A 225917-nucleotide genomic window follows, 5' to 3' on the forward strand; every position below is an offset into this window, starting at 1 on the left:
CGGCGCGGTATTCCGCCGGATGGAAGCCGAGCCGGTTCATGCCGGTGTTGAGCTTGAGCTGGACCGCCAGCGGACCCCGGGGGCGCGCGCTTTCCAGCATGCGCAGCTGCTCGTCGCAGTGGATCGCGGTGGTGAGGCGGTATTGCTCGATCAAGGCAATGTCCTGCGGCTGGAAGAAGCCCTCCAGCAGCAGGATCGGGCCCTGCCAGCCCAGGTCGCGCAACAGCACGGCTTCATTCAGGTCCAGCAGGCCGAAGCCATCGGCACCGCGCAGTGCAGCAAAGACACGGCGGATGCCATGGCCGTAGGCATTGGCCTTGACCACCGCCCACACGCGCGCATCGGGCGCCTTGCGGCGGATCACGTCGAGATTGTTGGCCAGGGCTGGTTGGTGGATGACGGCTTGGATCGGTCTTGGCATGGAGATCACATCAGGGTGGCGACAAAGCCGGCAGCGGCGCGGGCGGCTCAAACGCGCGGCGCAGGCTGGAAGGACGGCTCTGTCTCAATATCGATGGCGCAAACGTCACCTGTCGGTGTGCCGCAGCACGTACCGGCAACGGCGGTGGCAACGGATATGCGGGATGCCCGCAATTGGCACGCCCAGGTATCCCCGTCACCATATCTCGCCGGGCGCACACCAGATCAGGGAAAGACCGGTCCGGCGGGCCGCGGTGGCAGCCGTTATTTGAACACATTCGGATGCTGTTGCCGGGAGTCTTCGGGGAATCGGCAAGGCAATTTGCTGTCAAAAAGAGCCGTTGCCGGGGTTCGGGAATGTCATGTTTTCGTGATATAAAGCCGGACGCTCCGGCCATGTTCTAAAAGCGAAGCATTATGTCAATGACTGTCAGGCAGGCCTCACGGCGCCGCAGCGCAGCACCTACGACACAATTCGACACGGCCGCGGCACAAGGTTCCCTGCAAACCATGGCCTCTGCGGCCGGCACCAGCCTGGCCAACCTGAATGGAGCGCGCGATGGAGAGAAAGTCGACAGCATGAAGAAGGGTTTTTACACCATCATGGCCGCGCAGTTTTTTTCCTCGCTGGCCGACAATGCCTTACTGATCGCCGCCATCGCCCTTCTCACCGAATTGCATTCCCCGCAGTGGATGACCCCGCTGCTCAAGCTGTTCTTCGTTCTCTCCTACGTCATTCTTGCCGCCTTCGTCGGCGCCTTCGCCGACTCCATGCCCAAGGGGCGGGTGATGCTCATCACCAACGCCATCAAGGTGGTCGGCTGCGCCATCATGATGTTCGGGCTGCATCCGCTGCTGGCCTACGGCGTGGTCGGCTTCGGCGCGGCGGCGTATTCGCCCGCCAAGTACGGCATCCTGACCGAGCTGCTGCCCCCCGAAAAACTGGTGCTGGCCAACGGCTGGATCGAGGGCCTGACGGTGGGCTCGATCATCCTCGGCACGGTGGTGGGCGGCGCGTTGATCTCCGTCCATGTCTCCGGCCTGCTGCTGCGCCTGGACCTGCCCTTTCTCAATACCGGCATCGACACCCCGGCCGAGGCCGCGATGGTGGTGATCATGCTGTTCTACGTGATCGCTTCGCTGTTCAACGTGTTCATCCCCGACACCGGCGCGCGCTATCCGGCGCAGGAAAAGAACCCGATCAAGCTGATCGCCGAGTTCGGCGACTGTTTCCTGGCGCTGTGGCGCGACAAGCTCGGCCAGATCTCGCTGGCGGTGACCACGCTGTTCTGGGGCGTGGGCGCGACGCTGCAGTTCATCGTGCTGAAGTGGGCCGAGAAATCGCTGGGCCTGAACCTGTCGCAGGGCGCGCTGCTGCAGGCGGTGGTGGCGGTGGGCGTGGCCGTCGGCGCCATCCTCGCGGCGGCGCGCATCCCGCTGCGCAAATCGCTGTCGGTGCTGCCGTTCGGCGTGGCGATGGGTGCCACGGTGATGCTGATGGCGTTCTACACCAAGGACGCGATGCCGCAGGTCACGCTCGACGTGCTGGGCCTGCACATGCCGCTGTACATGGCCATCGCCTATGTGTTCCTCATGCTGGTGGGCGCGATGTCGGGCTATTTCGTGGTGCCGATGAACGCGCTGCTGCAGCACCGTGGCCATGTGCTGCTGTCGGCCGGGCACTCGATCGCGGTGCAGAACTTCAATGAGAACGTCTCGGTGCTGCTGATGCTGTGCCTGTACGCGCTGCTGATCAAGCTCAACGTGCCCATCGGCGTGGTCATCATCGCGCTGGGCCTGTTTATCTGCGTGACCATGGCGCTGGTGCTCAAGCTGCACAAGTACAACGTGCGCACCTTCAACTCGCTGGCGATGATCGGCGAGGACAAGCACCACTAGCACCATCACTGCACGGCCGCGCCCGCGGCCGGCAGACCGCGTCAGGCGTCGTCCTGGCCGGCTTGCGGGCCCGCCCGCGGCAGCGCTTCGGTGCGCGCCAGCGCCCGCTCCCGCCACCCCGGCGGTACCACGAACCCGCGCGAGCATTCGCGCCACCATCCTGGCGCCTGCGGCCCGGCCGGTTCCAGTTCGCACAGCATCACCGGCGACTCGCGGCGCCAGCCGTGGTCATGGCGCGGATCGGCAAAGCGCTGCGCCAGCAGCGCGTGCAGCGTGCCGGCGTCGTCGGTGCCGGCCTCCGGCACCAGCGCGCCAGACAACCACGCGGTGCGCGGCAGGCGGCACCAGCGCAGGCCCGGGCGCGCCTGGGCGCGCGCGGCCCAGGCATCGAGCGTCGACCACCAGCCGTGCAAGTGGTCCGGCGCAATGCCGAGCGTCTCCAGCCCGGCCGGCACCTGGCCGTCGCGATAGAACAGCCAGCCCAGCAGGTAGACCTCGCTGCGGTCCACGGTATGGCCCAGCGCGGCCCGGGCCTCGGCGGTATGCCCGAGTGGCAGCTGCCGGTGCACGATATGGCCGAGCTTGTCGCCAAGGCGGTCGACCAGGTTCGGGCCGACGAAATCCTGCGCCCGCGGCGGCTGGTGGCCGTCCGCCGCCATCAGGTAGAACTTGGCCGCCATCTCCCAGTGGACCACCGCGCCCGAGGCCAGGTCGCGCCAGACGAAATCCAGTTCGCCCAGCGTGCGCACGCCGTGCCGCCCCGCCCGCCGCACCGGCACGTTGGCGGCCAGCAGCGCCAGCCCCTGCATATGGCGCAAGGCAAAATGCAGCAGCCGCTCGGCGTGCCGGCCCAGGCGCAGGCTGCGGTTGGCGGGGTCGTGGTCGGCATCGGCGCAGAGCGCGGCGTGGCCGTCGGCGAGTTCGTCGATGGTGGCCGGCAGCGCGGCGGGATCCGCGCCTTCGAGCCAGCGCTGCCAGGCCTCGAGGGTGCCGGCTGGCCAGCGCGCCAGCGCGGCGCCAGGCACGGCATCCAGCAGCGGCGGCGACAGCGTGGTCCAGGCCAGGTCGCGCGCGCGTGCCGAGGCGGCGCGGCGCCACAGCGGCGCGGGCGACGGCCCATGGCCGTCGCCGCCGCGGCTCAGCGAGAGGTCAGGCCCCAGCTCCCGCACGGTCGTGGACCTCCCGGGCCAGGCACAGGTCTTCCCAGGCGCGCGCCTTGTCGGTCAGCGTGCGCAGCAGGTAGGCGGGATGGTAGGTCACCACCACGGGAATGCCCTGGTACGCATGCACGGTGCCGCGCAGCTTGCCGATGGGCGTGGTGGTGCGCAGCAATGATTGCGCGGCGAAGCGGCCCAGCACCACGATCACGCGGGGCCTGACCAGCGCGATCTGCCGGCGCAGGAAGGGCTCGCACTGCGCCGCCTCGTCCGCTTCCGGATTGCGGTTGCCGGGCGGACGGCACTTGAGCACGTTGGCGATGAACACATTGCGCCCGCGCGCCAGCCCAAGCGCGCCGAGCATGTTGTCGAGCAGCTTGCCGGCCTGGCCGACGAAGGGCTCGCCCTGGAGGTCTTCGTTCTCGCCGGGGGCTTCGCCCACCAGCATCCATTCGGCCTGGCGCGCGCCCACGCCGAACACCGTGCTGGTACGGGTCTGGCACAGGCCGCAGGCGGTGCAGCCCGCCACCGCGGCCTCCAGAGCCGGCCAGTCCATCGTGGCGATGGCCGCTTCACGGTCCGCTTGCGCAGCGCCGGGAACCGCCGCGGACACCAGCGCCGGCGCAACCGGCTCACGGGCTGGCGGCGGCGCCGCGGCGGCGGCCAGCGGCGCCCCGGCCTGCACCACCGCTGCAGCCACCGGCGCAGCCGTCACCGCCGCGGGCGGCTCGCTTGCCGGCAATGCTGCCGGCTGCGCCGCCACCCTGGCGGGCGCCTCTGGCTGCGCCGGCCTGGATGCGCGCGGCACCCATTCGGTCGGAATGCCCAGCACCTCGAGGAACTGCGCACGGCGGCTCATGCCCGGCCCTCCGCGCCTTCGTTGGCGGCCGCCTGCGCCGGCCAGGCGCGGCGCAGCACCAGCGCGTCTTCGCGCTTGCCGCCGGGCGCCGGGTAATAGCCCTTGCGGCGCCCGATCTCGGCAAACCCGGCCGCCTGGTACAGCGCGATCGCGCCGGTATTGGAGGGCCGCACCTCGAGCAGCATGGTGTGGATGCGGTGCGCGTGCGAGGTCGCCAGCACCACCGCGAGCATCAGGCGCCCGAGCCCCTGGCGCTGGCGCTGCGGCTCGACCGTGATGTTGAGCAGGTGCATTTCATCGACCACCGGCATCAGCACGGCGTAGGCCACCAGCGTGCCCGCCGGATCGCGCAGCGTCAGCCCGAGATGCCCGGACTTGACCGAGTTTTCGAAGTTGCCGCGCGTCCACGGATGGCTGTAGGCGCGTGCCTCGATGCCCGCCACCGCCTGCAGGTCCAGCGCGCTCATGCGGTCCAGCGACCAGCCCTCGGGCAACACCGGCATGGCCGGCACCGCGGGCCAGTCGTGGCGATCCGCGAGGGGATAGGCGGCGCTCACGAAGCCCTCCCCGGCTGGGCGGCCGCGCGCGCCGCGGCCGCGGCTTCACGTTCGGCGATGGTCTGGGCGACCTTGTCGCGCAGGTAGACCGGCATGGCCTGGTCGGCGTCGATGGCCTCGCCGCGCGCCAGCGCGCGCAACGCCAGGGCCACCATCGGCTGCGCATGCGGCATCGCGTCCGGCAGCACGCGGGCGGCGCGGGCAAGGCCTGCCAGGCGCTCGCCAAACACGGTGGGCGCGTTGCCGGCCAGCCAGAATTCGCCGGCGGGCAAGGCCACGGTCTCCGGCGCGCCGACCTGCATCGGCGTGAGTTCCGTCCACGCCTGCGCGACCGGGTTCCAGCCGAAGGCCGCGGCGTAGGCCTCGTCCATGCGCGCATCCAGCGCCACCAGCACCGCGGTGCCGTCCGGCAGCGCCGGCGTGGCGGCGCGGGTGCGCTCGGCGCAGGCCATCAGGGTATTGACCGGCACCACCGGCAGCCCGGCGCCGAACGCCAGCCCCTGCGCCACGCCGCAGGCAGTGCGCAGGCCCGTGAACGAGCCCGGGCCGGCGCCAAAGGCGATGGCCGCGCAATCGGCCAGCGCAATGCCGGCCTCGGCCAGCAATTCGCCGGCGGCCGGCAGCACGCGCGCCGACGAGCGTGCGCCGGTGTGCTCATGGCGCACCAGGCACTCGAGGCCGCCGCCTGCCGCGCGTCCGAGCGCGACCGAGCACCACTCCGTAGAGGTTTCAACAGCAAGAATCCAGGACATGGCGCGATTGTAGCCGTTGGGCCCGGAATCGAGGGCTTCTTCGGTTTTATACGGACGGCGCGGCCGCGCGGGGCGGCTATCATCGGGCTGCATTTTCGCAATCCACACAGCCCACACGGAGGAACCCCATGAGCGACCTGCAGGCACGCTTCGAACAGGCCCAGATCGACGTCAAGCAACTGAGCGAACGCCCCAGCAATATGTCCCTGCTGCGCCTGTATGCGCTGTTCAAGCAAGGCAGCGAGGGCGATGCCCACGGCGACAAGCCCGGCATGACCGATTTCGTCGGCCGCTACAAGTTCGAAGCGTGGGAAGCGCTGCGCGGCACCGCGCGCGAACAGGCAATGGAGCAGTACATCGCGCTGGTGGAAGAACTGCGCAGCGGCGCCGCCAGCTGAAGTGCTCCGGCCCGGCGGCGTCAGGCCGCCGGCGCCGGCCGCGGCCGGATGCGCCAGGCCGCCAGCATCGCGCTGGCGATCACCACGCCGACCGCGAGGAAGGTTTCATCGAAGGCGCGGATGCGCGCCGCCTGCAGCGCGCTGTCGCCGGCCTGGCCGAGCAATGCGCCATGCTCGGCCAGCCGCCACTGCAGCCCCACCCCGGCCAGGCTCACGCCGATGGCGCCACCCAGTTGCCGCAGGAAGTTGATGCAGCTGGAACCCTGCGCGATCAGCGTAAAGTCCACGCCGCGCATCGCGCCCAGCGTCAGCGATGGCAGGATGCAGCCCAGGCCGATCCGCCCCAGCACCGCCAGCCCGACCAGCACCAGGTAAGGCGTCGCGCGCGAGCCCAGCGCCATCAGCAGGAACGACAGCGACAGCAGCGCCAGCCCGAACGACACCTGGATATGCGGCGCGATCCGGTGCGTGAAGCGCCCCGCCACCGCAATCGTCAGCGCCAGCACCACGCCCGCCGGGAACAGCACCAGGCCGGCGCGCGATGGCGTGTATTCCAGCGCCATCTGCATATAGATTGGCAACAGGTAGGTCGAGCCGAACAGGCCCGCGCCATAGATGAAGGCCACCACCGCGCCGGCCGCGAACTGGCGGTAGCTGTACAGCCGCATGTTCATCAGCGGGTACGCCGCGCGCAGCTGCCACATCACGAACGCCGCCAGCATCAGCACGCCGAAGCCTGACAGCGCCAGGCCCGCGGCGACGCTCTCGCGCAGCTCGACCACGCCGTTGAGCAGGCTGACCGTGGCGATGCCGGCCAGGCCCAGCCCGCGCCAGTCCAGCGGCTGGCGCTCGCCCATCATGATCGAGTCCACCGCCATGAAGCGGCGTGCCATCAGCACGGCCAGCAGCGTCAGCGGCACCACCACGAAGAAGATCGAGCGCCAGCCGAAGGCCTCGACCAGGAAACCGCCCAGGCTCGGCCCCAGCGCCGGCGCCAGCACCACGCCGAAGCCGAACATGCTGATTGCCTTGCCCTGCTCGCGCTCTTCAAAGACCCGCAGGATCAGGATGTTGGGCAGCGGCTGCATGATGCCCGCGGCGATGCCCTCGGCCACGCGCATGGCGATCATCACGCCGTAGGTGGGCGAGAAACCGCCCACCAGCCCGCCCGCGCCCAGCAGCAGCGACGCGCCCAGGAAAGTGCGCCGCAGCCCGTAGCGGTTCAGCAGCCACGGGGTCAGCAGCATCGACAGCGTCATCGCGATCATGAAGCTGGCCGCGACCCATTGCGCGCGCTCCTGCCCCAGCGCGAAATGCCGGCTCAGGTCGGGAATGGCCACATTGACGATGGTGGACGAGACGATCGACGAGATCGTGCCCAGCATCAGCGTCGCCAGCACCAGCCAGCGCAGCCGCTCGCCATAGCGCGCACGCAGCGACTGCCGGGTCGGCAGACCCGACTGCTGACCGGAACCCTCCGGCGTGGCGGGGCCCTCGCTCACCCCAGCCGCCCGGTGTCGGCGATCTCGCGGATCTTGCGGACGGTGTCGATGTCGGCCGCGTGATAGGCGGACTTGACGATCTCGGCGTAGCGGTCGTCGCCGCTGGCATCGACGGCCGGCATGGTGGTGTCGTAGATGAAGCGCAGCAGCAGCGCGCCCGGACCCGGGGTCTCGATCGCCATGGTGAGGGTGCCGCCGGCATGCTCGGCCGTGGCCGCGGTTTCATAGCGCACCAGCCGGCGCGGCTCGTAGACCACGTGATCCTCGATCGAGGCTTCGCCGAAATGCAGCACGCGGTCGATCCAGTTGTCGCCGCGGCCCACCACTTCGGCGCGATCCAGACCCAGCACGAAAAGCTCGGGAGATTCGGCGCGCAGCACCAGGCCCTGCCACACTTGCTCGGCCGTCAGCGGTTCCAGCTGCGGGTTGCCCGGATCATTGATCTCCACCAAGTGCTCAAAACGCAACTTAACTCTCCCATTTGCAATAAGTCGATATTATGAAGTCTCCGCGTATTCGCGAGACCTTTTTGTCTGCGCACTGCAACATGGGCCAAGCCGCCCTCCCAGCTATCGGCAGGATCGCGCCGCCTGGAGTCTTCCGCACCAACGCCGCGCCCGGCTGAAACATCACTCCTGACAGCAGCTGTCAGGAGACCCGGCGCACAATGCGGCCGCTTTCACACGGAACGCTGCAGGAGGCTGTGATGGAGTTGCTGATCAATATCGATGTCGACGACCTGGCGCGCGGCATCGATTTCTACGCGCAGGGGCTGGGACTGCGGCTGGGCCGCAAGCTGTTCGACGGCGCCGTCGCCGAAATGCTGGGCGGCAATGCCCCGATCTACCTGCTCGCCAAGCCGGCGGGCACGCGCCCGACCACGCGCGGCGCGACCCGGCGCGACTATCGCCGCCACTGGACCCCGGTTCACCTCGATTTCGTCGTCGCCGACCTGGAGCAGGCCATCGAACGCGCGCTCGACGCCGGCGCCGAAATCGAGGACTGGCCGCAGGAGTTCGCCTGGGGCCGGCAGGCCACGCTGTCGGACCCGTTCGGGCACGGGCTGTGTTTTATCGAATGGAAGGGCCGGGGCTACGCGACGGTCGCGGACTGAGCTGGCCGCCGCGCACGGCGCCGGCGTTTTCGGACCATTCGCCTGTTGCCGGCTGCGCCGGGATGTCACATTTCCATGCAGGGTCGTGCCCGCCTGTTTCCTTGATGCCCGCGACGTAATAACATTGTGCTGACGCCAGTACTGGCCACACCATGAGCAACAAGACATGAAGGCAACGATCCGCAAGATGGGCAACTCGCAAGGTGTCCTGATTCCCAAGGCAATCCTGGCACAGCTGGGTCTGGAGAATGAAGTGGAAATGGAAATCGTGAATGACACGCTGGTGCTGCGCCGGCCCCGGCAGGCACCGCGGCAAGGCTGGGCGGAAGCCAGCCGGCAGATCGCCGCGACCGGCGACGATACCCTGGTGCTGGGCGACCTGCCCAACGCCGACGACGCGGAGCTGAAATGGTAGCGCGCGGCGACGTCTGGCTGGTCGCGCTCGACCCCACCGTCGGCAGCGAGATCGAGAAGACGCGCCCGTGCGTCATCCTGTCGCCGCCCGAGATGCACGACTACCTGCGCACCGTAATGGTGGCGCCGATGACCACCGGCAGCCGCCCGGCACCGTTTCGCATTCCGGTGACCTTCCAGCGCAAGACCGGCCTGATTCTGCTGGACCAGCTGCGCACCGTCGACAAGTCCCGGCTGGTGAAGCGGGCAGGCGGCCTGAGTGACCGCACCGTGGCGGACACCTTGCGGACCTTGCGTGAAGTGTTTGCGGACTGAGCCGCGGCGCGGGGGCATTTAATGCCGGCGGACGGGGACACCCTGGCCACATAAGCTTATGAAAAAGAAATAGACGCCAGAATCGTCCGCACTACGCCATCCGCACGCAATTGCGTTAATCTGTGCCCTCGCTCCGGACAGGCGATCCCTGCCCAGCGATTGCCTCTCACTCGCCACATCACAACAAGTTCTTCACCATTCCTATGCGCACGTCTTTGATCAAGCGTCTGGCGGCAGCAGTGTCCGCCGTGGGTTTTATCGCCGCCGGCAGTGCCGCGGCCCAGGAACAGACCATCCGTGTCGGCACGGTCAGCGGACCGGACGCCGAAGTCTGGCAAGTGGTCCAGAAGGTAGCCAAGCGCAATGGCCTGAACCTGAAGGTGATCGAGTTCAACGACTACGTGCAGCCCAACGCCGCGCTCGACGCCGGCGACCTGGACGCCAACAGCTTCCAGCACCAGCCCTATCTGGACAGCCAGGTGAAGCAGCGCGGCTACAAGATGCAGAGCGTGGGCTACACCTATATCTCGCCGCTGGGCATCTACGCGAAGAACCTGAAGTCGCCCAAGGACCTGCCGCAGGGCGCCAGGGTGGCGGTGCCCAACGATCCTTCCAATGAAAACCGCGCGCTGCTGTTGCTGCAGGCGCAAGGCGTGATCAAGCTGAAGGCCGGCGCCGGCACCAACGGCTCCAATGCCACGCCGCTGGACGTGGCCGAGAACCCCAGGAAGCTGAAGATCGTGGAACTCGACGCGGCCCAGCTGGCGCGCGCACTGCCCGATGTCGGCGCCGCCGTGATCAATACCAACTACGCGCTCGCCGCCGGCCTGCAGCCGACCAGGGACGCGATCGCGCTGGAGGACATCCACAGCCCCTACGCCAACATCATCGTGGTGCGCACCCAGGACAAGGACAAGCCGTGGGTCAAGAAGCTGGTGGCCGCGTACCAGTCGGAAGACGTGCGCCAGTTCATGAAGGCGCAGTACAAGGGCGCGATGGTGCCGTCGTTCTGATTGCAGGCGGTCGCTCCGACCACTGCTGAGCGTGGTCGCCAAAGTTTTTTTGCACGGCGCCCGCGCAAGGGCTTGCAAATTCCGCCGCCTTCGGTAGAATTCGCGGCTCACCACCTGCCCAGGTGGCGGAATTGGTAGACGCACTAGGTTCAGGTCCTAGCGGTGGCAACACTGTGGAGGTTCGAGTCCTCTCCTGGGCACCACGATTTAAGAAGGGGTCTGCGCATGCAGACCCCTTTTTCATATCCGCCCCGAAAGCAAAGCGCTTGAGCGCTTTGCTTCGCTGCGTCGAAGTCCTTCCATCATTCAGTCCTTCTATCATTCGCCGCCCGGCGATCGATCGCATACAGTAGTTCTACCTGGCGCGACACTGCCGTGCCATGGCCTGTTCCGCGTCATAACGGAGAACTACCGTGGGCAAACTGCAAGAGCGTCGCCGTTTCCTGGGAGCCGCGCTGGGCGGCCTGCTGGTCCCGGCGCTGCCGGCGTGCGGCGGCGGCGACGACGAACCACCCAAGCCCACGCCACCCGAGCCGGTTCCCCCGGCGCAGATCACGCAGGCCATCGCCCAGCTCGACCAGCTGGTCGCCGATCTGATGGCCAGTTCGCGCGTGCCCGGCATGGCGGTCGCCGTGGTGCGCGGCAATCAGACCGTTTATGCGAAGGGCTTCGGTCGGCGGCTGGTGACCGACCCCGCGCCGGTCGATGCCGACACCGTGTTCCAGCTGGCGTCGGTGTCGAAGTCCATCGGCGCCACGGTGGTGGCGCGCCAGGTCGGGCGCGGCGGCATCGGCTGGGATACGCCGGTGCGCACGCACCTGCCCTGGTTCACGCTGGCCGATGCCGAAGTCTCGGCGGCCGTCACCATCGGCGACCTCTACGCCCATCGTTCCGGCCTGCCGGACCACGCCGGCGACCGTCTCGAGGACATGGGCTACGACCGCCAGCAGGTGCTGACGCGCCTGCGCTTCCTGCCGCTGCATCCGTTGCGCGCGGTCTACGCGTACACCAACTTCGGCATGACCGCCGCCGCCGAAGCGGTTGCCGTCGCCGCCGGCACCGACTGGGCCACGCTGTCGGAACAGGCGCTCTACCAGCCGCTGGGCATGACGCGCACCAGTTCGCGCTACGCCGACTTTGCCGCGCGCGACAACCGCGCGCTCGGCCACGTGCGGATCAACGGCAACTGGGTGCAGGGCGCGGCGCGGATGCCCGATGCGCAATCGGCTGCGGGCGGCGTCAGTGCGTCGGTCAACGACATGGCCAAATGGCTGGCGCTGCTGCTCGCCAGGGGCGAGTATGGCGGGCAGCGGGTGGTCGACGCCGCCGCACTGGCGCCGGCCCTGAGCCCGCAGATGCAGAGCAACCCGCCCGCCGGGGGCCGCCCCGCCGGCTACTATGGCTATGGCTTCAATGTCGGCACCACCGAACTGGGCCTGACCTCGCTCAACCACTCCGGCGCCTTTGCCCTGGGCGCCGCCACCAGCTTCATGGCGGTGCCGGAACTCGACCTGGCAATCGTGACGCTGACCAACGCGCAGCCCATCGGCGTGCCGGAAACCCTGAGCGCCCAGTTCTTCGACCTGGCGCAATACGGCGCCATCCGCCGCGACTGGGGCAAGATCTATGGCGATGCGCTGGCACCGCTGCTGGAGCCGGAAGGCCGGCTGGTGGGACAGCCACGCCCCGCCAGTCCGCTGCCGGCGCGCGCGCTGTCGACCTACACCGGCACCTACCGCAACGACTACTACGGTCCGCTGCAGGTCGCCGACCAGGGCGGCACGCTGGTGATGACGCTGGGCGCGACGCCGCTGGTGCTGCCGCTGAGCCACTGGGACGGCGATATCTTCACCTTCACCCTCGACAATGAAAACGCCATGCCGGGCACGATCTCGCAGGCCGCCTTTTCCAGCGACCGGGTCTGGCTCGAGTTCTACGACCACGAGGGCCTGGGCATGTTCGTGCGCTAGCGGTCCGGACGGCATTGCGTATCGGGTCAGTATCGGGTCGGCATCGATCCGGCATCGATCCCTTCACGGAGGATGGACATGTGCAGACACCTTGCAAAGCTTCTCGCCGCCGTCGCCACGCTGTGCGCCTTGCTCGGCGGCTGTGCCGCGCCCACCCCGCCGGCGGACCCGCCGCGCCCGGTCGCGCCCGGCCAGCCCGCCGCGGGCAAGGCGGAAGTGCTGTGGCTGGGCCAGGCCGCCACGCGCATCACCACGCCGGGCGGCAAGGTCATCGTGATCGACCCTTGGCTGACCAACAACCCGAAAACCCCGACCGGCTTCAAACAACTGTCCGCGCTCGGCAAGGTCGACCTGATCCTGGTCACGCATGCCCATAATGACCATCTGGGCGATACCCCGGCGCTGGCCCGGCTGACCAACGCACCGGTGTACAACGGCGGCGGCCTGGGGCGGGCGCTGGTCAGCCTGGGCCTGGTGCCCGAGGCGCAGGTACAGCGCTTTGGCAAGAGCGGCACGGTCATGCCATTTGGCCCGGCGGGCCCGAAGATCACGGCGGTGCATGCGGAGCACTCGTCGGAACTGGCGCTGAAGAACCCGGCCACCGGCAAGGACGAAACCCACTATGGCGGCGAGCCGGTGGGCTACATCATCGAACTGGAGAACGGCTTCCGCATCTGGCACATGGGCGACACCGGGCTGTTCGGCGACATGCGCCTGATCGGCGAGATCTACAAGCCGGACCTGGTGCTGATCCCGATCGGCGGGCATTCCACCATGGCACCGCAGGATGCCGCGATCGCCGTGCGCGACCTGATCCGGCCCCGCTTCGCGATCCCGATCCACTACCAGACCTCGGCGCAAGCGAGCGGCACGCCGGAGCAGTTCCGGACGGCGCTGGGCGCTGGTGCCGCGACCAGCGTGATCGTGCCGCAGCCGGGCGAGAAGGTCGACTTCTGAGCGGCGGCGTCAGCCGATGCGGTAGCGCCGGATCACGTCGGGGTCCGGGTCGATGCCCAGGCCGGGGCCCGCGGGTAGCGCGATCATGCCGTCGCGCGGCACCACGGCATCGCCAAGCACTTGCGCGGCCATGTCGAAGTACCGCCATTCGATCATGGCGCCGGCATCGCCCAGCGCCGCGGTGGCATGCATGGCGGCCAGCAGCCCGGGGCCGTCGTAGAAGGTATGGACCATCACCTGCGCGTTGTGCACCCTGGCCAGGGCAAAGACATCGCGCAAGGCGCTGATGCCGCCCATCTTGGCCGGGCTGGGCTGCACCACATCGACGGCACCCATGCCGAGCAGGTGCTCGAACTCCAGCAGCGTGGTCGCATTCTCGCCGGCCGCGACCGGAATCGCGCAGCGCCGGCGCAGCGCTGCCAGTCCGGCGTAGTTCTCGGGTGGCCACAGCGGCTCTTCCAGCCACCTCAGCGACAAGGGCTGCAGGGCGCGGACCATGTCGATGGCCTCATGCAGCGTCCACGGGCAATTCGTATCCAGCGTGAGCTCGATATCCGGGCCCGCCGCCGCGCGCGCGGCACGGATCACGGCCAGGTCGACCTCATGCAGCTTCAGGCTGCGGTAGCCATCGGCAATGGCGCGCCTGACGTTGACCGCGATCGCTTCGGCATCGCCATAGCGGATCAGGCTGGCATAGGCCGGCAGCTGCTCGCGCCGCGCACCTCCGAGCAGCCGGTAAACGGGCAGGCCGGCCGCCTTGCCGCACAGGTCCCACAGCGCGATGTCGAGCGCCGACAGCGCGTAGAACAGCGGCCCGCTGCGTCCGAACACATGGAACCTGCGCTGCAGGTCGAGGCTGATCGCATCGATCCCGGTCGCGTCACGGCCGATGCAGGCCGGCGCCAGCATCTGCTCGATCGCGGCCCTGGCCGCCGGAACGCCGACAAAGCCGAAGGTTTCGCCCCAGCCGACCAGGCCGTCATCGGTGCTTACCTTGAGCAGCAGCGAATCGGCGGCCTGCATGCCCGCCCCGCCCCAGACACCCGCGGCCGAAACCCCGCCGACCGTGAATGGAATGCGCAGGACGATGGCTTCGATGCTGGCGACCTTCATGGCGCACTCCTTGCTCGCGCGCTCGCCCAGGCTACCACCGGCAACGCCGGCGCCCATGCCGCGCAGGACTTCAATATAGGCCACCAGGCGGGCCCGGCATGAGCGCTCGCCGCCGCGGGCGTTGCAGCCACCCTGTGGAATCCCACAGGGTCGGCGCGCCACCCTGCCCGCCCTTCACTATTCTCGCCCGTGGCAATTCGCGCCAGCCCCAGGCGCCGTGTCCGCTGCGGCCTTCACGGCGCCGCCATGCCGGCCCCGGCCGCGAATTGATCGTTGAAGAACAAGATCCGAAAGGGAAGACTCAATGCGTAAGACGATTTTGCTGATGGCGATTTGCGCGGCACTGTCCGCGTGCGGCGGGGACGATAACAGCGCGGCACCGCAGCCCAACCCGGGCAACCCCGGTACCCCGGGTACCCCCGGAACGCCGGGAACACCTGGCACCCCAGGCACGCCCGGCAACCCCGGCACCCCCGCGCCGGCGGGCTGGACCGATCCGGCGCCCTTCAGCGAGGCTGGCGCGGGCAACGTCAACGTCGCCATCGATGCCGCGGGCAATGCCATCGCGGTCTGGATGCAGCTCGATGCAGGCAGCGCCAACGAAAGCGTGCTGGCGAGCCGCTATGTGCCGGGTTCCGGCTGGAGCGCGCCAGTGGCGCTGGAAAGCGATGCCGCGGGCGCCACCGATGGCCCGCAGATCGCGATCGACCGCGCCAGCGGCCGCGCCATGGTGGTGTGGGCGCAGCTGACCACCGCGGGCGCCTACGACATCTGGGCCCGGCCCTTCGACCCGGCCTCCGGCTGGGGCACGCTGGCGCGCATCGAGGCCGGCGCCGGGCTGGCCGCGCAGCCGCAGGTCGGCATCGACGCCAGCGGCAACGCGATCGCGGTGTGGAGCCAGCGCGACGGCCAGTTCGGACCGTTCAAGATCGTCGCGAACCGCTACACCGCCGCCAGCGGCTGGGGCACGGAAGCGATGTTCGCGACGCCCAATGACTCCGGTATCCAGAACCTGCGCCCGCAGGTTGCCGTGGCCCCTTCGGGCGAGGCGATTGCGGTGTGGGAACTGACTGACCTCGCCAGCAACGGCATCTGGACCAGCCGCTTCAGCGGCGGCAGCTGGGACGCGCCCAGCGAGCTGGTGCGCGACGACAGCATCGACCGCTCGCTCGGCTATCCCGCCATCGCCATGGACGGCAGCGGCAACGCCACGCTGGTATGGGGGCAATCCGATGTCGCCAACGGCACCGTGGCCAGCACGCTGTACGCGAGGCGATTTACCTCGGCCTGGCAGAACCCCGTCGCGGTGGCGCCGCCGGTTGCCGAAGCCTTTATCAGCAAGGCGCGGCTGTCGGTCAATGCGCGCGGCGACGCCATGGTGGCCTGGGGCCGCCACGACAACGCGCTGGTGGCCAGCGTGGCCCCGGCCAACGGCGCCTGGGGCAGCGCGACCGTGCTGCTCGATGCCAGCACGCGCACGCCGAGCCTGCCGACGGTCGGCCTGGACGGCGCCGGCAACGGCTTTGTCGCCTGGACCCAGGAGCCCGACGGCAGCAGCGTGGCCGACCTGTGGACCAACCGCTATGTGGCCGGCACCGGCTGGGGCACCGCCACGCCGGGCGAGAGCTATGGCGACACCGCCGCGATTCCCGCGCTGGCGGTAAACGAGAAAGGCAACGCGGCGCTGGTCTGGAACCAGTGGAGCGACGCCGGCACCCGTATCGCCGGCCGCTATTACACGCCGGCCAACTGACGCGCTTGTCGCGCCAACCGCGAGCCCCGGGGGCGATGTTGGCCCCCGGGGCTTGTCCGCGTTGTCCGAGTTAACGCAGTCTGCTCCGTCTGGCGCTGCACCGTTGTCAGATCGACAGCAGCCCCAGCGCCACCGCTCGCGCGCAGGTGGCCTGGCGCCCGCGCGTATTGAGCTTGCCGGCGGCGACGTTGAGGTGGAAGTAGACGGTGCTCTCGCTGATGCCGAGGATGGTGGAAATCTCCCACGTGGTCTTGCCGATCGCCGCCCAGTGCAGGATCTCGCGCTGGCGCCGGCTCAGCGCCGGGCGCGCGGCCTCGCCCTGCAGCCGCCGCAATGCCGAATGCAGGCAATGCGCAAAGTAGCTCATCGGCGCCAGCGTGGTGCGAAGCGCGCGCAGGTCGGAGGTGGCATCGGTGGTCAGCGTCATGAAAGCCCAGTCGATCCCCGGCGTCCATAGCGGAATGGTCAGGCCCGCGTTGAGCCCGTGCTCGCCCGCGCTGCGCAGCAGCTTGCGCGCGCTCTGCCCGATATCGCGGCGCGTGTGGTCGACCTCGCCCAGCGCATTCCACGAGGTCGCCGGCATGCCCGCGCGCACGTGCGCCACGCGTGCGTCGCCGTCCTCGTGCCGCTTGGCGCGCAGCGGCTCGTAGCGCGCGCGCGCCCAGTCCGCCGGGAAATCGTGGAAGCAGACAAAGTCGTTGTCGTCCTGCGCGCCGAGCGCGGGCTGCTTCATGACGTAGGCATGGTGGTTGAAGCCCATGGCCCTGGCCGCGCGCAGCGCCACCTGTGCCACTTCCTGCGGCGTGCGCACATGCAGCACGGTCTCGGCGTACTGCCAGTCACGGAGCGGATCTGTCTTCATGCAATCTCCGACCGGATGCGCGCCCCGGGGGCGGGTGCGATCGTGAAGACGCAGCCGTGCGGCAACTGGCCGCCAGCCGGTGAAGATGGCGAGTGTATGCAAATTCCGCCGCCACGGAACGCCCCGTTCGGGGGAAGAGCACGGGCCCGCTGGGCGGGCGCGGCGTGGCTACGGCTGCCATCCCGGCAGCGCCGCGGCCTGCCGGATCCAGTGCGCCAGCAGGGCCTCGTCGATGGCCTCGCCCTCGTGGATATGGAAATAGCGCGTGTCCTTGTCCCTGGACTCGACCGGCGGCACCGGGTCGAGCGACATGCCGCGGAAAAACGCTACCTTGATGTATCGGGTCATGCAATGGAAGCTGAGAAACCAGCCCTGCCCCGCCCTGCCATAGAACGGCGAATTCCAGCGCACCGCCTTGTTCACATCGGGCACGTTGCGCTCGACCAGTGCGTCCAGTCGCCGCCCCGCGTCCTGCTTCCAGCCCGGCATCGCCGCGAGGTAGGCTTGCACCGGCGCATCGCCATCGCCTTTCGGAATCTGCGGATTGCCCCCTGCCAGCAGCACCGGCTTGCCGGTGGCGGGCCGCGCAGCGGCCTTCTGCGCGGGCTTGCGCGCACCCCCTGCCGGGGTCCGGGACGTGCTGTTGGCCATGGCTGACCTCCCCTGGTTGACGTCGGTCGGCGAGACCGCACTGAGCGGCTATGATAAGCCGGTCAGCCAGAACCTCGAGGAGCCACCACCGATGCATCCGTCAGAACAGATCGACCAGCTGATCGCGGGGTTGCCCGACTGGCGCGGCCAGACCCTGGCCAGCCTGCGCAAGGCCATTCTTGCCGCCGACAGCGCCATCGTCGAGGAATGGAAATGGATGGGCAGCCCGGTATGGTCGCGCGACGGCATGATCGCCGTCGCCAACGCCCACAAGGCCAAGGTCAAGCTCACCTTTACCAACGGCGCCAGCCTGCCCGATCCTGGCCATCTCTTCAACGCTGGCCTGGGCGGCAACAAATGGCGCGCGATCGACCTGGCCGAGGGCGACAGGATCGACGCTCGCGCGCTGCAGGCCCTGGTCCGCGCCGCGATCGCGTTCAACCAGGGCAAGGCGAAAAAGCGGGCGCCGGCGCGCACCCGTGCAAAGGCGAGCCAGCAAGACGACGCGTGAAGCGCCGCAGGTTCAGCTTCCCTCGATCTTGAACCCGATGTCCTTGATGAACTGCCCCCAGCGCGCGTGGTCGGCACGGATCTGCGCGGCGAACGCATCCGGCGTGACCGCCTGCGGCGGCAGCACCCCCACGCCGGCCAGCCGCTTCTGGTAGGCGGGATCGGCCAGCACCTTGCGCACCGCGGCCGAGACCGCCTCGACCGTCTCCCGCGGCATGGCCTTGGGGCCAAACAGCGCGAAATAGCCGCTGAGCTGCTCCATCTCGGGGTAGCCCAGCTCGCGGAACGTGGGCGCCCCGGGCGCGAGTTCCGATCGCTCCGGGATGGTGGTGGCCAGCACCTTGGTCTTGCCGGCCTGGTACAGCGGCACGCCGGTGGTCAGGCCGTCGATCATCAGCGGCACCACGCCGCCCACCAGGTCCTGCGTGGCCGGTGCCGAACCCTTGTACAGCACCGGTTCCAGATGGGTGCCGGCGAGCCGGTTGAACAGCAGCGGGCCGAAGTGCGACGACGTGCCCGGACCGTACGAGGCCGAGTGGATCGGCTTGCCCGGATTCGCCTTGGCGTAGGCGACCAGTTCCTTCAGCGTGTTGTACGGTGCGTCCTTGCTGGCGGCCAGCAGCACCGGCGCGCGGCCGAGTTCGGCCAGCGCGGTCAGGTCGGTCAACGGATCGTAGGGCACGCGGTTGATATGCGCGCCCGAGGTGGCTGAAGAGCCCAGCGTCACCAGCAGGGTCTGGCCGTCGTTCTTCGCGCGGATCACGTCCTGCGTGGCGGGAATGGTGGCGCCGCCTGGCTTGTTCTCGACCACCACCGACTGGCCCGTCGCGCGCGCAAGGTAGTCGGCGAACAGGCGCGCCACCACATCGGTGCCGCCACCCGGCGGATAGGCCACCACCAGGCGGATGGCGCGCGCGGGCCACTGCTGGGCCAGCGCGTGCGGCGCCACGCCGGCCGCCAGCGCGAGTCCCGCGGTGCCCAGGAACTGTCGACGATCCATAGATGAAGTCTCCGCGTTATCGTTGTGCGCCGCAGCGGCGGCGGGCCTTTCATCTTAGTGAGTGTTCAGGCCTGGGACACGCCCGGGTTTCCACCATGCGCGGCGCCGGCGTCGGCCCGCGGCGGCCCGAACCGCGCCGCGTAGATCCCCGCCACCCAGTCGACGAACACCCGTACGCGCGGCGCCAGCTGCCGGTGGAACGGATACAGCGCCGACACCGGCAAATCCGGGCATGGCCAGGCCTCCAGCACCGGCACCAGCCGCCCGGCGCGCAAATGGTCTTCGACGCGGAAGCGAGGCACCTGGATCAGGCCGCAGCCGGCCAGCGCCGCGCTGGTATAGCACTCGGCATCGCTGACTGAAATCCAGCCGCTGGCCCGGAACGCGCGCACCTCGCCATCGACGGTCAGCGTGAACGGATAGCGGCTGTCATGGCTGCGGGAAAAGAAGCCCACGCCGACGTGTCCGGCCAGCTCCAACGGATGCCGCGGCGTGCCGTGCGCCGCCAGGTATGCGGGGCTGGCGCACAGCACCTCGGGCAGCTCCGCCAGGCGCCTCGCCACCAGCGACGAATCGCGCGGCCGGCCGGCGCGCACCACGCAATCGATGCCCTCCCCGATCAGGTCGACCAGGCGGTCGCCGCTGCTGATGACCAGCTCGATATGCGGGTAGCGCGCGCGAAATTCGCCGATGCGCGGCAGGATGATCCGCGTCGCATGGGTGCCGTGCAGGTCCAGCCGCAGCGTGCCGCGCGGGTCGGCCACCTGCGTGCTGAGCGAGGTTTCGGCGTCTTCCAGCGCCTGCAGCACCTGCTTGCCGCGCTCATAGAAGGCTTGCCCGTCCAGCGTAGGACGCACCTGCCGCGTGGTGCGCTCCAGCAGCCGGGCGCCGACGCGCGCCTCGGTTTCCTTGATCGCATGCGTGGCGGTGGCGCGCGGCATGTCCAGCGCGCTCGCGGCACGGGTGAACGAGCCCAGTTCCACGATCCGGGTGAAAAGTTGCAGCGCGTCGAAACGGTCCATGCGGGGGCGGCCTGTGTTAGGGAAACGGTCCACCCGGGATTGGAATCAGCTTCGGACCACGCGTCAAGCCACGACCATCGCGCCGGCGTGCGCAAAAGCGCCGGGCATTGATTTTGCTGGCCTATATTTCAATAGTCATTTTCCGCCGCGCCGGTTCGCGCCCGGACCGGAGCCGCCATGTGACGATAATGAAATCCGCTCAGCACCCCGGAGGTGGATTATGAGCGCCGTGCCCGAGCCGCAGGTGGCCGACAGCACTCCGCCCCCCGGCAAACGCCCCGCCACCTCGACGCGGCACGTCTGGACCCGCTATTGGGTGATCGCCAAACCGTACTGGGTCTCGCAGGAGCGATGGAAGGCGGCCGGCCTGCTGCTGGTGCTGGTCCTGCTGCTGCTGGGCCAGACCCAGGCCGAGGTGCTGATCAACGAGCAGACCGGCGAATTCACCTCGGCGCTGGCGGCGCGCGACGCCGAGCGCTTCTGGGCCTCGATCCGTACCTGCCTGTATATCCTGATCGTCGCCATTCCCGTCTACGCGGTCTATTACTACATCCGCAACATGCTGGGCCTGCACTGGCGGCGCTGGATGACCCATCATTACCTGGACGGATATTTCAAGAACCGCATTTTCTACAAGCTCAATGCGGATGCCGGCATCGACAATCCCGACCAGCGCATCTCCGAGGACATCAACACCTTTACGCGGCAGTCGCTGTTCTTCCTGTCGATCAGCATCGGCGCGCTGCTGCAGCTGATTGCGTTCAGCGCGGTGCTGTGGATGATCTCCAGGGAGCTGGTCTATTTCCTGGTGGTGTACGCCATCGCCGGTACCTTCGTCTCGATCGCCTGTTTCGGGCGCGTGCTGATCGGCCTGAATTTCTACCAGCTCAAGCGCGAGGCGGATTTCCGCTTCAGCCTGATCCGCGTGCGCGAGAATGCCGAGTCGATCGCGTTCTATCGCGGCGAGCCGCAGGAGTCTTCCCATGTCCGCGGGCGCTTCGGCAAGGCGTTCCAGAATTTCGAGCGGCTTATCCGGTGGCAGCTCGGGCTGAACATGTTCCAGTATGGCTATGGCTTCCTGACCATCCTGCTGCCCAGCGCCATCGTGGCCTCGCGCGTGCTCGACGGCGAGCTCGAGGTCGGCAGCGCGATCCGCGCCGCGGGCGCCTTTGCCGCCGTGCTGAATGCGCTGACGGTGATCGTCGACAACTTTGAAGACCTGAGCCGGTTCGTGGCCGGCCTCGACCGCCTGGACACCTTCTCCAGCACCCTGACCGGCAAGAAGGCCAGCACGCCGCGCGCAGCCAGCACCATCGAGTCACGCCAGGATGCACGGCTGGCGCTGGAACACGTCACGCTGCAGACGCCCAGTCAGGAGCGTACGCTGGTCACCGACCTGAGCGTGTCGATCAACCCCGGCGAGGGCCTGCTCATCGTCGGCGCCAGCGGCGGCGGCAAGAGTTCGCTGATGCGCGCGATCGCGGGGCTGTGGAACAGCGGCAGCGGCCGCATCGCGCGGCCGGCGCCGCAGGACATGCTGTTCCTGCCGCAGCATCCGTACATGGTGGTCGGCAGCCTGCGCAGCCAGCTGCTCTACCCCAACCATGTCGGCCGGCAGGTCGCAGACGACGAACTGCTGCAATTGCTGGATACCGTCAACCTGCGCGACATCGCCGGCCGCTTCGGCGGGCTGGACACGGAAGTGGACTGGAGCAAGGTGCTGTCGCTTGGCGAGCAGCAGCGGCTGACCATCGCGCGCGTGCTGCTCTCCAGGCCGCGCTATGTGATGCTGGACGAGGCCACCAGCGCCCTCGACATCAGCAACGAAGAAGCCCTGTACCAGTTGCTGGGCGGGTTGCAGGCGACGCTGGTCAGCGTCAGCCACCGGCCCACGCTGCTGAAATACCACCGCCAGGTGCTGGAACTGCCGGGCGACGGCACCTGGCGGCTGCATCCGGCGCAAGATTACCGCTTTGGCTGGTGATCGCCGGCAGATCGGATGCGCCAGCGGAAGCGCCAGCCCGCGCCCGGATGCGTTGCGCTATGCTGAAAGGATTCCCGTCCGCTGCCCTTACCGGAGATCCACCATGCGCCATCGCCTGTCCGTCTGGCTGGCCGCCACCGCGGCAACCCTGCTATGCGCCTGCGCGACCCTGCAGCCCGTGCAGACCGCGCAGAAAATGCTCGGCAGCCCGCAGAGCGCCGTGCGCGATACCTTCGGCGCGCCTTCCGAAATCTATCCGTTCGCCAACGGCACCAGCCGCTGGATCTATTCCAAGCAGCCGCTCGGCTTCGAAGTCTATGCCGCGGACTTCGACGCGGGCGGCAACCTGACCAGCTTCCGCCAGATGCTGACCGAGAAGGAAATCTACGCTGCCCGCCCCGGCGTGTGGACCAAGCAGGACGTGGCCGAGCACTTCGGCCTGCCGCGCGAGCCGGTCGAGTACTACCCGATGATGAAACGCGAGGCGTGGTCGTACCGGCTCTACGCCGGCGCGTATCAGCCGGCTCACTTCAGCGCCTACTTCGACGAGCGCGGCGTGCTGGACCGCACCATGATCATCGTCGACGCGATCGGCGGGGATGCGCGCGACGGCAGCAAATAAGCTGCGCTGCCGGGCTCGGTCAGTCGGCCGTAATCTTTCCCGCCTCGATGACCTTTTTCCAGCGGGCGAACTCCGACGCCTGGAACGCGGTGAACTGTTCCGGCGTATTGGCCACGATTTCAAAACCGACATCGAGCAATTTTGCCTTGACTGCCGGATCATTGAGCGCCTCCACGGTGGCGGCATGCAGCTTCGCCCGGATCTCTGCGGGAAGGCCCCTGGGCGCCGCCAGCGCTTGCCAGGAATAGACCGTCACGCCCTTGAGGCCGGACTCTTCCATGGTTGGCACGTCGGGCAGGATCGGCGCTCGCCTGGTGCTGGTAATGGCGAGCGCGCGCAGCTTTCCCGCCCGGATATGCGGGACCGCGGTATTGATATTCATGAAGGTGGCATCGACTTGTCCGCCGATGAGGTCATTCATCGCCGGAGCACCGCCCTTGTAGGGGATGTGGATACCGCTCGTGCCGGTTTGCTGCCAGAACAGCGCCGCGGTGAGGTGATCGCTAGTGCCGTTGCCTGCGGAGGCGAACGTCATCTTGTCGGGATTGGCCTTGGCGTAGGCAATAACATCCTGGACGGTCTTGAAGCGTGAAGCGGCAGGCACCGCCAGCACGTTCGGCGCCTGCACCGCGACGCTGATGTAGTCGAAATCCCTGAGCGGATCATAACCCGCATGCTTCGCCAGATGCGGGCCGATGACGAACGGGCCGAGCGACGAGACGAAGACGGTATAGCCATCGGCCGGCGCACGCCTGACGGCAGCCGCACCGATCATGCCGGCCGCCCCCGGGCGGTTGTCGACCACGAAACTGCCCCCGAATTGCGCCTGGAACTTTGCGCTCAGGATCCGCGCGACATTGTCGGTCGACCCGCCCGCCGGGAAAGGGACCACCAGCGTGACGGGCTTCTCGGGCCACGCCGCCTGCGCGCCGGCCATGGCTACCGTGGTCAGCACGGATGCAATCAGCTTTTTCATGTTCTGTCTCCTGGGTTTTCGGTATGACGGGGCACGTCAGGCGCGATCGCCGAATTCGGCCTGGTGTCGCGTCCAGGCGCGGGCCTGCTCGCTGATGGTGACGCCAAGCCCCGGCCTGGCCGGCACGATGATCCGGCCGTCCCGGATCTCCAGCCGCTCGTTGAACAGCGGCTCCAGCCAGTCGAAATGTTCCACCCATGGCTCGCGCGGATAGGCCGCGGCAAGGTGCACATGCAACTCCATGGCGAAGTGCGGCGCCAGCATCAGGCCCGCCTGCTCGGCCAGGGCCGCAACCTTGAGGAACGGAGTGATGCCGCCCACCCGCGGCGCATCGGGCATCAGGTAATCGGCCGCGCGATGGCGGATCAGGTCCCAGTGTTCGGCAGCGCTGGTCAGCATCTCGCCGGTCGCGATCGGGGTATCGAACTGGGTCGCGAGCGCGGCATGGCCTTCATGGTCATAGGCGTCGAGCGGCTCTTCGATCCACACGAGGTTGAACGATTCGAAGGTGCGGCACATGCGCTGCGCAGTGGGGCGGTCCCATTGCTGGTTGGCATCGACCATCAGCGGCACCGCATCCCCCAGGTGCTCGCGCACCGCGGCCACCCGCCTGAGGTCGAGCGCCCCGTCCGGCTGGCCCACCTTCAGCTTGATGCCGCCGATGCCGCGCGCCACCGACGCCGCCGCATTGGCCAGCAGCTGGTCCAGCGGCGTGTGCAGAAAGCCGCCGGACGTGTTGTAGCAGCGCACCGCGTCGCGGTGGGCGCCCAGCAGCTTTGCCAGCGACAGGCCGGCCCGCCTGGCCTTGAGGTCCCACAGCGCCACATCAAAGGCTCCGATCGCCTGGGTCGACAAGCCGCTGCGCCCCACCGACGCGCCGGCCCAGCAGAGCTTGTCCCACAGCCGGGCAATGTCACTGGGATCCTCACCGATCAACGCCGGCGCAATTTCACTGGCGTGCGCGAACTGTCCGGGACCGCCGGCACGCTTGGCGTAGCTGAAGCCGATGCCCTCCTGGCCCTGCGCCGTCCGGATCTCGGCAAAGAGAATCGCCACCTCGGTCATCGGCTTCTGCCGGCCGGTCAGGACCTTGGCATCGCTGATCGGCGTGGCCAGCGGCAGGTAACACGATGAGAGCCGGATCCAGGCAATGGCGTCGGCGGACGGGGTCTTGGGGAGAGTCATGGCATGCCTTGCTAAGGAAAGGAAGGTGTCACCCACGGCTGGGCAAGTCGAAATGACAACGTTATCATTTGTGGACGAACAAGATTGGTATAATCCATCCGTCATCAGCCATTTCACGCAGTTCCTGGCCGGTACAGGCAAGGACACTACGGGTGCCGTGGGGAATGGACGGATGATAACGTTGTCATTTTAGCGCGTCAACGCTGCCCGGCAAGGTTGACGCTAGCGATTTACCCTGAGTCAGGACCCGGATGACCAATACCAACCCGCCGAAATCCGTGACCTTGCATGACGTGGCACGCGAGGCCGGTGTCTCCCTGATCACCGCCTCGCGCGCACTCAGCAATCCCGGCATGGTGTCGGAGAAGACCATCGCGCGGGTGCAGCAGGCCGTGACAGCGACCGGCTACATTCCCAACCTGCTCGCCGGCGGACTGAAGTCCAAGCGTAGCCTGATGATTGCCGCACTGGTCCCGAATATCGCGGTGGCGCAGTTCCTGCCGACGGTCAAGGCGCTGACCGATGCGCTGGACGCGGCCGGCTACCAGCTGATCCTGGGACAGACCGGCTACGACCACGCGCGTGAAGACGCCTTGCTGGGCACGATGATCAGCCGCCGCCCCGACGGCATCGTGGTGACCGGACTGGTCCACTCGCAAGCCGCCCGCGAGCGCTTGCGCCGTGCGGGTATTCCGGTGGTCGAAACCTGGGATCTCAGTGACCGCCCGGTCGACATGACCGTGGGCTTTTCGCACGTGAAGGTCGGCAGTTCCATTGCCGGCTACTTCCTCGGCAAGGGCTGGCGCCAGCTGGGCATTGCCACCGGCGACGATCACCGCGCAGCGGTGCGCCGTGAAGGCTTTGTCTCGACCGTGGGGCACGACGTTCCCACCGTGGTGGTGCCGGCGCCGAGCAGCCTGGCGCTCGGCCGGCAGGCGCTGGCCAGGCTGCTGGAGCAGGATCCGCGCATCCGCGCCATCTACTGCAGTTCCGATCAGCTCGCGCAAGGCGTCATGGTGGAGGCGCTTGCGCGCGGGTTGCGCATTCCCCAGGACCTCGCCATCTGTGGTTTCGGCGATGCCGATTTCGCCGCACACCTGAATCCGTCGTTGACCACGGTGCACGTGGATGGGGCCGCCATCGGCGCCCTGGCGGCGCGGCTGCTGCTCGACCGTTGCCAGGGCAAGGCCGTTTCGCAGCCCGTTATCGACGTCGGCTTTCGCATCATCCAGCGCCAGTCGACCTGAGGCATCGTGGGCGCCGATAGCGCTCCGCGGCGAGACAAAAACCGACGTTGCGCTGGCCCTGGTCAGGCCTTCCCCGCCTGCCCCGCCACCACTGCGCCGGGCTTGCGCAGCATTTTCTCGACCTCGCCCGCATGCAGCTCCTCCAGCTGGATCAGTTGCCGCGCATATTCTTCCAGCGCCACGGAGCGGCCCTCGACCAGGGTCAGCAGTTCGCGGTAAAGCTCGAGGGCCTGCTGTTCCGTCGCCAGCGATTCACGCAGGATCGCCCCGATATCCTGGGTGTGGGCGTCCAGCAGTTCGCCGATGCCGAGCGAGGGATAGGCGCCAAGGGTGGTGATCCATTCGCCGGCCTGCTGGGCATGCAGCAGCGACTCGTTGGCCTGCTCGCGCAGCCACGACACGATCGGGATGCGCCCGAAGCCGAAGATCAGGAACGAATAGTGCGTGTAGCGCACCACGCCGGCGAGCTCGGCCTCGAGGATCCGATTGAGCACGCCGACCACCTTGTCCTGTTCGATGTCCGCCATGGCAGCACCTCCGTGCAATGAGTCCGGCGGCAGGCCCCAGCGCGGGCCTGCGCACTGCGCGCCCGCGCCTTCAGCGGTAGACCAGCACGGGAACCCGGCAGTGGGTCAGCACCTTCTGCGTTTCACTGCCGACCAGCAAGGCGTCCAGGCCCCTGCGGCCGTGCGACGCCATGAAGATCACATCACACTCGTGCCTTGCCGCGGCGTCGATGATGCCCTTGTAGGGTATGGTTGCCGTCATGTCGGTGGCGCACGGCACGCCCGCCGCCCTGGCGGCCGCGACCACTTCTTCCAGCCGCGCCCTGGCCCGTTCGGCCTCCTGCTCTTCGAAGGCCTGGCGCCTGGGATGGCCGGCGTCGCCCGATGCCAGGTAGGGATACTCTTCCATGCAGGTATAGGCAGTCAGTTTGGCGCCATCGGCCTTGACAAAGCCGATCGCCGCCTCCATCGCCATCCTTGAAAGTTCCGAGCCATCGGTGGCCAGCAAGATGTGCTTGAACACGATTCCCTCCCCATGCGTTGGTTCGCGGCGGAGGTGAGGTGATCCGCCGGTCAAGCTCCAGTATGGACAAGAATCCGGCTTGCGGCGGAACGCAACGATGGCCAGCTCCCGACGCCTGGCCGTCGCGCTGGCGGCACGGACCTTGCGGAAGCGGACAGCGCCGGTGCCGAGGTCCGCTCCCGACCGCCTTACTGCATGTGCTGCCCGCCGTTGATGGCGATATTGGAGCCGGTCACATAGGCCGCGTCTTCCGAGCACAGGTAGGCAACCAGTGCGGCCACTTCTTCCGGCTTGCCGACACGGCCCATCGGAATCTGCGGCAGGATCTTGGTCTCCATGATCTCCTTGGGCACGGCGTTGACCATCTTGGTGCCGAGGTAGCCCGGCGAGACCGTGTTGACGGTCACGCCCTTGCGCGCCACTTCCAGCGCCAGCGACTTGGTGAAGCCGTGCATGCCGGCCTTGGCCGCGGCATAGTTGGTCTGGCCGAACGCGCCCTTGGAGCCGTTGACCGACGAGATATTGATGATGCGGCCCCAGCCGCGCTCGACCATGCCTTCGCACAGCGGCTTGGTGAGGTTGAACACCGAATCGAGATTGGTCCGCATCACCGCATCCCAGTTCGGCTTGTCCATCTTCTTGAACGCCATGTCGCGCGTAATGCCGGCATTGTTCACCAGGATGTCAACGCGGCCAACGTCGGCCAGGATGCGCGCGGCGCAGGCCTGGCAGGCGTCATAGTCCGATACGTCGACCTCATAGGCGCGCATCTCGCGGCCGCTGGCCGCCATCTTGGCCAGCCAGTCCCCGGCGTGGGCGTTGCCGGGCGAGTGCGTCACCACCACGGCATGGCCGGCGTCGTGCAGCCGGATGCTGATGGCCTCGCCGAGTCCACCCATGCCACCTGTTACCAATGCGATTCTCTTCGTCATGCTGATTGCGTCGTTGTCGTGAGTTGAAAAAGACCCCTGCCATGCAGGAAGGGACATTCCCCTGGGTCCCCGGGCAAGTTCCCGCTTCCTTCGCGCAGGCAAAGCGCTGCCATGCCGGGCCGGACCGTGCCGGTCCCGGTGCGCATGGATGGGGCGGGAAGGTTGGATGTCGCGGTGCCGCGGGCCAGGGAACGCGACGTTCCCGGCCTGCATGCCCGCGATCTGTAGTCAGTACGCTGCCCGGTCCTGCCGGGCCAGCGCCGTGCTGTGGTTACGCCTTGGCGGCGCGAGGCGTAGCGTTCGCGGCCGTGGCCGATGCGGCAGCGGCGGTCTTGGCAAAGTTGGCCTTGGCGACTTCGGCGGTCTGCTTGGCGGCGTCCTGGAACGACTGGTAGGTGGTATTGGCCGCGGCGACGCCCGACTGCAGCAGCGCGGTCAGTGCTTCCGAACCGGCCGGCGCGTTCTTCACGAAGGTGTCGACCAAGGCCTGGACGTTGCGGTTGTGCTGTTCGTACTGGGCCTCGACGGCCTTGCTGAGTTCCGCCTGGGTGTTCGAGGCGATTTCATAGACATGGCGCGCATACGCGACCGCCTTCTCGGCAGCCGGCTGGGCCAGGTTGCCCTGGGCCGCGAACACTTCGCGCAGGTCCTTGCCGGCCAGTACCGCTTCGGCATTGACCTGGCCTTCGGCGAGCGTGGTCTTGAAGGCCTGCAGGTTCAGCTCGGTCAGCTTCTGGAAACCTTCAAACGCCGTGTTCGTCAGCGCGAACAAATGGTTCACGTTGGACTTCTGCGCCGCAGCAAATTGTTCGGGCGTAAAAGGTGACATGCGGATCTCCTGTGGGTGGGTCGGACGAAATGGCGCGCCAGCGCTGGCAATCGGTCACGACCAAGCGTTCCGACCGTGCCGCGCAGCGGATCTTGCAGCGCACCATCGAAACCGCATCCTAGAGTGTTTACTCCAATTCAGACCCTAGGGATAAACCCACAAAGTATTGAAGACAGAACAATAAAAGTGAAGTCCGAGGCTCTAAAGTTACAAGTATTTACGCTGTGTTGCTGCAGTGCATGACAGGTGTAAGCCCGGCTTAACGCACCGCCGGGCGCGGAAGCAATAAAAAAACCGCAGCCGAAGCTGCGGTTTCCGATTGCCAATGCCGGGTTGTTCAGACTTCTTCGTACAGCGGCAGCGTCAGGAACTCGGCAAAGTCCGCCGACGTCGACATCTGCTCGAAAATCTCGGCAGCGCGGTCATAGGTGCTGGTGTCGCCACCAACCAGTTCCTTGACCTTGGCCAGCTCTTCCGGGATCAGCTTGCGCACCAGCTCGGCCGTGACCTTGGTGCCGTCTTCCAGCTTGCCCTTGGGCGAGCGGATCCACTGCCACACTTGCGAGCGCGAGATCTCGGCGGTGGCGGCGTCTTCCATCAGGTTGTGGATCGGCACGCAGCCGTTGCCGGCCAGCCAGGCGCCCAGGTAGTGGATGCCGACGTTGATGTTCATGCGCAGGCCGTGCTCGGTGATCGGCGTTTCCGGCTGGAAGTTCAGCAGGTCGGCCCCCTTCACCTGCACGTCCGGACGCTGCTTGCCGAACTGGTTCGGCTGGTCGCCCAGCACCGCCACGAATTCCTTCATGGCCGGCTCGACCAGGCCCGGGTGCGCCACCCAGCCGCCGTCGTAGCCGTCGGCGGCGTCGCGGCGCTTGTCGCTGATGATGCCTTCCATGGCGATGGCGTTCTTCTCCGGATCGTTCTTGATCGGGATCAGCGCGCTCATGCCGCCGATCGCGGGCGCGCCGCGGTGGTGACAGGTCTTGAGCAGCAGCAGCGCGTACGAGCGCATGAACGGCGCGGTCATGGTGACCTTGGCGCGGTCGGCCAGGCAGAAGTCCTTGTCGTTCTTGAACTTCTTGATGCACGAGAAGATGTAGTCCCAGCGGCCGGCGTTCAGGCCGGCGCTGTGCTCGCGCAGCTCATACAGGATCTCGTCCATCTCGAACGCGGCGAGGATGGTCTCGATCAGCACGGTGGCCTTGATGGTGCCTTGCGGCAGGCCGATTTCGTTCTGCGCCATCACGAAGATGTCGTTCCACAGGCGCGCTTCCAGATGGCTTTCCATCTTGGGCAGGTAGAAGAACGGGCCGGCGCCGCGGGCGATTTGTTCCTTGGCGTTGTGGAACAGGAACAGCGCGAAGTCGAAGATGCCGCCCGAGACGCGCTTGCCGTCGATGGTGACGTGCTTCTCGTCCAGGTGCCAGCCGCGCGGACGCACCTGCAGCGTGGCGATCTTGTCGTTCAGCTTGTATTGCTTGCCCTTCGATTCCAGCGTCAGCGTGCGGCGCACGGCGGCCTTCAGGTTGACCTGGCCCTGCAGCTGGTTGTGCCAGTTGGGCGTATTGGAATCCTCGAAGTCGGTCATGTAGCTGTCAGCGCCCGAGTTGAAGGCGTTGATCACCATCTTGGCTTCGACCGGGCCGGTGATTTCCACGCGGCGGCATTCCAGCGCCTTGGGCACCGGCGCAACCTTCCAGTCGCCTTCGCGGATGCTCTTGGTTTCCGGCAGGAAATCGGGAACTTCACCGGCGTCCAGGCGCTTGGCGCGCGCGACGCGCGCGGCCAGCAGTTCCTGACGGCGCGGCTCGAAGGCGCGGTGCAGCTTGTCTACCAGGGCCAGGGCTTCCGGCGTGAGGATATCTTCGTAGGCCGGCAGGATTTCGCCGGTAATCTTCATGCCCGCGGGCAGCGTGATAGCCATCAGTGTTCTCCTGTTAAACGATTGCGATAGCTTTGGTTGTTGGGCGCCCTGCTATGCCGCCACGCCATGGGCGCGGACGAATTCGAGCAGGTCGTTCATGTCGTGCCCGGCGCCGGCGGGGGCGACATCGAGCCGCTCCGCCGGATGGCCGGCACGGTTGATCCAGAAAGTGGTGTAGCCATACCAGGTGGCGCCGCACGCGTCCCAGCCGTTGGACGAGACGAACAGCATCTCCTGCGCCTCCAGGCCGAACGCCAGCGGCCCGAGCGCATAGGCGGCCGGCGCGGTCTTGTACTGGCGCACCGCATCGACCGACAGCACATGGTCGAACAGGCCGTGCATGCCGGCACTCTTGACCGAGATGTCGAGCATCTCCGTATTGCCGTTGGACAGGATGCCCAGCGGCAGCCCCGCCTTGCGCAGGCGCTTGAGCGCGCCCAGGTTTTCCGGGAACGCCGACAGGCACGCGTATTCCTTCAGCAGCTGGGCCTCGGCGGCTTCGTCCAGCGGCAGGCCCAGGCGCTCGGCGGCGTAGCGCAGCGCATCCACGGTGATGGCCCAGAACGGCTTGTAGCGCGCGCCGTCGGGCGCGGCCATGGTGCGGATGCGGGTGTAGTCGATCTGGCGCTCGCGCCACAGCAGCGCCAGCGCCTCGCCGCGGCCCGGAAACAGCTGTTCCGCGCGCGCGGTGACGGAGTACACGTCGAACAGCGTGCCATAGGCATCGAAGACGACGGCGCGGATCTTGTTCATGGGAGCCTGGATAACCTGCAAGGTACGGGGCAACGGGGTGGAGCGGCGAGCAGACCACAGCTGCGAGGGCTCTGTACACCATTGAATGCATCGAATTGTAGGGAGACGCTGCAGTGCGGCAAAGTGGCCGTCGGTCACTTGATCTTTTACTTTTACACAACTAATCTTGGCTCACTAAAACAAAACTCCGCACCAAATCCTCTGCACTGGTGACCGAAGACCCGCCCCGGCACCCGTTGCGTGGCCAGCGCGGCACCCCGCGGGACCTCCCGCGCATATCAGGCGAAACAATCCGTGGACCATTTCAAACAACTGGAGACCTTTGTATCCGTCGCCTCGCGCGGCAGCCTGTCCGCCGCCGCCGCGGCCGAGGGCGTGGCGCCGGCGATCATCGGCCGGCGCATCGATGCGCTCGAAGAGCGGCTGGGCGTCAAGCTGCTGGTACGGACCACGCGCAAGATCAGCCTGACCTTCGAAGGCTCGGCCTTCCTGGAGGATTGCCAGCGCATCCTCAACGACCTGCACAACGCCGAGGCCAGCGTCTCGGCCGGCGGCGTCAAGGCCAGCGGCCACCTGCGCGTGACCGCGCCGGCCGGCTATGGGCGCAAGCACGTGGCGCCGCTGGTGCCGCTGTTCGTCGAGTCGCACCCGGACGTGTCGATCACGCTGGACCTGTCCGATCGCGTGGTCGACCTGGTCAACGAAGGCTTCGACTGCGCCATCCGCCTGGGCGACCTGCCCGACTCGAGCCTGGTGTCGATCCGGCTCGCCGAAACCCGGCGGGTGGTGGTGGCCGCGCCGGACTACCTGGCGCGCGCGGGGCGCCCGAATACGCCGGAGGACCTGCAGCGCCATAACTGCCTGGCCTTCGGCGCCAGCGCCAACATGCAGCGCGGCTGGGTGTTCCAGGAGGAAGGCCGCACCGTGACCGTGAAGGTGGGCGGCACCATGGAATGCAGCGACGGCGCGGTGCTGCACGAGTGGTGCCTGCGGGGCCACGGACTGGCCTGGCGCTCGTGGTGGGAGGTGGGCAGCGAGATTGCCAGCGGGCGTCTGGTGACGGTGCTGGACGAGTTCCAGGCGCCGCCGATCGGTATCCATGCGGTGTTCCCGCAGCGCAAGCACCTGCCGCTGCGGGTGCGGCTGTTTATCGACCACCTGAAGAACACCTACGGCAATCCGTCCTACTGGCGGCGCGCCGAGCAGGCCGCGGCGCTGCCCGTGGCGGAAGTGCTGGCGGACTGACCGCTCGGAGCTCGCGGGTCCTGCCGGGGCCCATCCGGATGCCATTGACATTACGCAATGACCTTCTCGGCACACTGACTACAATGGATTCACGACAGGCGTTGCCCGGCGCCGCGGCCATGCCGCGAACCGGCGGGTCGCCGCCCTGCCCCGACCCTAGTCAGCAAAGGAGCCCCGCATGTTCCAACATATCCTGCTTCCCACCGACGGCTCGGAACTCTCCAAGAAGGCCATCAACGGCGGACTGGAGCTCGCCAAGGCGATCGGCGCGCGCGTCACGGCCTATGTCTGCCTGGAGGAATACCCGTACACGCCGTTCAGCGAGATCGTGTTCGAGGCCCCGCAGGCGTTCAAGGACCGCATCGAGAACCAGGCCAAGCTGTATCTGAAAGAGATTGAAAACCTGGCCACGGCGGCCGGCGTTACCTTCGACGCCGACATGTCGACCTTTGCCGTGCCCTACCTCGGCATCATCGACGCCGCCGAGCGCCACGGCTGCGACGTGATCTTCATGGCCTCGCACGGCCGGCGCGGGCTATCCGGCCTGCTGCTCGGCAGCGAGACGCAGAAGGTGCTGACGCATACCGACATTCCGGTGATCGTCTACCGCTGAATCCCGGCGCAGCGCGCGCCAAAGCAAAACCGCCCGCACCGGTCATGCCGGTGCGGGCGGTTTTTTGCTTGCGCGGGCCGCTTACGAAGCCTTGCTGATGCGCTGCTCGATGTGCTTGGCGCGGTCTTCCGAACCCGGGTGCGACGAGAACATGCCGGACTTGCCGCCATCGAGCTTGGCCAACTTCTGGAACGCCGTGACCAGGCCCTTGGTGCTGGCCCTGTTCTTGGTCAGCAGGTCGAACGAATAGTCATCGGCCGCGGTTTCCTGCGACTGCGAGAACTGCGCGTTGATCAGCTTCTCGCCCAGCTCGCCCAGCTGCGATTGCGACAGCGCCGCCACCGCGCCATTGCCGGCCGACGCCGCCGCGCCGCGCGCCGCGGTGGCGGTGTAGGCCACCTGCATGGCCTTCTTGGTGTGGCCCAGCGCCACGTGGCCCAGCTCGTGGCCCAGCACGCCGCGCACTTCGTCGTCGGTCATCATGTCCATCAGGCCGCTGTACACGCGCACGCAGCCGTTGGCCATGGCCCAGGCGTTGACGTCCTTGGTCATGTAGACCTTGGCGTTGACATTGGGCACGTCGCTGTTCTTCAGCCCGCTCATGATCTTGACCAGGCGCTTGCTGTAGGTGCTGTTGGCGGCGGCGAGCTTGTTGGTCTTGTCCGATTCCGCGCAAGCCTGGTCCGACAGGCTCTTGACGTCGGCGTCCGACAGCGTGGCAGCCTTGGCCAGCGAGGTGCCGGCGCTCAGCATGCCGTCGACATTGGTGGGCATGCCGCCGGAACAGCCGGCCAGCAGTGCCGCCGCGACGGCGCAGGCAGCGAGCGAGAGAGTTGCTTTCATGATGTTGTTCTGGGGGGAGTGGCTCGGAGGTGCCGATAAAGGCCCCGGCACTTTAAGCTATCTGCCCGCGCCAGGGAATCACCCAAATGCTGCAAGCCGCCAAAAATGACAATTTGTTGCATTTGGATAATCTTCCAGATCGAGGGACGCAAAAAATGCGGCGGCCCCGGGGGCGATGGGCAGTGGCTCATCCGCACCGCAACAAACCTTTACAAATCCGTCCGTGAAATCTCAGGCCAGTGCCCTAGCCTGTTCCCATGCCTTCGAGGGAGACCGCCATGCCTTCGTCACGGGACACATTCAAATTGCGCCGACCCGGGCGTCGCACGATGAACTGGCACGACGTCGCCCTGATCGCGCTTGGATGGGTTGGTCTATGTCTCGGCGTGGGGTGGACGCTCTCCAAGGCGGCCGGCACCTTCGAGTGAAGCGCCGCTACGCGCTCCCGCATCCAGCCTGTGTACGGCGGTCGCATTGGAAACAAAAAAATCGCGCCGTCCCTGAGAGAGAACGGCGCGTCGCCTAAAAGGGAGAGCGTGATGGTCGCACGCCCGCCCGATCCCGCCGGACCCACGAGCCGGCGGGAGTGACCAGGAGAGTCAGGCCACTTTCTTGTGTTCGAAGAACTGCTCGTCTTCGGTCGAACCCTTCAGCGCGGTCGTCGACGACTGGCCGCCTTCGATGGCCTGGGTCACGGCGTCGAAGTAACCGGTGCCGACTTCGCGCTGGTGCTTGACCGCGGTGAAGCCCTTTTCGGCGGCCTTGAACTCCGCTTCCTGCAGTTCGACGAACGCGCTCATCTGGTTGCGGGCATAGCCGTAGGCCAGGTTGAACATCGAGTAGTTGAGCGAGTGGAAGCCGGCCAGCGTGATGAACTGGAACTTGTAGCCCATCGCGCCCAGCTCGCGCTGGAACCGGGCGATGGTGGCGTCGTCCAGGTTCTTCTTCCAGTTGAACGATGGCGAGCAGTTGTAGGCCAGCATCTTGCCCGGGAAGCGGGCGTGCACGGCCTCGGCAAACTTCTTGGCGAATTCCAGGTCCGGCTTGCCGGTCTCGCACCACACCAGGTCGGCGACCTCGGCGTAGGCCAGCGCGCGCGAGATCGACTGCTCCAGGCCGTTGCGGACGCGGTAGAAGCCTTCGACGGTGCGCTCGCCGGTGCAGAAGGGCTTGTCGTTGTCGTCGATGTCCGAGGTCAGCAGGTCGGCGGCTTCGGCGTCGGTGCGGGCGATCACCAGCGTCGGCACGCCCGAGACGTCGGCGGCCAGGCGCGCGGCGGTCAGCTTGGCGACGGCTTCGCGGGTCGGCACCAGCACCTTGCCGCCCATGTGGCCGCACTTCTTCACCGAAGCGAGCTGGTCCTCGAAGTGCACGCCGGCGGCGCCCGCCTCGATCATGGACTTCATCAGTTCGAAGGCGTTCAGCACGCCGCCGAAGCCGGCTTCCGCGTCGGCCACGATCGGTGCGAAGAAGTCGGTGTCGCCCGAGCCTTCGCTCCACTGGATCTGGTCGGCGCGCTGGAAGGTGTTGTTGATGCGCTTGACCACCTGGGGCACCGAGTTGGCCGGATACAGCGACTGGTCGGGGTACATCTCGCCAGCCAGGTTGGCGTCGCCGGCGACCTGCCAGCCCGAGAGGTAGATCGCCTTCAGGCCGGCCTTGACCTGCTGCATGGCCTGGTTGCCGGTCAGCGCGCCGAGCGAGTTGACGAACGGTTCGGTATGCAGCAGGTGCCACAGTTTTTCGGCGCCACGGCGCGCCAGGGTGTGCTCGACCTGGACCGAACCGCGCAGGCGCACCACGTCTTCGGCGGTGAAATGACGCTTGATACCCTTCCAGCGCGGATTGGTCTCCCAGTCTGTCTGCAGGGCCTGGATCTGCTCTTGGCGGTTCATGGTCGCTCTCCTGAACGTGATTGGGGATGGCTGAGAATCTCGTGCTCGCCCGACCCGGGGCTGCGTCGCGTCGCCGATGCGCTGGCCGCTGTTTTCGCACCCAGGGCCCTGTGTCTTATATAAGAGTTTAGAGAACGCTACCGCGTCGCAACAACCCCGAAGCCTGTGGCGAACCAAGATTTATTTTTCTTTTAAATCAGTATCTTGCTTAACTTATTTCATGATGCGGGACAGAATCTTTCATCATGAGAAATGCCGTTGTGCTACGCAAACCGGGATTTTTGCGGCCCAAAATCTTTTTCCACATTGTGAAATTTTCGGAAGGTAGCGCAAGCTGCCGGTGGCCTCGGCTCGCATGCAGCGCCGTTAAGCGTCGATCCCACGCCGTGCCAGACTTCGCTGTTATCGGGATAGCCATGGACCAGCACGATGGTTGGCCATGCCGCAAAAAACAAACGGCGCCGCGAATGGGCGCCGCTGGTTTGAAACGCGTGCGGGATTCAGGCCGCGGCCGTATCGCGGGCGCGGCGATAGGCGACCCAGTCGCCGCCGTCTATACGCGGCAGCGCGGCGGTCGCGGCGTCGGCCACCGGATACAGCAGGCAGGCGACGGGCTGGCCATTGCACTGCACCGCCTGTTCCGCGCGCACGAACAGCGTGGCCTGGCCCGGATAGACCTCCTCGATCTCGTCCAGCACCGGCAGCAGGGCTTCGGCAATCTCGTAGATATCGCCGACCACCGGCCCGCCGCCGGCGTCCAGCACCAGGCCGGGATACGTGCCGAAGTCATAAAGCCTGCCGGCCACCGTGCCAGCGCCCAGCAGCGTGGGCGCGGCAATGCCGTGGCGCCGGGCCGCGGCGTTCAGGTCGTTGACCTCGCCGGCGCGCAGCGTGCCGTAGACGAAGACGCGCGGCATGCTCAGCGCTCCAGCGGCTCGTCGGCGATCAGGATCCCGTCGACATCGACGTAGATCCAGTTGCCCGGACGCACCACCGCGCCCGGCATCTGCACCGCGACCTCGCTCTCGCCCACGTTGCGCTTCTGGCTCTTCTGCGGGTGCGCGGCCAGCGCGCGGATGCCGATGTCGCACACGTCCAGCTCGGCGGTATCGCGGATGCAGCCGTTGACGACGATGCCGGCCCAGCCGTTCTTCTCCGCCAGCAGGCCCAGGTTGCCGCCTACCAGCGCGCAGCGCAGCGAGCCGCCGCCGTCGATCACCAGCACGCGCCCCCGCCCCGGCGACTCCAGCGTGCTGCGCACCAGCGAGTTGTCTTCGAACACCTTGAGCGTCGCGGCGGGACCGGCAAACGCCGGCTGTTTGCCGAAGGCGCGGAACACTGGCGCCATCACGCGCAGCGTGCCGTCGGCCAGGCGGTCTTCATGCGCGTCGCACAGGTCGGTGGTGACGGGCTTCATCTACGGTCTCCTGATAGGAAAGAATCAATGCATTGCGGTACGGCGTCACGGCTTCCGGCTCGCCAGTGCCTGCGCGCGGATCGCGCTCAGCGTGGTGCGCGGCGTGATCACGTCCGGGTCCACCTGGATTTCGATCAAGGTCGACACCGGCGCCGCCAGCGCCTCGCGCAATGCCGGCGCAAAGGCCCCGGTCGTGGTGACGGTGGCGCCGCGTGCCCCGTAGGCGCGCGCCAGTGCGGCAAAGTCGGGATTGCGCAGTTCGGTGCCGGACACGTGCGCGGGGTATTCGCGTTCCTGGTGCATGCGGATGGTGCCGTACATGCCGTTGTTGACGACGATGATGATCACCGGCGCCTGGTATTGCATCGACGTAGCAAGTTCCTGGCCATTCATCAGGAAGCAGCCGTCGCCCGCCAGCGCCACCACGGTGCGCTGCGGGAAGGCGATCTTGGCGCCGACGGCGGCCGGCACGCCGTAGCCCATCGCGCCGCTGGTCGGCGCCAGCTGGCCGCGGCCGCCGCCGGTGAACGGCCGATAGTGGAAATAGCGGTGCAGCCAGCCGGCATAGTTGCCGGCGCCATTGGTCACCACCGCGTCGGCCGGCAGCATCTGGTCCAGCGTGCGAATGACTTCGGCCATGTCGACGCCCTGCCCGGTGAACGGCGGCGGCTGCAGGTAGCGTTCGTAATCGGCATGCGCGGCTTCGGTCCAGGCTTGCCAGCGTGGCGCCCCCTTGGGCTGCAGGCCGGCCAGGCGCGCCGCGATCGCCGGCATCGCGGCCTGGATCATCAGGTCGGCCTGGTACACGCTGCCCAGCTCCTCGGCTCCGGCATGCACATGGACCAGCTTCTGCGCCGGCCGCGGCGCCGCGATCAGCGCGTAGCCGCCGGTGGTCATCTCGCCCAGCCGCGGGCCGATCGCGAGCACCAGGTCGGCATTGCGGATGCGCTCGGCCAGCGCGGGGTTGATGCCGATGCCGACATCGCCGGCGTAGTTGGGATGGCGGTTGTCGAACAGGTCCTGGCCGCGGAAGGCGCAGCCCACCGGCAGCGCGAAGCGCTCGGCAAAGGCCTGCAGGTCGGCGCAGGCCTGCGGCGTCCAGCCGCTGCCGCCGGCCAGCACGAACGGGCGCTCGGCAGCATGGAGCATCTCGGCCAGGCGCGCCAGCTCACCCTCGCCGGGCCAGGCCATGACGCGCTGATAGGCCTGCAACTGCGGCACCGTGGCGGTTTGAGCCAGCATGTCTTCGGGCAGCGCCAGCACCACCGGGCCGGGACGGCCCGAGGTGGCGGTCTGGTAGGCGCGCGCGATGTATTCGGGGATGCGTTCGACCCGGTCGATCTGCGCCACCCACTTGGCCATCTGGCCGAACATGCGGCGGTAGTCGATCTCCTGGAAGGCCTCGCGGTCCATGAAATCGGTGCCGACCTGGCCGATGAACAGGATCATCGGGGTCGAGTCCTGGAACGCGGTATGCACGCCGATGCTGGCATTGGTGGCGCCGGGACCGCGCGTGCAGAAGGCCAGCCCGGGGCGCCCGGTCAGCTTGCCGTAGGCTTCGGCCATCACCGCGGCGCCGCCCTCCTGGCGGCAAACGATGAAGCGCAGCCGGTCGCGGCGGCGGTGGAAACCATCGAGCACCGCCAGGTAGCTTTCGCCCGGCACGCCGAAGGCCAGCTCGGCCCCGTGCGCCAGCAGCGCGTCGACCAGGATGTGGCCGCCCGGCAACGGCGTGCCGCGATCGGTGTCTTCAGGCTGGGTGGCGTTGGCCGGGGTCATTGGCATGGAAACGTTCCTCAGGCAAGCGGATTCGAATAGCGGCGGGCTGGCGGGCCGGGCTAGGCTAGGCGGCCTCCGCCCGTGCCGCGGCCTGGCTGCGCGAGCGGTTGCCGTTGCCCACGGTCACCGCGGTGAAGATCGACAGCAACTGGAAGCCGCCGATCATGAAGAAGACCCAGGCCGGCAGCCTCGCATCCATCAGCGCGCCGAAGAACAGCGGGCCGCAGGCCAGGCCGATATCCAGGCCAGAGTAGACCACGCCGTAGACGCGCCCGGTGGCGCCGGCCGGCGCTGCCGCGCGCACCAGCAGGTCGCGCGACGGCCCGGCGGTGCCGGCGCCAAAGCCGATCACGCCCATCAGCACCGGCACCAGCAGCGCGGGCACCAGGTTCAGCCCCACCAGCACCGCCATCAGGCCCGACACGGTGAAGCTCAGCGCGATCAGCCGGTCATGGTTGCTGGTGCGGCTGGCTGCAAAGCCGCCGACCACCATGCCGCCGGCGCTGCACAGCATGTAGACGGTGTACGACGCAGTGGCGAGCGTGAACGGCATGCCATACAGGTAGGTCAGCGCGGTGGGCGCAAAGCTCTGGATGCCGGCGGCGGAGAACGTGGTCAGCAGGAAGAAGCCCCAGCACACCCACACCTGCGGCAGGCGCAGGAAACCGAGCACGCTGGCGCCAGCCCCCGCGGCGCGGGCGGCAGACCGGCCCACCGCGGCCTGCACTTCGCGCGGGTCCAGCACGTGGCGCAGCGCCACCAGCACGGCCAGCACGATCAAGGCCACTGCCGACGCCGCCGCCAGTGCCACGCGCCAGCTGGCGAGGTTGGCAATCGCCACCAGGAACAGCGGCGCCGCGGCCCAGCCCAGGTTGCCGGAAATGCCGTGCACCGAGAACGCGTGGCCCAGCCGCGGCTGCGACACATGCTTGTTCAGCAGCGTGAAGTCGGCCGGATGGAATACGCCATTGCCGAGGCCCGCCACCGCCGCGCCGATCAGCAGCCCGGCATAGCCGCCGCTGGCCGACAGCAGCAAGGCCGCCGCGCCCAGGCAGGCCAGCCCGCCGAACAGCACCGGCCGCGCGCCGAAGCGGTCGACCACGAAGCCCGACGCGGTCTGCACCACCGCCGAGACCGCGAAGAACACCGTCATCAGCAGGCCCAGCTCGGCGTAGCTCAGCCCGAACTCGGCCTTGATCCACGGGAACAGCGGCGCCAGCAACAGGTGGTAGAAGTGCGAGACGCCATGCGCCAGTCCCACCAGCCCGATCACCTGGGCGTCGTGGCGAAGGGAATTGGGGGTGGGTTCGAGGGCGGCGGTGGGCATGGCGCTGGCGGTCGGAGGGGCGATGCGGTGGGATGGGCGGCGGGCAAAAAAATACGGGCCGAAGCCCGCATCATAGAGGAAAACCCCTGCCCGCTGCTGGCAGGTGGTGGCCACGCCGCCCGCGGCCTGGCCCTTGCTGCCCCGCCGGCGCCCTCACATCTGCTTGAACAGGTGTGCGTACTGGCGCGCCACCGGCAGCAGCTCCGGCCGGTCGCGCAGCCGCAGCGACAGCCGGCCCAGCGACTGGTTGACCGCGCTGGCGACGCAGCTGATGTTGACCACGGTGCCGCGGTGCACCTGCCAGAAGCGCTCGGGATCGAGTTGCTGGGTCAGCTCGCGCAGGCTGGTGCGGATCAGCGCCTCGCCGGCGCCGGAAACCACGTTGACGTACTTGTCGGTGGCTTCCAGGTAGATCACTTCATCGACCGGGATGATGCGCACCTCCTGCCCCACCAGTGCCTTGATAAAGCGCAGGTACTGGCGCTGCGGCGCGCCGGCCGCGCCCGGCGCGGCATGCTCGAGCGATTCCAGGCGCGCCAGCAGCTGGCCGAGCCGGTCGGTCTCGGCCACCGCGGCTTCCTCGTCGCCGTCTTCCGCTTCCGCGGGCGCGGCCAGCCGGTCCTTCAGGCGCTGCACGGTCGCTTCCAGCCGCTCGCGCTGCACCGGCTTGAGCACGTAGTCGACCGCGGCGCGCTCGAAGGCCTCCAGCGCAAACTGGTCGTAGGCGGTGACGAACACCACCAGCGGCGGGACATCGAATTCGATCAGTTCGCGCGCCACGTCCATGCCGCTCATGCCCGGCATGCGGATATCGAGGAAGGCCACGCGCGGCTGGTGCTCGCGTGCCGCCGCCAGCGCGGCCACGCCGTCGTGGACCACGGACACGACCCGGGCCTCGGGCCACAGGGCCGCCAGTTCGGATTCGAGCACGCGGGCGAGCAGCGCTTCGTCGTCGGCAATCAGCAGGGTCGGGGTCATGGGGGCGTGGGGGCGTTGGCGTTGGCGTTGGCAGCTTGGTGGCGCCGCGGGCGCGCCGGCACGGGCGCAACCTGCGGCGCTTGTTTTTTTTCAGGTGAAGCGACAGCGCGTGCGCCTCAGAGCCGTGGCATGGCGGGGCGGATACCGGCATGCCGTCCGGCACGGCGGTGACGGTCTGGGTCAAGGTGGGCGCCTCGGCCGGGCGCTCCAGCGGCAAGGTCAGCCGCACCACCACGCCACGCGGCGTGTTCTCTTCCATCTGCATGGTCGCCGCCGCGCCGAAGATACGCGCCAGGCGCTCGCGCACATGGGTGATGCCCAGCCCCGAACCCTTGCCCGAGGCCTGGCCGAAACCGACCCCGGTATCGGCGATCACCACCTGCACCGCGTTGTCGCCGGCCGCGCGTGCCGACAGCCGGATATGGCCGCCGATCATGCAGGGTTCGATGCCATGCGTGACCGCGTTCTCCACCAGCGGCTGGATCAGCATCGGCGGGATTTCCACCTTGGCCAGGTCGCGCGGCAGGTCGATGTCATACGACAGTCGCTGGCCGAAGCGCAGGGCCTGGATCTCGAGATAGCTGCGCAGCAGCTCGAACTCCTGCCGCAGCGTGCATTGCTCGGCGCGGGTGTGCGCCAGCGACATGCGCAGGAAGCCGATCAGCCGCTGCAGCAGCTGCCGCGCCGCCGGCGGATCGGTGGCGATCAGGCCGTCGAGGTTGGCCAGCGAGTTGAACAGGAAGTGCGGCTCGATCTGCGCCTGCAGCGCCATCAGCTGCGCGCGCACCAGCTGCTTTTCGGCTTCCTCGCGCTGCAGCGCGTCCAGCGCCGCCTGCCGCTCCAGCGAGGCCAGCTTCTCGCGCGACCAGTAGAAATAGATCATCGACGCGGCCGCCAGCATGCCTACCACCAGACACATGCGCAGCATCCCGCCGGCCTCGTCGGCCGACTTGGGCGGCAGGTCCAGCACCACGCGCGTGGCCCAGCTGCCGAATACCACGCCCGCGGGCACGGCCGCGGCGGCGAGCAGCAGGAAGGGCCAGCGGCGCGGCCGGTCGTTCCACCAGATCACCACGCGCGGGATGTCGATCAGCACCCAGATCGACAGCCCGATCAGCTGGCTGTAGACGAAGTTGTGCCAGAGCGTGCCGCCGGTCTGGAAGCCGTAGTTCAGGCTGATGGCGATCACCGAGTTCATGCACAGCACGAACAGCAGGTCGCGCCCGAGGATATTCAGGCGGGACGGGATGGCGGCGGTGCAGGCGTGTGTGAAGCAGCGGTCCATGGCGTTCATGTTAGCGCGGCTTTCGCCCTGCGCAATACAGCGGGTGATGTAGCGGCGACATGGCGGTGGCTCAGCCACCCTGCCCGGTCGCGTCGCCAGACCGCGCGGGTGCCGGCGCCATGCTGCGGCCCGACAGCGCGCGCCACCATTGTCCGGACAGCACATAGCGCGGAAACGTGATCCATTGCTCGGCCAGGATGCGACCGGCGATATCGGCCGGCCCGGCAAACGGCTCCGGCGCATGGGCCTCGAGCCGGTGGCCCCGACCCTGCAGCGCCATCGACATGCCCATGCACACCAGCCCCAGCGCGATCGCCGGCACGTTCAGGCGCAGCAGGCCATAGAGGCCCAGCACGGTGCCGGCCATGAACATCGGCACGGCCACGATATGCAGCAGCAGGTTGCGGGGATCCTGGTGGTTGCGGGCATTGCCGCGCCACTGCCCGTGCAGCAGCGGTTCGTGGTCGCGCATGATGGTCTCTCTCCCTTGCCCGGCCCTTGCCGGCCGGCGGCCGCGCGCAAACTTTGTTGCGCTGCGGTACACGCGGCACTGGCCGGAATGCCAGTGCGGGCACGTGCAGGGAATGTACCGCGCGGCGGGGGTGGAAGAAAGTCCGTTGCGACGAACGGCGGGCACGGGGTGCGAACGGCACCGGGGGGGTGCGGACGGCGTATCCGCCGCCCCCGCGGGTGCTGGGGGCGCCGCGCGCCGGATCAGGCGGCCAGGGCCTGGCGGTCCTGCTCGGACAGCGCGCTGCTCACGGTGTCGCGCGACAGGTGCGGTGCGAACATGTTGATGAAGGCGTGCGCATAGCCGCGCAGGTAGGCGCCGCGGCGCACCGCCACGCTGGTGGTGTTGGGCGCGAACAGGTGGTCTGCCGAGATCCGCACCAAGCCGGAGTCCTTGCGTTGGTCATAGGCCATCGACGCGATGATGCCGACGCCGAGGTCGAGTTCGGCATAGGTCTTGATCACGTCGGCATCGAGTGCCGTCAGCACGATCTCGGGCTGCAGCCCGGCCTCGGCAAAGGCGCTGTCGATCTTGCGGCGGCCGGTGAAGCCGGCGTCGTAGGTGATCAGCTGGAAGCCCGCGACGTCTTCGAGCGTCGGTTCCGGCAGGCGCGTCAGCGGATGGTCGGGCGACACCACCAGCACGTGCTGCCAGCTGTAGGCCTCGAACGAGGTCAGCCCGGCCTCGGTCGCCAGCGCCTCGGTGGCGATGCCGATATCGGCCTGCCCGGTCAGCAGCAGCTCGACGATATGCGTGGGCGACGCCTCTTGCAGTGCCAGCGTCACATGCGGGTATTCGCGGCGGAACGCCTGCACCACCCGCGGCAAGGCGTAGCGCGCCTGGGTGTGGGTGGTGGCGACGGTGAGCCGGCCGGTGTGGCGGCCGGCGTATTCGTCGCCGGCCTGGCGCAGGTTCTCGGCTTCGAGCAGCAGGCGCTCGACGATGCGCACGATCTCGCGGCCGGGCTCGGTCAGCCCGGTCAGGCGCTTGCCGTAGCGCTCGAAGATCTCCACCCCCAGTTCCTCCTCCAGCTCGCGGATCTGGCGCGACACGCCGGGTTGCGAGGTATAGAGCGCGTTGGCGACCTCGGTCAGGTTGAACTGGCGGCGCACCGCCTCGCGGATCGAACGGAGTTGCTGGAAGTTCATCGTGCGGCCTCTTGTTTTTGGGTGGGGGCGGCGCCGTGGGCCTGCGTAAACACGCGCAGCTGGCGCGGCCGCACGGCGAGCAGCTCGCCTTCGCGAAAGCCCGCGTGGCGGAAGCGCTCGAGCGGCAGCGCCACCTCGATCAGGTCCTGGTTGTCTTCGCGCTCGAGTTCGAGCTGGGCGACCGGGCCCAGCGTCAGCGCGCGGCGCAGCGTCACGGCAATGCCGTCGGCGCCGGGGGCATAGCGCTCCAGGTCCAGGTCGTGCGGACGGACATAGGCGACCGCGTCGCCGGCGGTCTCGTGGCCGCTGCCGACCACCGGCAGCACCGCCTCGCCGGTATGCAGCAGGCCGCCGCTCTCCCCCACTTCGAGCCGGCCGTGGAACAGGTTGACGTTGCCGAGGAAACCGAACACGAACGGCGTCGCCGGATGGTTGTAGACCGCCTCGGGCGAGCCGTACTGCTCGACGCGGCCGCGGTTCATCAGCACCACCTGGTCGGCCACTTCCAGCGCTTCTTCCTGGTCGTGCGTGACGAACACGCTGGTCACATGCAGCTCGTCGTGCAGGCGCCGCAGCCAGCGGCGCAGTTCCTTGCGCACCTTGGCGTCGAGCGCGCCGAAGGGTTCGTCGAGCAGCAGCACGCGCGGCTCCACCGCCAGCGCGCGCGCCAGGGCGATGCGCTGGCGCTGGCCGCCCGACAGCTGCGCCGGGTAGCGCTCGGCGAGCCAGTCGAGCTGCACCAGGTCGAGCAGCGCGCGCACCTTTTCGCGGATCTGCGCCTCGCTCGGGCGCTCGGCGCGCGGCTTCACGCGCAGGCCGAAGGCCACGTTCTCGAACACGCTCATATGCTTGAACAGCGCGTAGTGCTGGAACACGAAGCCCACCTGGCGCTGGCGTACGTGCTGGTCCGAGGCATCGCGCCCGGCCAGCACGATCTGGCCCGCATCGGCGCGCTCCAGGCCGGCGATGATGCGCAGCAGCGTGGTCTTGCCGCAGCCGGATGGCCCCAGCAGCGCGGTCAGCTCGCCCTCGTCGAAATCGAGCGAGACCTTGTCCAGCGCGACGAAATCGCCAAAGCGCTTCTCTACGTTCTTGACCTGGATGCTCATGATGCTTGTCCTTGCACTGATGCCGGCAGGGTTGCCAGCGGCCGCTCCGGCGCGGCCTCTTCGGTTTCCTTGCGGGCGCGCCACTCCACCAGCGTCTTGATGCCGAGGGTCACCAGCGCCAGCAGGGTCAGCAGCGACGCCACCGCGAACGCGGCCGCGAAGTTGTACTCGTTGTAGAGGATCTCCACGTGCAGCGGCATGGTGTTGGTCAGCCCGCGGATATGGCCCGACACTACCGACACCGCGCCGAACTCGCCCATCGCGCGCGCATTGCACAGGATCACGCCGTACAGCAGGCCCCAGCGGATATTGGGCAGCGTGATATGGCGGAAGGTCTGCCAGCCCGACGCGCCCAGCACGATCGCCGCCTCTTCCTCTTCGCTGCCCTGCGCCTGCATCAGCGGGATCAGCTCGCGCGCGACGAAGGGGAAGGTCACGAAGATGGTGGCCAGCACGATGCCCGGCACCGCGAACATGATCTTGATGTCGTGCGCTTCCAGCCATGGGCCGAGCCAGCCCTGCGCGCCGAACAGCAGCACGTAGACCAGGCCGGAGATCACCGGCGACACCGAGAACGGCAGGTCGATCAGCGTGATCAGCAGGTGCTTGCCGCGGAAATCGAACTTGGCGATGGCCCATGCCGCCGCCACGCCGAACACCACGTTCAGCGGCACCGCGATCGCCGCCCCCGTCAGCGTGAGCTGGATCGCGGCCAGTGCGTCAGGCTCGACCAGCGCTTCCCAGTAGGTCTGCACACCCTTGCGCAAGGCTTCATAGAACACCGACGCCAGCGGCACGAACAGGAACAGCGTCAGGAACAGGACCGCCAACGCGATCAGCGTGTAGCGCACCCATGGTGCCTCGCCGGTGGCGTCGAAGCGATGATGGCCGCTGGCGCTGCCGTGGCCGCCGAGGCGTGCCGAAATTGCTCCGGCCATCTCAGGACTCCTTGCCCGTGGCGGGCGCTTTGACGGCCAGCGCGGCGCGCGCACCCGACTGGTGGCGGCGCGTCCAGGCCTGCAGCAGGTTGATCAGCAGCAGCAGCGCGAACGAGATCACCAGCATCACCACCGCCACCGCGGTGGCGCCGGCGTAGTCGTACTGCTCCAGCTTGGAATAGATCATCAGCGGCGCGATCTCGGACACCATCGGCATGTTGCCCGAGATGAACACCACCGAGCCGTACTCGCCGGTGGCGCGCGCGAACGACAGCGCAAACCCGGTCAGCAGCGCCGGCAGGATCGCCGGCAGGATCACGCGACGGAAGGTCTGCAGCCGGTTGGCGCCGAGGCTGGCGGCGGCCTCTTCCAGTTCCTGCTCGACATCTTCGAGCACCGGCTGCACCGTGCGCACCACGAACGGCAGGCCGATAAAGGTCAGCGCCACCACCACGCCCAGCGGCGTGAACGCGACCTTGATGCCGAGCGGCTCCAGGTAGCGGCCGATCCAGCCGTTGCCGGCGAACAGCGCGGTCAGCGCGATGCCGGCCACCGCGGTCGGCAGCGCGAACGGCAGGTCGACCAGCGCATCGATCAGGCGCTTGCCGACAAAGCGGTAGCGCACCAGTACCCATGCCACGATCAGCCCGAACACCGTATTGACGATGGCCGCGATCAGCGACGCGCCGAAGCTCAGCTGCAGCGATGCCACCACGCGCGGCGCCGTGATCGAGTTCCAGAACGCGTCCCACGTCATCGTGAAAGTCTTCAGGAACGTGGCGGATAGCGGCACCAGCACGATCAGCGTCAGGTAGAACAGGGTGAAGCCGAGCGACAGGCCGAAGCCCGGCAGCACGGTGAAGCGCTGCGTGGACGGCCGGCGCGGCGCGGGCGCGGCGCCGGACTCGGGCGCGCGGGGCGCCGCCGGCGGCGGCGCGTCGGCCAGGGAAATGGATGGAGGCATGTCGTCTCGTCTGTGAGCGGTGCGCTGCCAGGGCCTGGTGGCCCGGTCCGGCACGCCATTCTTTATGGCGCCGGCGCATGCGCCGGCCTACGAGACAGATTTTGCAGAGCCGTCTTTATAAAAAGAACGAATCTTTATGAATTTTCTTAGACGGTTTAGATATAAGGGACCGTCGGCGCGACTTCCACGCCCGCCTCCCAAGGGGTTGATGAAGCACTTGGAGCGCCGATGTCCCCGGCCTGGGCGATCCGTTGCACCAGCGTATCGAGCAGCGCGAGGCCTTCCGGCCACTCGCCCAATGCAGAGTCGGCGTTGATATGGCCGAGATGGCCCACGTCGACCAGTTCGCTGCCCCACAGCGTGCCCCACGAGAAGGCGGTGCGCTGCGGCATCCAAGGGTCGTTGCGGCTGGCCGCGAGGATGGTCGGGAACGGCAGCCGGTAGGCGGGCAGCAAGGCCGCTACGCCGAACTTGTCCGGATCCGCAGGCGCTACCAGCAACGCGCCGGCGATGCCGACCGGGTCCAGCGCCGCCTGGCGCAGCGCCGCCAGGCAACCAAAGCTGTGCGCCACCAGCACGGCGCCGCGCGCGGCCACGCGCCGGGCCCGCATCACCCCTTCGGAAACGCGCTCGGCCCACAGCGGCAGGCTCGGGCGCGACCAGTCATGCTGCTCGACCCGCTGCCAGTCCGGAAACTGCTGTTCCCAGCGGCTCTGCCAGTGCCCCGGGCCGCTGCCGTGCAAGCCGGGCACCGTCAGCACCTGCAGGTGGCGGGGAATTTCCAGCCGCGTGGCGCGGCCTGACACGGTCCTGTCCGATGGCGTCATACCGGCTCCTCACTCAGTGCATGCGATCGGGCGGCGTGCGTAGCCGCCCCCTCCAGCGCGCGCAGGCCGGCCGCGCTCACCAGCCCGCCGGCAAAGGCGCCCTGCCCCAGGCCGATGCCGGCGGCCTGCAGGCGTTCGATGCTCTCGGCGTCCTGCAGGCGCCGCCCGATCAGGGTGACGCCGGCGCTGGCGGCGCTGGCGCGCAGGCCGGACAGCTGGCGGTCGGTCCAGGTGCGGCGCATGTCCAGCTTGAGCCAGTCTGGCAGCGCATGCGCCATCAGCGCGCCCGCCTCCGCCGGATCCGAGGCCTGCAGGCTCACCGCGAAGCCATTGCGACGGTAATTTCCCACCACATGCAGCAGCAGCCCGAGATCATCATTGGCGCTGGCCGGCACCTGGATCACGCAGCGCTCCAGCGGCAATCCCAGCGACTGCAGCGCGCGCCGGAAGGCCGCGCCGTGGTCGTCGGCCACCGCGGCGAGCAGCCGGTTATGCACGTTCAGCACCAGCTTGTGCGCGCCGTCCGCGGCAAAGTAATTGATGGCATGCAACAGGCGCGAGAGCCGGTCCAGCGACACCAGCGTGTGATCGTCCGCCGCCATCGCGAACAGCTTCCACGCCGCCAGGCCGACGCCGTCCTCGGCGTAGGTATGGATGGCGCCTTCATGCGCCACCACCTGCCGGTCCGCCAGCGTGACCAGCGGCTCGAACGCGCTGGTCAGCGAGCAGTTGAAGAACTGGCCCTGCACCTGCCCGCGCGCATCGCGCCACAGTTGCCGGTCCGCCAGCGGCTGGCCCGGCAGCGATTCGAGATAGCGTTGGAGCGCGGATGCCGCGCCCGTGGGTTCATGCTCGCCTGGCATGGTGATCCTTGGGTTGACCGGGCCGCTCGGGCCGGAGGTCTGATTGGTGATGGGGGCAAGCGCGACGCCAGCGGCCGTCCCCTGCTCATGATAGGAGCCTGGCGGGCCCCGGCGTATGAAGAATAAAGAGCGTCGATATGCGCCGCCCGGCGCTAAGGTGCAAGCCGGGCCGGGCGCGCTGCGGTCAGGCCGCCCAGCTCACATGCAGCGGCGCGGGTGCAGCGGGTGCAGCGGGCGCGGCGGCCTGCGCACCAGCGCTCCCGGCCGGCGGCGCCGGCCGCATCACCCGCTGCAGCACCTCGGCTTCCAGTTGCGCAAAGCCCGCGGCGCCGCGTTCGCGCGGCCGCGCCAGCGCCACGCGCGTGTCCATGGCGATGCGGCCGTCCTCGATCAGCACGATGCGGTCGGCCAGCGCCACCGCTTCGGCGACATCGTGCGTGACCAGCAGCGCGGTGAAGCCCAGCCGGCGCCACAGCGATTCGATCAGCGCCTGCATTTCGATGCGCGTCAGCGCATCCAGCGCGCCCAGCGGTTCGTCGAGCAGCAACAGCTGCGGGCGGTGCACCAGCGCGCGCGCCAGCGCCACGCGCTGGCGCTGGCCACCGGACAGCCGGGCCGGCCACGCCTGCGCGCGCTCGGCCAGCCCCACCTGCGCCAGCACCTGCGCCGCTTCGGCGCGGCGTGCGCGCGGCAGGCCCAGCGCCACGTTGTCCAGCACGCGTTTCCACGGCAGCAGCCGCGCGTCCTGGAACATCACCCGCACATCGGCCTGACGCGCGCGGCCGCTGGCAGCGGCGTCGCCATCCACGGTGATGCCGCCGCCATCGACAGCTTCCAGCCCCGCCACCAGCCGCAGCAGCGTGCTCTTGCCGCAGCCGCTGCGCCCGACGATCGCCAGGAACTCGCCCGGCGCCACGTCCAGCGCCACGTTGTGCAGCACTTCGCGGCCGTCGTAGCGCTTGACCACCTGGCGCACGTGCAATGCCACGCCGCCCGCCGTGCGCGGCGCCTCGGCCACCGGCCGGGCCGCCTCGCGGCGGGCGAGGCCTGCTTCCAGTTCGGCCAGGGCCGCCTGTTCCACCGGATACATCTGCATCTCGATCTCCTTGCCTTGATTGGGGTGCCGGGCCGGTCAGGCCGCGGCGTAGCCCGGATGCCAGCGCAGCCAGTAGCGCTCCAGCCCGCGCGACAGCCAGTCGGCCAGCTTGCCCAGCAGGGCGTAGAGCAGGATACCCACCAGCACCACGTCGGTTTGCAGGAACTCCCGCGCATTCATGGTCATGTAGCCGATGCCCGATTGCGCGGAGATGGTCTCCGCCACGATCAGCACCACCCACATCAACCCGAGCGCGAAGCGCACGCCCACCAGGATGCCCGGCAGCGCGCCGGGCAGGATGACTTCGCGATACAGCTCCCAGCCGGACAAGCCGTAGCTGCGCGCCATTTCCACCAGCCCCGCGTCGACCGAGCGGATACCGTGGTAGGTGTTCAGGTAGACCGGGAAAAACACGCCCAGCGACACCAGGAACAGCTTGGCGCTCTCGTCGATGCCGAACCACAGGATCACCAGCGGGATCAGCGCCAGCGCCGGGATGTTGCGCACCATCTGCAGCGTGCTGTCGAGCAGCGTGGCCGCGGTGCGGAAGGTGCCGGTCAGCAGCCCCAGCAGCAGGCCCAGCCCGCCACCGACGGCAAAGCCCGCCAGCGCACGCCAGGTGCTGACGCCGACGTGCCGCCACAACTCGCCGGAGCGCGCGAGTTCCCACGCGGCCTGCACCACCGCCAGCGGGGCCGGCAGCACCCGGCTGGAAAGCCAGCCGTTCTGCGAGGCCAGCTGCCATGCGAGGATCAGCAGCACCGGCACGATCCACGGAGCCGCTGCGCGCGCCAGTGCCTGCGGCGCCTGGCGCGGCGGAGATGACTGAGGGGCGTTCATGGCTGTCCTCCACTTTAGCTCTGCGCGGCGCGCGGCACGATGCCGGTCGCCATGACTTCACCGAACGGACCCGACAGCACCTTGCCCGGCAGCGTGTCGAGCTTCGCGCGCACCGAGCGCGGCAGCAGCGGGAACACCAGCTCGGCAAAGCGGTAGGCTTCTTCCAGATGCGGATAGCCGGACAGCACGAAGGTGTCGATGCCCAACCCCGCGTATTCGCGCATGCGCTCGGCCACGGTGTGCGGATCCCCCACCAGCGCGGTGCCGGCGCCGCCGCGCACCAGGCCGACGCCGGCCCACAGGTTGGGGCTGATTTCCAGCGCTTCGCGCGTGCGGCGCGTGCCGCCCGCATGCAGCGCGGCCATGCGGCGCTGCCCTTCGGAATCCATGTTGGCGAAAACGGCCTGCGCGCGCGCCACGGTCTCGTCGTCCAGCCGGCTGATCAGGTCATCGGCGGCGGCCCAGGCGGCAGCTTCGGTTTCGCGCACGATCACATGCAGGCGGATGCCGAACTTCACCGTGCGGCCGTGGCGCGCAGCGTGGCGGCGCACGTCGTCCAGCTTCTGCGCCACCGCCGCGGGCGGCTCGCCCCAGCTCAGGTAGGTATCGACCTGCTCGCCGGCCAGCGCATGTGCCGGCGCCGACGAGCCGCCGAAGTACACCGGCGGATGCGGCTGCTGCAGCGGCGGATAGAGGACAGTGGCCCCCTTCACGCTCAGGTGTGCGCCCTCGAAGTCCACCTTGCCCCCGCCATGACTGGCGGCCAGGACCTCGCGCCAGATGCGCAGGAATTCGGCCGAGGCCTCGTAGCGCGCGCTGTGGTCGAGAAACAGGCCGTCGCCCTCCAGCTCGGCGCGATCGCCGCCGGTGACGAGGTTGATCAGCAAGCGGCCGTTGGAGATGCGGTCGAAGGTCGCGGCCATGCGCGCGGCCAGTGTCGGTGCCATCAGGCCCGGGCGTACCGCGACCAGGAACTTCAGGCGCTGCGTCACTGCAGCCAGCGCCGATGCGACCACCCACGGGTCTTCGCATGAGCGGCCCGTGGGGATCAGCACCCCTTCATAGCCCAGCGTGTCGGCGGCCACCGCGACCTGCCTGAGATAATCGAAACCGACCGCGCGCGCGCCTTCGGAAGTGCCGAGGTAGCGGCTGTCGCCGTGGGTGGGGATGAACCAGAAAACTTGCATGTCGTGCTCCTGTTCTTCTTCGCTGGCGTGTCAGCGCCTGGCCTGCTGCTGCGGCGCGTCCCAGCGCGCATCGGCTACCTTGACCGGCTTGGGAATCAGCTTCAGGGAATGGAAGGCGTCGGCAATGCGTTGCTGCCCGGCCAGCACCTCGGCGCTGACCGGGCGCGCGCCGTACGAGAAGCGCGAGACCGCAAGCGCGAGCACATCGGCCGGCAGCCCGGTCTCACCGCTCAGCACCGTGGAGGCCTCCTTTGGATTCCTTTGCGCCCAGGTGCCCAGCGTGGCCAGTTCATCCAGGATCAGGCTGACGATCTCCGGCCGAGCCTGCGCATAGGGGCGCGAAGCCAGGTAGAACTGGTGGTTGCTGACCACGTTCGTGCCATCCGCGCCGCGGCCATCGGCCAGCACGCGCGCGCCCAGCTGCTTCTCGGCCGCGGCCAGGAACGGGTCCCAGATCACCCAGGCATCGACGGCACCGCGCTCGAAGGCGGCACGCGCGTCGGCCGGCGGCAGGTAGACCGGCTGGATCTCGCTATAGGGGATGCCCGCCTTCTCCAGCTGGCGCACCAGCAGGTAATGCACGTTCGAGCCCTTGTTCAGCGCGACGCGCTTGCCGCGCAGGTCGGCCACGGAACGCAGCGCGGAGCCCCTGGGCACGACGATGGCCTCGGCCACCGGTGCCGGCGGCTCGTTGCCGACATAGACCAGCTGCGCGCCCGCGGCCTGGGCAAAGATCGGCGGCGCCTCGCCGACGGTGCCGAAGTCGACGGCGCCGACGTTAAGTCCCTCAAGCAATTGCGGCCCGGCGGGGAACTCGGTCCATCTGACGGCGATGCCTTGCGGCGCCAGGCGCTTTTCCAGCGTCCCGCGCGCCTTCAGCAGAGTCAGCGTGCCGTACTTCTGGTAGCCGATACGCAGCACCTTGGGATCGATGTTGTTCGACTGCGCCTGGGCGCGGCCGGGCAGCAGCCCGTAGGCCAGGCCGGTGGCAAGCACCAGCGCGGCGGTAATCAGGCGGCGGCGCTGGTTTGCCGTGCGCAGCGGGTTGATCGTTGTCATGTGATGTCCTCCATGGCCCGCGCCGATGTGCTGCGGGCCAGATCGATGTCCAGGATGGTTGCGGCAGCAAGCGTCCCTGCCGGCCCCGCGTGGCGGGTGGCATGGCGTCGCTGCCGTTGCGCCGGGCTGGCCGGCGCCACTACAGTCAATCCATCAGTTCAGGCAGGACATCGCTCGGCCACCGCGACCGCGGCGGCGCGCCGGGCATGGGCGCCGGGCACCACATCAAGCGGCACCGCGATGCGGGAATGGGCCAGCGCATCGCGCATGCGCAGCACGCCCTCGTCCAGGCGGGCCGTCAGCGCGGCATCGAAGCGCACGCGGCGCGTGCCGGCGGCTTCAACCGCTTCGATCTGCTGGTCCACGGCAAAGATGCCGGGCAGGACCTGGCGCGAGCCCAGCGCGGACAGCACCGGGCGCAGCGCGTAGTCGATCGCCAGCGCATGGGCCAGGCTGCCGCCGGTAGCGATCGGCAGCACGATCTTGTCGCGCAGTCCGGCCTGCGGCAGCAGATCCAGGAAGGCCTTGAGCAGGCCGCTGTAGGCGGCCTTGTAGACCGGCGTGGCCAGCACCACCACCTGCGCCTCGGACACGGCATGCACCGCGGCCGAGATGACGGGGTCGTCCACATGGGCTGCCAGCAGCGGACCCGCGGGAAGCTCGCGCAGGTCGAGATGGCGGGTGCGTTCACCGGCAGCCTCGAGCGCCGTGCGCAGGTGCGCCAGCACAAGACCGGAGCGGGACTGGGCCGACGGGCTGCCGGAGAGCGTCAGGATGGACATCGGGGCTTCCTTCTTCTGATGTACCGGTCGCGCCGCGGCCGCCCCACGCGGCCCGGCACGCCGGTCTCGTGGTTTATTTCTTGCCGGGCTGGTAGATCTGGTCGAACGAGCCGCCGTCGGCAAAGTGGGCCTTCTGCGCCTTCTGCCAGCCGCCAAACACCTCGTCGATGGTGAACAGCTTTACCTTCGGGAAATTGGCCGCATACTTGGCCGCGACCTTCTGCGAGATCGGTCGGTAGTAGTTCTTTGCCGCGATCTCCTGCCCTTCCTCGGTGTACAGGAACTGCAGGTAGGCCTCGGCCGCCTTGCGCGTGCCCTTCTTGTCGACCACCTTGTCGACCACCGCCACCGGCGGCTCGGCCAGGATCGACACCGACGGCGCGACAATGTCGAACTTGTCCGGGCCCAGCTCCTTGATCGCCAGGATGGCTTCGTTCTCCCACGCGATCAGCACATCCCCCAGGCCGCGTTCGACAAAGGTGGTGGTGGCGCCGCGCGCGCCCGAATCCAGCACCGGCACATGCTTGAGCAGTTCGCCGACGAAGTCGCGCGCCTTGGCATCGTTGCCGCCCGGCTGGCGCAGCGCATAGCCCCAAGCCGCCAGATAGTTCCAGCGCGCGCCGCCCGAGGTCTTGGGGTTGGGGGTGATCACCTGCACGCCGGGCTTGACCAGGTCGCCCCAGTCCTTGATGCCCTTGGGATTGCCCTTGCGCACCAGGAACACGATGGTCGAGGTGTACGGCGAGGCGTTGTGCGGCAGGCGCTTCTGCCAGTCGGGCTTGATCAGGCCCTTTTCGGCGATGGCGTCGATGTCATAACCCAGCGCCAGCGTGACCACGTCGGCGTCGAGCCCGTCGATCACCGAGCGCGCCTGCTTGCCCGAGCCGCCGTGCGACTGGCGCACGTTCACGGCGTCGCCGCCCTGGGCCTTCCAGGCCTTGGCGAAGGCGGCGTTGACATCGACATACAACTCGCGCGTCGGATCGTAGGAAACGTTGAGCAGGGTGGCAGCGCCCGCGGTCTGCGCCGCGCCGATTGCTGCCAGGACGGCCAGGCCGATGGCCAGTTTGCGAATCATCTTGTGTTGCTCCCGTCTGTCGTGGATGGCGCCTCGCGCCTGTTTGCGTGGCCCGCCTGGCGGGCGGGCTGGTGTCAGGAGCAAGACTACCGACGGGGCAATCCGAACGGAACGAAGGGTTTCGCCGATCCTTCGCCGTTTTCTGCATAAGATCCGGCGGAAATATGGGCATACCCGCGCCGGGTGCTCGCCGGCGCGGATGGCCGGGACGCGCAGGCGGCAGGTGGCGCAAGCGGCACGTACCAAAGAAAACGCCCGCACCGGCAAACCGGTGCGGGCGAAGTTTCCATTCTGGAAACGGGTAGACAAGTCATGAAGAGCGCCCCCGCATCTCCATGACAGGGCAGATCTTATCGGGCCGGCCGCGGCCGCGGCTTGACCAATATCAAGCGGGCGGCAATCCCGTCAGCCGCCGCCCTGCCGGCTCAGCAGGTCAGCCATCTCGTCGGCATGCTCCTCTTCCACCGCCAGGATCGATTCCATCAGCCGGCGCGACGTCGGGTCGCGCTCGCCCAGGAACTGGATGATCTCGCGGTAGCTGTCGATGGCAATGCGCTCGGCCACCAGGTCTTCCTTGATCATGTCGGTCAGCGAGGTGCCGGCCACATACTCCGCATGCGAGCGGCTGGTCAGGCCGTCCGGGGCAAAGTCAGGCTCACCGCCCAGCTGGACGATGCGCTCGGCAATCTGGTCGGCATGGCCCTGCTCTTCATTCGAATGCGCCAGGAATTCATCGGCCACGCTCTTGGAGTTCGGCCCCTTGGCCATGAAGTAATGTCGACGGTAGCGCAACACGCAGACCAGTTCGGTAGCCAGCGCGTCGTTCAACAGCTTCAGCACGGTGTCGCGGTCGGCGGCGTAGCCCGCGGTCACCGCCCCTTCGTCGATGTGCTGACGGGCACGCTCACGCAGGGTCTTGACGTCTGTGAGGAAAGGCTTGTCGTTCATAAAGGGCTCCTGGGGATGGGGCTGCGTGGGCGCAGCGCCTTGTAGGGAAACTCAAACCTTTTGTGACGCAAAAAAGGTGCCATTTAAACCGGCCTGCATTTCCTTGGCGACCGCGGGCTTCGGGGCGCATTGCCGCGTGAAATATTTGCACGCGTGCGGACCGCATTACACGGCCTCGGCATAAAAAAATCCCTGCGCTCTCGCGCAGGGATGATTCGGCAGCGCTTGGCGGCGCCCTCTGTTCAGGGGGCGCATCGGCCTCAGTCCAGCTTCCGCCCGAACGTGAACTCCCCGTCTGCATAGTCCACCGGCACCACATCCTTGGCGGCGAATTTGCCTTCGAGGATGGCCCGTGCCACCGGGTTCTCGATCTGCTGCTGGATCGCGCGCTTGAGCGGCCGCGCACCGAACACCGGGTCGTAGCCCGCGCTGGCGATCTTCTCCAGCGCATGGTCGCTGACCTCCAGCGTCATGTCCATGCGGGCCAGGCGGGCCTGCAGGCGCTGCAGCTGGATGCGCGCGATCGATTCGATGTTCTTCTGGTCGAGCGCGTGGAACACCACGACCTCATCGATCCGGTTCAGGAACTCCGGCCGGAAATGCGTGCGCACCTCCTGCCAGACCGCGCCCTTGATCGCTTCCTGCGGCTCGCCGGTCATCGCCTGGATGATCTGCGAACCAAGGTTGGAGGTCATCACGATCACCGTGTTCTTGAAGTCCACGGTGCGCCCCTGGCCGTCGGTCAGCCGGCCGTCGTCGAGCACCTGCAGCAGTACGTTGAAGACGTCCGGGTGGGCCTTCTCGACTTCGTCGAGCAGCACCACGCTGTACGGCTTGCGGCGCACGGCTTCGGTCAGGTAGCCGCCCTCTTCATAGCCCACGTATCCCGGCGGCGCGCCGATCAGGCGGCTGACGCTGTGCTTCTCCATGAATTCGCTCATGTCGATGCGGATCAGGTGCTCTTCCGAATCGAACATGAACTCGGCCAGCGCCTTGCACAGCTCCGTCTTGCCGACGCCGGTCGGTCCCAGGAACAGGAACGAGCCATAGGGCTTGTTCTCGTCGGCGAGCCCGGCACGCGAACGACGGATGGCGTCGGACACCAGCCGCACGGCCTCGTCCTGGCCGACCACGCGCCCATGCAGTCGCTCTTCCATCTTCAGCAGCTTCTCGCGCTCGCCCTGCATCATCTTCGATACCGGGATACCGGTGGCACGGCTGACCACCTCGGCGATTTCCTCGGCGCCCACCTGCGTGCGCAGCAGCTTGTTGGGCTGCTTCTGCTCGCTGGCTTCGGCGTCGGTCGCGGCCTTGAGCTTGCCTTCCAGGCCCGGCAGCTTGCCATACTGCAGCTCGGCCACCTTGTCGAGCTTGCCTTCGCGCTGCAGCTTGGCGATCTCGAGCTTGATCTTCTCGATCTCTTCCTTCAGCGCGGCCGTGCCCTGCGCGGCGCCCTTCTCGGCCTTCCAGATTTCGTCAAGGTCGGCGTACTCCTTCTCCAGGCGCGCGATCTCCTGCTCGATCAGCTCCAGGCGCTTCAGCGAAGCCTCGTCGGTCTCTTTCTTGACCGCCTCGCGCTCGATCTTCAGCTGGATGGTGCGGCGCTCGAGCTTGTCCATCGACTCCGGCTTGGAATCGATTTCCATCTTGATGCGCGCGGCGGCCTCGTCGATCAGGTCGATGGCCTTGTCGGGCAGGAAACGGTCGGTGATATAGCGGTGCGACAGCTCCGCCGCGGCGACGATGGCCGGGTCGGTGATCTCGACCCCGTGGTGCAGCTCGTACTTTTCCTGCAGGCCGCGCAGGATGGCGATGGTGGCCTCGACGCTCGGCTCGTCGACCAGCACCTTCTGGAAGCGGCGCTCGAGCGCGGCGTCCTTCTCGATGTACTTGCGGTACTCGTCCAGCGTGGTCGCGCCGATGCAGTGCAGTTCGCCGCGCGCCAGCGCCGGCTTGAGCATGTTGCCCGCGTCGATCGCACCCTCGGCCTTGCCGGCGCCGACCATGGTGTGGATCTCGTCGATGAAGACGATGGTCTGGCCCTCGTCCTTGGCGACGTCGTTCAGCACGGCCTTGAGCCGCTCCTCGAACTCGCCGCGGTACTTGGCGCCGGCCAGCAGGCCGGCCATGTCGAGCACCAGCACGCGCTTGTTCTTCAGGCTCTCGGGCACCTCGCCGTTGACGATGCGCTGCGCCAGGCCTTCGACGATGGCGGTCTTGCCCACGCCCGGCTCGCCGATCAGCACGGGATTGTTCTTGGTGCGGCGCTGCAGGATCTGGATCGCGCGGCGGATTTCGTCGTCGCGGCCGATCACCGGATCGAGCTTGCCGATGCGGGCGCGCTCGGTCAGGTCGATGGTGTATTTCTTCAGGGCCTCGCGCTGGCCTTCGGCCTCGGCGCTGTTGACCGAATCGCCGCCGCGCACGGCCTGGATCGCCGATTCCAGCGACTTGCGGTTGAGCCCGTGCTCGCGCGCGATGCGGCCGGCGTCGCCCTTGTCGTCGGCGACGGCGAGCAGGAACAGCTCGCTGGCGATGAACTGGTCGCCGCGCTTGATCGCTTCCTTCTCGGTGGCATTGAGCAGGTTGACCAGGTCGCGACCGATCTGGACCTCGCTGGTGCCCTGCACTTGCGGCAGGCGCTTGATGGCCGCGTCCAGCGCCGTCTGCAGGCCCTGCACGTTGGCGCCGGCGCGCGCCAGCAGCGCGCGGGCGGCACCGTCGTCCTGCGCCAGCAGGGCACGCAGCACGTGCTGCGGATCGATGTACTGGTTGTCGTTGGCCAGCGCCAGGCTTTGCGCATCAGCCAGCGCTTCCTGGAACCGGGTGGTCAGCTTGTCTAGACGCATAAGGATTCCCTCTCTCGGATAAGGTCGTGTCCTGATGCGCGGGCGCTGGCGCCGGCGGCGGTTGCCGGCGCGCCCGTATGCCCTGCCGGACACTCGATGTCATACCGAAAGATAAGGCTTTGCCGTGACATTTCAAGGCCGCATGCGGTGCGGCGTTGCGGCTGGCCGGCATTGCGCGGCGCCGGCCTGCCGGCGTGGCGCGATGTGATGCCCGCAATACGCGGGATACGCGGGATACGCGGGCCCGCTACGCGGCGCGGTCGGCGCCCTTGTCCGCCAGGTTGCGCACCAGCACCAGCGACTCGCCCTGCACTACCACCCGGCCGTCCGCGCCGGTGACCACGCTGGCAAGGTTGACCAGGTCCTTGTCCGCGCGCAGCCGCACGATCCGCACCCGCGCCGTCAGCGGCTCGTCGAGCCGGGGCGGCGCCGCCAGCCGCAGCGATTGCTTCATCCAGCCGGTACCGCGGCCGGGCAGCCGGGTGCCGAGCAGGTCGGAAAACATGCCGGCCAGCAATGGCAACGGCACCAGCGGGCCGGCGAAGCCCCGCGCGCGGGCGAAGCCGGCATCGGCGTGGAACGGGTTGGCATCGCCGGTGAGCGCGATGTACTCGTCCAGGTCCGCCGCGGTGAAGGCCCGCACCGCGGCCGCCTGCTGGCCCGGACGCAGGCCGTACAGGGCCGCGTCGCCGTCCCGCGCAACCGGGTCCGCCCGGTCTGGCAGGCCGGCGAGCGCGGCAGGACACGCGTCGGCCAGCCAGCGCGACTCGCCCACCGCCGTCACCCGCGGCGCCTGGCCGGACCCGCCCGCACTGCTAACCGTGGTGGCGTAGGCGGCCAGCCCGGCGGGCGCCGGCTGCGCCGACAGCGCAAACCGCACCGCATCGCCGACGAAAGCCGGCGCCGGAAACATCAGCGTCTGCGCGACCGGCAAAGCCGGTCCCGGCAGTTGCCGCGCGCTATGCGCGCACAGCAGCGCGAACAGCAACATGCCGTGCGACACCGTGGCACCGAAATGCGTGCCACGGGCAAAGGCCGGATCGCAGTGGATCGGGTTGTCGTCGCGCGAGAGCGCGGCGAAGCGGTCGAAATCGCGCTGCGACAGCACGCGCGGCGGGTCGTCGTGCATCAGTCGGGCACCTGTACGGTATTGGCGTTGACGGTGATGGCATTGCCGGGCGCCGGCGTGGCGGCGAACGGCGGCACGTTGGACGACAGCAGCGCCGGCGCCGGGGTGTTGAGGGTGCCCCCGCGCGGCGTGGTCCGCACCACCTGCGACGGCGGCAGCGCCCTGCCGGTGGTCAGGTTGTCGTAGACCGCGTCCAGGGCCCGGTTCAGGTAGACGTGCAGCGGCACATAGCGGTTGCTGTAGCCCGGCACCACGCCGATGAAGGCATCGAAATGCTGCGCGTTCTCGACCTCCACGTAGGACAGCTTGCTGGTCACGCCCTCCTGCTGGCGGTTCAGGCCAAGGTAGGGGCGCGAGGTGTGGTTGACCGGCAGCAGCGCGTCGCTGCGCCCATGCACGATCAGCGCCGGCTTGCCGCGCAGGTTGCCGTTGCGCAGCGTCAGCGCCTGGCCGGCCTGCAATGCCAGCGCCGCCGCATCGGAGCCGGTCAGCAGGCTGCGCAGGCAGCTGGCGCCGTCGTAATTGAGGTCGGCGCGCTGGGTCGAGGCGGACACGGAGGGCAGGTTCAGGTAGGGCCCGTGCTGCGGATCGCGGTCGTTGATCAGCTGGACCGGCGCCTGCGGCGGCACGCCGTTGCCGGTCGCGTACATCGACGCCAGCGCGGCCGGTGCGATCGCGACCGGCTTCAGGTCGGTCAGCGTGGCGGCAAAGCTGTAGCCGCACAGCCGGTCGGTGACGCTGGCCTGCGCATAGGCGTTGGCGTAGGTGACCGAGATCGCGGCCGCCACGTCGAACGCGGCCAGCGACGGATGCAGGTCGTCCGATTCGGCTTCCCAGCCGGCGGCACGCAGCGCCTGCAGCGCGCTGGCGCTCTGCTGGTCCGTGTTGGCGCCGGTGACCAGTCCCTTCTCGGCCAGGGTCTGGCAGCGCGCGGCGAAGAACGGCGCCATGGTCGGGTTGGTGTAGAACGGCGCCTGGGTCAGCGCGGTGGCGCGCCCGGCGCAGTGCTGCAGCAGGTTGGCCGTGGTGGTGTAGTCGTACAGCGTCAGCCCCGAGGCCGCCACCTGCGCCGCGCCGCGACGCACCACGATGCCGGTGTTGGGCGGCATGTTCAGGTTGGGCTCGGCCACCGCCACGCCATCGATCAGGTCGCCCGCATCCTGCTCGGCGGCGGCTACGGCGGCACCGCCGCCATTGGACACGCTCGATGCGATCACCAGCACCTTGTCCTGGTCCAGCGTGCGCTGGCGCGTGCCGTTGGCCGACACGGCGCCGAAGCGGTCATTGATGGCCCACAGCGCAAACTCCACCGCCTGCAGCGTGAACTTGCCCCAGTCCTTCTCCGGGTTGCGCCGCGAATGCGCGTGCTTGAAAGCCAGCCGGTGCGGGTTGGCGGCAGTGAATTCCGCCAGCGAGGTGGCGCCGGCCGGCGCGGCGAAATGCGCGTTGGTGCCGGCGGCCGCGCGCGTGGTGCGGGTGCCGTCGATCAGCGCCACCGTGTCGGTATCGAGGTCATGCGGCGCGGCGCCGGTGCCCTTGTCGGTATAGGCCACCGCGCAGCCGCGCTTCAGGCCCCACTCGCCGGTGCCGATGGCGCCATAGACCCCGCGCGAGCCCGACGAGGTCGCAGTGATCAGGCACGGTCTGGCGGTATTGAAGGTGGCCGGTATCTGCACCAGCATGGTCACGTTCTGCTGGCCCGAGCCGTCGTCCGAATATGCCACGTACTCCACGCCCGCGACCTTGCCCTCGGACGCCGTGACATTGCCTTGCGCATCGACGTTGGGGCCATAGAGCGAGCCGTAGCCGCCGCCGGCGCTGGTATCGACAATGGCGCGATAGTTGGTATAGATCGCATAGCGGCGCAGTTCGGCCGCGGTGGGCGCGGTGGGGTTGAGCGGCAGCGGCGCGGTGCTGCTGGCCAGCCCGTCCTTGCCAAGGCCGGCGGTCAGGAGGTCATCGGTGGCGCCGTCATAGCTGCTGACGGTGACCGCGCCGATGTAGGCCGGCTTGGTATTGGGCTTGCCGCCATTGCCGTTGTCGTCGTCGCCGGAACCGCATGCGGCCAGCATCGAAGCGGCCGCCGCCAGCGCCGTGAGCCTGAGACCGCGGCGCCGCCGCGGCGAATGCTGCGTGGATTGCATGTCAACCTCCTTCTGTCGCCCCGTGCCGGGGCCGTCATAGACCTGCCAATGGAAGACTGCGGAGACTGCGGAGACTGCGGAGACTGCGGAGACTGCGGAGACTGCGGAGACTGCGGAGACTGCCACTGCGAACTTCTGGACCCCTGGCAAAAATGTGCCGACCGCCGCGCGCCTCAGCCACCATTGCCGGCGAAGCCGGCGCGCAGCTTGTGCTTTTCCACCTTGCCGGACGGCGTGCGCGGCAGCGCATCGAGAAAGCGCACCTGGCGCGGCACCTTGTAGCCGGCCAGGTGCGCCTTGCAATGGGCGATCACGGCATCGGCGTCGAGCGCTGCACCCGGGTGCAGCACCAACAGCGCCATGCCGACCTCGCCCCAGCGCGCATCCGGCGTGCCGATCACCGCCGCCTCCGCCACGCCCGGCAGCTGGAACAGCACGTTCTCGACCTCGGCCGGATAGACATTCTCGCCGCCCGAGATAAACATGTCCTTGGCGCGGTCGACGATGTAGTAGTCGCCGTCCTCGTCGCAATAGGCGATATCTCCGGAATGCAGCCAGCCGTCGCGCAGCGCCTGCGCGGTGGCCTCGGGCAGGTTCCAGTAGCCCGGCGTCACGCCCGGCCCCTTGATCAGCAATTCGCCGCGCTCGCCGGGCCCTACGTCCACGCCGAGCGGATCGACGATGCGGGTCAGCATCGATCCCACCGGCTTGCCGATGCTGCCGAGCTTGCGGCGCGCGGTGTCCTCGTCGCAAACGAAGACCGTGGGGCCGGTCTCGGTCATGCCGAAGCCGAAGCGGATGGTCACGCCCTTGTCCAGGTAGGCTTGCAGCAAGGGCCGGGGCACCGGCGAGCCGCCCGCCGCCATATTGCGCACGCCCGACAGGTCCGCCTGGGCGAAGCGGGGGTGCTGGCCCAGGAACAGGTATACCGCCGGCACCGCGAAGAACATGGTGATGCCCGCGCCGCTGCCGCGGTCGAGCCGGGCCAGCACCGCCTGCGGCTCGAACTGCCGCATGATGTGCACCGTGCCGCCGGCGTGCAGCACCGGGTTGGCGTACAGGTTCAGCCCCCCGGTATGAAAGAACGGCAGCACGTTGAGGAACACGTCGTCGCGCGTGATCTGGTTCGCCAGCATCGCGTTGACGGCGTTGAAGAACACCATCCCGTAGGTCTGGATCACGCCCTTGGGCTTGCCGGTGGTGCCCGAGGTGTACAGCAGGTGCCAGATTTCGCTCTCGTCGCGGCACGGCATTTCGATGATGCGCCCGGACGCCGCATCCAGCACGGCCTCATACTCGGTCCAGCCGCCGGGCACGTCGGCGGCCTCGTCGTCGGCCAGGTGCAGCACCGCGCGCAACGGCACCGCCCGCGCCAGCTCCGCCGCCACGCCCAGGAAGCCATCGCCCGCCACCAGCACTGCCGGCGTGCAGTCGTGCAGGATCGGCAGCAGTTCGGCCGCAGTCAGGCGCCAGTTCAGGCACACCATCACCATGCCGGCCTTGGCGCAGCCATACAGCATTTCGAGATAGTCCGAGCTGTTGTGCGCCAGCACCGCCACGCGCGTGCCCGGTGCCAGGCGCAGATGGTCGCGCAGGTATTCGGCGAAGCGGCTGGCGCGCTCGTCGACATGGCGGTAGGTCACGTGGCGGCCGCTCTCCACGTCGACCAGCGCAACCTTGTCGGGGAAATGCTGCGCGTTCCGGTGCAGCCAGTCGATCACGTACATGGGCTTGCCTCCGCTCAGCTGGCGATGTCCTGGACCGGCCCGCTGCCGCGCAGCCTGCCCACCACGCCCTGCGGGAAATAATAGACGCTCAGCACGAACAGCAGGCCCAGCCACAGCAGCCAGCGGTCGGGATGCAGCAGCGCCGACAGCAGCGGCAGCGCGGCAGTGCCGTCGCTGGCCAGCTTCATCACGTCCTGCAGGTAGGTCTGCGCCAGCAGGAACAGCACGGTGCCGATCACGGCGCCGTAGAGTGTGCCCATGCCGCCGATCACGACGATCAGCAGGATGTCGACCATGATCTCGAACGACAGCGAGGTGTCGGGGCCGTTGTAGCGCAGCCAGATTGCCATCAGCACGCCCGCCAGCGTGGCAAACATGGCCGACAGCACCGTCGACACCGTGCGGTAGACCACGGTGCGGTAGCCGATCGCCTCGGCGCGGAAGTCGTTCTCGCGGATCGCCTGCAACACCCGGCCGAATGGCGAGTTGACGATGCGCAGCAGCGCCAGGAACAGCACCAGCGCGCCGGCGAATACCAGGTAGTAGCTGAGCAGCTTGCCGCTCAGCGGCACGCCCAGCCATTCGGCGTCTCCCAGCGTAAAGCCGGGGCGCAACACCTCGGGCACCTTGAAGGTCAGCCCGTCCTCGCCGCCGGTCCACTCCGACAGCTGCGAGACCAGCGTGGCGAAGGCGGTGGCCACCGCCAGCGTGATCATGGCGAAGAAGATCGCCCGCACCCGCAGCGAGAACAGCCCGATCAGGAAGGCCAGCAGCGCCGATACCGCCAGCGCGCCGGCGGTGCCGGCCAGCAATGCGCCCCAGCCCGGCTCCATGCGCGACATGGCAATGGCCACGCCATAGCCGCCGATGCCGAAAAACATGGTGTGGGCAAACGAGACGATGCCGGTATAGCCCAGCAGCAGGTCGTAGCTGGCCACCAGCACCACGAAGATGCAGATCTTGGCCGCCATGTTCAGCGCGCGCGCGCCGGGAAACGCAAACGGCGCGCACGCCAGCGCCACCAGGATCAGCAGCAGCAGTGCCACCAGCACGCGGCTGCGCGGCAGGTCGCCGGACAGAAGTCGGATCATGGTCGTTCTCCTCAGCGCCGCGCCACCGGGAACAGCCCTTGCGGGCGCCACAGCAGGATCAGCATCATCAGCAGGATGTTGGAGAACAGCGCGACCTTGGGAAACAGGAAGCCGGTGTAGTTGGCCATCAGTCCCACCAGCAGCGCGCCAACGAAGCAGCCCGTGGTCGAGCCGAGCCCGCCGATGATGATCACGATGAAGATCAGCACATTGACCTGCGCCCCGATCGCCGCCGTGATGTTCTGCTGGTACAAGCCCCACAGCACCCCACCCAGTCCTGCCAGCGCCGCGCCCGCGGCGAACACGCCGACGAACAGCCGGCGCACCCGGTAGCCCAGCGCCTCGACCATCTCGCGGTTCTCCACCCCGGCGCGGATCAGCAGGCCGATGCGGGTGCGGTTGAGCAGCAGCAGCATGGCGATGAAGATCACCAAGCCCAGCGCCATCGCGATCAGCCGGTATTTCTCGATCGCCGCGTCGCCCAGCAGCACCGCGCCGCGGAAGGTGGTGGGCACCTGCAGCGCGATGGTCTCCGGGCCCCAGATCGCCTTGATCAGCTGCTCGGCCACGATCATGCCGCCCATCGTGATCAGGATCTGCTTCAGGTGCTGGCCGTAGACCGGGCGCACCACCACGCGCTCGAAGAACAGCCCGACCGCCCCGGCTGCCACCATCGCCGCGGCGATCGCCAGGGCAAAGACCGACAGGTTCAGCGCCAGGCTGTCGGCCTCGACCCAGCCCGCCAGCGGCAACAGCACCGAGGCCGCGACATAGGCGCCCAGTGCGATGAACGCGCCATGGCCGAAGTTGAGCACGTCCATCAGGCCGAACACCAGCGTCAGGCCGGACGACACCACGAAGATGATCATCCCCATCGCCAGGCCGGCAATGGTCAGGGTGAGCCAGGTGGAGGGGCTGCCTATCAAGGGGAGGGCAAGCAGCATCAGCAACGGCGCGAGCGCCAGCGGGGTCCAGTCGAGGCGGACGCCGGGCGGCGCGGCCGGGCTTGCGGCCGGCAAGGTGGTTGAAGTCGTCATGTGTCTCGTCCTGCCGCGGCAATTTTTCCGCGCGCTGTGTGCTCCCTCTCCCGCTGGCGGGAGAGGGTTGGGGTGAGGGCGGGCGTGTCGACGAAGTGATGCCTGTCGGCATGCCGACGCCTGCCCTCACCCGCCGTCCCTCTCCCGCGAGCGGGAGAGGGAGCCAACCATCGGTCTTGCTGGAGCTCTGCTACTGGTGCGCCGCCAGCGACAGCCCCAGCAGCCGCTGCTGCAATGCCTCGTCCTCCGCCAGCGCCGCCATCGTGCCGGTATGCACGATGCGGCCATCGTCCATCACCGCCACCGTATCGCCCACCGACTTCGCCATATGGAAGTTCTGCTCCACCAGCAGGATCGAGACCTCGGTCTGCTTGAGCTCGCGGAACACATGGATCATGTTCTGGATGATCGCCGGCGCCAGCCCCTTGGTCGGCTCGTCGACGATCAGCAGCTGGCGCGGCTCGATGATGGCGCGCGCCACCGACAGCATCTGCTTCTGCCCGCCCGACAGCACCCCGGCGCGCTGGTGCCAGAAGGTCTTCAGCGCCGGGAACATGCGGAATACCCAGTCCAGCCGGCGTGCGTCGATGGCACCGCTGCGGGCCGCCAGGCGCATGTTCTCGGCCACGGTCAGGTCGGAGAACACGCTCATGTTCTCGGGCACGTAGGCAATGCCGGCCTGCGCGATCGCCGGCGTGCTGTGGCGGGTGATGTCGGCGCCGTTGAAGCTGACAGTGCCGGCGCTGGCCTGCCACAGGCCCATGATGGTGCGCAGCGTGGTGGTCTTGCCGGCGCCGTTGCGCCCCAGCAGCATGGTCACGCCGCCGCGCGGCACCGCGAAGCTGACGCCGTGCAGGATGTGGTAAGGGCCGATATGGGTCTGCACGTCCTGCAGTTGCAGGATCGGCTCCGCCGTGGTCACCTCAGCCATGGCTGCCCTCCTCTTCCGGCAGGCCCAGGTAGGCCTGCTGCACCACCGGCGATGCGATCACCCCGGCGGGATCGCCATCGGCCACCAGCGTGCCGTTGTGCAGCACGATGATGCGGTCGGCCAGCGAGCGCACCACGTCCATCTTGTGTTCGACCAGCAGCACGGTCTTGCTGCGGTCCTGGCGGAGCTCGCGGATCAGGTCCAGGATCACCGGCACTTCGTCGACGCTCATGCCCGCGGTGGGTTCGTCGAACATGAACACGCGCGGCTGCAGCGCGAGCAGGATGCCGACCTCCAGCTTGCGCTGGTCGCCGTGCGGCAGCGATGCCACCGCCAGGTGGCGCTTGCCGGCCAGCGCCACGCGTTCCAGGATGGCCATGGCCTGCGCCTGCAGGTCTGGCTGGCGCGACCACATCGAGAACAGGTCGATGCCGCGCTGCTGCCGCGCCTGCACCGCCAGCCGCACGTTCTCCAGCACCGACAGCTGCGGGAACAGGCTGGTCAGCTGGAACGCGCGGCCGATGCCGCGCCGGGTCTTCTGCGACACCGGCAGGCGCGTCACGTCCTCGCCGTCGAGCAGGATCTGCCCGGCAGTGGGCGGCAACTGTCCCGAGATCAGGTTGAAATACGTGGTCTTGCCGGCGCCGTTGGGGCCGACGATGCAGGTCAGCTCGCCGGGCCGGAACGCGCACGACACCGCATTGACGGCGACGTGGCCGCCAAAGCGGATGGTGAGCCCGCGCGTTTCCAGCAGCGGCCGCGCCGCCGGCGACGCCGTGCCGGCGGGCTGGGCCGCCGGCTGCGACGGCGCCGGCGCCGGCGCCGGCGCGGTCCTGGCGTAGGAGGCTGGCGCGTCCATCAGCGGTGGTTGCGCACGGGCACGTTCATTTCCTCGGGCTTGATCTCGCGCACGAGTTCCGGCACGCCCCAGGCAAAGGCCGGGTCCACCTTGATCTTGAAGTGGTACATCGACTGCATCGCCTGGTGGTCTTCCTTGCGGAAGGTCATCCTGCCCTTCGGGGTCTCGAACGACATGCCCTCCATCGCCGTGATCAGCTTGTCGGTGCCGGTATCGCCGTTGGTCTTCTTCAGGGCCTCGACCAGCGCGATGCCCGCGCTCATGCCGCCGGCGGTGAAGAAATCGGGCGGCGCCTTGAACTTGCTGTAGTGGTTGGACACCAGCCACTCGTTGGCCTTGTTCTTGGGAATGCCGAAGTAGTAGTACGTGGCCCCCTCCATGCCCGGGAAGTTCTTGTAGCTGGCCATCGCGGGCAGGATGTTGCCGCCGGTGGCGATCTCGATGCCGTAGCGCTTGGGGTCCAGGTCGGCGATCTTGAACGGGTTGCCGGCGCCGGCCCAGATGATGAAGATCACCTTGCGGCCAGGCTTGTCCTTGAGCGCATCGAACAACCGCTGCGCGCCCGCGGTGAAGTCGGTGGTGTTGGTCGGCAGGTATTCCTCGTGCACGATCTTCGCGTGCTTCAGCGCGCCCTTGAACGCCTTGACGCCGTCGCGGCCGAAGGCATAGTCCTGCGCCAGCGTGGCGATCTGCACGCCCGGCTTGTCCAGCGCCACCGCGTTCGAAATCGCGTCCTGCGACGAATTGCGGCCGGTGCGGAAGATATAGCGGTTCCACTTGTCGCCGGTGATGGAGTCGGCCACGGCGGGCTCGACCAGCAGCACTTTCTTGTATTCCTCGGCCACCGGCAGCATCGCCAGCGCCGTGCCCGATGAAGTCGGACCCACCGCGAGGTCGGCGCGGTCGTCGCTGTAGGCCGCGGCCAGTTGGGCCTTGGCCACGTCCGGCTTGCCCTGGGTGTCTTTCTCGATCACCACCAGCTTGTTGCCGTTGACGGCCATGGTGCCGTTGGTGGCGTATTCCAGGCCCATCATCAGGCCGGTCTGGGTCTGCTTGGCATAGGCCTCGAGCGCGCCGGTCTTGTCGTAGACGTGGGCGATGCGGATGTCCTTGGCCAGCGCGGCGCCGGCGCCGAGCAGCGCGGCGGCCAGGGCCAGGGCGCGTAGGGCGTGGGGGGTGCGATGCATTGCGGTCTCCTGGGTTCGGTCTCGTTTGTGTTTGTAGGGATGAAACCTGCTGCAACTGCGTGGCATGCCGGCTTGCGGCGCATGCGGGCCGGGACTGGCGCGCAATGGCAGCGCTCGCCCCGGCCGGACCTATCGCGTCTGGCGCGGCTGCAGGCCGTGCGCGATCAGGTCGAAAGCGGTGTCGACCACCTTCTCCATCGACGGCGGACGCTTCCAGCGCGCATAGCGCATGCCAAGGAAATTGCTGATGCCGATCAGGCACCAGGCGCGCACCTCGGCATCGCCGGGCACGATCTCGCCCTGCTCTTCCGCGCGCGTCAGCCGCCGGCTGTAGAGCTCGGCGAACACCTGGAAATAGCTGCTGTAGATGGTCTCGTCGACCGAGTAAGAATCCAGCACGATCCGGTACAGGTTCTTGTGGCGCGAGACGAAGGACAGGAACGCCTTCAGGCCCAGGCGCTCCGCCTCCATCTGGGTCTCGGCGACCGCCACGTGCTTGCGCAGGTGCGCGCGCACCAGTTCCAGCATGTGCGCGACCAGCGCGCGGAAGATGTCTTCCTTGTCCTTGAAGTACAGGTAGAAGGTGCCCATCGCCACCTTGGCTTCCTGCGTGATCTCGGAGATCGACGCGGCGTAGTAGCCCTTCTCGCCAAACACCTTCTCGGCGGCGCGCAGCAGCGCCTCGCGGGTCTTCTGCCCGCGCGCGGTCTTGGGCGAGCCCATGCCGCCTGCGGGGCCGGTGGCGTCGACGTCGGCGATGCCGGTGTCGCCAGTCTCGGTGGTGGACATCTTGTCTCCGTTGGCGCTGCGCGCCTTGTCATGGCAATGCCGACCGCTGCCTGTGCTGCCGGCGCCAACCGGGCTGAACCGGCGCCTCCTCGCGCCTGCCATGACCCTGCCGTCGCCCGGAACCGATATTCAGGCAAAACCTGATATCTGATTCATGTTTCATCGTATAAATTGCCAAGCGTGGATGTCAATAGAGAGGCACCCTCACCCGCGGGCCCCCTTCCGCGCATCTTCTACCCCTGCCGCCCGCCGAGACACGCCGTTGGACGCTTTCGATCCGGTACCCGCCAGCCCCGCCGCGCCGCCCTATGCGCTCCATCCGGCGCGCGGCGCCCTGCCCGGCTGGCGCGAGGCCGGCCAGGGACGGCCCCTGCTGTTGCTGCACGGCTGGTCGGTCAACGGCGCGGCCTTTGACGGACAGCGCGCGCTGGCGCTGGCCGGCTTCCGCGTGATCGCTCCCGACCATGCCGGGCACGGCCTGTCGCGGCAGCGCGCGGGCGCAACCGTGGCGGCGCTCGCGCGCGACGTGGCCGCGCTGGTCGGGCACCTCGGGCTGGGTGACGTGGTGGTGGCGGGCTGGTCGATGGGCGCGATGGTGGCCTGGGCGCTGCTGCGCGACCAGCCGCAGTTACCGCTGGCGGCGGTGGGCAGCATCGACATGACGCCGCGCATGGTCACCGACCCGGGCTGGGCGCATGGACTGCACGGCCATTACGACCTGGCCCAGGCCCGGCAGATGGCGGAGCGCGTCCGCGCCGACTGGCCCCGGCTGGCGCCGTCGGTGGCATCAGGCTTGTGGGCGGCAGGCCGGCGCCCGCCGGCAGCCGCGACGCAGCGCATCGCGCACATGGCGCAGCAGTGCGATGCCGCGACGCTGGCCAGCTTGTGGGAAGACATGGCGCGGCAGGATTTCCGCGCCACGCTGCGCGCGGCGCGCCTGCCGCTGTTTCATTTGTATGGAGAAGCCAGCCGGCTCTATGCGCCGGCGGTGGGCATTGCCACGCGGGCCTTGCACCCGGCGGCAGGGTTCAGCGTGGTCGCCGGCGCCGGTCACAGCCCGCATATGGAGCAGGCACAGGCCTTCAATGCCGCGCTGCTGGCCCTGATCCGGGAGGCCGGTCAGGCCAGCACGCGATAGCTCCAGAGCCCCAGCGCGGTCAGCAGCAATGAGCCGCCGAGATGCAGCAGCAAGTGCATCGCCGCCCAGCCGTAGTCCCCGGCGATCAGGTTCGCCACGACCTCGCTCGAGAACGTCGAGAACGTGGTCAGCCCGCCGAGGAAGCCGGTGATGGCCAGCAGGCGCCATTCCGGCGGCAGTCCGGCATGGGTATCGAAGAAGCCAACCGCCAGCCCCATCAGGTAGCCACCCAGCAGGTTGGCCGCGAGCGTGCCGTACGGCATCGCCGGATTGATGGCATTCCACAGCACCGAAAAGCCCCAGCGCAGCCATGCCCCCGCCGCGGCGCCGACACCGACGGCGACAAACCCCAACGGCCCCATCAGGGCTGGTCCTCGCCGCTGGCGTTGATCGACTCAATGCCCCAGCGCTTCAGCGCGTCTTCATCGGTCACCCGTGCATCGACCCAGCGCGCGCCCTCCGGGGTTTCCTCCTTCTTCCAGAACGGTGCTTCGGACTTGAGGTAGTCCATGATGAATTCACACGCGGCAAAGGCATTGCCGCGATGCTTCGAAGCCACCGCGACCAGCACGATCTGGTCCAGCGGAAGCAGCGGGCCGACGCGGTGGATGATGGTGACGCCCAGCAGCTCCCAGCGCGCGCACGCCGCCGCCTCGATCTGCGCCAGCGCCTTCTCGGTCATGCCCGGGTAATGCTCCAGCTCCATCGCGCTGACGGCGCTGCCCTCGCTGACGTCGCGCACGGTGCCGATAAAGCTGGCCACGGCGCCGACCTCCGGGTTATCGGCGCGCAGTGCCGCGACCTCGGCGCCCAGGTCAAAATCCTCGCGCTGCACCCTGACGCTCATCTCAGCCTCCGGTTACGGGCGGGAAAAACGCGACTTCGCAGCCGTCGGCAAGCGCGGTCTCGGCGCGGGCCACGGCGTGGTCGACGGCCATGCGCAGCGCGCGGCCCTCGGCCAGGGTCTCGGCCCAGGCGCCGCCGCGCTGGCGCAGCCACTGGCGCAGCGCGCCGACGGTGCGCACCTCGGGCGGCACCTCGGCGCGCTCGGCGGACACGCCGAGCTGCTCGCGCACGCTGGCAAAGAATCGGAGTTCGATGATCATCGCTGCCTTCTGCCTCGGGTCATGCCGGCCGCTACGCGAGCAGGCCGTCAAACGGAATGAACTGCACGGTGTCGCCGCGCGCGATCGCCTGGTTGGGCGGATTGTCGATCAGGCCATCGCCCCAGACAGTGGAAGTCAGCACGCCCGAGCCCTGGTTGGGGAACAGGTCCAGTCCGCCTTCGGCGTTGAGGCGTGCGCGCAGGAACTCGTTGCGGCGGTCGCCCTTGTTCAGCTCGAAATCCGCGCGCAGCGGCAGGCGCCGCGGCGTTACGTCGGCCACGCCCTGCAGGCGCAGGATGAACGGGCGCACGAACAGCAGGAAGGTGACGAAGCTGGAGACGGGATTGCCCGGCAGCCCGAGGAAAAACGCCGGCTCGCTGCCGCTGCCGACCTGCCCGAACGCGAGCGGCTTGCCCGGCTTGATTGCGATCTGCCACATATCGAGCCGCCCTTCGGCCTCGACCGCGGGCTTGATATGGTCCTCCTCGCCGACCGAGACCCCGCCCGAGGTAATGATCAGGTCATGGCCCTGCGCCGCGCGGCGCAGCGTCTCGCGGGTGGCGGCCAGCGTGTCCGGCACGATGCCGAAGTCGCTGACCTCGCAGCCCAGGTTTTCCAGCAGGCCGCGCAGCGTGAAGCGGTTGGAGTTGTAGATCGCGCCAGGCTTGAGCGGCTCGCCCGGCATCGCCAGTTCGTCGCCGGTGAAGAACACCGCGACGCGCACGCGCCGCACCACTTCCAGCTTCGCCTGGCCGACCGAGGCGGCCAGCCCCAGTGCCTGCGGCGTCAGCCGCGTGCCGGCCGGCAGGATCACGCTGCCGGCTTCGATATCCTCGCCGGCGCGCCGCACCCATTCGCCGGATTGCGGCACGTGGTTGACGATCACGTCGTCGCCCGTGGCCGTGCATTGCTCCTGCATCACCACGGCATCGGCGCCGGGCGGAATCAGCCCGCCGGTGAAGATGCGCGCCGCGGTGCCCGGCTCCAGGGCCGTGCCGACATGGCCGGCGGGAATCCGTTGCGACACGCGCAGCCGCGTGCCCGCGGCCGGCACCTCGGCGGCGCGCACGGCGTAGCCGTCCATCGAGGTATTGTCGGCCGGCGGCACGCGCAGCGTGCTCGTCACCGGCGCGGCCAGCACGCGAGCATTGGCGGCCAGCGTGTCGATGGACTCGGCCTGCGCCAGCGGCCGGGCGGCGCCAAGCAGCGCGTCAAGCGCCTGGGCCATGGTCAGCATCGGGGGGCGGGAAGGTGCTGCGGCTTGGGTCATGGTGCGATGTGGAGAGGGTTGGCCCACGAAAAACGGTCCGCGCATTGCCGGCACCCGCGCGCGGGGCTGGCAATCCGGGGACCGTGGATCGGGCCCGCAGCCTGATTGTAGCGAGTTGGCCCGGACCCGGCACGCGGCGGCGCCGCAGCCAGGTCCGCGCCACCGCGCTTACAGGCCGGTGTGGCGGGCGATATAGGCCTTGACCTGCGTGGCGTCGGCCGGCATCACCTCGAAGCGCTGCGGCAGGCTCTCGATGCCGTCGAACTTCGCCGGGCGCTCCGGCTCGTGCCCGAGCGCTTCACGGATGGTGTCGGCAAACTTGGCCGGCAGCGCGGTTTCCAGCACCACCATCGGCACCCCGGCGCTGAGATGCTCGCGCGCCACCTTGATGCCATCGGCGGTATGGGTATCGATGGTGATGCCATAGCGCGACGACAGGTCGCGGATGGTCGCAAGCCGGTCCTCGTGCGTGCTGCGTCCCGAGACGAAGCCGAACTGGCGGATGCGGTCGAATTCCGGCGTGCCCGCCAGGTCGAAGCCGCCCTTCTCTTCCACGTCGCGGAACAGCGCCGCCAGCTTGCCGCCATCCTGCCCCAGCAGGTCGAACACGAAGCGCTCGAAGTTCGAGGCCTTGGAGATGTCCATGCTCGGGCTGGAGGTGTGGTAGGTCTCGGCCGACTTGCGCACGCGGTAGGCGCCGGTGCGGAAGAACTCGTCGAGCACGTCGTTCTCGTTGGTGGCGACCACCAGCTTGTCGATCGGCAGGCCCATCATGCGCGCGATATGGCCGGCGCAGACGTTGCCGAAGTTGCCCGAGGGCACGCAGAACGAAACCTTCTGGCCGGGACCGTCGGTCGCCAGCAGCCAGCCCTTGAAGTAGTACACCACCTGGGCCACCACGCGCGCCCAGTTGATCGAGTTGACCGTGCCGATCTTCTGGCGCGCCTTGAAGGCGTGGTCGTTCGAGACTGCCTTGACGATGTCCTGGGCGTCGTCGAACACGCCGTCGATGGCGATGTTGAAGATGTTCGGGTCCTGCAGGCTGAACATCTGCGCGGTCTGGAACGCGCTCATCTTGCGGTGCGGGCTCAGCATGAACACGCGGATGCCGCGCTTGCCGCGCATCGCGTATTCGGCGGCGCTGCCGGTGTCGCCCGAGGTGGCGCCCAGGATGTTCAGCTCCTGGCCGGCGCAGGCGAGCGCGTACTCGAACAGGTTGCCGAGCAACTGCATCGCCATGTCCTTGAACGCCAGCGTCGGGCCGTTGGACAGGCCCAGCAATTGCAGCCTGGTATCGCCCTCTTCGCCCAGCGTGCGCAGCGGCGTGATGTCGGCGGTGTTGTCGCCCTCGCGCGCGTTGCAGTACACCTCGGCGGTGTAAGTCTTGCGCGTCAGCGCGCGCAGGTCTTCGGCGGGAATGTCGTCGCAGAACTTGCGCAGGATCTCGTAGGCCAGGTCGGCATACGGCAGCTTGCGCCACGCTTCCAGCTCATCGGCGCTGACCTGCGGATACTGCGCGGGCAGGTACAGGCCGCCGTCCGGCGCCAGGCCGCCCAGCAGGATCTCGGAAAACGATTGCGGCATCTCGTGGCCGCGGGTCGACTGGTATTTCATGACAATGGTCCGGTCCGGCCCTTAGTTCAGTTCTTCCATGCGCAGGCGCGTCACGGCGGAGAGCACCGTGGGCAGTGCCTCGATCTTGGCGATGGCGGCGTTGACGTGCTTCTCGCGCGTGATGTGGGTCAGGATGATGATGTCGGTCTGCGGCTCGCCTTCGCGCGATTCCTTCTGCAGCATGGCGTCGATCGAGATGCCGCCCTCGGCCAGGATGCGGGTGATCTCGGCCAGCACGCCGGTCTCGTCGGACACGCGCATGCGCAGGTAGTACGAGCTGTTGATCTCTTCGATCGGCAGCACCGGCACGCTCGACAGCTCGTCGGGCTGGAACGCCAGGTGCGGCACGCGGTGCCCCGGGTCGGCGGTGTGCAGGCGGGTCACGTCGACCAGGTCGGCGATCACCGCCGAGGCGGTCGGCTCGGCGCCGGCGCCCTTGCCGTAGTAGAGCGTGGCGCCCACGGCATCGCCCTGCACCAGCACCGCGTTCATCGCGCCTTCCACATTGGCGATCAGGCGCGTGGCCGGCACCAGGGTCGGATGCACGCGCAGCTCGACGCCGTCGTCGCGGCGGCGCGTGATGCCGAGCAGCTTGATGCGGTAGCCCAGTTCCTCGGCATACTTGATGTCGGTGGCCGACAGCCTGGTGATGCCTTCGACGTGGGCCTTGTCGAACTGCACCGGCATGCCGAACGCGATCGCGCTCATCAGCGTGACCTTGTGCGCGGCGTCGACGCCCTCGATGTCGAAGGTCGGGTCAGCCTCGGCGTAGCCCAGCTGCTGCGCTTCCTTCAGGACCGCGTCGAAATCCAGGCCCTTGTCGCGCATCTCGGACAGGATGAAGTTGGTGGTGCCGTTGATGATGCCGGCGATCCACTGGATGCGGTTGGCGGTCAGGCCTTCGCGCAGCGCCTTGATGATGGGGATGCCGCCGGCCACCGCGGCCTCGAACGCGACGATCACGCCCTTCTTGCGCGCGGCCTCGAAGATCTCGTTGCCGTGCACGGCCAGCAGCGCCTTGTTGGCGGTGACCACGTGCTTGCCGTTCTCGATCGCCTTGAGCGCCAGCTCGCGCGCGATGCCGTAGCCGCCGATCAGTTCGATGACGATGTCGATGTCGGGGCGGTTGACCACCGCGTTGGCGTCGCTGACGACTTCCACTTCCCCGTTGGTCAGTTCGCGCGCGCGTTCGGTGTTGAGATCGGCCACCACGGCGATCTCGATGCCGCGGCCGGCGCGGCGACGAATTTCTTCCTGGTTGCGCTTGAGCACGTTGAACGTGCCGCTACCGACGGTACCGATGCCGAGCAGGCCAACTTTGATGGGGTTCATGGACAATCTTCTGAGTTGCTAAGGATGGGTTGCGGCGCGGCCGCGAATCAGGCCGCTGCCTTGCCGTGGCGTTTCCGGTACGCCTCGAGGAAGCGCGCGATACGGCCGATGGCCTCGCGCAGGTCTTCCTCGTGCGGCAGGAACACGATGCGGAAATGGTCGGGCCGGGCCCAGTTGAAGCCGGAGCCCTGCACCAGCAGCACCTTGGACTCCTGCAGCAGTTCATAGATGAACTCCTGGTCGTCCTGCACCGGGTACATCGACAGGTCCAGCTTCGGGAACAGGTACAGCGCCGCCTTGGGCTTGACGCAGGTCACGCCCGGGATCGCGGTGATCAGCTCATAGGCCAGGTCGCGCTGGCGCCGCAGGCGCCCGCCTTCGGCGACCAGGTCATTGATGCTCTGGTAGCCGCCCAGCGCGGTCTGGATCGCCCACTGGCCCGGCACGTTGGCGCACAGGCGCATCGACGACAGCATGTTCAGGCCTTCGATGTAGTCGATGGCCGGGCGCTTGTCGCCCGACACCACCATCCAGCCGGCCCGGTAGCCGCACGAGCGGTAGTTCTTCGACAGGCCGTTGAAGGTCACCGTCAGCACGTCGGTCGACAGCGAGGCGATCGAGGTGTGGGTGACGCCGTCGTACAGGACCTTGTCGTAGATCTCGTCGGCAAAGATGATCAGGCCGTGCTCGCGCGCGATCGCGACGATCTCGAGCAGCAGCTCATCCGAATACAGCGCCCCGGTGGGGTTGTTCGGGTTGATGATGACGATGGCCTTGGTATGCGGCGTGATGCGCGCGCGGATATCGGCCGGATCGGGCATCCACTCGTTGGACTCGTCGCAGATGTAGTGCACCGGCGTGCCGCCCGACAGGCTGACCGCGGCGGTCCACAGCGGGTAGTCCGGCGCCGGTACCAGCACTTCGTCGCCGGTATTGAGCAGTGCGTTGACGGCCATCACGATCAGCTCGGAGGCGCCGTTGCCCACATAGATATCGTCCAGGCCGACGCCTTCGATATTTTTTTGCTGGGTATAGTGCATGATCGCCTTGCGCGCGGCGAATATGCCCTTGGAATCGGAATAACCTGCCGAATTCGGCAGGTTTCGCATCATGTCCTGCTGAATTTCCTCCGGCGCGTCGAAGCCGAACACGGCCAGGTTGCCGATATTCAGCTTGATGATCTTGTGCCCCTCTTCCTCCATCTGCTTGGCCTTTTCCAGCACCGGCCCGCGGATGTCGTAGCAAACGTTATTGAGTTTGTTGGATTTCTGGATGGGTTTCACGGCGATGTCGGGCAAGCGTGGCGTGCCGCGTCGGCGGCACCGGACTGGGAATCGGGGCGATCTGACAGAATCTGAAAGAATGCGGAGGCGCCGTCCGCTGCGATGCAACGCAAACGTGGCAGACAGGGAGGCAAAAGCTATAATTTATCGGATTATGACAGACTTCGGCAGGGATTCTTGCATTGCAGCGTGCGCTGTCCGCGCGCACCGCGGCAGCCTGCACGTTGCCGTCCGTCCGTTGCCCGTCCATCCATTGCCCGCCCGGCCCGCCGGCCCTCCGCTCCGCGGACCCGCCCGCCAGCCCGCGCCGGCCATCGCCGAGATCCCCAAGTGAAACTCCACGCCGACCAGCCCCAGTCGCTCAACACCGTCACGGCCTACGGGCCCGGTTATATCGAAATCAACCTGGTGCGCCACACCAACTCGGTGCTGGTCATGCCGGAGGGCGAAGTCCGGCCCTGGCCGGTCGACCGCTTCGAAGACCTGGAGCCCGCGCATTTCGAGCAGCTGTCCGAACTCGCGCCTGAAGTGGTGCTGCTGGGCACCGGCTCCCGGCTGCGCTTTCCGCACCCGCGCCTGACCGCATCGCTGGCGCGCCGCCATGTCGGCGTCGACGCCATGGACATGCAGGCGGCGTGCCGCACCTACAACATCCTGATGGCCGAGGGGCGCAAGGTGGCAGCGGTGCTGCTGCTCGAGCCGGAGGCCACCTGACGCGCCCGCGGAGAAAGTTGAGCAGTCGCCACGCTTGAAGTCCGCGCGAGGCGCCCCAATCTGCTCGCGCTGAGGCGGCAGCCCCTCTCCCGATTCCAACGATTTCACCGATCCCCTGCCCCTCCCCCAAGGAGCCACAAGCATGACCGTCAGTCTCAACAAGGCCATCCCCGACTTCAGCGCGCCGATGACCGGCGACGCCACCTTCCGCCTGGCCGACTACCGCGGCAAGACGGTGGTGCTGTACTTCTACCCGAAGGACAACACGCCGGGCTGCACCACGGAGGCAATGAATTTCCGCGACCAGTACGAGGATTTCGAGAAGGCCGGCGTGCAGGTATTCGGCATCTCGCGCGACAGCCTGCGCTCGCATGAAAACTTCAAGGCCAAGCTGGAACTGCCGTTCGAACTGATCTCCGATGCCGACGAAGATGTGTGCACATTATTTGATGTCATCAAGATGAAAAAGCTGTATGGCAAGGAGCACCGCGGCATCGAGCGCAGCACCTTCGTCATCGACGGCAAAGGCATCCTGCGGCACGAGCTGCGCGGCATCAAGGTGCCCAGCCACGTCGACGAAGTGCTGGAGATCGTGCGCGGTCTCTGAGACCGCGACGCAGCGCCGGCATTGCCCGTAACGGATCCGATCCGGACGCGCGCGGCAAACGTTGGCAAACCCAATTGCCAAACCCAAAGCCTTCAGATACATTGGCCCGTAATGAGTTCAGATTCCGGATGCCACGCTGTTTCGACTCCCCGGCCCAGGCGCTTCCTGCCACAGGCCGGTAGCGGACCTGCCATGTCGGCAGTCCGACCAAGAGCCGCCAACCCTGTACCGCAGGCATGGCGGCTTTTTTGTTTGCAGCCGCGTCGGTCCTCATGTATGTCCGCGCCGGGCGCCTCGCGCATGCATGCCCCGGCCCGGGTTCGCCACGCCGCCTCCAACGCCTCGCACTTTGCCGAGGTAGCGCGGCGCCGCGGACCGGACATTCCCGCCCCCTTCTTGTCCCCCTGAAAGGAAAGCCAAGCATGCCGCTGCCTACCATGCCCGCCAAGCCTGCCCAATTGCTGGATCCGAGCGAATTTGCTCCGGTCTCCGCGGTGCCTAAGGCCAAAGCCGCCACACAGGGCAAGAAACCTGTGCCGGCGCTCGAGCGCGTGGCATTGCTGGAAACCGGCGACGCACAGGTGCCTGAAGTCAAGGCCCGCGCCGCCGGCGGCACCCGCGCCCGCAGCACCGAGACCCCCGCGGTATCGACGCCGGCCGTCGCCTCCGCGCCGGTGAGCCTGGTCAAGCCGTCGACCGGCACCACGCGCCGCGCGCGCAAGGCCGAAGGCCCGAGCAAGCTGTTCGTGCTCGACACCAACGTGCTGATGCACGACCCGGCCTCGCTGTTCCGCTTCGAAGAGCACGACATCTACCTGCCGATGATGACGCTCGAAGAACTGGACAACCACAAGAAGGGCATGAGCGAAGTCGCGCGCAACGCGCGCATGGTCAGCCGCACGCTCGATTCGCTGGTGGGCGGCACCGACGGCGTGCTCGACGAGGGCCTGTCGCTGGCCAGCCTGGGCAACCGCGACGCGCAGGGCAAGCTGTTCTTCCAGACGCGCCTGAACGACATCAAGCTGCCCGAAGGCCTGCCGCAGGGCAAAGCCGACAACCAGATCCTGGGCGTGGTCAGCGCGCTGCAGCAGCAGTATCCCGAGCGCCAGGTCGTGCTGGTGTCGAAAGACATCAACATGCGCATCAAGGCGCGCGCCCTGGGCCTGCCGGCCGAGGACTACTTCAACGACCAGGTCCTCGAGGACAAGGACCTGCTCTACGCGGGCGTGATGCAACTGCCCGGCGATTTCTGGGCCAAGCACGGCAAGGGCGTCGAAAGCTGGCAGGATCCCAAGTCCGGCGCCATGTTCTACCGGCTCACCGGCCCGCTGGTGCCGTCGTTCCTGGTCAACCAGTTCGTCTACCTCGAGCCCGTGGACGGCAGCCTGCCGCTCTATGCGCAGGTCAAGGAGATCAACGGCAAGACCGCGCTGCTGCAGACGCTGAAGGACTACACGCACCACAAGAACAACGTGTGGAGCGTGACCGCGCGCAACCGCGAGCAGAACTTCGCGCTCAACCTGCTGATGAACCCGGACATCGACTTCGTCACGCTGCTGGGCCAGGCCGGCACCGGCAAGACGCTGCTGGCGCTGGCGGCAGGCCTTGAGCAGGTGCTGGACCAGAAGCTGTACAACGAGATCATCGTCACGCGCGCGACCGTGCCGGTGGGCGAGGACATCGGCTTCCTGCCCGGCACCGAGGAAGAAAAGATGCAGCCGTGGATGGGCGCGTTCGACGACAACCTCGAGGTGCTGCAGAAGAGTGACGACAGCGCCGGCGACTGGGGCCGCGCCGCGACCCAGGAGCTGATCCGCTCGCGCATCAAGGTCAAGAGCATGAACTTCATGCGCGGCCGCACCTTCGTCAACAAGTTCGTCATCATCGACGAGGCGCAGAACCTGACGCCCAAGCAGATGAAGACGCTGGTGACGCGCGCCGGCCCCGGCACCAAGATCATCTGCCTGGGCAATATCGCGCAGATCGACACGCCCTACCTGACCGAGGGCTCGTCGGGACTGACCTACGTGGTCGACCGCTTCAAGGGCTGGAGCCACAGCGGCCATATCACGCTGGCGCGCGGCGAGCGCTCGCGCCTGGCCGACCACGCCGGCGACGTACTCTGACGCGGGCCGCGGGTCCGGGCACCCTTCCATGCGAGGGGGCGCCCGGGGCCGCCATCGTGATCGGCAAGCGCAATGCGGCTATGATGTCCGCACGTCCGCTTGTTGTCCCGCACCCCAACTGGAGGCGTCGATGAACCCACAGCATCTCCGCCTGGCCGCGCTGATCGGCGCCGCCATGGTCCTGGCCGGCCCGCTTCAGGCGCGCGCCGCGGCCGACGACCTGGTGATCCGCACCATGGGCCCGGTCAGCTACGTCTGCGGCGGCGTCGCCGAGGACGAGCGCCAGGCGCTGAGCGCGCGCGAGAAGGATTTCAATATTGGCGTGCTATTTACGCAGGGCACCGCTGGCGAGTTCCTGTCCGACGTCGCGGTCAAGCTGGTGCGCGACGAACAGGAGGTCGCAAGCTTCAACGCCGCCGGCCCCCGCTGCCTGATACGTGCGCCCGAAGGCAGCTACAATATCGAGGCCAGTTACAAGGGCCAGGCCAAGTCGATCAAGGTCAGCACCGGTACGCGCAACGCCCAGCTACGCTGGTAGCGGCAAGGCTTCCGGTGCGCCGGCAGGCCGGCGACCGGAACCCAGCGATGCCATTGCGCCGTACCCCTAGTTCTTCCAGTTCCTCCAGTCCTTCTGTGGTGCCTGGCCCGCTTGCCCGGGCCAGCCTGCCGCTGCTCTGTGCCGCCGCGCTGCTGCTGGCGGCGTGCGCCAGTTCCCCACCCACGCGCCAGGGCAACCTGCCGCGTACGCCCGGCAAGCCCATGGTCGATCCCAGCGCCGGGCTGGAGGAAATCTCGATCCAGGCGATGTCGCTGGTCGGCACCCCTTACCGCTATGGCGGCAACACGCCGGATGCCGGCTTCGATTGCAGCGGCCTGGTGCGCTATGTGGTCTCGCGCGCGGCCAATGTCAACTTGCCACGCACCACCGAGGCCATGGGCACGCGCGGCAGTTCGCTCGACCGCAGCGAGGTCGCTTCCGGCGACCTGGTGTTCTTCAACACCACCGGCCGCGCCAACTCGCACGTCGGCATCTATGTCGGCCAGAACCGCTTTGTCCATGCGCCCTCGTCCGGCGGCACCGTGCGGCTGGAGGACATGGGCAAGCCCTACTGGGCCTCGCGCTACAACGGCGCGCGGCGGGTGGTCGCCGGCGCGGTCAACCTGCCACCGGCGCCGGCGACACCGGTGCCCGCGCCCGCTCCGGTGCCGCTCGCGCCCGAACCTGCCCCGCTGCCCGCCGACGACGATCCCATCGCCGCCTTCGCCAACCACTGAGCGACTGGCACGGGCAAATAAAAAGCCAGGCATTTGCCTGGCTTTTTGCCTGAGCGGCCGAAGGCCGCGTTACAGGATATGGCGCCCGATCCACCATGCGATCGCCGCCATGAAGGCCGAGGCCGGAATCGTCAGCACCCAGGCCCAGACGATATTGCCGGCCACACCCCAGCGCACCGCCGACATCTTCTGCGACGAGCCGACCCCGACGATGGCGCCGGTGATCGTGTGCGTGGTCGACACCGGCACGCCCAGCGCCGAGGCAAAGAACAGCGTCAGCGCACCGCCGGTCTCGGCGCAGAAGCCGCCCACGGGCTTGAGCTTGGTGATCTTCTGGCCCATGGTGCGCACGATGCGCCAGCCGCCGAACAGCGTGCCCATGCCGATGGCGACGTAGCAGCTAACGATCACCCACGTCGGCGGCGGATCGCCGGCCAGCACGTGGCCGCTGGCGATCAGCAGCATCCAGATGATGCCGATGGTCTTCTGCGCATCATTGCCGCCATGGCCGAGGCTGTACAGCGAAGCCGATACCAGCTGCAGGCGCCGGAACCAGCGGTCGACGCGCGATGGCGGCGTGCGGAAGAAGGTCCAGCCGACGATGACCATCATCAGCGAACCCAGCAGGAAGCCGAGGAAAGGCGACACCAGGATGAACGCCACGGTCTTCAGCAGGCCGCTGGCCACCAGCGCGCCGGTGCCCGCCTTGGCCACCGCGGCACCGACCAGCCCGCCGATCAGCGCGTGCGACGACGACGACGGAATGCCGTAGTACCAGGTGATGACGTTCCACGCGATCGCCCCGACCAGCGCGCCGAAGATGACATAGTGGTCGACGACCCCGCCCTGGATGGTCCCGGTGCCGACCGTGGCCGCCACCTTCAGGTGGAACACGAAGATCGCGACGACGTTGCACATCGCCGCCATCGCCACCGCATGGTGCGGCTTGAGCACGCCCGTGGACACCACCGTCGCGATCGAGTTGGCCGCGTCGTGGAAGCCGTTCATGAAGTCGAACAGCAATGCCAGCGCCACCAGCAAGGCGATCACCCACAGGCTCATTTGTATGGTCTGCATGCCGATTGCCGCCTCAGGCGTTTTCCAGGACGATGCCTTCGATGATGTTGGCGACGTCCTCGCACTTGTCGGTGATCGTCTCGAGTTGCTCGTAGATCGCCTTCAGCTTGATCAGGCGCTTGACGTCGGTCTCGTCGCGGAACAGCTTGGACATCGCCGAGCGCATCACGCGGTCAGCCTCGGATTCGAGCTGGTCGATCTGCTGCGCGGTCTTCAGGATGGTGCTAGCGTTGCCCATGTCCTCGAGCAGGCCCACGGCGATCTTGACCTGGTCGCAGCACTGCACGCAGATCGCGGCCAGGCGCAGCGCCTCGTCGGTCAGGTTGGTCACGTCATACAGCGAGATGGTCTCGGCCACGTCTTCCATCAGGTCCAGGATGTCGTCCATGGTCGTGATGAGCTTGTGGATCTCGTCGCGGTCCAGCGGCGTGATGAAAGTCTTGTGCAGCAGGTCGATGGTGTCGTGCGTGATGCGGTCGGCCTTCTTTTCGGTGGCCTGGACGCGCCGGGCATGGGCCTCGGCGTTGGGCAGGTCGTTGACCAGGGCCTGCAGTTCATGGGCGGCGGTCACCGCGCAGTCGGCGTGCTGGTTGAAATATTCGAAGAACTTGCCCTCGGTGGGCATGAATCGGCCGAACATGGAATGTTCCTTGTAGCAGCGTGGTATCGCTGCGGATGGTGTTGCGGGATTAAGCGGACGCGAGCATGACGGCCGCGGATGGCGGCTGTCATCAAAGCGCAATATTTTACAGGGTTGGCGGGACATTGCCCGCGCATTTGGCACAAACGAGACGGCAAGGCACAGCGGAGGGCCGACCCGCTTGACTTCGTCAGGTGTCGTTGTCGAAGAAGGCCGGTCCGCCGCTGAAGTTGTCGAACTTCGTAAACTGGCCGAGGAAGGTCAGGCGCACGGTGCCGATCGGGCCGTTACGCTGCTTGCCGATGATGATTTCGGCGGTGCCCTTGTCCTGCGAGTCGGCGTTATAGACTTCGTCGCGGTAGATGAACAGGATCACGTCGGCATCCTGTTCGATAGCGCCCGATTCGCGCAGGTCGGACATCACCGGGCGCTTGTTGGGACGCTGTTCCAGGCTTCGGTTCAGCTGCGACAGCGCGATCACCGGGCAATTCAGCTCCTTCGCCAGGCCCTTCAGCGAACGGGAGATTTCTGAAATCTCGGTGGCGCGGTTCTCGCCGCCGCCGGAGCCCGACATCAGCTGCAGGTAGTCGATGATGATCAGGCCCAGCTGCCCGCACTGGCGCGCCAGGCGCCGCGAGCGCGCGCGCAGTTCCATCGGGTTCAGCGCCGGGGTTTCGTCGATGAACAGCTGGGTGTCGTTCATGCGCTGGATCGCATGCGTCAGCCGCGGCCAGTCCTCGTCGAGCAGGCGCCCGGTGCGCAGCCGGTGCTGGTCGAGCCGGCCGACCGAGCCCAGCATACGCATGGCCAGCTGCGTGCCCGCCATTTCCATGGAGAACACCGCCACCGGCAGGCCCTGCTCCACCGCCACGTGCTCGCCGATGTTCAGCGAGAACGCGGTCTTGCCCATCGACGGGCGGCCGGCGACGATGACCAGGTCGCCCGGCTGCATGCCGCTGGTCATCTTGTCCAGGTCGATGAAGCCGGTAGGCACGCCGGTGACATCGGTGGTCGAATCGCGGTGATACAGCTCGTCGATGCGCTCCACCACCTGGGTCAGCAGCGGCTGGATTTCCTGGAAGCCCTTCTGTCCGCGCGAGCCCTCTTCGGCAATCGCGAAGACCTTGGATTCGGCCTCGTCGAGCAGCTCGCGCACCTCGCGACCCTTGGGCGCGAACGCGGCCGAGGCGATATCGTCGGCCACCGTCACCAGCTTGCGCAGCACCGAGCGCTCGCGCACGATCTCCGCATAGCGGCGGATATTGGCCGCGCTGGGGGTGTTCTGCGCCAGCGAATTCAGGTACGCCAGCCCGCCCACCTCTTCGGCCTTGCCGGCCACCTGCAGCATTTCGTAGACCGTGATCACGTCGGCCGGCTTCGTCGCCGAGATCAACCGGGCGATGCTCTGGAAGATCATCCGGTGGTCGAAACGGTAGAAATCCGCCTCGGAAAGAAAGTCCGCGATGCGGTCCCAGGCGGCATTGTCCAGCAGCAGGCCACCCAGCACCGATTGCTCGGCTTCGATGGAGTGCGGCGGGACCTTGAGGTTATCGAGTTGAGGGTCGGCGACGGGCGCGTTCATGGGGTGGGATTATAACGGCGAGCGGACACACTTCGCCGGACATTTGGCGACAGCACGGTCCAAGGCAGGCGGGCAACAAAAAAGGCAGGAGCCCGGGCTCCTGCCTTTTTGCAATGCAGCTTGCGGCTTCGGCCGGCGCGGCGCGCCGGCCGGGGCGGCGCGTCCTTAGACGCTCTCGCCCACCACCGACACGGTCACGTCGACCACGACGTCGGTGTGCAGCGCAACGCTGACCGGGTGGTCGCCAACCGTCTTCAGCGGACCGTTCGGCAGGCGAACCTGCCCCTTTTCCAGCTTGTAGCCTTGGCCAGCCAGGGCTTCAGCGATGTCGGCATTGGTCACCGAACCGAACAGGCGGCCGTCCACACCCGACTTCTGGGTGATCTGGACGGTCAGGCCGTTCAGCTTCTCGCCTTCGGCTTGCGCGGCGGCCAGCTTCTCGGCAGCGGCCTTTTCCAGCTCGGCGCGCTTGACTTCGAATTCGGCGATCGCGCTTTGCGTGGCGCGGCGGGCCTTCTTGCCCGGGATCAGGAAATTACGGGCGTAACCGTCCTTCACCTTGACGATGTCACCGAGGTTGCCCAGGTTGACGACTTTTTCCAGCAGAATGATTTGCATCGTGTTCTCTCCTTACGGACCTAGGGCTTGATCAGTTCTTGTGCAGGTCGGTGTACGGCATCAGCGCGAGGAAACGCGCGCGCTTGATGGCCGTATCGAGCTGACGCTGATAGTGAGCCTTGGTACCGGTCAGGCGGGCCGGCGTGATCTTGCCGTTGTCGCCGATGAAGTCCTTCAGGGTGTCCAGATCCTTGTAGTCGATCTGTTCGACGCCAGCCACGGTGAAGCGGCAGAAGCGCTTGCGCTTGAACAGCGGATTCTGTTGCTGGAAGCGCTTCTTGTTCTTGTTGTCACGTTTGACGAATGCCATGATTCAATCCTTTTCGAATGCTTTACATCCAGTGATGTGAAAGACGAGAGCCTTGCTGTTGCGGTGCTTGCGGGCCAGGAATCCTTCGCAGTCGAGCAGCGTGCCGAGCGGTAGCCGCTCCAGACGCTGGCCAACCTGGCCGATCCCCATCGCAGCGATTGCAAATTCGACCTGCCGCGGCGTGTGCGCCTCGACGGCCTCGCCGCTGTACTGCAGGATGCAGTTCACGACGGGGACCCCGGCCGGGGTATAGCGCAGGGCATCGCGTTCGGCCAGGGTGGCGGCAAGCCGAAGCTGGTTCAACGCGGGGCCTCTTGCTGGTTGCAATCGTTGCGGCTTGCACTCGTGCCCTGGCCGACGCTGTCAGCCACGGCGCGCACCGCAGTCCGCACTCAGGCGGCCTGGCCTTCGGTGGTCGTTTGCGCGGCCTTGCGGGCTTCTTCGCGCTGCACTTCCTTCATCATCGGCGAAGGTGCGGTCTCGGCCTTCTTGGTCTGCACGATCAGGTGGCGCAGGACGGCGTCGTTGAACTTGAACGCGTGTTCCAGTTCAGCCAGGGTTTCCTTGCCGCATTCGATGTTCAGGCAAACGTAGTGGGCCTTGGCCAGCTTCTGGATCATGTAAGCCATCTGGCGACGGCCCCAGTCTTCCACGCGGTGAACGTTGCCGTTCTGCGAGGTCACGAGCTGCTTGTAGCGCTCGATCATGGCCGGCACTTGTTCGCTCTGGTCCGGGTGGACGATGAAGACGATTTCGTAATGACGCATTGACGCTCCTTTTGGGATTAGCCACCCGGGCGTCACGAGTCCGGTGTGGCAAGGTTGAATAGCCTTAAATTATAGCCCGCCGCGCGCCAATGACGCAAGCCGCTGATTTCACGGGCAAATCACGCGCTGGCAAAGACCGCCTGCAGCCGCGCCGGGTCGCACGCCAGCCCCGCATCCGCCGCCAGCGCCAGCGCCAGCAGCACGCGCGCCTTATAGGGATTGAGGTCCGCCGCGGACACGAACACACCGTCGGCAGGACTCGGTTGCGGCGGAATCGCCACATGCCCCGCACCGGTACGCGAACTGCGCACCACCGCCACCCCGGCCGCCGCGGCGTCGGCAAGGGCCGCCGCCAGCACCTCATGGACCGAGCCATTGCCGGCCGCCGCCACGACCAGACCAGCGACGCCGGCCTGCACCAGCGCATCCACCGCCACCCTGCCCGGCTGGGCGTAGCTGGCAACGATTTCCACCACCGGCCACGCCGCCGGCATCGGCCCGACGGTCATCGCCGCGCGGGGCGTCCGCGCAAAACGCAGGTAGTCGTCCTGGACGAAACCCAGCGGCCCACACGGCGAGACAAAGGCGTCGACCGACGAGGTATGCGCCTTGGCCACATCGCGTGCCGCATGGATCTGCTGATTCAGCACCACCAGCACACCCTTGCCGCGCGCATCCGGATGGGCGGCGACACGTACCGCATCCAGCAGGTTCAGCGGCCCGTCGGCCGACAGCGACGTCGACGGACGCATCGCCGCGGTCAGCACCACTGGCACCGGGCACGCTTGGGTCAGGTGCAGCGCCATCGCAGTTTCTTCGAGCGTGTCGGTGCCGTGCGTGATCACGATGCCGGCAATGTCAGGCTGCGCCGACCAGTGCTCGACCCGGGCCGCGAGCGTTTGCCACAGCGCGAAGGTCATGTCCTTGCTGTCGACCTGCGCCACCTGCTCGGCCTCGATGCGAGCCACCACCTGCAGCGGCGGCACCGCGGCCAGCAAGGTGGCCACCGGCACGGTCGCCGCCTGGTAGCGGGCGCTGCTGGCGGCGCTGCCGGACGCGCCGGCGATGGTGCCGCCAGTGGCCAATACGACGATGCGAGGCAATTGGGTCATGGGAGCGCGCAAGAATATTGTTCTGGATAGAGGAAACGCGATTGTAGCGGGCGCATGCGCCCTGCCGCAGCCTGGATCAGGCGCCGCGACCGGCGTCCATGCGACACGCCTCAAAATTCTGCTTGCACTGACGCCGATACTGTATAAAATCACAGCATACTGTTTAAACATACAGTGCCGGCGCACCGGATACTGGAGAGCGGAGCAAATTCTCCTCTAACCAGGCCAGCGGCCCTGCACGGAACGGCGATCCCATGGCGACCCTGACACCCCGGCAGCAGCAGATTTTCGACCTGATCCGCAACACGATCCGCCGTACCGGCTTCCCGCCTACCCGCGCCGAGATCGCAGCGGAGTTCGGTTTCTCCTCGCCCAATGCCGCGGAAGAACATCTGCGGGCGCTGGCCCGCAAGGGCGTGATCGAACTGACGCCGGGCGCATCGCGCGGCATCCGCCTGAAGGTGTCGCGCAGCGATTCGGAACTGCCGGACCAGTTCTCTTTGCCGATGGCCGGTGTATTGCAGTTGACGCTGCCGCTGGTGGGCCGCGTCGCAGCCGGCAGCCCCATCCTGGCCGCCGAGCATATTGACCGGCAGTATCAGGTCGATGCGTCGGTCTTCGATGAGCGCCCGGATTATCTGCTGCGCGTGCGCGGGCTGAGCATGCGGGACGCCGGCATCCTCGACGGCGACCTGCTCGCCGTGCGCCGCGCCAGCGAGGCCGCCAACGGCAAGATCGTGGTGGCGCGACTGGGCGACGACGTCACCGTCAAGCGCCTGCAGAGGCGCGGCGGCCATATCGAACTGATTGCCGAGAATCCCGACTTCACCAACATCATCGTCGAGCCCGGTGAGGAGTTTTCTCTCGAAGGCATCGCCGTCGGGCTGATCCGCTCTTCCGGCTTCTAGCCGGGCACCATCGCGGGCATTCCGCCCGCACGGGCCCACCCGCTTCCATTGCTTTGCAGACGCCGCCCGGCTTGCCGGGTGTTGACCCCGCTTTGCCTAAAAAGAGGTGCCACCATGCCGCAAATCCACCACGTCGCCGCCCGCCGTCCGGTCAAGCCCGTGCCGTTTCGCCAGAGCAAAGGCGTACGCGTCTATCAGGGTACGCAGCGTCGCACCATGGTCGGCAGCATGGCGGCAATCTGCCGCATGCTGGAACTTGAAACCACCGAAAAGCTGGCCGCCTGACTGATATCGGCAGACGCTTGCCGCATCGCCGGGGCCCTGTCCCGCTCAGCTACGCGCGCACGCCTTGGCTTCGGCTTCCAGTTCAGTCGGCGTCAGCTGGGGAAACCAGGCATCGGTCTTGCGCAATTCCAGCGTCGTGCCGTCGGCCTGTGCCGTCAGAGAAATCAGGTAGGCGTACTGATATTCACCACTTGTCGCGCTCTGGCCGATGCGGATCTCGGTCTGGTTTTTCGCCGGCAGCTGGACCAGCGTAGCCTCGTCACCGAGATTGTTGCGCAGGCATTTCGCGACCTCGGCCATCTTGACCGGCGTAAACAGTCGCATCGGCGGGCGAGCGCGGACGTCCTTCTCCGAAGTGCCAGTGGCACAGCCTGCCACCATGGTTGCCATCGCTACGCCAATCAGTGCCGTTCGAACCAACATACCGCCCCCGAGGAATGCAAAACGGCGGCCCTGAAAGGCCGCCGGGTGCGCATTTTAACGCGCACGCGCGCCTGGCGCCATCTCGATTTTCGCGCCATGAATCCGCAGTGGTTTTTGGCATTGCGATGCGCTCACCGGCGCTTGCACTCGACCTTCTCTTGGAATTCCTTGTCGCGCTTCCACTCGCGCTCGGTGAGGCGCAGCAGACCTTGGCGCGGTGGCCTATACTCACGTCTTCGCGCGGGCGGGCCACTCGCTGTGCGTGTGGCTACTGCGAGGTGCCGTGGCCTGCATATGCCATGGCATTGCGTCCCTCCCTTGCGACGCCGCCGCGCCCGTACCGCCTCCAATCGCTGTATTTCCATGAACGTAAATCCCCGCCGCATTTCGGTTGCGCCGATGATGGACTGGACCGACCGTCATTGCCGCATGTTCCACCGCCAGCTCAGCCGCCACACCTGGCTGTATACGGAGATGGTGACCACCGGCGCGCTGCTGCATGGCGACGTGCCGCGCCACCTCGACTTCGATGCGGCCGAGCACCCGGTCGCATTGCAGCTGGGCGGCAGCGAGCCAGCCGATCTCGCCATGGCGGCGAAGCTGGGCCAGCAGTGGGGCTATGCGGAAATCAACCTGAACTGCGGCTGCCCGTCCGAGCGCGTGCAGCGCGGCGCCTTCGGTGCCTGCCTGATGGCAGAACCGGAACTGGTGGCTGACTCCGTAAAGGCGATGCGTGATGCGGTGGAAATTCCCGTGACCGTAAAACATCGCATCGGCATCGACAAGATCGAGCACTACGATTTCGTTCGCGATTTTGTCGGCAAGGTGGCGCAGGCGGGCTGCGGCACGTTTATCGTGCACGCCCGCAATGCGATCCTCAAAGGCCTGAGCCCGAAGGAAAACCGGGAGATTCCGCCGCTGCGCTATGAGGTGGCATACCAGCTCAAGCGTGAATTCCCGGAGCTTGAGATCCTGATCAACGGCGGCATCGTCAGCCATGACGAAATCGCCGCCCATCTGGAGCACGTCGATGGCGTCATGATCGGGCGCGAGGCGTATCACCAGCCGTACATCCTTGCGGAAATGGACGCGCGCTTCTATGGCGATACCAGTACGCCGGTGCCGTCGCGGCTGGATGTCGAACTGGCGATGCAGCGTTATATCGGCGACGTGGTTGAGCAAGGCGGATATATGGGTGCCGTGACACGGCACATGCTCGGCCTGCATCGAGGCATCGCGGGCGGACGTGGCTGGCGTCGCGTGCTGTCCGATGCGAAGCGCATGCACGCCGCGCGCACGCGGGCCGAGGTGGAGGCGCTGTTCGAAGAAGCGCGCGCGCATCTGCGCCCGCACGCGCAAGAGCCGCTGGCCGCGTAAGCGCGCACCGCCTGGTGCCGTGCCGAGACTGCGCTCTAACTTCGAATCGTGAAAATATGCATAGCGGCGCGCGGGTTCCGCGCGCCGCACATGGATGCCGGATCGCCCGGAAACCGGCGCCCGGAAAGGGATTCCCCTAATTCGCTGAGGCAGGGCACTTTCTTACACTGTGCCTGCCCTCGAATACAGGGCTTTCTTCAACTGATTATTAGCCCGCTCCGGCGGGCTTTTTTTTCGTCGGCGATCTCGTGCTGCGGCATCGCTCTTCGTTTACCCGAATGGCGCGTTACCCGCATGGCGGTTACAGTGCAACGGCCTTCAGGGCATTTGAGATCGCTAAAGTTAAGAGTCCGCGCTGCGGACTCTTTTTTTGCGCGCTCGCCCGGCACCACCTTGACGAACGGATTTGGCCAGGCTTCCGCTCAGGCGTTCCATCGGCCCCGCAAGATTCTGCTCGATGGGCATCGCCATGGCTATCGCGTATGGCTGATGCCGATGTCGAGCGTGCCGTAAGTCGTGATGCTCGATTCCCTGCCGTCGGCAGCGCCGCCCGCAGCGCATCCGCCGAGCAAGGCGGCCAGTGTCGCAACGGCAAGAACCCTCGTCCTCCATCTACACTTGTTCTGCATAGCCTGTTCCCTGCGTTCAATCACGTCGGTTGGGCTCGCGCGTGGCCGAGAGGTTCCATCGCAGGCATGGCGCGGCGTGGAAACGTCGGCTGGCAAGGGGAAGCAAAAAGAGGCAGGCGGTCCATGGGGCGGGCCGCCTGACGGGAAGGTCGAGGGGGGTCAATGTCCCTCGCACTCGAGTATCGCTTCGGGCACGTGCCGCATGAACCCTGCAGAGGTAGGGGCTGTGATCAGCATATTCTTGGCTGGCAGGCGTGGTCGGAACTCATCCAGGACCCGTGGTACGATTTCCGCAGCTCCCCAGGCGAGATCGGGCACGGTATGCGGACCATCCCGGCAGGGGACGCAGCATGGACAAAGACAACGTGGATAAAGAAGCGCCGTTTGGCGTCGTCTATGAAGACTTCAGGGTGATCTGGGTGGCCGAGCAACTTCAGGATGGCAAATGGACCGCCCGCTACTGCTGGCACCCGGGCACCTCGGAAGCCGCAGGCAAGGCGTTGCAGGAAGCCGTGCTGAACGGCAAGTCGCGCCGGCTGCTGGGCCAGTTCGATACGGAGGCCGAGACCATCGCCGCGATCAAGCAGGCGGTGCTGCTCGAGGCCAAGTGGAGCCCGTCCCGCTCGTGAGCGATGGCCTTAAAATTTTTTGTGCGGGATACTAGCCATCTCGAAAATCTGTTTGTATAATCTTGTTTTTCGTCGATCAGCGCTTCGCTGATGACCTCTACGGTGGCTGTAGCTCAGTTGGTAGAGTCCAGGATTGTGATTCCTGTCGTCGTGGGTTCGAGTCCCATCAGCCACCCCAGAATTTCCTCAAAACAGCGCCTACATCGGCGCTGTTTTGCTGTCCGGAACTCGTGAACCTCCTTCTCGGCCGCCGTTTCACAGTAGCTGACGTCATCCGATCATTTTCAGATGGCAGCGAAGTTGGATTCCACGCTTACAACCGCAGCCTAAATGGACGGCGCGATGCCGGATATGCGGACGTCATAGGACTGCACCCTCTTTGCCCCCGCTGCTGGCTATCGTGATGCATCAGGTCCAGGTTGTCCGGCGCCGCGAACCGGGCCGCTAAGTGCTCCCGAATCGACCCGGCGAACGCGCGTGCTCAGCCACCGGCAGCAATTCTCTCCGGACCTCATGCGTGCCTTTCTCGGTATCGTTTGCAGTGACTCATTGCACGCTGAGTCCTATCCGCCCTTGCTGTAATACTTCACGAGGTAGGCGGTGATAAGGCGCTGGTTGCGGCCGCCGCAGCTGGTAGATATCGGCTGATCGGGAGCGCGGCCGTCGCCATGGTGGAAGCCGTCAGTGGCCTGCCCGACGCAGACGTCAGCGAGCGCGCTGAATCCGCCGCCGACGGTCCCGGTGTTCAGTGGCACCTCCAAGCTGCGCACGCCGCGGCTTCGCCACTTCGCACTAGTCGTGCTGCTTTCGCACTGGCCCATATCAACCGAGTGCGCGGCCACGATGCCCGCCGGAGCCGCGCCGCCCGGCCGCTTGATGTCCTTCCTGCCTAAGCGTCAGCGCGCGGCCGGGCAGCCAGACCGCATCCTCAACGTCGATCACGTAGAACATGCCGGACGGCGGACTCCCTTGCTGAATTGCCTGCGAGCGCGCCCATTGAAGCTTGCAGACAAGTGGAACGAATCGGGTCGTGGACGAAGCCGCCGGTCACTTAACCCGGGAGACTGTCGAATTCTTTGCTGACTGAGGGGTATGGAAATGGCCAGACCCAATTCGTTTTCCATGCTGGAGCATGGGTTGTTCGACGTATTTGTAGAAGAATCGGGCAAAACCGAGGGCTACTGCCAGTGCTAGTAGGTACTGAGCGATTTGCACATAGTGCTGACCAGGAGTTGTCGCATATATGGATTTCGCAACGACCAGAACAAACGGGTGTGTCAAGTAAATGCTATATGACATCTCACCGAAATAAGCAAGGTGGCGAGATATCGAAAATAGTTGATATCGCTCGACTACTAGGAAGCCAGCCACGAGGCAGGCACAGGGAAGGCCTCTGAAAAGAATACTCATGCGAGGCTCGTACAGAAAGAAAGCTGCCATAAAAATAACTATTGATGCACAGAGGACGAGCCATACGTAGGAACGGCGAAGAGTGCCAGGAAGGCTACCGTAAAGTCTTGCCAAGACCATGCCAAACACAAATTCAAGGATGATGGGATTTGTGGCCAGCAAGATATACGTGTTTGAGATCCCTTTGTAGAGATGCTCGGGGTCGATCGAAAATTTTCCGGAAAATATGGCTGGAAGAATAACCAATGTGATGGCAAAGTATGTGATTTGAATGGATAACCTTCTTCCTAGGCACAAGAGAGCGGAAAAAGAAAGATAGAAATAAACCTCATAATTTAGTGACCATCCAATCAAGAGAATTGGGAATCCGTAAATGGGAGGGTAATTGGATTCAATTGGAATGAAGAAGAGTGAGCGGAGGATCGGTTCCAGTTCGATCTTGCTGAGATCGCCAAGCATCGCGAAATAGAGCGTGGCAATCCAGTAAGGCGGCGCTACCCTGATTAGTCGCTTAAGCAGGAATTTTATGGGAGCATCGTGAGGCCCGGGCTTATACAAGGCGGTCCACGCGATCACAAAGCCGCTGATCACAAAGAAGAGGTCGACCCCAATATATCCCTTGCGCAGCAGGTCGGATGCGCTGAGCGGAAATGCTGTGGCAAGGGGATCAAAGTGATCCTGCATGTGGTAGGCGACAACCCACATGGCCGCAATCCCCCGAAGCATTTGCAGCGATTGAAATTTCATTATGGAAGGCTCTCGGTTGGCCCAGTATTGCGAACTTTCTTCCACATGCGGCTTGGTGCGCTATCGACCGAAAGAATGAGATGGGCCCCGCTTCGGAAAAAGGCCTTTGGCAGCGAGGACGAGCTCAAAGTGGCGCCCAGCGATTTACCGTAGGCTGGGTTGACCAGGTCTCACCATGGCTGGGGGCTGAGGCGGTTGCCGGCCCCAGTGAACGTAAGCCAGCGGCGACATATTGCTTTCGGACCTGCGTCCGGCTGTCATTTCCGCCAAGGACTGGAAAGGAGTCCTGACTCTGCTATCGGAAGGTGCTGCCAGTTTGCTGTTCCCTTGCACATCTCCGTCCAGGAACCACGCGCACGCCGTCGCGAGAAACCTCGAGTACGAAGCTCGTGCCATACGCTGAGGCAAGCCGGACATCGGTCTCTGTGGAAGCGGGCAGATGCTTGGCACGCATTGCGCTACGGCTTATGGGGAGGCGTCACAACGTGGCCAGGCATAGCGGTAGGGGCGCGACGCAGCCCGCGTACGCTCCGACCTGGCATCGCCGAGGCAGCAGTTTGCCGGTTGGGGTGACGTGGGCAGGGCCGATGAACGCCGCATGAACAGCGCCTGACTCAGGCGCTGTTTTGCTTCCTGGTCACGGTCTTCGGAAGCTGGCGCTGCTGCGCCCCCTCAGCGCGGCGCGTTGCGCTCGATCCAGCCGGCAAAGGTGGTCAAGAACTTGCCAAGGAAGCCCCTGGTCGACTCGTTGGCAATCCCGCCCTGCTCGTCGAACAGCTTGTCGACGCCGCTGATATACGCCTCCGGCTGCTGCAGGATGGGAATATTCAGGAACACCAGCGACTGGCGCAGATGGTGGTTGGCACCGAAGCCGCCGATGGCGCCCGGCGATGCGCTGATGATGGCGCCGGGCTTGCCGTCCCAGACGCTGCTGCCATAAGGGCGCGAACCGACATCGATGGCGTTCTTCAATGGCGCGGGCACCGAGCGGTTGTATTCCGGCGTGACGAACAGCACGGCGTCGGCGCGGCGGATGCGGTCGCGGAACGCGGTCCAGGCCTGGGTCGGCTTGTCGTCGAGGTCCTGGTTGTACAGCTCCAGGCTTCCGATCTCAACGATTTCCAGCCTGAGCTGCGCCGGCGCCAGCGCGATCAGCGCCTTGGCCAGCTTGCGGTTGTATGACTCCTTGCGCAGGCTTCCCACCAGTACAACGACATCACGAGGATCACTCATTGCGGCTCCTTTGACGGTGTGGACGGAATGGCACAGGCGGCGCCCCGCGCCCGGCATGGCCGTGCACGGGCACCAGGCCCCGCCCGTCACTCTACCCGAGTCGGCGCCCGCGCGTGCCGTGCAGCGAGGTCAGGCGTGCCTGCCCAGCGCCGCCAGCGGGTGTTGCTCCGGGCGCCAGGGGCTGTCGAAGAACGACAACGCCTTCTCGCGGCTGACTTCGTCGAGCCGCGCGAATTGCCAGCGCGGGCTGTGGTCCTTGTCGACCGCCAGCGCGCGAATGCCTTCGACGCCGTCACCTTTGCGGAACACGTAGTACATCATGTCCAGCTCCATGCGCAGCTCGTCCTCCAGCGACATGCCGCGCGCGCGGCGGATCTGCTCGAGCGTCACGCACAGCATCAGCGGCGAACGGCTGCGCAGCATGGCGGCGGTCTGCGCGGCCCAGTCGCCGGGGGCATCGCTGACGGCGGCGAGGATGTCCTGCGCGCTGTTGCCGGCGAACAGCTGGTCGATCTGCGCCGACAGCCCGGCCAGCGCGCTCTGCGCCGGCAAGTAATCCGCGCGGTGCGGTGCAGTGAAGGTTTCGATATGCGCCAGCACCGCATCGCCGCTGGCGAACTGCTGCGCGCGCAGCGAATCGACCAGTTCCGCGAGGCGATTGCCGGGCAGGTAGGCGTCGGCCAGGCCGGCATGCAAGGCGTCGGCGGCGTGGATCACGGTGCCGGTCAGGCCCAGGTATTCGCCGATGCGTCCAGGCGTGCGCGCCAGGAACCAGCCACCGCCCACATCCGGGAACAGGCCGATATTGGTTTCGGGCATGGCCATCTTGGTGCGATCGGTGACCAGCCGCAGGCGCGCACCCTGCGAGATGCCCATGCCGCCGCCCATCACCACGCCGTCCATCAGCGCGATATAGGGCTTGGTGTAGCGGTGGATCAGGAAATTGAGCGCGTATTCCTCGACGAAGAACTGGTCGAGCAGCGGATCGCCCGCATGCGCGGCCTGGTGGAAATAGCGGATATCGCCGCCGGCGCAGAACGCCTTGCCGCCGGCACCGGCCACCACCACGGCAGCGATCTCGGGCGCTGCGGCCCAGTCCTTCAGCGCCTGTGTGATGGCGCGGATCATGTCTAGCGACAGCGCATTGAGCGCCTGCGGGCGGTTCAGCGTCAGGTATCCGATGCCACCGCGGACCTCGGTCGTGACGAATTCAGTCATGTCGTACTCCTCCAATGCAACTGGCGATTTTACGCCAGTCACCCTGGCAAGCGCACCCGCGTGGGCAGCTTGCGGCGCATGCAGCCTGGCATGCGCCCCGCCCCCTCAGGCCAGACGGAACGTCGCCACCAGCGAGGTGAGCCGCTGCGCCTGCCCTTCCAGCGACGCCGCGGCGGCCGCCGCCTGCTCCACCAGCGCCGCGTTCTGCTGCGTCATGCTGTCCATCTGCGACACGGCCACGTTGACCTGCTCGATGCCGTTGGACTGCTCGTCCGACGCCGCGCTGATATCGCCGATGATGGCGCTGACGCGCTGCACCGCATCGACGATGTCCTGCATCGCGCGCCCCGCATCATCGACGAGGCCCGAGCCTTCGCGCACGTTGGCCACCGAGGCGCCGATCAGCGCACGGATTTCCTTGGAAGCGCCGGCGCAGCGCTGCGCCAGGTCGCGCACGTCGCCCGCCACCACGGCAAAGCCACGGCCATGCTCGCCGGCACGCGCCGCTTCCACCGCGGCGTTCAGCGCCAGGATATTGGTCTGGAACGCGATCTTCTCGATCACGTCGATGATGTCGACGATCTTGCCCGAGCTGGCGTCGATCGACTGCATGGTATTGACCACGCGCAGCACCGCATCGCTGCCGCGCCCGGCCAGGGTGGCGGCATCGCTGGCAAGCGCGCGCGCCTCGCGCGCGCTGTCGGCATTCTGGCGCACGGTGCTGGTCAGTTCCTCCATGCTCGAAGCGGTTTCCTCCAGCGAAGCCGCCTGCTGCTCGGTGCGCTGCGACAGGTCGGCATTGCCGCTGGCAATCTGCTTGCTGGCCGCGGCGATCGAGTCGGCACCGCCGCGCACATCGCCCACCATCGCCACCAGGCTGGCCTGCATCCGGCCCAGCATGCCGAGCATGCGCGCGGTCTCGTTGCGCGCCGCTTCGTCGGCCAGGGCTTCGTCGCCCCCCGCTTCGCCGCCGGACGCGGCAAGGCTCAGGTCGCCGCCGGCCATCCTTTCGAAGCGCGCAATCGCCGTATCCAGCGGCTGCACGATCGAACGGCGCAGGCGCCATGCCACCACGGTACTGAACACCAGTCCCGCTGCCAGCACGCACACGGACAGCGTGAACAGGTTGCGGTAGCGCTGCTGCGAGGCCTCGTAGACCAGCTTCGCGCTGGCCACCTGCAGTTTGTTCAGCTCGGTGTTGACGGCGGTGAAGGCGATATCGAGCTGCGGAATGGTCTCCAGCACCGCCTTCATCACGCCGTCGCGATCGCCGGCATGCAGCGCGGCGATCATGGGGGCGACACCCTGCTTGAACAGCGCATCGCGTTTGGCGGTAACGTCTTCGACCACCTTCGCCTCGTCGGCCGAACGCGGCAGCGCGAGATAAGCCTGCCAGGCCTTTTCCGAATCGCGCGCAAAGCCTTCCGCGGTCGCGGCGCGCGCCCTGGCGTCGGCCGGATCGGCGGCAAAGGTGGCCTGGTCCAGCAGCACGCGCACCAGCAACTGGTTCGAACGCGCCTCGGCCAGGTGGACCGCGGCCGACAGTTGCTGCTCGTAGATCTGGTGCGTCGCTTCGTTGCTGCGCGACATGCCGAGCCAGCCGACGGCACCGACAATCAGCAACAACACATTGGTCACGACAGTGAGAAACCACAATCTGGCGCCGATGGTCGTGTTCCTGAACATGAATGAGGCTCCGGGAGGAAATAGGAAACTGAAACGAAGGCGGCGCGCCGCGCCGCCACCCTGTCCAACTACGGCGCCGGCACCGCATCCTTTACCCGTATTGATCGCCTTCACATGCGTGACAGAATTGCGTGGCAGTACATCATCGCCATCAAGTGGAGGATGCGGCCCACCCGACCCATATCGCCACCGTTTGGAGGAAGCCCTCGTGGCAATTTCGCGGCGAACAGGCACACTGCCGGGATGAACACCGCATCGCTCGATCCCGGACTCGTGCTGCTGGCCTTCGCGCCGGTCTTCGTGCTAAGCATCGGCGCCGAAGCGTGGTACTGGGCGCGCCGCGACCCGGCCGTCTACAGCCTGCGCGATACGCTCTGCAACGCCGCGCTGGCGCTGATGCACCAGGCCTCGGACGCATTCTTCCTCTGGCTGATGGTCCGCACCGTCTATACCTGGTGCTACCAGCACGGCCTGCAGGCGATGCCGCAGACGCTGTGGTCGTTCGCGCTGCTGCTGTTGCTGCAGGACTTGCTCTACTACTGGTTCCATCGCGCCAGCCATCGCGTGCGCTGGCTGTGGGCCTCGCACGTGACGCATCATTCGTCGGAAGGCATGAATTTCTCGACCGCGTTCCGGCAGAGCCTGACCTATCCGCTGTCGGGCATGTGGCTGTTCTGGATTCCGCTGGCGTATATCGGCTTCACGCCCGACTGGGTGATCGTGGCGGTCGGCCTGAACCTGGGCTTCCAGTTCTTCGTCCATACCCGGCTGGGGCAGCGCTGGCCGCTGGTCGAACGGCTGCTGAACACGCCTTCGGTCCATCGCGTCCACCACGCAAAGAACCCGCAGTACATCGACCGCAACTATGCCGGCGTGCTGACGATCTGGGACCGCCTGTTCGGCACCTTCGCCCCCGAGTGCGAGGCTCCGGTCTACGGCATTACGCGCCAGGTGCGCAGCCATGACCCGCTGACGCTGACCTTCCACGAATGGCGCGACATGTTCGCCGATGCCTGGCGCGACCGCGACCTGCGCTACCTGTGGAAGCCGCCGGAATGGCGCAGCCCGCGTGCCGCGGTGCCGGCGACGCTGCCGCGCGCGCAATAAAAAACCGCGCCTGGCAGGCGCGGTTTTTTGTGCTCAGCGCTCAGGCGCTTATGCGCCTTCGCGGGCGGCGCGCTTGCGCTCGTGCTCCTTCAGGTGGCGCTTGCGCAGGCGGATGCTCTTGGGCGTCAGCTCGACCAGTTCATCGTCGGCGATGAATTCCACCGCGTATTCCAGCGACATCTGGATCGGCGGCACCAGTCGCACGGCTTCGTCGGTACCGGAGGCGCGCACGTTGGTCAGCTGCTTGCCCTTGATCGGGTTCACGACCAGGTCGTTGTCGCGGCTGTGGATGCCGATGATCATGCCTTCGTACAGCGCATCGCCCGGCTTGACGAACATGCGGCCGCGGTCCTGCAGCTTCCACAGTGCGTAGGCCACGGCGTCGCCGTCGTCCTGCGAGATCAGCACGCCATTGTGGCGCTCGCCCAGGCCGCCTTCGCGCACCGGCGCGTAGTCGTCGAAGATATGGCTGATCAGGCCGGTGCCGCGGGTCAGCGTCAGGAACTCGCCCTGGAAGCCGATCAGGCCGCGGGCCGGAATGCGGTATTCGAGGCGGGTACGGCCCTTGCCGTCCGACGCCATGTCGAGCAGTTCGCCCTTGCGGCGGCCCAGCTCTTCCATGATGCCGCCCTGGTGACTGTCTTCGACGTCCACCGTCAGCAGCTCATACGGCTCGCACTTGACGCCGTCGATTTCCTTGAACACCACGCGCGGACGCGACACGGCCAGCTCGTAGCCCTCGCGGCGCATGTTTTCCAGCAGGATGGTCAGGTGCAGTTCGCCGCGGCCCGACACTTCGAAGATGGTGTCGTCGCCGGTATCGGCCACGCGCAGCGCCACGTTGGACTTCAGTTCGCGGTCCAGGCGCTCGCGCAGCTGGCGGCTGGTCACGAACTTGCCTTCACGGCCGGCGAGCGGCGAGGTGTTGACGCAGAAGTTCATGGTCAGCGTCGGCTCGTCCACCTTCAGCATCGGCAGCGCGTCCTGGGCGTCCGGGGCGCACACGGTGCAGCCGATGCCCAGTTCTTCAATGCCGTTGATCAGCACGATGTCGCCGGCTTCGGCTTCCTGCACGATCTCGCGCTCCAGACCCTGGAACTTCAGCACCTGGTTGATGCGGCCCTTGATCGGATTGCCTTCCGGGCCGAACTTGACCACCACGTCCTGCAGCGGACGGGCGCGGCCACGCGAGATGCGGCCCACGCCGATCTTGCCGACGTAGCTGGAGTAGTCCAGCGAGATGATCTGCAGCTGCAGCGGGCCGTCGCGATCGTCGTCACGCACCGGCACCTTGTCCAGCACGGTTTCGAACAGCGGCTTCATGTCGCCATCGCGCACGTCTTCGGTCAGGCCGGCAAAGCCGTTCAGGCCCGAGGCGTAGATCACCGGGAAGTCGAGCTGCTCGTCGGTGGCGCCCAGCTTGTCGAACAGGTCGAAGGTCTGGTTGATGACCCAGTCCGGGCGCGCACCCGGGCGGTCGATCTTGTTGACCACCACGATCGGCTTCAGGCCCAGCGCCAGCGCCTTGCGCGTGACGAAGCGGGTCTGCGGCATCGGGCCTTCGACCGCGTCGACCAGCAACAGCACGCCGTCGACCATCGACAGCACGCGCTCCACTTCACCGCCGAAGTCGGCGTGGCCCGGGGTGTCGACGATATTGATATGGGTGCCGTTGTATTCGACGGCACAGTTCTTCGCGAGAATCGTGATCCCGCGTTCCTTTTCCAGGTCGTTCGAGTCCATCACCCGCTCGGCGACTTGCTGGTTGTCGCGGAAGGTGCCTGCCTGGCGCAGGAGCTGGTCGACCAGGGTGGTCTTGCCATGATCGACGTGGGCGATGATGGCGATATTTCGGATGGCGCGGGTCATTGCTGCGTCTCGCTTGGAGAATCTGAGGTAACCCAACATTCTAGCATGTTGCGGCGCAAGATGCGTTGACGGGGCCGCCCCACCCAGCGGGAAAACATTTGCGGATTTCGCAATAACGAATTTCCGTTCTTGCGGATCGTTAAACGTGAACATATATTTGCCTCAGCAAAGATTGCAAAGGCAAAGATGTCACGACCGCCCTCTTCCGTTCCGCCTGCCGCCCCGGCCGGCTCGTTCGATCCCGCCCAGTACCAGATGTGCGACAGCGTCGGCTACCTGATGCAGCGGGCCAAGAACATGCTGGCGCACGGCGTCGAGCAGGAGGTCAGCGCCCTGGACATCACCCAGGCCCAGGCCAGCTGCCTGATGATGCTGGCTACCGGCCGCGCTTCGACCGTCACCGACCTGGGCCGCGAACTGAACACCGACATGGGTTCGGTCACGCGGCTGCTCAGCCGCATGGAAAAGCGCGGGCTGATCGAGCGCCGCCGCCGCGATGCCGACCGCCGCGTGGTCGACCTGTCGGTGACGCCGCAGGGCCAGGAACTGGTGCAGCAACTGCCGGCCATCTTCTGCACGGTCCTGGCGCACCACTTCCGCGGTTTTTCCGAGGACGAGATCCAGTTGCTGCGCAGCATGCTGCGGCGGGTCATCGACAACAGCGGATAGCAGGCTGCGCGCCGGACTTCCGGCACGCCAGATCGTCCGCGCTGGCCAGCCGGCCGGACCCCGTCAGCAGCCCGTAGAAACCGTATGGCTCCGGCCACGGAGCAACACCATGAAACCAGCTCTTTCCTTCCGCTTTACCCAGCCCGCCAGCTCCCGCGGGCTGGCGCGCCGTGCCGGCACGCTCGCCCTGACCGCGCTCGCCGCCGCGGCGCTGGCCGGCTGTGCGGCGCTTGGCGATTCGCACAGCACCCAGACCATGGCCGATCCGGCCGCGATGGCGACTGCGCAAACCCTGCCCGGCGAGCATGGCCAGTGGCCGTCGCAGGACTGGGTCAGCCAGTTCCAGGACCCGCAGCTGAACGCCCTGGTCGACGAAGCGATCCAGGACAGCCCGAACCTGCAGGCCGCCTTTGCCCGCGTGGAGGCCTCGCGCGCCATGGCCGAGGCCACCCGCAGCGCACTCTATCCGCACCTGGAGTTCGAAGGCAGCCTGATCCGCCAGCGCTTCTCCGAGACGGACCTGTTCGAAGGTACCCCGCTGGCGGGATCGTGGCAAAACCAGTCGCGCCTGCAGGTGGGCCTGTCCTATGACTTCGATTTCTGGGGCAAGAACCGCGATGCGCTTGAAGCGGCGCTCTCCGACGACCGCGCGGCCGAAGCGGAAAGCCAGGCCTCGCGCCTGATCCTGGCCACTTCGATCGCCCGCAACTACGCCCGTCTCGCGGCGCTGTACGCCCAGCGCGACGTGGCCGAGCGCGCCATCGCCCAGCGCAGCGACCTGACCGAACTGTCGCGCCAGCGGCTCGCCGCCGGCCTCGACACCCAGGTCGAAACCACGCAGGCGCGCGGCACGGTGGCAGCTTCGCGCACCGACCTGCAGCGCGTGGACGAGGAAATCGCCCTGGCGCGCAACCAGCTTGCGGCGCTGCTGGGCAAGGGCCCGGACCGCGGCCTGCAGATCCAGCGCCCGGTGCTGCTGGCGCAGGCCACGCCAACCCTGCCCGACAACCTGACCATCGGCCTGCTGGGCCGCCGGCCGGACCTGGTGGCGGCACGCTGGCGCGTGGAGGCGGCTTCCAGGGACATCAATATCGCCAAGAAGGAGTTCCTCCCTGACGTCAGCCTGACCGCCTTTGCCGGCCTGGCTGCGCTGGATCCGTCCAGCCTGCTGATGGGCATCAGCCGCACCTTCGGCATCGGACCGACCATCCGCCTGCCGATCTTCGAAGGCGGCAAGCTGCGCGCCAACCTGAAGGGCAAGTACGCCGGCTATGACATCGCCGTGGCCAACTACAACCAGGCGCTGGTCGACGCGCTGCGCGAGACTGCCGACACCATGACCAGCATCCGCGGCGTCGACAAGCAGATCCTGACCCAGCGCGAAGCCCTGGACCTGGCCGAGCACGCCTACGCGCTGGCCACCACCCGCTACAAGGCTGGCCTGGGCACGCAGCTAACCGTGCTCAATGCCGAAAGCAACGTGCTGCAGCAGCGCCGACTGGCGACTGACTTGCAGGCACGTCGGCTGGACCTGCAGATGGGCCTGATGAAGGCGCTCGGCGGCGGCTACCAGGAGCCCACCGAGGGCCACGAGAGCGCCGCCAGCGGCCAGGCGCGGCATCAGGACAACACCCAGGCGGGCGCGCGCGGCTGATCCGCGCACCCAGTGATCGCAGACAAGATTATTCAAAAGACATCATGAGCAACAACCAGCAAGCGGCCGGCACCAACACCCCCCAGCAAGCTCCGGCAACCGGGAACAATGGCAAGCGCAAGCGCATGCTGCTGTCGCTGAGCGCCGCGATCGTCGTCGCCGGCATCGGCTACGGCGTGTACTGGGGGCTGTATGCCCGCCATTTCGAAAGCACCGACGACGCTTATGTCGCCGGCAACGTGGTCCAGGTCACGCCGCTGGTGGCCGGCACAGTGGTATCGATCGCCGCGGACGACACGCAACTGGTCACCGCCGGCCAGCCGCTGATCCAGCTCGACCGCGCCGACACGCAGGTGGCGCTGGAGCAGGCCGAGGCCCAGCTGGCCCAGGCCGTGCGCGAAGTGCGCACGCTGTACGTCAACAACGGCTCGCTCGCCGCCAACGTGGCGCTGCGCGAGGCCGACGTGGCCAAGGCGCGCGACGACCTGCGCCGGCGCCAGGCCATCGCCGGCTCGGGCGCGGTGTCGAATGAAGAGATCTCGCACGCACAGGCCGCGCTCAAGGGCGCCGAGTCGGCGCTGCTGGCCGCGCGCGAGCAGCTGGCATCGAACAAGGTGCTGACCGACCAGACCACGGTCGAACACCATCCCAACGTGCAGCGCGCCGCCGCCAACCTGCGCTCGGCCTACCTGTCGTTCGCGCGTTCGGCGCTGCCCGCGCCGGTGACCGGCTACGTCGCCAAGCGCTCGGTGCAGGTCGGCCAGCGCGTCGCCGCCGGCGCGCCGCTGATGGCGGTGGTGCCGCTGGACCAGGTCTGGGTCGACGCCAACTTCAAGGAGGTGCAGATCACGCATATGCGCATCGGCCAGCCCGTGACGCTGGAAGCCGACGTCTACGGCTCCCGGGTCGAATATCGCGGCAAGGTCGCCGGCTTCTCGGCCGGCACCGGCTCGGCGTTCTCGCTGCTGCCGGCGCAGAATGCCACCGGCAACTGGATCAAGGTGGTGCAGCGCCTGCCCGTGCGCATCGCGCTGGACCCGCAGCAGCTCAAGGACCATCCGCTGCGCGTGGGCCTGTCGATGACGGTCAAGGTCGACGTGCGCCGCGAGGAAGGCGCGGCCATGGCCGCGGCCACGCCGGCCAGGCCGATGCAGACCGACGTCTATGACAAGGTGGCGCAGGATGCCGACCAGCTGATCGTGCGCATCATCGCCGCCAACAACGGTGGCCGCGGCAACGGCCTGTCGTCGGCCAGCGCCGCCGCCACCGAGCCCGCCAAGCCCGCCAATACCTGATCATGGCCACCTCCCCTTCCGCCGCACCGGCCGCGCCCGGGGCGCAGCCGGGCGCCGGCCCGGCGCCGGCGCGGGTACTGCCGCAGCAGCCGCAGCCGCTCACCGGCGGCAAGCTGGTGCTCGGCACCATCGCGCTGTCGCTGGCCACGTTCATGAACGTGCTGGACTCGTCGATCGCCAACGTGTCGATCCCGGCGATCTCGGGCGACCTTGGCGTGGCGCCGAACCAGGGCACCTGGGTCATTACCTCGTTCGCGGTGGCCAATGCGATCTCGGTGCCGCTGACCGGCTGGCTGACCACGCGCTTCGGCGCGGTGCGGCTGTTCATCACGTCGATCCTGCTGTTCGTGCTGGCGTCGTGGCTGTGCGGCGTCGCGCCCAACCTGGAAACGCTGCTGGCGGCCCGGGTGCTGCAGGGAGCGGTGGCGGGGCCGATGATCCCGCTGTCGCAGTCGCTGCTGCTGTCGAGCTATCCGCCCGCCAAGAGCACCATGGCGCTGGCGCTGTGGGGCATGACCACGCTGGTGGCGCCCATCATGGGCCCGCTGCTGGGCGGCTGGATCTCCGACAACATGACGTGGCCATGGATCTTCTACATCAACGTGCCGGTGGGGATCATCACAGCCTACGCCACCTGGGCCATCTACAAGGACCGCGAGACGCCGACCAAGGTGCTGCCGATCGACCGCATCGGCCTGGCGCTGCTGGTGATCTGGGTGGGGTCGATGCAGCTGATGCTCGACAAGGGCAAGGAGCTGGACTGGTTCCACTCCACCGAGATCGTGGTGCTGACGCTGGTGGCGATTGTCGGTTTCCTGTTCTTCCTGGCGTGGGAGACCTATGAGAAGCATCCGATCGTCGACATCTGCCTGTTCAAGGGCCGCAACTTCAGCTCGGGCGTGGTGGCCATCTCGGTGGCATACGGACTGTTCTTCGGCAACCTGGTGATCCTGCCGCTGTGGCTGCAGACCATCGTCGGCTATACCGCGACGGATGCCGGCATCGTGATGGCGCCGGTGGGGATCTTCGCGATCCTGCTGTCGCCGGTGATCGGACGCAACTTGCCGAAGATGGATGCGCGCTGGGTCGCAACCGCCGCGTTCATCACCTTCGGCATCGTCAGCCTGATGCGTTCGGGCTTCACCACGCAGGTCGATACCTGGACGCTGATGGTGCCGACGCTGATCCAGGGTGCGGCGATGGCGATGTTCTTCATCCCGCTGACCTCGATCATCCTGTCGGGGCAGCCGGCCGAGAAGATTCCGGCGGCGTCGGGCTTGTCGAACTTCGTGCGCATTACCTTCGGCGGCATCGGCGCCTCGATCTCGACCACGGTGTGGGAGAACCGCTCTGCCCTGCACCATGCGCAGCTGGTCGAGCAGGTGAATCCGTACAACCCTGCCTACCACGATCAGCTCAGCCACCTGATGCAGATGGGCATGAGCCAGGCGCAGGCGGTGGGGGTGATCGAGCGCAACATCACTCAGCAGGCCGCCATGCTTGGCGCCAACGATATCTTCTGGATCTCGGGGATGCTGTTCTTCGTGCTGATCGGCTTTGTCTGGCTGACGCGGCCGGCCAAGGGCGGCGGCGGATCGGGGGATGCGATGGGGGCGCACTGAGGCATACGCCTGCCGGTGGACAAAGGGACGCTTGCGAGCGTCCCTTTTTTGTCTTCTCGCTGGACCCCTTGTATTCCGGCCCCGGGCGTCCTATGATTTCCGAACCGATTTACGGAACCATGGTTCCTAAAAACGGAACCAAACCGAAGATCAAAGAGACGGAGCGACGGTGTGAGCATTCTGGAAGGCGTGGAATGCGTGCTGGCCATGTTCGAACAGGGGCGGCACGAGGTCACGTTCAACGACGTCATTGACGAACTCGGCCTGGCCAAGAGCTCGGCTTCGCGGCTGCTGGCGCAGATGGTGCGCTACCGGCTGCTGGAGCTGCAGCCATCGACGCGGCGCTACCGCCCCGGGACACTCCTGATCCGCGCCGCCCAGGCGGCGACGCAGGCGCATCCGTTCGACGAGCAATGCCGGACCATCCTGGCCTCGCTGTCGGACTCCACCGGCTTCACCGCCTACCTGTCGATGCTCGACGGCACCGACACGGTGGTCCTGCAGCGCCTGAACGGCAGCAACCCGGTGCAAGTGCTGTCGCCGCCGGGGGCGCGGCGGCCGGCATTCACCACCGCGATGGGCCGCGTGCTGCTCTCGCGCCTGCCGCAAGCCGATTTCAGCGCACGCTATGGCACCTCCGGCGCGCGCAAATTGCCCGAGGCGCCGGCTGGCTGCCCCGCTACCGTGGCCGAGCTGGCCGAGCGCGTGGCAAGCGCCAGCCGCGAGCGCAGCGCGATCGCCGTGAATGAAGGCATGCCGGGCATCGGCGCGGTGGCCACCACGCTGGCCGATCCGCTTTCCGGCGATGTGCGCGGCCTGTGCCTGTCGTTCACCGCGATGCAGGTCAGCCAGGCCCAGGCCCACGCGCTGCGGGAAACGCTGGTGCAGGCGGTGGCGCCGGTCGGGCAGCGCATCGGCGATCCGCTCTGGCTCCAACCCGGCGACACCGCCGGTCACTAGCCATCCCGGCAGCTAAATCCCATGGAACTCCTGTTACTCAGCAACTCCTCCAGCGACGCGGGCTACCTCGTCCATGCCCACGACGCCATCCGCGAACTGGCCGGCGGGCGCACCCGTGCCTGCTTCCTTCCGTTCGCCGGCGTCACGCGCGACTGGGACACGTATGAAGCATTGGTGCGCGACGCACTGGCCCCAGCGGGCATCGACGCGCACTCGCCGCACCGGCTCTCCGATGCCGACTGCGTGCGGGCAGTGGAAGCGGCCGAACTGATCGTCATCGGTGGCGGCAACACCTTCCGCCTGCTGCAATGCCTGCGCGAACGCGGCCTGCTGTCCGTCATCGCGCGCCAGGTGACGGCGGGCGCCGCGCGCTATATCGGCTGGAGCGCCGGCACCAACGTCGCCTGCCCGACCATCCGCACCACCAACGACATGCCGGTCGCCGACCCCGGCGGCCTCGATGCGCTTGCGTTGGTGCCCTTCCAGATCAACCCGCACTACTTCAACCTGGTGGTGCCGGGCTTCCGCGGCGAAACGCGTGACCAGCGCCTGGCCGAGTTCACCGTGCTGCAGCCGCGGATGCCGGTGCTGGGCTTGCCGGAAGGCAACTGGGTGCGCGTCTCGGGCGATCGCATGGAGATGGGCGGCGCGCATGGCGCACGCTGGTTCCTTGGCCAGGAGATCGAAGACGTCGCCCCCGGCGCATTGTCGGTGCCGGCCTGCGCCACTGCCATCTGACCCATCGCAATACAGGAAAGCCAAGCAAGATGTCCATCAAGCAGGTGATTGAATCGATCGAGTTGCTGTCCGCAGCCAATGTCGACGGCGCAGCCGTTGCCGCTTTGCTGCGCGCACGCGGCATCAGCGACGTCGCGGTGACGCGCGTGGAAGAAAACGGCCTCTACACCGACTTCCTCGCCTGCACGCTGCCCGGCCGCAACCCCGACGCACCCGCGCTGGGCGTGGTCGGACGCCTTGGCGGCGTGGGCGCGCGCCCGGCCGTGACCGGGCTGGTCTCCGATGCCGACGGCGCCATCGTCGCGGTCGCCACCGCGCTGAAGCTGGCCGACATGGCCGCCGGCGGCGACGTGCTGGCCGGCCCCGTCCGTATCCATACCCACATCTGCCCGCACGCTGCCACGCGTCCGCACCAGCCGGTGCCAATGATGAAGTCGCCCTTCGCCATGCGCACGATGATGTCGCACGAGGTCCATCCGCAAATGGCGGCGATCCTGTCGGTCGATACCACGCGCGGCAACCGCTTCGTCAACCGGCGCGGCATCGCGCTGACGCCGGTAGCCAAGCAAGGCTGGCTGCTGCGGCTGCCCGAACGCATGCTGGACCTGATCGGCTGGGTCAGCGGCGAGCTGCCGGTGGTGTTGCCGCTGACCACGCAGGACATCACGCCTTACGAAAACGGCCTGTGGCACGTCAATTCGATCATGCAGCCCGCCATCGTCACCGATGCACCGGTGGTCGGCGTCGCCCTGACCGCGCAGACCACGGTGCCGGGCTGCGCGACCGGCGTGACCAATGCGCATGACCTGGACGTGGCGACGCGCTTCTGCATCGAGGCTGCGAAACTGTTCGGCCAGGGCCAGTGCCCCTTCTACGACGTGGACGAGTGGGCCGAACTGCAGCGGCGCTACGGCTCGCTGGCGCACCTGCAAACCGTTGGGGTGGCGGCATGACTGCCACGGCCGAACGGCTGCCGCGCGTGGCGTTCGTCACCATCGGGCAGGCGCCGCGGACCGACGTGGTGCCGCAGGTGCTGGCCGACCTGGGCCTGCCAGTGGCGGCGGAAGAATTCGGCATCCTCGACGACCTCGACGCCGACCAAATCGCCGCACTCGCCCCTACCAGCGGCGAATACCGCTTTGCCAGCCGCCTGCGCGACGGCTCGCAGGCAGTGATGGGCAAGCCCGTGGCCGAGGCCATGCTCGCGCGGCTGATGGCATCGCTGGACGATGGCCGCTTCGACGCACTGGTGCCGCTGTGCACAGGCACCGCGCTGCCGCCGCTGCGCACGCTGGTGATCGAGCCGCAGCAGGTAGTGGATCACCTGACTGTCGCGCTCGCCCGGGGATGCAAGCGGCTCGGCATCGTGCTGCCCCTCGAAGGCCAGGTCGGCAGTTTCCACCTGATCGAGCCCGTGTCCTGCGAAATGCGTGTCACGCATGCATCGCCCTACACGGACACCGGCGCCGACACGGGCACCGGCCGCTTCGCGCGGGCCGGCGAGGTGCTGCGCGGCTGCGACCTCGTAGTCATGCACTGCATGGGCTATACCGAGGCAATGCGGGCGGAAGTCGCGCGCCATGCCCGTGCGCCGGTGCTGCTCTCCAACCGGATGGTGGCCAGGCTGTTGGGCCAGGTATTGGCAGGCCGCAACGAATCCGGCCTGTGATGTTTTTTCGGGTAAGGGCAAGCCCGCTGACAGATTGCCTGTGACATTGCTGGAGCGGAAGTAACAATGGAAAAGGTGGCGAAGTGGATGGGGCCGCTGCTGCGCGGCATGGTGTACATGAGCCTGGGCGCGGTAGCGGCCACGGGCGCGCATGCGCAGGAGTGGAAGCCGTCGAAGCCGGTGCGGTTGCTGGTCGGCTTCGCGCCGGGCGGTTCCGCCGACCTGCTGGCGCGGCTGGTGCAGGGACCGCTGTCCGAAAGCCTCGGCGTGCCGGTGGTGGTGGAAAACGTGCCGGGCGCGGGCGGCAATATCGCCGCCGACAAGCTGGCCAAGGCGCCGGCCGACGGCTATACCATCGGCATGGGCGCGGCCGGTGCGATGGCGGTGACGCATGTGCTCAACCCGAAGGGCACGCCGTACAAGGCGGATGACTTTACGCCGATCGCCATGCTGGCGACGCAGCCCAACGTCGTCATCATCAACCCCGCCCTGCCAGTCAAGTCGATGGCAGATTTCACCGCGTACGTAAAAAAGACGCCACAGGTCACCTATGGCACCGCGGGCGTCGGCACGTCCAACCACCTGATCGCCGAGACCATGCTGCATCGCCTCGGCGTCGATATGGTCCACGCGCCGTACAAGGGCGCCACGCCGGTGATCACCGACCTGATGGGCGGCCATATCGCCATGACCGTCGACAACATCACCACCGCGGCAGCGCTGGCCAAGTCCGGCAAGGTCCGCGCCATCGCCGTCACCGGCAGCAAGCGCTCGCCGCTGTTGCCCGACGTGCCGACGCTGGCCGAGAGCGGCCTGAAGGATTTCAATATGCCGACCTGGCAAGGGATCTTCGGCCCGAAGGACCTGCCCAGGCCGATCGTCGCCCGCTACAACCAGGCACTGGTGAAGGCGCTGGCGAATCCGGAAGTGAAGAAGAAGATGGCGGAATTCGGCTCCGAGCCGGTCGGCGACACGCCGGAGCATTTCGCCGGGTTCCTGGCACAGGACCGCAAGATGTGGGCCGATGTGATCAAGGCAGCGAAAATCACGCTCGACTGATCCGATACCGGCAAGGAGCGGCGCCTACAGCTTGACCAGTCGCTCCGGCCGCAAAGCGCCCTCGCGCATGCGGGCAACGCCGAGCAGGCGCGCCGGCGCGCCGGCATAGACGCGCGCCAGCACGCCTTCCGCGATATCGGTGCCCTCGGGCAGGTCGCGGCGCGCAATGCGCTGTCCCTGCAGGAAGCGCGAAGCGGCAGCTTCGTCCAGCGTCACGGGCGGGCTTTTCTGCAGCAAGGCGTCGACCGGGGCCAGCATGCCTGGCCGCGCGGCATCGTCCTGATGCTCGATCTGCTCGAGCGTCACCGCACCGTCCAGCGTCAGGTCGCCCACGGCAATGCGGCGCAGCCCGGTCAGGTGGGCGCCGCAGCCCAGCGCCTCGCCGATATCCTCGGCCAGCGTGCGGATGTAGGTGCCCTTGCTGCAGGTCACGCGCATGGTGAACGCAGCCGTGGTGAACGCCGGGGGCAGCGCGCAATCCAGCAGTTCGATCGCGTGGATGGTGACACGGCGCGCGGCGCGCTCGACCGTCTGCCCTGCGCGCGCGTACTCATACAGCGGGCGGCCATCCTTCTTCAGCGCCGAATGCATCGGCGGCACCTGTTCGATCTCGCCGGTAAAGCGCACCAGCGCCTGCTCCACCGCGGCGCGGTCGCAGGTCACCTCACGGACATCGAGCAACTCGCCCTCGGCATCGCCGGTACTGGAGCGCGCACCCAGCCGCACCACGGCGTCATAGGTCTTGTCCGCTTCCAGCAGGTCCTGCGAGAACTTGGTGGCCTCGCCGAAGCACAGCGGCAGCAAGCCGGTGGCCAGCGGGTCGAGCGTGCCGGTATGCCCGGCCTTGTTGGCGCGCAGCAGGCGCTTGGCGCGCACCAGCGCATCGTTGGACGACAGGCCCAGCGGCTTGTCGAGCAGCAGCACACCATGGACGTCGCGGCGCGGCAGGCGCGGCGGGCGAGCGGCGTTGGAATCGGTCATCGGAGGAAACAGGAGCGACGCTGATGCAGCGCGGCGTGCGACCCTGGTGGTCGCGCTGCCCATGCCTGGCGGCATGGGCACCGGCTCAGTCGTCTTTCGAACGCGTGGCGTTCGCTTCGTTGATCAGCTTGGACATCTCGATCGCGTGCTCGACCGAGGTGTCGTGATGGAAATGCAGCGTCGGCACGGTATGGATGTGCAGGCGCTTGAACAGCAGCGAGTGCAGGTAGCCCGCCTTCTCGTTGAGGATGGCTGCGGCCTCGGTGGCGTCGGCCCCCAGCACGGTGAAGTACACCTTGGCGTGCGCATAATCGGGCGTCAGCGTGACCGACTGCAGCGTGACCAGGCCGAGGCGCGGGTCGCGCAGCTCGCGCTGGATCATCTCGGCCAGGTCCTTCTGGATCTGGTCGGAGATGCGGAGGTTGCGGGAGGAGATATTGCCTTTCTTGGCCATTCAATACTGTTCTGCTGAGATGACAACGGCAGGCCGAGGCCTGCCGTTGCTTGCGACGCTTACAGCGTACGCGCCACCTCGGTGATTTCGTACACTTCGAGCTGGTCGCCTTCCTGAACATCGTTGAAGTTCTTGATCGACAGACCGCACTCGAAGCCTTGCTTGACTTCCTTGACGTCGTCCTTGAAGCGCTTCAGCGAATCCAGCTCGCCGTCGTGGATGACCACGTTGTTGCGCAGCACGCGCACCAGCGAATTGCGCTTGACCACGCCGTCGGTGACCATACAGCCGGCCACCGCGCCGACCTTCGGCACGCGGAACACCTGGCGCACCTCGACCGTGCCGGTGGTGGTTTCGCGCTTCTCCGGCGCCAGCATGCCCGACATCGCCGCCTTGATCTCGTCTACCGCATCGTAAATGATGTTGTAGTAGCGGATATCGATGCCATTGTGCTCGGCCAGCTTGCGCGCGCCCGCATCGGCACGCACGTTGAAGCCGATGATGACCGCCTTCGATGCCGTCGCCAGGTTGACGTCGGACTCGGAGATGCCACCCACGCCGCCGTGCACGATCTGCACGCGCACTTCCGCCGTCGACAGCTTCTGCAGCGACTGCACCAGCGCTTCCTGCGAACCCTGCACGTCGGCCTTGACGATCAGCGGCAGCGTCTGGACTTCGCCTTCCGTCATCTGCTCGAGCATGTTCTCCAGCTTGGCGGCCTGTTGCTTGGCCAGCTTCACGTCGCGGAACTTGCCCTGGCGGAACAACGCGATTTCGCGCGCCTTGCGCTCGTCCGGCAGCACCAGCACTTCCTCACCGGCGGCCGGCACTTCCGACAGGCCCTGGATTTCCACCGGGATCGACGGGCCAGCTTCCTTGGTCGGCTTGCCGTTCTCGTCCAGCATGGCGCGCACGCGGCCGTAGGCGCTGCCAGCCAGGACCACGTCGCCACGCTTGAGCGTGCCGCTGCTGACCAGGATGGTTGCGATCGGGCCCTTGCCCTTGTCGAGCTGGGCTTCCACCACCAGGCCCTTGGCCGGGGCGTCGACCGGCGCCTTCAGTTCCAGCACTTCGGCTTGCAGGAGCACTTGCTCGAGCAGGTCTTCCACACCGGTACCCATCTTGGCGGACACCGGCACGAACGGCGAATCGCCGCCGTATTCTTCCGGCACCACCTGCTCCGCAACCAGTTCCTGCTTGACGCGGTCCGGGTTGGCATCGGGCTTGTCGATCTTGTTGATCGCCACCACGATGGGCACGCCGGCAGCCTTGGCGTGCGCAATCGCCTCCTTGGTCTGCGGCATCACGCCGTCGTCGGCTGCGACCACCAGGATCACGATGTCGGTTGCCTTGGCACCGCGGGCACGCATGGCCGTAAAGGCCTCGTGACCCGGGGTGTCCAGGAAGGTGATCACGCCCCGGTCGGTTTCCACATGGTAGGCACCGATATGCTGCGTAATGCCGCCGGCTTCGCCCGCGGCCACCTTGGTGCGGCGGATGTAGTCCAGCAGCGAGGTCTTGCCGTGGTCGACGTGACCCATCACGGTCACCACCGGCGGACGCGGCAGTTGCTCGGCGTCGGTGTGTTCTTCACCGTCCACCACCAGCAGCGCTTCCGGATCGTCCAGCTTGGCGGCGAACGCCTTGTGGCCCATTTCTTCCACCACGATCATGGCGGTTTCCTGGTCCAGCACCTGGTTGATCGTCACCATCTGGCCGAGCTTCATCATCTGCTTGATGACCTCTGACGCCTTCACCGCCATCTTGTGCGCGAGATCGGCCACGGAGACGGTTTCAGGCACATGCACGTCACGCACCACCGGCTCGGTCGGCGCCTGGAAGCTGCTGCGGCTGTCGTCGTGCTGCTGCCTGCCGCCACGGCCACGCGGGCCACCGCGCCAGCCGCCCACGCCGCCCGACGAATCGCCGCGCGTCTTCAGGCCGCTGCCCTTCTTGCGGCTGCTGTCGTCCTGCCAGCCCGCCTTCACGACCTTGCCCTTCTTGTCGGCGGTTGCCGTGGTCGTGGTCGTTGTGGCCGGCTTCTTGTCGTCCTTCTTCGCTTCCGTGGTCGCACCGGCCGGCTTCACCGGTTTGTGCAGCGTACCAGTCTGCTCGGCCTTCTTTTCTTCAGCCTTGCGCTCGGACGGCGCCTTCAGCACGCGCGGAGGTGCGTTCAGCATCTGCTGGATCGCACGAGCCTCGGCTTCGGCAGCCTCGCGGCGCTTGCGCGCAGCGACTTCCTGCTCGGCGCGGGCCTTGTCGGCAGCGGCCTTGGCCTCGTCCGCCGCCTTCTGCGCCTCGGCGCGTTCAGCGGCGACGCGTGCCTTCTCGTCCTCTGCCTTCTTGCGCGAGGCATCCTCGTTGGCCTCGGTCACGGCGCGCGATGCCGCAGCCTCTTCCTCTGCCTTGCGGGCGGCGAGTTCGGCCTGGCGGCGCTGTTCAGCCTCCAGGGCTTCCTGGCGGACACGGCGCTCGGCTTCCTCACGCTCGGCTGCCTCGCGGGCGGCCTTGGCTTCAGCTTCCTGGCGCGCCAGCAGTTCGGCCTGGCGGCGTTCTTCCTCTTCGCGACGTGCCTCTTCGGCAGCGTCGACCACCGCGGCTCGCGCCTCGGCACCGTCGGCCTGGGCGTCATGCGCAGCTTCGTCGCGCTTGATCAGCACGCGCTTCTTGCGCACTTCCACCTGGACCGTGCGGGTCTTGCCGGTGCCATCCGACTGGCGGATCTCGGAGGTTTCGCGCTTGGTCAGCGTAATCTTCTTGCGGGCGCTGTCGTCGGACTGGCCGTGCGAGCGCTTCAGATAGTCCAGCAGCCTGGTCTTATCCGATTCCGTGATGATGTCTTCTGGCGTCGCCTTGCCCACCCCAGCCGCCTGCAATTGTTCCAGCAGGGCAGCTGCGCTGCGACTCAGTTCTGCGGCCAGTTGGGCAACTGTTGTGCTTGCCATTCAAACCCTTTCAATGCTTGGTTTCTACGTCGGGACAAATTGTTGCGGAAAGCGCGCCCGGTCCGGTTTCAGCGGTCGGGCGTGTCCCTCAGTTGAACCAATGTTCCCGTGCTTTCATGATCAGCGACTTGGCTTCTTCCTCGCTGACACCAGTCATCTCGACCAGCTCGTCCACGGCCAGTTCGGCCAGGTCGTCACGCGTATGGATATCGCCTTCGGCCAGCTTGCCGATCAGTTCCGGGTTGAGGCCGTCGAGCGAGCGCAGGTCCTGCGACACCTCTTCCACCTTTTCTTCCCGGGCCAGTTCCATCGTCAGGAGCGCATCACGCGCGCGATTGCGCAGCTCGTTGACGGTGTCTTCGTCAAAGGCCTCGATCTCCATCATTTCACTGATGGGGACATAAGCCACTTCTTCCAGCGTGGAGAAGCCTTCCTCGATCAGGATGTCTGCCACTTCCTCATCCACGTCCAGCTTGGACATGAACAGCTTGCGCACCACATCGCTCTCTTCGGCCTGCTTCTGCGCCGATTCTTCCTGCGTCATGATGTTGATCTGCCAGCCGGTCAGCTCGGACGCCAGGCGCACGTTCTGACCGCTGCGGCCGATGGCCACGGCGAGGTTTTCCTCGTCGACCACCACGTCCATGCTGTGCTTCTCTTCATCGACCACGATCGACTGCACCTGTGCTGGCGCCAGCGCGCCGATCACGAACTGCGCCGGGTCTTCCGACCACAGCACGATGTCCACCGCCTCGCCGCCGATCTCGTTGCGCACCGCGGTCACGCGCGTACCACGCACGCCCACGCAGGTGCCGATCGGGTCGATGCGCTTGTCGTGCGCCACCACCGCGATCTTGGCGCGCACGCCCGGGTCGCGGGCAGCCGCCTTGATCTCCAGCAGGCCCTGCTCCATTTCCGGCACTTCGTTCTCGAAGAGCTTGATCAGGAAGTCGGGTGCAGTGCGCGACAGCTCTATCTGCGGGCCACGCGCGGCGCGGTCGACATTCAGGATATAGGCGCGCACGCGGTCGCCGGTGCGCAGGTTTTCCTTGGGGATGATCTGGTCACGGGCCAGCAGCGCCTCGACGCGGCCGGATTCCACGATCAGCCCCTTCTTGTCGGCGCGCTTGACCGTGCCGGTCATGATCTTTTCGCCGCGGTCGAGGTAGTCGTTCAGGATCTGCTCGCGCTCGGCATCGCGGATACGCTGCAGGATCACCTGCTTGGCGGCCTGCGCGCCGATGCGGCCGAACTCGACCGACTCGATCTGCTGCTCGATATAGTCACCCAGCTCGATAGCGGGGTTTTCCTCGCGGGCCTCGAACAGCAGGATCTGCTTGTCCGGCTCCTGCAGGCCCAGCTCGTCGGGAACGACCAGCCAGCGGCGGAAGGTTTCATGCTCGCCCGACTCGCGATCGATCGCGACACGGATATCCACGTCTTCCTCGAAACGCTTCTTGGTGGCCGAGGCGAGCGCCGCCTCCAGGGCACCGAATACCACATCCTTGTCGACGTTCTTCTCACGCGCAAGCGCATCGACGAGCAACAGAACTTCGCGGCTCATTGCTTGTTCCCTTTTCTTTGATTTCCTTTGAAGTCGATCACCGGCACCAGACGTGCCTTGTCGACATCGGATACGGCAAATTCCAGCAGCGCCGGGCCATCCTTGCCCTCGAACTCCAGGCCGATCTTCTCCTCGCCCGCGGCGCCGGTGGGCTCGCGCAGGATGCCGGTAAAGTTCTTCTGTCCGTTGACGGGCAGGCGCAGCGTCACGCGCGCCTCGGCGCCGGCAAAGCGGATGAAGTCGGCCAGCTTCTTCAGCGGCCGGTCCAGTCCGGGCGACGAGACCTCGAGGCGTTCATAGTCGACGTTCTCGACCGTAAACACGTGGGTGAGCTGGCGGCTCACCTTTTCGCAATCCTCGATGGCAATGCCGGTTTCAGGCTGATCGATGTAGACACGCAGCAATCCGGCCGGGGCACGCTCGAGCTCGACCAGCTCATATCCCATGCCGCTTAGGGTGGTTTCGATCAAATCTGCCAGATGCACTGTTATCCCGAGTAATGGCCATCAACACCGTGGCAGGCAAACCCGCCGGTGCCGTCCGGGACGACCCTGTTGCAGCGCTGCCTGTCCGCCACCTCTTCCGCCCACGCGGAAGCACCGAAAAACGGGCGAACCAAAAAAAAATGGGCGCAATGCCCATCATTCGCCCATCCTCGGACGAGGATGGCTTTTTGAATAGACTTGAATTATACGCGGATTATGTCGAAAAGGCAAAAGCCAGACATTACCGCGAACGGCATGCGGCGCTGGCAGGCGTTGTTCCCGCCATGCGCCGCCCGCGGCGCTTAACGATTGCCGCCGCGGTTGCCACCCCGGTTGCCGCCGCCGCCACGCGGCGTACGGTTGCCGCCGGACTTGGCTGCCTTCGGCATCACGTTGCCATTGGCCTCGCCACCGCGGCGAGGCTTGCCCTGACCCTGACCGGCCTGGCCTCTGGCGCCGCTCGTGCCGCCCATGCCGGCACTGCCTCCACGTCCCTGGCGCGCGCCGGCGCCGCGGCCACCGCCGAGGTTGGCAGCGTGCGAAGTCAGCAGCGTCGGCCCATGGCTGATATAGCCCATCGACGTCTTCATCGGATCCGGCTGGCTGCTGCGGCCACCGCCGCCGCGCGCGCCGCCCTGATCGAAGCGCGGCAGGCCGTCCATGCCGGTATGCATCGGCATGCCGGCAATCGCCGCCTCGGTGCGCTGCTTGCGCCCGCCCACCTTGGTGGCGCCCTTGGGCGCCTGCTCGCCCTTGCCGGGCACCTTCAGGCCGACGCTGCTCATCAGCGTCTTGACGTCATTCGGCTCCACTTCCTGCCAGCGGCCGCGCTTGAGGCCCCGCGGCAGCAGGAACTGGCCGTAGCGGGTGCGGATCAGGCGCGACACGGTCAGGCCGACCGCCTCGAACATGCGGCGCACTTCGCGATTGCGGCCTTCGGTCAGGGCCACGTGGTACCAATGGTTGGCGCCCTCGCCGCCACCGTCGGCAATGCGCAGGAAGTTGGCCTCGCCGTCATCGAGCTTGATGCCGTGCAGCAGGCGCTGGCGGTCGGCTTCGGCCAGCTCGCCCAGCGTGCGCACCGCGTATTCGCGCTCGACCCCGTAGCGGGGATGCATGAACCGGTTGGCAATGTCGCCCGAGGTGGTGAAGATCAGCAGGCCTTCGGTATTGAAGTCCAGCCGGCCCACCGCGACCCATTTGCCGGTCTTGATGCGCGGCAGGTTGTCGAACACGGTCGGACGGCCTTCCGGATCGGACTGGCTGACGATCTCGCCGGCAGGCTTGTGGTACAGCAGCACGCGCGGCGGCTTGGTCGACACCTTGCGGTGGATCAGCTTGCCGTTCACGCGGACTTGGTCGGCCGGCAGGATGCGCTGGCCGATATGCGCGGGAAGTCCGTTGACCGAGACCCGGCCCTGCAGGATCAGCTCTTCCATCTCCCGGCGCGAACCCAGGCCGCCGTCGGCCAGCACCTTGTGCAGCTTGGGCGCGTCGTCATCGGCGGTCAGCTCGCGCACCGGCTTGGCCTTGGTGCGCGGGATGACGGTGTCTTCGCTGTCGTACTGCTCGGAGATGACGAAGCGGAACAGGTCTTCGCTGCTCGCCGCGGCCTTGTCGCCACCGGCCTGGCCCTTGCGCGCGGCCTGCGGCTTGCCGCCATCCTTGCGCCGGCCCTGCTGGCGTGCGCCGGCGCCCTGGTTGTCGCCGGACGTGGCCGCCTTGCCGCCGCGCGGGGCCTGCTTGCGCTTGCGGGCCGGCTGCTCCGGCTTGTCGGCGCCTTCGGCCCGGGCCGCGCGGTCGATCTTGTCTGCCTTGCTGCCGCCCTGGCTGCCCTGCCCGCCTTCGCCCTGGCCCGTCTTGCGCTTGCCGCGGCCACGCTGGCCGCCACGCCCTGCACCAGCTGCGCCCGCGCTTGCGGCGCCCCCCGCCTCTGCGGCATCGCCCGGGCCGACCGCGCCGGCGCCTTCGGCGCCTTCAGCGCCCTCCGCGCGGCCCTGCGCCGCCTGGCGACGCGATGCCACCAGGTTCCTCAGACCGCGGCGCAGCCCCTTGCGGCGGGGCGCGGCGTCGCTGCCCGTTCCGGGTTCTGCGGCGCCGGTGTCGGCGGATGCACCCGCATGGCGGGCGTCTTGCTCAACGGAATCAGACAAGATATTCACTATCGGATGTTGCATGTTGTTCAGTTCGGCACGCGCTCGTCGTGCTCGCTCGGGTGCGGCGCGATGCCGTCGTCCGGCCGCTGGTCCCGCGCTGCCTCCGCAGAGGGCGCGACCGGTTCGGCGGCATCGCCCGCCACCGCCTCGGCAGCCAGCGGCAGCGGCTGCGCATCAAAGCCATCGGCACCGTCTTCGCGCGCGGCGGTTTCGCCATCGCGCGCGGGCGACGGCTCGGCCGCTGCCGATGTGTCGGCCGGCGTGACCGGCTCGGCAAAGGCTTCCTCATCGGCGCTGGCCGGCTTGTGAGCCGCCAGGTCCTCGAAATTGATCGCCTGCTGCTCCAGCAGGGCGGCCTGCGCCTGTGCCTGGGCATCCTCCAGCGGCGGCAGCTCGTCGAGCGTGCGCAGCCCGAGGTCGTCCAGGAATGCCTTGGTGGTGGCATACAGCGCCGGGCGACCCGGCACATCGCGATGGCCGATCACCTCGATCCAGCTGCGGTCCTCGAGCTTCTTGATCACTTCCGTACTGACCGTCACGCCGCGGATTTCCTCGATATCGCCGCGGGTCACCGGCTGGCGGTAGGCGATGATCGCCAGCGTCTCCATCACCGCGCGCGAGTATTTTGGCGGTTTTTCCGGATTCAGGCGGTCGAGGTATTCCCGCATTTCGGGCCGGCTCTGGAATCGCCAGCCACTGGCCAGCGCGACCAGTTCCACGCCGCGCGGGCGCCAGTCCTGGCGCAGTTCATCCAGCAGCACGCGGATGGTGTCTGCGCCGACGTCATCGTCGAACAGGCGGCGCAGATCGTTGACGCGCAACGGTTCCTGCGCGCAGATCAGCGCCGTTTCGAGGACGATCTTCGCCTCTTGGGTATTCATGTTGATGGTGTGCAGCCTGTCTTTGCACCTGCTCCCGGACGGATCCGGGGCACCGGAGATTTTGGATACAGCGGTGCCAAAGCCACCGCCATCTCATCGCGCAGCGAGCCGGATACCTGCCGCACCCAGGCCGTGCACTTCCCTTTCTTTGCATCGAGTTGCCGGGGCTTCCGGCAGGAGATCGTCCGCATGCCGTCATGGACCGGCCAGCGAACCTCTTGCGTCGCTCGTCCACACAAGCGGACATCGCGGTCGGCGAACTGAACGCCTCGGACGCAAGAAAATACGGGTATCGGGAGCAAGGCCGGCATCTGCCACGCCGCAGCGCCAACCGGACTTTTGAACCAGATCTTTTGAACCGGATGGACCGCGGGGACTGGCGCTCATCGAAAGCCTTCCGCTTCCCGCGTCCCGAGCGCGCCTTCGGATATGAAGGCCGCCAGGCGCTGTTCGCCGCTGCTTACCGCAGCCTGTCTGACTCCGCGCGATACCGCAATGCAGGCGATTGTATGGCATTCCCGCCTCCGCCTGCAACCATCATCCTGCTTGCGCGGGGTGCCAACGCCGCACGATGCCCCGTGCCGCGTCAAAAGACCAGGCAGAAGCCCTGTTCCGCCAGCGAATGTGGCAGCAGCACCGCCCGCGCGATGCCAAGCCCGCCGAACGCCATCACGGCAAGGCCCGCGCCCAGGCGCACGCCCGGCCGCCGCGACCACAGCCTGAGATAGCCCGACAGCCCGGACAGCACCAGCAGGTTCGGCAGCGTGCCAAGCCCGAATACGCCCATCACCAGCGCACCCGAGCCGGCATTGCCCGCCAGCAGTGCCAGCGTCAGCGCACCGTAGACCATGCCGCAGGGTACCAGCCCCCACGCCAGGCCCACGCCGTAACGCCGGGCCAGCCCGCCGCGCGCCCGCACGAAGGCCGGCATCGCGCCGGCAAGCCCGCCGAGCCGGCCGGCCATCGCAGTGCTGGCGCGCGCCGCCAGCCGCTCCAGCCAGGTCACGGTAAAGGTACTGCCGCGCAGCAAACGCCACCCCGACCACAGCAGCATCAGGCTGCCGGCGCCGAACAGCCAGCGCTGCACCGGCAGGTAGTCCTGTCTCCAGGCCGTGGCGCCGGCGGCGCCCAGCGCGGCACCGAGCAGCATATAGGTGCTAATCCTGCCAAAGTGCATTACCAATAACTCTCCGAGCCACGCAGTCCTGCTGCGCACCAGGCCGACCGGCGCAGTCTTGCAGCGCCGCTGCTCGACAGCCAGCGCCACCCCGCCGCACATGGCGGCACAGTGCACGCCGCCAAGCAGGGCAAGCAGGAAAACGCTGATCAATACGCCAAATGTCAATTCTGTCTCCCTGCCGGATCACATCGCACGGTAAAATGACCATATCGTGCCCCGCTGCCATTTCTAGCAGGTTCCAATTGCTCACCTCCATCCCCATTACCGAGATGTCGCCCCGCTGCTCCACCTGTGCAATGGGACAGCTGTGCCTTCCGGTTGGCATGTCGCAGCAAGACCTTGCCAAGATCGACACGCTGGTGCAGGAACGCATCCGCGTGCACAAGGGGGAAACCCTCTACCGCATGGGTGACCCGCTCACTGCGGTCTACGCCATCCGCTTCGGCACGCTCAAGACGCATGTCACCACCGAAGACGGACGCTCGCAGATTACCGGTTTCCACCTGCCCGGTGAAATCGTCGGCCTCGACGGCCTGGGCGAGATGCAGCATGCATCCGATGCGGCCGCGCTCGAAGATACCGAAGTCTGCGTGGTCCGCATGAACGACCTGCAGTCGCTGTCGGCCGACCTGCCTTCGCTGCAGCAGCAATTCCTGCGCCTGATGGGCAAGGAAATCACGCATGACCAGTTGATGCTGGTCACGCTCGGCTCGATGCGCGCCGAGGAACGCCTGGCCGCCTTCCTGATCAACCTGTCGGAACGGCTGTCCGCGCGCGGCTATTCCGCGTCCGAGTTCGTGATGCGCATGAGCCGCGAAGAGATCGGCAGCTACCTCGGCCTGAAGCTCGAGACCGTCAGCCGGCTGTTCTCTCGCTTTGCCGAGGCCGGGCTGATCCAGATCCGCCAGCGGCATGTCAAGCTGATCGACATCGACGGCATCAAGCAACTCTACAGCCGTACCTGCTGAGCCACCGCGGCGTTGCCGCGCCGCCTGCGGCGGCGGCAACGCCGCGTCCCTTTCCTATTCCAGCTCGTCCGTATCGGCAAGCCGCGTCGGCATGGTGTACAGCGTCAGTCCGCTGGACAACGCACAGAACACCCACGCCAGCAGGAAGCCGACGGTATAGACGGACTCGCGCGACGATTCGATCGGATGGCCGAAGAATTTCAGGTCGCCCGGATCGACGACGGAAAAAACCGTCGCCGTCGCCAGGCCCGCCATCAGGAAGCCCGGCCACAGCACCCACATCAGCCAGCGCAGCCTCATGGCTGCCTCGCTGCCGCGGACTTGGGCGGCACAGCTTCCATCTTCTCCACCACCAGGCCATGCCGCGTCGCGCCCTGTACCGGCATGTCGGGATGCGCCGCCGCCAGCCAGATCGTCACGCCGCACGCCACCATGGCCACCAGCGGCCCGGCCATCAGCAGCCACGGCCACGGTTCCTTCCACCACGGATTGCCTTGCCGACTCATCTTGCCCCCTTCGTCCTGGCGACTACGTAAGAGTCGCCTAGCTTCACAAATCGCGCGGCACGATAAAACTGGTGGATTGCCGGATTTCGGCATGCCCCTGCTCCGTGCCTTCGCTCGTTACCGTTACGTTGATCTTGTGCGTGCCCTGCCTGGCGGCCTCGATCGGCACGCGGATGCGGATCGGCAGCAGCCGGTTGGAGGTCGGCGCCAGCGATTCGGCCTGCTTGTCGTATTCGACCATCAGGTCCTTCAATTCATCGCTGTCGGCGCGCACGCGGATCTGCATCGGCGCTTCGGTGGTGTTGATCAGCTGCAGCCGATAGACGTTCTCGATCCAGCGCCCTTCCACTTCCCGGCCCAGCGCACCGCGGTCGCGGATGATGTCGACCTTCAGCGGCGTGCGCAACATGATCGACGCCATGAATCCCGCCAGCAGCGCCGCCCAGATCACCGAGTAGATGATGACGCGCGGACGCAGCAGGCGTTTGCGCGATGCCGCAGCGGACAGACCCTTGCGCATCGCGTTTTCCGAGGTGTACCGGATCAGCCCGCGCGGGTAGTCCATCTTGTCCATGACCTGGTTGCAGGCGTCGATGCAGGCGCCACAGCCAATGCACTCGTACTGCAGGCCATCGCGGATATCGATGCCGGTCGGGCACACCTGCACGCAGATGCTGCAGTTGACGCAATCGCCCAGGCCAGCCTGGTGATGGTCGGTCTTGCGCGAGCGGCTGCCGCGCGGCTCGCCCCGGCCGACGTCATAGGTCACGACATAGGTGTCGCGGTCCACCATCACGCTCTGGAAACGCGCGTAGGGGCACATGTACTTGCACACCTGCTCGCGCATGAAGCCGGCGTTGCCCCACGTGGCAAACGCATAGAACAGCATCCAGAACGCCTGCCAGGGTCCCAGCGACAGCGCCAGCACCTCGCCGCCTAGTTCCCGGATCGGCGCAAAGTAGCCGATGAACGTGAAGCCGGTCCAGAGTGCGATCAGTACCCACAGGAAATGCTTGGTTGCCTTGATGCGGAGTTTACGCAGGCTCCACGGATCCCCGTCGAGGCGGATACGGGCGATACGGTCGCCTTCGACCCGCCGCTCGATCCACATGAAGATCTCGGTATAGACCGTTTGCGGGCACGCGTAGCCGCAGAACAGCCGCCCCGCGATCGCCGTGAACAGGAACAGCGCCAGTGCCGAGATCACCAGCAGCACGGCCAGGTAGATGACGTCCTGCGGCCACAGCACCAGCCCGAAGATATAGAACTTGCGCTCGCCAAGATCAAACAGCACGGCCTGGCGTCCGTTCCACTGGAGCCAGGGCGTGCCGTAATAGATCAGCTGGGTCAGGATCACCAGCCAGACCCGCCAGCTGGAGAACGCGCCCTTCACCGAGCGGGGATAGATCTTGCGGCGGACCTCGTAAAGGGTTTCTTCCGAGGTTTCGCCCGGCGCAGCGGCCGACCGTTGCAGGTCGGCCGCCCGGGCCACTTCGTCGGTCCCGGGCGCGTTCATGGGCGAGTTCTCCCGCGAGCCCCGAGCGCTCGCTCACATGAGTCGTCGATCATTGCCCGGCTCCGCTTCCCGTATTGGACAAACCCCACACATAGGCCGTCAGCATGCGGATGCGTTCGGGCGTCAGGATCTCCTCGTGTGCCGGCATATGGTTGTTGTGGCCCTTCAGGATGGCCTCGACAATGCTGGCTTCCGAGCTGCCATAGAGCCAGACGTTGTCCGACAGGTTCGGCGCACCGAGCGCCTGGTTGCCCTTGCCGCCGGAGCCATGGCAGGCCACGCAGGTAGTCTTGAACGCGCCTTCGCCGCGCGATACCCGGATCGGATCCGACGACAGCCCGGACAGCGAACGAACATACTGCGCCACGTCGCCCGCCTGCTTGGCATCGATGGATGCGCCAAACGGCGGCATCACGCCGTTGCGGCCCTTGGTGATGGTCTGGCTGATGGTCTCGGGCTCACCGCCGTACAGCCAGTCGTTATCGGTCAGGTTGGGGAAGCCCCGGCTGCCGCGCGCGTCCGAGCCATGGCATTGCGCGCAGTAGTTCAGGAACAGGCGCTGGCCGATCTCGCGCGCCTGCGGGTCCGCCGCCACCTGCTTGACGTCCATCTTCAGGTACTTGCCGTAGATCTCGTTCTGCATGCGCTCCTGCGCCGCCCGGTGCGCGGCCAGTTCGCCCTGCGTGGAGAACTTCAGCACGCCGGCGTACGAGCCCAGGCCCGGGTACAGCACGAGGTAAGCAAGGCCGAAAATGCAGGCCAGCAGGAACATCCACATCCACCAGCGCGGCAGCGGGTTGTTCAGTTCGCGCAGATCGCCGTCCCAGACATGGCCGGTATCTTCCGAGCCACCGGGGGTCTTGGTGATCTTGCGTTGCGAAAACAGCAGCCATACGCACCAGACGATGCCGATGAGCGCGATGGCGGCAATGTAATAACTCCAGAATTCGGAAATGAAATCGCTCATGGCTAGGTGTTCCGGCTCGATGTTGTCGTAGTTTCGTCAGGCAGCGCGAACGGCAGCATGGCGGATTCGCGGTTGGCGGCCTGGCGGCCGGCGGACCAGGCCCACCAGCAGATGCCGAGGAAGACGACCATTGACACGACGGTCGCAATGGCAGTGATCATGGCCATGGCTTACTCCTTCGGTGCCGCTGCGGCGGCATCGACGCGGACGTTGCGGCGGTTGGTGCCGAGGCCCTGCAGGTAGGCAACCAGCGCATCTTCTTCGGTCTTGCCTTTCAGCTCTTCCGGCGCCTTTGCGATTTCGGCGTCGGTGTACGGCACGCCCAGCCTGACCAGCGCGCGCATGCGCGCCTGGATATCGTTGGTGGGCAGCTCGGCCTTCTCCAGCCACGGGTACGACGGCATCACGGATTCCGGCACCACGTCGCGCGGGTTGCGCAGGTGGATGCGCTGCCAGTCGTCGGAGTAGCGGCCGCCCACGCGTGCCAGATCGGGACCGGTACGCTTGGAGCCCCACAGGAACGGATGGTCGTAGACCGATTCGCCGGCGGTGGAGTAATGGCCGTAGCGCTCGGTCTCGGCCTGCAGCGTGCGCACCTGCTGCGAATGGCAGCCGACGCAGCCTTCGCGGATATAGACATCGCGCCCCATCAGCCGCAGCGGCGAATACGGCGTGATGCCCGGATCCGGCTCGGTGGTGGAGTGCTGGAAGAACAGCGGCACGATCTGGACCAGACCTGCGATGCTGACCACGAGGATCGTGCAGATGATCAGCCAGCCGATGTTCTTCTCCAGCGTTTCGTGGGAAAAGAAGCGTTGTTTGTCGGACATCTTTCTATCCTGGATTGATCAATGGGCAGAGGCGGCGATGCTGGCCGGAATCGGCGCATCCACGGCGGGCTTGCCGGCAATGGTCTTGGCGATGTTGTAGGCCATCAGCAGCATGCCGGACAGGAAGCACATGCCACCCAGCAGGCGAATCAGATAGAACGGGTACTTGGCCTTGACCGCTTCGACGAAGGCGTAGGTCAGGGTGCCGTCCGGCTGCGTGGCGCGCCACATCAGGCCCTCCATCACACCCGCGATCCACATCGAGGCGATATACAGCACCACGCCGATGGTCGCGATCCAGAAGTGCCATTCGATCAGGCGCACGCTGTACATCTGCTTCTCGCCGAACAGCCGCGGAATCAGGTAGTACAGCGAACCGATCGAGATCATCGCGACCCAGCCGAGCGCGCCGGAGTGCACGTGGCCGATGGTCCAGTCGGTGTAGTGCGACAGCGCGTTGACGGTCTTGATCGACATCATCGAGCCTTCGAACGTGGACATGCCGTAGAACGACAGCGCCACCACCAGGAACTTCAGGATCGGGTCGGTGCGCAGCTTGTGCCAGGCACCCGACAGGGTCATGATGCCGTTGATCATGCCGCCCCAGGAGGGGGCCAGCAGGATCAGCGAGAACACCATACCCAGCGACTGCGCCCAGTCGGGCAGCGCGGTGTACTGCAGGTGGTGCGGGCCGGCCCACATGTAGGTGAAGTTCAGTGCCCAGAAGTGGACGATGGACAAGCGGTAGGAAAAGATCGGGCGCTCGGCCTGCTTGGGAATGAAGTAGTACATCATCCCCAGGAAGCTGGTGGTCAGGAAGAAGCCGACGGCGTTATGGCCGTACCACCACTGGATCATCGCGTCCTGCACGCCGGCATAGGCCGAGTAGGACTTCCACAGCGACACCGGCATCTCGATGTTGTTGACGATATGCAGGATGGCGATGGTCAGGATGTAGGCGCCGAAGAACCAGTTGGCGACGTAGATATGCCGGGTCTTGCGCTTGACGATGGTGCCGAAGAACACGATGGCGTAGGCCACCCAGACTGCGGTGATCAGCAGGTCGATCGGCCATTCTAGTTCGGCGTATTCCTTGGAGGTGGTGATGCCCAGCGGCAGCGTGATGGCGGCCGCGACGATGACCAGTTGCCAGCCCCAGAACGTGAACGCGGCCAGCGGGCCGCAGAACAGGCGCGCCTGGCAGGTGCGCTGGACCACGTAGTAGGAGGTGGCAAACAGCGCGCTGCCGCCGAAGGCGAAGATCACCGCGTTGGTATGCAGCGGACGCAGCCGGCCGAACGACAGCCACGGCGTATTGAAGTTGAGTTCGGGCCAGATCAGCTGTGCTGCCAGCAGCACGCCGACGGCCATGCCGACGATCCCCCAGACTACCGTCATGACAGCGAACTGTCTTACGACGCCGTAATTGAAGGTGTCGACGCGTGAAGACGCGGCAGTGACATCCATTCAGACCCCCAAAGCTTAGTGAAAATAAAAAACCTACTGACAGTGTGACTTTAGAAAAACCATGCCACGGGTGCGTTGATCTTTATCAAGCCGCTCCGGGCACGTCTTGAACCTGCTTGCGCGGCCCCGGTCCGAGGCACGCGCTAACAGGCTCACGGCTTGTCGTTGTCGAGCAGGATCGATTCGGCAGGCCGGTCCAGGTCGTCGTACTGCCCGGCATGAAGCGCCCACCACAGCGCGCCCGCGATGACCACCACGAGCACCAGGCTCATCGGCACCAGCAGGTAAAGCGTTTCCATCGTCAGGCTCCGTGTTGCCGCGGCTTGCCGGCGCGCAGCAGGCGCCAGGCATTGGCGACCACCAGCAGCGATGACAGCGACATGCCGATGCCGGCCATCCAGGCCGTCACCAGGCCCGTCGCCGCCAGCGGAATGGCGACCACGTTGTAGAAAAAGGCCCAGCCCAGGTTCTGCCGTACCACCCGGCGCGTCTGGCGCGACACGGCCAGCGCCGTCGCGATCTCCGCCACGCCGCCGTGCGTCAGCACCGCGTCGGCGCCGGCCTGGGCCAGCGGCGCGCCACTGCCGATCGCAATCGATACCTGTGCCTGTGCCAGCACCGGCGCGTCATTGATGCCGTCGCCGACCGCCAGCACCACGGCCCCGCCCTGCTGCAACCGCGCCACGTAGTCGCGCTTGCCTTCGGGCGTCACTGCGCCGGCCATGCGGTCGATGCCGAAGTGCGCGGCCCACCAGTGCACCGCGGCCTGGTTGTCGCCGGATACCAGATGGCAGCGCACGCCGAGTTCGCGCAGGCGTGCCAGCAGCATGGGCGTTTGCTGGCGCTCGACGTCGGCCAGCACGAAGCACGCCAGCGGTCCGGTCTCCGCGCCGAGCCAGACCAGCGTGGCACCGGGATGCATCAGTTTGTCCGGACTGGCCGGATCGGGTTGGCCATCACCGCTTAGCGCCCATACAAAATCGGCACGGCCGAGGCGCAGGCGGCGGCCTGCGACCACGGCCTCGAGGCCACGGCCGGGCACGTTGCGCATGTCGCTGACGTGCAGCGGCTGGCCTGCTTGATCCGGCGCCGCCGCCACCAGCGCGCGCGCAATCGGGTGCTCGCCGCCACGTTCCATCGCCGCGGCCAGCGCCAGGCAGCGGGCGTCATCGGCTTCGCCCAGCGGCTCGACCGCCGCCACGGCGAAGCGGCCCTCGGTCAGGGTGCCGGTCTTGTCGAGCACCACGTCGGTGACGCGGGCGAGCGTTTCCAGCGCATGGCCGCGCGCCAGCAGCACGCCGCGCCGCGACAGCGCCGCGCCGGCCGCGGCCAGTGCCGCCGGCGTAGCCAGCGACAAGGCGCACGGGCAGCTGACCACCAGCACCGCGATCGTCACCAGCAAGGCCCGCGACGGATCGATCCAGAGGCCCCAGACCATGCCGGTCAATGCCGCCAGTGCCAGCAGCGTCGCCACGAACCAGCCCGCAACGCGATCGGCCAGCGTCGCCAGGCGCGGCTTCTCCGCCAGCGCGCGGTCCAGCACCGCGACGATCTCGGCCAGCCGGGTGCCGGCGCCGACGCGGGTCACGCGCAGCTCCAGCGGGCTGGCGGTATTGAAGCTGCCGGCCAGCACGGTGTCGCCGGCGCAGCGGCGCACCGGGCGGCTTTCGCCGGTCAGCATGGATTCATCAAGGTCGCTGGTGCCCGAAGTCACGGCGCCGTCAGCCGGGACGATCTCGCCTGCCTTGACGCGGATAAGATCCCCCGCGCGCAGGCGCGCGACCGGGATGCGCTCGCCCGCCGCGCCGGCCGCGGCCAGCCGCTCGCATGTGGCGGGCAACTGGCGCGCCAGCATCTCGGCACCGCTGCGCGAGGCCTGGCGCACGCGCAGCTCCAGGTAGCGGGCCAGCAGCAGGAAGGCGACGAACATCGTCACCGAATCGAAATAGACCTCGCCCACGCCTCGCACCGTCGCCAGCGCACTGGCGGCAAAGCCGGCGGCGACGCCGATCGCCACCGGCACGTCCATGCCCATATGGCGCTGGCGCAGGCTGCGCCAGGCACCGGCGAAAATTGGCGAGGCGGCGTAGCCCACCACCGGCAAGGTCAGCGCGAAGCTGGCCCAGCGCATCAACTGCAGCTGGCCGGGATCGATGCTGGCCTCGTGGGTGTAGATCGGCCACGCGTACATCATCACCTGCATCATGCCGAGCATGGCCACCGCCATGCGCATCAGCAGGCCGCGGCGCGCGCGGCGGTCCTGCTGGTCGGTGCGCGAGACTTCGAAGGGCCAGGCCATGTAGCCGATGCCGGCCAGCGCGGCCAGCAGCCCGGAGACCGTCTGGGCGCCGTCGCGCCAGCGCACCACCACGCGCCGTGTGGCGACGTTGGCTACCGCCGATTCCACGCCCGGCTGGCGGGACAGATGCTGTTCGATCAGCCAGGCGCAGGCGGCGCAGCGGATGTTCTCGGGCGCCAGCGTGATCTCGGCGCGCCCGCCATCGAGCGGGCGGACAAACTGCGCGCGCAGTTCCGGGGCATCGTAGGCGGCCCAGATCGGCTCGGCTTCGCGTCGGGCGTCGTCGTCGATGGGCCGGGCGAAGCGGGCTTCGTCGCCGTACAGGTGGGCAAAGCCGGCGGCATGGAGGGTCTGCGCCAGGGCCTGGCAACCGCCGCAGCAGAAAACGCGGCGGCTGCCGTCGAGGTCGGCGGCAAGCGGCTCGGCCTCGGTCACCGGCAAACCGCAATGGAAGCAGGCAAGCGCCGCGGCGGCGCGCGCGGCGGTGTCGGCGCCATCGCGCCGGACGGGCGGCGCGAGTGGCGCCAGCATGCTGGCGGAAGGACTGGTGGCTGGGGGCGGCGACATGGGAAGCTTTTTTTACCCAGTCGAGGATATAGTCCGCGCCCCGATTCCAACTTGATATAGATCAACGCGGCCCGGCTATTGTTGCGCCGGGCCTGAAACACCACTCAGGTAAGCGTCGTATCCATGGTGCGGCGCTCTGATTCCAGGTACTCGCGCGACTGCATTTCGATGATGCGGGACACGGTGCGATGGAATTCGTTGGCCATCTGGCCTTCGGTATAGAGTTCATCGGCGGGCACTTCCGCCGACATCAGCAGCTTGACCTTGTGGTCGTAGAAGACGTCGATCAGCCAGGTAAAGCGGCGTGCCTCGGACGACATGCGCGGAGTCATGCGCGGCACGTCGGACAGGATCACCGTATGGAATTGCGAGGCCAGTTCCAGGTAGTCGTTCTGCGAGCGCGGGCCGCCGCACAGCGTGGCAAAGTCGAACCACACCACGCCGTTGGCCTTGCGCAGCGCGCGCAGCTCGCGGTGCTCGATGTGCAGCAGCGGCGACTCGTCGGCGACGCCGGCAATCGAAGTGAAGGCATCGCGCAGCGCCGAATTCGCCTTGGCGTCCAGCGGGGTGTGGTAGGCCTGCACCTGTTCCAGTGCGCGCTTGCGGTAGTCGATGCCGGCATCGACATTGAGCACGTCCAGCTTCTGCTGCAGCAGCGCGATCGCGGGCAGCACGCGGTCGCGGTGCAGGCCGTCCGGATAGAGCAGGTCCGGGCGGTAGTTGGAGGTCATCACGAACTGCACGCCGTTGTCGAACAGCTGCTGCAGCAGGCGATGCAGGATCATCGCGTCGGCGACGTCGCTGACGTGGAATTCATCGAAGCAGATCAGGCGGAAACGGCGCGCGATGCGCCTGGCCAGTTCATCGAGAGGATCCGGACGGCCGCGCAGTTCTTCCAGCTGGCGATGCACCTCGCGCATGAATTCATGGAAATGCAGCCGCGTCTTGCGCACCACCGGCACGCAGGTGTAGAAGCTGTCCATCAGGAACGACTTGCCGCGCCCCACCCCGCCCCACATATAGACGCCCTGTGGCACATCGGGGCGCACCAGCAGCTTTTTCAGCGCGTTGTTGCGGCGCCCCTTGTAGGCGACCCATTCGTCGTAGCACTGCTGCAGCCGGGCCACGGCGCGCAGCTGGGCCTCGTCGGACTGGTAGCCGCGCTCCTTCAGTTCCTTCTCGTAGTACTCGGTGACGTTCATGCTCGGGGCTCACGCGGCACACGCCGCAAGTGAAAACGGCGCGCCGCAGAGCGGGCGCGCCGGTACTCAGGCAACGACGGACACGCGCCTTACATATTGAGTTGGCGCTTGTCGACGGCCAGCGCGGCTTCGCGCATGACTTCCGACATCGACGGATGCGGATGGCAGACGCGGCCGATATCTTCGCTGGCGGCCTTGAATTCCATCGCCACCACGGCTTCCGCGATCAGGTCCGAGGCGTTGGCGGCAACGATGTGCACGCCGAGGATCTCGTCGGTCCTGGCATCCGCCAGCATCTTGACGAAGCCGTCGGCGTGGCCCATGCCCAGCGCACGGCCGTTGGCCATGAACGGGAACTGGCCGGCCTTGTACTCGCGGCCTTCGGCCTTGAGCTGCGCTTCGGTCTTGCCGACCCATGCGATTTCCGGGAAGGTGTAGATCACCCACGGAACGCAGTTGTAGTCGATATGCGGCTTCTGGCCGGCGATACGCTCGGCCACGGCCACGCCCTCGTCCTCGGCCTTGTGCGCCAGCATCGGACCGCGCACCACGTCGCCGATCGCCCACAGGCCCGGCACCTTGGTGGCGCAATGGTCGTCCACCTCGATAAAGCCGCGCTGGTCGACTGCCAGGCCGACTGCGTCGAGGCCCAGGTTGTCGGTGTTCGGCACGCGGCCGACCGACACGATCAGGCGGTCGACTTCCAGGGTCTGGGCCGCGCCGTCCTTATCGGTGTACTTGACGGTCACGCCCTTCTTGCCGGTCGTGACTTCGTCCACCTTCACGCCGAGGCTGAACTTCAGGCCCTGCTTGGTCAGCTGCTTCTGCGCTTCCTTGGCCACGCCTTCGTCGGCGGCGCCCAGGAAGGCGGGCAGCGCTTCCAGTACGCTCACCTCGGCGCCGAGGCGGCGCCACACCGAACCCAGCTCGAGGCCGATCACGCCGGCGCCGATCACGCCCAGCTTCTTCGGCACCGACGGGAACTTGAGCGCGCCTTCGTTATCGCTGACGAGGTCGTTGTCGACGGTGATGCCCGGCAGGTGGCGGGCCTTCGAGCCGGTGGCGATGATGACCTGCTTGGCGGTCACGACTTCGCCGGCGATCTCGACCTGGAAACCTTCGGCGCTCTTGCCGACGAACTTGCCGTAGCCCTTGAGCAGCGTCACCTTGTTCTTGCGGAACAGGAACTCGATGCCCTTGGTCATCTTGCCGACGATATCGTCCTTGCGCTTGAGCATCTTGGCCACGTCGACCTTGACGTCGCCGACGGTGATGCCGTGGTCGCCCAGGTGGTGCTGGACGTTCTCGAACTCTTCCGAGGAAGCCAGCAGCGCCTTGGAGGGGATGCAGCCCACGTTCAGGCAGGTGCCGCCCAGGCGGGCTTCGCCCTTGGGATCGTCATACGGGTTGCCTTCGCAGCAGGCCACGTTCAGGCCCAGCTGGCCGGCACGGATGGCGGCGATATAGCCGCCGGGCCCGGCGCCGATCACCAGCACGTCGAATTGTTTGCTCATGGAAATTCCTTGTTGGGCGCCGGCGGCAACTTGTGCCGGCGCACCGTGATCACGGCAGCGCGCTCCCCGCGCACGCCTGCGCGTGCGCGGAGGGACCGGCTGTTACAGGTCCAGCAGCAGGCGCGCCGGATCTTCCAGTGCGTCCTTCATGGCGACCAGGCCCAGCACGGCTTCGCGGCCGTCGATGATGCGGTGGTCGTAGGACATCGCCAGGTAGTTCATCGGGCGGATCACGATCTGGCCGTCTTCCACCACCGGGCGGTCCTTGGTGGCGTGCACGCCCAGGATGGCCGACTGCGGCGGGTTGATGATCGGGGTCGACAGCATCGAGCCGAACACGCCGCCGTTGGAGATCGAGAAGGTGCCGCCGCTCAGCTCGTCCAGGGACAGCTTGCCGTCACGGGCCTTGACGCCGAACTCGGCGATCTTCTTCTCGATGTCGGCCAGGCTCATCTGGTCGGCGTTGCGCAGGATCGGCACCACCAGGCCGCGCGGCGAACCCACCGCGATGCCGATATCGAAGTAGCCGTGGTAGACGATGTCGTTGCCGTCGATCGAGGCGTTGATCAGCGGGAACTTCTTCAGCGCGTGCACCGCGGCCTTGACGAAGAACGACATGAAGCCCAGCTTCACGCCGTGTTCCTTCTCGAAGCGGTCCTTGTACTTGTTGCGCAGGTCCATCACCGGCTTCATGTTCACTTCATTGAAGGTGGTGAGGATGGCGTTGGTGGCTTGCGACTGCAGCAGGCGCTCGGCGATGCGGGCACGCAGGCGGCTCATCGGCACGCGCTCTTCCGGACGGTCGCCCAGAGCGGCGAAGTCGACCGGAGCCGAAACCTGCTGCAGCGCCGGCTTGGCCGCGGCCGGAGCCGGGGCGGCCTTGGCGGCCGGAGCGGCGGCGGCGGCAATCGCGTCGCCCTTGGTGATGCGGCCGTCCTTGCCGGTGCCGGCAACCTGACCAGCCGACAGGCCGGCTTCGGCCATCAGCTTGGCGGCCGACGGCATCGCCACGGCGCCGGCGGCAGCCGGAGCGGCAGCAGCGGCCGGGGCCGGAGCGGCAGCAGCCGGAGCCGGTGCAGCGGCAGCGGGGGCAGCGGCGCCAGCAGTGGCTTCGGTGTCGATCTTGGCGATGATTTCATCGGCCACGACGGTGTCGCCGTCGTTCTTCACGATCTGCGACAGCACACCGGCCGACGGAGCCGGCACTTCCAGCACGACCTTGTCGGTTTCGATTTCGATCAGGATCTCGTCCTGGGCGACGGCTTCGCCCGGCTTCTTCTTCCAGTTGAGCATGGTCGCTTCGGCGACCGATTCGGAGAGCTGCGGGACCTTGACGTCAACGATTGCCATGGTGGTGAATTCCTCGTGTTATGCGTGTTGTCTTGATGCTGGCGATGCCACGGGGCGCCTGCGCGCGCCGCCGTGGCTGCCGACTGATTACTTGGTCAGAACAAAGCCCTTGAGCTTGGCGAAGGCCGCGTCCAGCAGTGCCTTCTGTTGCTCGTTGTGCTTTGCGTAGTAGCCCACCGCCGGCGAAGCCGAGGCGGGGCGACCGGCATAACCGAGCTTCTGGCCGTCCGTCATGTTTTCCATGATGTAGTGCTGCACGAAGAACCAGGCGCCCTGGTTCTGCGGCTCGTCCTGGCACCACAGGATCTCGTTGGCGTTCGGGTACTTCTTCAGTTCCGCGGCCAGCGCCTTGTGCGGGAACGGGTATAGCTGTTCCAGGCGGATGATCGCGGTGTCGTTGGCCTCGCGTTCCTTGCGCGTGTTGACCAGGTCGTAGTAGACCTTGCCTGAGCACATGATGACGCGCTTGACCTTGCCGGCGTTCAGTTCCTCGTGGTCGCCGATCACGGTCTCGAAATGGCCCTTGGCCAGGTCGGACAGCGGCGACACCGCATCCTTGTTACGCAGCAGCGACTTCGGCGTCATGATCACCAGCGGCTTGCGGAACAGCCGGATCATCTGGCGGCGCAGCAGGTGGAAGATCTGGGCCGGCGTGGTCGGCTGGCAGACCTGCATGTTGTGGTCCGCGCACAGCTGCAGGAAGCGCTCGATGCGTGCCGAGCTGTGTTCCGGACCCTGGCCTTCGTAGCCGTGCGGCAGCATCAGCGTCAGGCCCGAGGCACGGCCCCACTTCACCTCACCCGACGAGATGAACTGGTCGATCACCACCTGGGCGCCGTTGACGAAGTCGCCGAACTGGGCTTCCCAGATCACCAGCGCGTTGGGTTCGGCGGCCGAGTAGCCGTATTCGAAGCCGAGCACGGCCTCTTCGGACAGCACCGAGTCGATCACCGTGAACGGTGCCTGGTTTTCCGACACGTTCTGCAGCGGCACGTAGCTGCCGGCATCCCAGCGCTCGCGCGCCTGGTCGTGCAGCACGGCGTGGCGGTGGGTGAAGGTGCCGCGGCCGGCGTCCTGGCCGGTGATGCGCACCGGGTAGCCCGACGACACCAGCGAGGCGAAGGCCAGATGCTCGCCCATGCCCCAGTCCAGCGGCTGGTCGCCGCGGCCCATGTTGGCGCGGTCCTTGACCACCTTCTCCACCAGCGGGTGCAGCTTGAGCGTCTCCGGCGTGGTGGTGATGCGCTCGGCCAGGCGCTTCAGTTCGGTCACCGGCACGGCGGTGTCGGCGGCGTCGGTCCACTTGCGGTTCAGGAACGGCATCCAGTCCACGGCGAACTTGTTCTTGAAGTTCGACAGGACAGGGTCGGCGGTGTGCTTGCCGGCGTCCATCGCGGCGCGGTATTCCTTGACCTTCTCGTCGCCGAAGTCGGCCGGGACCAGGTTCTGCGCGGCCAGCTTGTCGGCGTACAGCTTGCGCGTGCCGGGGTGCTGGGCGATCTTCTTGTACATCAGCGGCTGCGTGACAGCGGGCGTGTCCTGCTCGTTGTGGCCCAGCTTGCGGAAGCAGATGATGTCGACCACGACATCCTTCTTGAACTCCATGCGGAAGTCCACCGCCAGCTGCATGGCGTACACCACGGCTTCGGGATCGTCGCCGTTCACGTGCAGCACCGGGGCCTCGATCATCTTGACCACGTCCGTGCAGTACAGCGTCGAGCGGGCGTCGCGCGGGTCGGAGGTGGTGAAGCCGATCTGGTTGTTGATGACGATGTGCATCGAGCCGCCCGTGCCGTAGCCGCGGGTCTGCGCCAGGTTCAGCGTCTCCATCACCACGCCTTGGCCGGCAAAGGCGGCGTCGCCGTGCACCTGCACCGGCAGCACTTCCTTGTGGCCGACTTCGCCGCGGCGTTCCTGGCGGGCCTTGGCCGAGCCTTCCACCACCGGGTTGACGATTTCCAGGTGCGACGGGTTGAACGCCAGCGACAGGTGGACCGGGCCGCCCTCGGTCGAGACATCGCTCGAGAAGCCCTTGTGGTACTTGACGTCGCCGGCCGGCAGGTCATCGACGTGCTTGCCTTCGAATTCGGCGAACAGGTCGGCGGGCATCTTGCCCAGGGTGTTGACCAGCACGTTCAGGCGGCCGCGGTGGGCCATGCCGATCACGATTTCCTGCACGCCCTTGCTGCCGGCGTGCTGGATCAGTTCATCCATGGCAGCAATGAAGCTCTCGCCGCCTTCCAGCGAGAAGCGCTTCTGGCCGACATACTTGGTGTGGAGGAAGCGCTCCAGGCCTTCGGCCGCGGTCAGGCGGTCAAGGATGTGTTTCTTCTTTTCCAGCGTGAACACCGGCTTGGAACGCGTGGTTTCCAGGCGCTCCTGCCACCAGCGCTTCTGCGCCTGGTCGCTCACGTACATGAATTCGAAGCCGATGGTGCCGCAGTACGTCTCGCGCAGGTTGTTGAGCAGCTCGCGCAGGCTCATCGACTCCTTGCCGAAATACGTGTTGCTGGCGTTGAAGACGATATCGAGATCGGCTTCCGAAAAACCGTAGAAGGCCGGGTCCAGGTCCGGCAGGGGCGGACGCTCCTGGCGCTTGAGCGGGTCCAGGTCGGCCCAGTGCGAACCGATGTTGCGGTAGGCGGCGATCAGCTGGGTGGCAGCGACGCGCTTGCGGCCCATGTCGGAATCGGCCGAGGCAACGATGGTGCGGATGGGGCCTTGCTTGGCGCGCTCGGCGAACGAGGCAACGATGGGAGCGTGGGGGATATCCCGGCCGTTCGAGCCGTCGACGGCGGGAACGTTCTGCATGGCGTCGAAGTACGCGCGCCAATTGTCGGGAACCGAGGCGGGGTTCTGGAGATAGGCTTCGTACAGTTCTTCGACATAGGGGGCGTTACCGCCGAAGAGGTACGAATTGCTCTGATACTGCTGCATCATGGGACGCTCACTTTTCTCCGGGTCTGCCGGAGTTCAGCGGGTTATTCAACCTTCCGCGACACGGCTTGACCGGTTAGCGGATCGCAAACAACTCTTGGGAGCCAGCGGGAGGCGCTTACGCAAACGGCACCACCAGGGTGCCGCATGTGATGGCCGCCTCACAAGGCCCGAAAGGGCAAGTTGTGCGGGGAAGGACCTTAAGTCTTCACGACGGTAAGAATAGCACGAATTGCGTTTGATCAATGTGGACTTTTCGCGATACGAAACACAACCGCGCGACAATTCCGCGAGCGTTGGGCGAATTCGCAACACCCGCACAACAATCCGAATCAGGGGGCGATCTGGTCGACGGCGTCGGTGATCACCCCATCGAGCCCCCAGGCCAGCAACTGCGCTGCCCGCGCCGGATCGTTGACGGTGTAGGCCAGCACGCGCACGCCGGCCGCATGCGCGGTGGCGATCACGCCGGCATCCAGTTCGCGATGGTTGGCGTCAAGCGCCACGCAACCGAGCCGGCGCACCCGATCCAGCCAGTCGCCGGGCAGCTGGTCGAGCAGCAGCGCGCGCGGCAGGGCGGGCGCGACGCGCGCCGCGGCGGCAAGTGCCTCCTCCGAAAACGAGGACAGCAACGGCGGCACCTCGGCGCCGGCCCACAGCGACTGCGCGTCGATGGCCACCGCGGCCCCGGTACGCGCCTCGGTGCCGGGCACCGGCTTGATCTCGATATTGACCAGGAAGCCGTTGGCGCGGGTGTAGCGCGCAATCGCCGCCAGCGTCGGCACCGGCTCGCCGGCAAAGGCCGGGCCATGCCAGCTGCCGGCGTCGAGTAGCGCCAGTTCGCCCAGGGTCAGCGCATCCACCCTGCCCTGGCCGCTGGTGGTGCGGTCCAGGGTGGCGTCGTGCATCAGCACCGGCTTGCCATCGGCCGACAGCTTCACGTCGAACTCGAACATGCGGTAGCCAAAGCCGGCACCGTGGCGGAATGCCGCCAGCGTGTTCTCCGGCGCCAGCTTGCCGGCGCCGCGGTGCGCGATATGGCTGGGGTAGCGCCAGGCGCTGTCGGTTGCGGTGGTCATGTCAGGCCTCGATGCGCTTGCCGGTGTCCGGCGCAAAGAAATGCAGGTGCTCGGCCGACGAAGTCACCGGCAGGCGGTCGCCGGCTCGCACGCGCGCATGACTGTCCAGCCGCACCACCACGGCCTGCCCCCCGAGCGAGCCATAGGCAAAGGAATCCGCGCCCAGCGCCTCGACCACGCGCACATCGACCTCGGCGATTGCCTCATGCGCGGCGCACGGCTCGATATGCTCCGGCCGCAATCCCAGCAGCGCCTGCTCCGGCAGATGCAGCCCCATCGGCAGGTGACCCAGCGTGGCGTTGGCGGCTTCGCCCTCCTTCGCCACCACGCGCATCTGCGCGTCGGTGTCACCGCCGGCGTTGCGTGCCACCGGGATCAGGTTCATCGGCGGCGAGCCGATAAAGCCGGCCACGAAGGTGCTGGCCGGCCGTGCGTAGACTTCCAGCGGCGTACCGATCTGCTCGACCCGCCCGGCGTTGAGCACCATCATGCGATCGGCCAGCGTCATCGCCTCGACCTGGTCATGGGTCACATAGAGGCTGGTGGTGCCCAGGCGCCGGTGCAACTCCTTGAGTTCCAGCCGCATCTGCACGCGCAGCTTGGCGTCGAGGTTGGATAGCGGCTCGTCGAACAGGAATACCGCCGGCTCGCGCACGATGGCGCGGCCCATGGCAACGCGCTGGCGCTGCCCGCCCGAGAGCTGGCGCGGCTTGCGCTCGAGCAGCGGCGCAAGCTCGAGAATGCCGGCGGCGTGGTTGACGCGCTGCGCGATCTCGGCCTTGCCCATGCCGCGGATCTTCAGCCCGTACGCCATGTTGTCGTACACGCTCATATGCGGATAGAGCGCGTAGTTCTGGAACACCATGGCGATGTCGCGCTCGGCCGGTTCCAGCTGGTTGACCACCTTGTCGCCGATATGGATCTCGCCGCCGGTGATGGTTTCCAGCCCGGCCACCATGCGCAGCAGCGTGGACTTGCCGCAGCCAGAGGGCCCGACGATGACGATGAACTCGCCGTCGGCGATCTCCATGTCGATGCCATGCACGACCTGGGTCCCGCCGGCATAGGTTTTCTGAACGTTGCGTAGTGACAGTTTTGCCATTGGGTTTCGCTTATTTCTCGGTTTCAACCAGGCCCTTGACGAACCACTTCTGCATCAGCACCACCACCACCGCGGGCGGGATCATCGCCAGCATCACCGTGGCCATCACCAGGTTCCAGTCGGTGGCGGCATCGCCCGAGCGCGAGATCATCTGCGTCACCCCTACCACCACCGGCGTCATCGACTTCTGCGTGGTGATCAGCAGCGGCCACAGGTACTGGTTCCAGCCGTAGATGAACTGGATCACAAAGAGCGCGGCGATGCTGGTGCGCGACAGCGGCAGCACCACGTCCCAGAAAAAGCGCAGCGGCCCGGCGCCGTCGATGCGCGCCGCTTCGGCCAGCTCGTCGGGAATCGTCAGGAAAAACTGGCGGAACAGGAAGGTCGCGGTCGCCGACGCGATGATCGGAATCGTCAGCCCGAAGTAGCTGTCGAGCAGGCCGAGGTCCGACACCACCTTGTAGGTCGGCAGGATCCGCACCTCGACCGGCAGCATCAGCGTGATGAAGATCAGCCAGAAGAAGGTCTTGCGCAGCGGGAACCTGAAATAGACGATGGCAAAGGCCGAGATGATCGAGATCGCGATCTTGCCCAGCGCGATGCCGAGCGCCATGATCAGGCTGTTCTTCATCATGGTCGAGACCGGCGACGCGGCCTCGCCCACGCCCTGGAACAGCACGGTGCGATAGTTATCGATCAGGTGGCTGCCGGGGATCAGCGTCATCGGCGCGTCCAGCACCTCTTCGGCGGTCAGCGTCGACGCGACGAAGGTCAGGTACACCGGGAACACCACGATGACGATGCCGAGGACCAGCACCACGTGGGTCAGGAAATCGAGGAAAGGACGACGTTCTACCATGGCTGCCTCCGTCAGTACTGGACCTTCCGTTCCACATAACGGAACTGCACCACGGTCAGCGCGATCACGATCACCATCAGCACCACCGACTGCGCGGCCGAGCCGCCGATGTCCATGCCGCGGAAGCCGTCATGGAAGACCTTGTAGACCAGCGTGTTGGTCGAGTTGAACGGACCGCCGTGCGTGACCGCATCGATGATGGCGAAGGTGTCGAAGAACGCGTAGACCACGTTGATCACCATCAGGAAGAAGGTGGTCGGCGACAGCAGCGGGAACACGATCGACCAGAAGCGGCGCCACGGACCCGCGCCGTCGATGGCTGCGGCCTCGATCAGCGAGCGCGGGATGCTCTGCAGCCCGGCCAGGAAGAACAGGAAGTTGTAGCTGATCTGCTTCCACGCCGCGGCCAGCACCACCAGCAGCAAGGCCTGGTTGCCGTTGAGCAGGAAGTTCCATTCGACGCCGAGCTTGCGCAGCGCGAACGACACCACGCCCAGGGTCGGGTTGAACATGAACATCCACAGCACCCCCGCCACCGCCGGCGCCACCGCATACGGCCAGATCAGCAGGGTCTTGTAGCCCACCGCGCCGCGGATCACGCGGTCGGCAAAATAGGCCAGCGCCAGCGCGGTGGTCAGTCCCACCACGGTCACGCCCACGGCAAAGATGGCGGTGACCTGGAACGACTCGACATAGAGCGGGTCGTTCCACAGCATGCGGAAGTTGTCCAGGCCGACGAACTCCAGGTTGATGCCGAAGGCATCCTGCTGCAGCATCGACTGGTACAGGGCCTGCCCGGCGGGCAGGAAAAAGAAGATCAGCGTGATCGCGATCTGCGGCAATACCAGCAGATACGGCAGCCACGGCGAACGGAACACGACGCGTTTTTCCATGAACGGATTCCGGCGGATGCCACGGATGGCGGCATCGGACTAGGTACGAAGTGGCGGGCGGCCCCGATCGGTGCCGGCCACAAAGCAAGCGGGCGGAGGTTTCGCCGCCGCCCGCCTGTCACGTCAGCCTGCTGGCAAGACCCGGCGCCTTATTCGCGCGCGGTCTTCTGGAAGCGCTCCAGCAAGTCGTTGCCGCGTGCCACGGCCGAGTCCAGCGCCGCCTTGGGCTCTTTCTTGCCGGCCCAGACGGCTTCCAGTTCCTCGTCCACGACAGTGCGGATCTGCACCATATTGCCCAGGCGCACGCCGCGCGACTTGTCGGTGGTCTTGACCACCATCTGCTGTACCGAGACGTCGGCGCCGGGGTTCTTGTCGTAGTAGCCCGACTTCCTGGTGGCCTCGTAGGCAGCCATCGTCACCGGCAGGTAGCCGGTGGCCTGGTGCCAGTCGGACTGGATCTCCGGCCGCGACAGGTAATTGAAGAACTTGGCGACGCCCTTGTACTCTTCAGGCTTCTTGCCGCCCATCACCCACAGCGAGGCGCCGCCGATGATGGTGTTCTGCGGCGCGCCCTGTACGTCCGGGTAGTACGGCAGCTGCGCCACCGCGAACGCGAACTTGGCGTTCTTGCGGATATTGGCCAGCGACGCCGACGAGCCGGTGAACATGGCGCATTCCCCGTTGTAGAACTTGGCCTGCGATTCGGCCTTGCGCCCGCCATAGCTGAAGTAGCCCTTCTTCACCATGTCCTGCAGGTTGGTGATGTGCTTGACGTGCAGCGGGCTGTTGAAGATCAGGCGGGTATCGGTGCCGCCGAAGCCGTTGTTCTTGGTGGCGTACAGCGTGTTGTGCCAGGCCGAGAAGCTTTCCAGGTGGACCCAGCCCTGCCAGTCGGTGGTGTAGGCGCAGTTGGTGCCCGAGGCCTTGAGCTTGGCCGAGTACTGCATCACCTCGGGCCAGGTCTTGGGCGGCTTTTCCGGATCCAGGCCGGCCTTCTTGAAGGCGTCCTTGTTGTAGTAGAACACCGTGGTCGAGCTGTTGAACGGGAACGACAGCATCTCGCCCTTGGACGAGGTATAGTAGCCCGCCACGGCGGGGATGTAGGCCTTCTGGTCGAATTTCTCGCCGGCATCCTTCATCACCGTCGACACCGGCTTGATCGCGCCCTTGGCGCTCATCATGGTGGCGGTGCCGACCTCGAACACCTGCAGGATCGCCGGCGCCCCGCCGGCGCGGAAGGCGGCGATGCCCGCCGCCATGGTCTCGTCGTAATTGCCCTTGTTGACCGGCACCACCTTGTATTCGGACTGGCTGGCGTTGAACTTGTTGGCGATTTCGTTCACCTTGTCGTTCAGCGCGCCCTGCATGGCGTGCCACCACTGGATCTCAACGGCGGCGTGCGCGCTGCCGGCCCCGCCCAGGGCGGCCAGCGCGGCGAGTTTGAGCACGGTACGGGATACGGACATCGAGGCTCTCCTTGGTCTGTCTTGTTGCGGTCAGTCGAAAATCCGACAGCATGTGATTTTTTTGTGACAGCGGCATGTTACGCCCGTCGCACCTGCGCAAGCAAATCAGCAGAACCACCAGTATGGCCAGGTCCCTGCTTTTTGCAGTGCAATAAACGAATTTGCGCGGAGATCCACGGTTACAATGGCCCGCCATGCAATCCCTGAACAAGCTCTCTAATACCGCGCTGCGCGTCGTGCGCGGCGTGCTGACCGATATCGACGGCACCCTGACCACCGAGGGGCGGCTGCCGGCCTCGGCCTACCTGGCGCTTGACGGCCTGCGCCGGGCCGGCCTGCATGTGATCCCGGTGACCGGGCGCTGCATCGCGTGGGCCGAAATCCTGACGCGGCTGTGGCCGGTCGATGCCATCATCGGCGAGAACGGCGCGTTCTATTCGCACCTGCACAACGGCCGGCTGCAGACGCGCTTTCTCGACGATGCCGCCACGCGCGCGCGCAACCTGGAGCGCATCCACGCGCTGGGCCAGCGCATCGTGCGCGAGGTTCCGGGCTGCGCGCTGGCCTCGGACCAGGCCTGGCATGCCGCCGACCTGGCCATCGACCATGCCGAAGACGTGGTGCCGCTGCCCGCCGACGCGGTCGCGCGCATTGCTTCGCTGATGCGCGAGGCCGGCATGACCGCCACCGTCAGTTCCATCCACGTCAATGGCTGGTTCGGCCAGCATGACAAGCTGTCGATGAGCAAGCTGTGCGTGGCCGAGCTGCTCGGCGAGGACGTGGATGCGCGGCGCGACCAGTGGCTGTTTATCGGGGACTCGGCCAACGATGCGTCGATGTTTGCGCATTTCCCGCTGTCGGTGGGCGTGGCCAATGTGCGCGATATCCTGCCGCAGCTGCCGGTGCCGCCGGCTTATATCACCGCGGCCGCGGGCGGCGAGGGTTTTGCGGAGATGGCGCAGCGGCTGATCGAAGCGCGCGGCTAGTGCCGCGGCATGCGCGAAGGTATGGTCGCTGCCCTCTGCGGCTTGCGCAGAGGGAGCGGACCAACGCCGTGGTGACCTGCCTTAGTCGAAGCCCAGTTCCTGCAGCTTGCGCGTGATGGTATTGCGCCCGATCCCGAGCCGGGTCGCGGCTTCGACGCGGCGGCCGCGCGTGACGCCCAGCGCGGCTTCCAGCACCGCCTTTTCGAAGCGGCGCGTCAGCAGGTCCATCACTTCGGGCTGGCCGGCTTCGAGCATGGCGCGCGCCTCCGCGGCGAGCAGGCTTTCCCATCCGGCCGCCGCCGGCGCCTGCTGCGCAGCCTGGGCTGCCACCACCGCTGCGGCCGGCGCGGCCCGCACCGCCGTTGCCGTGTCGGCCTCGGCCACCGGCACCGCAAACCCGCCATAATCGGCCAGCTCCTGGGCACCTCCATACTCGGCCGCGCGCAGCTCGGGCGCGCGCTCCGGCCGCGGCGCATTGACCGGCTCGCTGGTGCCGGCCTCGAGCATCTCGCGCGGCAGGTCCTTGACCTCGATGGTCTGCGCCGGCGCCATCACGGTGAGCCAGTTGCACAGGTTTTCCAGCTGGCGCACGTTGCCGGGGAACGGCAGCGTGCTGACGTAGGCCAGCGCCTCATCCGACATGCGCTTGGGCTCGACGCCGAGCTCCTTGGCGCTCTTCTGCAGGAAATGGCGCGCCAGCAGCGTGATGTCCTCCGGCCGCTCGCGCAGCGGCGGCAGCCTCAGCCGGATCACGTTCAGGCGGTGGAACAAGTCCTCGCGGAACAGTCCTTCCTTGACGCGCAGCTCGAGATTCTGGTGCGTGGCGGCAATCACGCGCACATTGGCGCGCATCGGGTTGTGGCCGCCGACGCGATAGAAATTGCCGTCGGACAGCACGCGCAGCAGCCGGGTCTGCAGGTCGAACGGCATGTCGCCGATTTCGTCGAGAAACAGCGTGCCGCCCTCGGCCTGCTCGAAGCGCCCGCGGCGCATGGTCTGCGCACCGGTAAAGGCGCCACGCTCATGGCCGAACAGTTCGGACTCCAGCAGATCCTTCGGAATCGCCGCGGTATTGAGCGCGATAAACGGGCCGTTGGCGCGCGGGCTGTGCTTGTGCAGCGCGCGCGCGACCAGCTCCTTGCCGGTGCCGGACTCGCCGGTGATCATCACCGTGACGTTCGATTGCGACAGCCGGCCGATGGCGCGGAACACGTCCTGCATCGCAGGGGCCTGGCCGAGGATCTCGGGCGCGTCGACCAGGCGGTCGTCCATCTCTTCCTCGCGCAGGCTTTCTTCCAGCGCGCGGCGGATCAGCTCGACCGCCTTGTCGACATCGAACGGCTTGGCCAGGTATTCGAAGGCGCCGCCCTGGAACGCCGCCACCGCGCTGTCGAGGTCGGAGTACGCCGTCATCACGATGACCGGCAGGCCGGGGTGGCGCGCCTTGATCGCCTGCAGCAGGTCGAGGCCGGAACCGCCGGGCATGCGGATATCCGATATCAGCACCTGCGGCTGGTCTTCCTCCAGCGCGGCCAGCGCGTCCCGCACATTGGTGAAACTGCGCGAGAGCAGGCTTTCACGGGCGAGGGCCTTTTCCAGGACCCAGCGGATTGATTGATCGTCGTCGACTATCCAGATCGGCTTCATGTGCGTCGCTTGTCTGCTCGGTGTCAGTTGGTCTTCCGCATGCCCTGGCCACGTCGGTGCACGCGCTTGCGGACGCCGGCAAAGGCTAGTGCAGCGGCAGCAGGATACGGAAGTCGGTACAGCCCGGCCTGCTCTCGCATTCGATCAAGCCCTCGTGCTGCTGCACGAAGGTTTGAGCGAGTGTGAGACCCAGTCCGCTGCCGCCATCCCTGCCCGATACCAGCGGATAGAAGATGCGTTCGCGGATGTCTTCGGGGATTCCCGGGCCGTTGTCGATCACATGCAAGTCCAATGCCAGCTTGAACAGGCGCTTGGCGATGGTGACCTGGCGCGCGATGCGCGTGCGCAGCACGATCTGCGCGTCGCCGCGCGCGATGCGATCGGCCAGCGCCTGGGCAGCGTTGTGGACGATGTTGAGCACGGCCTGGATCAATTGCTCCATGTCGCCCTGCAGTTCGGGCAGGCTGGCGTCATAGTCGCGCACGATCTCGAGCCCGTTGGGAAACTCGGCCAGCACCACCGAGCGCACGCGCTCGAGCACCTCGTGGATGTTCAGGCTCGATACGATATGCGGATGCCGGTGCGGCTCCAGCAGCCGGTCGACCAGCGTCTGCAGCCGGTCGGACTCCTTGATGATGACCTGGGTGTATTCGCGCAGCGAGCGCTCGGGCAGCTCGAACTCCAGCAGCTGCGCCGCGCCACGGATGCCGCCCAGCGGGTTCTTGATCTCGTGGGCGAGGTTGCGGATCAGCTCCTTGTTGGCCGAGGTCAGGTCCAGGATGCGCTCTTCGCGGTCGCTGCGCACCTTCTGCTCGTTGGGCAGGATCTCGACCACCACGGTGTCGCCGACCGCCTCGAGCGCGGCGATCACCACGTGCACGTGGATCGGGTCCTGCAGCGGCGGATGCAGGATCAGGTCCTGACGGCGCACGTCGAACTGCCGCGTCACCACCGTGTCGAGCATGTTGTGCAGCTCATCCGATTTGCCGAACAGGTCCGGCAGCGTCAGCTCGACCATGCCCTTGCGCGACACGCCGAAGGTGGCCTCGGCGGCCGGATTGGCGTAGACCACGCGCAGCCCCGGCTGGCGCACCAGCAGCACCGGGTTGGCGACCACGTCGAGGCCGGCATGGAACGCCGCCGCGCCGATGCCGAGCACGCGCGCGCCAGCTTCGGACGGTGCCGGGTCCGCCGCGGGCAGCTCGGCCCGCGCGCCATCGGCACTGCCGGCCTTGCGTGACACTCCGCGAATCAGGCGACGCATAAGACTAGTCCTTCAGGTTGCCGAGCTCGCGCCGCAGCGACGCCGCGTTGGCCTCGCTGCGGGCGATGTCGTCGCGCAGCGCCGCGGTGCGGTCGAGATATTTCTGGTAGTTGCGCTCATTGCCCTGGCGCTCCGGCTGGCCATTGTTGTACTCGGCGCGCAGCGCCTGCAGCTTGGCTTCCTCGGCCTGCAGTTCCTGCGTCAGCACGGTTCGGCGCTCGCTGTCGCGGCTGCGCTGGGTGGCATTGTCCACGCGCGGGAAACCGGTGCCGCCGCCGGTGGCGGCGCTGCTGCCGGCACTCTTGGCCGGTGCGGCAATGCGCCCGCCCGGCACGGTCACGACCTCGGGCAGGTTCAGCTTCTTGCAGCCCTTGCCGGCATTGCCGTTGCGGTACTCCGGCACGCCGTTGGGACCGGTGCAGACATAGACATCCGAGGACTGCGCCAGCGACGGCCCGGCCCATGCGCCCAGCGCCAGCGCCGCGGCGCTCACCAGAACGGGGAATCGGCGTCGGCTTTGGTGCACGGAACGGGGCATGGCATGAGTCCGGTGGGCCGTGCGGGGAAAGGCTTCCATGGGCATGGCGTCAGTTAGAACGGGGATGGATCGGGACAGAATCGAATTCCCCATTCTAGCGAGCAAAGCAAAAAGGGACAGCCGAAGCCGCCCCCTTGTGGTGCAACTGTTGCCCGGTCACAACCTGCGTCATGGCCGGGCCAGGGCTGCTTACAGCGAGTAGTACATCTCGAACTCGACCGGGTGGGTGGTCATGCGGAAACGCGTGACTTCTTCCATCTTCAGTTCGATGTACGCATCGATCATCGAGTTGGAGAACACGCCGCCGCGGGTCAGGAACTCGCGGTCGTTGTCCAGGTACTCCAGCGACTGATCCAGGCTCGAGCAGACGGTCGGGATCTTTGCATCCTCTTCCGGCGGCAGGTCATACAGGTTCTTGTCGGCAGCCTCGCCCGGGTGGATCTTGTTCATGACGCCGTCCAGGCCGGCCATCAGCAGCGCCGAGAAGCCCAGGTACGGGTTCATCAGCGGATCCGGGAAGCGGGTCTCGATGCGGCGGCCCTTGGGGTTGGCCACATACGGGATACGGATCGAAGCCGAACGGTTGCGGGCCGAGTAGGCCAGCTTGACCGGAGCCTCGAAGCCCGGCACCAGGCGCTTGTACGAGTTCGTGCCCGGGTTGGTGATGGCGTTCAGGGCACGGGCGTGCTTGATGATGCCGCCGATGTAGTACAGCGCGAATTCCGACAGGCCGGCGTAGCCGTTGCCCGCGAACAGGTTCTGGCCATCCTTCCACACGGACTGGTGCACGTGCATGCCCGAGCCGTTGTCGCCAACGATCGGCTTCGGCATGAAGGTGGCAGTCTTGCCGTAGGTGTGGGCGACGTTCTGGATCACGTACTTCTGCAGCTGGGTCCAGTCGGCGCGCTGCACCAGCGTGCTGAAACGGGTGCCGATTTCGTTCTGGCCCTGGCCAGCCACTTCATGGTGGTGGACTTCAACGGGGATGCCCAGCGATTCCAGGATCAGGCACATTTCCGAACGCATATCCTGGAAGGTGTCGATCGGGGCGACCGGGAAGTAGCCGCCCTTCTTGCCCGGACGGTGGCCGGTGTTGCCGTGCTCGAATTCCTTGGCCGACGACCACGGTGCTTCTTCGGAGTGGATCTTCACGAAGCAGCCTTGCATGTCGACGTTCCAGGTCACGCCGTCGAAGATGAAGAACTCGGGCTCCGGGCCGAAGAAGGCGGTGTCGCCCAGGCCGGTGCTCTTCAGGTAGGCTTCGGCGCGCTTGGCGATCGAACGCGGATCGCGGTCATAGCCCTTGCCGTCCGACGGCTCGATCACGTCGCACGACAGCACCAGCGTGGGCTCTTCGTAGAACGGGTCGATGTGGGCCGTGTTCGAATCCGGCATCAGCAGCATGTCCGAAGCTTCGATACCCTTCCAGCCGGCGATCGAGGAACCATCGAAAGCGTGGCCGCTTTCGAACTTGTCTTCATCGAAGTGCGACACGGGCACGGACACGTGTTGCTCCTTGCCTTTGGTATCGGTGAAACGGAAGTCGACGAACTTGACGTCGTTTTCCTTCACCAGCTTCATCACGTCTGCAACGCTGTGGGCCATGCCAATCTCCTGGGTATTCGGCAAATGTCTGTGAAAGCCAATTCTTGGGACTGTCGCCAGCGGCGCCGCTGCATCGTTGCCGCGCCTGACTGGCCTCGCCGCGAAAGGACGATGGATGTTAGCAGAAAGCGTGCCAATCAAACGTCCCACGGGGCGCCGGGCCCGAAAATTGTGCAACTCCGGCGAATCGCGCACCATGCTGGCCGGCAACGTAAACTGCCTTCCAACCGGCAGGGCGGCCATGTGGCGTTCCCGCGACACAGTCAACCCCGGTTGCCAGCGTCATGGAACACCATCATGGTGCAAACATCAAGGCAAAGCACCGTATTAGTGCGGCTGCACCAAAATCGGTCTGCTTTCGCCCTGTGACGGCGCTTGCCAGACCCTGCCGGCCAGCTCCGCCCCCGCCCCGCAACCGCGGCGCTATAGAATAACGGGTTGCGGCCCCTGCGCCACGATTCCACCCATTCAATTTGTCACGCCGATGACCACCCGAGACGATCTCCTCCAGGCTGCCCGCCAGCGTCAGGAACAAAACCAGTTGCCGTACTTCGGCGCGCTGTCGCCCCAGGAAGCCTATGCCCTGCTGCAGAACGACCCGTCCGCCGTGCTGGTGGACGTGCGCACGCAGGCCGAACTGGACTGGGTGGGCGGCGTCGACGTCCCCGACGCGCAGTTCGCCCATGTCGAATGGATGTCCTACCCCGGCGGCGCGCAGAATGCACGCTTTATCGAGGAGCTGCGCGCACGCGTGCCGTCCGACGTGCCGGTGCTGTTCCTGTGCCGCAGCGCGGCGCGCTCCAAGCATGCGGCGCGGGTGGCCACCGAAGCCGGCTACCACTTCGCCATGGACGTGCTGGAAGGTTTCGAAGGCAACCGCGACGATCATCACCACCGCAAGACCGTCGAGGGCTGGTGCGTGCGCGGCCTGCCCTGGCACGGCGCCTGATGTCCGCCCGGACCTGAATGCAAAGGGGCAGCCAAGGCTGCCCCTGCTCTTTTGGCCAGCCGGAAGGCCTAGGCCTGCGCGGCCTGGCGCGGCGGCTGCTCCACGGTCTCGTACCCCATCGCCTGCACGCCTTCGAGCAGCATCGCGTAGGCCGGCGCCAACAGCTGGGCCGGGCCCTTGACGCCCAGGTCGATATGGCGGCGCGCGAAGCGGTCGCCGCGCTGCACGTCGCCGACCGACGGCAGGCTGAACACGCGGATGCCCGGATGCGCCGCCTCGACCTTTTCCATCAGCGGCGTCAGCGTCGACTCCGGCGCCTCGAACACGTAGAAGGCCCGCTCCTGCTGCAAGACCTGGTGGAACAGGTGCGCATAGTCGTGGTCCAGCACCCACTCCATCATCGGCCACGCCATCACCGGGAAGCCCGGCATGAAATGATGGTGACCGACCGAGAAGCCGGGGATGCGGTTATAGCTGTTGGGAATGATGCGCGCGCCTTCCGGGAACTCGCCCATCTTGAAGCGGTGCTGGTTTTCCGGCAGCGTCAGGTCGCCCTTGGCGGGGTCGCCGCCGGCGGTCTCGGCGATGCGCAGCGCGATCAGTTCGCGCGCCTCGGGATGCAGCACCAGCGGCACGCCAAGCGCCGCGGCCGCGCACTGGCGCGTGTGGTCGTCCGGCGTGGCGCCGATGCCGCCGGTGCAGAACACCACGTCGGGGCCGGCCAGCGTGCGCCGCAGCGTGGCGGTGATGCGGGCGCGGTCATCGCCGACATACTCGGCCCACTCCAGCGCCAGGCCGCGCGCGCCCAGCAGTTCGATGGTGCGGCGCAGGTGCTTGTCTTCGCGCCGCCCGGAAAGAATCTCGTCGCCAATGACGATCAGGCCGAAACCCATATTGCCCTCGCTTCAGGAGTTTTCGATGCGGCGCACGTCGTGCGGCGCCAGGTCGATGACGTCGCGGCCCGACGACGGCGCGGCAGGCGGCTGGGCCGGCACGGCGGCGCGCTCTGCCCGCAGCTGCGCCAGCGCGCGCAGGCAGAAATGGCCGAACCACAGCGCCGAGAAAATAAAGATCAGCACATAGAGCCACAACGTGCCGACGAGCACGAACGGAAACAGGAAGATCACCGCCGCCGACGACACCCACAGTATCGTCGGCGCCGAGCCCAGCAGCCCCACCGCCACCCCGATCACCAGCAGCGGCGTGCGGTGGCGCCGCACCAGGGTCTTGCGCTCTTCGGCGCTGGCGTGGTCGGCGAGCGCGTCATAGGTCATCACGCGGTAGGTCAGCCAGCCCCACAGCAACGGCGGAATCAGCGCAAAGAATGGCGGGATCAGCCACAGCGGCAGCGTCACCAGCACCAGCGACAGGAACACCGCGGTGCTGCCAAGCGAATGGAACACGCTGCCCAGCACGCTGCCGCCGTGGGCCTTGGCCAGGTCGGGGTAGCTGCGCTCCAGGTGGCGTACCACGGCCGGCACCGAGAACACGCCGATAAACATCAGCATCGACGCGATCACCAGCGGGATCGCCAGCGCCGCCACGAACAGCGGCGCCACCACGGAGCGCAACGATTGCAGCCCGAACCAGTCGAGCGCGCTGTAGATCCAGCTGGTCAGCACCGAGGTTTCCAGGAAGCCGCGGGTGGCGCCCATGATGGGGTCCCAGCCCCACCAGAGCAGCCCGCCCCACAGCAGCGTGGCGAGGGCGAAAGGCAGCACGGTCAGCATCAGCATGCGCGGATGCAACTGGCTGACCAGCGCGCGGCCAAACGAGCGGAAGATATCGTTCATGCAGTCGAAGGCAAACAGGAAAGTCGCGGGGCGCCGGCCAGGTCAGCACGGTGACGGGCCGGCGGCAACCCGGAACACTAGCATACGCCGCTTGCCGCCATGGCGCGGTGGCATCCGCCGCGGCCGCAGGATGGCCGCGAATGCGCCGCCAGCGCAGCCGCCAATGCAGTCATCAAGGCAGCCGCAGGAGCCGCTTGATGCCGTACCACTGGTGGGCCAGGAAGCCCGTGCCGTAATCGTGGCCCTTGCCCATGGGCGGCGGCAGCTGGTCGCGGATGCCGGTGGGGTGGTAGGTCCCGGTGAAGACCGCGGTGCCGAACAGCATGTCCCACCAGGGGAAGATCACGCCGTAATTGCAGCCGCCAAGCTTCGCCGGCGCACCGTCGGCTTCGTGGCCGATGCCGACCGCGTGGTGGGTGCGGTGAAAGCGCGGCGAAATCAGCAGCCGCTCGCCGATGGTGCCGAAGTGCAGCCGCAGATTGGCATGCTGCAGGCTCTGCAGCAGCTGCGACAGCGCCACCAGCAGCACATACTGCGACGGCTCCACCCCCACGCCCAACGCCACCAGCGCAAACACCAGGTCGCGCAGCATGTCGTCCAGCAGGTGGTTCCGGTTGTCGCTCCACAGCGTCATCTGGCGCTGGCTGTGGTGCACCGCATGCAGGTGCCACCACCAGCGGAACGAGTGCGACGCCCGGTGGTACCAGTAATCGAGCAGGTCGAACAACAGCAGGTAGACAAAGAAGCTGGCCAGCGGCACCGAGGTCACGCCCGGCCACCAGTCTTCCACATTGATGCGGTGCCAGCCCATCAGCCGCAGCTGGCCTTCGAGCGCATCGGTCAGCGGCGCCAGCAGGAAGAACATCGCCAGCCGGAACAGGCCCAGGCGGTGGATCACGGTATAGAGGATGTCGGTGCGGACCGCGGCCCGGTCGGCCACGGCTTCGACCGGGCGCCATTTCTCCAGCGGCCCCAGGATCAGCGCCATCACCGCGATCTGCACCAGCCCCACCAGCAGCCATTCGGTGCCGGTGAAGGCTTCCTCGGCATAGCGGCCGAAGCCCAGGTCATAGACCACGGGCAGCACCACGTCCTGGAACAGCGTGCCTTCGATCTGGCCGATCCACCCGTTCAGCGTGTCCCACATCAGCGCGCGCCCTCCTGTTGTCCGACGGGCCGCCCGATCCAGTCGCGATAGGCCGGGTGTTCGCGCAGCGTCGCAAAGCAGAAGCCCTTGCGCTGCAGGCCGGTGAGCAGGGGTTCGAGCACGGCCGGCGCCCAGGGGTCCTGCCGCGACCAGATGCCGAGGTGCGCCATGGCGATGTCGCCGTCGCGCAGGCCGGCCAGCGCGCGCTGCAGCAACACTTCATTGGGATAGCGCGCCGACGACAGCTCGTCGCCCAGGAAGCCCGCCGGGGCCCAGCCGACATGGCGGAAGCCGCATTGCTCGGCCCACTGCAGCGTCTGCGGCGCGGTGCGGCCGCCCGGGGCGCGCCACAGCGGCACCATCTCGGCACCGGTCATGCCGCGCAGGGCCTCGGCGCTGCGCCGCAATTCCTTGCAGAAGCCGGCCTGGTCCATGGCCACGTCCTGGCCCGCCTGCGCGCCGAATTGCGGCCGCATGGTGACCTGGCCGGCGCGCACGCTGCGCAGGTAGACGTGGTCGAAGGTATGCGTGCCGAAGGCGTGGCCGTCGGCCACCAGCGACTTCCAGTACGGGGCCCATGACGGGTCGAGCGAACTGTCCTTGCGCACCGTCGGCTCATTGGCCAGGAAGAAGGTGGCGCGGACCTGGTGGCGGCGCAGGGTGTCGGCGATCAGCTGCGCCTGGCTCATGCTGCCGGTGTCGAAGGTCAGGTAGAGCGTACCGGCCGGGCACGCCCGCGAGGCCGGCGCGGCGGCGGCCTGCTGCGCCAGCGGCATGCCGCACGCCAGCGCCAGCGCGGTCAGCCCCCCTTTCATCGCAGCGCGGCGCAATGCCCTGATCGGTGCCATGGTCCCTGCCCTGCCCGGTTGGCGTCAGTACAGCGGCGCGCGCGTGCGGAAATAGATGCCGTGGGGCGAGCGCCCGACCCGCACGGTCTTGACCAGCTTGCGGCTGGCCACGTCGACCAGTCCGACCGCGCGCGCCCAGCGGAAGGTCACCCACAGGGTCTTGCCGTCGGCGGTCAGCTCCATGTCGTCCGGGCCCGGCGGCAGTCCGGTGATGTCGCCGACCTTGCTCAGCGTCTGCTGGTCGATGATGCTGATGCTGCCAGTGACGCGGTTGCTGAGGAATAGGTGGCGCCGGTCGCCCACGGCGCGGAAGTTATGCGCGCCCTTGCCGGTCTGGATCTGCTTGACCACGGTGCGGGTGCGCCAGTCGATCACGGCCACGTAGTCGGCGCCGGTCATGCCCACCAGCAGGTATTTCTGGTCCGGCGTGACCCAGATTCCCGCCGGCGCCGAACCGGTTTCCATGCGCCACATCACGTTCTGCGTGACCAGGTCGATGGCAGCCACTTCGTTGGAATCCTGCAGCGTGATGAAGGCGATGCGGCTGTCGGCGGTGAACGCGATATGACTGGGGGTCTTGCCCAGCGGATACTGTCTGGCTAGCTTCAGCGCCTTGCCATCCCAGCGGTACACGTCGACGCGGTCGAGCCGGTTGCCGGTGGCGACAAACCACTTCTGGTCCGGCGAGAAGCCGATCTGGTAAGGGTCGTCGATATTGAGCACGCGTTGCTGGACCTTGCCGCTGACCGGATCCAGGAAGACCAGGTCGTTGCCAACCGCATTGGCGACGATCAGCGATTTGTCGTCCGGCGTGGCGATCAGGTGGTGGGGCTCCTTGCCGATCGGGAAGGTCTCAAGCACCTTGAGCGTGTCCTTGTCGATGAGCGTGACGGTGGCATCACCCGAATTGAGGATCACCACCACCTCCGCCCGAGCCGGCACCGTCATCAGGCCCAGCGCGAACGCGCCCACCGTGATCCCACCAGCCACCCACCGCCGCAATGCGAACATAAGACCCGCTACCAGAAGAACTGAATCGGCGATTCTAACGTTTGACCGGCGGATTCCGCTGACGTCGCCGCCGACGGCAGACAAGAATTTGGCAGATTGTTGCGCCGGTACGACCATTTACTGCCGTGCCGGCGCGCGACCTTAGCGCTGCATCGATTCCCACACCTTCTGCAGCCGCTTGACCGACATCGGCACCGGCGTGCGCAACTCCTGGGCGAACAGCGCGATGCGCAGCTCTTCCAGCATCCAGCGGAACTCATCCAGCCGCGCATCCCCGCCGCCGCGGCCCTGGCTGCGCAGCTGCTTTTCGGCCCGCTGCCACTGCTGCACCAGCGGCGCCATCTCTTGCATGCGCTGGCCGTCGCGGGCCGGATCGCCCTTGAGCTTGTCGACGCGCATGGCGATGCCCTTCAGGTAGCGCGGGAAGTGGACCAGCTGCGGGTATGGGGTCTCGTCGATAAAGCGCTTGCCCATCAGCCGGCCCAGCTGGGCCTCCATGTCCGCATAGGCGCCGGGGAACGGCTTGGCCTGCAACAGCTTGCGCGGCAGGCCGGCGTATTCGGCAAGGATGGCGCCCGCCAGCCGCGCGATTTCCTGCGCCAGCAGCGACAGCCGGGTACGGCCCTCGTCCTTGCGGGCATTGAACTCGGCGTCGTTGCGCGGCAGCGGCGCTTGCATGCAGGCGCGCCCCAGCGCCAGCATCACGATCTGTTCGCGCAGCATCTCCTGCGTGCCCAGGGTCATGTACTGCATCGCCATCTGCTGCAGCCCCGGGATGTTCTTTTCGATGAACTTGACCTGCTCGCGCAACTGCAGCGCGAACAGCCGGCGCAGCCCCAGGTGATGGATGCGGGCCGCTTCCTGCGGGTCGTCGAAGACTTCGACGTCGCAATGCGTGCCGCGGTCGACCAGCGCCGGATAGCCGAACAGGGTCTGGCTGCCCTTGCGGATCTCGAGCAGCTCCGGCAGCTCGCCGAAGCTCCAGCCGGTCAGGCCCTCGTACTTGCCGGGTTCGGCCGCGGCCAGCGCCGGCGCCTGTTCCGGCGCCTGCCCCGGGGCCTGGGTGGCGGCGGCCTGGGCCGCGGCCTGCGCGGCCACGCGCTGGAACGACTGCTGCGCCTGCCCGCCCAGCTCGGCGCGCAGCTGGGCCAGGTTGCGGCCCATGTCGAGCTGGCGCCCGTGCTCGTCGATCACCTTGAAGTTCATTGCATGGTGCGCGGGCAGCGTTTCCAGCTTGAAGTCGGCACGCCGGACCATGGTGCCGGTCTGCTCGCGGATATCGGCGATCAGCACGTCGAGCAGCTCGCCTTCGCCAAACGGCTGGCGCGCGACAAAGCCCGCAGCATAGTCCGGCAGCGGCACGCAGTGGCGGCGCAGCTTCTGCGGCAGCGACTTGAGCAGCAGGTGCACCTTCTCCTTGATCATGCCCGGCACCAGCCAGTCGGCACGCTCGGGGCGCACCTGGTTGAGCGCGTACAGCGGCACGGTCAGGGTCACGCCGTCGCGGTGGCTGCCTGGCTCGAAATGGTAGGTCAGGCCCATATCCACGCCGGCCACGGTCATGGTCTTGGGAAACAGGTCGGTGGTGATGCCGGCCGCCTCGTGCCGCATCAGCTCGTCGCGGTTCAGGTACAGCAGCTTGCGGTCGTGCGCGCTCTCGGCCTGGTACCACTGCTCGAACGCGGCCTGCTGGCAGATCTCGGCCGGGATCGCGCGGTCGTAGAAGGCGTAGATCAGCTCGTCGTCGACCAGCACGTCCTGGCGCCGCGACTTGTGCTCCAGGTTCTCGATCTCGCGCACCAGGCGCTGGTTGTGCGCGTAGAACGGCAGGCGCGTGTCGAACTCGCCCTCGACCAGCGCGCGACGGATAAAGAGCTCGCGCGCCTCGCGCGGGTTCATCGGGCCGTAGTGCACGCGGCGGTGCTGGTAGACCACCAGCCCGTACAGCGTGGCGCGCTCCAGCGCCAGCACCTGGCCGGCCTTCTTCTCCCAGTGCGGATCGCTCCAGCTTACCTTGAGCAGGTGGCGGCCCACCTGCTCCAGCCATTCCGGCTCGACGCGCGCCAGCGTGCGCGCGAACAGCCGGCTGGTCTCGACCAGCTCGGCCGCGACCACCCAGCGCCCGACCTTGCGCGCGATCAGCGAGCCCGGCCACAGGTGGAACTTGATGCCGCGCGCGCCAAGGTATTCGCGGCCCTTGCCGTCACTGTCCTCGATGCGGCAGCCAATATTGCCAAGCAGGCCGGTCAGCAGCGCCTTGTGCACCTGCTCGTAGGTCGGCTCGCTGTCGTTCAGGCGCCAGCCCTGCTCGGTCACCGTGGTCAGCAGCTGGGAATGCACGTCGCGCCACTCGCGCAGGCGCAGGTGCGACAGGAAGTGCGCGCGGCACTGGTCCTGCAGCTGGCGGTTGGACTTCTTGTGCGCGACCGCGTCCTCGAACCATTTCCACAGCCTGACCCAGCCGAGGAACTCGGACTTCTCGTCCATGAACTTGCGGTGCGCCTGGTCGGCGGCTTCCTGCGCTTCCTGGGGACGGTCGCGCGGGTCCTGCACCGACAGCGCGCTGGCGATGACCAGCACCTCGCGCAGGCACTGGTGCTCGCGCGCGGCCAGGATCATGCGCGCCACGCGCGGGTCGAGCGGCAGCTTGGCCAGCTGGCGGCCGATGCCGGTCAGCTGGTTGGCGTCGTCGACCGCGCCCAGTTCCTGCAGCAGTTGATAGCCATCGGCCACCGCGCGGCCCAGCGGCGGCTCGATGAAGGGGAACGACTCGATGTCGGTCAGCCGCAGCGCCTTCATGCGCAGGATCACCGCGGCCAGCGACGAGCGCAGGATTTCCGGGTCGGTAAAGCGCGGCCGGCCGGTGAAGTCGGACTCCTCGTACAGCCGGATGCAAACCCCGTTGGCCACCCGGCCGCAGCGGCCGGCGCGCTGGTTGGCGGCGGCTTGCGAGATCGCCTCGACCTGCAGCTGCTCGACCTTGTTGCGGTACGAATAGCGCTTGACCCGCGCCAGCCCGGTATCCACCACGTAGCGGATGCCCGGCACCGTCAGCGAGGTTTCGGCGACGTTGGTCGCCAGCACGATGCGGCGCGCATTCGACGGCTTGAACACCCGCTCCTGCTCCTGCACCGACAGCCGCGCGAACAGCGGCAGGATCTCGGTATGCGGCGGGTGGTGCTTGCGCAGCGCCTCGGCGGCCTCGCGGATCTCGCGCTCGCCGGGCAGGAACACCAGCACGTCGCCGGGGCCGGCGCGGCACAGCTCGTCGACGGCATCGACGATGCCGTCGTACAGGTCGCGCTCGCGCGCCTGCGGGCTGCGCGGCGCGCCGGCGGCGGGCGCGTCGTCGGCGATCGGGCGGTAGCGCACCTCCACCGGGTACAGCCGGCCGCTGACCTCGATCACCGGCGCCGGCTTGTCCCCCGTGGCGAAATGCCGGGCAAAGCGCTGCGCGTCGATGGTGGCCGAGGTGATGATCACCTTCAGGTCCGGCCGCTTCGGCAGGATCTGGCGCAGGTAGCCGATCAGGAAGTCGATGTTGAGGCTGCGCTCGTGCGCCTCGTCGATGATCAGCGTGTCGTAGGCGCGCAGCAGCGGGTCGTTCTGGGTTTCGGCAAGCAGGATGCCGTCGGTCATCAGCTTGACCGACGCGCCCGACGACATGGTGTCGTTGAAGCGCACCTGGTAGCCCACATGCTCGCCCAGCGGCGTGCCGAGTTCCTGCGCGATGCGCTTGGCGGTCGAAGTGGCGGCGATTCGGCGCGGCTGGGTGTGGCCGATCAGCCCCCCGCTCATTTGCCCCGCACCGCGGCCGGGGCCGCGCCCGATCGACAGGCAGATCTTGGGCAGCTGCGTGGTCTTGCCGGACCCGGTTTCGCCGGAAACGATCACCACCTGGTTGGCCAGCAGCGCCGCGGCGATCTCCTCGCGGCGCGCCGATACCGGCAAGGCCTCAGGGAAGGTGATCGGCGGCAGCGGGTTGACCGGACGCGGTGGACGCGGCGGCCGCGCGCCGCGCGGCTGGCGCTGGCCGCCCTCGGTCGCGGGGCGCGCACTGGCCGGCCTTGCCGGGCCGGCCGGCTGCGGACGGGCCGGTCCGGGCGCCGGGCGGGACTGGGCTGGGGAAGCAGGCTGGCCGGCACCGGCGCGCTGGCGCGGCGGCGCCGGTGGTTTGGGCTTGACGGGGCGTTGTTCTGACATTGGCCGGGATTATAATCCGCGGCATGAACGCCAGAACCGACGCGCCGCAGACGGCGCCTGCCTCCGCTCCCGCTGCTCCCACCGCCCCGGCCGAGCCGGCGCAGGCCGAGCCGCCCGCCGCGGCCGAGCTGCCCGCCCCCGCCCCGACCTCCCCCGTGCCGGTCACGGCCGATCCCGATCGAAGCGGCCCCGACCACCAGCAGTTCGTCGACTGGCTGCGCATGGTGGCGCCGTATATCCATGCCTTCCGCGGCAAGACCTTCGTCATCGCCTTCGCCGGCGAACTGGTCAAGTCGGGCGTGCTCAACGCGCTGGTCAACGACGTCGCGCTGCTGCACGCGATGGGCATGCAGATCGTGCTGGTGCACGGCTCGCGTCCGCAGGTGGAAGAGCAGCTGGCGCTGCGGCATGTGGAGTCGCAGTTTGTCGACGGCGTGCGCGTCACCGACAACGCCGCGCTCGAATGCGCCAAGGAAGCCGCCGGCGAACTGCGCCTGGACATCGAGGCCGCGTTCAGCCAGGGCCTGCCCAACACCCCCATGGCCGGCGCCCAGCTGTCGGTGATCTCGGGCAACTTCGTCACCGCGCGCCCGGTTGGCATCGTCAACGGCACCGACTACCAGCACACCGGGCTGGTGCGCAAGATCGACGCCGAATCCGTGCGCATGTCGCTGTCGCACGGCAAGGTGGTGCTGCTGTCGCCGCTGGGCTTCTCGCCCACCGGCCAGGCCTTCAACCTGTCGATGGAGGACGTGGCCAGCGCCACCGCCACCGCGCTCAAGGCCGACAAGCTGATCTTCATCACCGAGGTGCCGGGCGTGCCCGACCCGGTTGGCAAGATGATGCAGGAGATGTCGCTGCGCACGGCGGTGGAACGGCTGCAGAACAACCACCTGCCGCCGGACGTGGCCAACTACCTGCAGCACCTGGTCAAGGCGCTCAAGGGAGGCGTGCCGCGTGCGCACCTGATCCCCTACTCGCTCGACGGCGCGGTGCTGCTGGAACTGTTCCTGCACGACGGCGTCGGCACCATGCTGTCCGACACCGACCTGGAGAGCCTGCGCGAGGCCACCCTGGACGACGTCGGCGGCATCGTGCAGCTGATCGCGCCGCTGGAGCAGGACGGCACGCTGGTGCCGCGCGGACGCCACCTGATCGAGCGCGACATCGGCAACTTCTCGGTGATCGAGCATGACGGCGTGCTGTTCGGCTGTGCCGCGCTGTACGACTACCCGCGCGAGAACATGGGCGAGATGGCTTGCCTGACGGTATCGCCCGAGGCCCAGGGTACCGGCGACGGCGAGCGCCTGCTCAAGCGCATCGAGCGCCGCGCCCGCGCGCTGGGGCTGGAGCGGCTGTTCGTGCTCACCACCCGCACCGAGCACTGGTTCCTCAAGCGCGGTTTCGTCCACGCCAACGTCGACGACCTGCCCGAGGACAAGCGCAAGCTCTACAACTGGCAGCGCAAGTCGATGGTGCTGATGAAAAAGCTGTGAAGCCGTAGGGGCAATCGCCGCTGAGCCGCGGCCGGCTGCCCCGCTTGGCTACAATAGCGCCAGCGCCGAAGCTCTCACGAACATTCCAAGGAGTCCCCATGGCCCGCACGGTCCATTGCATCAAGCTGAACAAGGAAGCCGAAGGTCTCGACTTCCCGCCGCTGCCCGGCGAACTGGGCAAGAAGATCTGGCAGAGCGTGTCCAAGGAAGCGTGGGCCGGCTGGCTCAAGCACCAGACCATGCTGATCAACGAGAACCGCCTGAACATGGCCGATGCGCGCGCGCGCCAGTACCTGCTCAAGCAGACCGAGAAGTACTTCTTCGGTGAAGGCGCCGACCAGGCCCAGGGTTACGTGCCGCCGCAGTCCTGATCCGGGCGCGCGGAAAACAAAATGGGGTGCCCGAGGCACCCCATTTTGCTTGCTGGCGGTCGCCGGCCGGACTGGTGCTCAGTAGTCCGTGCGCTGCACGCCGTCGCCGGTGCCGAGCAGCAGCACGTCGGCGCCGCGCAGCGCGAACAGGCCCACCGTGACCACGCCGGGCACCTGGTTGATGGTCTGCTCCAGGCCGCGCGGATCGTCGATCTTCAGGCCGGCCACGTCGAGGATCACATTGCCGTTGTCGGTCTTGTAGATGCCGCCTTCCTTGGTCATGCGCAGGCGCGGCTGGCCGCCCAGCGACTGCAGCTTGCGCGCCACCGCGGCACGCGCCATCGGCACCACCTCGACCGGCAGCGGGAAGGCGCCCATGGTCTGCACCAGCTTGCTGCCGTCGGCGATGCAGACAAAGCGCCTGGCCACCGAGGCGACGATCTTCTCGCGCGTGAGCGCGCCGCCGCCGCCCTTGACCATGGCGCCGCTGGCATCGATCTCGTCGGCGCCGTCGACATAGACCGGGATCTCGTCGACCTCGTTCAGGTCCAGCACCTTGAACCCATGCTGCTCCAGGCGCCGCGTCGAAGCCTCGGAGCTCGACACCGCACCCGCGAAGCGCTCCTTGAACGCCGCCACGGCGTCGATGAAGAGGTTGGCGGTGGAGCCGGTGCCCACGCCGAGCACGGCCCCTTCGGGCACTTCCTGCTTCACGTAGTCGGCGGCGGCTTGCGCGACCAGCGCCTTGAGTTCATCCTGAGTCATGACAACAGCCAGATTGCGTTGGGGGAAAAGGCATAGTGTAGCGGATTGCGGTGGCGCGACGCGCGGGTGACGGCGACAGCGCAGGTACAATGGACCGCATCGGTGCCGTACGCGCCTCTCACAGCCCGCGAACGCTTTTTGCCGACGCCCAAGCAGACGACCTAGCGATCATGAACCAGCTCGAACAACTCAGGCAGTTCACCACGGTGGTGGCCGATACCGGCGACTTCCAGCTGATGAAGCAGTACACGCCGCAGGACGCGACCACCAATCCGTCGCTGATCCTGAAGGCGGTGCAAAAACCCGAATACCGCCACCTGCTCGAACGCGCGGTGCAGGACCACCACGGCAACGGCGGCGTCGACGCGGTGATGGACGAAGTGCTGATCGCGTTCGGCTGCGAAATCCTGGCGATCGTGCCGGGCCGCGTGTCGACCGAGGTCGATGCGCGGCTGTCGTTCGACACCACCGCCACCGTCAACAAGGCGCGCCACCTGATCCAGCTGTACGAGCAGCGCGGCATCGCGCGCGAGCGCGTGCTGATCAAGATCGCCTCGACCTGGGAAGGCATCCGCGCCGCCGAGATCCTGCAGCGCGACGGCATCCGCTGCAACATGACGCTGCTGTTCTCGCTGGTGCAGGCGGTGGCCTGCGCCGAGGCCGGCGCCCAGTTGATCTCGCCGTTCGTCGGCCGCATCTTCGACTGGTACAAGAAGCAGGCCGGCGAGCAGTGGGACGCGGCCGCCAACGGCGGCGACAACGATCCCGGCGTGCGCTCGGTGCGCCAGATCTACGACTACTACAAGAAATTCGGCTATGCCACCGAGGTGATGGGCGCCAGCTTCCGCAGCACCGCGCAGATCCTGTCGCTGGCCGGCTGCGACCTGCTGACCATCAGCCCCGAGCTGCTCGAGCAGCTCGCCGGCGGCGAAGGTCCGGTGGTGCACAAGCTGTCGGTGGACCAGGCCCAGGCGGCCAATATCGCCCGCATCACCGCGGACGAGCCGTCGTTCCGCTGGCAGCTCAACGAAGAGGCGATGGCGACGGAGAAGCTTGCCGAAGGCACCCGCCTGTTCGCCGCGGATGCGGTCAAGCTGGAAAAACTTATCGCCGGGCTGGCGCAGCAATAAGCCCCGGCGCGCTGCCCCGCGCTTCAGCCGGCCGACGGCGCCGGCTGTGCCCACAGCTGCGGCAGGCAGGCGCCCGCCGCGGCCGACAGCACGATATCCGCGGTCTGGTCCAGCGCCGACGGCTGCGGATTGACCAAGATCACCGGCGCGCCATGCTCGCGCGCCGCGCCCGGCAGCCCCGCCGCCGGATACACCAGCCCGGAGGTGCCGACCACCAGGCACAGGTCGCAGGTCTGCGCCGCATGCTCGGCGCGGTAGCGCGCCACGCGCGGCAGGTCTTCGCCGAACCACACCACCCCCGGGCGCATCAGCGCGCCGCACAGGTTGCAGCGCGGCGGCATGCCGGGCAGCGCGGTGGCCTCGCTGCAGCGGCCGCAGCCATCCAGCCACTTGTTGGCGAACAGGTTGCCATGCAGCTCGATCACGCCGGCGCTGCCGGCGCGCTGGTGCAGGCCGTCGACGTTCTGCGTCACCAGCGTGACCGGCTTCTGCGCGGCCAGCGCCACCAGCGCGTGGTGCGCCGGATTAGGGTCCACCGCCGCCACCAGCTCGCGCCGGTGCAGGTACCACTCCCACACCAGCGCCGGCTGGCGGCGGTAGGCCGCCTCGCTGGCCAGTTCTTCCGGGTCGAACTGCTCCCACAACCCGGTCATCGCGTCGCGGAAGGTCGGCACGCCGGATTCCGCGGAAATACCGGCGCCGGTCAGCACGAAGATATTGCTGGCGCCGTCGATCAGCCGACGCGCTTCCTCGAGCCCCGGGAGTGCCGGCAGACTGGAATCGTCGGCCATGGTCTCAGCGCGGCTGGCGCCGCTGGCGCACGGCCTCGTACAGGCACACACCGCTGGCCACCGACACATTGAGGCTTTCCACGCCCCCGGCCATCGGGATGCCGACCAGCTCGTCGCAGGTCTCGCGCGTCAGGCGGCGCATGCCCTCGCCTTCGGCGCCCATCACGATCGCGGTCGGTCCCTTGAAATCGATGTCGTACAGCGACTTCTCGGTGCCGTCGGCGGTGCCGATCACCCAGATGCCGCGCTCCTGCAGTTCGCGCAGGGTGCGGGCCAGGTTGGTCACGGTGATATAGGGCACGGTCTCGGCCGCGCCGCTGGCAACCTTGGCCACGGTGGCGTTCAGGCCAACGCTGCGGTCCTTGGGCGCGATCACGGCGTGCGCGCCGGCACCGTCGGCCACGCGCAGGCAGGCGCCCAGGTTGTGCGGATCGGTAACGCCGTCCAGCACCAGCAGCAGCGGCGTGCCTTCGATGCCGTCCAGCAGTTCGTCCAGGTTCAGCGCCAGGACCACGTCTTCGGCGCGCGCCACCACGCCCTGGTGGCGATCGGTGCCGGCCATGCCGCGCAGGCGCTCGGCATCGACCGGGTGCAGGCGCACGCCCAGGCTTTCGGCCAGGCGCACGAAGTCCTGCATGCGCCGGTCGCGGCGGGCGGATTCGATATAGATGTCGGACACGCCCTTGGGATCTTGCCGCAGGCGCGCGGTCACGGCGTGAAAGCCGATCAGGAGTTTTTGTTTAGCCATGGGCGCGATTGTACCCGCCCGGCCGCCGTCCCCGCGCAGGCGGGAACGGCAACCTGACGGCAATCCGGCGCCAGTGGTCAGCGCTTGCGCGGCGTGCGCTTGGCGGCGGTCTTGCCCGCCGGCTTGGGCGCGTGCGCCTTGGAGGCCGGCTTGCGCGGCTTTTCCAGGTGCGCGGGCTTGGGCTTGGCCGCGCGCTTGCCCGGCTTGCCGGTCTTCAGATGCGGCTTGAGCGGCGTGATCACCGCCTCGAACACCGGTTGCTCTTCGATCACGCGGTCCAGCGTCTCGTCGAACGACTCTTCCGGCTTGGACGAGCCACCCAGCAGCGCCGCCAGCTGGCGGCCCTTCTTGCGCGCCGGCACCGCGTGCGCGGCCGGCACGCGCGGCTGGGTCTCGGCGCCCGTCACGCGCGCGCGCAGGGTCTTCGCCGACGGCTCCTGCACCAGGCGGAAATCGATCTTGCGCGCGTCCAGGTCGACGCGCGACACCTGCACGCGCACGCGATCGGTAAGCCGGTAGCGGATGCCGGTGCGCTCTCCGCGCAGCTCGTTGCGGGCTTCGTCGTACTGGAAGTAGTCGCTGCCCAGCTCGGTCACGTGGACCAGGCCCTCCACGTACAGCTCGTCGAGCTGCACGAAGATGCCGAACGAGGTCACGGCGCTGACGGTGCCTGCATAGTCGCTGCCCAGCTTGTCGCGCATGAAGTAGCACTTGAGCCAGGCCTCGACATCGCGCGAGGCCTCGTCGGCGCGGCGCTCGTTGGCCGAGCAGTGCAGGCCCAGCTCGTCCCAGATGGCCTCGTTGCGGCGCGCGCGCGCTGCGGTCAGCTCGGCCTTCTGCTCGGCGTCCCTGGCCTGCAGCCGGCGTGCCTTCGGCGAGATCGCCGTGTTCAGCTCGGTGCCGTGGGCAAAGGCCGGCTGGTACTTGGTGTGCGCCAGCACCGCCTTGATCGCGCGATGCACCAGCAGGTCGGGGTAGCGGCGGATCGGGCTGGTGAAGTGCGCGTAGGCCTCGTACGCCAGGCCGAAGTGGCCGATATTGTCGGGGCTGTACACCGCCTGCTGCATCGAGCGCAGCAGCATGGTCTGCAGCATCGGCGCGTCCGGACGGGACTTGATCTTGTCCATCACCTCGGCGTAATCGGACGCCTGTGGCTTGTCGCCGCCGCCCAGCGACAGGCCGGCGGTACGCAGGAAGTCGCGCAGGTTCTTCAGCTTCTCGTCGCTGGGGCCGGCGTGGATGCGGTACAGCGCCGGGTGCTTGAAGCGTTCGAGGAAATCGGCCGCGCACACGTTGGCGGTCAGCATGCATTCCTCGATCAGCCGGTGCGCGTCGTTGCGCGTGCGCGGCAGGATCTGCTCGATCTTGCCCTGCGCGTTGCAGACGATATAGGTCTCGGTGGTGTCGAAGTCGATCGCGCCGCGCGCGCGCCGCGCCTTGAGCAGGACCTGGAACAGCTCGTACAGGTTCTGCAGGTGCGGCACCAGCTCGCTGCGCTTGTGCGCCTCCGGGCCCTTGGTGTTGGACAGCACCGCCCAGACCTCGTTATAGGTCAGCCGCGCCGTCGAATGCATCACCGCCGGGTAGAACTGGTAGCCCTTCAGCTCGCCCTTGGCGGTGATCACGGCATCGCACACCATGCACAGCCGGTCCACCTGCGGATTGAGCGAGCACAGTCCGTTGGAAAGCTTCTCCGGCAGCATCGGGATCACGCGCCGCGGGAAATACACCGAGGTGGCGCGGTCGAGCGCGTCGGCATCGAGCGGCGTGCCCGGACGCACGTAGTGCGACACGTCGGCGATCGCCACGATCAGGCGCCAGCCCTTGGCGCGGCCGATCTTGACCGGCTCGCAATAGACCGCGTCGTCGAAGTCGCGCGCGTCTTCGCCGTCGATGGTGACCAGCGGGATGTCGCGCAGGTCGATGCGGTGGTCCAGGTCGGCCTGGCGCACCTCATCGGGCAGCCCCGCGGCTTCCTGGGCGGCGGCCGGCGAAAACTGGTGCGGCACGCCGTACTTGCGCACCGCGATCTCGATTTCCATGCCGGGATCGTCGATTTCGCCCAGCACTTCCACCACGCGGCCCACCGGCTGCACATAGCGGTCCGGGAATTCGGTCAGTTCGACGCTGACCACCTGCCCCACCCGCGCCTTCCCCTGCGCCTTGGGCGGGATCAGGATGTCCTGGCTGATGCGCTTGTCTTCGGGCGCGACCACCAGCACGCCGCCCTCGCTGAGCAGACGGCCGATGACGAAGCGGTTGGCGCGCTCGATGATCTCGACGATCTGGCCCTCGGGGCGCCCGCGCCGGTCGTAGCCCACCACGCGCACCTGGGCGCGGTCGTTGTGCATGGCCTTCTGCAGCTCGCGCTCGGGCAGGAAGATATCGTCCTCGCCGTCGTCGCGGATCAGGAAGCCGAAGCCGTCGCGATGGCCCTGTACCCGGCCGGTGACGAAGTTGGGCTGGTGCGCGAGCTCATAGCGGCCCTTGCGGTTGAGCTCGATCTGGCCGTCGCGCTCCATCGCCGCCAGGCGCTTCTGGAAGCCGTCATGCTCCTTGCGCGTGACCGCCAGCGCCTTGGCGATATCGCCTGCCGACTGGGGGGATCCCGACGTTCTCAGCACGCCCAGGATTTCTTCCCGGCTCGGGATCGGATAGTTATTCTGATTCAATTTTTTCTGGAAACTATTTGACAAAATTCTCGCGCTCTCTATAATGAGCGCTTCGGTTGTTTCGACACCTGCCCAGGTGGCGGAATTGGTAGACGCACTAGGTTCAGGTCCTAGCGGTGGCAACACTGTGGAGGTTCGAGTCCTCTCCTGGGCACCACAATACTAAAAAGGTCTGCGCATGCAGACCTTTTTTCATTTCTGCCCAGGAAGAAAAGCGCTTGAGCGCTTTTCGCGAGGACGAGAAAGGCTGCGCTTGCAAGCGCAGCCGGGGTCGCGCCTGCGTGACCGAGTCCTCTCCTGGGCACCAGATCACCGGAAAACCCGCAGCGCTTTCGAGCCCCGCGGGTTTTTTGTTTTTGACGCCTGTTTCGCGCATCAGATCCGGCAACTTGCACTCCTTGCTTGGCGGCACTGCCGCGATGTCATTACCTGCGAGCGTACGGGTTTTTTCCCGTCCGTGAAACCGCGCACCGTGCCCCGCGCGGCAGCCGCACCACAAGGTTACGGCAATGTCGGGGAGTGTAACAGCTTCAGTGGCGATTCCGGCATTCCGGCGGCCCGCGCAAACCATTTCCCCACCACCACCACACCCCGACGCTTGACGGTACCCCAATGTGTAACTATCATGGTTTCACATTGCAGCTGACACCATGAGTACAAGCAGCCGGTTTGCCGTCGCCGTCCATATCCTCACCCTGCTGGCCAGTTCCGCCGAACCGGTGCCGTCGTCGCTGATTGCCGGCAGCGTCGGCACCAACCCGGCGCTGATCCGGCGCCTGGTCGGCCAGTTGGCGGAAGCGGGCCTGGTGGCCACCACCATGGGCAGCACCGGCGGCGCTACGCTGGCGCGCGCGGCCGCGTCGATCACGCTGCTGGAGGTGTTCCGCGTGGTCGAAACCACCGCGCTGATCACGCTGCACCAGAGTGCGCCCAATCCGGCCTGCATGGTCGGGCGCGAGATCACCGGTGCGCTGCGCAAGGTGGCCGACCGCGCGCAGGCGGCCATGGATGAGACCCTGGCCAGCATCACCATCGCCAGCATGCTGGCCGATGTCGAGCGCGGCAGCCAGCGCCGCAAGCGCTGATTTTTTTTACCCCGATGTGTAACCACATCAGTTTCATATCCAACTGACTGAACCAAGGAGTGACCATGAACATCGCCATCATTGGAGCCAGCGGCCGCGTTGGCACGCGCCTGACCGCCGAAGCCGTGCGCCGCGGCCACCACGTAACCGCCATCGCGCGGCAGGCCAGCCGTTTGCCCGCGCGCGCCGGCGTGACCAGCAAGGACGTGGATGCGACCGACAGCACGGCACTGAGCACCGCCCTCACCGGCCATGATGTGGTCATCAGCACTGCGCGCTTCGCCCAGCTGAACGCGCAGCAGGTGACCACGGCGGTGCGCCAGGCGGGCGTGCCGCGGCTGCTGGTGGTGGGCGGTGCCGGCAGCCTCCATGTCGGGCCGGGCGTGCAACTGGTCGACACCCCGAACTTTCCCGACGCCTACAAGGCCGAGGCGCTGGCCGGCCGCGACTTCCTGAACGCGCTGCGCGGCGAGCAGCAGATCGACTGGACCTTCCTGTCGCCGTCCGCGCTGTTCGAGCCGGGCGAGCGCACCGGCCATTTCCGCATTGGCAAGGAAGACCTGCTGAGCGACGCAGCAGGCAAGAGCTGGATCTCGATGGAGGACTATGCCATCGCCATGCTCGATGAAATCGAGCAGCCGGCGCATTCGCGCCAGCGCTTCACGGTAGGCTACTGAGCCCGACCGCGCCGAGCCCGCCGGCATGGCAGTCCCGGCCGGCCGCCGCGCTCAGTCGCGCGCGCCGTCGTCCAGCAGGCTGGCGCGCTTGCCACGCTTGAGCCATGCGGCGAGGTTGTGCGGACGCAGCGTGTCGTACTCTTCGAACGGCTGGTGGATCCAGGGGTTCGACTCGAGAAAGGTGACGTGGTAGTCCGGCTCCACCTTGGAGCAGGCCTTGTACCACAGCACCGCCGAGCGCACTTCGGTCACCGCCGGATAGCGCTCCTTGAGGTGACGGCCCACGCGCTCCAGCGTGATGCCCGAGTCCACCAGGTCGTCGACCAGCAGGATCTTGCCGCTCAGCTCGCCACGGGTCATGGTGATGTACTGCGCGATGTCGAGATCGCCCTGCTGCGTGCCGGCGGCTTCGCGATAGCTGCTGGTCGCCAGGATGGCCAGCGGCACGTCGAAGATGCGCGACATCTGGTCGCCCACGCGCAGCCCGCCGCGCGCGAGGCACAGGATCTTGTCGAACTTCCAGCCCGACTCATGCACGTTCAGCGACAGGCGTGCGATCAGGCGATGGTATTCGTCCCAGGAGACCCACAGGTTCTCGTCATCGTTGGTAGGCAGATTCATCGTTTTGCTCGTGGTATCGTGCGGTCGGTTGACCGATATGGCTCGGCCCGCTTGCGCGGGCCGATTCATTTTCTGGCAGGCCGCGGCGCTCGTGGCGCGGCGGCCCCGCGGTACTGGCAGGCGCTCAGGCCTTGTACGGATGGCGCAGCAGGATGGTCTCGTCGCGGTCCGGGCCGGTCGAGATCATGTCGATCGGAATGCCGACCACCTCTTCCACGCGCTTCAGGTAAACGCGGGCCTGCTCGGGCAGTGCGTCCCACGCCTTCACGCCGAAGGTGGACTCGTTCCAGCCCGGGAATTCCTCGTAGACCGGCTCGCAGCGCGCCACGGCATCCGAGCCGCGCGGCAGGATGTCGACGGTCTTGCCATCCAGCGTGTAGCCGACGCACAGCTTGATGCTTTCGAGACCGTCGAGCACGTCCAGCTTGGTCATGCACAGGCCGGACACGCCGTTGATCTGCACCGAGCGCTTGAGCGCGGCCGCATCCAGCCAGCCGGTGCGGCGCGGACGGCCGGTGACCGAGCCGAATTCCTTGCCGACATTGGCCAGGCGCACCCCCACCGGGTCCTGGCGCGAGGGGTTGTCGTTGTCGTACAGCTCGCTCGGGAACGGGCCGGCACCGACGCGGGTGCAGTAGGCCTTGGTGATGCCGAGGATGTAGTTCAGGCGGCCCGGGCCCACGCCCGCGCCAGCCGCGGCGGCACCGGCCACGCAGTTGCTCGAGGTCACGAACGGATAGGTGCCGTGGTCGACGTCGAGCAGCGTGCCCTGCGCGCCTTCAAACATCAGGTTGCCGCCGTCGGCGTTGACCGCGTACAGCTCGGCCGACACATCGGCGACCATCGGTGCCAGGCGCGGCGCGTAGGCCAGCGCTTCATCCAGGGTCTGCTGGAAGTCGACGGCTTCGGCGCCCAGGTACTGGGTCAGCATGAAGTTGTGGAAGTCCAGGTTCTCGCGCAGGCGTTCGGCGAACTGCTGCGGATCGAACAGGTCCTGCACGCGCAGCGCGCGGCGTGCCACCTTGTCTTCATAGGCCGGGCCGATGCCGCGGCCGGTGGTGCCGATCTTGGCGGCACCGCGGCGCGCTTCGCGCGCCTTGTCGATGGCGACGTGGTACGGCAGGATCAGCGTGGCCGCTTCGGAAATGCGCAGGCGGCTCTGCACCTGCAGGCCGGCGCCTTCGAGTTCCTCGATTTCACGGAACAAAGCTTCGGGCGACAGCACCACACCGTTGCCGATGTAGCAGACCGTCCCGGCGCGCATGATGCCCGAGGGGATCAGCCGGAGAATGGTCTTCTTGCCGCCGATGATCAGCGTGTGGCCAGCGTTGTGGCCACCCTGGAACCGCACCACGCCCTTTGCATGGTCGGTAAGCCAATCGACGATTTTTCCTTTGCCTTCGTCACCCCACTGGGTGCCGATCACGACGACATTGCGTCCCTGGCCTACTGCGGATGCGGACATATTGCTTTGGTCAATAGGTTAAAAACGTATTCTACTCTTGTTGCCGGACGATTCCGGGTTTTTGGACCGCCGCGGCGTCAATGCGTCAGCGCGGCACCACGGCCCAGCCGGCATCCTTGCGCACCAGTTGCCGGTCGCAATTGAATTCATCGAGTTCATGGGTGTGGCCGGGCAGCGACTGGATCACGATCTCGCCCGAAGCACGCAGCGCGGCAATCGCCGCACGAAGTGCCGGATCCGCATCCCACGGGGCAAAAACTGCCAGCGCCCGCACCTCGATGGGTGACAGCGACGCCACTTCACGCAGGTCCAGCGAGAAACCCGTCGCCGGACGCGCGCGGCCGAAGGCCTCGCCCACCTTGTCGTAGCGGCCGCCCCTCGCCACGTAGTTGGGCAGGCCGGCCACGTAGGCCGCGAACATCACGCCGCTGTGGTAGTGGTAGCCGCGCAGGTCCGACAGGTCGATATTGACGCTGGCGCCGCGCACCTGCACCGCCAGCGCCGCCAGCTCATCCAGCGCGCGGCCGATGGCGGGGCTGGCCGGCAGCGTGGCGCGGGCGCGCTCGATCACCTCCACGCCGCCGTACAGCGTCGGCAGCGCCTGCAGCGCTTCGCGCTCGGTCTGCGGCATGCCCCCGGTGAGTTCACGCAGGGCGGGCACATCCTTGGTTTCCAGCGCGGCGAACAACGCGTCCTCGATCTTGCGGATCGACGGCAGGCCGGCCAGCAACGCTTCGAGGATGCCGGCATGGCACAGGTCGATACGGATCTCCGACAGCCCCGCCGCCGTCAGCGCGGCCAGCATCAGCTCCTGGATCTCGACGTCGGCTTCCAGGCCGGCATGGCCGTAGATCTCGGCACCGATCTGGATCGGTTCACGGGTGGCGTGGAACCCCGCCGGACGCGCGTGCAGCACGTTGCCCGCGTAGCACAACCGGGTCACGCCCGGCCGGTTCAGCAGGTGCGCATCGATGCGCGCCACCTGCGGCGTGATATCGGCGCGCAGCCCCATGGTGCGGCCCGACAGCTGGTCGACCAGCTTGAGCGTGCGCAGGTCGAGGTCGTGGCCGGTGCCGGTCAGCAGCGACTCGAGGTATTCCAGCATCGGCGGCATGACCAGCTCGTAGCCGTAGGTGCGGAACAGGTCCAGCATGCGGCGGCGCAGCTCTTCGATCTTGCGCGCTTCCGACGGCAGCACGTCGGCAATGTTTTCTGGCAGCAGCCAATGGTTGGACATGGTGAATCTCTTCTCAGTCATTCAGTTGCCTGCCGGCGCAGCGCCTGCAGGGACCGGGCCTGGCCCGGCAAAACCAGATGCGGGCACGGCGCGCCCGCGCCATCACTCCGCCGCGATGGCTCCAGCCGGACAAAACCCCGGCAAGCCGGGGTTTCGTCTATTCGCCACACGGACAAGCGACGGTGCTAACGCTTGCCTCCGCCGTTGCCCGCGGACGCGCCGGCGCCGCCGCCGCTGGAACGCATGTAGCGGAAGAACTCCGAATTGGGCTCCAGCACCAGCACGTCGCGCTTGTCACGGAAGGTGTTGCGGTAGGCCTCCATGCTGCGCCAGAACTGCGCGAACTGGGGATCGCGGCCAAACGCCTCGCCATAGATCTGCGATGCCTTGGCATCGCCCTCGCCCTTGATCATCTGGGCATCGCGATAGGCCTGTGCCAGCACCACTTCGCGCTGGCGGTCGGCGTCGGCGCGGATCTTCTCGCCTTCCGCCGCGCCGGTGGAGCGCAGCTCGTTGGCCACGCGCTTGCGCTCGGCTTCCATGCGGCGGTACACCGATTCGCTGATCGCGGGCAGCAGGTCGACGCGCTTGAGGCGCACGTCGAGGATCTCGACGCCGACCGACTTGGCGTACTCGCTCATGCCGTTCCGGATGGCCTGCATCACCTGCTCGCGCTCGCCGGCGACCACGTCGGCGACGGTGCGCTTGCCGAATTCTTCGCGCGCGACCGAGTCGATGCGTTGCGTCATGCGGTCCTGCGCGCCGCGCAGGTTGCCGCCGAAGGCGACGAAGAACTTGCGCGGATCGGTGATGCGCCATTTGACGAACCAGTCCACCACCATGCTCTTCTTCTCGGCGGTGAGGAAGCGCTCGTTGGCGGCGACGTCGATGGTCTGCAGGCGGCGGTCCATGAACACCACGTTCTGGAACGGCGGCGGCAGCTTGAAATGCAGGCCCGGCTCACGCACCACTTCCTTGATCTGGCCGAAGGCGAACACTACGGCGTACTGGCGCTGGTCGACCACGAACAGCATGGACGAGACCACGGCGAGCAGGATGAAGAAGCCGATCGCGAAGGAAATCAGTCGGTTCATGACGGTCTCCTCAGCGCGAGTCGCGGTCGCGGTTGCGCAGCGATTCGCGCGACCGGTTATCCGTCGAGGCATCCGGCGCAGGCGCCGGCGTGCCTGCCGCGCCGGGCTGGCCCGGCGGCGGCGTGGCGCGGCCCTCGGCCTGCGCCATCAGCTTGTCCAGCGGCAGGTAAAGCAGGTTGTTGCCCTGGCGCGCGTCGACCAGCACCTTGGTCGAATTGGTGTAGATCTGCTGCATGGTCTCCAGATAGATACGGTCGCGCGTCACCTGCGGCGCCTTGGCGTACTCCGCCTGCACCGAACGGAAGCGCGACGCATCGCCCTCGGCCTGCGCCACCACGCGGGCACGGTAGGCTTCGGATTCTTCCTTCAGGCGCGCCGCGGTACCCTTGGCGCGCGGGATGATATCGTTGGCGTAGGCCTGGCCTTCGCTGATCGCGCGCTCGCGGTCCTGGCTGGCCTTGTTGACGTCGTCGAACGCGGCCTGCACCTGCTCGGGCGGCTGCACGCTCTGCACGTTCACGGACAGCACGCGGATGCCGGTCTTGTACGCCGACAGGATGGCCTGGATCGACTTGGCCAGCTGCTGCGCGATCTGTTCGCGGTTTTCGTACAGCACCGCGTCCATCTTGTTGCGGCCGACGATCTCGCGCACCGAGGTCTCGGCCGCCTGCGTCACCAGCTCTTCATCGCCGCCCCGGTCGGTCTTGTTGAAGAACAGGAATTCGCTGGCGTCCTGGATCACGTACTGCACGGTGAAGCGCACGTCGATGATGTTCTCGTCCTGCGTCAGCATCGACGAGTCTTTCAGGTTGCTGTCCTTGATCGAGGTGGAGCGGCCGACCTCGACCGAGCGCACCGCCGACAGGTTGACCACCTCGGCCGACTGGATGGGCCAGGGCATGCGCCAGTTGATGCCGGGGCCGGTGGAGTACTTGAACTTGCCGAACTGCAGGATCACCGCGGTCTGGCCTTCCTGCACCATGAAGAAGCCGCTGGCCAGCCAGATGCCCACCACCGCGGCCACGATCACGCCGGCGCCGACGCCCGAGCCCTTGCCCGAGGTACGCGGGCCGCCGAAGCCCTGGTTGCCGTTGCCGCCGTTGTCCTTGCGGCCGAGCAGGCCGTTCAGGCGGCGGTTGAAGTCGCGCCACAGTTCGTCCAGGTCCGGCGGGCCGCCATCCTGCTGCGGACGCTGGTTCTGCTGGCGGTTGTCGTCGCGGCCGTCCTTCTTGTCATCGTCCTGCCCGTCCCGACCCCAGCGCGGATCGTTCAGCGAGAAGATGGCGCGCAGGCGCTGCCAGCCCGCGCGCAGCGCGAGGCGGCCGCCTGGTGTCAGGCTCGAATCAGCATTCCGGGGGAACTGGGGCATGAAGTGCACGGGTCCGGGGAAGTTTGTAACAGGGGGATTCTAGCAGTCATCGGCGCCACTTTTGGCCAATTCGCGTAATCCCCGCGGCAACCGCGCCGGAATTGGGCAGAACCGGCGCCACGGCGGCACCGAGGCGCCGTCGATACCGGCGACCACACTTCTGGCTGGCCGCCCGGCCTACAGCCGGCGCGGATCCGCCGCATCGGCGTCGTCGCCGTCGTCCGCCACGCCATCGTAGTCGCCCTCGCCGGCGTCATCGCCGGCGTCATCGGACTGCGCCACCTCATCCAGGCGCGGATCATAGGGTTGCGGTTCGGGCGGGCGGCCGGCCAGCCATTGCGCCACCTCGACCAAGGCCTCGCGCAGCGCGTCCAGGCCCAGTCCCTCGCGCGCGCTCAGGAACACGCGGGTGGGGACGCCGTCGGCGTCGCGCTCGATGCGCGGGCCATCGGCCAACAGTTCGGGCGCGGCGTCGATCTTGTTCATCACCACGATCTGCGGGATGTCCAGCGCGTTGATTTCGGCCAGCACCCGGTTGACCTGCTCGATCTGTTCGTGGCGCACCGGGCTCGATGCATCGACCACATGCAGCAGCAGGTCCGCATGCACGGTCTCGTCGAGCGTGGCACGGAACGCCGCCACCAGCTGCGTCGGCAGGTCGCGGATAAAGCCGACCGTGTCCGACAGCACCACGTTGCCCAGGCCGTCCAGGAACAGCCGGCGCGAGGTGGTGTCGAGCGTGGCGAAGAGCTGGTTGGCCGCATACGCGCCGGCCTTGGTCAGCGCGTTGAACAGGGTCGACTTGCCCGCGTTGGTGTAGCCCACCAGCGAGATGCTGAGGGTGTCATTGCGCGCGCGCGCACGCCGCTGGGTGCTGTGCTGGCGCTGCAGCCGCGACAGGTCCGACTTGAGCCGCTTGGCCCGCTCGTCCAGCATGCGGCGGTCCAGTTCGAGCTGGCGCTCGCCGGGGCCGCCGCGCATGCCGATGCCGCCCTTCTGCCGCTCCAGGTGGCTCCACGCGCGCACCAGCCGCGACGCGCGGTACTGCACCTGCGCCAGTTCCACCTGCACCTTGCCGACGTGGCTCTGCGCACGCTGCCCGAAGATATCGAGGATCAGGCCGGTCCGGTCGATCACGTGGCGGTGCAGGAAACGCTCCAGGTTGCGCTGCTGCGCCGGGCTCAGCGCGTGGTTGAAGACCACCACGTCGGCATCCAGCGCATCCGCCGCCTCCTTCAGTTCCTCTGCCTTGCCCGAGCCGATGAACAATGCCGGATCCGGCCGCGAGCGGCGGCCCGTCAGCGTATGCACCGGCAGCGAGCCGGCGGTGGTGGTCAGCAGCGCCAGTTCGCTGAGGCTTTCCTGGAAATCATGCTTGCCGAAATCGACGCCGACGAGGATGGCGCGCGAAGGGGCGGTATTGGAGGTGGCTCTGGGGTCCAAGGGCGGGCGCGAAAGCGCAGGGAAATTCGGGTTCAGGGGAAGGGATGGCGGATCTCGGGCACTGTCCCGGCCCCTGCCGGGACAGGCCGCCGCATGCTGCGGAACGTGGCGGCGGGCGCATGGGCAAGCGCCGGGCCGCGCGGCACCGGGTGCGTCGGCACGCCGGCGCCGGGCATCGCGGCGGCGCCGCGTGGCGCCCGTACGATGCCCTGGGGCAGATCGGTCAGATCAGGCCTCGGCGGAATCATCCACGCGGAAATTGACCGCGCGCGCCGGCACGACGGTGGAAATCGCATGCTTGTAGACCATCTGGGTCACGGTGTTGCGCAGCAGGACGACATACTGGTCGAACGATTCGATATTGCCTTGCAGCTTGATGCCATTGACGAGATAGATGGAAACCGGCACGTGCTCTTTGCGCAGCGCGTTCAGGAACGGGTCTTGTAGCAGTTGCCCTTTGTTGCTCATGGCACACTCCAAATTTATAGGTTTAGTGGTGAATGATGGGGATGGAAATCCCCGGTTCAAGTCAGGCGGCGCAAAAACGCGCCAGAAAAAAGATCAAAACGGTACCAAGTTGGCGTCAATGCGCAGGGAACCCCCTGCTACCGTGAATTTAGCCGCAGTTCCAAACGAACGCAAACGAAAACTGGCCCCGCCACGGATCCGATTCCGGACTCACTCCTTCGAGTCCGCGTACGGATTTTTGTTCGTGCGAAATTCGATGCGCAGGGGCGTGCCCTTGAGCTTGAAGGCCGCACGGAAACGGTTTTCCAGGTAGCGCCGGTAGGTCTCGGCCACGCCCGACAGCGCATTGCCGTGGATCACGATGATGGGCGGATTGGAGCCGCCCTGGTGCGCATAGCGCAGCTTGGGCCGCGATGCGCCGACACGCTTGGGCTGCTGGAATTCCACGGCTTCCTGCAGCACGCGCGTCAGTTGCGGCGTCGGCAGCTTGACCATGGCCGCGGCATACGCGTCGTCGACCGAGCGCATCAGCGCGCCGATGCCGGTGCGCTCGCGCGCCGACACAAAGTGAACATTGGCAAAGCTGAGGAATTGCAGCTTGCGCTCGAGGTCGTGCTTGATGCGGTCGCGCGCGTGGCCGTCCAGGCCGTCCCATTTGTTGACGCCCACCACCAGCGCGCGGCCGGACTCGACGATAAAGCCGGCAATATGCGCGTCCTGGTCGGAAATATCCTGCTGCGCGTCGAGCAGCAGGATGACCACGTTGGCGTCCGCGATCGACTGCAGCGTCTTGACCACCGAGAATTTCTCGATCGCCTCGAACACCTTGCCGCGCCGGCGCAGGCCGGCGGTATCGATCAGCGTATAGGGCTTGCCGCCGCGCTCGAACTCGACGTAGATGGCGTCGCGGGTGGTGCCTGGCATGTCGAAGGCGATCACGCGCTCTTCACCGATCAGCGTATTGACCAGCGTGGACTTGCCCACATTGGGACGCCCGACGATGGCGATCTTGACGCCCTTGCCCTCGTCGGAGGCTTCCTCGGCCAGCTCGGGGCGCTCCTGGACCGCCAGCTCGATGGCTTCATCGACCAGCTCGCGCACGCCGTCGCCATGGGCGGCGGAGATCGCGTACGGATCGCCCATGCCGAGCTCGTAGAAGTCCGCCGCCACCGAGGTGTACCTCATGCCCTCGGCCTTGTTGACCGCCAGCATGATGCGCCGGCCGGTCTTGCGCAGGTAATCGGCGATGGCGCGGTCCTGCGGCGCCAGGCCCAGGCGGCCGTCGACGATAAAGATCACCACGTCGGCCTCGACCACCGCCTGCTTGGTCTGCTTGGCCATCTCGGCGACGATGCCTTCCTTGACCACAGGCTCGAAGCCGCCGGTATCGATGGCGATGAACGGACGTTCGCCGATGCGCCCTTCGCCATAATGGCGGTCGCGCGTCAGGCCCGGCAGGTCGGCGACGAGCGCGTCGCGCGAGCGGGTCATGCGGTTGAATAGCGTCGACTTGCCCACATTGGGGCGGCCGACAAGTGCGATAACTGGTTTCATGCCATAAACGGAAACGGGGGCCGGCAACTGCCGCCCCCCGGTAACTCCGGAGTCAAGGGTTCCAACGGCAGCCCGCGCCACCTGGGCGCGGGCTGCCGCTTGTCCTGTCGGGCGCGGCGCGGGTCATCGACCCGCTGCAATTGCCGCGCCAAGGATCATGCTACCGGATTCGGCGCCGGCCGTACCGACAGGTGTACGGCAGCGCGCATAGGGTCCTGTCAGCCAGGCTGGAAACCGTAGACGTCGCCGTCGCGCGTCTGGATCACCAGGGTCTGCCCCGCCACCACGGGCGCGGCGGTGATGGCGCTGCCATCGGTCTTCATGCGTGCCACCACCTGGCCGTCTTCGCGCGACAGGAAGTGGACATAGCCTTCGAAGTCGCCCATCACCACCGAGCGGCCCAGCGCCAGCGGCGCACCCAGGCGGCGGTTGCGCAGGTCGGCGTTCTTCCAGCGCTCGCTGCCGTTCTGGCGGTCGAAGGCATGCACCACCGATTGCTCGTCGCTGGCGTAAAGCGCATTGTCATCCTGCGCGAGGCCCGCCGGCGACGAGAAATCCTTGCCCCACTGCGACTGGCCGCTGGCCAGTTCCAGGCAGGCGACCCGGCCCTGGAAGGTGGTGGCGCAGACTTGCCGGCCGCTGACCATGGGCAGGCCGGTGACGTCGTTCAGGCGCTCGATCTCCGAGACCCCCTTCGGGTAGGAAATCGCGCTTTCCCAGCGCAGCACGCCGTTGCCCGGCGTCAGCACGCCGAGCTTGCCGCCGGGGAAGCCCATCACGATGCCGTCGCCGGCGAACACCATGCCCATCGCCGCGCGCAGGTTCAGCGGGGTCTGCGAACGCTGGTAGATCCAGCGGCGCTCGCCGGTCTCGGCATCCAGGCCGAAAACCCGGGTATCGGTGGTGCGCACCACCACCAGGCCGTTGCCGACCAGCGGCGCCGACAGGACCTCGCCGTTGACCTGCTTCTTCCAGATCTGCTTGCCGCTGGCATCGAAGGCATAGACCGCGCCCTTCTCGCCCGCCACCGCGGTGACCGAGCCGTCGCTGCCCGGCCCGGAGGTCAGGTCCACGTCGGTCTTGGCCTTCCACAGCACGCGGCCGCTGGCGCCTTCGAGCGCCATCACGTTGCCGTTGTTGGACGCCACATAGACATTGTTGCCCGCCGCGGCCGGCTGCATCGAATAGGGCCCGCTCTTGCCGACATCGGCCTTCCAGGCCTGGCGCACCGCCAGCGTGGCCGATACCGGCTTGAGTTCGGCGGGCGGGTGCTTGTTTTCCTTGCTGAACAGCGCGCAGCCGCCCAGCGTGGCCAGGCAGGCAGCCGCCACCAGCGCACGGGAAATCGTGCGCGCGGGCTGGCGATGTACGGCACGGGAAAGCACTGACGTCATAACTTTACGGTCCTGTTGTTCGATCCGCGGGATCAACGGTATGGCAGCGGTATGGCAACGGTTCAGACGGCAGCCGGATCAGGCCGCGCCCAGCGCATCGAGCTTGAACTGGATGATCTGGCGCATCGCCGGCTCGGCCTGGCCCAGCTTGTCCAGCGCCTTGCGATAGGCGGTGCGGGCATCGTCGCGCTTGTCCTGCGCGGCGAGCAGGTCGCCGCGGCGGTCGGCGTAGAGCGCGACGAATGCGGCCGGCGGCTCGTCCTTGAGCAGCGCCAGGCCCTTGTCATAGGCCTTCTCGTCGAGCAGCACGCCGGCCAGGCGCACGCGCGCCAGGTGCGAATACGCTTCGTCGCCGTGGTCGATGGCCCATTGCAACTGGCTCTTGGCGGCGCTCAGGTCGCCCGCATCGTACAGCACGCGGCCGGCGACCAGTGCGCTCATCTGGCCGTACGCGGTACGGCCGAACTTGCTTTCCAGGTCGGTCGCGGCGCGCTTGATGCGCTCGACATCGCGCGCCTCGGCGGCCTTGAGCACCTGCTCGTACAGCACCGCGGCCTCGCCGGCCTGCTTGCGCTCCCAGTACTTCCAGCCGTTCCAGCCAGCAAAGGCCAGCAGCGCGATGATCAGCGCCCAGGTCAGCGCATTGCCATACTGGCGCCACCAGGCCTTCAGATTCTCAAGCTGTTCCTGTTCTTCTAGATCGTAAGCCATGTCGAGGCAATCACCTGCGTTGGTTGGATACTCGTGGTGTCAGGGTGCGGCGCGCGCTTATTCGCTGGCGCCGACCATGGCGTCGATCAGGTAATCGACCAGCCCCTCGGCCGGCACGGTGGCCTGCTGCCCACCGCCTTCGGCCTGCTCGCGCTGGCGAAGTTCCTTGACCTGGACCACGCCGGCGGCCACTTCGTCGTCGCCAATGATAACGGCATAGGCCGCGCCGCTTGCATCGGCGCGCTTCATCTGCGACTTGAAGCTGCCACCCTTGCCGTCCGGGCTGGCGTGCAGCACCACGTCGAGGCCGGCGTCGCGCAGGCGCTCGGCCGCCACCATGGCCTGCTGCGCGGCGGCCTCGCCCTGGTGCACCAGGTAGACATCGCAACCGACCGCCTCGGGCACCACGCCCTCTTCGCGTATCAGCTCGATAATGCGCTCGATGCCCATGGCCCAGCCGCAGGCCGGGGCGGACTTGCCGCCCATCTGCGCGATCAGCGGATCATAGCGGCCGCCGCCGGCAATGGTGCCCTGCGCGCCCAGCTTGTCGGTGATCCACTCGAACACCGTCAGGTTGTAGTAATCGAGGCCGCGCACCAGGCGCGGGTTGATCTTGAACGGGATGTTGTTGGCCTTCAGCAGGCGCTGCACGCCCTCGAAGTGCGCCAGCGACGCTTCACCCAGGAAGTCGATCAGCTTGGGCGCGTTGGCCGCCATTTCCTGCAGCGCCGGGTTCTTGGTGTCGAGCACGCGCAGCGGGTTGGTGTACAGGCGGCGCTTGCTGTCGTCGTCGAGGATGTCCTGGAAGCCTTCCAGGTACTTGATCAGCTGCTCGCGGTGCGCCGCGCGCTCGTCGGCCTGCCCCAGCGAATTGAGCTCGAGGCGCACGCCGGTCAGCCCCAGGTCGTCCCACAGGCGCTGGCACATCAGGATGATCTCGGCATCGACGTCGGGGCCGGCGAAGCCCAGCGCCTCGGCGCCCAGCTGGTGGAACTGGCGATAGCGGCCGCGCTGCGGACGCTCGTGGCGGAACATCGGGCCGGTGTACCACAGGCGCTTGGGGCCGTCGTACAGCAGGTTGTGCTCGATGGTGGCGCGCACGGCCGCGGCGGTGCCCTCGGGGCGCAGCGTCAGCTGCTCGCCGTTGAGCGAATCGGTGAAGGAGTACATCTCCTTCTCGACGATATCGGTGACCTCGCCGATGCCGCGCACGAACAGCTGGGTATGCTCGACGATGGGCGTGCGGATCTGCTGGTAGCCGTAGGCGCGCAGCATCGCGCGCGCGGCATTCTCGAAATGCTCCCACAGCGGCGCGTCGGCCGGCAGCATGTCGTTCATGCCCTTCACGCCCTGCAGGGCCTTGGCGGGGCGTGCCTTGGGTTCGGTCTTGGCGGCGCCGGCGGCGGCCATGGTCTCGGATTGCGTCATTCTGTTCTAGTCAGGCTGCTGGCCCCGGCCGGTCCGGCTCAGGCTGCCACTTCTTTGCCGGCCCGCGCAACGCCCGGGCCGTAATGCGTGCGAACGTATTCGTCTACGATCGCCTGGAATTCTTCCGCGATGCGCTCGCCGCGCAGGGTCTTCACCTTGACGCCATCGACGAACACCGGCGCGGCCGGCGATTCGCCCGAGCCGGGCAGCGAAATGCCGATATTGGCGTGCTTGCTTTCGCCCGGGCCGTTGACGATGCAGCCCATCACGGCCACGTCCATTTCCTCGACGCCCGGGTAGGCGGTCTTCCATTGCGGCATCTGCTCGCGCAGGTAGGCCTGGATGCTGGCCGCCAGTTCCTGGAACACCGTGCTGGTGGTGCGGCCGCAGCCCGGGCAGGCGATCACCATCGGGGTGAAATTGCGCAGGCCCATGGTCTGCAGGATTTCCTGCCCGACGTACACCTCCTTCTCGCGCGGCGCGCCGGGTTCCGGCGTCAGCGAGATGCGGATGGTATCGCCGATGCCCTCCTGCAGCAGCACCGACAACGCCGCGGTCGAGGCCACGATGCCCTTGCTGCCCATGCCGGCCTCGGTCAGGCCGAGGTGCAGCGCGTAGTCGCAGCGGCGCGCCAGCTCGCGGTACACCGCGACCAGCTCCTGCACCTGCGACACCTTGCACGACAGGATGATCTGGCTGCCCGGCAGGCCGATCTCCTCGGCCTTCCGGGCCGAGTCGATGGCCGAGGTGATCAGCGCCTCGATCATCACGCTCTGCGCCGGCCACGGCTCGGCGCGCCCGGCATTCTCGTCCATGATGCGTGCCAGCAGGTCCTGGTCCAGGCTGCCCCAGTTCACGCCGATGCGCACCGGCTTGTTGTAGCGGCACGCCATCTCGATCATCTGCGCGAACTGCGTATCGCGCTTGGCACCCTGGCCGACATTGCCCGGATTGATGCGGTACTTGGACAGCGCCTCGGCGCAGGCCGGATAATCCTGCAGCAGCTTGTGGCCGTTGTAGTGGAAGTCTCCGACCAGCGGCACGTCAACACCCATCCGGTCGAGCTGCTCGCGGATCGATGGCACCGCGGCGGCGGCCTCGGGCGTGTTCACCGTGATGCGCACGATCTCGGACCCCGCGCGCGCCAGTTCCTTGACCTGGATCGCGGTGCCGATGGCATCGACCGTGTCGGTATTGGTCATCGACTGCACCCGCACCGGCGCATCGCCGCCGATGGTCACCACATTGTCGCCCCACGCGACCCGCGCCTGGCGGGTCTGGCGGCGCGGCAGCGGGCCCGGCAGGACCGGGAGACAGAGCTGTTGGTTCATAGCGTTACCACCTTGCAAAGACGCACCTTGCCGCACCTCGCACCCGCGTCAGGGCAGCGTCAGGCGCGCCACGTTGTTGCGGCTGGCTGCCTTCAGGTCGACCGGCGTGCCGCCGCGCGTGAACGCTTCGACGCCCTTGACGTTGCCGATCACCACCCGGTATGGGGCCGTGCCGCCGCCAGCCATGGCCTGTCCGGCCTTGGCGGTGCCACCCATGACGACCTTGCCGCTATTGTCGCGGATTTCAAACCAGGTATCGGAGGCAAAGCGGATCTGCAGCTCGCCCTCACCGACCGCCGCGGCGGATGCCGTCGGCGCTGCCGGTGCCGCTGCGGCCGGCGCCGCGGTAGCTGCCGCCGCTGCGGGGGCCGCCGCGGTTGCCGAAGCTGCCGCGGCGCTGGCCGGAACGGTTTCGGCGGACGGCGCCGGCGAGTCGCTGGCGGCCATCACCGGCGGCAGCGCCGCGGTCACGATACCGGCTTCCGCGCCGGCGTTTTCCGCGGCCGGTGCCTCGGCGGCGACGGCTTCAGGGGCGCTGCTGCGCGCGTCGATCCACGCGCGGATATGGTCGAGCCCGAACCAGAGGCCCGCGGCCACCACCACCGCCACCAGCGCCAGCCAGACCCAGCGGCCGCCGTTGCCGCCGGAGCGGAAGCGGTTGCGGTCGTCGAAGGCCGCGTTGATGCCGCCCTCGCGCTGGCGGGCGATCTCCGCCACCTGCGCTACCGCGCGCGGCTGGAAGCGCGCCAGCAGCGGGTCGATATCAACATGGAGCATGCGCGCATAGGCACGCATCACCCCCTTGGCGAAGGTCACGTCGGGCAGCGCCTGCAGGTCGGCCGCCTCGATCGCGCGCAGCTTGCTGGCCGCCACCTTGAGCCGTGCGCTGACATCCTCGACGGACATGCGCTGCGCCTCGCGTTCGCGCGCCAGCGCCGCGCCGATCTCGCGCGCCGCGGCTTCACGTTCCCCCTCATGCGCGCCTCCGCCGACTGCTTGCGTCGGTACGGCCTGGCCTGCGGCGCGGTCGTGCTCACTCATCCCATGCTCCTTGTTCGTAGGCGGTCACCTCGCGCGAGTCGGGGAAGCGGCTGCGCAGCTGCGCCCCCAGCGCATCCTGCGTGCGGCCGTCGCCCTGACGGTGGGCAATGCGCGCTCCCAGCCAGAGGGATTGCGCAGTGACAAATTGGCTGTTGTTGACGCGCTGGACGTACTGGCGCGCCTGCATGTAATCGCCGCGCCGGTAGAGCACCAGCGCCAGGTTGGTGTTCGCCACCGGGTTGTTGCGGTCATAGCCGAGCGCGGCCTTCAGGTTCTTCTCCGCCTCGGCGCTGTGGCCCTGGCGCAGTTCGCACGCGCCCAGGCTGATCAGCGGCTTGACCGGACCGCCCGCCGACGGCGCCGACACGGCGCGCTGCAGCATGGGCACGGCCTCGCCGTAGCGCCCTTGCTGGCACAGGAACCAGCCGTAGTTGTTGAGCAGGTCGCCGTCATTGGCGCGCATCGACGCGGCGGTGCGGAAGCTGTCCTCGGCCAGCGTGCGCTCGTTCATGCTCATGTAGATCAGCGCCCGCACATGGTAGGCGTCGGCCAGCGACGGATCGATGGCGATGGCCTGCTTGATCTCGTCGAGCGCGACCGCGTTCTGGCCGGCCTCGAGATAATTGGTGGCCAGTTGCAGCCGGATGCCGGCCCGGCGCCTGGCCTCGGTCTGGTCGGAAGCGGTCTGGAGATCCTGCGCCGGCGCGTGCGGCAGCTGGCACCCGGACAACATCAGCAGCCCCAGCAGGGCCGCAGCGATCAGACGGATCATGCAGGGCGCGCCTCCCGCGGCTGGCCGCTGGCAGTGACCGGCACCAGCGGCGTGATCTTGCCGAACTTGCCGCGTTCGGCAAGGCGGGTGCGGTCCTTCACTTCCCCGGCCAGCTGGCCGCAGGCGGCGTCGATGTCGTCGCCGCGGGTCTTGCGGATGGTGGTGACGATGCCGGCGTCCATCAGTACCTGCGCGAAGCGGCGGATCTGCTCGTTGTTGGAACGCTTGAGGCCCGACTCAGGGAAGGGATTGAACGGGATCAGGTTGAACTTGCACGGCACGTCGGCGACAAGCTTCAGCAGTTCCCGCGCATGCTCGACGCCGTCGTTGACGCCATCCAGCATGCAGTATTCGAAAGTAATGAAATCGCGCGGCGCGAATTCCAGGTAGCGGCGGCATGCCGCCATCAGTTCGGCCAGCGGGTACTTCTTGTTCAGCGGCACCAGCACGTCGCGCAGGGCGTCGTTGGATGCGTGCAGCGACACGGCCAGCGCCACCGGCAGGTCCTTCGACAGCCGGTCCATCATCGGCACCACGCCCGAGGTGGACAGCGTCACGCGGCGGCGCGACAGGCCGTAGGCGTTGTCGTCGAGCATCAGCCGCATGGCCGGCACGACCGCGTCGTAGTTCAGCAGCGGCTCGCCCATGCCCATCATCACCACGTTGGAGATGACGCGGTCATCCTTGGGGCCGCGACCCAGTTGCTCGCGCATGGCAAACTCCGCCATCCACAGCTGGCCGATGATCTCGCCAGTGCTGAGGTTGCGCGAAAAGCCTTGCTTGCCGGTGGAACAGAACCGGCAGTTGACGGCGCATCCGGCCTGCGAGGAAACGCACAGCGTGCCACGCGTTTCCTCGGGGATGTAGACCGTTTCCACCGCGTTGCCCTCGCCCACGTCGAGCAGCCACTTGCGCGTGCCGTCGGCCGACAGGTTGTCGGTGATGGCAGCAGGCGCGCGGATCTCGGCGCGGGTCGCGAGCTTTTCGCGCAGCGACTTGGCGAGATCCGACATGGCGTCGAAGCGGCTGGCACCGTAGTGGTGGATCCAGCGTTGCAGTTGCCGCGCACGGAACGGCTTCTCGCCGAGCTCGCCGCAATAAGCGGTGAGCGCGTCCGCGTCGAGGTCGAGCAGGTTGACGAGAGTGTTCATGACGGCAAACTCGGCTTGGTGTCGGTCAGTAGCCGATCAGCGGCTGTAGACGTTCATGCCCGGGAAGAAGAAAGCCACTTCCACGGCAGCGGTTTCAGCAGCGTCCGAGCCATGCACGGCGTTGGCGTCGATGCTGTCGGCGAAGTCGGCGCGGATGGTGCCCTTCTCGGCCTTCTTCGGGTCGGTGGCGCCCATCAGGTCGCGGTTCTTGGCGATGGCGTTCTCGCCTTCCAGTGCCTGGATCATGACCGGGCCGGAAACCATGAAGTCCACCAGGTCCTTGAAGAACGGACGCTCCTTGTGGACCGCGTAGAACTGCTCGGCTTCGCCGCGCGACAGGTGCACCATCTTGGCAGCAACGATCTTCAGGCCGGCGGCCTCGAAACGGGCGTAGATCTGGCCAATCACGTTCTTGGCCACGGCATCCGGCTTGATAATCGACAGGGTGCGTTCGATCGCCATGAAAAACTCCGAAAAATGAAGGGGTTACAAATGGATTAAACGTGCAATTCTAGCACGAAGACCATGACGGTTTCGAGGGTCTTGCAGACCTCCGGACGTGCCCGCCGACCCCTCGCGCACATGCCGCTTGCAAGTTGCAAAAACCGCACATTACAACCTTGTCATCCCTGGAACGCAGCGGCGCCGCTAACATCCAATGTGAGCGGCGTCGAACGGACGCGAGCCAGCGCGAAGTGACTGCCGAATTACCGCGCCCTTGCAATCCGGCCTGCCCGATGCCACATTGACGATGGTTCCGTCCGGCTTCCATACGAGTCTTCGCATTTGAATTCTCGCAACGCCGGCGCCTCACCGTTTTGAGACAGGAGTCACCATGGATAACAAGCTGAACACCTACGGTTTCGGCAACAGTGCGTCGACCGTCACTGACGTCGTCGTTCGCAACCGGGTCTTGCGCAACACTTACTGGCTGCTGGCCCTCTCGATGATCCCCACCGTGCTCGGTGCGTGGATCGGCGTGGCCACCGGCTTCAGCTTGATGGCGGGCAGCCCCGGCCTGTCGCTGATCCTGTTCCTGGCCATCGCGTTCGGGTTCTTCTTTGCCATCGAGAAGACCAAGAACAGCAGCATGGGCGTGGTCCTGCTGCTGGCCTTTACCTTCTTCATGGGCCTGATGCTGTCGCGGCTGATCAGCGTCACCTTGTCGTTCTCGAACGGCCCGGCACTGATCATGTACGCCTTCGGCGGCACCGCGGCCGTGTTCGGCGCGATGGCATCGATCGCCACCGTCAGCAAGCGTGATTTCTCCGGCCTGGGCAAGTTCCTGTTCGTCGGCGTGATCCTGCTGATCCTGGCCAGCGTCGCCAATATCTGGCTGCAGCTGCCGGCGCTGATGATCACGGTGTCGGTGATCGCGATCGGCATCTTCTCGGCCTACATCCTGTTCGACGTGCAGCGCGTGGTGAACGGTGGCGAAACCAACTACATCACTGCCACGCTCGCGATCTACCTCGACGTGTACAACGTCTTCGTCAACCTGTTGGCGCTGCTGGGCATCTTCGGCGGCAACCGCGAATGACGGCGCATGCCGCGGCATGAAAAAAGCCGGCCAGTTGGCCGGCTTTTCTTTTGGGCGCCCGCCGCGCTCAGTCGCGGTCGAACACCGCGATCGACTCGACGTGCGAGGTGTGCGGGAACATATTGACCACGCCGGCGCCGCTCAGGCGGTAGCCCGCCTCGTGCACCAGCAGGCCGGCGTCGCGCGCCAGCGTGGCGGGACTGCACGACACATAGACGATGCGCCGCGGCAGCACGTCGCTGCCCTGCTGCGCCAGCTCGCCCAGCGCCTTGCTCACCGCGAGCGCGCCTTCGCGCGGCGGATCGACCAGCCAGCGGTCGAAGCGGCCGAGCGCGGCGATGTCTTCGGCCGTAACCTCGAACAGATTACGGCACGCAAATTCGGTCTTGGCCGCGAGCCCGTTGTATTCGGCGTTGGCCAGCGCGCGCGTGGTCAGCGCCTCGCTGCCTTCGATGCCCATCACCGACTGGCCCTGCGTCGCCAGCGGCAGCGTGAAGTTGCCGATCCCGCAGAACAGGTCGAGCACGCGGTCCTGCGGCTGGGCGTCCAGCAGGCGCAGCGCGCGGCCGATCAGCACGCGGTTGATCTGGTGGTTAACCTGGGTGAAGTCGGTCGGCTTGAACGGCATGCGGATGCCGAACTCCGGCAGCGTGTAGGCCAGCTCGGCGTCGGCCGGGTAGAACGGATAGACCGTATCCGGGCCCTTCGGCTGCAGCCAGAACTGCACTTTGTGCGCATCGGCGAAGCCGCGCAGCAGGTCCTTGTCGGCGTCGGTCAGTGGCTCCAGGATGCGCAGCACCAGTGCGGTCACTTCCTGGCCTACGGCCAGCTCGATCTGCGGCATGCGGTCGCGGATCGACAGCCCCATCACCAGCTCGCGCAGCGGCACCAGCATCGCCGACACGTGCGGCGGCAGGATCTCGCAGCGCGTCATGTCGGCGACGTAGCTGCTCTTGCGCTCATGGAAGCCCACCAGCACCCCGCCCTTCTTGGCCACATGGCGCACCGTCAGGCGCGCGCGGTAGCGATAGCCCCAGTCCGGCCCAGCGATCGGGCGGAACACCACGTCGGGCTTCACCTTCGACAAGTGCCACAGGTTGTCTTCCAGCACGCGCTGCTTGATGGCCAGCTGGGCGCGCGAATCCAGATGCTGCATCGAGCACCCGCCGCAAACGCCAAAGTGCTGGCAGCCCGGCTCGACGCGCATCACGGAGGCCTGCCGCACTTCACCCAGGTGCGCCTGCTCGTAGCTGGGCTTGCGGCGATAGCTGCGATAGCTGACGGTCTCGCCGGGTAATGCGCCCTCGACGAAGATCACCTTGCCCGGCGTGCCGTCCTCGTTGACCAGCCGGCCGACGCCGCGCGCTTCCATGTCGAGGCTGTCGATCGTCACCACGGGGTCGTCCGCGGGCGTTCCGCCCTGGGCGGCACCACGGCCACGGGAGTTCTTTGCGACGGGGGCAGCACCTTCGACGGCCGCAGCAGCCGGCACGGCCGGCGTTTCTTGTGGGGAGGTCACGGCTTGGGACACCAGATAAAACCTGACGTATTGTTTTACGAAAGCGCGATTGTATGCCAGACCGGGCCGGCTCCGTTGGCGTACGTCGGCCCATCGAGGGAGAGCAAGCATGGAACTGATTTCGTGGAACATCCAGTGGGGCCGCGGCGCCGACGGCCGCGTCGACCTGGCGCGGCAGGTCGATACCCTGCGCGCCATGGCCGATGCCGACGTGCTGTGTCTGCAGGAGGTGACGCGCGGCTTTGGCGAACTGCGCGGCGAGCCCGGCGCCGACCAGGTATCCGAGCTGACCGCCCTGCTGCCCGGCTATCACCTGCTCTATGCGCCGGCGGTCGACCGGCGTGGCCGCACCGGCGCGCTCAGGCAGTTCGGCAACCTGATCGCCACCCGGCTGCCGGTGCGCGAGGTGTTCCGCCATGCGTTGCCCTGGCCGGCGGATCCGGAGGTGGCGTCGATGCCGCGGGTGGCACTGGAAGCTACCGTGGAAGCCGGCAGCGCGCGGCTGCGCGTGATCTGCACCCACCTGGAATACTATTCGGCGACCCAGCGCACGGCGCAGGCTGAAGCCCTGCGCCAGTGGCATGCCGAGGCTTGCGGACACACGCGCCGCCCCGGTCGCAGCGAGCAGTGGCCGGGCCCGTTCACGCCGGAGCCCCGGCCGGCCGAAGCCATCCTGTGCGGCGACTTCAACAGCAAACCCGACGATGTCGCCTATCGGCGCATGCTGGAACCGTTCGATGACGGCACGCCGGCCTGGCGCGACGCCTGGCTGCAAGCCCACCCCGGCCAGCCGCATGCCCCGACCTGCGCGCTGCACGACAAGGAACAATGGCCCGAGCCGCCCTTTGCCTGTGACTTCATGCTGGTAACCGAACCGCTCGCCGTACGCATCCGGCGCTGCGAGGTCAACGCCGACACCGATGCCTCGGACCACCAGCCGATCCTGCTGTCGCTGGACCTCTAGGCCGGCACGGCGGCCCGCCCGTCAGTCTTCGTGGTCTTCGGCTTCGGGAGTCAGGCGCTGCAGCCGAAAGGCCTGCAGGTATTCCATCCACTGTTCGCCCGGCAGCTCGGCCAGCGATTCCTGGACGAATTCCATCTCGACGTCGAACTCGCGCGGCGACAGCCCGCCGCGCATCAGCTGGAAGCGGCAGTACATCAGGTAGGTGTTGACGACATCGGTCTCGCAGTAAGCGCGGATCTCGTCGAGCTGGCCGGACTGGAACGCCTGCCACACCTTGCTGCCGTCCATCCCCATCTTGCCGGGAAAGCCGCACAGCTTGGCCAGGTCATCGAGCGGGGCGCTGGCGCGCGGCTGGTACATCGCCAGCAGGTCCATCAGGTCCAGGTGCCGCATGTGGTAGCGGCTGATGTAGTTGTTCCACTTGAAGTCGCGGCTGTCCTCGTCGCGGCCCTCGCCCATCTCCCAGTAGCGCGGCGCGGTGATGCCGTTGACCAGGCCGCGGTAGTGCAGCACCGGCAGGTCGAAGCCGCCGCCGTTCCACGACACCAGCTGCGGGCTGTAGCGCGCGATCAGTTCATAGAACTTCTGGATCAGCGTGGCCTCGCCATCCTGCGGCGTGCCGAGCGAGCCGACATGGAACACCGCCGAGCCGTCGCGGTGCGTGCGCCGGAGCACGCAGGAAATCGCGGCGACACGCTGCAGGTAGTGCGGGAGGAAATCGCTGCCGGTCTTTTCCCGGCGGGCGGAGAACGCATGCTCGGCGACTTCGGCGTCGCTCATCGCATCGGGATGGTCATGCAAACGGCGCAGGCCGGCGACATCGGGAATGGTCTCGATGTCGAATACCAGCACAGGGGTCATAGAACGGCGTCCTTCCTGACACCTTGCGAAGCGAAATGCCGCTTGAGCTTGACCAGCGCCTCCTGCTGGATCTGGCGCACGCGCTCGCGCGTCAGGCCCATCTCCTCGGCAAGCTCTTCCAGCGTGGCGGGCTCGATGTGGTTGAGGCCGAAGCGGCGCTCCACCACATAGCGATGCTTTTCCGACAGGCGCGCCAGCCAGAGCTTCATCAGCCCTTCCAGCTCGCGGTGCGCCACCTCCTGGTCGGGGGCGGCGTTGTGCTCGTCGGAGAGGAAATCCAGGAGGCTCGAGCCGGGATCGAGATCGAACGGCGTATCGAGCGAGGTGGTATGTTCGTTGAGTGCCAGGACGTCCTGCACTTCGTCCGGCGTCTTGCCCAGCAGGTGGGCGATGTCTTCCAGGCTGGCGTCGCGTCCGTCGGTGCCACCCTTCTCCAGATGGCGCTTGGCGCGCAGCACCTGGTTGAGTTCGCGGATCACGTGCACCGGCAGGCGGACCGTGCGCGCCTGGTTCATGATGGCGCGCTCGATGCTCTGGCGGATCCACCAGGTTGCGTAGGTCGAGAAGCGAAAGCCGCGCGACGGATCGAACTTCTCGATCGCGTGCATCAGGCCCAGGTTGCCCTCCTCGATCAGGTCCAGCAGCGGCACGCCGCGATTGAGATAGCCCTTGGCGATGCTGACCACCAGCCGCAGGTTGCGCTCGATCATGACCTGGCGCGCGGCAAAGTCGCCGTCCTTGGCCAGCGTGGAGAAATGCAGTTCCTCCGGCGCCGACAGCAGCGGCTTGATGCTGATGCGGTTCAGGTAGTGCTGGACGGTGTCGGCAGCCAGCTCGGTATGCAGCACCGTGCGGAAATCGTCATGCTCGGCGGTGGCGCTTTCGGTGCCGTTTTCCGCGCTGTCTTCGTCCTCGTCTTCCGACTCGTCCTCGTCGTCGTCGCGCAGATGCCGTTCGTTGCGATCATTGTCGTCGCCGAGCAGGTCGGCCTCGCGCAGGCCCACCGCAGCGGACGTGGCGATGGGCTCGTCGGTCACGGGAAGCATCTCGGCGGCGAGATCGGGCTCGAAGCCTTCTGCATCGGCGCGTTCGTCGGGATGCGCCACACCAGCCTTCACTTCCGGCTGCTTGGGACGGCGAGCCCTGCTGACGGTTCCGGAGGAGACAGTTTTCTGGCGTGGCATGAACCCTCACTGTGGCGGCAGGTACCGCATCGGATCAACCGGTTTTCCGTTCTTGCGAACTTCGAAGTGAAGCTTCACCCGGTCGGTATCACTGTTGCCCATCTCTGCAATCTTCTGGCCTTTCCGGACCGTGGCTTGCTCAGCGACGAGCACCTTGTCGTTGTGCCCGTAAGCGGTAAGAAATGTCTCGTTGTGTTTGATGATGACAAGATTCCCGTAGCCGCGCAAGGGGCCTACGTGAATCACCCGACCGTCATCCGCGGCCAGCACCGAATCGCCCTTCTTGCCCGCAATATCGATGCCTTTATTGCCCTTGTCGTCGAATTTGCCGACCATCTGGCCGGTCGCCGGCCAGCTCAGCTTCATCGAGCCGTCGGCGATCGGCGCCGAGGCCGGCGCAGTCGCTGCTGCGGTCGCTGCCGGCGCTGCCGCCGGCACCGAAGCCGCGGCCGCGGGCGTGGCCGGCGGCGCCACCGGCGTGCCGTTCGGGCGGGCCTGGTCGATCGGCTGGGCCTGCACCGTGCCCGGCGCTACCGGCGTGGTGGCCACGCCCGGCGCAGTGTTGACGTCGGCACCCGGCGGCACGATGCGCAGCAGCTGGCCAACCTCGATCTGGTTCACATTGGTCAGGTTGTTCCACGCCGCCACATCGCGATACGACTGGCCGTTCTCCAGCGCGATACGGTAAAGGGTATCGCCTCGCTTGACCCGATAGTATCCGGGCGGCGCCGGTTCCAGCGTCGCCGCAGTGGTACCGGAGGTGGAGGTACGGTCGACGACCGGCGCCGGCATCGGCGAATTGGCGCAGGCGGCCAGCAGGGCCGCCAGCGACGTCGCCGCAAGCAGTTGTCCGGCGCGTGCGAAATTTTGCGATTTCACGATGTTGTGCATAGTTCGACTCAGATGGTGCCCGATTTTAAGGGCACAAAGAAAACGGCTTCAAGCGCGGTTCGGTGAAAGCGATGGCGGTTGCGCCGCTCGATCAACAGCAGCTGCTGCGTCACGGTCTGGCCGGGCACACCTGCCGGCGGCATCACCGCCACGGGGGCGATCAGGCGCCCACCGATGGCCAGCTGCTCCAGCAGCGCCTCGGGCACCTCCATGCCGGCCGCGGCGAGGATGATGGCCGAGAACGGCGCGGCCTGCGGCAGGCCCAGCATGCCGTCGCCGTAATGCAGGCGCAGGTTGGGCACGCGCAAGGGCCGCAGGTTCGCCTTGGCCTGCTCGTGCAGCGGCCGGATGCGCTCGATTGAAAAGACTTCGCGCGCCACCTGGGCCAGCACCGCAGCCTGGTAGCCGCAACCGGTGCCGATCTCCAGCACGCGCTCCAGCGGCGCCTCGGCGCCCAGGCCCTCGCGCAGCAGCTCGATCATGCGCGCCACCACCGACGGCTTGGAAATGGTCTGCTGGTGGCCGATCGGCAGTGCCGCGTCTTCATACGCCTGCGACGCCAGCCCGGGCTCGACGAACAGGTGGCGCGGCACCGTGGCGATGGCCGACAGCACGCGCTCGTCGCGAATGCCCGCGGCGCGCAGCCGCGCCGCCAGTGCCGCGCGCGCACGCGCCGAGGCCATGCCGCCGCCGCCGGCGGAGGCCGCCGAGGCGCGCTGCTCGACCGCGCTGGCAGGCACCGGCGCGGGCGCCGGCGCCGCGGTGCGCGGCAGGCGCGGCTTGGCCGGCGTGGCGGAAGGGGGCACTGGCGCGGCCGGGCGCGGCGCGCCCACGGGCGGGATGCCGGCGGTGCGCGCGGGCGCGGGCTTGCGCTCGACCACCGCATCGAGCGGCAGCGGGAACTTGTTGCGAGGGGGCGTGGAACTCATCGGGGGCGCGGCGCGGCAAGTCGGCGGCTCGGGCGGCTCGGGACCGGCGGCCCTACTTCAGCCACTGGTCGAGCGCGTCGAGCTGCCCGCGGTGGGTCAGGTCCAGCTGCAACGGCGTGAGCGAGACATAGCCCTGCGCGGTCGCGTGGAAATCGGTGCCCTCGCTGGCATCGCGCGCGTCGCCGGCCGGACCGATCCAGTAATTGGTGTCGCCGCGCGGATTGACCTGCGTGATCACCGGCTGCGACGGATGGCGCTTGCCCAGGCGCGTGGCGCGATAGCCCCGGATATGTTCGAACGGCAGGTTCGGGATATTGACGTTGAGCAGGAACGGCTCGGCTGGCGGCGTGCCGATGATGCGCTCCACCACGGTGCGCGCGACGCGCGCGGCGGCGTCGAGGTGTTCCCAGCCCTTGTCGACCTGCGAGAAGGCCACCGACGGAATCCCGAGCAGGTAGCCCTCGATCGCGGCGGCGACGGTGCCGGAGTAGAGCACGTCCTCGCCCATGTTCTGCCCCTGGTTGATGCCGGACACCACCAGGTCGGGCTTTTCGTCGAGCAGCCCGGTCAGCGCGATATGCACGCAGTCGGTTGGCGTGCCGTTGACGAAGCGAAAACCTTTTTGCACGCCTTCGCGCGCCTCGTAGATCGACAGCGGGCGCTGCAGGGTCAGGGAATTGGAAGCGCCGCTATGGTTCTGCTCCGGCGCGATGACCGTGATCCGGCCCAGCGGCGCGAGCGCAGCATGCAAAACGGCCAGTCCCGGCGCGAGATAACCGTCGTCGTTGGCGAGAAGAATATGCATGCCGCGATTGTACCTGAGCGCAGGCGCGCAAGCGGCCTGCGCGCCGCCCGATCCGGCCTTCAGCGAGGGCGGCCCCGGCGCGGTATGCAGGCCGCAAATGACCGCCTCCACGGCTTCAGCATGAAACAGAACGACCGTGCTATTCGTGCGCTACACTTGCCCCGCCGGCCCGCGTAAGCTTGACTGGCGCGGCATGCCAACCACACCACCGGAGACAAGATGAAAGCCGTACTGTGCAAAGCCTGGGGTCCGCCCGATTCGCTGACCCTCGAAACCCTGCCCGACCTGGTGCCCGGCAAGGGCGAAGTGGTCATCGACGTCAAGGCGGCCGCGGTCAACTTCCCGGATGTGCTGATCATCCAGAACAAGTACCAGGCCAAGCCCGACCTGCCGTTCACCCCGGGTTCGGAACTCGCCGGCGTGGTCAACGCGGTGGGTGAAGGCGTCACCCACGTCAAGCCCGGCGACAAGGTCATCGCCTACCTGGGCAATGGTGCTTTCGCCAGCCAGGCCAAGGCGCCGGCGGCGTCGGTGGTGCCGATGCCGCCCGGCATCGACTTCGAGACCGCGGCGGCCTTCACGCTGACCTACGGCACCTCGCACCACGCGGTGATCGACCGCGGCGAGCTGAAGGCCGGCCAGACCATGCTGGTGCTGGGCGCGGCCGGCGGCGTGGGCCTGGCGGCGATCGAGATCGGCAAGGCCATCGGGGCGCGCGTGATCGCGGCCGCATCGACCGATGAAAAGCTGGCGGTGTGCAAGCAGCACGGCGCCGACGCCCTGATCAACTACAGCACCGAAGACCTGCGCGAGCGCATCAAGGCGCTGACCGACGGCAAGGGCCCGGACGTGATCTACGACCCGGTCGGCGGCATCTATGCCGAGCCCGCGTTCCGCTCGATCGGCTGGCGCGGCCGCTACCTGGTGGTGGGCTTCGCCAACGGCGAGATTCCCCGCCTGCCGCTGAACCTGGCGCTGCTCAAGGGGGCGTCGCTGGTCGGCGTGTTCTGGGGCGATTTCGTGCGGCGCGAGCCCAAGGCCAACCAGGCCAACATGGCGCAGATGCTGGGCTGGATGAAGGAAGGCAAGATCCGCCCGCATATCTCGGCGCGCTATCCGCTGGAGCAGGCCGCGCAGGCGCTCAAGGACATGGAAGCGCGCAAGGTCACCGGCAAGATCGTGATCGTGCCGTAACCACCGCGGGGCAGCGAAGCACCGGCTGACGCGTTGGTGCCGGCCCCGAAAAACTAAGGCGCAGGCAGTGCGGGGAGGTGAACTGACGGTGTCGGTGAACTTCAGCACCCGGCCATGTCCTTGGCCATTTGGGCACTCCCTCTCCCGCTTGCGGGAGAGGGAAGCAAACCGCCACCGAAGCCAGCGTTAAAGCTTCTCCGTCTCCCCGGTCTTCGGCTGCCACTTCATCAGCCGCTTCTCGCCGATGCCGACCATCCAGTCCAGCACCAGCGCAAATGCGGTCAGCACCACGATGCCGGCGAACACGGTATTGATGTCGAAGGTGCCCTCGGCCTGCAGGATCAGGTAGCCCACGCCGCGCGCCGAGCCCAGGTACTCGCCCACCACCGCGCCGACGAAGGCCAGCCCCACCGAGGTATGCAGCGACGAGAACACCCAGCTGGTCGCGCTCGGCAGGTAGACATGGCGCAGCAGCTGCTTCTGGCTGGCGCCCAGCATGCGCGCATTGGCCAGCACCACCGGGCTCACTTCCTTGACGCCCTGGTAGACGTTGAAGAAGACGATGAAGAACACCAGCGTCACTGCCAGCGCAACCTTCGACCAGATGCCCAGGCCGAACCAGACCGCGAAGATCGGCGCCAGGATCACGCGCGGCATCGAGTTCATGGCCTTGACGTAGGGATCGAGGATGGCCGAGGTAAGCGGGCTCAGCGCCAGCCACAGGCCGACGCCGAGCCCCGCCACCGTGCCGATGCCGAAGGCCAGCACGGTCTCGATCAGGGTCACGCCCAGATGCAGGTAGATATCGCGCTCGACGATAAACCAGTTCCAGATGCGTTGCGCCACCATCAGCGGCTCGCCGAAGAAAAAGGCGACCTGCTGCGAGCGCGTGGCCACGTGCCACACGCTGAGGATCACCACCAGCACGAGCAGCTGCCACACGCGCAGCATGCCCTTGGAATCAGTACGGAATGCCATCGGGATTCAGCTCTTGTTGGAATTGGAACGCACGGTGCAACGCTTCAGGCGACCTTGCGCTGCTGGGCGTAGCCCTTGAGCACTTCCTCGCGCAGCACGTCCCAGATCGCGGCGTGCAGTTCGACAAAGCGCGGATGGTTGCGGATCTCGGCGACGTCGCGCGGGCGCGGCAGGTCGATCGCGAACTCGCCGATCGGATGTGTGCCCGGCCCGGCCGACAGCACCACCACGCGGTCGCTCATGGCGATGGCCTCGTCCAGGTCGTGGGTGATGAACAGCACCGCCTTGCGCTTGGCGGCCCACAGCTCGAGCACTTCGTTTTCCATCAGCTGGCGGGTCTGGATGTCGAGCGCGGAGAAGGGTTCGTCCATCAGGATGATGTCCGGGTCCAGCACAAGGGTCTGCGCCAGCGCCACGCGCTTGCGCATGCCGCCCGAGAGCTGGTGCGGGTAGCGGTCGCCAAACCCGCCCAGGCCCACGCGGCGCAGCCATTCCTCGCCCTGCTGCACCGCCTCGGCGCGCGCGGTGCCGCGGAACTCAAGGCCGGCGACGACGTTGTCGAGCGCGCTGCGCCACGGCATCAGCGCCTCGGTCTGGAACATGTAGCCGGCGCGCCGGTTGATGCCGCGCAGCGGCTCGCCGAACACGCGTACCTCGCCGCTGGAAGGCTCCAGCAGGCCGGCGCCGACATTCAGCAGCGTCGACTTGCCGCAGCCGGTGGGGCCGACCACCGATACGAACTCGCCAGGCTGGATCGACAGCGTGACGTCCTTGACCGCGGTATAGCGCTGGCTGCGGTCATCGCGCGAGACAAAGGTGCAGGTGACCTGCTCGAGTGAAAGTGCGGGAATGCTCATGATGAACCGTCTCGTACCCGCCGCGGCCGCGCAGGCAGCGGCGCGGGCGAGTGATGATGGAGGGGCCGTCGCTGCCGCAAAGCAAAGGCCCGCTGCGGGCAGCGGGCCGATGGCGTCGACGGCGGATCGATTACTTGTACTTGGCGTTGGCCTTCTGCACGAACGCGTTGGTATAGGTCTCTTCCAGCTTGATCGACTTGCCCTTCAGTTCGGCGTCGAACTGGCCCAGCGCGTTGAGCGCGGTGCGCGGGCCGTCGGCCGGCATGGTGCCATCCGGCGAGATCGCTTCCTTGACCTTGTCCCACGCGGCCAGGTACAGCGCGCGGTCGCCCAGCAGGTAGCTTTCCGGCACGGTCTTGACGATGTCGGAGGGGCCCGCCTTCTGCAGCCACTTGAGCGCGCGCACCATGGCGTTGGTCAGCGCCTGCGTGGTGTTGGGGTTCTGCTGGATGAAGGCCTGCGACGCATACAGGCAACCCGACGGCATGTTGCCGCCAAACACCGCCTGGGTGTCCTTGAGGGTGCGCGTGTCCGAGGCAATGCGCACCTCGTTCTTCTGCGTCAGCATCGACACCACCGGGTCCAGGTTGGCCATGGCATCGATCTGGCCAGAACGCATCGCCGCCACCGCGCCGGCGCTGGCGCCCACGCCGATGAACGACACGTCAGACGGTTTCAGGCCGGCCTTGGCCAGCACGAAGTTGGCCATCATGTTGGTCGACGAGCCCGGCGCGGTCACGCCGATCTTCTTGCCCTTCAGGTCGGCGATCGACTTGAAGTTGGGCATGGTCTTGTTCGACACCACCAGCACGATCTGCGGGGCGCGGCCCTGCAGCACGAACTCCTGGTAGCGCTGGCCCTTGGCCTGCAGGTTGATGGTGTGCTCGTAGGCGCCCGAAACCACGTCGGCGCTGCCGCCCACCACCGCCTGCAGTGCCTTGGCGCCGCCGGCGAAGTCGACGATCTCGACCTCGAGCCCTTCTTCCTTGAAGTAGCCGAGGCGCTCGGCGATGGTCAGCGGCAGGTAATAGAACAGGTTCTTGCCGCCCACCGCGATGGTGACCTTGGTCTTCTCGGGCTTGCCCTGCGCCTGGGCCTGGCCGAAGGTGAACCAGCCGGCCAGGAACAGTGCCAGCGCGATCAGGAATTGCTTCCAGAACTTCTTGTTATACATGCGAGATCTCCTACCCGTGTGGACTGGCGCCGCGGCAGATGCGAAGGAACAGGGGCGCTGAAAAAAGGCGCTGCAAAGGCCCGCCGGCGGGGGGCGCCGAATGGGGCGCGCCGCGGTGCGGCAATTTGCGATGCTACCGGACGGTGCGGCGCACCGCATCGGTATCAATACCTAGCAAGCCCGCCAGCTTAGCGCCCTTACCTTTCGATCACCTTGCCACGGCCACTGGCATCATTCGGCGTGGATGTCGGCGGACTTGATCACCTTGGCCCAGCGCGCCAGCTCGGCCTTCTGGTATTGCGCCAGCTGCTGCGGGTTCATGTACTTGGCCTCGGCGCCCAGTTCCTCGGCCTTCCTGCGGAAGGCCTCGGTGCGCATGATCTTGTCGATCTCGCCGGTCAGCTTGTCGATCACCGGCTTGGGCGTGCCGGCGGGCGCGTACATCGCGAACCACGACGACACGTCGAGGTCGGGGTAGCCGGCCTCGGGTGCCGACGGCACGTCCTTCAGGCTGGGCAGGCGGGTCTTGCTGGTCACCACCAGCGGACGCAGCTTGCCGGCGGCGATATGGCCCATCAGCGGCGGCGGCGTGGTGATGGTCAGGTCGACCGAGCCGCCCAGCAGGTCGGTCATGGCCGGGCCGGTGCCCTTGTACGGCACGTGCGTGATCCTGGTGCCGGCCATCTGGTTCAGCAGCTCGGTCGACACGTGCTGCAGCGAGCCGTTGCCCGACGAGGCGTAGTTGAGCTTGTCCGGATTAGCCTTGGCATAGGCCACCAGTTCCTTCAGCGACTTGACCGGCAGGCTCGGGCGCACCACCAGCACCTGCGGCGCCGACAGGATATTGGCCACCGGCGCAAAGTCCTTGACCGGGTCCCACGACAGGTTCTTCACCAGCAGCGGCGTGATCACATGGAAGCCCGAGTACTGCAGCATCAGCGTGTAGCCATCGGGCTTGGCGCGCGCCACCAGGTTCGCGGCGATACCGCCATTGCCGCCGGGACGGTTGTCGACCACCACCGGCTGGCCGAGCGCCTTGGACAGCGGCTCGGCGATCATGCGCGCAGCGAGGTCGGTGGTGCCGCCGGCCGCGGCCGATACCACCAGCGTTACCGGGCGCGCAGGATAGCTGCCGTCCTGCGCCAGGGCCGCCGGAGCAAACCACGCCGCGCCGAGTGCCGCCAGCGTGGCGGCGACGGCCCGGCGCCGTGCGGGCATGGCTGGCTTGAGGTGAAGGGCTTGTTTCATCAGGGTCTCCATGATGTCGTCAATGCGTTGTTGTTGTGCGGGTGCCGGGCTATGCCTGCCCGGCGAAATGCCCGGCCATCCAGGCCGGCGGCTGGTGCGTGCGCAGGCGCGGGCCGGCGCTGAGCAGCTGGCTGTGGAGATCGCGCCCGACCAGTTCCGGCATGCCGGCCACCACGTCGAGCAGCGCCCCCAGCTCGACACCGGTCTGCACGCCCATGCAGTCGAACATGTGGACCAGGTCTTCGGTGCTGACGTTGCCGCTGGCACCGGGCGCGTAGGGGCACCCGCCCAGGCCGCCGGCGGCCGCGTCGAAGCGCGTCACGCCGGCCTGCCAGGCGGCCACGGCATTAGCCAGGCCCATGCCGCGGGTGTTGTGCAGGTGGATGGTCAGGCCGGTGGCGGGCAGCGTGGCCTGGAAGCCCTGGCACAGCGCCGCGACCTGGTTCGGATAGGCCATGCCGGTGGTGTCGCACAGCGTGATGCCGGCCGCGCCGGCGTCGGCGAAGGCGCTGGCCAGCGCCATCACCTCGGCGGCATCGATCTCGCCCTCGAACGGGCAGCCGAATACCGTCGACAGCGACACATTGACCGGTACGCCGGCCGCGCCGGCCTCGGCAATCATCGCCAGCAGCTGCTGCCGCGACTGCGCGCGCGTCATGCGCAGGTTGGCGCGGTTGTGGGTCTCGCTGGCCGACATCACCAGGTTGACCTCGTCCGGCCGGCACGACAGCGCGCGTTCCAGCCCGCGCAGGTTGGGCACCAGCGCGGTGTAGCGCACGCCGGGCTGGCGCCGCATGCGGTGCATCAGCGCCTCGGCATCGGCCAGCGCGGGAATGGCGCGGGCCGAGGTGAAAGAGGTGGCTTCGATGCGCGCGAAGCCGCAGGCCGAAAGCGCATCGACGAAGGCGACCTTGGCCTCGGTCGGCACCACCACCGGCTCGATCTGCAGCCCGTCGCGCGGCGCGACTTCATTGATCTCGACGCGGGCCGGGCCGCCCACGACGGTGGCGGCGGGGCTGGCGGCGGCGCTCATGCGATCACCTTGCGCGCGCGCAGGTCGGCGATGGCGGCGTCATCGAAGCCGGCCTGCTTCAGCACCGCATCGGTATGCTCGCCCAGCGCGGGCGCGCGGTCATGGATGGCGCCGGGGCTGGCCGACAGCTTGGGCACCACGCCCGGCACCTCCACGGTCAGGCCGCCTGCGGAAGTGACCGACTCGATCACGCCGCGGGCGCGATAGTGCGGGTCTTCGGCGATGTCCTTGACGGTATAGATGCGGCCCGACGGCACCTGCGCGTCGCGCAGCACCGCCAGCGCCGACTCTACCGTCTGCGTGCGGGTCCAGTCGGCAATCGCGGCATCGATCTCGTCGACGCGCGCCACCCGGCCGTCATTGCGCTCCAGCGCGGGATCGTCGGCCAGGTCGGCGCGGCCGATGGCGAGCATCATGCGCTTGAAGATGGCGTCGCCGTTGGCCGCCACCAGCACGTATTCACCGCTGGCGCAGGGATAGGCATTGGATGGCGCGATGCCCGGCAGCGCGCCGCCGGCGGGCTGGCGCACCGCGCCGAACGCCGAGTATTCCGGCAGCAGGCTTTCGCTCAGGTTGAACAGCGACTCGTAGAGCGCCACGTCGATCACCTGCCCTTCCCCGCCGCGCGCATCGCGCTGGTACAGCGCCAGCAGCACGCCCATGGCGCCATGCAGGCCGGCGATGGTGTCGCCTAGCGACAGGCCGGCGCGCACCGGCGCGCGGCCGGGCTCGCCGGTCAGGTGGCGCAGGCCGGCCATGGCCTCGGCCACCGCGGCAAAGCCGGGCTCGTCCTTCTTCGGCCCGGTCTGGCCGTACCCCGACACGCGCAGCATGATCAGGCGCGGGTTGTCGGCATGCAGCACGTCCCAGCCCAGGCCCCACTTCTCCATGGTGCCGGGACGGAAATTTTCGATCAGCACATCGGCCTCGGCGGCCAGCTTGCGCACGAGCGCCTGGCCTTCCGGCTGGCGCAGGTCGATGCAGACCGATTCCTTGTTGCGCGACTGCGCCTCCCACCACACCGAGGTGCCTTCATGCAGCATGCGCCATTTGCGCAGCGGGTCGCCCTGTCCGGGCGGCTCCACCTTGATGATGTGGGCACCAAAGTCGGCCAGGGTCTTGGCAGCAAAGGGGCCGGCGATGAGTTGTCCGAGTTCGAGGACGCGAATGCCCTCAAGGATCTGTTGCGCCATGGGTGTCTCCGTGCGATGCGGCAGTCTTGTTGCAGTGCGGCAGCGCCATTGACTGGCTTGCCATACATTGCGTTCGAACGGAGTTTGCCCCAGCGCGGGGCCTGCCAGGAATCGGCAATCGGAGAAGCGGGCTTTCTCGGAACGCGAAAGGCTGCCTGCAGCCTCGGCGCGGGCGCGTCAGAACGGCGCGCGGTCCTTGCACAGGTGCGTGATCAGCAGCCGCGCCGACACCGTCAGGCCGGCCGGATCGCGCAGCCCGATCAGCAGCGAGCGCCGCGCCCAGGCGTCCTGCAGCGTCACCAGCGACAGCCCCATCGACTTGACGTGCGGCTCGGCCGCGATGCGCGGCAGCACGCCCACCCCCAGCCCGGCCATCACCATGCGGCACATGGCGTCGAAGCTGCGCACCTGGATGCGCAGCCGGAACGGCCGGTCGAGCCGGCTGCTTTCCTCGAGCAGGCGCGCGGCCAGCGAGGTTTCCTGCGGCAGGCTGACGAAATCGAACTCGAGCGTGTCGGCGTAGTGCACCGGACCGCGCGCGGCGAGCGGATGGTTGGGCGGGGTGATGATGACCAGCTCGTCCTGGCGGTATTCGACCGTCATCAGCCCGGCGGCGGGCGTCCGGTCGGCGAAGATGCCGACGTCGGCGCGGTTCTCGACCAGCGCGGCAACGATGTCGCGGCTGTTCTGCTCTTCCAGCTCGATGCGGATGGTGGGATGGCGCTGCATGAACGAGGCCAGGTCATCGGGCAGGAACTGCGTGATCGCCGAAGTGTTGGCGCATACGCGCACCTGGCCGCGCACCCCGCTGGCGTAGTCCGACATCACACCGGCCATGCGCTCGACGTCCTGCAGGATGGTCAGCGCATGGTGGAAGCAGGCCTGTCCGGCCTCGGTCAGCTGCACGCCGGCGGCGTGGCGGAAGAACAGCGGCGCGCCGACCGCCGTTTCGAGGTCCGATATGCGCTTGCTCGCCGCCGCCACCGCCAGGTGCGACTGGCGCGCGCCGGCCGAGATGCTGCCCTGCCGGGCCACGGCAACGAACAAGCCAAGCGTGACGAGATCGAAGCGGGCCAGGTTCATGGGAGCGGACGGAAAAATGAAAGCGGACGCGCCGGTGGCAGTGCCTGCGCCAGGCACGCCGGCCGGCGCGACGCGCTCAGAGGTTGCGGCGGTCCATCACCGCGCGGGCGATGGTGCCGGCATCGACATACTCCAGCTCGCCGCCCACCGGCACGCCGCGCGCCAGGCGCGACACCTTGAGGCCGCGCGCCTTGAGCATCTCGCCGATGTAGTGCGCGGTGGCCTCGCCCTCGCTGGTGAAATTGGTGGCGACGATGACCTCGCCGACCGGGCCGCCCAGCTCGGGCTCGGTGGCGCGCGCCAGCAGCCGGTCCAGGTGGATCTCGCGCGGGCCGATGCCGTCCAGCGGCGAGAGCCGTCCCATCAGCACGAAATACTTGCCGCGGTAGGTCAGGGTCTGCTCGATCATGACCTGGTCGGCCGGCGTTTCCACCACGCACAGCACCGAGGCGTCGCGGCGGTCGTCCAGGCAGGTCTCGCAGATCTCCTGCTCGGTGAAGGTGTTGCAGCGCTGGCAGTGGCGGATATGGTCGGCCGCGCCGCGCAGCGCATCGCCCAGCTTGCGCGCGCCCTCGCGGTCGTGCTGCAGCAGGTGGTAGGCCATGCGCTGGGCGGACTTGGGCCCGACGCCGGGCAGCACCCGCAGCGCCTCGACCAGCGCCTGCAGCGAAGTCGGCGACGACGCTTTCACAATGGCCTTAGAACGGCAGCTTGAAGCCCGGGGGCAGCGGCAGGCCCGAGGTCATCGAGCCCATCTTTTCCTGCGTGGTGGCCTCGGCCTTGCGCACGGCGTCATTGAAGGCCGCGGCGACCAGGTCTTCCAGCAGGTCCTTGTCCTCGCCCTCGGCCAGCAGGCTGGGGTCGATGGTGACGCGCTTGACGTCGTTCTTGCAGGTCATGACCACCTTGACGAGACCGGCGCCGGACTGGCCCTCGACCTCGATCTGGGCCAGCTGCTCCTGCATCTTCTTCATGTTTTCCTGCATCTGCTGGGCCTGCTTCATCAGCCCGGCGAGTTGACCTTTCATCATGATGGAATGCTCCTGGATTCGGTAAGAGTTCGGTGACGGAAATTCGGTAACGCCAGCCTGGCCGCCGGTCAGGCGGCGCGCGGCTGGATCGAGCCTGGCACGATCTGGCCGCCGAAGTCGCGCAGCAGCCCCTGCACGAAGGGATCGGCCTCGATCGCGGCCTCGGCCTGGCGCTGGCGCTCGGCACGGGCCTCGGCGTCGGCGGCGGCAGCGGTGACCGTGACCCCGCCGACTTCGCAGACCACGCGCACCGGCGCGCCGAGGTGGTCGCCCAGCGCCTGCTGCAGCCGCTCGGCCACGCCGTTCTCGCCCAGCGCCGCGACCGGAATGCGCAGGTGGAAGGTCCGCCCCACCACCTGCGTCAGTTCGCTCTGGTAAGCCAGCTGTTGCGCCAGGCCCTTCAGCGGCAGGCCGGCGGCCAGCACCGGCCAGTCGCCGGTAAAGGCCGGCGGGGTGCCGTCCTCGCCCGCGGCGGGCGGGCGCGGCGCGACCAATCTGGTCGACTCCGGCGCGGCCGGGGCCGGCGCCACGGCAGCGGACTCGCGCGCGGGCTCGGGCTCGCGCGCCTGGGACGGCGCCGGGCGCGAGGCGTTGCGCGGTGACGCGGCGCGCGCCGCGGGTTCGCTGAAACCGTAGTCGTTGTAGCCCGGATCGCTGTCATAGGGGCCGATGACCGGCAGGTCGGGCGGCAGTTCTTCCCACGGCGGCACATCGCTGCCACCGGCGACTTCCCAGGGCGGCACGGATTCTTGTTGCGGCCTGGCGGCCACGGGGCGCGCCGCCGGCGCTGCCGCCGGTGCGGATGGCTGCGGCGCCGCCGGCCGTGCAACCGGGGCCGGGGCCGCGGCGGGACGGCTCGCGGCCGCGGCCGCGGGTGCGCGCAGCGGTTGTGCCGGCGGCCGCTGCGCAGCGGTTGGCGCGGCGGGCATTGATGGCGCCGGCGCCTTGCGCGCGCCGCCGCGGGCAGCCGAAGCCTGGCGCGCGGCGGCCAGCGCCGCGGCCGCAGGCGACATGGCGCCGCCTGCCGCGCGCGCCGGCGCGGGCTCGGCCGCTGCAGGCGCAGCCGCCGGCGCGGCCACGGGCGCGACTGGCGCAACCATGGACGGCACCAAGGCCGGCGCCGGTGTGGATTCGATAACGGATGCAGCCGGTGCAGCGGAGGCAGCCGGGGACGCCGGTGCAGCGGCGGCAGTCGCCGCGTGGCGTGCCTCGGCCGGTCGCGCCGCGGCCGGCGTGCCGGCACTGCGCGGTCGCGCGGGCGCTGCTGCTCCGCCGCCCTGCCCCGCGGTTGCGGTCGGCTCCGACGCCGGCCGGAACGCCAGCATGCGCAGCAGCGTCATGGTAAAGCCGGCGTACTCGTCTGGCGCCAGCGCCAGTTCGCTGCGGCCCAGGTTGGCGATCTGGTAGAACAGCTGGACTTCCTGCGCGTCGAACACGCCGGCCAGGCGCCGCACCTCGTCGGCTTCGGGCCATTCGTCCTGCACCGAGGCCGGCACGGCCTGCGCCAGCGCCACCTTGTGCAGCAGCGAGCCGAGGTCCTGCAGCGCGCCGGCGAACGACAGGCTGCGGTCGCCCATGGCCTCGGCGATCGCCAGCATGGCGGCGCCGTCCTCGGCGGCCAGCGCATCCAGCAACTGCACCAGGTAGCTCTGGTCGATCGCGCCCAGCATGCCGCGCACGGCTTCCTCGGATACCTGCCCCGCGCTGTAGGCGATGGCCTGGTCGGTCAGCGACAGCGCGTCGCGCATCGAGCCATGCGCGGCCTGGGCCAGCAGCCGCAGCGCGTTGCCATCGTGGGCAATGCCTTCCTGCGCCAGGATATGGTCCAGGTGCGAGACGATATGTCCCGGCGGCATCTGCTTCAGGTTGAACTGCAGGCAGCGCGACAGCACCGTGACCGGGATCTTCTGCGGGTCGGTGGTGGCGAGGATGAACTTGACGTGCCCGGGCGGCTCCTCCAGCGTCTTCAGCATGGCGTTGAAGGCGTGGTTGGTCAGCATGTGCACTTCGTCGATCATGTAGACCTTGAAGCGCCCGGCGGTGGGAGCGTAGACGGCCTTGTCGAGCAGCTGCGCCATCTCGTCGACGCCGCGGTTCGAGGCGGCGTCCATCTCGATGTAGTCGACGAAGCGGCCGCTGTCGATTTCCTGGCAGGCCTTGCACTGCCCGCACGGCTCGGCGGTGATGCCGCCGCTGCCGTCAGCGCCGGTGCAGTTCAGGGCTTTGGCCAGGATCCGCGACAGCGTGGTCTTGCCGACCCCGCGCGTGCCGGTGAACAGGTAGGCGTGGTGCAGCCGCTGTTGTTCCAGCGCGTGCGTGAGCGCGCGGACCACGTGCTCCTGGCCGACCAGCGTGGTGAAATCCCTGGGGCGCCATTTGCGCGCTAGAACTTGATAACTCATGGCGGCGATTGTAGCAAAAGGCGGCCCCGCTCCGGCCGCCCCGGCGCCGGTCCCGGCGTCTTTATCCGGCCCCGGCGCCGGCGGCCCGCGCCGGTGGCCGCCGGCGCCCTGCGGCGCGGCTCAGCCGCACTCGCCGACGTAGCCGCAATTGGCGCATTTGGCGCAGCCGTCGACCTTGTGCAAGGCGTGTGCGCCACACTCCGGGCAGGGCTTGCCGGTGCCAACGCCGGGCGCGCCCGGCGCGGCGCTGGCCGGCCCGGCAAGGTCCGCGCCGGGCGCCAGCTGCGCGCCGCCGTCGCGCTGCGCCAGCCGCGCGGCCAGCGCCGTCACCGGCACCTGGCCGCCGTCGGCATCGAGGAAGCCGCGCTTGATCAGGATGCGCTGCAGCGCATAGCCCAGCGCCGCGACCTCGGAATCATGGAAGCGCGGCACCTCGGTGCCGTCCTGGCGCACCAGCGTGCCATAGCGCACCGTGCCCTTGTCCCACACCACGTTGCGCATGTCGGCCAGCGCCTTGGCCACCGAGCCGCCCGAGCGCGCCACCATCGACAGCAGCCGCATGGTCGAGGTGATCCATTGCTGGCCCTCGCTGCGCTGGCCCGCCGGCATGAAGAACTCCACCGGGCGCTCGATCTCCACCGGCTTGCCGTCGGCGACGCCCGCCACGCGCATGAAGTTGACAGTCAGGTAGACGGTCTTGTGGCCCTCGTAGGTCAGGTATTCGACCTTGGACGTCACCCCTTCGAGGTCGCCCACCGGCCGGCTGCCGAACGGCCGCACCAGCGGATTGTCGTCGGCCGCCGGCGCCGTGGGCACGTCGGGCGCGGCGGGCGTCGCGACCGACAGCACCGCGCCCAGCACCGAGTTCGGCCGATACGTCGCCAGCCCCTTGAGGCCGGCCTTCCAGGCCTCCAGGTACAGGTTGCGGAAGGCTTCGTACGGATAGTCCTCCGGCACGTTGACGGTCTTGCTGATGCTTGTGTCGATGTACGGCTGTACCGCTTCGAGCATCCGCATATGGTCCAGCGCCGACATCTGCAGCGCGGTGACGAAGGCGTCCGGCAGCAGCGCCATGTCGGCCCCCAAGTGACGGTAGAGCCGCCAGGCATGGTCCGCCACCTCGAAGCTGCGATAGCTGTTGTCCGGCATGCGCTTCCTGCGGTTGTAGGTCCACGAGAAAGCGGGTTCGATGCCGTTCGACGCATTGTCGGCAAACGCCAGTGTGATGGTGCCGGTGGGCGCGATCGACAGCAGGTGCGAGTTGCGCAGCCCATGGCGCCCGATGGCCTCGCGCACCGGCTCCGGCAGCCGGCTGGCGAAGCCGCTCTGCAGGTAGGCGCCGGCATCGAACAGGGGAAAGGCGCCCTTCTGCGCCGCCAGTTCCGTCGAGGCCAGGTAGGCCTCGTCGCGCATGCGTTCCGAGATCCGCGCGGCCAGCTGACGCGCCGGCTCGGTGTCGTAGCGCAGGCCCAGCATCACCAGCGCGCTGCCCAGCCCGAGGAAGCCCAGCCCGACGCGGCGCTTGGCGTGGGCCTCGGCCCGCTGTTCGGGCAACGGCCAGAAAGTCACGTCGAGCACGTTGTCGAGCATGCGCGTGGCCACGCGCACCACCTCGGCAAAGGCGTCGAAATCGAACGCGGCCTGCGGCGTGAACGGCTGGCGCACGAATCTGGTCAGGTTGATCGAGCCCAGGCAGCAGCAGCCGTAGGACGGCAGCGGCTGTTCCGCGCACGGGTTGGTGGCCTCGATGCGCTCGCAGTAATAGAGGTTGTTGTCGGCGTTGATCTGCGACAGGAACAGGATGCCCGGCTCGGCATGGTCGTAGGTGGCCTGCATGACCTGGTCCCACAGGTTGCGCGCCGGCACGCGCCGGTACACCCACTGCCCGTCGTCGCGGCGGTACGCGCCGGCGGCGATCACGTCGGCGCCCGGCTCGGCCTCGTGCACCAGCTCGACCTCGGCGTCGGCCTGTACCGCCTGCATGAAGTCGTCGGTGACGCCGATGGAGATATTGAAATTGCTGAGCTCGCCCTTGTCCTTGGCGTGTATGAAGCTTTCGATATCGGGATGGTCGCAGCGCAGCACGCCCATCTGCGCGCCGCGGCGCGCGCCGGCCGATTCCACCGTCGCGCACGAGGCGTCGAACACCTTCATGAACGACACCGGCCCCGACGCGCGCGAATGCGTGGCCCGCACCAGCGCCCCGGCCGGGCGGATCGCGGAAAAGTCATAGCCCACGCCGCCGCCGCGGCGCATGGTTTCGGCGGCCTGCGCCACCGCGGTGTAGATGCTGGGGCGGCCGTCGCGCGGCTCCGACACCGAATCGCCCACCGGCTGCACGAAGCAGTTGATCAGCGTCGCCTGGATGCCGGTGCCCGCCGCCGAATTGATGCGCCCGGCCGGCACGAAGCCGTTTTCCTGCGCCCACAGGAACCGCGCGCTCCAGGCTTCGCGCTGGTCCTCGGGCTCGGCCTGCGCCAGCGCGCGCGCCACGCGCTGCCTGACATCGGCGATGCTGCGCTCTTCGCCCTTGGCATATTTTTCGAGCAGGACTTCGCTGGAGATTTCCTGCGGCGCCAGCGCGCCGCGAATGATCTGGTCGTTTGCGTTCATGTATTGGTTCACCACGTGTGCGGGTTGGTGAATGGTCGGGCCAGCGCGGCCCGCATTGCCTGCGCCAGATCAACCGGGCGCCATGGCGCGGCCAATGACCCGCGCGTGCCAAGGGCATTCGATGCAATTTCTGCGCGCGCCCGCGCTCTGGGGTACAATGCCGCTCGGACGGGCCTCCTCGCATGGTGGCGCGGTCAACCTGGTCAGGTCGGGAACGAAGCAGCCACAGCCGTTTTCCGCCAGTGCCGAGGGTCAGGCTCGTCCACCTCACACTTCCCTTCGGTAGCACCCCTTCCCTCCAGCCTGTCTATCGCGCGCGCCAGCGGCTCGCAGGGCAGTCCCTGTCACTTTAGTACAGCCGGGCCGCCATCGCGCGCGCCATGCGCCCCATTTTGCGCCGATTCCGCGGCCCTTGCCGGCGCGCCGCGCCGGCATTCAGAACAGCGACCCTTGTTGCGGAACCTGCGGCGCCAGGCGCTCGGCGGCAATCCATTCGCCTTCGGCGGTGGCCACGCCCGCCTCGATGCGCTTGCCCGGAAACATCGGCGCGACCGCCGCGGTGTAGCGGCCCAGTTGCGCGCGATAGGCGGCATGCTCCTGCGGCAGCAGGCGCAGCTTGTAGTCGATCACGACGACGCGGTCGTCGAATTCCACCACCCGGTCGATACGCAGCAGCCGGCCGCGCGCGTCGTACAGTTCGACCTCGTTGCGCGCGCTGCGCGCCTCGTCCGCGCCCAGCAGCGGCGCCAGCTCCGGCGCCCGCAGCATCGCCGCCACTGCAGCGATCGCCTCTTCCACCTGTTGCCGCCAGGCGTCCCGTGCCGCCGCGGTGTGGGCGCCGGTCAGCGGGAACCACCGCAATACCGTATCGAGCGCGGGCACGCCGGCAAAGGCTTCGGGATAGCGCGTCAGGCGTTCCAGCAACGCGTGCACCAGTTCGCCATGGCGCGCCGCGGCAGCGTTGAAGACGATGCCGTCGGCCTCCTCCTCCACCTCGGCCTCGGCGTCGGCAAAGCCTGCCTGGCGCGGGTCCTCGACGGCATCGCGGTAGCGCAGCCGGAAGTCGGTGAAGCGCACCGGCTCGCTCAGTCGCGCGGGCAGCAGTGCCTGCGCATCGGCCGCATCGCCCTGCGCGTCCGGATAGGCCGGCACCATTTCGCCGACGCCCGCGGCCTGCAACCGCACATACCAGCTGCCGGCGATCTCGGCATTGCCCTCGCCCGCACCGGCGCGGCCGGTGCGGCCCTTGACGCCGCTGACCAGCAGGCCCTGCTGCGCGCGCGTCATGGCCACGTAAAGCAGGTTCCAGTTCTCGCGCTCGCCCAGCGCCGCCTCGGCTTCGAACAGCGGCGCGCGCGCCAGCCCGCGCTCGCTGCGCTTGCCGTACGCGGAGAAATGGCGCGGCACCGGCGACGATGGCGGCCAGTCGACCAGGATGCCGCCGCGGTCCGCGGCCGGCTCGCTGTGATTGGCATCGAGCAGCACCACGAACGGCGCCTCCAGTCCCTTGGCGGCATGCACGGTCAGGATATGGACCGCGTCGAGGCCGGCGCAGGCCGGATCGTCCCCGGCCGGCTCGAGGTCTTCGGCGCGCTCGCCCATGCCGCCTTCGTCGGGGCTTTCGCCTTCATCGCCACGGCGGATTTCCTGCAGCTCGTCGATAAACTTCGGCAGGCTCGGATAGCGCCCGCCGTCGAGGTCGAGCGACAGCTTCAGGAAGGCGTCGAGGTTGGCCAGCACCTGCTCGCGGATATCCGGCGGCGCGGCCTCGGCGTAGCGGCGCCGCACCTCGCCGCCATGGAAGATCTGGTCGATCAGGTCATGCACCGGCTGGTGCGGCGCGATGCGCAGCCACTGCCGCAGCCGCGGCACGCCTTTGCGCAGCGCGTCGGAAACCCGCGCCGGCAGGCCACCGGCCTCCAGGCGCGCCCACCAGCCGCCTTCGCCCTCCATTTGCGCGAGGGCCAGCAAGTCGTCGTCGGTCGCGCCCACCAGCGGGCTTTTCAGTACGTGCGCCAGGTCCAGGTCCGACTCGGGCGTCATCAGGAACGCCAGCAGCGCCGACAGGTCGAGCGCCTCGAGCGTGGCCAGCAAGCCGCCGCGGCGCGGGCTCAGGCATGGGATGCCGGCCTCGCGCAAGGCGCGCTCATAGTCGGCCAGATGGGTCTTGCGGCGCACCAGCAGGTGCATGTCGCTCCAGCGCGCGGGCCGCTGCGTGTTGCCTTCGTGCACCGGCACGGTATCGCGCACCAGCCGCAGCCACGCCGCCACGCGCCGCCCTTCTTCCAGCCGCAGCGAATCGCCGGCCTGCCGGCGTGGCTGCAGCAGCGTGTCGCGATGCGCGGAGGCGGCTTGCGCCGGTTCCTCGTCCTCATCCTCCGCCGCGCACTCACTGGCTTCATCGGGCTCCACCAGCGGCAGCAGCCAGACCGGCCCGCCGCAGCCGCCCAGCGCCGTGGTCTGGGTCGAGTACAGGGGATAGCGGCCCTCGGCGCGCGCGCTGTCGAACACGGCGTTGACCCAGTCCAGCACTTCGGCGCGATTGCGCCGGGTCCGGTTGGTGCGCAGCACGGTGGCGCCGAAGGCGTCGCGCAGCATCTCGCCGGCGGCGCCGAACAGCCTGGCATCGGCGCGGCGGAAGCGGTAGATCGATTGCTTGGGATCGCCCACCAGGAATACCGTCGGGCGCTCGCCCAGCCCCGCATAGCCGGCCAGCCAGCCCTGCAGGATGCGCCATTGCAGCGGGTTGGTGTCCTGGAACTCGTCGAGCAGCAAATGGCGGTAGCGGGCGTCGAGCCGCACCTGCAGGTAGGTGGCGGTCTCCTCGTCCGACATCAGCCGCGCGGCCTGCCATTCGAGGTCGGCGAAGTCCATCGCGCGCTGCTCGTCCTTGTGCTGTTGGTAGCGCGTCAGCAGCGCATCGCCGATGCGGAACAGGGCCTGGTTGATCGCCAGCACCGCGGCTTCGCAGCAGCGCGCGCTGATGTCATCGAGCATCGCGCAGATCGCGGCATGCTCGTCCAGCAGCGCATCGACCATGCCTTCGCCGCCCGCGGCCCGGGCCAGCGCCGCGGTGCGCCGCAGCGAGCGCGGCCCGCCCGTGGCGGTGAAGAACGCCGCGCGCAGCTGCGCGAACACGCGTTCGGCGGGCTTGCCCGGCGCGGCGCCGGCCTCGCGCCAGGCGGCGATCGCCATCAGCGCCTCGGTGATGCGGCCGGCGTGGGCCTGCTCGCTCTTGCCGGCCGCGCCCAGGCGGGCCGCGAGCGCTTCGCAGGCATCGCGCCAGCCTTCGTCGGCCAACGCCTGCAGCAGCACGTCGCCCTGCGCGTCCTCGCCCAGGCAGTCGGACAGCGCCTGCAGCGGATTGCCACCCTCCTGCATCGCCCACCATTCGCTGCGAGCATGGAACATCGCGTCGAGCAGCGCGCGCGCCTGGAAGTCGCCGACGGTATCGACCAGCGTTTCCCAGGCCGTGCGCAACTCGGCGTAGGGCGGCGTGGCCAGCGCGCGCCATACCGGGGCCCAGGCCTCGCGCTTCATGCGCAGTGCATCCTCGCGCAGCGCCGCGCCCGGCACGATGCCTGACGCCAGCGGCGCGCCGCGCAGCAGCGTGCCGAACCAGCCATGGAAGGTATCGATGGCCATGCGCCCGGGTGCCGCCAGCACCTGTGCATGCAGCCCGCGCGCGCGCGGCAGCGCCGCGCGCGCGGCGTCAGCGGAAAGGCCGCGCTGCACCAGCGCGGCGATCACGTCGTCATCGCTGTCGCGCGACAGTTGTGCCAGCACCTCGAGCAGGCGGTCGCGCATTTCTTCGGCGGCCTTGCGCGTGAAGGTGATGGCGAGGATCTCGTGCGGCGCCGCGCCGGCCAGCAGCAGCCGCACCAGCCGCGCCACCAGCAGCCAGGTCTTGCCGCTGCCGGCGCAGGCTTCGACCACCACCGAACGCGCCGGATCGCAGGCCGCGCGCGTGAATTCGGCTTCGGAAACCGGCGCGCCATCGCGCTGGTAAGGCTGGACCTCGGGCAGATCGTGAGGCGTCATGATGTCAGCGCCGGCACGGCGGTGGAGTCCCAGAAACCCTTGCGGCACAGGCCGCGGGCCGTGCAATACATGCACGCCGAGGCGTCGCCGAAGGCCGGCAGCCTGGCGCCCTGGCGCAACCGCATCACGTCGTCGCGCATCTGGCGCTCCAGCCAGGTGACCGCGGCCTCGAAGTCCGGCAGCCCAACCTCGCGCTGCGCCGCCGGCGCGCCTTCGCGCGCGCCTTCGAGCGAAACCCAGCTGCCGGCCGCGGCATCGGCGCGCAGCAGGCCGTAGAACGGCAGCTGGCAGTCTTCCTCGACCTCGGCCAGCTTGCGCTTCAGGCGCGTTGCGCTCTGGGTCTTGTAGTCGAGCACGGCATGCGCGCCGCCGGGACCCTGGTCGAGCCGGTCGATGCGCCCGGTCAGGCGCAGCGGCTGGCCGTCGGGCATCGGCAGGTCGATGCCGGCGTCGAGCTCGCCGCCGCGCCAGAACCAGCCCTCGGCCTCGCGCGCGGACTGCCAGGCGACATACGATGGCAACACCTCGCGCCAGCGCCGGTAGTAGGCAATGGCGTTGCCGTCCTCGGCCATCAGCGCACCGAAAACCTCGTCGGAGATCTCGCCCAGGCGCGCCAGGCGCTGCGCTTCGGACAGCGTCTCGCCGCTCTCGCGCCGCGCCTGCAGGTCCTTGTGGTAGGCCAGCAGCACGCGGTGCAGGGTCTCGCCGATGTCGCGCTTCTCGAGCTCGTCGCTGACCACTTCCAGCCCGGCCAGGCCCAGCATGCGGCCGGCGAAGAACTGGTAGGGGCAGCGCCGCAGCGCGTTGTACGCCTGCGCGCTCCAGCGCACCGGCACCAGCGCGGGCTCGGCCGCCGGGGCCGGCATGCCGCGCACATCGGCGAAGGTCTGGTGCGCCTGCGGCGCGGCCGCGCCTTCGATGCTGGCGCCGGCGCGCGCGCAGCACGCCGCCAGCCGCTCGATCCAGCCCGACACGTGGTGCGGCTCGCCGCGGCTGCCATAGCGCTGCCAGGTCAGCACCACGTCGTCGTTGTTCAGCAGCACCTCGGCCAGGTCGCGCGCCTGCTGCGCAAAGCGTGCCTCGCGGTCTTCCAGGTCCAGCTCGCGCCGCATCTGGTTGGAGAAGAACATCAGCTCGGCGGCGCTGGACGGCAGCTGGGCATCGTCGCAGCCGACGATCACCACGCCCTCGAAGCGCCGCATGCGCGCGCCGTTCAGCGGCAGGATGGTGATGCGCGCGGCCCCGCTGGCCGAAGGCTCCTTGTAGGCCACCGATTCCAGCAGCGCCGCCAGCATCGCGCGGAACTCGCCCTGCGACAGCGTGGCATGGCCGCCGGTCTCGTCGCGCGGCAGCTCCTGCAGCCGCGCCAGGGCATCGAGCAGCTGGCTGCCGGCATCGTCCGCGGCCAGCGCGGCGCGCATGCCGAGGCCATCGAGCATGCCGTCGAGCCGTTCCAGCCAGGTCGCCAGCGGATGCTGGGCGCGACCGCGCGGCCAGCGCGCGGCCTCGTCGGCAAGCACGGCCACCAGCCCATGGGCCGCGCGGCGCGGCGCCTGGTCGGCAACCTCGTCGTCACCGGCGGCCCGCTGCGTGTTTGCCGGTGCGTGGGCGAACATCTGGCGCAGCCGCGCCCAGCCGCCGGTAATGCCCTCGCGCCGCACCTGGCGCTCGAGCAGCGCGATGGCCGCGCCGCGCGCAGCCACCTCGGGCAGGCAGAACGGGCTCTTGAGCAGGTCCAGCAGCGCCGCGGTATCGCCATCTCGCACCAGCAGGTCGAACCAGCGCATCAGCGCGGCGGCGGCACGCGTGGTCGAGAGCTTCCAGCCGGTCTCGTCGCGCACCGGCGCGCCGGCGCGGGCCAGCAGCGCGCGCGCGCGGCGCGCCACCACGCGGTCGTGCGCGACCAGCGCCACCTGGCGACGGCCGGCATTGAGCCACTGCACCAGCTGCGCCGCCGCGGCGGCGGCTTCATCCTCGAAGCGGGCGCAGCCGACCACGCGCACCGACGGGCGCTGCGGCGGCAGCGCAGGCGCCGCGGCAGGGGCCAGGGACTCGTCGTCGCCAGCGATCCTGGCTTCCGGCCACAGCGCCAGCAGCGCGTGGTACCAGCCGGCCTCGCCCTGACCGTGCCCGCTCCAGTCATAGCCCACCTGAAGCACCGGCACCAGCTCGGCGGCATCGCGCAGGAACGCGGCTTCAAGCGGCGTGGGCGGGCTCGGCGCAATCCACACCACCGGGCCGCGCAACTGCTGCGACAGTTCGCGCAGCGCGCGACGCTTCGCCGGCAGCGGATCGTCGGGCCCGGACAGCGCCTGCCAGAATGCCAGCACGATGCGGGCCTCCTCGCCCAGGAAACGTTCCGACAGGCGCGCATAGGTCCGCGCCAGCGCGCCCTGCAGCAGGCCCGCGCGATCGTCGCCGTCGATCTCGTCGTCGTCGCGGATGGCGGCGTCTTCGAGCCAGCGCGCGCTGAGCTCGTCGCAGATCGCCAGCAGCGTCTGCGACAGGCCCCATGCCGCGGTTTCGTTCTGCGCGCCGAAGGCACGGCGCAGCCAGTCCTGTCCGCGCACCGCCTGCTGCACCGCGAGCAGGCGCGCGGCCGGGCTGCGCACCGGCGCGCCCTCGGGCGGCAGGTCGAGCAGCCAGTGGCCCAGCGTCAGCACGCGCGGCAGCAGCCGTGGCCGTCCGGCCGCGCGCGCCGCGGCGTCCAGCGCCTGGCGCACGCCCGGAATCTGCGCGGCGGTCGGCACCACCACGTGCGCCCCCGCCTCGGACGCACCGCAGCGGTCGAGGAAATACCAGGCAGCGGTGGCCGCCTGCTCGAGAAAATCAGGACCGGGGCGAAAGCTTAGCGACGTCATGGACCGTCATTGGGGCGTTGGCCGCAAGGGTGCGGGAACGGCGTCGGGTTGGAACACATCAGGAACAACGAGAGCAGCAATGACGCGGCGCCGCCAGCCGGCGCATCCGGCGGCGACGGCACCGCGATACGCGAACGGGCCGTGCGGCTTCAGTCAGAACCGCCTTCCAGGCGGGCGCGGATTTCGCGCGCGGTTTCGAGCAGACCTTCGTAGCCTGAGCGCGCATGCTCGGGCAGGTCGGGGTCGCCCACCAGCGTGCCGAGCGTTTCGATGATGCTGTAGACCAGTCCGCGGGCGGCACCGCTGGCGATGCTGTTGGTCTCCACGGCGCTGCTGAGATGGTCCAGCGCATCGCTCAGGTGGTCGACGTCGGGCGCCTGGCCGGGCTCGGGCTGCGAAGGCTTGCGGGGATCGGTGTTCATGTCGATGACCTAGTCAGGGGCGCAGGGGCATGGATGGTGCGCCGCGGGTCGCCCGGCGGGCGTCGTGCGGACCGCTTCTATTCTACGCGCACGCCGCACGCATCCGGCACCCCGGCGCGCATAAGTGCATTGCATGACACCCGCCACTGGCCGGGCATGGCGATTGGGCAAATCTCTCGCCGCCATTGAAAATAAGCATTTCAATGAATTAAACCTTTGCACCAGAATGACGGCATTGATTGCGGGCCCATATGCCACGTTACCGCAGGTTTGCCGAAGGTGCCGGCGGCCGGTCTTGAAAATCGGCAAACTGGTAACATATCGACAGCACCGGGCGCGGTAGCGGCCTCCACCACCTGCTTCAGGCGTAAAGAGGCGGCCCGACGGGTCCGCGCAATCTCGTGTAAGGTAACGGTTCGGCCGTCCCGCCTTCAACATAAACAGAGCGAAACCAGAGGTTTTCCGCCATGAGCGAACAAATCAAGTATGTGAGCGACGCCTCGTTCGACGCTGACGTCCTACAGTCCGACAAGCCCGTCCTGCTCGATTTCTGGGCGGAATGGTGCGGGCCCTGCAAGATGATCGCGCCGATTCTGGACGAAGTCGCCCGGGACTATGGCGACAAGCTGCAGATCGCCAAGATCAATGTCGACGAGAACCAGCAGGTGCCGGCCAAGTTCGGCATCCGCGGGATCCCGACGCTGATCCTGTTCAAGAACGGCGCGGTCGCGGCCCAGAAGGTCGGCGCGCTGTCCAAGTCGCAACTGACTGCCTTCCTCGACGGCAACCTGTAAGCTGCGCGCCGGGACCCGACCCGCGGTCCCGGTTTCGTCACGATCCGACGTGCGTGCGCCACACCCTGGCGTGCCGGTCGGATTGTGCTAAGATGCCACCAACAACTCCCCGAGCGTTCGCTCATTTTCTCCCCCTTCCTTTAGGTCTCGCCCGTCCGGGCCCATCTGTACCCCTCGTCTATGCACCTGACAGAACTCAAATCGCTTCACGTGTCTGCGCTTCTCGAAATGGCGGCTACGCTCGAGATCGACAATGCACAACGGATGCGCAAACAAGAACTGATGTTTGCGATCCTGAAGAAGCGCGCCAAGATGGGCGAAACCATCTACGGAGACGGCACCCTGGAAGTTCTGCCTGACGGCTTCGGTTTCCTCCGCTCGCCCGAGACCTCCTACCTGGCCAGCACCGACGACATCTACATCAGCCCGTCGCAGATCCGCCGCTTCAACCTGCACACCGGCGATTCGATCGAGGGCGAGGTGCGCACGCCCAAGGACGGCGAACGCTATTTCGCGCTGGTGAAGGTGGACAAGGTCAACGGGCAGGCGCCCGAAGCGGTCAAGAACCGCATCATGTTCGAGAACCTGACGCCGCTGCACCCGAACCGGCCGCTCACGCTCGAACGCGATATCAAGGCCGAAGAAAACATCACCGGGCGCATCATCGACATGATCGCGCCGATCGGCCGCGGCCAGCGCGCGCTGCTGGTGGCGTCGCCCAAGTCGGGCAAGACCGTGATGCTGCAACACATTGCACACGCGATCGCCAACAATCATCCCGAAGCCGACCTGTTCGTGCTGCTGATCGACGAGCGTCCGGAAGAAGTGACCGAGATGCAGCGCTCGGTGCGCGGCGAGGTGGTGGCGTCCACCTTCGACGAACCCGCCATCCGCCACGTGCAGGTCGCCGAAATGGTGATCGAGAAAGCCAAGCGCCTGGTCGAGCTGAAGCGCGACGTGGTGATCCTGCTGGACTCCATCACCCGCCTGGCGCGCGCCTACAACACGGTGGTGCCGGCCTCTGGCAAGGTGCTGACCGGCGGTGTCGACGCCAACGCGCTGCAGCGCCCGAAGCGCTTCTTCGGCGCCGCCCGCAACCTGGAGGAAGGCGGCTCGCTGACCATCATCGCCACCGCGCTGATCGAAACCGGCAGCCGCATGGACGACGTCATCTACGAAGAGTTCAAGGGCACCGGCAACATGGAAGTGCACCTCGAACGCCGCCTGGCGGAGAAACGCGTCTATCCGTCGATCAACCTGAACAAGTCCGGCACGCGTCGCGAAGAGCTGCTGATCAAGCCGGACATCCTGCAGAAGATCTGGGTGCTGCGCAAGTTCATCTCGGACATGGACGAAGTGCAGGCGATGGAATTCATCATGGACAAGATGAAGGCCACCAAGAACAACGCAGAGTTTTTCGATATGATGCGCCGAGGCGGCTAAGCCTCGCTGCGGCGGTGCCGCAACGCAGACAGGAAGGCGTGCCGCGGCACGCCTTTTTTGTTTTTCGACGACGTCATGCTGGGCAAACTGACCACATTCCTGCGCTCGCGCTCGCGCGCCCGCAAGCTCGAACACTACGCCATCCCCGACGCGCTCTGGTCGCGCACCGTGGCCAGGCTGCCGTTCGTGCAGCGCTACGGCAGCGCCGACCTCGCGGCGCTGCGCGAGCTGGCCACGCTGTTCATCGCCGAAAAGGAATACTCCACCGCGCACGACCTGCCGCTGGACGATGACATGGTGGTCAGCGTCGCGGTGCAGGCCTGCGTGCCGATCCTGAAACTGGGGCTGCCGTGGTACCGCGGCTGGCATGGCATCGTGCTTTACCCCGGCGAGTTCATCATCCGCCGGACCGTGCAGGACGAGATCGGCCTGGTCCATGGCGTGGTCGAGGAAGCCAGCGGCGAAGCGTGGGAGCACGGGCCGGTGATCCTGTCCTGGCCCGACGTGCACAGCCCCGGCGCCGGTATCGAAAGCGACCATGAGCTGCCGGCGGACACCTACAACGTGGTCATCCACGAATTCGCCCACAAGCTGGACATGCTCGACGGCGAGCCCGACGGCGTGCCGGCATTCTCGCGCGTGCTGCACCCCGAGGTCGACGCCGAGGCCTGGGCCGAGACCTTCCTCACCGAATACGACCGCTTCGCCGAAGCCTGGGACGCGCGCGACGAGGCCGACTGGGAGCATCCGGAGCGCTTGCCCGCGGCGCTGCGCATCATCGACCCGTACGGCAGCGAGGCGCCCAGCGAGTTCTTTGCGGTGACGTCGGAAGCCTTTTTTGTCGAACCTGCCGGACTCGCACGGCATTGGCCGGTGGTTTACCAGTCGCTGGCGGTGTTCTATCGGCAGGATCCGGCCGCGATGTGAATCAAAGGCATCTTTTCCGGCACGACACTTTGTTGGGCCGGTAGCTTGGCGCCCTTCCCCAAGTCATTGTTTTTCTGCCATAATCCCGGTTTGCCCGTAACCGGCAAGTGGTTCGTTCGTGGCCGCGCCATGTATTCTCCCTGGCGGAGAACTGCGGATCGCAACGGACTGGCTACCCAACCAGAAAGGACTCATCATGAAAGAAGGCATTCACCCGAATTACCGCGAAGTCGTGTTCCAGGACATGTCCAGCGACTTCAGCTTCATCACCCGCTCGACCATCCAGACCAGGGACACGATCGTGAAGGACGGCAAGGAATACCCGCTGGCCAAGATCGAAGTCTCGTCGGAATCGCACCCGTTCTACACCGGCACCCAGAAGATCATGGATACCGCCGGCCGCGTGGAAAAGTTCCGCCAGAAGTTCGGCAACAAACTGGGCAAGGCTGCAAAGTAATCGCTTTCAGCGACCCCGCTTCACGCATGCCGAGGACAGTTCCGGGCGTGCGCGAACCAGCAAAGAGGCAGCATCGGCTGCCTCTTTGCATTTGTGCCGGAGCGCCTTGGCCGGCGCTGCCCGCACCCTCCGCCATTCGGATTTACCCCCACATTCCGTGAGGCTTCCACGCCATGCCACGGCCACGCGGCCGCCGCATGCGCGATACTGTGGCCTTCGCGCCATGGGGCCACGGCCCGACCTGAGCATCGATGCGTCAAGCCAACACCTCACCCGTCCAGTTGACCGCAGCCGCCACCGGCGCCCTGCCGCGCGCGCTGCTGCTGGCGATCTGCATCATCTACGGCCTGGTCGGCCTGTTCGGGCGCGACCCGTGGAAGAACGAGGATGCCGCGGGCTTCGGCGTGATGTGGCAGCTCGCCACCGGCAGCACCCACGACTGGCTGATGCCGAACATCGTCGGCCGCCCGTACAGCGAGGACGGCCCGCTGGTGTTCTGGATCGGCGCGCTGATGATCCGCGGATTTGGCGGCTGGCTGGGTGCGACCGACGCGGCGCGGCTGGCGACCGCGCTGTTCTTCTTCGCCACCTGCGCCTGCATCTGGTACACCACCTACCTGCTGGGCCGGCGCGATGAAGTCCAGCCCTTTGCCTATGCCTTCGGCGGCCAGCCCAATGCGCGCGACTACGGCCGCACGCTGGCCGACGGCGCGCTGCTGATCTTCCTCGCTTGCGTGGGCCTGGCCATGCGCGGGCATGAAACCACGCCACAGGTCGGCCAGGTCGCGTTCATCGCGCTGGCGCTGTACGGCATGGTGCGCAGCCTCGACAAGCCCACCCAGGGCAGCCTGATCTATGGCGCCGCGCTGGGCGGCCTGACGCTGGCGAGCGGGCCGCTGCTGGCGCTGGCGCTGCTGCTTGGCACGACGGTCTGCGCGCTGGTGTGCAAGCCGCTGCCATGGCAGCGGCTTGCACTCGTCGCCCTTCCGCTGGCGCTGTTGATCGTGGCGGCATGGCTGGCGGCTGCCTACTTCGGCGCGGCCGACCGCAACGAGGCCGTGACCTTTATCCGCGAATGGTCGCGCTATGACCGCCGCAGCTACGGCTCGCCCAATATGGCGACGTTCGGCTTCAACATGCGCAACCTGTTCCTGTACACCTGGCCGGTATGGCCGATCGCGGGCTGGGCCTGGATCGCCTGGACCGGCATGCGCCGCGCGCCCCATGTCGCGGCGCCGCTGGCGCTGCTGCTGCCGGTGCTGATTTTGCTGTTCCTGCAGCGCAGTGCCGGCGACGTGCAGTTCATCCTGCTGCTGCCGCCGATGGCCGTGCTGGCCGCCTTTGCCCTGCCGACGCTGGCGCGCGGCGTGATCAACGCCATCGACTGGTTCGCGCTGTTGTTCTTCACCATCTTCGGCGGCACGGTCTGGTTCATGTGGATCGCCAAGACCACCGGCTGGCCGCCGCGCATCGCGCGCAATGTGTTCCGCCAGCTGCCGGGCTACCAGCATGAATTCACCATTGCCGCGGTGGTGTTCGCGCTGGCGGCGACGCTGGCATGGGTGCTGATCGTGCGCTGGCGCCTGTCGCGCGCGCCCAAGCAGATCTGGCGCCCGGTGGTGATTTCAGCGGCCGGCACCACGCTGATGTGGGTGATGGCGATGACGCTGTGGCTGCCGTCGATCAACTACGGCAAGACCTATCGCGACGTGGCCCAGGCGGCGTCGATGGCGCTGCCGCCGGCTTACCAGTGCGTGCAGCCAATCCGCATGGGCGATGCGCAGCTGGCGTCGTTCGCCTACTTCGGCCACATCCGCTTCGGCGGGCCCAACGACGGCTGCGACGTGCTGCTGCGCCACGATTCGGTCGACTACGGCGAGCCGGGCAATATCTCGCACTTCGAGTGGCGGCTGATCTGGGAAGGCCGGCGCCCGGCCGACCGCGACGAACGCTTCCGCATGTACCGCCTGGTCGATACCGCACGCGCCGTCCACCCGCGCCCCGACCTGCCGCGACGCCGCCTGCCGCGGCAGCCCTGAACCTTGCCTGCTGGCAGCCGCCACTAGCCGCACCCGATACACCGCAGCGCCTGACGCGCCCACGCACCATTCCGGCCGCAGGCGGCTGCGTGGCTGGACCTCCAGCCCGCCCCTGCCGAGCCCTGCATGACACTGTTCCAAGACCTTCGCCGCATTGCCGCCCTGGCCGCGCCCGTGCTGGCCGGGCAACTCGCCGTGATCGCCTTCGGCGTGATCGATACCGTGATGGCCGGTCGCGCGTCCGCCACCGACCTCGCCGCCGTGGGGCTGGGCGGATCGATCTACGTCACCATCTATATCAGCCTGATGGGCGTGCTGCAGGCACTGTCACCCATCGCCGGCCAGCTCTATGGCGCCGGCCGCCTCGAGGCCATCGGCGCGGAGGTGCGGCAGGCCGCCTGGCTGGGCGCGGCGCTGGCGTTGCCGGGCGTGCTGCTGCTGGCGTTTCCGGGACCGCTGCTGGCCTTCGCCAAGGCGCCGCCGGAGCTGGTCGAGAAGGCTACCGCCTACCTGCATTTCGGCGCCTTCGGCTTGCCGGCGGCACTGGCCTTTCGCATCTACTCGGCGCTGAACAATGCGCTGTCCCGGCCGATCATGGTGACGGTGCTGCAGGTCGCCGGGCTGGCGTTGAAGGTACCGCTCAATGCGTGGTTCATCCACGGCGGCCTGGGCGTGCCGGCGATGGGGGGGCCCGGCTGCGGCCTGGCCTCGACGCTGATCAGCTGGACCTGGTGCATCGCCGGGCTGCTGATCCTGCGCCATGGCAGCGCCTATCGTGCGCTGCGCATCTTCGACACCTGGAGCTGGCCCGCCGCCGCGCCGCTGCGTGCCCTGTTGCGCCTCGGCGTGCCGATGGGGCTGACGTACCTGATCGAGATCACATCGTTCACGCTGATGTCGATCTTCATTACGCGCCTGGGCACGGTGACGCTCGCCGGCCACCAGATCATCGCCAACCTCGGGGCGGTGGCCTACATGCTGCCACTGTCGCTGGGCATTGCCACCTCGACCCTGGTGGCCCAGCAGCTCGGCGCGCGCGACCGCGCCGGCGCCAGCCGCCTGGCCTGGCGCGGCATCCGCATGGCGGTGGTGCTCGCCATGCTGACCGGCGCGCTGCTGTGGCTGCTGCGCAAGCCCGTGCTGGACGCCTATGCCAGCGACCCCGCGGTAGTTGCCGCGGCGCTGCCGCTGGTGCTGTTCGTGGCGTTCTACCAGGCCTTCGACGCGGTGCAGGTGATGACGGCCTTTATCCTGCGCGCATACAAGATCGCGTTGATCCCGACCCTGATCTACGCCGGCTCGCTCTGGGGCATCGGCCTGGGCGGCGGCTACGTGCTGGGCTTTGGCCTGATCGACGGCATGCCGGCCTTCACGCGCGGCGCGAGCGGCTTCTGGCTGGCCAACAGCGTCAGCCTGGCCATCGCGGGCGTGTTGCTGGTGCGGTATTTCAGCCGGATCAGCAGGAATCCGGGAAATTGATCAGTACGGGCCCGCCACAATGACGGCGCTCAGTTCGACGAGCGAAAAAGAAAAAGCCCGCTTGCGCGGGCTTTTCAAAGTTGGCGGAGTGGACGGGACTCGCCTACGTGCCGCAGGCCGCTGCTGCGCCTGCAGGCGCAGCCCTTCTCGTCCCGCCGCGAGCCGCGCAGGCGGCTCGCTCCACTCCGTAGAAAAGAAAAAGCCCGCTTGCGCGGGCTTTTCAAAGTTGGCGGAGTGGACGGGACTCGAACCCGCGACCCCCGGCGTGACAGGCCGGTATTCTAACCGACTGAACTACCACTCCTTAGTCGGCTGCCACCTCAGGCTACTGCCTGAGACGACATGCTGGGCGTCTGATTACGCCCGGCTGTTTTGGCGTCCCCTAGGGGATTCGAACCCCTGTACTCACCGTGAAAGGGTGATGTCCTAGGCCTCTAGACGAAGGGGACAGAAACTTGTTCTTCAACGCGTTTTCTGTCTTGCGCTGGAAAGTCCGCCATTATAGCAGGCTTTTTCGCGCTTGGGAAGCTTCTTTTTTCAGACGCTTCCCAGATTCTGGTGGAGCTAAGCGGGATCGAACCGCTGACCTCTTGCATGCCATGCAAGCGCTCTCCCAGCTGAGCTATAGCCCCGTATCCGGTAATCTGGACGGTTACTGCTGGATTCTTCCGCCGCCGCCGCCGCTTGCGCAGCGTTTGCAGCGAAGACAGGATTATATAGCAATTTTCGCAACGAATGCAACATATTTTATTGCATTTACCGCGATTCCCAACATAATCCCTCACCCAAAGAAAAACCCGCATGGTGTTAAAACCATGCGGGTTTAGTTTTGGCGGAGTGGACGGGACTCGAACCCGCGACCCCCGGCGTGACAGGCCGGTATTCTAACCGACTGAACTACCACTCCTTAGTCGGCTGCCACCTCAGGCTACTGCCTGAGACGACATGCTGGACGTCTGATTACGCCCGGCTGTTTTGGCGTCCCCTAGGGGATTCGAACCCCTGTACTCACCGTGAAAGGGTGATGTCC

At 67.4% G+C, this 225917-nt stretch carries 201 protein-coding genes, 8 tRNA genes, 1 other RNA gene and 1 pseudogene (2 of these 211 cut by a window edge); 56 read left to right on the top strand and 155 right to left on the bottom strand.

Annotated elements, in window-relative coordinates; genetic code table 11:
- Nucleotides 1–421, bottom strand: partial view of an alanine racemase gene (gene alr, locus CBM2586_RS08970; protein WP_115661947.1) — the 5' end (the start) only. Its footprint begins 701 nt before the window's first position; 421 of the gene's 1122 nt are visible here — the first part of the coding sequence; its start codon is at nucleotides 419–421; its stop codon lies beyond the left edge, outside the window.
- A 578-nt stretch (nucleotides 422–999) separates the two neighbouring features.
- Here alr and lplT point away from each other — a divergent pair.
- Nucleotides 1000–2319, top strand: coding sequence for a lysophospholipid transporter LplT (gene lplT / locus CBM2586_RS08975; protein ID WP_115663729.1), 1320 nt, complete (start codon nucleotides 1000–1002; stop codon nucleotides 2317–2319).
- A gap of 41 nt (nucleotides 2320–2360) precedes the next feature.
- Here lplT and CBM2586_RS08980 read toward each other — a convergent pair whose 3' ends face one another.
- Genes CBM2586_RS08980 through tsaB form a run of 4 tightly spaced genes read right to left on the bottom strand, consistent with a single transcriptional unit; the run spans nucleotide 2361 to nucleotide 5644 of the window.
- Nucleotides 2361–3488, bottom strand: coding sequence for a DUF1853 family protein (locus CBM2586_RS08980; RefSeq protein ID WP_115687274.1), 1128 nt, complete (start codon nucleotides 3486–3488; stop codon nucleotides 2361–2363).
- Nucleotides 3469–4335 (bottom strand): uracil-DNA glycosylase, encoded by an 867-nt coding sequence (locus tag CBM2586_RS08985; RefSeq protein WP_115687275.1) that lies wholly within the window; start codon nucleotides 4333–4335, stop codon nucleotides 3469–3471. The genes CBM2586_RS08980 and CBM2586_RS08985 overlap by 20 nt, the downstream gene beginning before the upstream one ends.
- Nucleotides 4332–4892: a ribosomal protein S18-alanine N-acetyltransferase gene (gene rimI, locus CBM2586_RS08990; RefSeq protein ID WP_115661944.1), complete on the bottom strand. Its 561-nt coding sequence runs from the start codon at nucleotides 4890–4892 to the stop codon at nucleotides 4332–4334. The genes CBM2586_RS08985 and rimI overlap by 4 nt, the downstream gene beginning before the upstream one ends.
- Nucleotides 4889–5644, bottom strand: coding sequence for a tRNA (adenosine(37)-N6)-threonylcarbamoyltransferase complex dimerization subunit type 1 TsaB (gene tsaB / locus CBM2586_RS08995; protein WP_115663728.1), 756 nt, complete (start codon nucleotides 5642–5644; stop codon nucleotides 4889–4891). Before tsaB ends, rimI begins: the two co-directional genes overlap by 4 nt.
- 128 nt (nucleotides 5645–5772) lie before the next feature.
- Here tsaB and CBM2586_RS09000 point away from each other — a divergent pair, with 128 nt between their 5' ends.
- On the top strand, nucleotides 5773–6042 hold the full coding sequence (locus tag CBM2586_RS09000; RefSeq protein ID WP_012353003.1) for an acyl-CoA-binding protein: 270 nt from the start codon (nucleotides 5773–5775) through the stop codon (nucleotides 6040–6042).
- 20 nt (nucleotides 6043–6062) lie between these two features.
- On the opposite strand, the gene CBM2586_RS09005 is transcribed toward CBM2586_RS09000, so the two are convergent.
- Nucleotides 6063–7544 carry a DHA2 family efflux MFS transporter permease subunit gene (locus tag CBM2586_RS09005; RefSeq protein WP_115661943.1) on the bottom strand — a complete coding sequence of 494 codons (1482 nt, stop codon included), beginning with the start codon at nucleotides 7542–7544 and terminating at the stop codon, nucleotides 6063–6065.
- Nucleotides 7541–8011, bottom strand: coding sequence for an SRPBCC family protein (locus CBM2586_RS09010; protein WP_115661942.1), 471 nt, complete (start codon nucleotides 8009–8011; stop codon nucleotides 7541–7543). The genes CBM2586_RS09005 and CBM2586_RS09010 overlap by 4 nt, the downstream gene beginning before the upstream one ends.
- Before the next feature lie 239 nt (nucleotides 8012–8250).
- On the opposite strand from CBM2586_RS09010, the gene CBM2586_RS09015 reads away from it, so the two are divergent.
- The 7 genes from CBM2586_RS09015 to CBM2586_RS09045 all read left to right on the top strand — a co-directional run bounded on the left by CBM2586_RS09015 (nucleotide 8251) and on the right by CBM2586_RS09045 (nucleotide 13327).
- Entirely contained in the window at nucleotides 8251–8658 is a 408-nt protein-coding gene (locus tag CBM2586_RS09015; RefSeq protein WP_115661941.1) for a VOC family protein, read from the top strand.
- Between the two features lie 166 nt (nucleotides 8659–8824).
- The gene (locus CBM2586_RS09020; protein WP_115661940.1) at nucleotides 8825–9073 is read left to right on the top strand and encodes an AbrB/MazE/SpoVT family DNA-binding domain-containing protein; all 249 of its coding nucleotides are present in this window, start codon (nucleotides 8825–8827) and stop codon (nucleotides 9071–9073) included.
- Entirely contained in the window at nucleotides 9067–9387 is a 321-nt protein-coding gene (locus tag CBM2586_RS09025; RefSeq protein WP_115661939.1) for a type II toxin-antitoxin system PemK/MazF family toxin, read from the top strand. The genes CBM2586_RS09020 and CBM2586_RS09025 overlap by 7 nt, the downstream gene beginning before the upstream one ends.
- A gap of 203 nt (nucleotides 9388–9590) precedes the next feature.
- Entirely contained in the window at nucleotides 9591–10400 is an 810-nt protein-coding gene (locus tag CBM2586_RS09030) for a MetQ/NlpA family ABC transporter substrate-binding protein (RefSeq protein ID WP_115661938.1), read from the top strand.
- A gap of 116 nt (nucleotides 10401–10516) precedes the next feature.
- Nucleotides 10517–10603: transfer RNA gene (locus CBM2586_RS09035), tRNA-Leu, on the top strand.
- 210 nt (nucleotides 10604–10813) lie between these two features.
- Nucleotides 10814–12370: a serine hydrolase gene (locus CBM2586_RS09040; RefSeq protein ID WP_115687276.1), complete on the top strand. Its 1557-nt coding sequence runs from the start codon at nucleotides 10814–10816 to the stop codon at nucleotides 12368–12370.
- A 78-nt stretch (nucleotides 12371–12448) separates the two neighbouring features.
- Nucleotides 12449–13327, top strand: a complete 879-nt coding sequence (locus CBM2586_RS09045; RefSeq protein WP_115661936.1) for a metal-dependent hydrolase — start codon at nucleotides 12449–12451, stop codon at nucleotides 13325–13327.
- Nucleotides 13328–13336: 9 nt separating this feature from the next.
- Here the strand turns inward: CBM2586_RS09045 and CBM2586_RS09050 are convergent, their stop codons facing one another.
- Nucleotides 13337–14440: a mandelate racemase/muconate lactonizing enzyme family protein gene (locus tag CBM2586_RS09050; protein ID WP_115688714.1), complete on the bottom strand. Its 1104-nt coding sequence runs from the start codon at nucleotides 14438–14440 to the stop codon at nucleotides 13337–13339.
- Nucleotides 14441–14744: 304 nt separating this feature from the next.
- Between CBM2586_RS09050 and CBM2586_RS09055 the strand changes: the two genes are divergently transcribed.
- Nucleotides 14745–16193 (top strand): hypothetical protein, encoded by a 1449-nt coding sequence (locus CBM2586_RS09055; protein ID WP_116363044.1) that lies wholly within the window; start codon nucleotides 14745–14747, stop codon nucleotides 16191–16193.
- A gap of 106 nt (nucleotides 16194–16299) precedes the next feature.
- Here the strand turns inward: CBM2586_RS09055 and CBM2586_RS32030 are convergent, their stop codons facing one another.
- Both CBM2586_RS32030 and CBM2586_RS09065 read right to left on the bottom strand, forming a co-directional pair.
- Nucleotides 16300–17055, bottom strand: a complete 756-nt coding sequence (locus tag CBM2586_RS32030; protein ID WP_115687278.1) for a helix-turn-helix transcriptional regulator — start codon at nucleotides 17053–17055, stop codon at nucleotides 16300–16302.
- 168 nt (nucleotides 17056–17223) lie between these two features.
- The gene (locus tag CBM2586_RS09065) at nucleotides 17224–17706 is read right to left on the bottom strand and encodes a DUF1801 domain-containing protein (protein ID WP_115687279.1); all 483 of its coding nucleotides are present in this window, start codon (nucleotides 17704–17706) and stop codon (nucleotides 17224–17226) included.
- 91 nt (nucleotides 17707–17797) lie between these two features.
- On the opposite strand from CBM2586_RS09065, the gene CBM2586_RS09070 reads away from it, so the two are divergent.
- A complete protein-coding gene (locus CBM2586_RS09070) occupies nucleotides 17798–18217 on the top strand; it encodes a DUF1801 domain-containing protein (protein WP_115663725.1) in 420 nt (139 codons plus the stop codon).
- A gap of 12 nt (nucleotides 18218–18229) precedes the next feature.
- Here CBM2586_RS09070 and CBM2586_RS09075 read toward each other — a convergent pair whose 3' ends face one another.
- Nucleotides 18230–19216 carry a Bug family tripartite tricarboxylate transporter substrate binding protein gene (locus tag CBM2586_RS09075; protein ID WP_115661932.1) on the bottom strand — a complete coding sequence of 329 codons (987 nt, stop codon included), beginning with the start codon at nucleotides 19214–19216 and terminating at the stop codon, nucleotides 18230–18232.
- A gap of 65 nt (nucleotides 19217–19281) precedes the next feature.
- A complete protein-coding gene (locus CBM2586_RS09080) occupies nucleotides 19282–20238 on the bottom strand; it encodes a LysR family transcriptional regulator (RefSeq protein WP_115687280.1) in 957 nt (318 codons plus the stop codon).
- Between the two features lie 220 nt (nucleotides 20239–20458).
- Here CBM2586_RS09080 and CBM2586_RS09085 point away from each other — a divergent pair, with 220 nt between their 5' ends.
- Both CBM2586_RS09085 and CBM2586_RS09090 read left to right on the top strand, forming a co-directional pair.
- Nucleotides 20459–22222, top strand: coding sequence for an ABC transporter ATP-binding protein/permease (locus CBM2586_RS09085; protein ID WP_115661930.1), 1764 nt, complete (start codon nucleotides 20459–20461; stop codon nucleotides 22220–22222).
- 103 nt (nucleotides 22223–22325) lie between these two features.
- A complete protein-coding gene (locus CBM2586_RS09090; RefSeq protein ID WP_115661929.1) occupies nucleotides 22326–22844 on the top strand; it encodes a hypothetical protein in 519 nt (172 codons plus the stop codon).
- A gap of 19 nt (nucleotides 22845–22863) precedes the next feature.
- Here the strand turns inward: CBM2586_RS09090 and CBM2586_RS09095 are convergent, their stop codons facing one another.
- Both CBM2586_RS09095 and CBM2586_RS09100 read right to left on the bottom strand, forming a co-directional pair.
- Nucleotides 22864–23820: a Bug family tripartite tricarboxylate transporter substrate binding protein gene (locus CBM2586_RS09095; protein WP_115661928.1), complete on the bottom strand. Its 957-nt coding sequence runs from the start codon at nucleotides 23818–23820 to the stop codon at nucleotides 22864–22866.
- A gap of 36 nt (nucleotides 23821–23856) precedes the next feature.
- Nucleotides 23857–25005, bottom strand: a complete 1149-nt coding sequence (locus CBM2586_RS09100) for an L-talarate/galactarate dehydratase (protein ID WP_115687281.1) — start codon at nucleotides 25003–25005, stop codon at nucleotides 23857–23859.
- A 251-nt stretch (nucleotides 25006–25256) separates the two neighbouring features.
- On the opposite strand from CBM2586_RS09100, the gene CBM2586_RS09105 reads away from it, so the two are divergent.
- Entirely contained in the window at nucleotides 25257–26252 is a 996-nt protein-coding gene (locus CBM2586_RS09105) for a LacI family DNA-binding transcriptional regulator (RefSeq protein ID WP_115661926.1), read from the top strand.
- Nucleotides 26253–26314: 62 nt separating this feature from the next.
- On the opposite strand, the gene CBM2586_RS09110 is transcribed toward CBM2586_RS09105, so the two are convergent.
- The 6 genes from CBM2586_RS09110 to CBM2586_RS09135 form a co-directional block, all read right to left on the bottom strand.
- Nucleotides 26315–26779, bottom strand: a complete 465-nt coding sequence (locus CBM2586_RS09110) for a ferritin-like domain-containing protein (protein ID WP_115661925.1) — start codon at nucleotides 26777–26779, stop codon at nucleotides 26315–26317.
- Between the two features lie 70 nt (nucleotides 26780–26849).
- Entirely contained in the window at nucleotides 26850–27281 is a 432-nt protein-coding gene (locus tag CBM2586_RS09115; protein ID WP_115661924.1) for a universal stress protein, read from the bottom strand.
- 188 nt (nucleotides 27282–27469) lie between these two features.
- A complete protein-coding gene (gene phbB / locus CBM2586_RS09120; RefSeq protein ID WP_115661923.1) occupies nucleotides 27470–28213 on the bottom strand; it encodes an acetoacetyl-CoA reductase in 744 nt (247 codons plus the stop codon).
- Nucleotides 28214–28484: 271 nt separating this feature from the next.
- On the bottom strand, nucleotides 28485–29048 hold the full coding sequence (phaP3, locus tag CBM2586_RS09125; protein WP_269464850.1) for a TIGR01841 family phasin PhaP3: 564 nt from the start codon (nucleotides 29046–29048) through the stop codon (nucleotides 28485–28487).
- A 331-nt stretch (nucleotides 29049–29379) separates the two neighbouring features.
- Nucleotides 29380–30966, bottom strand: a complete 1587-nt coding sequence (gene aceB, locus CBM2586_RS09130) for a malate synthase A (protein WP_115687282.1) — start codon at nucleotides 30964–30966, stop codon at nucleotides 29380–29382.
- A 51-nt stretch (nucleotides 30967–31017) separates the two neighbouring features.
- Nucleotides 31018–31719, bottom strand: coding sequence for a haloacid dehalogenase type II (locus CBM2586_RS09135; RefSeq protein WP_115687283.1), 702 nt, complete (start codon nucleotides 31717–31719; stop codon nucleotides 31018–31020).
- A gap of 294 nt (nucleotides 31720–32013) precedes the next feature.
- Here CBM2586_RS09135 and CBM2586_RS09140 point away from each other — a divergent pair, with 294 nt between their 5' ends.
- Both CBM2586_RS09140 and CBM2586_RS09145 read left to right on the top strand, forming a co-directional pair.
- The gene (locus tag CBM2586_RS09140; RefSeq protein ID WP_115687284.1) at nucleotides 32014–32964 is read left to right on the top strand and encodes a LysR family transcriptional regulator; all 951 of its coding nucleotides are present in this window, start codon (nucleotides 32014–32016) and stop codon (nucleotides 32962–32964) included.
- Nucleotides 32965–33142: 178 nt separating this feature from the next.
- Nucleotides 33143–33577: a universal stress protein gene (locus CBM2586_RS09145; RefSeq protein ID WP_115687285.1), complete on the top strand. Its 435-nt coding sequence runs from the start codon at nucleotides 33143–33145 to the stop codon at nucleotides 33575–33577.
- Nucleotides 33578–33658: 81 nt separating this feature from the next.
- Here the strand turns inward: CBM2586_RS09145 and CBM2586_RS09150 are convergent, their stop codons facing one another.
- From CBM2586_RS09150 to CBM2586_RS09305, 32 genes and pseudogenes are all read right to left on the bottom strand, one after another.
- Nucleotides 33659–34420, bottom strand: a complete 762-nt coding sequence (locus CBM2586_RS09150; protein WP_115661918.1) for a M48 family metalloprotease — start codon at nucleotides 34418–34420, stop codon at nucleotides 33659–33661.
- 599 nt (nucleotides 34421–35019) lie between these two features.
- Nucleotides 35020–36315 (bottom strand): isocitrate lyase, encoded by a 1296-nt coding sequence (gene aceA / locus CBM2586_RS09155; RefSeq protein ID WP_115687286.1) that lies wholly within the window; start codon nucleotides 36313–36315, stop codon nucleotides 35020–35022.
- 500 nt (nucleotides 36316–36815) lie between these two features.
- Complete coding sequence (locus tag CBM2586_RS09160; protein WP_115661916.1) at nucleotides 36816–37232, bottom strand: gamma-glutamylcyclotransferase family protein; 417 nt, start codon at nucleotides 37230–37232, stop codon at nucleotides 36816–36818.
- 2 nt (nucleotides 37233–37234) lie between these two features.
- Nucleotides 37235–37732: a ribonuclease E activity regulator RraA gene (rraA, locus tag CBM2586_RS09165; RefSeq protein ID WP_115661915.1), complete on the bottom strand. Its 498-nt coding sequence runs from the start codon at nucleotides 37730–37732 to the stop codon at nucleotides 37235–37237.
- A gap of 45 nt (nucleotides 37733–37777) precedes the next feature.
- Nucleotides 37778–39517: a thiamine pyrophosphate-binding protein gene (locus CBM2586_RS09170; protein WP_373424199.1), complete on the bottom strand. Its 1740-nt coding sequence runs from the start codon at nucleotides 39515–39517 to the stop codon at nucleotides 37778–37780.
- A 58-nt stretch (nucleotides 39518–39575) separates the two neighbouring features.
- Nucleotides 39576–40838, bottom strand: coding sequence for an MFS transporter (locus CBM2586_RS09175; protein WP_115663724.1), 1263 nt, complete (start codon nucleotides 40836–40838; stop codon nucleotides 39576–39578).
- A gap of 153 nt (nucleotides 40839–40991) precedes the next feature.
- Nucleotides 40992–41816, bottom strand: coding sequence for a LytR/AlgR family response regulator transcription factor (locus tag CBM2586_RS09180; RefSeq protein ID WP_115661913.1), 825 nt, complete (start codon nucleotides 41814–41816; stop codon nucleotides 40992–40994).
- A gap of 136 nt (nucleotides 41817–41952) precedes the next feature.
- Nucleotides 41953–43110, bottom strand: a pseudogene (locus CBM2586_RS09185) (sensor histidine kinase); the annotation flags it as partial.
- 61 nt (nucleotides 43111–43171) lie between these two features.
- Nucleotides 43172–43573, bottom strand: coding sequence for a terminase (locus CBM2586_RS09190; protein ID WP_115687288.1), 402 nt, complete (start codon nucleotides 43571–43573; stop codon nucleotides 43172–43174).
- Between the two features lie 242 nt (nucleotides 43574–43815).
- On the bottom strand, nucleotides 43816–44760 hold the full coding sequence (locus CBM2586_RS09195; RefSeq protein ID WP_115661910.1) for a CysB family HTH-type transcriptional regulator: 945 nt from the start codon (nucleotides 44758–44760) through the stop codon (nucleotides 43816–43818).
- Nucleotides 44757–45869 (bottom strand): sulfate/molybdate ABC transporter ATP-binding protein, encoded by a 1113-nt coding sequence (locus CBM2586_RS09200; protein ID WP_115661909.1) that lies wholly within the window; start codon nucleotides 45867–45869, stop codon nucleotides 44757–44759. Before CBM2586_RS09200 ends, CBM2586_RS09195 begins: the two co-directional genes overlap by 4 nt.
- Nucleotides 45866–46807 (bottom strand): sulfate ABC transporter permease subunit CysW, encoded by a 942-nt coding sequence (gene cysW / locus CBM2586_RS09205; RefSeq protein WP_115687289.1) that lies wholly within the window; start codon nucleotides 46805–46807, stop codon nucleotides 45866–45868. Before cysW ends, CBM2586_RS09200 begins: the two co-directional genes overlap by 4 nt.
- A 1-nt stretch (nucleotide 46808) precedes the next feature.
- A complete protein-coding gene (gene cysT, locus CBM2586_RS09210; protein ID WP_115687290.1) occupies nucleotides 46809–47771 on the bottom strand; it encodes a sulfate ABC transporter permease subunit CysT in 963 nt (320 codons plus the stop codon).
- Nucleotides 47772–47926: 155 nt separating this feature from the next.
- Nucleotides 47927–48598 carry an RBBP9/YdeN family alpha/beta hydrolase gene (locus CBM2586_RS09215; RefSeq protein ID WP_115661906.1) on the bottom strand — a complete coding sequence of 224 codons (672 nt, stop codon included), beginning with the start codon at nucleotides 48596–48598 and terminating at the stop codon, nucleotides 47927–47929.
- Complete coding sequence (locus tag CBM2586_RS09220) at nucleotides 48595–49461, bottom strand: EAL domain-containing protein (RefSeq protein ID WP_115687291.1); 867 nt, start codon at nucleotides 49459–49461, stop codon at nucleotides 48595–48597. The genes CBM2586_RS09215 and CBM2586_RS09220 overlap by 4 nt, the downstream gene beginning before the upstream one ends.
- 184 nt (nucleotides 49462–49645) lie before the next feature.
- A complete protein-coding gene (locus CBM2586_RS09225; RefSeq protein WP_115687292.1) occupies nucleotides 49646–50557 on the bottom strand; it encodes an ATP-binding cassette domain-containing protein in 912 nt (303 codons plus the stop codon).
- A 36-nt stretch (nucleotides 50558–50593) separates the two neighbouring features.
- The gene (gene ssuC / locus CBM2586_RS09230; protein ID WP_115661903.1) at nucleotides 50594–51397 is read right to left on the bottom strand and encodes an aliphatic sulfonate ABC transporter permease SsuC; all 804 of its coding nucleotides are present in this window, start codon (nucleotides 51395–51397) and stop codon (nucleotides 50594–50596) included.
- A gap of 14 nt (nucleotides 51398–51411) precedes the next feature.
- On the bottom strand, nucleotides 51412–52584 hold the full coding sequence (gene ssuD / locus CBM2586_RS09235) for an FMNH2-dependent alkanesulfonate monooxygenase (RefSeq protein ID WP_115661902.1): 1173 nt from the start codon (nucleotides 52582–52584) through the stop codon (nucleotides 51412–51414).
- A gap of 30 nt (nucleotides 52585–52614) precedes the next feature.
- Nucleotides 52615–53643, bottom strand: a complete 1029-nt coding sequence (locus CBM2586_RS09240; protein ID WP_115687293.1) for a sulfonate ABC transporter substrate-binding protein — start codon at nucleotides 53641–53643, stop codon at nucleotides 52615–52617.
- Between the two features lie 158 nt (nucleotides 53644–53801).
- Nucleotides 53802–54425, bottom strand: coding sequence for an NADPH-dependent FMN reductase (ssuE, locus tag CBM2586_RS09245; RefSeq protein WP_115661900.1), 624 nt, complete (start codon nucleotides 54423–54425; stop codon nucleotides 53802–53804).
- A 73-nt stretch (nucleotides 54426–54498) separates the two neighbouring features.
- Complete coding sequence (locus CBM2586_RS09250; protein ID WP_115661899.1) at nucleotides 54499–55503, bottom strand: sulfate ABC transporter substrate-binding protein; 1005 nt, start codon at nucleotides 55501–55503, stop codon at nucleotides 54499–54501.
- A 405-nt stretch (nucleotides 55504–55908) separates the two neighbouring features.
- Nucleotides 55909–56451: a ferritin-like domain-containing protein gene (locus CBM2586_RS09255; protein WP_092308920.1), complete on the bottom strand. Its 543-nt coding sequence runs from the start codon at nucleotides 56449–56451 to the stop codon at nucleotides 55909–55911.
- Nucleotides 56452–56711: 260 nt separating this feature from the next.
- Nucleotides 56712–59300, bottom strand: a complete 2589-nt coding sequence (gene clpB, locus CBM2586_RS09260) for an ATP-dependent chaperone ClpB (RefSeq protein WP_115687294.1) — start codon at nucleotides 59298–59300, stop codon at nucleotides 56712–56714.
- A gap of 247 nt (nucleotides 59301–59547) precedes the next feature.
- Nucleotides 59548–60429 (bottom strand): MaoC/PaaZ C-terminal domain-containing protein, encoded by an 882-nt coding sequence (locus tag CBM2586_RS09265; RefSeq protein WP_115687295.1) that lies wholly within the window; start codon nucleotides 60427–60429, stop codon nucleotides 59548–59550.
- Nucleotides 60429–62573: a D-(-)-3-hydroxybutyrate oligomer hydrolase gene (locus CBM2586_RS09270; RefSeq protein ID WP_115687296.1), complete on the bottom strand. Its 2145-nt coding sequence runs from the start codon at nucleotides 62571–62573 to the stop codon at nucleotides 60429–60431. The genes CBM2586_RS09265 and CBM2586_RS09270 overlap by 1 nt, the downstream gene beginning before the upstream one ends.
- Nucleotides 62574–62746: 173 nt before the next feature.
- Nucleotides 62747–64300: an acyl-CoA synthetase gene (locus tag CBM2586_RS09275; RefSeq protein ID WP_115687297.1), complete on the bottom strand. Its 1554-nt coding sequence runs from the start codon at nucleotides 64298–64300 to the stop codon at nucleotides 62747–62749.
- 14 nt (nucleotides 64301–64314) lie between these two features.
- Nucleotides 64315–65391 (bottom strand): branched-chain amino acid ABC transporter permease, encoded by a 1077-nt coding sequence (locus tag CBM2586_RS09280; RefSeq protein ID WP_115661894.1) that lies wholly within the window; start codon nucleotides 65389–65391, stop codon nucleotides 64315–64317.
- 11 nt (nucleotides 65392–65402) lie between these two features.
- Nucleotides 65403–66428 (bottom strand): branched-chain amino acid ABC transporter permease, encoded by a 1026-nt coding sequence (locus tag CBM2586_RS09285; RefSeq protein ID WP_115687298.1) that lies wholly within the window; start codon nucleotides 66426–66428, stop codon nucleotides 65403–65405.
- Nucleotides 66429–66618: 190 nt separating this feature from the next.
- Nucleotides 66619–67359, bottom strand: a complete 741-nt coding sequence (locus CBM2586_RS09290) for an ABC transporter ATP-binding protein (protein WP_115687299.1) — start codon at nucleotides 67357–67359, stop codon at nucleotides 66619–66621.
- The gene (locus tag CBM2586_RS09295) at nucleotides 67352–68113 is read right to left on the bottom strand and encodes an ABC transporter ATP-binding protein (protein WP_115663723.1); all 762 of its coding nucleotides are present in this window, start codon (nucleotides 68111–68113) and stop codon (nucleotides 67352–67354) included. Before CBM2586_RS09295 ends, CBM2586_RS09290 begins: the two co-directional genes overlap by 8 nt.
- 104 nt (nucleotides 68114–68217) lie before the next feature.
- Entirely contained in the window at nucleotides 68218–69405 is a 1188-nt protein-coding gene (locus CBM2586_RS09300; RefSeq protein WP_115661891.1) for a substrate-binding domain-containing protein, read from the bottom strand.
- A gap of 129 nt (nucleotides 69406–69534) precedes the next feature.
- On the bottom strand, nucleotides 69535–70194 hold the full coding sequence (locus CBM2586_RS09305) for a TetR/AcrR family transcriptional regulator (RefSeq protein WP_115661890.1): 660 nt from the start codon (nucleotides 70192–70194) through the stop codon (nucleotides 69535–69537).
- A 262-nt stretch (nucleotides 70195–70456) separates the two neighbouring features.
- On the opposite strand from CBM2586_RS09305, the gene CBM2586_RS09310 reads away from it, so the two are divergent.
- Nucleotides 70457–71332 (top strand): alpha/beta fold hydrolase, encoded by an 876-nt coding sequence (locus CBM2586_RS09310; protein ID WP_115687300.1) that lies wholly within the window; start codon nucleotides 70457–70459, stop codon nucleotides 71330–71332.
- Here CBM2586_RS09310 and crcB read toward each other — a convergent pair.
- The 7 genes from crcB to CBM2586_RS09345 all read right to left on the bottom strand — a co-directional run bounded on the left by crcB (nucleotide 71314) and on the right by CBM2586_RS09345 (nucleotide 77937).
- The gene (gene crcB, locus CBM2586_RS09315; protein ID WP_115661888.1) at nucleotides 71314–71694 is read right to left on the bottom strand and encodes a fluoride efflux transporter CrcB; all 381 of its coding nucleotides are present in this window, start codon (nucleotides 71692–71694) and stop codon (nucleotides 71314–71316) included. The two genes, CBM2586_RS09310 and crcB, sit on opposite strands and share 19 nt — an antisense overlap.
- Entirely contained in the window at nucleotides 71694–72179 is a 486-nt protein-coding gene (gene moaE / locus CBM2586_RS09320; protein ID WP_115687301.1) for a molybdopterin synthase catalytic subunit MoaE, read from the bottom strand. Before moaE ends, crcB begins: the two co-directional genes overlap by 1 nt.
- A 1-nt stretch (nucleotide 72180) precedes the next feature.
- A complete protein-coding gene (moaD, locus tag CBM2586_RS09325; protein WP_115661886.1) occupies nucleotides 72181–72438 on the bottom strand; it encodes a molybdopterin converting factor subunit 1 in 258 nt (85 codons plus the stop codon).
- A 31-nt stretch (nucleotides 72439–72469) separates the two neighbouring features.
- Nucleotides 72470–73708: a molybdopterin molybdotransferase MoeA gene (locus CBM2586_RS09330; RefSeq protein WP_115687302.1), complete on the bottom strand. Its 1239-nt coding sequence runs from the start codon at nucleotides 73706–73708 to the stop codon at nucleotides 72470–72472.
- Between the two features lie 168 nt (nucleotides 73709–73876).
- Nucleotides 73877–75322 carry a threonine synthase gene (gene thrC / locus CBM2586_RS09335; protein WP_115687303.1) on the bottom strand — a complete coding sequence of 482 codons (1446 nt, stop codon included), beginning with the start codon at nucleotides 75320–75322 and terminating at the stop codon, nucleotides 73877–73879.
- A gap of 21 nt (nucleotides 75323–75343) precedes the next feature.
- Entirely contained in the window at nucleotides 75344–76654 is a 1311-nt protein-coding gene (locus tag CBM2586_RS09340; RefSeq protein ID WP_115687304.1) for a homoserine dehydrogenase, read from the bottom strand.
- A 47-nt stretch (nucleotides 76655–76701) separates the two neighbouring features.
- On the bottom strand, nucleotides 76702–77937 hold the full coding sequence (locus CBM2586_RS09345) for a pyridoxal phosphate-dependent aminotransferase (protein ID WP_115688717.1): 1236 nt from the start codon (nucleotides 77935–77937) through the stop codon (nucleotides 76702–76704).
- Nucleotides 77938–78267: 330 nt separating this feature from the next.
- On the opposite strand from CBM2586_RS09345, the gene CBM2586_RS09350 reads away from it, so the two are divergent.
- The 5 genes from CBM2586_RS09350 to CBM2586_RS09370 all read left to right on the top strand — a co-directional run bounded on the left by CBM2586_RS09350 (nucleotide 78268) and on the right by CBM2586_RS09370 (nucleotide 82659).
- Entirely contained in the window at nucleotides 78268–78651 is a 384-nt protein-coding gene (locus tag CBM2586_RS09350) for an Mth938-like domain-containing protein (protein ID WP_115661882.1), read from the top strand.
- Nucleotides 78652–78793: 142 nt separating this feature from the next.
- On the top strand, nucleotides 78794–79258 hold the full coding sequence (locus tag CBM2586_RS09355; RefSeq protein ID WP_115661881.1) for a peroxiredoxin: 465 nt from the start codon (nucleotides 78794–78796) through the stop codon (nucleotides 79256–79258).
- Nucleotides 79259–79680: 422 nt separating this feature from the next.
- Nucleotides 79681–81384, top strand: coding sequence for a PhoH family protein (locus tag CBM2586_RS09360; protein ID WP_115661880.1), 1704 nt, complete (start codon nucleotides 79681–79683; stop codon nucleotides 81382–81384).
- A gap of 130 nt (nucleotides 81385–81514) precedes the next feature.
- Nucleotides 81515–81922 (top strand): hypothetical protein, encoded by a 408-nt coding sequence (locus CBM2586_RS09365; RefSeq protein WP_115661879.1) that lies wholly within the window; start codon nucleotides 81515–81517, stop codon nucleotides 81920–81922.
- A gap of 47 nt (nucleotides 81923–81969) precedes the next feature.
- Nucleotides 81970–82659 (top strand): C40 family peptidase, encoded by a 690-nt coding sequence (locus CBM2586_RS09370; protein WP_115687305.1) that lies wholly within the window; start codon nucleotides 81970–81972, stop codon nucleotides 82657–82659.
- 69 nt (nucleotides 82660–82728) lie between these two features.
- Here CBM2586_RS09370 and CBM2586_RS09375 read toward each other — a convergent pair whose 3' ends face one another.
- The 8 genes from CBM2586_RS09375 to CBM2586_RS09410 all read right to left on the bottom strand — a co-directional run bounded on the left by CBM2586_RS09375 (nucleotide 82729) and on the right by CBM2586_RS09410 (nucleotide 88765).
- Nucleotides 82729–83736, bottom strand: a complete 1008-nt coding sequence (locus CBM2586_RS09375; protein ID WP_012353079.1) for an inorganic phosphate transporter — start codon at nucleotides 83734–83736, stop codon at nucleotides 82729–82731.
- 13 nt (nucleotides 83737–83749) lie between these two features.
- A complete protein-coding gene (locus CBM2586_RS09380; protein WP_010809517.1) occupies nucleotides 83750–84376 on the bottom strand; it encodes a DUF47 domain-containing protein in 627 nt (208 codons plus the stop codon).
- Between the two features lie 190 nt (nucleotides 84377–84566).
- Entirely contained in the window at nucleotides 84567–85958 is a 1392-nt protein-coding gene (locus CBM2586_RS09385) for a replicative DNA helicase (protein WP_115661877.1), read from the bottom strand.
- Nucleotides 85959–86123: 165 nt separating this feature from the next.
- Nucleotides 86124–86576, bottom strand: a complete 453-nt coding sequence (gene rplI, locus CBM2586_RS09390; protein WP_115687306.1) for a 50S ribosomal protein L9 — start codon at nucleotides 86574–86576, stop codon at nucleotides 86124–86126.
- A 31-nt stretch (nucleotides 86577–86607) separates the two neighbouring features.
- A complete protein-coding gene (rpsR, locus tag CBM2586_RS09395; protein WP_006163606.1) occupies nucleotides 86608–86886 on the bottom strand; it encodes a 30S ribosomal protein S18 in 279 nt (92 codons plus the stop codon).
- A 3-nt stretch (nucleotides 86887–86889) separates the two neighbouring features.
- Nucleotides 86890–87189: a primosomal replication protein N gene (priB, locus tag CBM2586_RS09400; RefSeq protein ID WP_115661875.1), complete on the bottom strand. Its 300-nt coding sequence runs from the start codon at nucleotides 87187–87189 to the stop codon at nucleotides 86890–86892.
- 89 nt (nucleotides 87190–87278) lie between these two features.
- A complete protein-coding gene (rpsF, locus tag CBM2586_RS09405; protein WP_010809513.1) occupies nucleotides 87279–87653 on the bottom strand; it encodes a 30S ribosomal protein S6 in 375 nt (124 codons plus the stop codon).
- 119 nt (nucleotides 87654–87772) lie between these two features.
- Nucleotides 87773–88765, bottom strand: coding sequence for an asparaginase (locus CBM2586_RS09410; protein WP_115687307.1), 993 nt, complete (start codon nucleotides 88763–88765; stop codon nucleotides 87773–87775).
- Nucleotides 88766–89019: 254 nt separating this feature from the next.
- Here CBM2586_RS09410 and lexA point away from each other — a divergent pair, with 254 nt between their 5' ends.
- Together lexA and CBM2586_RS09420 are read left to right on the top strand one after the other, a co-directional pair.
- On the top strand, nucleotides 89020–89673 hold the full coding sequence (gene lexA / locus CBM2586_RS09415) for a transcriptional repressor LexA (protein WP_012353084.1): 654 nt from the start codon (nucleotides 89020–89022) through the stop codon (nucleotides 89671–89673).
- A gap of 114 nt (nucleotides 89674–89787) precedes the next feature.
- Nucleotides 89788–89958 (top strand): hypothetical protein, encoded by a 171-nt coding sequence (locus tag CBM2586_RS09420; protein WP_012353085.1) that lies wholly within the window; start codon nucleotides 89788–89790, stop codon nucleotides 89956–89958.
- A gap of 45 nt (nucleotides 89959–90003) precedes the next feature.
- On the opposite strand, the gene CBM2586_RS09425 is transcribed toward CBM2586_RS09420, so the two are convergent.
- Entirely contained in the window at nucleotides 90004–90348 is a 345-nt protein-coding gene (locus CBM2586_RS09425) for a hypothetical protein (protein WP_231942457.1), read from the bottom strand.
- A 396-nt stretch (nucleotides 90349–90744) separates the two neighbouring features.
- Here CBM2586_RS09425 and dusA point away from each other — a divergent pair, with 396 nt between their 5' ends.
- The 3 genes from dusA (at nucleotide 90745) to CBM2586_RS09440 (ending at nucleotide 93194) form a co-directional block, all read left to right on the top strand.
- Complete coding sequence (dusA, locus tag CBM2586_RS09430) at nucleotides 90745–91758, top strand: tRNA dihydrouridine(20/20a) synthase DusA (protein WP_115687308.1); 1014 nt, start codon at nucleotides 90745–90747, stop codon at nucleotides 91756–91758.
- A gap of 979 nt (nucleotides 91759–92737) precedes the next feature.
- Entirely contained in the window at nucleotides 92738–93016 is a 279-nt protein-coding gene (locus CBM2586_RS09435; protein ID WP_172583251.1) for a hypothetical protein, read from the top strand.
- 102 nt (nucleotides 93017–93118) lie between these two features.
- A tRNA-His gene (locus CBM2586_RS09440) sits at nucleotides 93119–93194 on the top strand.
- Nucleotides 93195–93579: 385 nt separating this feature from the next.
- On the opposite strand, the gene CBM2586_RS09445 is transcribed toward CBM2586_RS09440, so the two are convergent.
- The 5 genes from CBM2586_RS09445 to CBM2586_RS09465 form a co-directional block, all read right to left on the bottom strand.
- The gene (locus tag CBM2586_RS09445) at nucleotides 93580–93771 is read right to left on the bottom strand and encodes a hypothetical protein (RefSeq protein WP_145987395.1); all 192 of its coding nucleotides are present in this window, start codon (nucleotides 93769–93771) and stop codon (nucleotides 93580–93582) included.
- A 292-nt stretch (nucleotides 93772–94063) separates the two neighbouring features.
- A complete protein-coding gene (locus tag CBM2586_RS09450) occupies nucleotides 94064–95173 on the bottom strand; it encodes an acyltransferase family protein (RefSeq protein ID WP_115687311.1) in 1110 nt (369 codons plus the stop codon).
- A 672-nt stretch (nucleotides 95174–95845) separates the two neighbouring features.
- Nucleotides 95846–96406 (bottom strand): NADPH-dependent FMN reductase, encoded by a 561-nt coding sequence (locus tag CBM2586_RS09455; RefSeq protein WP_115661869.1) that lies wholly within the window; start codon nucleotides 96404–96406, stop codon nucleotides 95846–95848.
- 129 nt (nucleotides 96407–96535) lie between these two features.
- Entirely contained in the window at nucleotides 96536–97624 is a 1089-nt protein-coding gene (locus tag CBM2586_RS09460) for an enoyl-CoA hydratase/isomerase family protein (protein WP_115661868.1), read from the bottom strand.
- A gap of 105 nt (nucleotides 97625–97729) precedes the next feature.
- On the bottom strand, nucleotides 97730–99310 hold the full coding sequence (locus tag CBM2586_RS09465; RefSeq protein WP_115687312.1) for a methyl-accepting chemotaxis protein: 1581 nt from the start codon (nucleotides 99308–99310) through the stop codon (nucleotides 97730–97732).
- Nucleotides 99311–99553: 243 nt separating this feature from the next.
- Between CBM2586_RS09465 and CBM2586_RS09470 the strand changes: the two genes are divergently transcribed.
- Entirely contained in the window at nucleotides 99554–100417 is an 864-nt protein-coding gene (locus tag CBM2586_RS09470; protein ID WP_115661866.1) for a sterol desaturase family protein, read from the top strand.
- Between the two features lie 48 nt (nucleotides 100418–100465).
- Here CBM2586_RS09470 and typA read toward each other — a convergent pair whose 3' ends face one another.
- On the bottom strand, nucleotides 100466–102286 hold the full coding sequence (gene typA, locus CBM2586_RS09475; protein ID WP_115661865.1) for a translational GTPase TypA: 1821 nt from the start codon (nucleotides 102284–102286) through the stop codon (nucleotides 100466–100468).
- Between the two features lie 186 nt (nucleotides 102287–102472).
- Here typA and CBM2586_RS09480 point away from each other — a divergent pair, with 186 nt between their 5' ends.
- From CBM2586_RS09480 to CBM2586_RS09520, 9 genes are all read left to right on the top strand, one after another.
- A complete protein-coding gene (locus CBM2586_RS09480; RefSeq protein WP_115687313.1) occupies nucleotides 102473–102955 on the top strand; it encodes a MarR family winged helix-turn-helix transcriptional regulator in 483 nt (160 codons plus the stop codon).
- 109 nt (nucleotides 102956–103064) lie between these two features.
- Nucleotides 103065–104609 carry an efflux transporter outer membrane subunit gene (locus CBM2586_RS09485; protein ID WP_115687314.1) on the top strand — a complete coding sequence of 515 codons (1545 nt, stop codon included), beginning with the start codon at nucleotides 103065–103067 and terminating at the stop codon, nucleotides 104607–104609.
- A gap of 44 nt (nucleotides 104610–104653) precedes the next feature.
- Nucleotides 104654–105904, top strand: a complete 1251-nt coding sequence (locus CBM2586_RS09490; protein WP_115687315.1) for an HlyD family efflux transporter periplasmic adaptor subunit — start codon at nucleotides 104654–104656, stop codon at nucleotides 105902–105904.
- Between the two features lie 2 nt (nucleotides 105905–105906).
- Entirely contained in the window at nucleotides 105907–107526 is a 1620-nt protein-coding gene (locus CBM2586_RS09495; protein ID WP_115687316.1) for a DHA2 family efflux MFS transporter permease subunit, read from the top strand.
- Between the two features lie 171 nt (nucleotides 107527–107697).
- A complete protein-coding gene (locus tag CBM2586_RS09500) occupies nucleotides 107698–108486 on the top strand; it encodes an IclR family transcriptional regulator (RefSeq protein WP_115687317.1) in 789 nt (262 codons plus the stop codon).
- Between the two features lie 21 nt (nucleotides 108487–108507).
- On the top strand, nucleotides 108508–109224 hold the full coding sequence (gene pepE / locus CBM2586_RS09505; RefSeq protein WP_115687318.1) for a dipeptidase PepE: 717 nt from the start codon (nucleotides 108508–108510) through the stop codon (nucleotides 109222–109224).
- 29 nt (nucleotides 109225–109253) lie between these two features.
- A complete protein-coding gene (locus CBM2586_RS09510; RefSeq protein ID WP_115687319.1) occupies nucleotides 109254–110177 on the top strand; it encodes a DUF1177 domain-containing protein in 924 nt (307 codons plus the stop codon).
- Entirely contained in the window at nucleotides 110174–110893 is a 720-nt protein-coding gene (locus CBM2586_RS09515) for an AroM family protein (RefSeq protein WP_115687320.1), read from the top strand. Before CBM2586_RS09510 ends, CBM2586_RS09515 begins: the two co-directional genes overlap by 4 nt.
- A gap of 66 nt (nucleotides 110894–110959) precedes the next feature.
- Nucleotides 110960–111952, top strand: a complete 993-nt coding sequence (locus CBM2586_RS09520) for a Bug family tripartite tricarboxylate transporter substrate binding protein (protein WP_115687321.1) — start codon at nucleotides 110960–110962, stop codon at nucleotides 111950–111952.
- A 24-nt stretch (nucleotides 111953–111976) separates the two neighbouring features.
- Here the strand turns inward: CBM2586_RS09520 and truB are convergent, their stop codons facing one another.
- The 8 genes from truB to CBM2586_RS09560 form a co-directional block, all read right to left on the bottom strand.
- Nucleotides 111977–112933, bottom strand: a complete 957-nt coding sequence (gene truB / locus CBM2586_RS09525; RefSeq protein ID WP_115687322.1) for a tRNA pseudouridine(55) synthase TruB — start codon at nucleotides 112931–112933, stop codon at nucleotides 111977–111979.
- 85 nt (nucleotides 112934–113018) lie between these two features.
- Nucleotides 113019–113387 (bottom strand): 30S ribosome-binding factor RbfA, encoded by a 369-nt coding sequence (gene rbfA / locus CBM2586_RS09530; RefSeq protein WP_115687323.1) that lies wholly within the window; start codon nucleotides 113385–113387, stop codon nucleotides 113019–113021.
- 59 nt (nucleotides 113388–113446) lie between these two features.
- Nucleotides 113447–116332, bottom strand: a complete 2886-nt coding sequence (gene infB, locus CBM2586_RS09535) for a translation initiation factor IF-2 (RefSeq protein WP_115687324.1) — start codon at nucleotides 116330–116332, stop codon at nucleotides 113447–113449.
- Nucleotides 116333–116420: 88 nt separating this feature from the next.
- Nucleotides 116421–117896: a transcription termination factor NusA gene (gene nusA / locus CBM2586_RS09540; RefSeq protein WP_115661852.1), complete on the bottom strand. Its 1476-nt coding sequence runs from the start codon at nucleotides 117894–117896 to the stop codon at nucleotides 116421–116423.
- Nucleotides 117893–118381: a ribosome maturation factor RimP gene (gene rimP / locus CBM2586_RS09545; RefSeq protein WP_018007726.1), complete on the bottom strand. Its 489-nt coding sequence runs from the start codon at nucleotides 118379–118381 to the stop codon at nucleotides 117893–117895. Before rimP ends, nusA begins: the two co-directional genes overlap by 4 nt.
- Before the next feature lie 302 nt (nucleotides 118382–118683).
- The gene (rluB, locus tag CBM2586_RS09550; RefSeq protein WP_115687325.1) at nucleotides 118684–120558 is read right to left on the bottom strand and encodes a 23S rRNA pseudouridine(2605) synthase RluB; all 1875 of its coding nucleotides are present in this window, start codon (nucleotides 120556–120558) and stop codon (nucleotides 118684–118686) included.
- Between the two features lie 5 nt (nucleotides 120559–120563).
- Nucleotides 120564–121418, bottom strand: coding sequence for an SMC-Scp complex subunit ScpB (gene scpB, locus CBM2586_RS09555; RefSeq protein WP_115687326.1), 855 nt, complete (start codon nucleotides 121416–121418; stop codon nucleotides 120564–120566).
- Nucleotides 121419–122004: 586 nt separating this feature from the next.
- Nucleotides 122005–122763 carry a sulfite exporter TauE/SafE family protein gene (locus tag CBM2586_RS09560; RefSeq protein ID WP_115687327.1) on the bottom strand — a complete coding sequence of 253 codons (759 nt, stop codon included), beginning with the start codon at nucleotides 122761–122763 and terminating at the stop codon, nucleotides 122005–122007.
- 77 nt (nucleotides 122764–122840) lie between these two features.
- Between CBM2586_RS09560 and fnr the strand changes: the two genes are divergently transcribed.
- The gene (gene fnr, locus CBM2586_RS09565) at nucleotides 122841–123566 is read left to right on the top strand and encodes a fumarate/nitrate reduction transcriptional regulator Fnr (protein ID WP_115661848.1); all 726 of its coding nucleotides are present in this window, start codon (nucleotides 122841–122843) and stop codon (nucleotides 123564–123566) included.
- A gap of 54 nt (nucleotides 123567–123620) precedes the next feature.
- On the opposite strand, the gene CBM2586_RS09570 is transcribed toward fnr, so the two are convergent.
- From CBM2586_RS09570 to ugpB, 18 genes are all read right to left on the bottom strand, one after another.
- Nucleotides 123621–123866 carry a hypothetical protein gene (locus tag CBM2586_RS09570; protein WP_012353116.1) on the bottom strand — a complete coding sequence of 82 codons (246 nt, stop codon included), beginning with the start codon at nucleotides 123864–123866 and terminating at the stop codon, nucleotides 123621–123623.
- Nucleotides 123863–124072, bottom strand: coding sequence for a FixH family protein (locus CBM2586_RS09575; protein ID WP_115661847.1), 210 nt, complete (start codon nucleotides 124070–124072; stop codon nucleotides 123863–123865). Before CBM2586_RS09575 ends, CBM2586_RS09570 begins: the two co-directional genes overlap by 4 nt.
- A gap of 43 nt (nucleotides 124073–124115) precedes the next feature.
- The gene (ccoG, locus tag CBM2586_RS09580; protein ID WP_115661846.1) at nucleotides 124116–125588 is read right to left on the bottom strand and encodes a cytochrome c oxidase accessory protein CcoG; all 1473 of its coding nucleotides are present in this window, start codon (nucleotides 125586–125588) and stop codon (nucleotides 124116–124118) included.
- Between the two features lie 49 nt (nucleotides 125589–125637).
- Nucleotides 125638–126555 carry a cytochrome-c oxidase, cbb3-type subunit III gene (gene ccoP / locus CBM2586_RS09585; protein WP_115661845.1) on the bottom strand — a complete coding sequence of 306 codons (918 nt, stop codon included), beginning with the start codon at nucleotides 126553–126555 and terminating at the stop codon, nucleotides 125638–125640.
- A gap of 2 nt (nucleotides 126556–126557) precedes the next feature.
- The gene (locus CBM2586_RS09590) at nucleotides 126558–126722 is read right to left on the bottom strand and encodes a cbb3-type cytochrome oxidase subunit 3 (RefSeq protein WP_010809472.1); all 165 of its coding nucleotides are present in this window, start codon (nucleotides 126720–126722) and stop codon (nucleotides 126558–126560) included.
- A gap of 3 nt (nucleotides 126723–126725) precedes the next feature.
- Nucleotides 126726–127385 (bottom strand): cytochrome-c oxidase, cbb3-type subunit II, encoded by a 660-nt coding sequence (gene ccoO, locus CBM2586_RS09595; protein WP_115661844.1) that lies wholly within the window; start codon nucleotides 127383–127385, stop codon nucleotides 126726–126728.
- 18 nt (nucleotides 127386–127403) lie between these two features.
- Complete coding sequence (ccoN, locus tag CBM2586_RS09600) at nucleotides 127404–128852, bottom strand: cytochrome-c oxidase, cbb3-type subunit I (protein WP_115661843.1); 1449 nt, start codon at nucleotides 128850–128852, stop codon at nucleotides 127404–127406.
- Between the two features lie 152 nt (nucleotides 128853–129004).
- Nucleotides 129005–129151, bottom strand: coding sequence for a cbb3-type cytochrome oxidase assembly protein CcoS (gene ccoS / locus CBM2586_RS09605; protein WP_010809469.1), 147 nt, complete (start codon nucleotides 129149–129151; stop codon nucleotides 129005–129007).
- Between the two features lie 2 nt (nucleotides 129152–129153).
- Complete coding sequence (locus CBM2586_RS09610; protein WP_115687328.1) at nucleotides 129154–131718, bottom strand: heavy metal translocating P-type ATPase; 2565 nt, start codon at nucleotides 131716–131718, stop codon at nucleotides 129154–129156.
- A gap of 104 nt (nucleotides 131719–131822) precedes the next feature.
- Entirely contained in the window at nucleotides 131823–132920 is a 1098-nt protein-coding gene (gene zapE, locus CBM2586_RS09615; protein ID WP_115687329.1) for a cell division protein ZapE, read from the bottom strand.
- A gap of 89 nt (nucleotides 132921–133009) precedes the next feature.
- On the bottom strand, nucleotides 133010–134434 hold the full coding sequence (gene lpdA, locus CBM2586_RS09620; RefSeq protein WP_115687330.1) for a dihydrolipoyl dehydrogenase: 1425 nt from the start codon (nucleotides 134432–134434) through the stop codon (nucleotides 133010–133012).
- 102 nt (nucleotides 134435–134536) lie between these two features.
- Nucleotides 134537–135784, bottom strand: a complete 1248-nt coding sequence (gene odhB / locus CBM2586_RS09625) for a 2-oxoglutarate dehydrogenase complex dihydrolipoyllysine-residue succinyltransferase (RefSeq protein WP_115661839.1) — start codon at nucleotides 135782–135784, stop codon at nucleotides 134537–134539.
- An 87-nt stretch (nucleotides 135785–135871) separates the two neighbouring features.
- Nucleotides 135872–138724: a 2-oxoglutarate dehydrogenase E1 component gene (locus tag CBM2586_RS09630; protein ID WP_115661838.1), complete on the bottom strand. Its 2853-nt coding sequence runs from the start codon at nucleotides 138722–138724 to the stop codon at nucleotides 135872–135874.
- Nucleotides 138725–139053: 329 nt separating this feature from the next.
- A complete protein-coding gene (gene ugpQ / locus CBM2586_RS09635) occupies nucleotides 139054–139800 on the bottom strand; it encodes a glycerophosphodiester phosphodiesterase (protein ID WP_115687331.1) in 747 nt (248 codons plus the stop codon).
- Between the two features lies 1 nt (nucleotide 139801).
- Nucleotides 139802–140902, bottom strand: a complete 1101-nt coding sequence (locus CBM2586_RS09640; protein ID WP_115661836.1) for a sn-glycerol-3-phosphate import ATP-binding protein UgpC — start codon at nucleotides 140900–140902, stop codon at nucleotides 139802–139804.
- Between the two features lie 10 nt (nucleotides 140903–140912).
- Nucleotides 140913–141761 (bottom strand): sn-glycerol-3-phosphate ABC transporter permease UgpE, encoded by an 849-nt coding sequence (ugpE, locus tag CBM2586_RS09645; protein ID WP_115661835.1) that lies wholly within the window; start codon nucleotides 141759–141761, stop codon nucleotides 140913–140915.
- Between the two features lie 11 nt (nucleotides 141762–141772).
- Nucleotides 141773–142654, bottom strand: a complete 882-nt coding sequence (gene ugpA / locus CBM2586_RS09650; protein ID WP_062800547.1) for a sn-glycerol-3-phosphate ABC transporter permease UgpA — start codon at nucleotides 142652–142654, stop codon at nucleotides 141773–141775.
- A gap of 149 nt (nucleotides 142655–142803) precedes the next feature.
- A complete protein-coding gene (gene ugpB / locus CBM2586_RS09655) occupies nucleotides 142804–144120 on the bottom strand; it encodes a sn-glycerol-3-phosphate ABC transporter substrate-binding protein UgpB (protein WP_115661834.1) in 1317 nt (438 codons plus the stop codon).
- A gap of 194 nt (nucleotides 144121–144314) precedes the next feature.
- Here ugpB and CBM2586_RS09660 point away from each other — a divergent pair, with 194 nt between their 5' ends.
- Nucleotides 144315–145106, top strand: a complete 792-nt coding sequence (locus tag CBM2586_RS09660; protein WP_115687332.1) for an HAD-IIB family hydrolase — start codon at nucleotides 144315–144317, stop codon at nucleotides 145104–145106.
- An 81-nt stretch (nucleotides 145107–145187) separates the two neighbouring features.
- On the opposite strand, the gene ntrC is transcribed toward CBM2586_RS09660, so the two are convergent.
- The 4 genes from ntrC to CBM2586_RS09680 all read right to left on the bottom strand — a co-directional run bounded on the left by ntrC (nucleotide 145188) and on the right by CBM2586_RS09680 (nucleotide 150160).
- On the bottom strand, nucleotides 145188–146753 hold the full coding sequence (ntrC, locus tag CBM2586_RS09665) for a nitrogen regulation protein NR(I) (RefSeq protein WP_115661832.1): 1566 nt from the start codon (nucleotides 146751–146753) through the stop codon (nucleotides 145188–145190).
- An 85-nt stretch (nucleotides 146754–146838) separates the two neighbouring features.
- Entirely contained in the window at nucleotides 146839–148017 is a 1179-nt protein-coding gene (gene glnL / locus CBM2586_RS09670) for a nitrogen regulation protein NR(II) (protein WP_115687333.1), read from the bottom strand.
- A gap of 4 nt (nucleotides 148018–148021) precedes the next feature.
- A complete protein-coding gene (locus tag CBM2586_RS09675) occupies nucleotides 148022–148555 on the bottom strand; it encodes a DUF4124 domain-containing protein (protein WP_231942451.1) in 534 nt (177 codons plus the stop codon).
- A gap of 189 nt (nucleotides 148556–148744) precedes the next feature.
- Nucleotides 148745–150160: a 3-hydroxylaminophenol mutase gene (locus CBM2586_RS09680; RefSeq protein WP_115661829.1), complete on the bottom strand. Its 1416-nt coding sequence runs from the start codon at nucleotides 150158–150160 to the stop codon at nucleotides 148745–148747.
- A gap of 484 nt (nucleotides 150161–150644) precedes the next feature.
- Between CBM2586_RS09680 and CBM2586_RS09685 the strand changes: the two genes are divergently transcribed.
- Complete coding sequence (locus tag CBM2586_RS09685; RefSeq protein ID WP_092309185.1) at nucleotides 150645–151109, top strand: rhodanese-like domain-containing protein; 465 nt, start codon at nucleotides 150645–150647, stop codon at nucleotides 151107–151109.
- Between the two features lie 68 nt (nucleotides 151110–151177).
- Here the strand turns inward: CBM2586_RS09685 and CBM2586_RS09690 are convergent, their stop codons facing one another.
- The 6 genes from CBM2586_RS09690 to hrpA form a co-directional block, all read right to left on the bottom strand.
- Nucleotides 151178–152002: a competence/damage-inducible protein A gene (locus tag CBM2586_RS09690; protein WP_115687335.1), complete on the bottom strand. Its 825-nt coding sequence runs from the start codon at nucleotides 152000–152002 to the stop codon at nucleotides 151178–151180.
- A 12-nt stretch (nucleotides 152003–152014) separates the two neighbouring features.
- Nucleotides 152015–152902: an EI24 domain-containing protein gene (locus tag CBM2586_RS09695; RefSeq protein WP_115687336.1), complete on the bottom strand. Its 888-nt coding sequence runs from the start codon at nucleotides 152900–152902 to the stop codon at nucleotides 152015–152017.
- Between the two features lie 172 nt (nucleotides 152903–153074).
- Nucleotides 153075–154049 carry a sterol desaturase family protein gene (locus CBM2586_RS09700; RefSeq protein WP_115687337.1) on the bottom strand — a complete coding sequence of 325 codons (975 nt, stop codon included), beginning with the start codon at nucleotides 154047–154049 and terminating at the stop codon, nucleotides 153075–153077.
- Nucleotides 154049–154897 (bottom strand): polysaccharide deacetylase family protein, encoded by an 849-nt coding sequence (locus CBM2586_RS09705; protein WP_172583250.1) that lies wholly within the window; start codon nucleotides 154895–154897, stop codon nucleotides 154049–154051. Before CBM2586_RS09705 ends, CBM2586_RS09700 begins: the two co-directional genes overlap by 1 nt.
- 24 nt (nucleotides 154898–154921) lie before the next feature.
- A complete protein-coding gene (locus CBM2586_RS09710; protein ID WP_115661823.1) occupies nucleotides 154922–155908 on the bottom strand; it encodes a cytochrome D1 domain-containing protein in 987 nt (328 codons plus the stop codon).
- Between the two features lie 141 nt (nucleotides 155909–156049).
- Nucleotides 156050–160111 (bottom strand): ATP-dependent RNA helicase HrpA, encoded by a 4062-nt coding sequence (gene hrpA / locus CBM2586_RS09715; RefSeq protein WP_115687338.1) that lies wholly within the window; start codon nucleotides 160109–160111, stop codon nucleotides 156050–156052.
- A 23-nt stretch (nucleotides 160112–160134) separates the two neighbouring features.
- On the opposite strand from hrpA, the gene argA reads away from it, so the two are divergent.
- Both argA and CBM2586_RS09725 read left to right on the top strand, forming a co-directional pair.
- Nucleotides 160135–161607, top strand: coding sequence for an amino-acid N-acetyltransferase (gene argA, locus CBM2586_RS09720; RefSeq protein WP_115661821.1), 1473 nt, complete (start codon nucleotides 160135–160137; stop codon nucleotides 161605–161607).
- A gap of 98 nt (nucleotides 161608–161705) precedes the next feature.
- Nucleotides 161706–161978 (top strand): oxidative damage protection protein, encoded by a 273-nt coding sequence (locus tag CBM2586_RS09725; RefSeq protein ID WP_012353145.1) that lies wholly within the window; start codon nucleotides 161706–161708, stop codon nucleotides 161976–161978.
- A gap of 78 nt (nucleotides 161979–162056) precedes the next feature.
- Here the strand turns inward: CBM2586_RS09725 and rpiA are convergent, their stop codons facing one another.
- Entirely contained in the window at nucleotides 162057–162743 is a 687-nt protein-coding gene (gene rpiA, locus CBM2586_RS09730; protein ID WP_115661820.1) for a ribose-5-phosphate isomerase RpiA, read from the bottom strand.
- Between the two features lie 170 nt (nucleotides 162744–162913).
- Between rpiA and tal the strand changes: the two genes are divergently transcribed.
- Complete coding sequence (gene tal, locus CBM2586_RS09735) at nucleotides 162914–163873, top strand: transaldolase (protein WP_115687339.1); 960 nt, start codon at nucleotides 162914–162916, stop codon at nucleotides 163871–163873.
- Nucleotides 163874–163896: 23 nt separating this feature from the next.
- Here the strand turns inward: tal and CBM2586_RS09740 are convergent, their stop codons facing one another.
- The 3 genes from CBM2586_RS09740 to rnr form a co-directional block, all read right to left on the bottom strand.
- Nucleotides 163897–164664, bottom strand: a complete 768-nt coding sequence (locus tag CBM2586_RS09740; RefSeq protein ID WP_115687341.1) for an SIR2 family NAD-dependent protein deacylase — start codon at nucleotides 164662–164664, stop codon at nucleotides 163897–163899.
- A gap of 4 nt (nucleotides 164665–164668) precedes the next feature.
- Nucleotides 164669–165412, bottom strand: coding sequence for a 23S rRNA (guanosine(2251)-2'-O)-methyltransferase RlmB (gene rlmB / locus CBM2586_RS09745; protein WP_115687343.1), 744 nt, complete (start codon nucleotides 165410–165412; stop codon nucleotides 164669–164671).
- Between the two features lie 77 nt (nucleotides 165413–165489).
- On the bottom strand, nucleotides 165490–168084 hold the full coding sequence (gene rnr / locus CBM2586_RS09750; RefSeq protein WP_115687345.1) for a ribonuclease R: 2595 nt from the start codon (nucleotides 168082–168084) through the stop codon (nucleotides 165490–165492).
- Nucleotides 168085–168154: 70 nt separating this feature from the next.
- Between rnr and CBM2586_RS09755 the strand changes: the two genes are divergently transcribed.
- The 3 genes from CBM2586_RS09755 (at nucleotide 168155) to CBM2586_RS09765 (ending at nucleotide 169846) form a co-directional block, all read left to right on the top strand.
- A tRNA-Leu gene (locus CBM2586_RS09755) sits at nucleotides 168155–168241 on the top strand.
- Between the two features lie 493 nt (nucleotides 168242–168734).
- Nucleotides 168735–169169, top strand: a complete 435-nt coding sequence (locus tag CBM2586_RS09760) for an Rrf2 family transcriptional regulator (protein WP_115687347.1) — start codon at nucleotides 168735–168737, stop codon at nucleotides 169167–169169.
- Nucleotides 169170–169234: 65 nt separating this feature from the next.
- Nucleotides 169235–169846: an NAD(P)-dependent oxidoreductase gene (locus CBM2586_RS09765; protein ID WP_115687349.1), complete on the top strand. Its 612-nt coding sequence runs from the start codon at nucleotides 169235–169237 to the stop codon at nucleotides 169844–169846.
- A gap of 51 nt (nucleotides 169847–169897) precedes the next feature.
- On the opposite strand, the gene CBM2586_RS09770 is transcribed toward CBM2586_RS09765, so the two are convergent.
- The 16 genes from CBM2586_RS09770 to ndk form a co-directional block, all read right to left on the bottom strand.
- Complete coding sequence (locus CBM2586_RS09770) at nucleotides 169898–170467, bottom strand: phosphoribosyltransferase (RefSeq protein ID WP_092309225.1); 570 nt, start codon at nucleotides 170465–170467, stop codon at nucleotides 169898–169900.
- Between the two features lie 124 nt (nucleotides 170468–170591).
- On the bottom strand, nucleotides 170592–171932 hold the full coding sequence (locus tag CBM2586_RS09775) for an adenylosuccinate synthase (protein ID WP_115661813.1): 1341 nt from the start codon (nucleotides 171930–171932) through the stop codon (nucleotides 170592–170594).
- Between the two features lie 85 nt (nucleotides 171933–172017).
- Nucleotides 172018–173169 (bottom strand): ATP phosphoribosyltransferase regulatory subunit, encoded by a 1152-nt coding sequence (locus CBM2586_RS09780; RefSeq protein ID WP_115661812.1) that lies wholly within the window; start codon nucleotides 173167–173169, stop codon nucleotides 172018–172020.
- Between the two features lie 185 nt (nucleotides 173170–173354).
- Nucleotides 173355–174263 (bottom strand): protease modulator HflC, encoded by a 909-nt coding sequence (gene hflC / locus CBM2586_RS09785; protein ID WP_115687351.1) that lies wholly within the window; start codon nucleotides 174261–174263, stop codon nucleotides 173355–173357.
- A gap of 10 nt (nucleotides 174264–174273) precedes the next feature.
- Complete coding sequence (hflK, locus tag CBM2586_RS09790; protein WP_115661810.1) at nucleotides 174274–175632, bottom strand: FtsH protease activity modulator HflK; 1359 nt, start codon at nucleotides 175630–175632, stop codon at nucleotides 174274–174276.
- 177 nt (nucleotides 175633–175809) lie between these two features.
- A complete protein-coding gene (gene hflX, locus CBM2586_RS09795; RefSeq protein WP_115661809.1) occupies nucleotides 175810–177075 on the bottom strand; it encodes a GTPase HflX in 1266 nt (421 codons plus the stop codon).
- Nucleotides 177076–177303: 228 nt separating this feature from the next.
- On the bottom strand, nucleotides 177304–177543 hold the full coding sequence (gene hfq, locus CBM2586_RS09800; RefSeq protein ID WP_012353158.1) for an RNA chaperone Hfq: 240 nt from the start codon (nucleotides 177541–177543) through the stop codon (nucleotides 177304–177306).
- 210 nt (nucleotides 177544–177753) lie between these two features.
- A complete protein-coding gene (gene der / locus CBM2586_RS09805) occupies nucleotides 177754–179097 on the bottom strand; it encodes a ribosome biogenesis GTPase Der (protein ID WP_115687353.1) in 1344 nt (447 codons plus the stop codon).
- A 218-nt stretch (nucleotides 179098–179315) separates the two neighbouring features.
- The gene (gene bamB / locus CBM2586_RS09810) at nucleotides 179316–180491 is read right to left on the bottom strand and encodes an outer membrane protein assembly factor BamB (protein WP_115661807.1); all 1176 of its coding nucleotides are present in this window, start codon (nucleotides 180489–180491) and stop codon (nucleotides 179316–179318) included.
- A gap of 78 nt (nucleotides 180492–180569) precedes the next feature.
- Complete coding sequence (locus CBM2586_RS09815) at nucleotides 180570–181202, bottom strand: YfgM family protein (protein WP_115661806.1); 633 nt, start codon at nucleotides 181200–181202, stop codon at nucleotides 180570–180572.
- A gap of 57 nt (nucleotides 181203–181259) precedes the next feature.
- Nucleotides 181260–182630, bottom strand: a complete 1371-nt coding sequence (gene hisS / locus CBM2586_RS09820; RefSeq protein ID WP_115661805.1) for a histidine--tRNA ligase — start codon at nucleotides 182628–182630, stop codon at nucleotides 181260–181262.
- A gap of 38 nt (nucleotides 182631–182668) precedes the next feature.
- On the bottom strand, nucleotides 182669–183961 hold the full coding sequence (gene ispG / locus CBM2586_RS09825; protein ID WP_115661804.1) for a flavodoxin-dependent (E)-4-hydroxy-3-methylbut-2-enyl-diphosphate synthase: 1293 nt from the start codon (nucleotides 183959–183961) through the stop codon (nucleotides 182669–182671).
- 48 nt (nucleotides 183962–184009) lie between these two features.
- Complete coding sequence (locus CBM2586_RS09830; protein WP_115661803.1) at nucleotides 184010–185002, bottom strand: RodZ domain-containing protein; 993 nt, start codon at nucleotides 185000–185002, stop codon at nucleotides 184010–184012.
- The gene (pilW, locus tag CBM2586_RS09835; protein ID WP_115661802.1) at nucleotides 184995–185774 is read right to left on the bottom strand and encodes a type IV pilus biogenesis/stability protein PilW; all 780 of its coding nucleotides are present in this window, start codon (nucleotides 185772–185774) and stop codon (nucleotides 184995–184997) included. Before pilW ends, CBM2586_RS09830 begins: the two co-directional genes overlap by 8 nt.
- Nucleotides 185771–186925: a 23S rRNA (adenine(2503)-C(2))-methyltransferase RlmN gene (rlmN, locus tag CBM2586_RS09840; RefSeq protein WP_115661801.1), complete on the bottom strand. Its 1155-nt coding sequence runs from the start codon at nucleotides 186923–186925 to the stop codon at nucleotides 185771–185773. The genes pilW and rlmN overlap by 4 nt, the downstream gene beginning before the upstream one ends.
- Before the next feature lie 36 nt (nucleotides 186926–186961).
- Nucleotides 186962–187387, bottom strand: coding sequence for a nucleoside-diphosphate kinase (gene ndk, locus CBM2586_RS09845; RefSeq protein WP_012353167.1), 426 nt, complete (start codon nucleotides 187385–187387; stop codon nucleotides 186962–186964).
- A 373-nt stretch (nucleotides 187388–187760) separates the two neighbouring features.
- Here ndk and CBM2586_RS09850 point away from each other — a divergent pair, with 373 nt between their 5' ends.
- Complete coding sequence (locus CBM2586_RS09850) at nucleotides 187761–188465, top strand: Bax inhibitor-1/YccA family protein (protein WP_115687355.1); 705 nt, start codon at nucleotides 187761–187763, stop codon at nucleotides 188463–188465.
- Nucleotides 188466–188532: 67 nt separating this feature from the next.
- Here CBM2586_RS09850 and rlmD read toward each other — a convergent pair whose 3' ends face one another.
- Entirely contained in the window at nucleotides 188533–189861 is a 1329-nt protein-coding gene (rlmD, locus tag CBM2586_RS09855; RefSeq protein WP_115661799.1) for a 23S rRNA (uracil(1939)-C(5))-methyltransferase RlmD, read from the bottom strand.
- Nucleotides 189862–190093: 232 nt separating this feature from the next.
- Here rlmD and CBM2586_RS09860 point away from each other — a divergent pair, with 232 nt between their 5' ends.
- Nucleotides 190094–190948 carry an endonuclease/exonuclease/phosphatase family protein gene (locus CBM2586_RS09860; RefSeq protein WP_115687357.1) on the top strand — a complete coding sequence of 285 codons (855 nt, stop codon included), beginning with the start codon at nucleotides 190094–190096 and terminating at the stop codon, nucleotides 190946–190948.
- Between the two features lie 21 nt (nucleotides 190949–190969).
- Here the strand turns inward: CBM2586_RS09860 and CBM2586_RS09865 are convergent, their stop codons facing one another.
- Genes CBM2586_RS09865 through surE form a run of 5 tightly spaced genes read right to left on the bottom strand, consistent with a single transcriptional unit; the run spans nucleotide 190970 to nucleotide 195618 of the window.
- Nucleotides 190970–191809: a 3'-5' exonuclease gene (locus tag CBM2586_RS09865; RefSeq protein ID WP_115661797.1), complete on the bottom strand. Its 840-nt coding sequence runs from the start codon at nucleotides 191807–191809 to the stop codon at nucleotides 190970–190972.
- Nucleotides 191806–192993, bottom strand: coding sequence for an RNA polymerase sigma factor RpoS (gene rpoS / locus CBM2586_RS09870; protein ID WP_115661796.1), 1188 nt, complete (start codon nucleotides 192991–192993; stop codon nucleotides 191806–191808). The genes CBM2586_RS09865 and rpoS overlap by 4 nt, the downstream gene beginning before the upstream one ends.
- 6 nt (nucleotides 192994–192999) lie before the next feature.
- The gene (locus tag CBM2586_RS09875) at nucleotides 193000–193884 is read right to left on the bottom strand and encodes a peptidoglycan DD-metalloendopeptidase family protein (RefSeq protein WP_115661795.1); all 885 of its coding nucleotides are present in this window, start codon (nucleotides 193882–193884) and stop codon (nucleotides 193000–193002) included.
- 8 nt (nucleotides 193885–193892) lie between these two features.
- On the bottom strand, nucleotides 193893–194813 hold the full coding sequence (locus CBM2586_RS09880) for a protein-L-isoaspartate(D-aspartate) O-methyltransferase (protein WP_115687359.1): 921 nt from the start codon (nucleotides 194811–194813) through the stop codon (nucleotides 193893–193895).
- 52 nt (nucleotides 194814–194865) lie between these two features.
- Complete coding sequence (surE, locus tag CBM2586_RS09885) at nucleotides 194866–195618, bottom strand: 5'/3'-nucleotidase SurE (protein WP_115663720.1); 753 nt, start codon at nucleotides 195616–195618, stop codon at nucleotides 194866–194868.
- 219 nt (nucleotides 195619–195837) lie between these two features.
- On the opposite strand from surE, the gene CBM2586_RS09890 reads away from it, so the two are divergent.
- Nucleotides 195838–196812 carry an NADPH:quinone oxidoreductase family protein gene (locus tag CBM2586_RS09890; RefSeq protein WP_115661793.1) on the top strand — a complete coding sequence of 325 codons (975 nt, stop codon included), beginning with the start codon at nucleotides 195838–195840 and terminating at the stop codon, nucleotides 196810–196812.
- Between the two features lie 186 nt (nucleotides 196813–196998).
- Here the strand turns inward: CBM2586_RS09890 and CBM2586_RS09895 are convergent, their stop codons facing one another.
- The 11 genes from CBM2586_RS09895 to CBM2586_RS09945 form a co-directional block, all read right to left on the bottom strand.
- Nucleotides 196999–197790 (bottom strand): ABC transporter permease, encoded by a 792-nt coding sequence (locus CBM2586_RS09895; protein ID WP_115661792.1) that lies wholly within the window; start codon nucleotides 197788–197790, stop codon nucleotides 196999–197001.
- Nucleotides 197791–197834: 44 nt separating this feature from the next.
- A complete protein-coding gene (locus CBM2586_RS09900; RefSeq protein WP_115687361.1) occupies nucleotides 197835–198647 on the bottom strand; it encodes an ABC transporter ATP-binding protein in 813 nt (270 codons plus the stop codon).
- A 130-nt stretch (nucleotides 198648–198777) separates the two neighbouring features.
- Entirely contained in the window at nucleotides 198778–199821 is a 1044-nt protein-coding gene (locus CBM2586_RS09905; protein WP_115661790.1) for an ABC transporter substrate-binding protein, read from the bottom strand.
- Nucleotides 199822–200052: 231 nt separating this feature from the next.
- Nucleotides 200053–201069: a Bug family tripartite tricarboxylate transporter substrate binding protein gene (locus tag CBM2586_RS09910; RefSeq protein ID WP_115687363.1), complete on the bottom strand. Its 1017-nt coding sequence runs from the start codon at nucleotides 201067–201069 to the stop codon at nucleotides 200053–200055.
- Nucleotides 201070–201118: 49 nt separating this feature from the next.
- On the bottom strand, nucleotides 201119–202102 hold the full coding sequence (locus CBM2586_RS09915; protein WP_115687365.1) for a hydroxymethylglutaryl-CoA lyase: 984 nt from the start codon (nucleotides 202100–202102) through the stop codon (nucleotides 201119–201121).
- Nucleotides 202099–203295 (bottom strand): CaiB/BaiF CoA transferase family protein, encoded by a 1197-nt coding sequence (locus CBM2586_RS09920; protein ID WP_012353185.1) that lies wholly within the window; start codon nucleotides 203293–203295, stop codon nucleotides 202099–202101. The genes CBM2586_RS09915 and CBM2586_RS09920 overlap by 4 nt, the downstream gene beginning before the upstream one ends.
- A 177-nt stretch (nucleotides 203296–203472) precedes the next feature.
- Complete coding sequence (locus CBM2586_RS09925) at nucleotides 203473–204378, bottom strand: LysR substrate-binding domain-containing protein (RefSeq protein ID WP_115661786.1); 906 nt, start codon at nucleotides 204376–204378, stop codon at nucleotides 203473–203475.
- A 76-nt stretch (nucleotides 204379–204454) separates the two neighbouring features.
- The gene (gene recR / locus CBM2586_RS09930; RefSeq protein ID WP_010814257.1) at nucleotides 204455–205069 is read right to left on the bottom strand and encodes a recombination mediator RecR; all 615 of its coding nucleotides are present in this window, start codon (nucleotides 205067–205069) and stop codon (nucleotides 204455–204457) included.
- Nucleotides 205070–205076: 7 nt separating this feature from the next.
- A complete protein-coding gene (locus CBM2586_RS09935) occupies nucleotides 205077–205409 on the bottom strand; it encodes a YbaB/EbfC family nucleoid-associated protein (protein ID WP_012353187.1) in 333 nt (110 codons plus the stop codon).
- A 68-nt stretch (nucleotides 205410–205477) separates the two neighbouring features.
- Nucleotides 205478–207811, bottom strand: a complete 2334-nt coding sequence (locus CBM2586_RS09940; RefSeq protein ID WP_115687367.1) for a DNA polymerase III subunit gamma/tau — start codon at nucleotides 207809–207811, stop codon at nucleotides 205478–205480.
- Between the two features lie 120 nt (nucleotides 207812–207931).
- Nucleotides 207932–210424 carry an adenosylcobalamin-dependent ribonucleoside-diphosphate reductase gene (locus CBM2586_RS09945; RefSeq protein ID WP_115687369.1) on the bottom strand — a complete coding sequence of 831 codons (2493 nt, stop codon included), beginning with the start codon at nucleotides 210422–210424 and terminating at the stop codon, nucleotides 207932–207934.
- Nucleotides 210425–210591: 167 nt separating this feature from the next.
- Between CBM2586_RS09945 and ffs the strand changes: the two genes are divergently transcribed.
- Nucleotides 210592–210690: signal recognition particle sRNA small type (ffs, locus tag CBM2586_RS09950), an RNA gene on the top strand.
- Between the two features lie 169 nt (nucleotides 210691–210859).
- Here the strand turns inward: ffs and CBM2586_RS09955 are convergent.
- From CBM2586_RS09955 to CBM2586_RS09965, 3 genes are all read right to left on the bottom strand, one after another.
- The gene (locus tag CBM2586_RS09955; protein WP_115687371.1) at nucleotides 210860–214465 is read right to left on the bottom strand and encodes a UvrD-helicase domain-containing protein; all 3606 of its coding nucleotides are present in this window, start codon (nucleotides 214463–214465) and stop codon (nucleotides 210860–210862) included.
- The gene (locus CBM2586_RS09960) at nucleotides 214462–217326 is read right to left on the bottom strand and encodes a PD-(D/E)XK nuclease family protein (protein WP_115687373.1); all 2865 of its coding nucleotides are present in this window, start codon (nucleotides 217324–217326) and stop codon (nucleotides 214462–214464) included. The genes CBM2586_RS09955 and CBM2586_RS09960 overlap by 4 nt, the downstream gene beginning before the upstream one ends.
- A 149-nt stretch (nucleotides 217327–217475) precedes the next feature.
- Nucleotides 217476–217748 (bottom strand): hypothetical protein, encoded by a 273-nt coding sequence (locus tag CBM2586_RS09965; protein ID WP_012353192.1) that lies wholly within the window; start codon nucleotides 217746–217748, stop codon nucleotides 217476–217478.
- A gap of 467 nt (nucleotides 217749–218215) precedes the next feature.
- Between CBM2586_RS09965 and trxA the strand changes: the two genes are divergently transcribed.
- The 6 genes from trxA to CBM2586_RS09995 all read left to right on the top strand — a co-directional run bounded on the left by trxA (nucleotide 218216) and on the right by CBM2586_RS09995 (nucleotide 224887).
- The gene (gene trxA / locus CBM2586_RS09970; RefSeq protein ID WP_115661783.1) at nucleotides 218216–218542 is read left to right on the top strand and encodes a thioredoxin TrxA; all 327 of its coding nucleotides are present in this window, start codon (nucleotides 218216–218218) and stop codon (nucleotides 218540–218542) included.
- A 180-nt stretch (nucleotides 218543–218722) separates the two neighbouring features.
- Entirely contained in the window at nucleotides 218723–219985 is a 1263-nt protein-coding gene (gene rho, locus CBM2586_RS09975; RefSeq protein WP_012353193.1) for a transcription termination factor Rho, read from the top strand.
- Between the two features lie 75 nt (nucleotides 219986–220060).
- Entirely contained in the window at nucleotides 220061–220912 is an 852-nt protein-coding gene (locus tag CBM2586_RS09980; protein ID WP_115688719.1) for a M90 family metallopeptidase, read from the top strand.
- 196 nt (nucleotides 220913–221108) lie between these two features.
- Nucleotides 221109–221369: a type B 50S ribosomal protein L31 gene (locus tag CBM2586_RS09985; RefSeq protein WP_115661782.1), complete on the top strand. Its 261-nt coding sequence runs from the start codon at nucleotides 221109–221111 to the stop codon at nucleotides 221367–221369.
- Nucleotides 221370–221620: 251 nt separating this feature from the next.
- On the top strand, nucleotides 221621–223408 hold the full coding sequence (locus CBM2586_RS09990) for an ArnT family glycosyltransferase (protein WP_115661781.1): 1788 nt from the start codon (nucleotides 221621–221623) through the stop codon (nucleotides 223406–223408).
- A 126-nt stretch (nucleotides 223409–223534) separates the two neighbouring features.
- Nucleotides 223535–224887 carry an MATE family efflux transporter gene (locus tag CBM2586_RS09995; RefSeq protein ID WP_115687375.1) on the top strand — a complete coding sequence of 451 codons (1353 nt, stop codon included), beginning with the start codon at nucleotides 223535–223537 and terminating at the stop codon, nucleotides 224885–224887.
- 227 nt (nucleotides 224888–225114) lie between these two features.
- On the opposite strand, the gene CBM2586_RS10000 is transcribed toward CBM2586_RS09995, so the two are convergent.
- From CBM2586_RS10000 to CBM2586_RS10020, 5 genes are all read right to left on the bottom strand, one after another.
- Nucleotides 225115–225191, bottom strand: a tRNA-Asp gene (locus CBM2586_RS10000).
- Nucleotides 225192–225260: 69 nt separating this feature from the next.
- Nucleotides 225261–225336: transfer RNA gene (locus tag CBM2586_RS10005), tRNA-Glu, on the bottom strand.
- A 107-nt stretch (nucleotides 225337–225443) separates the two neighbouring features.
- Nucleotides 225444–225519: transfer RNA gene (locus tag CBM2586_RS10010), tRNA-Ala, on the bottom strand.
- A gap of 198 nt (nucleotides 225520–225717) precedes the next feature.
- Nucleotides 225718–225794: transfer RNA gene (locus CBM2586_RS10015), tRNA-Asp, on the bottom strand.
- 69 nt (nucleotides 225795–225863) lie between these two features.
- Nucleotides 225864–225917 (bottom strand) — tRNA-Glu (locus CBM2586_RS10020); it runs 22 nt beyond the window's last position.

The sequence above is a fragment of the Cupriavidus taiwanensis genome, from assembly GCF_900250115.1.
Lineage (GTDB): Bacteria > Pseudomonadota > Gammaproteobacteria > Burkholderiales > Burkholderiaceae > Cupriavidus > Cupriavidus taiwanensis_B.

Coding starts and splice junctions, on each gene's coding strand:
- lplT (WP_115663729.1), top strand. CDS start 1,000: ATGAAGAAGGGTTTTTACACCATCATGGCCGCGCAGTTTTTTTCCTCG.
- CBM2586_RS08985 (WP_115687275.1), bottom strand. CDS start 4,335: ATGAGCCGCCGTGCGCAGTTCCTCGAGGTGCTGGGCATTCCGACCGAA.
- tsaB (WP_115663728.1), bottom strand. CDS start 5,644: ATGTCCTGGATTCTTGCTGTTGAAACCTCTACGGAGTGGTGCTCGGTC.
- CBM2586_RS09000 (WP_012353003.1), top strand. CDS start 5,773: ATGAGCGACCTGCAGGCACGCTTCGAACAGGCCCAGATCGACGTCAAG.
- CBM2586_RS09015 (WP_115661941.1), top strand. CDS start 8,251: ATGGAGTTGCTGATCAATATCGATGTCGACGACCTGGCGCGCGGCATC.
- CBM2586_RS09020 (WP_115661940.1), top strand. CDS start 8,825: ATGAAGGCAACGATCCGCAAGATGGGCAACTCGCAAGGTGTCCTGATT.
- CBM2586_RS09025 (WP_115661939.1), top strand. CDS start 9,067: ATGGTAGCGCGCGGCGACGTCTGGCTGGTCGCGCTCGACCCCACCGTC.
- CBM2586_RS09030 (WP_115661938.1), top strand. CDS start 9,591: ATGCGCACGTCTTTGATCAAGCGTCTGGCGGCAGCAGTGTCCGCCGTG.
- CBM2586_RS09045 (WP_115661936.1), top strand. CDS start 12,449: ATGTGCAGACACCTTGCAAAGCTTCTCGCCGCCGTCGCCACGCTGTGC.
- CBM2586_RS09050 (WP_115688714.1), bottom strand. CDS start 14,440: ATGAAGGTCGCCAGCATCGAAGCCATCGTCCTGCGCATTCCATTCACG.
- CBM2586_RS09055 (WP_116363044.1), top strand. CDS start 14,745: ATGCGTAAGACGATTTTGCTGATGGCGATTTGCGCGGCACTGTCCGCG.
- CBM2586_RS32030 (WP_115687278.1), bottom strand. CDS start 17,055: ATGAAGACAGATCCGCTCCGTGACTGGCAGTACGCCGAGACCGTGCTG.
- CBM2586_RS09065 (WP_115687279.1), bottom strand. CDS start 17,706: ATGGCCAACAGCACGTCCCGGACCCCGGCAGGGGGTGCGCGCAAGCCC.
- CBM2586_RS09070 (WP_115663725.1), top strand. CDS start 17,798: ATGCATCCGTCAGAACAGATCGACCAGCTGATCGCGGGGTTGCCCGAC.
- CBM2586_RS09075 (WP_115661932.1), bottom strand. CDS start 19,216: ATGGATCGTCGACAGTTCCTGGGCACCGCGGGACTCGCGCTGGCGGCC.
- CBM2586_RS09080 (WP_115687280.1), bottom strand. CDS start 20,238: ATGGACCGTTTCGACGCGCTGCAACTTTTCACCCGGATCGTGGAACTG.
- CBM2586_RS09085 (WP_115661930.1), top strand. CDS start 20,459: ATGAGCGCCGTGCCCGAGCCGCAGGTGGCCGACAGCACTCCGCCCCCC.
- CBM2586_RS09090 (WP_115661929.1), top strand. CDS start 22,326: ATGCGCCATCGCCTGTCCGTCTGGCTGGCCGCCACCGCGGCAACCCTG.
- CBM2586_RS09095 (WP_115661928.1), bottom strand. CDS start 23,820: ATGAAAAAGCTGATTGCATCCGTGCTGACCACGGTAGCCATGGCCGGC.
- CBM2586_RS09100 (WP_115687281.1), bottom strand. CDS start 25,005: ATGACTCTCCCCAAGACCCCGTCCGCCGACGCCATTGCCTGGATCCGG.
- CBM2586_RS09105 (WP_115661926.1), top strand. CDS start 25,257: ATGACCAATACCAACCCGCCGAAATCCGTGACCTTGCATGACGTGGCA.
- CBM2586_RS09110 (WP_115661925.1), bottom strand. CDS start 26,779: ATGGCGGACATCGAACAGGACAAGGTGGTCGGCGTGCTCAATCGGATC.
- phbB (WP_115661923.1), bottom strand. CDS start 28,213: ATGACGAAGAGAATCGCATTGGTAACAGGTGGCATGGGTGGACTCGGC.
- aceB (WP_115687282.1), bottom strand. CDS start 30,966: ATGGCTATCACGCTGCCCGCGGGCATGAAGATTACCGGCGAAATCCTG.
- CBM2586_RS09135 (WP_115687283.1), bottom strand. CDS start 31,719: ATGAACAAGATCCGCGCCGTCGTCTTCGATGCCTATGGCACGCTGTTC.
- CBM2586_RS09145 (WP_115687285.1), top strand. CDS start 33,143: ATGTTCCAACATATCCTGCTTCCCACCGACGGCTCGGAACTCTCCAAG.
- CBM2586_RS09150 (WP_115661918.1), bottom strand. CDS start 34,420: ATGAAAGCAACTCTCTCGCTCGCTGCCTGCGCCGTCGCGGCGGCACTG.
- aceA (WP_115687286.1), bottom strand. CDS start 36,315: ATGAACCGCCAAGAGCAGATCCAGGCCCTGCAGACAGACTGGGAGACC.
- CBM2586_RS09160 (WP_115661916.1), bottom strand. CDS start 37,232: ATGCCGCGCGTCTTCGTCTACGGCACGCTGCGCGCCGGCGAGGTCAAC.
- rraA (WP_115661915.1), bottom strand. CDS start 37,732: ATGAAGCCCGTCACCACCGACCTGTGCGACGCGCATGAAGACCGCCTG.
- CBM2586_RS09170 (WP_373424199.1), bottom strand. CDS start 39,517: ATGCCAATGACCCCGGCCAACGCCACCCAGCCTGAAGACACCGATCGC.
- CBM2586_RS09175 (WP_115663724.1), bottom strand. CDS start 40,838: ATGCCCACCGCCGCCCTCGAACCCACCCCCAATTCCCTTCGCCACGAC.
- CBM2586_RS09180 (WP_115661913.1), bottom strand. CDS start 41,816: ATGACCCCGACCCTGCTGATTGCCGACGACGAAGCGCTGCTCGCCCGC.
- CBM2586_RS09190 (WP_115687288.1), bottom strand. CDS start 43,573: ATGCGCGACCACGAACCGCTGCTGCACGGGCAGTGGCGCGGCAATGCC.
- CBM2586_RS09195 (WP_115661910.1), bottom strand. CDS start 44,760: ATGAACTTCCAGCAACTCCGTTCGATCCGCGAGGCGGTGCGCCGCCAG.
- CBM2586_RS09200 (WP_115661909.1), bottom strand. CDS start 45,869: ATGAGCATCCAGGTCAAGAACGTAGAGAAGCGCTTTGGCGATTTCGTC.
- cysW (WP_115687289.1), bottom strand. CDS start 46,807: ATGGCCGGAGCAATTTCGGCACGCCTCGGCGGCCACGGCAGCGCCAGC.
- cysT (WP_115687290.1), bottom strand. CDS start 47,771: ATGCCTCCATCCATTTCCCTGGCCGACGCGCCGCCGCCGGCGGCGCCC.
- CBM2586_RS09215 (WP_115661906.1), bottom strand. CDS start 48,598: ATGACGCCATCGGACAGGACCGTGTCAGGCCGCGCCACGCGGCTGGAA.
- CBM2586_RS09220 (WP_115687291.1), bottom strand. CDS start 49,461: ATGCCAGGCGAGCATGAACCCACGGGCGCGGCATCCGCGCTCCAACGC.
- CBM2586_RS09225 (WP_115687292.1), bottom strand. CDS start 50,557: ATGCAGATGTATCCGGTGGAACAGGCGGCCCTGGCCGAACTGGAAGCA.
- ssuC (WP_115661903.1), bottom strand. CDS start 51,397: ATGAACGCCCCTCAGTCATCTCCGCCGCGCCAGGCGCCGCAGGCACTG.
- ssuD (WP_115661902.1), bottom strand. CDS start 52,584: ATGCAAGTTTTCTGGTTCATCCCCACCCACGGCGACAGCCGCTACCTC.
- CBM2586_RS09240 (WP_115687293.1), bottom strand. CDS start 53,643: ATGACAACGATCAACCCGCTGCGCACGGCAAACCAGCGCCGCCGCCTG.
- ssuE (WP_115661900.1), bottom strand. CDS start 54,425: ATGTCCATCCTGACGCTCTCCGGCAGCCCGTCGGCCCAGTCCCGCTCC.
- CBM2586_RS09250 (WP_115661899.1), bottom strand. CDS start 55,503: ATGATTCGCAAACTGGCCATCGGCCTGGCCGTCCTGGCAGCAATCGGC.
- CBM2586_RS09255 (WP_092308920.1), bottom strand. CDS start 56,451: ATGAACGACAAGCCTTTCCTCACAGACGTCAAGACCCTGCGTGAGCGT.
- clpB (WP_115687294.1), bottom strand. CDS start 59,300: ATGCGTCTAGACAAGCTGACCACCCGGTTCCAGGAAGCGCTGGCTGAT.
- CBM2586_RS09265 (WP_115687295.1), bottom strand. CDS start 60,429: ATGCACGACGACCCGCCGCGCGTGCTGTCGCAGCGCGATTTCGACCGC.
- CBM2586_RS09270 (WP_115687296.1), bottom strand. CDS start 62,573: ATGCAATCCACGCAGCATTCGCCGCGGCGGCGCCGCGGTCTCAGGCTC.
- CBM2586_RS09275 (WP_115687297.1), bottom strand. CDS start 64,300: ATGTACGTGATCGACTGGCTGCACCGGAACGCGCAGCATTTCCCCGAC.
- CBM2586_RS09280 (WP_115661894.1), bottom strand. CDS start 65,391: ATGATCCGACTTCTGTCCGGCGACCTGCCGCGCAGCCGCGTGCTGGTG.
- CBM2586_RS09285 (WP_115687298.1), bottom strand. CDS start 66,428: ATGACGACTTCAACCACCTTGCCGGCCGCAAGCCCGGCCGCGCCGCCC.
- CBM2586_RS09290 (WP_115687299.1), bottom strand. CDS start 67,359: ATGGCTGAGGTGACCACGGCGGAGCCGATCCTGCAACTGCAGGACGTG.
- CBM2586_RS09300 (WP_115661891.1), bottom strand. CDS start 69,405: ATGCATCGCACCCCCCACGCCCTACGCGCCCTGGCCCTGGCCGCCGCG.
- CBM2586_RS09305 (WP_115661890.1), bottom strand. CDS start 70,194: ATGTCCACCACCGAGACTGGCGACACCGGCATCGCCGACGTCGACGCC.
- crcB (WP_115661888.1), bottom strand. CDS start 71,694: ATGGGGCCGTTGGGGTTTGTCGCCGTCGGTGTCGGCGCCGCGGCGGGG.
- moaE (WP_115687301.1), bottom strand. CDS start 72,179: ATGAGCGTCAGGGTGCAGCGCGAGGATTTTGACCTGGGCGCCGAGGTC.
- moaD (WP_115661886.1), bottom strand. CDS start 72,438: ATGATCATCGAACTCCGATTCTTTGCCAGCGTGCGCGAGCAGCTCGGC.
- CBM2586_RS09330 (WP_115687302.1), bottom strand. CDS start 73,708: ATGACCCAAGCCGCAGCACCTTCCCGCCCCCCGATGCTGACCATGGCC.
- thrC (WP_115687303.1), bottom strand. CDS start 75,322: ATGAAATACCAGTCGACCCGCGGCCACGAGATGCCGCAATCGTTTTCC.
- CBM2586_RS09340 (WP_115687304.1), bottom strand. CDS start 76,654: ATGAACCCCATCAAAGTTGGCCTGCTCGGCATCGGTACCGTCGGTAGC.
- CBM2586_RS09355 (WP_115661881.1), top strand. CDS start 78,794: ATGACCGTCAGTCTCAACAAGGCCATCCCCGACTTCAGCGCGCCGATG.
- CBM2586_RS09360 (WP_115661880.1), top strand. CDS start 79,681: ATGCCGCTGCCTACCATGCCCGCCAAGCCTGCCCAATTGCTGGATCCG.
- CBM2586_RS09365 (WP_115661879.1), top strand. CDS start 81,515: ATGAACCCACAGCATCTCCGCCTGGCCGCGCTGATCGGCGCCGCCATG.
- CBM2586_RS09370 (WP_115687305.1), top strand. CDS start 81,970: ATGCCATTGCGCCGTACCCCTAGTTCTTCCAGTTCCTCCAGTCCTTCT.
- CBM2586_RS09375 (WP_012353079.1), bottom strand. CDS start 83,736: ATGCAGACCATACAAATGAGCCTGTGGGTGATCGCCTTGCTGGTGGCG.
- CBM2586_RS09380 (WP_010809517.1), bottom strand. CDS start 84,376: ATGTTCGGCCGATTCATGCCCACCGAGGGCAAGTTCTTCGAATATTTC.
- CBM2586_RS09385 (WP_115661877.1), bottom strand. CDS start 85,958: ATGAACGCGCCCGTCGCCGACCCTCAACTCGATAACCTCAAGGTCCCG.
- rplI (WP_115687306.1), bottom strand. CDS start 86,576: ATGCAAATCATTCTGCTGGAAAAAGTCGTCAACCTGGGCAACCTCGGT.
- rpsR (WP_006163606.1), bottom strand. CDS start 86,886: ATGGCATTCGTCAAACGTGACAACAAGAACAAGAAGCGCTTCCAGCAA.
- rpsF (WP_010809513.1), bottom strand. CDS start 87,653: ATGCGTCATTACGAAATCGTCTTCATCGTCCACCCGGACCAGAGCGAA.
- CBM2586_RS09410 (WP_115687307.1), bottom strand. CDS start 88,765: ATGACCCAATTGCCTCGCATCGTCGTATTGGCCACTGGCGGCACCATC.
- lexA (WP_012353084.1), top strand. CDS start 89,020: ATGGCGACCCTGACACCCCGGCAGCAGCAGATTTTCGACCTGATCCGC.
- CBM2586_RS09420 (WP_012353085.1), top strand. CDS start 89,788: ATGCCGCAAATCCACCACGTCGCCGCCCGCCGTCCGGTCAAGCCCGTG.
- CBM2586_RS09425 (WP_231942457.1), bottom strand. CDS start 90,348: ATGGCAACCATGGTGGCAGGCTGTGCCACTGGCACTTCGGAGAAGGAC.
- dusA (WP_115687308.1), top strand. CDS start 90,745: ATGAACGTAAATCCCCGCCGCATTTCGGTTGCGCCGATGATGGACTGG.
- CBM2586_RS09435 (WP_172583251.1), top strand. CDS start 92,738: ATGGACAAAGACAACGTGGATAAAGAAGCGCCGTTTGGCGTCGTCTAT.
- CBM2586_RS09450 (WP_115687311.1), bottom strand. CDS start 95,173: ATGAAATTTCAATCGCTGCAAATGCTTCGGGGGATTGCGGCCATGTGG.
- CBM2586_RS09455 (WP_115661869.1), bottom strand. CDS start 96,406: ATGAGTGATCCTCGTGATGTCGTTGTACTGGTGGGAAGCCTGCGCAAG.
- CBM2586_RS09460 (WP_115661868.1), bottom strand. CDS start 97,624: ATGACTGAATTCGTCACGACCGAGGTCCGCGGTGGCATCGGATACCTG.
- CBM2586_RS09465 (WP_115687312.1), bottom strand. CDS start 99,310: ATGTTCAGGAACACGACCATCGGCGCCAGATTGTGGTTTCTCACTGTC.
- CBM2586_RS09470 (WP_115661866.1), top strand. CDS start 99,554: ATGAACACCGCATCGCTCGATCCCGGACTCGTGCTGCTGGCCTTCGCG.
- typA (WP_115661865.1), bottom strand. CDS start 102,286: ATGACCCGCGCCATCCGAAATATCGCCATCATCGCCCACGTCGATCAT.
- CBM2586_RS09480 (WP_115687313.1), top strand. CDS start 102,473: ATGTCACGACCGCCCTCTTCCGTTCCGCCTGCCGCCCCGGCCGGCTCG.
- CBM2586_RS09485 (WP_115687314.1), top strand. CDS start 103,065: ATGAAACCAGCTCTTTCCTTCCGCTTTACCCAGCCCGCCAGCTCCCGC.
- CBM2586_RS09490 (WP_115687315.1), top strand. CDS start 104,654: ATGAGCAACAACCAGCAAGCGGCCGGCACCAACACCCCCCAGCAAGCT.
- CBM2586_RS09495 (WP_115687316.1), top strand. CDS start 105,907: ATGGCCACCTCCCCTTCCGCCGCACCGGCCGCGCCCGGGGCGCAGCCG.
- pepE (WP_115687318.1), top strand. CDS start 108,508: ATGGAACTCCTGTTACTCAGCAACTCCTCCAGCGACGCGGGCTACCTC.
- CBM2586_RS09510 (WP_115687319.1), top strand. CDS start 109,254: ATGTCCATCAAGCAGGTGATTGAATCGATCGAGTTGCTGTCCGCAGCC.
- CBM2586_RS09515 (WP_115687320.1), top strand. CDS start 110,174: ATGACTGCCACGGCCGAACGGCTGCCGCGCGTGGCGTTCGTCACCATC.
- CBM2586_RS09520 (WP_115687321.1), top strand. CDS start 110,960: ATGGAAAAGGTGGCGAAGTGGATGGGGCCGCTGCTGCGCGGCATGGTG.
- truB (WP_115687322.1), bottom strand. CDS start 112,933: ATGACCGATTCCAACGCCGCTCGCCCGCCGCGCCTGCCGCGCCGCGAC.
- rbfA (WP_115687323.1), bottom strand. CDS start 113,387: ATGGCCAAGAAAGGCAATATCTCCTCCCGCAACCTCCGCATCTCCGAC.
- infB (WP_115687324.1), bottom strand. CDS start 116,332: ATGGCAAGCACAACAGTTGCCCAACTGGCCGCAGAACTGAGTCGCAGC.
- nusA (WP_115661852.1), bottom strand. CDS start 117,896: ATGAGCCGCGAAGTTCTGTTGCTCGTCGATGCGCTTGCGCGTGAGAAG.
- rluB (WP_115687325.1), bottom strand. CDS start 120,558: ATGCAACATCCGATAGTGAATATCTTGTCTGATTCCGTTGAGCAAGAC.
- scpB (WP_115687326.1), bottom strand. CDS start 121,418: ATGAATACCCAAGAGGCGAAGATCGTCCTCGAAACGGCGCTGATCTGC.
- CBM2586_RS09570 (WP_012353116.1), bottom strand. CDS start 123,866: ATGAGGCTGCGCTGGCTGATGTGGGTGCTGTGGCCGGGCTTCCTGATG.
- CBM2586_RS09575 (WP_115661847.1), bottom strand. CDS start 124,072: ATGAGTCGGCAAGGCAATCCGTGGTGGAAGGAACCGTGGCCGTGGCTG.
- ccoG (WP_115661846.1), bottom strand. CDS start 125,588: ATGAACGCGCCCGGGACCGACGAAGTGGCCCGGGCGGCCGACCTGCAA.
- ccoP (WP_115661845.1), bottom strand. CDS start 126,555: ATGAGCGATTTCATTTCCGAATTCTGGAGTTATTACATTGCCGCCATC.
- CBM2586_RS09590 (WP_010809472.1), bottom strand. CDS start 126,722: ATGGCCATGATCACTGCCATTGCGACCGTCGTGTCAATGGTCGTCTTC.
- ccoO (WP_115661844.1), bottom strand. CDS start 127,385: ATGTCCGACAAACAACGCTTCTTTTCCCACGAAACGCTGGAGAAGAAC.
- ccoN (WP_115661843.1), bottom strand. CDS start 128,852: ATGGATGTCACTGCCGCGTCTTCACGCGTCGACACCTTCAATTACGGC.
- ccoS (WP_010809469.1), bottom strand. CDS start 129,151: ATGGAAACGCTTTACCTGCTGGTGCCGATGAGCCTGGTGCTCGTGGTG.
- CBM2586_RS09610 (WP_115687328.1), bottom strand. CDS start 131,718: ATGTCGCCGCCCCCAGCCACCAGTCCTTCCGCCAGCATGCTGGCGCCA.
- zapE (WP_115687329.1), bottom strand. CDS start 132,920: ATGAACGTCACCGAGTACTACGAGAAGGAACTGAAGGAGCGCGGCTAC.
- lpdA (WP_115687330.1), bottom strand. CDS start 134,434: ATGAGCAAACAATTCGACGTGCTGGTGATCGGCGCCGGGCCCGGCGGC.
- odhB (WP_115661839.1), bottom strand. CDS start 135,784: ATGGCAATCGTTGACGTCAAGGTCCCGCAGCTCTCCGAATCGGTCGCC.
- CBM2586_RS09630 (WP_115661838.1), bottom strand. CDS start 138,724: ATGATGCAGCAGTATCAGAGCAATTCGTACCTCTTCGGCGGTAACGCC.
- ugpQ (WP_115687331.1), bottom strand. CDS start 139,800: ATGACCACCGCAACCGACAGCGCCTGGCGCTACCCCAGCCATATCGCG.
- CBM2586_RS09640 (WP_115661836.1), bottom strand. CDS start 140,902: ATGGCAAAACTGTCACTACGCAACGTTCAGAAAACCTATGCCGGCGGG.
- ugpE (WP_115661835.1), bottom strand. CDS start 141,761: ATGGTAGAACGTCGTCCTTTCCTCGATTTCCTGACCCACGTGGTGCTG.
- ugpA (WP_062800547.1), bottom strand. CDS start 142,654: ATGGAAAAACGCGTCGTGTTCCGTTCGCCGTGGCTGCCGTATCTGCTG.
- ugpB (WP_115661834.1), bottom strand. CDS start 144,120: ATGTCCGTATCCCGTACCGTGCTCAAACTCGCCGCGCTGGCCGCCCTG.
- CBM2586_RS09660 (WP_115687332.1), top strand. CDS start 144,315: ATGCAATCCCTGAACAAGCTCTCTAATACCGCGCTGCGCGTCGTGCGC.
- ntrC (WP_115661832.1), bottom strand. CDS start 146,753: ATGAAGCCGATCTGGATAGTCGACGACGATCAATCAATCCGCTGGGTC.
- glnL (WP_115687333.1), bottom strand. CDS start 148,017: ATGCGTCGCCTGATTCGCGGAGTGTCACGCAAGGCCGGCAGTGCCGAT.
- CBM2586_RS09675 (WP_231942451.1), bottom strand. CDS start 148,555: ATGCCCCGTTCCGTGCACCAAAGCCGACGCCGATTCCCCGTTCTGGTG.
- CBM2586_RS09680 (WP_115661829.1), bottom strand. CDS start 150,160: ATGGCCCACAGCGTTGCAGACGTGATGAAGCTGGTGAAGGAAAACGAC.
- CBM2586_RS09685 (WP_092309185.1), top strand. CDS start 150,645: ATGACCACCCGAGACGATCTCCTCCAGGCTGCCCGCCAGCGTCAGGAA.
- CBM2586_RS09690 (WP_115687335.1), bottom strand. CDS start 152,002: ATGGGTTTCGGCCTGATCGTCATTGGCGACGAGATTCTTTCCGGGCGG.
- CBM2586_RS09695 (WP_115687336.1), bottom strand. CDS start 152,902: ATGAACGATATCTTCCGCTCGTTTGGCCGCGCGCTGGTCAGCCAGTTG.
- CBM2586_RS09700 (WP_115687337.1), bottom strand. CDS start 154,049: ATGTGGGACACGCTGAACGGGTGGATCGGCCAGATCGAAGGCACGCTG.
- CBM2586_RS09705 (WP_172583250.1), bottom strand. CDS start 154,897: ATGGCACCGATCAGGGCATTGCGCCGCGCTGCGATGAAAGGGGGGCTG.
- CBM2586_RS09710 (WP_115661823.1), bottom strand. CDS start 155,908: ATGTTCGCATTGCGGCGGTGGGTGGCTGGTGGGATCACGGTGGGCGCG.
- hrpA (WP_115687338.1), bottom strand. CDS start 160,111: ATGTCAGAACAACGCCCCGTCAAGCCCAAACCACCGGCGCCGCCGCGC.
- argA (WP_115661821.1), top strand. CDS start 160,135: ATGAACGCCAGAACCGACGCGCCGCAGACGGCGCCTGCCTCCGCTCCC.
- CBM2586_RS09725 (WP_012353145.1), top strand. CDS start 161,706: ATGGCCCGCACGGTCCATTGCATCAAGCTGAACAAGGAAGCCGAAGGT.
- rpiA (WP_115661820.1), bottom strand. CDS start 162,743: ATGACTCAGGATGAACTCAAGGCGCTGGTCGCGCAAGCCGCCGCCGAC.
- tal (WP_115687339.1), top strand. CDS start 162,914: ATGAACCAGCTCGAACAACTCAGGCAGTTCACCACGGTGGTGGCCGAT.
- CBM2586_RS09740 (WP_115687341.1), bottom strand. CDS start 164,664: ATGGCCGACGATTCCAGTCTGCCGGCACTCCCGGGGCTCGAGGAAGCG.
- rlmB (WP_115687343.1), bottom strand. CDS start 165,412: ATGGCTAAACAAAAACTCCTGATCGGCTTTCACGCCGTGACCGCGCGC.
- CBM2586_RS09760 (WP_115687347.1), top strand. CDS start 168,735: ATGAGTACAAGCAGCCGGTTTGCCGTCGCCGTCCATATCCTCACCCTG.
- CBM2586_RS09765 (WP_115687349.1), top strand. CDS start 169,235: ATGAACATCGCCATCATTGGAGCCAGCGGCCGCGTTGGCACGCGCCTG.
- CBM2586_RS09770 (WP_092309225.1), bottom strand. CDS start 170,467: ATGAATCTGCCTACCAACGATGACGAGAACCTGTGGGTCTCCTGGGAC.
- CBM2586_RS09775 (WP_115661813.1), bottom strand. CDS start 171,932: ATGTCCGCATCCGCAGTAGGCCAGGGACGCAATGTCGTCGTGATCGGC.
- CBM2586_RS09780 (WP_115661812.1), bottom strand. CDS start 173,169: ATGTCCAACCATTGGCTGCTGCCAGAAAACATTGCCGACGTGCTGCCG.
- hflC (WP_115687351.1), bottom strand. CDS start 174,263: ATGAACCGACTGATTTCCTTCGCGATCGGCTTCTTCATCCTGCTCGCC.
- hflK (WP_115661810.1), bottom strand. CDS start 175,632: ATGCCCCAGTTCCCCCGGAATGCTGATTCGAGCCTGACACCAGGCGGC.
- hfq (WP_012353158.1), bottom strand. CDS start 177,543: ATGAGCAACAAAGGGCAACTGCTACAAGACCCGTTCCTGAACGCGCTG.
- der (WP_115687353.1), bottom strand. CDS start 179,097: ATGAAACCAGTTATCGCACTTGTCGGCCGCCCCAATGTGGGCAAGTCG.
- bamB (WP_115661807.1), bottom strand. CDS start 180,491: ATGACGTCAGTGCTTTCCCGTGCCGTACATCGCCAGCCCGCGCGCACG.
- CBM2586_RS09815 (WP_115661806.1), bottom strand. CDS start 181,202: ATGGCTTACGATCTAGAAGAACAGGAACAGCTTGAGAATCTGAAGGCC.
- hisS (WP_115661805.1), bottom strand. CDS start 182,630: ATGACGCAATCCGAGACCATGGCCGCCGCCGGCGCCGCCAAGACCGAA.
- ispG (WP_115661804.1), bottom strand. CDS start 183,961: ATGAACCAACAGCTCTGTCTCCCGGTCCTGCCGGGCCCGCTGCCGCGC.
- CBM2586_RS09830 (WP_115661803.1), bottom strand. CDS start 185,002: ATGAGTGAGCACGACCGCGCCGCAGGCCAGGCCGTACCGACGCAAGCA.
- pilW (WP_115661802.1), bottom strand. CDS start 185,774: ATGATCCGTCTGATCGCTGCGGCCCTGCTGGGGCTGCTGATGTTGTCC.
- rlmN (WP_115661801.1), bottom strand. CDS start 186,925: ATGAACACTCTCGTCAACCTGCTCGACCTCGACGCGGACGCGCTCACC.
- ndk (WP_012353167.1), bottom strand. CDS start 187,387: ATGGCGATCGAACGCACCCTGTCGATTATCAAGCCGGATGCCGTGGCC.
- CBM2586_RS09850 (WP_115687355.1), top strand. CDS start 187,761: ATGGATAACAAGCTGAACACCTACGGTTTCGGCAACAGTGCGTCGACC.
- CBM2586_RS09860 (WP_115687357.1), top strand. CDS start 190,094: ATGGAACTGATTTCGTGGAACATCCAGTGGGGCCGCGGCGCCGACGGC.
- CBM2586_RS09865 (WP_115661797.1), bottom strand. CDS start 191,809: ATGACCCCTGTGCTGGTATTCGACATCGAGACCATTCCCGATGTCGCC.
- rpoS (WP_115661796.1), bottom strand. CDS start 192,993: ATGCCACGCCAGAAAACTGTCTCCTCCGGAACCGTCAGCAGGGCTCGC.
- CBM2586_RS09875 (WP_115661795.1), bottom strand. CDS start 193,884: ATGCACAACATCGTGAAATCGCAAAATTTCGCACGCGCCGGACAACTG.
- CBM2586_RS09880 (WP_115687359.1), bottom strand. CDS start 194,813: ATGAGTTCCACGCCCCCTCGCAACAAGTTCCCGCTGCCGCTCGATGCG.
- surE (WP_115663720.1), bottom strand. CDS start 195,618: ATGCATATTCTTCTCGCCAACGACGACGGTTATCTCGCGCCGGGACTG.
- CBM2586_RS09890 (WP_115661793.1), top strand. CDS start 195,838: ATGAAAGCCGTACTGTGCAAAGCCTGGGGTCCGCCCGATTCGCTGACC.
- CBM2586_RS09895 (WP_115661792.1), bottom strand. CDS start 197,790: ATGGCATTCCGTACTGATTCCAAGGGCATGCTGCGCGTGTGGCAGCTG.
- CBM2586_RS09900 (WP_115687361.1), bottom strand. CDS start 198,647: ATGAGCATTCCCGCACTTTCACTCGAGCAGGTCACCTGCACCTTTGTC.
- CBM2586_RS09905 (WP_115661790.1), bottom strand. CDS start 199,821: ATGTATAACAAGAAGTTCTGGAAGCAATTCCTGATCGCGCTGGCACTG.
- CBM2586_RS09910 (WP_115687363.1), bottom strand. CDS start 201,069: ATGAAACAAGCCCTTCACCTCAAGCCAGCCATGCCCGCACGGCGCCGG.
- CBM2586_RS09915 (WP_115687365.1), bottom strand. CDS start 202,102: ATGAGCGCCGCCGCCAGCCCCGCCGCCACCGTCGTGGGCGGCCCGGCC.
- CBM2586_RS09920 (WP_012353185.1), bottom strand. CDS start 203,295: ATGGCGCAACAGATCCTTGAGGGCATTCGCGTCCTCGAACTCGGACAA.
- CBM2586_RS09925 (WP_115661786.1), bottom strand. CDS start 204,378: ATGAACCTGGCCCGCTTCGATCTCGTCACGCTTGGCTTGTTCGTTGCC.
- CBM2586_RS09935 (WP_012353187.1), bottom strand. CDS start 205,409: ATGATGAAAGGTCAACTCGCCGGGCTGATGAAGCAGGCCCAGCAGATG.
- CBM2586_RS09940 (WP_115687367.1), bottom strand. CDS start 207,811: ATGAGTTATCAAGTTCTAGCGCGCAAATGGCGCCCCAGGGATTTCACC.
- CBM2586_RS09945 (WP_115687369.1), bottom strand. CDS start 210,424: ATGAACGCAAACGACCAGATCATTCGCGGCGCGCTGGCGCCGCAGGAA.
- CBM2586_RS09955 (WP_115687371.1), bottom strand. CDS start 214,465: ATGACGCCTCACGATCTGCCCGAGGTCCAGCCTTACCAGCGCGATGGC.
- CBM2586_RS09960 (WP_115687373.1), bottom strand. CDS start 217,326: ATGACGTCGCTAAGCTTTCGCCCCGGTCCTGATTTTCTCGAGCAGGCG.
- CBM2586_RS09965 (WP_012353192.1), bottom strand. CDS start 217,748: ATGAACACCGATCCCCGCAAGCCTTCGCAGCCCGAGCCCGGCCAGGCG.
- trxA (WP_115661783.1), top strand. CDS start 218,216: ATGAGCGAACAAATCAAGTATGTGAGCGACGCCTCGTTCGACGCTGAC.
- rho (WP_012353193.1), top strand. CDS start 218,723: ATGCACCTGACAGAACTCAAATCGCTTCACGTGTCTGCGCTTCTCGAA.
- CBM2586_RS09980 (WP_115688719.1), top strand. CDS start 220,061: ATGCTGGGCAAACTGACCACATTCCTGCGCTCGCGCTCGCGCGCCCGC.
- CBM2586_RS09985 (WP_115661782.1), top strand. CDS start 221,109: ATGAAAGAAGGCATTCACCCGAATTACCGCGAAGTCGTGTTCCAGGAC.
- CBM2586_RS09990 (WP_115661781.1), top strand. CDS start 221,621: ATGCGTCAAGCCAACACCTCACCCGTCCAGTTGACCGCAGCCGCCACC.
- CBM2586_RS09995 (WP_115687375.1), top strand. CDS start 223,535: ATGACACTGTTCCAAGACCTTCGCCGCATTGCCGCCCTGGCCGCGCCC.